The 230686-nt window shown below is 50.3% G+C and carries 200 protein-coding genes, 2 pseudogenes, 1 riboswitch and 1 other annotated feature (2 of these 204 running past the window's edge); of the genes and pseudogenes, 151 read left to right on the plus strand and 51 right to left on the minus strand.

All coding sequences use genetic code 11. The annotated features are described in order from the left end of the window. From SNR34_RS04200 to SNR34_RS04220, 5 genes are all read left to right on the plus strand, one after another. Window positions 1-29 carry the 3' portion of a sensor histidine kinase gene (locus SNR34_RS04200; RefSeq protein WP_486181209.1) on the plus strand. The gene continues 2071 nt to the left of window position 1, outside the view, so 29 of the gene's 2100 nt are visible here — the last part of the coding sequence; the start codon falls outside the window, past its left edge; its stop codon occupies window positions 27-29. Then, window positions 29-2023, plus strand: coding sequence for a hypothetical protein (locus SNR34_RS04205; protein ID WP_486181210.1), 1995 nt, complete (start codon window positions 29-31; stop codon window positions 2021-2023). Before SNR34_RS04200 ends, SNR34_RS04205 begins: the two co-directional genes overlap by 1 nt. Window positions 2024-2619: 596 nt before the next feature. Next, window positions 2620-7071, plus strand: coding sequence for an endo-1,4-beta-xylanase (locus SNR34_RS04210; RefSeq protein WP_486181211.1), 4452 nt, complete (start codon window positions 2620-2622; stop codon window positions 7069-7071). Window positions 7072-7784: 713 nt separating this feature from the next. After that, window positions 7785-8684: a sulfate adenylyltransferase subunit CysD gene (gene cysD, locus SNR34_RS04215; RefSeq protein ID WP_236420643.1), complete on the plus strand. Its 900-nt coding sequence runs from the start codon at window positions 7785-7787 to the stop codon at window positions 8682-8684. A gap of 1 nt (window position 8685) precedes the next feature. After that, window positions 8686-10359 (plus strand): GTP-binding protein, encoded by a 1674-nt coding sequence (locus SNR34_RS04220; RefSeq protein ID WP_486181212.1) that lies wholly within the window; start codon window positions 8686-8688, stop codon window positions 10357-10359. A 194-nt stretch (window positions 10360-10553) separates the two neighbouring features. Here SNR34_RS04220 and SNR34_RS04225 read toward each other — a convergent pair whose 3' ends face one another. Together SNR34_RS04225 and SNR34_RS04230 are read right to left on the minus strand one after the other, a co-directional pair. After that, entirely contained in the window at window positions 10554-10760 is a 207-nt protein-coding gene (locus SNR34_RS04225) for a DUF2536 family protein (RefSeq protein ID WP_343262192.1), read from the minus strand. Between the two features lie 678 nt (window positions 10761-11438). Beyond that, window positions 11439-12059 carry a class I SAM-dependent methyltransferase gene (locus SNR34_RS04230; RefSeq protein WP_486181213.1) on the minus strand — a complete coding sequence of 207 codons (621 nt, stop codon included), beginning with the start codon at window positions 12057-12059 and terminating at the stop codon, window positions 11439-11441. Between the two features lie 313 nt (window positions 12060-12372). Between SNR34_RS04230 and SNR34_RS04235 the strand changes: the two genes are divergently transcribed. Both SNR34_RS04235 and SNR34_RS04240 read left to right on the plus strand, forming a co-directional pair. Then, the gene (locus SNR34_RS04235) at window positions 12373-12942 is read left to right on the plus strand and encodes an SF0329 family protein (protein WP_339276092.1); all 570 of its coding nucleotides are present in this window, start codon (window positions 12373-12375) and stop codon (window positions 12940-12942) included. Between the two features lie 283 nt (window positions 12943-13225). Beyond that, complete coding sequence (locus SNR34_RS04240; protein WP_343262190.1) at window positions 13226-14215, plus strand: tRNA dihydrouridine synthase; 990 nt, start codon at window positions 13226-13228, stop codon at window positions 14213-14215. Window positions 14216-14447: 232 nt separating this feature from the next. Here the strand turns inward: SNR34_RS04240 and SNR34_RS04245 are convergent, their stop codons facing one another. Beyond that, window positions 14448-14528: a putative holin-like toxin gene (locus SNR34_RS04245; RefSeq protein WP_356724473.1), complete on the minus strand. Its 81-nt coding sequence runs from the start codon at window positions 14526-14528 to the stop codon at window positions 14448-14450. A gap of 325 nt (window positions 14529-14853) precedes the next feature. Here SNR34_RS04245 and SNR34_RS04250 point away from each other — a divergent pair, with 325 nt between their 5' ends. The 3 genes from SNR34_RS04250 to SNR34_RS04260 all read left to right on the plus strand — a co-directional run bounded on the left by SNR34_RS04250 (window position 14854) and on the right by SNR34_RS04260 (window position 20720). Continuing rightward, window positions 14854-16014 carry a cobalamin-independent methionine synthase II family protein gene (locus SNR34_RS04250; protein WP_339276095.1) on the plus strand — a complete coding sequence of 387 codons (1161 nt, stop codon included), beginning with the start codon at window positions 14854-14856 and terminating at the stop codon, window positions 16012-16014. Window positions 16015-16444: 430 nt separating this feature from the next. Next, complete coding sequence (locus SNR34_RS04255) at window positions 16445-19816, plus strand: HEAT repeat domain-containing protein (protein ID WP_486181214.1); 3372 nt, start codon at window positions 16445-16447, stop codon at window positions 19814-19816. 94 nt (window positions 19817-19910) lie between these two features. Further along, window positions 19911-20720 carry an AAA family ATPase gene (locus SNR34_RS04260; protein WP_486181215.1) on the plus strand — a complete coding sequence of 270 codons (810 nt, stop codon included), beginning with the start codon at window positions 19911-19913 and terminating at the stop codon, window positions 20718-20720. Between the two features lie 198 nt (window positions 20721-20918). Here SNR34_RS04260 and SNR34_RS04265 read toward each other — a convergent pair whose 3' ends face one another. Next, window positions 20919-21464, minus strand: a complete 546-nt coding sequence (locus tag SNR34_RS04265) for an NAD(P)H-dependent oxidoreductase (RefSeq protein ID WP_236420652.1) — start codon at window positions 21462-21464, stop codon at window positions 20919-20921. Window positions 21465-21688: 224 nt separating this feature from the next. Here SNR34_RS04265 and SNR34_RS04270 point away from each other — a divergent pair, with 224 nt between their 5' ends. Both SNR34_RS04270 and SNR34_RS04275 read left to right on the plus strand, forming a co-directional pair. Further along, window positions 21689-22090, plus strand: coding sequence for a winged helix-turn-helix transcriptional regulator (locus SNR34_RS04270; RefSeq protein WP_339276101.1), 402 nt, complete (start codon window positions 21689-21691; stop codon window positions 22088-22090). A gap of 258 nt (window positions 22091-22348) precedes the next feature. Beyond that, on the plus strand, window positions 22349-23527 hold the full coding sequence (locus SNR34_RS04275) for a DUF4317 domain-containing protein (RefSeq protein WP_486181216.1): 1179 nt from the start codon (window positions 22349-22351) through the stop codon (window positions 23525-23527). A gap of 59 nt (window positions 23528-23586) precedes the next feature. On the opposite strand, the gene SNR34_RS04280 is transcribed toward SNR34_RS04275, so the two are convergent. Next, a complete protein-coding gene (locus SNR34_RS04280) occupies window positions 23587-25392 on the minus strand; it encodes a flagellin (protein WP_486181217.1) in 1806 nt (601 codons plus the stop codon). Between the two features lie 358 nt (window positions 25393-25750). Between SNR34_RS04280 and SNR34_RS04285 the strand changes: the two genes are divergently transcribed. The 8 genes from SNR34_RS04285 to SNR34_RS04320 all read left to right on the plus strand — a co-directional run bounded on the left by SNR34_RS04285 (window position 25751) and on the right by SNR34_RS04320 (window position 34278). Then, on the plus strand, window positions 25751-26455 hold the full coding sequence (locus SNR34_RS04285; protein ID WP_486181218.1) for an ABC transporter ATP-binding protein: 705 nt from the start codon (window positions 25751-25753) through the stop codon (window positions 26453-26455). Window positions 26456-26460: 5 nt separating this feature from the next. Then, the gene (locus tag SNR34_RS04290) at window positions 26461-28794 is read left to right on the plus strand and encodes an ABC transporter permease (protein WP_486182395.1); all 2334 of its coding nucleotides are present in this window, start codon (window positions 26461-26463) and stop codon (window positions 28792-28794) included. Window positions 28795-28906: 112 nt separating this feature from the next. After that, a complete protein-coding gene (locus SNR34_RS04295) occupies window positions 28907-29614 on the plus strand; it encodes a DNA alkylation repair protein (protein WP_339276108.1) in 708 nt (235 codons plus the stop codon). A 99-nt stretch (window positions 29615-29713) separates the two neighbouring features. Then, window positions 29714-30595 carry an aminoglycoside 6-adenylyltransferase gene (locus SNR34_RS04300; RefSeq protein ID WP_236420658.1) on the plus strand — a complete coding sequence of 294 codons (882 nt, stop codon included), beginning with the start codon at window positions 29714-29716 and terminating at the stop codon, window positions 30593-30595. A 60-nt stretch (window positions 30596-30655) separates the two neighbouring features. Continuing rightward, window positions 30656-30904: a binding site (T-box leader), on the plus strand. Window positions 30905-30956: 52 nt separating this feature from the next. Further along, window positions 30957-31763: a class I SAM-dependent methyltransferase gene (locus tag SNR34_RS04305; RefSeq protein ID WP_486181219.1), complete on the plus strand. Its 807-nt coding sequence runs from the start codon at window positions 30957-30959 to the stop codon at window positions 31761-31763. Between the two features lie 45 nt (window positions 31764-31808). Further along, complete coding sequence (locus tag SNR34_RS04310) at window positions 31809-32252, plus strand: GNAT family N-acetyltransferase (RefSeq protein ID WP_343262182.1); 444 nt, start codon at window positions 31809-31811, stop codon at window positions 32250-32252. Window positions 32253-32292: 40 nt separating this feature from the next. Then, window positions 32293-33147 (plus strand): GNAT family N-acetyltransferase, encoded by an 855-nt coding sequence (locus SNR34_RS04315; RefSeq protein WP_486181220.1) that lies wholly within the window; start codon window positions 32293-32295, stop codon window positions 33145-33147. 105 nt (window positions 33148-33252) lie between these two features. After that, entirely contained in the window at window positions 33253-34278 is a 1026-nt protein-coding gene (locus SNR34_RS04320; RefSeq protein ID WP_486181221.1) for a phosphotransferase, read from the plus strand. A gap of 96 nt (window positions 34279-34374) precedes the next feature. On the opposite strand, the gene SNR34_RS04325 is transcribed toward SNR34_RS04320, so the two are convergent. Together SNR34_RS04325 and SNR34_RS04330 are read right to left on the minus strand one after the other, a co-directional pair. Then, entirely contained in the window at window positions 34375-35367 is a 993-nt protein-coding gene (locus SNR34_RS04325; protein ID WP_486181222.1) for a DUF4003 family protein, read from the minus strand. Window positions 35368-35438: 71 nt separating this feature from the next. Continuing rightward, on the minus strand, window positions 35439-36380 hold the full coding sequence (locus tag SNR34_RS04330; RefSeq protein WP_236420663.1) for an AraC family transcriptional regulator: 942 nt from the start codon (window positions 36378-36380) through the stop codon (window positions 35439-35441). Window positions 36381-36611: 231 nt separating this feature from the next. Between SNR34_RS04330 and SNR34_RS04335 the strand changes: the two genes are divergently transcribed. The 3 genes from SNR34_RS04335 to SNR34_RS04345 all read left to right on the plus strand — a co-directional run bounded on the left by SNR34_RS04335 (window position 36612) and on the right by SNR34_RS04345 (window position 40667). Continuing rightward, the gene (locus SNR34_RS04335; protein WP_236420664.1) at window positions 36612-37634 is read left to right on the plus strand and encodes a glycoside hydrolase family 88/105 protein; all 1023 of its coding nucleotides are present in this window, start codon (window positions 36612-36614) and stop codon (window positions 37632-37634) included. A 12-nt stretch (window positions 37635-37646) separates the two neighbouring features. Then, the gene (gene gnpA, locus SNR34_RS04340; RefSeq protein ID WP_486181223.1) at window positions 37647-39848 is read left to right on the plus strand and encodes a 1,3-beta-galactosyl-N-acetylhexosamine phosphorylase; all 2202 of its coding nucleotides are present in this window, start codon (window positions 37647-37649) and stop codon (window positions 39846-39848) included. An 87-nt stretch (window positions 39849-39935) separates the two neighbouring features. Continuing rightward, the gene (locus SNR34_RS04345) at window positions 39936-40667 is read left to right on the plus strand and encodes an SMI1/KNR4 family protein (RefSeq protein ID WP_486181224.1); all 732 of its coding nucleotides are present in this window, start codon (window positions 39936-39938) and stop codon (window positions 40665-40667) included. A 341-nt stretch (window positions 40668-41008) separates the two neighbouring features. Here SNR34_RS04345 and SNR34_RS04350 read toward each other — a convergent pair whose 3' ends face one another. Next, entirely contained in the window at window positions 41009-41404 is a 396-nt protein-coding gene (locus tag SNR34_RS04350) for a hypothetical protein (protein ID WP_486181225.1), read from the minus strand. 569 nt (window positions 41405-41973) lie between these two features. Between SNR34_RS04350 and SNR34_RS04355 the strand changes: the two genes are divergently transcribed. The 3 genes from SNR34_RS04355 (at window position 41974) to SNR34_RS04365 (ending at window position 47313) form a co-directional block, all read left to right on the plus strand. Then, window positions 41974-43341, plus strand: coding sequence for an amino acid permease (locus SNR34_RS04355; protein WP_486181226.1), 1368 nt, complete (start codon window positions 41974-41976; stop codon window positions 43339-43341). A gap of 382 nt (window positions 43342-43723) precedes the next feature. Then, window positions 43724-44626 carry an SDR family oxidoreductase gene (locus SNR34_RS04360; protein WP_343262173.1) on the plus strand — a complete coding sequence of 301 codons (903 nt, stop codon included), beginning with the start codon at window positions 43724-43726 and terminating at the stop codon, window positions 44624-44626. Window positions 44627-44934: 308 nt separating this feature from the next. Continuing rightward, on the plus strand, window positions 44935-47313 hold the full coding sequence (locus tag SNR34_RS04365; RefSeq protein WP_486181227.1) for a GH36-type glycosyl hydrolase domain-containing protein: 2379 nt from the start codon (window positions 44935-44937) through the stop codon (window positions 47311-47313). Between the two features lie 85 nt (window positions 47314-47398). Here the strand turns inward: SNR34_RS04365 and SNR34_RS04370 are convergent, their stop codons facing one another. Continuing rightward, the gene (locus tag SNR34_RS04370; protein ID WP_486181228.1) at window positions 47399-48154 is read right to left on the minus strand and encodes a GNAT family N-acetyltransferase; all 756 of its coding nucleotides are present in this window, start codon (window positions 48152-48154) and stop codon (window positions 47399-47401) included. 185 nt (window positions 48155-48339) lie between these two features. Between SNR34_RS04370 and SNR34_RS04375 the strand changes: the two genes are divergently transcribed. From SNR34_RS04375 to SNR34_RS04400, 6 genes are all read left to right on the plus strand, one after another. Beyond that, window positions 48340-48996, plus strand: coding sequence for a M48 family metallopeptidase (locus tag SNR34_RS04375; protein WP_486181229.1), 657 nt, complete (start codon window positions 48340-48342; stop codon window positions 48994-48996). 86 nt (window positions 48997-49082) lie between these two features. Further along, a complete protein-coding gene (locus SNR34_RS04380) occupies window positions 49083-49469 on the plus strand; it encodes an iron chaperone (RefSeq protein ID WP_343262170.1) in 387 nt (128 codons plus the stop codon). Window positions 49470-49524: 55 nt separating this feature from the next. After that, window positions 49525-50058, plus strand: a complete 534-nt coding sequence (locus tag SNR34_RS04385; protein WP_486181230.1) for an isochorismatase family protein — start codon at window positions 49525-49527, stop codon at window positions 50056-50058. A 171-nt stretch (window positions 50059-50229) separates the two neighbouring features. After that, window positions 50230-51819 carry a glycosyltransferase family 39 protein gene (locus tag SNR34_RS04390; protein WP_486181231.1) on the plus strand — a complete coding sequence of 530 codons (1590 nt, stop codon included), beginning with the start codon at window positions 50230-50232 and terminating at the stop codon, window positions 51817-51819. Further along, window positions 51809-52402 (plus strand): hypothetical protein, encoded by a 594-nt coding sequence (locus tag SNR34_RS04395; RefSeq protein WP_486181232.1) that lies wholly within the window; start codon window positions 51809-51811, stop codon window positions 52400-52402. The genes SNR34_RS04390 and SNR34_RS04395 overlap by 11 nt, the downstream gene beginning before the upstream one ends. A 398-nt stretch (window positions 52403-52800) precedes the next feature. Beyond that, window positions 52801-53784 carry a phosphotransferase enzyme family protein gene (locus tag SNR34_RS04400; protein ID WP_486181233.1) on the plus strand — a complete coding sequence of 328 codons (984 nt, stop codon included), beginning with the start codon at window positions 52801-52803 and terminating at the stop codon, window positions 53782-53784. 80 nt (window positions 53785-53864) lie between these two features. Here SNR34_RS04400 and SNR34_RS04405 read toward each other — a convergent pair whose 3' ends face one another. Further along, entirely contained in the window at window positions 53865-54431 is a 567-nt protein-coding gene (locus tag SNR34_RS04405; protein ID WP_486181234.1) for a hypothetical protein, read from the minus strand. Between the two features lie 239 nt (window positions 54432-54670). Between SNR34_RS04405 and SNR34_RS04410 the strand changes: the two genes are divergently transcribed. Genes SNR34_RS04410 through SNR34_RS04425 form a run of 4 tightly spaced genes read left to right on the plus strand, consistent with a single transcriptional unit; the run spans window position 54671 to window position 57986 of the window. Further along, entirely contained in the window at window positions 54671-55243 is a 573-nt protein-coding gene (locus SNR34_RS04410) for an RNA polymerase sigma factor (RefSeq protein WP_236420680.1), read from the plus strand. Next, window positions 55218-56063: an ABC transporter permease gene (locus SNR34_RS04415; protein ID WP_486181235.1), complete on the plus strand. Its 846-nt coding sequence runs from the start codon at window positions 55218-55220 to the stop codon at window positions 56061-56063. Before SNR34_RS04410 ends, SNR34_RS04415 begins: the two co-directional genes overlap by 26 nt. Further along, complete coding sequence (locus SNR34_RS04420) at window positions 56056-56919, plus strand: ABC transporter ATP-binding protein (RefSeq protein ID WP_486181236.1); 864 nt, start codon at window positions 56056-56058, stop codon at window positions 56917-56919. Before SNR34_RS04415 ends, SNR34_RS04420 begins: the two co-directional genes overlap by 8 nt. Continuing rightward, entirely contained in the window at window positions 56916-57986 is a 1071-nt protein-coding gene (locus SNR34_RS04425; protein ID WP_339276143.1) for an ABC transporter permease, read from the plus strand. The genes SNR34_RS04420 and SNR34_RS04425 overlap by 4 nt, the downstream gene beginning before the upstream one ends. A gap of 413 nt (window positions 57987-58399) precedes the next feature. On the opposite strand, the gene SNR34_RS04430 is transcribed toward SNR34_RS04425, so the two are convergent. Continuing rightward, window positions 58400-58885 (minus strand): hypothetical protein, encoded by a 486-nt coding sequence (locus SNR34_RS04430; RefSeq protein ID WP_486181237.1) that lies wholly within the window; start codon window positions 58883-58885, stop codon window positions 58400-58402. 219 nt (window positions 58886-59104) lie between these two features. On the opposite strand from SNR34_RS04430, the gene SNR34_RS04435 reads away from it, so the two are divergent. Next, complete coding sequence (locus SNR34_RS04435; protein WP_486181238.1) at window positions 59105-60031, plus strand: copper amine oxidase N-terminal domain-containing protein; 927 nt, start codon at window positions 59105-59107, stop codon at window positions 60029-60031. A gap of 202 nt (window positions 60032-60233) precedes the next feature. Here the strand turns inward: SNR34_RS04435 and SNR34_RS04440 are convergent, their stop codons facing one another. Next, window positions 60234-60638, minus strand: a complete 405-nt coding sequence (locus SNR34_RS04440) for a CBS domain-containing protein (RefSeq protein ID WP_236420722.1) — start codon at window positions 60636-60638, stop codon at window positions 60234-60236. 148 nt (window positions 60639-60786) lie between these two features. Between SNR34_RS04440 and pbp4 the strand changes: the two genes are divergently transcribed. The 8 genes from pbp4 (at window position 60787) to SNR34_RS04480 (ending at window position 68442) form a co-directional block, all read left to right on the plus strand. Further along, window positions 60787-62892, plus strand: coding sequence for a penicillin-binding protein PBP4(5) (pbp4, locus tag SNR34_RS04445; protein WP_486181239.1), 2106 nt, complete (start codon window positions 60787-60789; stop codon window positions 62890-62892). 124 nt (window positions 62893-63016) lie between these two features. Continuing rightward, window positions 63017-63244: a hypothetical protein gene (locus tag SNR34_RS04450; RefSeq protein WP_486181240.1), complete on the plus strand. Its 228-nt coding sequence runs from the start codon at window positions 63017-63019 to the stop codon at window positions 63242-63244. 28 nt (window positions 63245-63272) lie between these two features. After that, window positions 63273-63455 (plus strand): hypothetical protein, encoded by a 183-nt coding sequence (locus tag SNR34_RS04455; protein WP_486181241.1) that lies wholly within the window; start codon window positions 63273-63275, stop codon window positions 63453-63455. Window positions 63456-63544: 89 nt separating this feature from the next. Then, window positions 63545-64879 carry an FxLYD domain-containing protein gene (locus SNR34_RS04460; protein ID WP_486181242.1) on the plus strand — a complete coding sequence of 445 codons (1335 nt, stop codon included), beginning with the start codon at window positions 63545-63547 and terminating at the stop codon, window positions 64877-64879. 12 nt (window positions 64880-64891) lie between these two features. Then, window positions 64892-66040, plus strand: coding sequence for a S1C family serine protease (locus tag SNR34_RS04465; protein ID WP_486181243.1), 1149 nt, complete (start codon window positions 64892-64894; stop codon window positions 66038-66040). 123 nt (window positions 66041-66163) lie between these two features. Then, window positions 66164-66760, plus strand: a complete 597-nt coding sequence (locus tag SNR34_RS04470; protein WP_236420689.1) for a TetR/AcrR family transcriptional regulator — start codon at window positions 66164-66166, stop codon at window positions 66758-66760. An 88-nt stretch (window positions 66761-66848) separates the two neighbouring features. Next, on the plus strand, window positions 66849-68072 hold the full coding sequence (locus tag SNR34_RS04475) for an MFS transporter (protein WP_339276153.1): 1224 nt from the start codon (window positions 66849-66851) through the stop codon (window positions 68070-68072). Window positions 68073-68274: 202 nt separating this feature from the next. After that, window positions 68275-68442, plus strand: a complete 168-nt coding sequence (locus SNR34_RS04480) for a DUF3934 family protein (protein WP_236420691.1) — start codon at window positions 68275-68277, stop codon at window positions 68440-68442. Window positions 68443-68516: 74 nt separating this feature from the next. Here SNR34_RS04480 and SNR34_RS04485 read toward each other — a convergent pair whose 3' ends face one another. After that, a complete protein-coding gene (locus tag SNR34_RS04485; protein ID WP_486181244.1) occupies window positions 68517-69578 on the minus strand; it encodes a hypothetical protein in 1062 nt (353 codons plus the stop codon). A gap of 332 nt (window positions 69579-69910) precedes the next feature. On the opposite strand from SNR34_RS04485, the gene SNR34_RS04490 reads away from it, so the two are divergent. The 3 genes from SNR34_RS04490 (at window position 69911) to SNR34_RS04500 (ending at window position 71872) form a co-directional block, all read left to right on the plus strand. Further along, window positions 69911-70534 carry a deoxynucleoside kinase gene (locus SNR34_RS04490; protein ID WP_236420693.1) on the plus strand — a complete coding sequence of 208 codons (624 nt, stop codon included), beginning with the start codon at window positions 69911-69913 and terminating at the stop codon, window positions 70532-70534. Further along, window positions 70531-71187, plus strand: a complete 657-nt coding sequence (locus tag SNR34_RS04495) for a deoxynucleoside kinase (protein ID WP_486181245.1) — start codon at window positions 70531-70533, stop codon at window positions 71185-71187. The genes SNR34_RS04490 and SNR34_RS04495 overlap by 4 nt, the downstream gene beginning before the upstream one ends. Window positions 71188-71395: 208 nt before the next feature. Continuing rightward, the gene (locus tag SNR34_RS04500) at window positions 71396-71872 is read left to right on the plus strand and encodes a hypothetical protein (RefSeq protein WP_486181246.1); all 477 of its coding nucleotides are present in this window, start codon (window positions 71396-71398) and stop codon (window positions 71870-71872) included. Between the two features lie 747 nt (window positions 71873-72619). Here the strand turns inward: SNR34_RS04500 and SNR34_RS04505 are convergent. The 5 genes from SNR34_RS04505 to thiM form a co-directional block, all read right to left on the minus strand. Continuing rightward, a complete protein-coding gene (locus SNR34_RS04505; RefSeq protein WP_356724477.1) occupies window positions 72620-72715 on the minus strand; it encodes a hypothetical protein in 96 nt (31 codons plus the stop codon). A 141-nt stretch (window positions 72716-72856) separates the two neighbouring features. Beyond that, the gene (locus SNR34_RS04510; protein ID WP_236420696.1) at window positions 72857-73603 is read right to left on the minus strand and encodes a MerR family transcriptional regulator; all 747 of its coding nucleotides are present in this window, start codon (window positions 73601-73603) and stop codon (window positions 72857-72859) included. 239 nt (window positions 73604-73842) lie between these two features. Then, complete coding sequence (thiE, locus tag SNR34_RS04515; protein ID WP_486181247.1) at window positions 73843-74508, minus strand: thiamine phosphate synthase; 666 nt, start codon at window positions 74506-74508, stop codon at window positions 73843-73845. Next, on the minus strand, window positions 74508-75320 hold the full coding sequence (gene thiD / locus SNR34_RS04520) for a bifunctional hydroxymethylpyrimidine kinase/phosphomethylpyrimidine kinase (RefSeq protein ID WP_486181248.1): 813 nt from the start codon (window positions 75318-75320) through the stop codon (window positions 74508-74510). The genes thiE and thiD overlap by 1 nt, the downstream gene beginning before the upstream one ends. Continuing rightward, complete coding sequence (thiM, locus tag SNR34_RS04525) at window positions 75317-76147, minus strand: hydroxyethylthiazole kinase (protein ID WP_438286887.1); 831 nt, start codon at window positions 76145-76147, stop codon at window positions 75317-75319. The genes thiD and thiM overlap by 4 nt, the downstream gene beginning before the upstream one ends. 253 nt (window positions 76148-76400) lie before the next feature. Further along, window positions 76401-76500, minus strand: a riboswitch (TPP riboswitch). A gap of 218 nt (window positions 76501-76718) precedes the next feature. Between thiM and SNR34_RS04530 the strand changes: the two genes are divergently transcribed. The 9 genes from SNR34_RS04530 (at window position 76719) to SNR34_RS04570 (ending at window position 86793) form a co-directional block, all read left to right on the plus strand. Continuing rightward, complete coding sequence (locus tag SNR34_RS04530) at window positions 76719-77594, plus strand: radical SAM/SPASM domain-containing protein (protein WP_236420700.1); 876 nt, start codon at window positions 76719-76721, stop codon at window positions 77592-77594. Window positions 77595-77916: 322 nt separating this feature from the next. Next, the gene (locus tag SNR34_RS04535) at window positions 77917-78585 is read left to right on the plus strand and encodes a pectate lyase (RefSeq protein ID WP_486181249.1); all 669 of its coding nucleotides are present in this window, start codon (window positions 77917-77919) and stop codon (window positions 78583-78585) included. 514 nt (window positions 78586-79099) lie between these two features. Next, window positions 79100-79693, plus strand: a complete 594-nt coding sequence (locus SNR34_RS04540; RefSeq protein ID WP_486181250.1) for an ECF transporter S component — start codon at window positions 79100-79102, stop codon at window positions 79691-79693. Next, window positions 79694-81169, plus strand: a complete 1476-nt coding sequence (locus tag SNR34_RS04545; protein WP_486181251.1) for an ABC transporter ATP-binding protein — start codon at window positions 79694-79696, stop codon at window positions 81167-81169. Next, window positions 81144-81938, plus strand: coding sequence for an energy-coupling factor transporter transmembrane component T family protein (locus SNR34_RS04550; protein WP_236420703.1), 795 nt, complete (start codon window positions 81144-81146; stop codon window positions 81936-81938). The genes SNR34_RS04545 and SNR34_RS04550 overlap by 26 nt, the downstream gene beginning before the upstream one ends. A gap of 140 nt (window positions 81939-82078) precedes the next feature. After that, window positions 82079-84343 (plus strand): outer membrane protein assembly factor BamB family protein, encoded by a 2265-nt coding sequence (locus tag SNR34_RS04555; protein ID WP_486181252.1) that lies wholly within the window; start codon window positions 82079-82081, stop codon window positions 84341-84343. Window positions 84344-84474: 131 nt separating this feature from the next. Continuing rightward, window positions 84475-85257, plus strand: a complete 783-nt coding sequence (locus tag SNR34_RS04560) for a methionine ABC transporter ATP-binding protein (protein WP_236420705.1) — start codon at window positions 84475-84477, stop codon at window positions 85255-85257. Then, window positions 85247-85915, plus strand: a complete 669-nt coding sequence (locus SNR34_RS04565; RefSeq protein WP_236420706.1) for a methionine ABC transporter permease — start codon at window positions 85247-85249, stop codon at window positions 85913-85915. The genes SNR34_RS04560 and SNR34_RS04565 overlap by 11 nt, the downstream gene beginning before the upstream one ends. 41 nt (window positions 85916-85956) lie before the next feature. After that, complete coding sequence (locus SNR34_RS04570) at window positions 85957-86793, plus strand: MetQ/NlpA family ABC transporter substrate-binding protein (RefSeq protein WP_236420707.1); 837 nt, start codon at window positions 85957-85959, stop codon at window positions 86791-86793. A 417-nt stretch (window positions 86794-87210) separates the two neighbouring features. Here SNR34_RS04570 and SNR34_RS04575 read toward each other — a convergent pair whose 3' ends face one another. Then, window positions 87211-88440: a nitrate/nitrite transporter gene (locus tag SNR34_RS04575; protein ID WP_343262223.1), complete on the minus strand. Its 1230-nt coding sequence runs from the start codon at window positions 88438-88440 to the stop codon at window positions 87211-87213. 888 nt (window positions 88441-89328) lie between these two features. Here SNR34_RS04575 and SNR34_RS04580 point away from each other — a divergent pair. Continuing rightward, window positions 89329-91992 (plus strand): glycoside hydrolase family 3 C-terminal domain-containing protein, encoded by a 2664-nt coding sequence (locus SNR34_RS04580; protein WP_486182396.1) that lies wholly within the window; start codon window positions 89329-89331, stop codon window positions 91990-91992. Between the two features lie 102 nt (window positions 91993-92094). Next, window positions 92095-93639 (plus strand): glycoside hydrolase family 30 protein, encoded by a 1545-nt coding sequence (locus SNR34_RS04585; protein WP_486181253.1) that lies wholly within the window; start codon window positions 92095-92097, stop codon window positions 93637-93639. Between the two features lie 210 nt (window positions 93640-93849). On the opposite strand, the gene SNR34_RS04590 is transcribed toward SNR34_RS04585, so the two are convergent. The 4 genes from SNR34_RS04590 to SNR34_RS04605 all read right to left on the minus strand — a co-directional run bounded on the left by SNR34_RS04590 (window position 93850) and on the right by SNR34_RS04605 (window position 96896). Continuing rightward, complete coding sequence (locus SNR34_RS04590) at window positions 93850-94638, minus strand: formate/nitrite transporter family protein (protein WP_236420725.1); 789 nt, start codon at window positions 94636-94638, stop codon at window positions 93850-93852. A gap of 383 nt (window positions 94639-95021) precedes the next feature. Then, window positions 95022-95432, minus strand: coding sequence for a hypothetical protein (locus SNR34_RS04595; protein WP_343262144.1), 411 nt, complete (start codon window positions 95430-95432; stop codon window positions 95022-95024). 109 nt (window positions 95433-95541) lie between these two features. Next, complete coding sequence (locus tag SNR34_RS04600) at window positions 95542-95763, minus strand: bacteriocin immunity protein (protein WP_339276179.1); 222 nt, start codon at window positions 95761-95763, stop codon at window positions 95542-95544. Between the two features lie 140 nt (window positions 95764-95903). Further along, window positions 95904-96896 (minus strand): zinc-binding dehydrogenase, encoded by a 993-nt coding sequence (locus SNR34_RS04605; RefSeq protein ID WP_486181254.1) that lies wholly within the window; start codon window positions 96894-96896, stop codon window positions 95904-95906. Between the two features lie 164 nt (window positions 96897-97060). Here SNR34_RS04605 and SNR34_RS04610 point away from each other — a divergent pair, with 164 nt between their 5' ends. The 4 genes from SNR34_RS04610 (at window position 97061) to SNR34_RS04625 (ending at window position 102594) form a co-directional block, all read left to right on the plus strand. After that, entirely contained in the window at window positions 97061-97951 is an 891-nt protein-coding gene (locus SNR34_RS04610; protein ID WP_486181255.1) for a LysR family transcriptional regulator, read from the plus strand. Further along, window positions 97948-99048, plus strand: a complete 1101-nt coding sequence (locus SNR34_RS04615) for a threonine aldolase family protein (protein WP_486181256.1) — start codon at window positions 97948-97950, stop codon at window positions 99046-99048. Before SNR34_RS04610 ends, SNR34_RS04615 begins: the two co-directional genes overlap by 4 nt. Before the next feature lie 573 nt (window positions 99049-99621). After that, window positions 99622-100914 (plus strand): group II intron reverse transcriptase/maturase, encoded by a 1293-nt coding sequence (gene ltrA / locus SNR34_RS04620; RefSeq protein WP_236421567.1) that lies wholly within the window; start codon window positions 99622-99624, stop codon window positions 100912-100914. A gap of 336 nt (window positions 100915-101250) precedes the next feature. Next, window positions 101251-102594: a discoidin domain-containing protein gene (locus SNR34_RS04625; RefSeq protein ID WP_486181257.1), complete on the plus strand. Its 1344-nt coding sequence runs from the start codon at window positions 101251-101253 to the stop codon at window positions 102592-102594. Window positions 102595-102713: 119 nt separating this feature from the next. Here SNR34_RS04625 and SNR34_RS04630 read toward each other — a convergent pair whose 3' ends face one another. Next, window positions 102714-103757 carry a PocR ligand-binding domain-containing protein gene (locus SNR34_RS04630; protein WP_486181258.1) on the minus strand — a complete coding sequence of 348 codons (1044 nt, stop codon included), beginning with the start codon at window positions 103755-103757 and terminating at the stop codon, window positions 102714-102716. Between the two features lie 332 nt (window positions 103758-104089). On the opposite strand from SNR34_RS04630, the gene SNR34_RS04635 reads away from it, so the two are divergent. The 5 genes from SNR34_RS04635 to SNR34_RS04655 all read left to right on the plus strand — a co-directional run bounded on the left by SNR34_RS04635 (window position 104090) and on the right by SNR34_RS04655 (window position 110798). Continuing rightward, window positions 104090-105229: a glycerol dehydrogenase gene (locus SNR34_RS04635; RefSeq protein ID WP_343262137.1), complete on the plus strand. Its 1140-nt coding sequence runs from the start codon at window positions 104090-104092 to the stop codon at window positions 105227-105229. Next, window positions 105230-107014, plus strand: a complete 1785-nt coding sequence (dhaK, locus tag SNR34_RS04640) for a dihydroxyacetone kinase subunit DhaK (RefSeq protein ID WP_486181259.1) — start codon at window positions 105230-105232, stop codon at window positions 107012-107014. Between the two features lie 205 nt (window positions 107015-107219). Further along, window positions 107220-108395 carry an alanyl-tRNA editing protein gene (locus SNR34_RS04645; RefSeq protein WP_343262135.1) on the plus strand — a complete coding sequence of 392 codons (1176 nt, stop codon included), beginning with the start codon at window positions 107220-107222 and terminating at the stop codon, window positions 108393-108395. 167 nt (window positions 108396-108562) lie between these two features. Then, entirely contained in the window at window positions 108563-109867 is a 1305-nt protein-coding gene (locus SNR34_RS04650) for a DUF1963 domain-containing protein (RefSeq protein WP_486181260.1), read from the plus strand. Window positions 109868-109922: 55 nt separating this feature from the next. Further along, window positions 109923-110798: a PhzF family phenazine biosynthesis protein gene (locus tag SNR34_RS04655; protein WP_486181261.1), complete on the plus strand. Its 876-nt coding sequence runs from the start codon at window positions 109923-109925 to the stop codon at window positions 110796-110798. A 154-nt stretch (window positions 110799-110952) separates the two neighbouring features. Here the strand turns inward: SNR34_RS04655 and SNR34_RS04660 are convergent, their stop codons facing one another. After that, complete coding sequence (locus SNR34_RS04660) at window positions 110953-111516, minus strand: hypothetical protein (RefSeq protein ID WP_486181262.1); 564 nt, start codon at window positions 111514-111516, stop codon at window positions 110953-110955. Window positions 111517-111949: 433 nt separating this feature from the next. Here SNR34_RS04660 and SNR34_RS04665 point away from each other — a divergent pair, with 433 nt between their 5' ends. The 7 genes from SNR34_RS04665 to SNR34_RS04695 all read left to right on the plus strand — a co-directional run bounded on the left by SNR34_RS04665 (window position 111950) and on the right by SNR34_RS04695 (window position 118061). Then, entirely contained in the window at window positions 111950-112405 is a 456-nt protein-coding gene (locus SNR34_RS04665; RefSeq protein ID WP_236421049.1) for a GNAT family N-acetyltransferase, read from the plus strand. Between the two features lie 268 nt (window positions 112406-112673). Then, complete coding sequence (locus tag SNR34_RS04670; RefSeq protein ID WP_486181263.1) at window positions 112674-114029, plus strand: amino acid permease; 1356 nt, start codon at window positions 112674-112676, stop codon at window positions 114027-114029. A 169-nt stretch (window positions 114030-114198) separates the two neighbouring features. Continuing rightward, window positions 114199-114915 (plus strand): endonuclease V, encoded by a 717-nt coding sequence (locus SNR34_RS04675; protein WP_486181264.1) that lies wholly within the window; start codon window positions 114199-114201, stop codon window positions 114913-114915. Window positions 114916-115292: 377 nt separating this feature from the next. Further along, window positions 115293-115700, plus strand: a complete 408-nt coding sequence (locus tag SNR34_RS04680) for a hypothetical protein (protein ID WP_343261408.1) — start codon at window positions 115293-115295, stop codon at window positions 115698-115700. Between the two features lie 310 nt (window positions 115701-116010). Next, window positions 116011-117300, plus strand: coding sequence for a WXG100 family type VII secretion target (locus tag SNR34_RS04685; protein WP_343261409.1), 1290 nt, complete (start codon window positions 116011-116013; stop codon window positions 117298-117300). 34 nt (window positions 117301-117334) lie between these two features. Beyond that, window positions 117335-117859 (plus strand): hypothetical protein, encoded by a 525-nt coding sequence (locus SNR34_RS04690; RefSeq protein WP_343261410.1) that lies wholly within the window; start codon window positions 117335-117337, stop codon window positions 117857-117859. Between the two features lies 1 nt (window position 117860). Beyond that, window positions 117861-118061 carry a hypothetical protein gene (locus SNR34_RS04695; RefSeq protein ID WP_236421035.1) on the plus strand — a complete coding sequence of 67 codons (201 nt, stop codon included), beginning with the start codon at window positions 117861-117863 and terminating at the stop codon, window positions 118059-118061. A gap of 282 nt (window positions 118062-118343) precedes the next feature. Here SNR34_RS04695 and SNR34_RS04700 read toward each other — a convergent pair whose 3' ends face one another. Further along, window positions 118344-119249, minus strand: coding sequence for a LysR family transcriptional regulator (locus SNR34_RS04700; RefSeq protein WP_486181265.1), 906 nt, complete (start codon window positions 119247-119249; stop codon window positions 118344-118346). A gap of 142 nt (window positions 119250-119391) precedes the next feature. On the opposite strand from SNR34_RS04700, the gene SNR34_RS04705 reads away from it, so the two are divergent. Then, window positions 119392-120435 (plus strand): 2,3-butanediol dehydrogenase, encoded by a 1044-nt coding sequence (locus SNR34_RS04705; protein WP_486181266.1) that lies wholly within the window; start codon window positions 119392-119394, stop codon window positions 120433-120435. Window positions 120436-120532: 97 nt separating this feature from the next. On the opposite strand, the gene SNR34_RS04710 is transcribed toward SNR34_RS04705, so the two are convergent. Together SNR34_RS04710 and SNR34_RS04715 are read right to left on the minus strand one after the other, a co-directional pair. Then, window positions 120533-121045, minus strand: a complete 513-nt coding sequence (locus SNR34_RS04710) for a GNAT family N-acetyltransferase (protein ID WP_486181267.1) — start codon at window positions 121043-121045, stop codon at window positions 120533-120535. 126 nt (window positions 121046-121171) lie between these two features. Further along, window positions 121172-121936 (minus strand): helix-turn-helix transcriptional regulator, encoded by a 765-nt coding sequence (locus tag SNR34_RS04715; RefSeq protein ID WP_339276214.1) that lies wholly within the window; start codon window positions 121934-121936, stop codon window positions 121172-121174. Between the two features lie 196 nt (window positions 121937-122132). Here SNR34_RS04715 and SNR34_RS04720 point away from each other — a divergent pair, with 196 nt between their 5' ends. From SNR34_RS04720 to SNR34_RS04745, 6 genes are all read left to right on the plus strand, one after another. After that, window positions 122133-124451 carry a beta-L-arabinofuranosidase domain-containing protein gene (locus SNR34_RS04720; RefSeq protein WP_486181268.1) on the plus strand — a complete coding sequence of 773 codons (2319 nt, stop codon included), beginning with the start codon at window positions 122133-122135 and terminating at the stop codon, window positions 124449-124451. A 75-nt stretch (window positions 124452-124526) separates the two neighbouring features. Then, a complete protein-coding gene (locus tag SNR34_RS04725) occupies window positions 124527-125102 on the plus strand; it encodes a Uma2 family endonuclease (RefSeq protein WP_486181269.1) in 576 nt (191 codons plus the stop codon). Window positions 125103-125430: 328 nt separating this feature from the next. Beyond that, complete coding sequence (locus SNR34_RS04730) at window positions 125431-126159, plus strand: hypothetical protein (RefSeq protein WP_343261416.1); 729 nt, start codon at window positions 125431-125433, stop codon at window positions 126157-126159. A 16-nt stretch (window positions 126160-126175) separates the two neighbouring features. Beyond that, window positions 126176-127864, plus strand: coding sequence for a vWA domain-containing protein (locus SNR34_RS04735; RefSeq protein WP_343261417.1), 1689 nt, complete (start codon window positions 126176-126178; stop codon window positions 127862-127864). A gap of 28 nt (window positions 127865-127892) precedes the next feature. Further along, on the plus strand, window positions 127893-129032 hold the full coding sequence (locus SNR34_RS04740; protein WP_343261418.1) for a toxic anion resistance protein: 1140 nt from the start codon (window positions 127893-127895) through the stop codon (window positions 129030-129032). 223 nt (window positions 129033-129255) lie between these two features. After that, the gene (locus SNR34_RS04745; RefSeq protein WP_486181270.1) at window positions 129256-130017 is read left to right on the plus strand and encodes an SH3 domain-containing protein; all 762 of its coding nucleotides are present in this window, start codon (window positions 129256-129258) and stop codon (window positions 130015-130017) included. A gap of 118 nt (window positions 130018-130135) precedes the next feature. Here SNR34_RS04745 and SNR34_RS04750 read toward each other — a convergent pair whose 3' ends face one another. Then, on the minus strand, window positions 130136-130714 hold the full coding sequence (locus tag SNR34_RS04750) for a TetR/AcrR family transcriptional regulator (protein ID WP_236421024.1): 579 nt from the start codon (window positions 130712-130714) through the stop codon (window positions 130136-130138). A 189-nt stretch (window positions 130715-130903) separates the two neighbouring features. On the opposite strand from SNR34_RS04750, the gene SNR34_RS04755 reads away from it, so the two are divergent. Continuing rightward, complete coding sequence (locus SNR34_RS04755) at window positions 130904-131662, plus strand: SDR family oxidoreductase (RefSeq protein ID WP_236421023.1); 759 nt, start codon at window positions 130904-130906, stop codon at window positions 131660-131662. A gap of 586 nt (window positions 131663-132248) precedes the next feature. Here SNR34_RS04755 and SNR34_RS04760 read toward each other — a convergent pair. Together SNR34_RS04760 and SNR34_RS04765 are read right to left on the minus strand one after the other, a co-directional pair. Next, window positions 132249-132845, minus strand: coding sequence for a hypothetical protein (locus tag SNR34_RS04760; RefSeq protein ID WP_486181271.1), 597 nt, complete (start codon window positions 132843-132845; stop codon window positions 132249-132251). A 289-nt stretch (window positions 132846-133134) separates the two neighbouring features. Next, entirely contained in the window at window positions 133135-133614 is a 480-nt protein-coding gene (locus tag SNR34_RS04765; protein WP_236421021.1) for a GNAT family N-acetyltransferase, read from the minus strand. 307 nt (window positions 133615-133921) lie between these two features. On the opposite strand from SNR34_RS04765, the gene SNR34_RS04770 reads away from it, so the two are divergent. Further along, window positions 133922-137374: a glycoside hydrolase family 2 TIM barrel-domain containing protein gene (locus tag SNR34_RS04770; protein WP_486181272.1), complete on the plus strand. Its 3453-nt coding sequence runs from the start codon at window positions 133922-133924 to the stop codon at window positions 137372-137374. A gap of 165 nt (window positions 137375-137539) precedes the next feature. Here the strand turns inward: SNR34_RS04770 and SNR34_RS04775 are convergent, their stop codons facing one another. Then, window positions 137540-139117 carry a stalk domain-containing protein gene (locus SNR34_RS04775; RefSeq protein WP_486181273.1) on the minus strand — a complete coding sequence of 526 codons (1578 nt, stop codon included), beginning with the start codon at window positions 139115-139117 and terminating at the stop codon, window positions 137540-137542. A gap of 202 nt (window positions 139118-139319) precedes the next feature. Between SNR34_RS04775 and SNR34_RS04780 the strand changes: the two genes are divergently transcribed. The 3 genes from SNR34_RS04780 (at window position 139320) to SNR34_RS04790 (ending at window position 141410) form a co-directional block, all read left to right on the plus strand. Beyond that, window positions 139320-139793, plus strand: coding sequence for a DinB family protein (locus SNR34_RS04780; protein ID WP_343261423.1), 474 nt, complete (start codon window positions 139320-139322; stop codon window positions 139791-139793). 57 nt (window positions 139794-139850) lie between these two features. After that, entirely contained in the window at window positions 139851-140330 is a 480-nt protein-coding gene (locus SNR34_RS04785; protein ID WP_339276231.1) for a DUF4362 domain-containing protein, read from the plus strand. A 171-nt stretch (window positions 140331-140501) separates the two neighbouring features. After that, complete coding sequence (locus SNR34_RS04790) at window positions 140502-141410, plus strand: ATP-grasp domain-containing protein (protein WP_486181274.1); 909 nt, start codon at window positions 140502-140504, stop codon at window positions 141408-141410. Window positions 141411-141722: 312 nt separating this feature from the next. Here SNR34_RS04790 and SNR34_RS04795 read toward each other — a convergent pair whose 3' ends face one another. From SNR34_RS04795 to SNR34_RS04805, 3 genes are all read right to left on the minus strand, one after another. Then, complete coding sequence (locus tag SNR34_RS04795; RefSeq protein WP_486181275.1) at window positions 141723-142259, minus strand: GerMN domain-containing protein; 537 nt, start codon at window positions 142257-142259, stop codon at window positions 141723-141725. A gap of 33 nt (window positions 142260-142292) precedes the next feature. After that, the gene (locus tag SNR34_RS04800; protein ID WP_486181276.1) at window positions 142293-143687 is read right to left on the minus strand and encodes an N-acetylmuramoyl-L-alanine amidase family protein; all 1395 of its coding nucleotides are present in this window, start codon (window positions 143685-143687) and stop codon (window positions 142293-142295) included. Window positions 143688-144370: 683 nt separating this feature from the next. Next, window positions 144371-144859: a hypothetical protein gene (locus tag SNR34_RS04805; protein WP_486181277.1), complete on the minus strand. Its 489-nt coding sequence runs from the start codon at window positions 144857-144859 to the stop codon at window positions 144371-144373. Between the two features lie 1049 nt (window positions 144860-145908). On the opposite strand from SNR34_RS04805, the gene SNR34_RS04810 reads away from it, so the two are divergent. Genes SNR34_RS04810 through SNR34_RS04840 form a run of 7 tightly spaced genes read left to right on the plus strand, consistent with a single transcriptional unit; the run spans window position 145909 to window position 149530 of the window. Beyond that, the gene (locus SNR34_RS04810) at window positions 145909-146049 is read left to right on the plus strand and encodes a hypothetical protein (RefSeq protein WP_486181278.1); all 141 of its coding nucleotides are present in this window, start codon (window positions 145909-145911) and stop codon (window positions 146047-146049) included. Window positions 146050-146091: 42 nt separating this feature from the next. Next, window positions 146092-146406 carry a hypothetical protein gene (locus SNR34_RS04815; RefSeq protein ID WP_486181279.1) on the plus strand — a complete coding sequence of 105 codons (315 nt, stop codon included), beginning with the start codon at window positions 146092-146094 and terminating at the stop codon, window positions 146404-146406. Next, complete coding sequence (locus SNR34_RS04820) at window positions 146403-146885, plus strand: hypothetical protein (RefSeq protein ID WP_486181280.1); 483 nt, start codon at window positions 146403-146405, stop codon at window positions 146883-146885. The genes SNR34_RS04815 and SNR34_RS04820 overlap by 4 nt, the downstream gene beginning before the upstream one ends. 24 nt (window positions 146886-146909) lie before the next feature. Further along, window positions 146910-147431 carry a hypothetical protein gene (locus SNR34_RS04825; protein ID WP_486181281.1) on the plus strand — a complete coding sequence of 174 codons (522 nt, stop codon included), beginning with the start codon at window positions 146910-146912 and terminating at the stop codon, window positions 147429-147431. Window positions 147432-147460: 29 nt separating this feature from the next. Beyond that, complete coding sequence (locus tag SNR34_RS04830; protein WP_486181282.1) at window positions 147461-148333, plus strand: hypothetical protein; 873 nt, start codon at window positions 147461-147463, stop codon at window positions 148331-148333. Beyond that, a complete protein-coding gene (locus SNR34_RS04835; protein ID WP_486181283.1) occupies window positions 148284-148985 on the plus strand; it encodes a hypothetical protein in 702 nt (233 codons plus the stop codon). Before SNR34_RS04830 ends, SNR34_RS04835 begins: the two co-directional genes overlap by 50 nt. A 47-nt stretch (window positions 148986-149032) precedes the next feature. Beyond that, on the plus strand, window positions 149033-149530 hold the full coding sequence (locus SNR34_RS04840) for a hypothetical protein (RefSeq protein ID WP_486181284.1): 498 nt from the start codon (window positions 149033-149035) through the stop codon (window positions 149528-149530). An 80-nt stretch (window positions 149531-149610) separates the two neighbouring features. Here SNR34_RS04840 and SNR34_RS04845 read toward each other — a convergent pair whose 3' ends face one another. Beyond that, entirely contained in the window at window positions 149611-150336 is a 726-nt protein-coding gene (locus tag SNR34_RS04845; RefSeq protein WP_486181285.1) for a hypothetical protein, read from the minus strand. Between the two features lie 213 nt (window positions 150337-150549). Between SNR34_RS04845 and SNR34_RS04850 the strand changes: the two genes are divergently transcribed. Next, complete coding sequence (locus SNR34_RS04850; RefSeq protein ID WP_486181286.1) at window positions 150550-150939, plus strand: hypothetical protein; 390 nt, start codon at window positions 150550-150552, stop codon at window positions 150937-150939. Window positions 150940-151169: 230 nt separating this feature from the next. Here the strand turns inward: SNR34_RS04850 and SNR34_RS04855 are convergent, their stop codons facing one another. Beyond that, window positions 151170-151610 (minus strand): hypothetical protein, encoded by a 441-nt coding sequence (locus SNR34_RS04855; RefSeq protein WP_486181287.1) that lies wholly within the window; start codon window positions 151608-151610, stop codon window positions 151170-151172. 249 nt (window positions 151611-151859) lie between these two features. Between SNR34_RS04855 and SNR34_RS04860 the strand changes: the two genes are divergently transcribed. The 3 genes from SNR34_RS04860 to SNR34_RS04870 all read left to right on the plus strand — a co-directional run bounded on the left by SNR34_RS04860 (window position 151860) and on the right by SNR34_RS04870 (window position 156267). Continuing rightward, on the plus strand, window positions 151860-155000 hold the full coding sequence (locus tag SNR34_RS04860; RefSeq protein WP_486181288.1) for a DUF3427 domain-containing protein: 3141 nt from the start codon (window positions 151860-151862) through the stop codon (window positions 154998-155000). A gap of 176 nt (window positions 155001-155176) precedes the next feature. Continuing rightward, complete coding sequence (locus tag SNR34_RS04865; RefSeq protein WP_486181289.1) at window positions 155177-155494, plus strand: hypothetical protein; 318 nt, start codon at window positions 155177-155179, stop codon at window positions 155492-155494. A gap of 50 nt (window positions 155495-155544) precedes the next feature. Continuing rightward, window positions 155545-156267 (plus strand): restriction endonuclease, encoded by a 723-nt coding sequence (locus SNR34_RS04870; RefSeq protein ID WP_486181290.1) that lies wholly within the window; start codon window positions 155545-155547, stop codon window positions 156265-156267. Between the two features lie 50 nt (window positions 156268-156317). Here SNR34_RS04870 and SNR34_RS04875 read toward each other — a convergent pair whose 3' ends face one another. Further along, window positions 156318-156677 carry a helix-turn-helix domain-containing protein gene (locus tag SNR34_RS04875; protein WP_486181291.1) on the minus strand — a complete coding sequence of 120 codons (360 nt, stop codon included), beginning with the start codon at window positions 156675-156677 and terminating at the stop codon, window positions 156318-156320. 154 nt (window positions 156678-156831) lie between these two features. On the opposite strand from SNR34_RS04875, the gene SNR34_RS04880 reads away from it, so the two are divergent. The 5 genes and pseudogenes from SNR34_RS04880 (at window position 156832) to SNR34_RS04900 (ending at window position 160818) form a co-directional block, all read left to right on the plus strand. Further along, entirely contained in the window at window positions 156832-157275 is a 444-nt protein-coding gene (locus SNR34_RS04880) for a hypothetical protein (RefSeq protein WP_486181292.1), read from the plus strand. Window positions 157276-157565: 290 nt separating this feature from the next. Then, entirely contained in the window at window positions 157566-157943 is a 378-nt protein-coding gene (locus SNR34_RS04885) for a hypothetical protein (protein WP_486181293.1), read from the plus strand. 121 nt (window positions 157944-158064) lie between these two features. After that, window positions 158065-158391 (plus strand): nucleoside triphosphate pyrophosphohydrolase, encoded by a 327-nt coding sequence (locus SNR34_RS04890; RefSeq protein WP_486181294.1) that lies wholly within the window; start codon window positions 158065-158067, stop codon window positions 158389-158391. Window positions 158392-158479: 88 nt separating this feature from the next. Further along, window positions 158480-159401: pseudogene (locus SNR34_RS04895) on the plus strand (DEAD/DEAH box helicase family protein). Continuing rightward, window positions 159376-160818: a DEAD/DEAH box helicase gene (locus SNR34_RS04900; RefSeq protein WP_486181295.1), complete on the plus strand. Its 1443-nt coding sequence runs from the start codon at window positions 159376-159378 to the stop codon at window positions 160816-160818. Before SNR34_RS04895 ends, SNR34_RS04900 begins: the two are co-directional and overlap by 26 nt. Before the next feature lie 487 nt (window positions 160819-161305). Here SNR34_RS04900 and SNR34_RS04905 read toward each other — a convergent pair whose 3' ends face one another. Next, the gene (locus SNR34_RS04905; RefSeq protein WP_343261439.1) at window positions 161306-162025 is read right to left on the minus strand and encodes a hypothetical protein; all 720 of its coding nucleotides are present in this window, start codon (window positions 162023-162025) and stop codon (window positions 161306-161308) included. Window positions 162026-162108: 83 nt separating this feature from the next. Between SNR34_RS04905 and SNR34_RS04910 the strand changes: the two genes are divergently transcribed. Continuing rightward, window positions 162109-162882, plus strand: a complete 774-nt coding sequence (locus SNR34_RS04910) for a hypothetical protein (protein ID WP_486181296.1) — start codon at window positions 162109-162111, stop codon at window positions 162880-162882. A 139-nt stretch (window positions 162883-163021) separates the two neighbouring features. On the opposite strand, the gene SNR34_RS04915 is transcribed toward SNR34_RS04910, so the two are convergent. After that, window positions 163022-163696 carry a hypothetical protein gene (locus SNR34_RS04915; RefSeq protein WP_486181297.1) on the minus strand — a complete coding sequence of 225 codons (675 nt, stop codon included), beginning with the start codon at window positions 163694-163696 and terminating at the stop codon, window positions 163022-163024. A gap of 354 nt (window positions 163697-164050) precedes the next feature. Between SNR34_RS04915 and SNR34_RS04920 the strand changes: the two genes are divergently transcribed. The 4 genes from SNR34_RS04920 (at window position 164051) to SNR34_RS04935 (ending at window position 165815) form a co-directional block, all read left to right on the plus strand. Further along, window positions 164051-164674: a sigma-70 family RNA polymerase sigma factor gene (locus SNR34_RS04920; protein ID WP_486181298.1), complete on the plus strand. Its 624-nt coding sequence runs from the start codon at window positions 164051-164053 to the stop codon at window positions 164672-164674. 3 nt (window positions 164675-164677) lie between these two features. Next, window positions 164678-164857, plus strand: a complete 180-nt coding sequence (locus SNR34_RS04925; protein WP_236420984.1) for a YvrJ family protein — start codon at window positions 164678-164680, stop codon at window positions 164855-164857. Beyond that, window positions 164838-165107: a helix-turn-helix domain-containing protein gene (locus SNR34_RS04930; protein WP_236420983.1), complete on the plus strand. Its 270-nt coding sequence runs from the start codon at window positions 164838-164840 to the stop codon at window positions 165105-165107. The genes SNR34_RS04925 and SNR34_RS04930 overlap by 20 nt, the downstream gene beginning before the upstream one ends. A 207-nt stretch (window positions 165108-165314) precedes the next feature. Further along, a complete protein-coding gene (locus SNR34_RS04935) occupies window positions 165315-165815 on the plus strand; it encodes a copper amine oxidase N-terminal domain-containing protein (protein WP_486181299.1) in 501 nt (166 codons plus the stop codon). Between the two features lie 198 nt (window positions 165816-166013). Here the strand turns inward: SNR34_RS04935 and SNR34_RS04940 are convergent, their stop codons facing one another. Then, window positions 166014-167303: an MFS transporter gene (locus SNR34_RS04940; protein ID WP_486181300.1), complete on the minus strand. Its 1290-nt coding sequence runs from the start codon at window positions 167301-167303 to the stop codon at window positions 166014-166016. A gap of 364 nt (window positions 167304-167667) precedes the next feature. On the opposite strand from SNR34_RS04940, the gene SNR34_RS04945 reads away from it, so the two are divergent. Beyond that, the gene (locus tag SNR34_RS04945; protein WP_486181301.1) at window positions 167668-168957 is read left to right on the plus strand and encodes a galactokinase; all 1290 of its coding nucleotides are present in this window, start codon (window positions 167668-167670) and stop codon (window positions 168955-168957) included. Between the two features lie 183 nt (window positions 168958-169140). Then, window positions 169141-169329, plus strand: coding sequence for a hypothetical protein (locus SNR34_RS04950; RefSeq protein ID WP_486181302.1), 189 nt, complete (start codon window positions 169141-169143; stop codon window positions 169327-169329). Between the two features lie 430 nt (window positions 169330-169759). Here SNR34_RS04950 and SNR34_RS04955 read toward each other — a convergent pair whose 3' ends face one another. After that, window positions 169760-170305 carry a hypothetical protein gene (locus tag SNR34_RS04955; protein ID WP_486181303.1) on the minus strand — a complete coding sequence of 182 codons (546 nt, stop codon included), beginning with the start codon at window positions 170303-170305 and terminating at the stop codon, window positions 169760-169762. An 87-nt stretch (window positions 170306-170392) separates the two neighbouring features. Here SNR34_RS04955 and SNR34_RS04960 point away from each other — a divergent pair, with 87 nt between their 5' ends. Further along, on the plus strand, window positions 170393-170758 hold the full coding sequence (locus SNR34_RS04960) for a hypothetical protein (protein WP_486181304.1): 366 nt from the start codon (window positions 170393-170395) through the stop codon (window positions 170756-170758). A gap of 285 nt (window positions 170759-171043) precedes the next feature. Further along, window positions 171044-172237, plus strand: a pseudogene (gene tnpB / locus SNR34_RS04965) (IS200/IS605 family element RNA-guided endonuclease TnpB). Between the two features lie 273 nt (window positions 172238-172510). Here tnpB and SNR34_RS04970 read toward each other — a convergent pair. From SNR34_RS04970 to SNR34_RS04980, 3 genes are read right to left on the minus strand one after another with little or no spacing between them, the layout of a single operon-like run. Further along, window positions 172511-173674, minus strand: a complete 1164-nt coding sequence (locus SNR34_RS04970; protein WP_486181305.1) for a Ger(x)C family spore germination protein — start codon at window positions 173672-173674, stop codon at window positions 172511-172513. Next, window positions 173671-175173, minus strand: coding sequence for a spore germination protein (locus SNR34_RS04975; protein ID WP_486181306.1), 1503 nt, complete (start codon window positions 175171-175173; stop codon window positions 173671-173673). The genes SNR34_RS04970 and SNR34_RS04975 overlap by 4 nt, the downstream gene beginning before the upstream one ends. Then, window positions 175142-176266 (minus strand): GerAB/ArcD/ProY family transporter, encoded by a 1125-nt coding sequence (locus SNR34_RS04980; protein WP_339276285.1) that lies wholly within the window; start codon window positions 176264-176266, stop codon window positions 175142-175144. The genes SNR34_RS04975 and SNR34_RS04980 overlap by 32 nt, the downstream gene beginning before the upstream one ends. A 162-nt stretch (window positions 176267-176428) precedes the next feature. Between SNR34_RS04980 and SNR34_RS04985 the strand changes: the two genes are divergently transcribed. The 24 genes from SNR34_RS04985 (at window position 176429) to SNR34_RS05100 (ending at window position 204551) form a co-directional block, all read left to right on the plus strand. Next, window positions 176429-177358, plus strand: coding sequence for an NAD(P)-dependent oxidoreductase (locus tag SNR34_RS04985; protein ID WP_486182397.1), 930 nt, complete (start codon window positions 176429-176431; stop codon window positions 177356-177358). Between the two features lie 305 nt (window positions 177359-177663). Beyond that, the gene (locus tag SNR34_RS04990; protein WP_236420972.1) at window positions 177664-178392 is read left to right on the plus strand and encodes a nuclease-related domain-containing protein; all 729 of its coding nucleotides are present in this window, start codon (window positions 177664-177666) and stop codon (window positions 178390-178392) included. Window positions 178393-178913: 521 nt separating this feature from the next. After that, complete coding sequence (locus SNR34_RS04995; protein ID WP_486181307.1) at window positions 178914-179834, plus strand: hypothetical protein; 921 nt, start codon at window positions 178914-178916, stop codon at window positions 179832-179834. Window positions 179835-179961: 127 nt separating this feature from the next. Next, window positions 179962-181791: a sensor histidine kinase gene (locus SNR34_RS05000; protein ID WP_486181308.1), complete on the plus strand. Its 1830-nt coding sequence runs from the start codon at window positions 179962-179964 to the stop codon at window positions 181789-181791. Further along, window positions 181788-182858 carry a response regulator transcription factor gene (locus tag SNR34_RS05005; RefSeq protein WP_486181309.1) on the plus strand — a complete coding sequence of 357 codons (1071 nt, stop codon included), beginning with the start codon at window positions 181788-181790 and terminating at the stop codon, window positions 182856-182858. Before SNR34_RS05000 ends, SNR34_RS05005 begins: the two co-directional genes overlap by 4 nt. A gap of 227 nt (window positions 182859-183085) precedes the next feature. Continuing rightward, complete coding sequence (locus tag SNR34_RS05010) at window positions 183086-183961, plus strand: ABC transporter permease (RefSeq protein ID WP_445259775.1); 876 nt, start codon at window positions 183086-183088, stop codon at window positions 183959-183961. An 11-nt stretch (window positions 183962-183972) separates the two neighbouring features. Then, window positions 183973-184842, plus strand: coding sequence for a carbohydrate ABC transporter permease (locus tag SNR34_RS05015; RefSeq protein WP_236420967.1), 870 nt, complete (start codon window positions 183973-183975; stop codon window positions 184840-184842). 76 nt (window positions 184843-184918) lie between these two features. Beyond that, entirely contained in the window at window positions 184919-186577 is a 1659-nt protein-coding gene (locus tag SNR34_RS05020; RefSeq protein ID WP_339276293.1) for an extracellular solute-binding protein, read from the plus strand. 430 nt (window positions 186578-187007) lie between these two features. Then, window positions 187008-187454 (plus strand): tellurite resistance TerB family protein, encoded by a 447-nt coding sequence (locus SNR34_RS05025; RefSeq protein ID WP_236420965.1) that lies wholly within the window; start codon window positions 187008-187010, stop codon window positions 187452-187454. 62 nt (window positions 187455-187516) lie between these two features. Further along, window positions 187517-188110: a TerD family protein gene (locus SNR34_RS05030; protein WP_236420964.1), complete on the plus strand. Its 594-nt coding sequence runs from the start codon at window positions 187517-187519 to the stop codon at window positions 188108-188110. A 78-nt stretch (window positions 188111-188188) separates the two neighbouring features. Next, window positions 188189-188764, plus strand: coding sequence for a TerD family protein (locus tag SNR34_RS05035; RefSeq protein ID WP_486181310.1), 576 nt, complete (start codon window positions 188189-188191; stop codon window positions 188762-188764). Window positions 188765-188915: 151 nt separating this feature from the next. Continuing rightward, window positions 188916-189497 carry a TerD family protein gene (locus SNR34_RS05040; RefSeq protein ID WP_236420962.1) on the plus strand — a complete coding sequence of 194 codons (582 nt, stop codon included), beginning with the start codon at window positions 188916-188918 and terminating at the stop codon, window positions 189495-189497. Between the two features lie 29 nt (window positions 189498-189526). Next, window positions 189527-190771: a TerD family protein gene (locus SNR34_RS05045; protein WP_236420961.1), complete on the plus strand. Its 1245-nt coding sequence runs from the start codon at window positions 189527-189529 to the stop codon at window positions 190769-190771. Window positions 190772-190800: 29 nt separating this feature from the next. After that, on the plus strand, window positions 190801-191535 hold the full coding sequence (locus tag SNR34_RS05050; RefSeq protein WP_236420960.1) for a TerC family protein: 735 nt from the start codon (window positions 190801-190803) through the stop codon (window positions 191533-191535). Window positions 191536-191662: 127 nt separating this feature from the next. Further along, the gene (locus tag SNR34_RS05055) at window positions 191663-192877 is read left to right on the plus strand and encodes an HpcH/HpaI aldolase/citrate lyase family protein (protein ID WP_486181311.1); all 1215 of its coding nucleotides are present in this window, start codon (window positions 191663-191665) and stop codon (window positions 192875-192877) included. Next, on the plus strand, window positions 192813-194213 hold the full coding sequence (locus tag SNR34_RS05060) for a phosphoribosyltransferase family protein (RefSeq protein WP_486181312.1): 1401 nt from the start codon (window positions 192813-192815) through the stop codon (window positions 194211-194213). The genes SNR34_RS05055 and SNR34_RS05060 overlap by 65 nt, the downstream gene beginning before the upstream one ends. Before the next feature lie 9 nt (window positions 194214-194222). Then, the gene (locus tag SNR34_RS05065) at window positions 194223-195374 is read left to right on the plus strand and encodes a cysteine protease StiP family protein (RefSeq protein WP_486181313.1); all 1152 of its coding nucleotides are present in this window, start codon (window positions 194223-194225) and stop codon (window positions 195372-195374) included. Next, window positions 195371-196198, plus strand: a complete 828-nt coding sequence (locus SNR34_RS05070; protein WP_486181314.1) for an HAD family hydrolase — start codon at window positions 195371-195373, stop codon at window positions 196196-196198. The genes SNR34_RS05065 and SNR34_RS05070 overlap by 4 nt, the downstream gene beginning before the upstream one ends. Beyond that, window positions 196195-197235 carry an ATP-grasp domain-containing protein gene (locus SNR34_RS05075; protein WP_486181315.1) on the plus strand — a complete coding sequence of 347 codons (1041 nt, stop codon included), beginning with the start codon at window positions 196195-196197 and terminating at the stop codon, window positions 197233-197235. The genes SNR34_RS05070 and SNR34_RS05075 overlap by 4 nt, the downstream gene beginning before the upstream one ends. A gap of 402 nt (window positions 197236-197637) precedes the next feature. Beyond that, the gene (locus tag SNR34_RS05080; RefSeq protein WP_486181316.1) at window positions 197638-198417 is read left to right on the plus strand and encodes a hypothetical protein; all 780 of its coding nucleotides are present in this window, start codon (window positions 197638-197640) and stop codon (window positions 198415-198417) included. Window positions 198418-198428: 11 nt separating this feature from the next. Beyond that, a complete protein-coding gene (locus SNR34_RS05085) occupies window positions 198429-199532 on the plus strand; it encodes a toxic anion resistance protein (protein WP_486181317.1) in 1104 nt (367 codons plus the stop codon). A gap of 569 nt (window positions 199533-200101) precedes the next feature. Continuing rightward, entirely contained in the window at window positions 200102-200677 is a 576-nt protein-coding gene (locus tag SNR34_RS05090) for a hypothetical protein (RefSeq protein WP_486181318.1), read from the plus strand. Between the two features lie 264 nt (window positions 200678-200941). Next, window positions 200942-202726 carry an ABC transporter ATP-binding protein gene (locus tag SNR34_RS05095; RefSeq protein ID WP_486181319.1) on the plus strand — a complete coding sequence of 595 codons (1785 nt, stop codon included), beginning with the start codon at window positions 200942-200944 and terminating at the stop codon, window positions 202724-202726. Continuing rightward, window positions 202707-204551, plus strand: a complete 1845-nt coding sequence (locus SNR34_RS05100; RefSeq protein ID WP_486181320.1) for an ABC transporter ATP-binding protein — start codon at window positions 202707-202709, stop codon at window positions 204549-204551. Before SNR34_RS05095 ends, SNR34_RS05100 begins: the two co-directional genes overlap by 20 nt. 70 nt (window positions 204552-204621) lie before the next feature. Here SNR34_RS05100 and SNR34_RS05105 read toward each other — a convergent pair whose 3' ends face one another. Next, complete coding sequence (locus SNR34_RS05105; RefSeq protein ID WP_486181321.1) at window positions 204622-206607, minus strand: DUF4832 domain-containing protein; 1986 nt, start codon at window positions 206605-206607, stop codon at window positions 204622-204624. A gap of 634 nt (window positions 206608-207241) precedes the next feature. Here SNR34_RS05105 and SNR34_RS05110 point away from each other — a divergent pair. The 5 genes from SNR34_RS05110 (at window position 207242) to SNR34_RS05130 (ending at window position 212856) form a co-directional block, all read left to right on the plus strand. Further along, the gene (locus tag SNR34_RS05110) at window positions 207242-208342 is read left to right on the plus strand and encodes a Gfo/Idh/MocA family protein (RefSeq protein ID WP_486181322.1); all 1101 of its coding nucleotides are present in this window, start codon (window positions 207242-207244) and stop codon (window positions 208340-208342) included. 11 nt (window positions 208343-208353) lie between these two features. After that, window positions 208354-209244, plus strand: a complete 891-nt coding sequence (locus SNR34_RS05115) for a carbohydrate ABC transporter permease (protein ID WP_339276311.1) — start codon at window positions 208354-208356, stop codon at window positions 209242-209244. 12 nt (window positions 209245-209256) lie between these two features. Then, window positions 209257-210090, plus strand: a complete 834-nt coding sequence (locus SNR34_RS05120) for a carbohydrate ABC transporter permease (protein WP_236420254.1) — start codon at window positions 209257-209259, stop codon at window positions 210088-210090. A gap of 68 nt (window positions 210091-210158) precedes the next feature. Beyond that, window positions 210159-211502 (plus strand): ABC transporter substrate-binding protein, encoded by a 1344-nt coding sequence (locus SNR34_RS05125; RefSeq protein ID WP_486181323.1) that lies wholly within the window; start codon window positions 210159-210161, stop codon window positions 211500-211502. Between the two features lie 307 nt (window positions 211503-211809). Then, on the plus strand, window positions 211810-212856 hold the full coding sequence (locus SNR34_RS05130; RefSeq protein WP_236420252.1) for a LacI family DNA-binding transcriptional regulator: 1047 nt from the start codon (window positions 211810-211812) through the stop codon (window positions 212854-212856). A 126-nt stretch (window positions 212857-212982) separates the two neighbouring features. Here the strand turns inward: SNR34_RS05130 and SNR34_RS05135 are convergent, their stop codons facing one another. After that, window positions 212983-213888, minus strand: a complete 906-nt coding sequence (locus tag SNR34_RS05135) for a helix-turn-helix transcriptional regulator (protein ID WP_343261473.1) — start codon at window positions 213886-213888, stop codon at window positions 212983-212985. Between the two features lie 183 nt (window positions 213889-214071). Between SNR34_RS05135 and SNR34_RS05140 the strand changes: the two genes are divergently transcribed. Genes SNR34_RS05140 through SNR34_RS05150 form a run of 3 tightly spaced genes read left to right on the plus strand, consistent with a single transcriptional unit; the run spans window position 214072 to window position 216691 of the window. Continuing rightward, window positions 214072-214719: a carbohydrate-binding family 9-like protein gene (locus SNR34_RS05140; protein WP_486181324.1), complete on the plus strand. Its 648-nt coding sequence runs from the start codon at window positions 214072-214074 to the stop codon at window positions 214717-214719. A 55-nt stretch (window positions 214720-214774) separates the two neighbouring features. Further along, window positions 214775-215623, plus strand: coding sequence for a sugar phosphate isomerase/epimerase family protein (locus SNR34_RS05145; RefSeq protein ID WP_486181325.1), 849 nt, complete (start codon window positions 214775-214777; stop codon window positions 215621-215623). A gap of 54 nt (window positions 215624-215677) precedes the next feature. Further along, the gene (locus tag SNR34_RS05150) at window positions 215678-216691 is read left to right on the plus strand and encodes a Gfo/Idh/MocA family protein (protein WP_486181326.1); all 1014 of its coding nucleotides are present in this window, start codon (window positions 215678-215680) and stop codon (window positions 216689-216691) included. 84 nt (window positions 216692-216775) lie between these two features. On the opposite strand, the gene SNR34_RS05155 is transcribed toward SNR34_RS05150, so the two are convergent. After that, complete coding sequence (locus SNR34_RS05155; RefSeq protein WP_486181327.1) at window positions 216776-218536, minus strand: bifunctional metallophosphatase/5'-nucleotidase; 1761 nt, start codon at window positions 218534-218536, stop codon at window positions 216776-216778. A gap of 246 nt (window positions 218537-218782) precedes the next feature. Here SNR34_RS05155 and SNR34_RS05160 point away from each other — a divergent pair, with 246 nt between their 5' ends. The 4 genes from SNR34_RS05160 to phnE (SNR34_RS05175) all read left to right on the plus strand — a co-directional run bounded on the left by SNR34_RS05160 (window position 218783) and on the right by phnE (SNR34_RS05175) (window position 222402). Further along, window positions 218783-219778 (plus strand): phosphate/phosphite/phosphonate ABC transporter substrate-binding protein, encoded by a 996-nt coding sequence (locus SNR34_RS05160; RefSeq protein WP_236420246.1) that lies wholly within the window; start codon window positions 218783-218785, stop codon window positions 219776-219778. Window positions 219779-219950: 172 nt separating this feature from the next. Continuing rightward, on the plus strand, window positions 219951-220748 hold the full coding sequence (phnC, locus tag SNR34_RS05165) for a phosphonate ABC transporter ATP-binding protein (protein WP_236420245.1): 798 nt from the start codon (window positions 219951-219953) through the stop codon (window positions 220746-220748). Beyond that, entirely contained in the window at window positions 220745-221599 is an 855-nt protein-coding gene (gene phnE / locus SNR34_RS05170) for a phosphonate ABC transporter, permease protein PhnE (protein WP_486181328.1), read from the plus strand. The genes phnC and phnE (SNR34_RS05170) overlap by 4 nt, the downstream gene beginning before the upstream one ends. Further along, the gene (phnE, locus tag SNR34_RS05175; RefSeq protein WP_339276327.1) at window positions 221596-222402 is read left to right on the plus strand and encodes a phosphonate ABC transporter, permease protein PhnE; all 807 of its coding nucleotides are present in this window, start codon (window positions 221596-221598) and stop codon (window positions 222400-222402) included. Before phnE (SNR34_RS05170) ends, phnE (SNR34_RS05175) begins: the two co-directional genes overlap by 4 nt. Before the next feature lie 268 nt (window positions 222403-222670). Here phnE (SNR34_RS05175) and SNR34_RS05180 read toward each other — a convergent pair whose 3' ends face one another. After that, the gene (locus tag SNR34_RS05180) at window positions 222671-223525 is read right to left on the minus strand and encodes an SDR family oxidoreductase (RefSeq protein WP_339276329.1); all 855 of its coding nucleotides are present in this window, start codon (window positions 223523-223525) and stop codon (window positions 222671-222673) included. 240 nt (window positions 223526-223765) lie between these two features. On the opposite strand from SNR34_RS05180, the gene SNR34_RS05185 reads away from it, so the two are divergent. Next, window positions 223766-224359, plus strand: coding sequence for a TetR family transcriptional regulator (locus tag SNR34_RS05185; RefSeq protein ID WP_236420241.1), 594 nt, complete (start codon window positions 223766-223768; stop codon window positions 224357-224359). A 363-nt stretch (window positions 224360-224722) separates the two neighbouring features. On the opposite strand, the gene SNR34_RS05190 is transcribed toward SNR34_RS05185, so the two are convergent. Together SNR34_RS05190 and SNR34_RS05195 are read right to left on the minus strand one after the other, a co-directional pair. Next, a complete protein-coding gene (locus SNR34_RS05190; protein ID WP_486182398.1) occupies window positions 224723-227464 on the minus strand; it encodes a chitinase N-terminal domain-containing protein in 2742 nt (913 codons plus the stop codon). A 474-nt stretch (window positions 227465-227938) separates the two neighbouring features. Further along, window positions 227939-228415, minus strand: a complete 477-nt coding sequence (locus SNR34_RS05195) for an RNA polymerase sigma factor (protein WP_343261480.1) — start codon at window positions 228413-228415, stop codon at window positions 227939-227941. A 253-nt stretch (window positions 228416-228668) separates the two neighbouring features. Here SNR34_RS05195 and SNR34_RS05200 point away from each other — a divergent pair, with 253 nt between their 5' ends. Both SNR34_RS05200 and SNR34_RS05205 read left to right on the plus strand, forming a co-directional pair. Beyond that, window positions 228669-229382 (plus strand): response regulator transcription factor, encoded by a 714-nt coding sequence (locus tag SNR34_RS05200; RefSeq protein WP_343261481.1) that lies wholly within the window; start codon window positions 228669-228671, stop codon window positions 229380-229382. Continuing rightward, window positions 229379-230686 carry the 5' portion of a sensor histidine kinase gene (locus tag SNR34_RS05205; RefSeq protein WP_486181329.1) on the plus strand. It continues 153 nt past the right edge of the window, so the window shows 1308 of its 1461 coding nt (coding positions 1-1308); the start codon lies at window positions 229379-229381; its stop codon lies beyond the right edge, outside the window. Before SNR34_RS05200 ends, SNR34_RS05205 begins: the two co-directional genes overlap by 4 nt.

The raw sequence follows: 230686 nt of genomic DNA on the forward strand, positions 1-230686 counted from the left end.
TATCAAAAACAATAGTGGAGGGAATATGATGAATAGGTTTGGTGAACTTGTCCCATTACTTAATATTTCGAAAGTTTTAGTTATTGATGATGAACTTTTTATTAATTATGAAGAGAGAATAGAGCCTGCAATACAAATATTAGAACAATACAGGAGCTCCGAAGAGTTTAAAAAATTGTTCGTGGGAATTTTGGACGAATTGGAATTTCAAGAGCTTCTAGAATACGGGGACTATGGGCTCTTATACAACGATGAAGAAAAAAGAAATATAATTCTTGAGTTAGTAACACAACATAGTCCTGAAATGTTTAAAGGCAATGCATATCATATATTGGATAAAATTTCAAGTTTATTTAAAGATTTAGAGGTAGAAGGAAGAATAGATCCAAGATCTTCCGGTAAGCATTCAATATCTGAGTATGACCTCATTTTTATGGATTATGAATATGCCCACAATTACACAGCAGTAAAGGCACTTGAAGAACTAAATCTAAACGACAAAAAAATTAACTACGTGGTTTTTGTTAGTGCAAAGGAAACATTTGATGTTACTAATGACACAAGCTATAGTATGGATGATGTGGAAGTACGACAAAAGCTATTCAGAAAGTTAAGAAGCGACAATTCATCAAGGTTTACGGCACTATTAAGTTATATAAATAAAAAAAATACTACAGAAGACAATAAATTTAACCAAGAAATATACCAGACGTTGTTGGAATTTGAGTCAGGCAAGTTAATGTTAGATGCTATAAATTCATTAACGGGTCTACTTACAGATGGTATAGAAGAAGTTAGGAAGAAATTATTATTAACAAATACGAAAACCATGAAAGCACTTATAACAGATAAAATTGAAATTGAAGGTGTGTCTGAAACAAGTTATCTTGTGGATTTTTCCTTAGCAATGGTAAAGAATCTCGTCAATGAGAAAATAGTGCGGTTAGAGGAAATACATAATAACTTAGGAAGGATTCAAGGCTGGCCCTGCGAGATTTGGGATTATGAAACTGATCAACACATGAGAGACTTAAGAAAAATACAATTGCTTGATCAGAGTGTAAACTTCAGATACGACCCAATATGGTTTGGTGATGTATTCGAAATATATTTTGAAGGAGAAACCACTAAGGCTGTTTTAATTTCCCAAATTTGTGATTTAGTTGTCAGGATGTTGAAAAAAGGAGACAAGCTTCCGAATCGTAATGAAGTAATGGGTACTTTAATTCTTCAATCAAAGCTTCCAGGTAACGGAAATACAATGTATAGAAATAGAATTGGTAATGACGAAATATACTGGGATGTTAGAAAGAAAATGTTTTTCCCGACAGAGTTACTTGATTTATGTAGCACTAATGAAGATGGAGATGCTACATTGATTTTTGGTTCTAATATTGAAAGAAAGTTCTCGTGGAGTAACCATCATCTAACCTATATGAAAGAGTTAATTAAAAGTAAAGAAGAGACTTATTCCACATTAAATAATGGTGAGCAATATGTATATTATAATGGTATGTCATATAAAATGAATAAAGATTCCCAGAAGGTTAGTTTTTATATAAAAAGAATCGGTAGACTAGACAACAATGTTACCAATCATATTGTTAATCTTTATGTTAATGCTCAAACACGTGTACCACTTCCCCTTGATCCTTCTAAAGACTTGTTAGATTTAAAGGAGATGGAAGTCCACTATAATGGTCAAAAAAATGAAGATATAAAGATTTATTATTATAATAAAAATACGTATGTAGACTTGCTTACTATTGAATCAGAAATAGCGAAGGTTAATAGTGATATAGGTGAACAATTTAGTAATCGAATACAAGCTGTAAGAAGCGTAGTCGCCCCAGAGCACTTCTTACTTAATGATCAACTAGAAGACAAAAGATTATTAGCTGTAGTACCGTCAGTCAATGAAGTTTTGCTTAAACAACTTGGATTAAAAATATCAACCAAGGATATGAAAGCGACGATCAACCTAGAAAAAATAATTGAAGCCGCAGCAACTATAGAAGAGTAACTTAGACTTAGTAGAATAGATGAAGCTGTTAACAACGTAAAGCAAATTGTTAACGCATTGTTGACAAACATCGTCAACAAACAGCCAAACCTAAACAAAATGAATAATACGCGTTGGTTAAAATCCTTATATATCAAGGGTTTTAACCAACTAATACAGCTTTCAAACAACTCCAACATGTTCCCGCATACGGTGCATGTGGAATCGGTAGCGGTGTTGATATGGAATGAAACAGAGCACTAGAAAGAGAGCAATGTGCGAAAGGCTCTATGCCAGAAGACCGACGCATTAAAAGAAATGAAAGACGCTGGGTAAATTCCTTCCCCGCGTCTTTTTTGTCAGTTTGCTTCCTATGCACGCCAAAAAAATTCCCGAACTTATCCTCCGCGGCTTGATCTGCGGATCGAAGAGCATCGTCTCGTACCCGTATCAGACTTTGTATAGTTCTGAAATAATCTAGGATTCACCTTTAATTTGGAGTAAGATTTCTCTTTCATGAAGTGGTATTATCTGGGGAGAAAGGAGGCTGGTTACAGTAAATTATGTAAGCGCTTTACATGGTTTTCGAAAAATTTCATGTGGGGGGAATGCTTCGAATGAGGAAATCATTTAAGCGGGTCGTTTCCGGGTTGCTTGCAGCGGCTCTGCTTCTTCCAGGCGGCTTGGTTGCTCCGACAATCAGTGCGGCTGATCCAGTGGAATCTAATTCACAAATCGTTTACCAGGAAACGTTCCAGAATGGTCAAGGCAAGGCAGCTCAATCAGGCGGTGCCCAGTTGAGCGCTGTAACTGGCAAGCCGTTTGCTGGTAATGATGATGGAGCTGCTTTAAAAGTTAATAACCGATCCAATAACTGGGACGGCGTGGACCTCGCATTCAGTGACCTTGGTTTGGCGGTTGACAAACAGTATACTGTAACCGCTTCCGTTTATGTTGATGAAGATTCTGACGTACCTGCAGCCGGGAAAGCCGTCCTTGAAATTGTAACCAACAAGGGTGTCGCTGGCTCAGAGGCATACAATGGAATCAGCTCTTCAGATTTTAAAGCAGGAGAAGGTGTTTTACTGTCTGCAGATCTCTCCGTTACCAGTGTGGTCAATACAGCTCTGCGAATCAAGTCTGATGAAGCAGGGAAGGAGGTCCCCTTCTATATCGGGGATATCACGATCACCCAAGTAGCAACACCTGTCCAACCTGCTGTGATCCTGAACCAAAGCTTTGAAGATGGAAATACCGGAGGCTGGGGCAAGCTGGGCTGGGGATCGAGCGGGGATACTGCGGTCGTTGACGGCGTAGCCTCCGAAGGTACGAAATCTCTGAAGTTCTTCAACCGGGCTGATGAGAAGGCCGTTCCTGCTCTCGTACTTACTGGCAAGATGAAATCCGACCGTAAGTATGATATTTCCCTCAAGGTCAGACTCGGTTCAGGTGAAGGCGAGTACCATCTGGCTTCCAAGGTGGATTCGGAAATATTAGCCGATGATCAGAAGTATCCTTGGCTTATAGGAAACAAGCTTGTAATCGCTTCCGACTGGACGCTATTTGAAACGAAAGGCTACGAAGTCCCTTCTAGAACGAATGAGATCATCATCTATGTTGAACCATCGGGAAATACGTTAACCTCCGATATTTACATTGATGAAGTCATCATCACCGATGTGACCCCTGGTCAAACCGCACCAGAGATTGTGGATAAAACGGGCATCTCTGCAGACTTTGAGAATGGTCTGGATGGATTCAAAGCACGGAACGGCCGTGAAACGGTAGTCCTTTCCCAAGACGATAATCATACACCTGACGGTAAGCAAAGCTTGCTTGTGACGACTACGGCGCAATATGATGCAGCCTTGGTTGGTGCTGCCGGTAAAATGGCAAAGAATCACGAATACGAGCTGTCTGCATGGGTGAAAATGGCGCCTGGCCAAGCACCTACAACACTTCGTATCAGTGTTCAATATGCGGACAGCGGCTTTGCAAACGTTTCACAGAATGCAACCGTTACAGATCAAGAATGGGTACGCCTAACAGGCAAGTATACGCTCACCACTACTCCAAGCGTACTCAACGCTTATATTGAAACGGCAAACAACGACGGCGGCAGCCGTACCTTTTTCTTAGATGACTTTACTCTAAAATATTTAGGACCTGTAGCAGTCGCGCCTCCGATTCAAGAAAATCTTCCTAATCTTAAGGATGTTTACAAGGATGATTTCCTGATCGGCAACATTGTTAATCCGTCCACCTTTGACGAGACAAGGCTTAAGCTTCTGAAGAAGCATCACAATGTCGTTACGTTTGAGAATGATATGAAGCCGGATTATGCCTATGGCAAGGACAGAGAATTTGATTTCACCGCAGAAGATGCCCTTGTCCAAAAAGTAAAAGATACAGGCCTTGACCTACACGGCCACGTGCTCGTATGGCATGCGCAGTCACCTACATGGCTTCATACGGCAGCGAGCGGTGCACCATTGAGCCGTGATGAAGCTCTTACTAACCTAAGGACGCATGTTAAAACGGTCGTTGAGCACTTTGGTGACCAAGTCATTTCCTGGGACGTTGTCAACGAAGCCATGAACGATAACCCGCCTAATCCGGAAGACTGGAAAAATGCATTGCGTAATTCCGGCTGGCTGCAAGCCATCGGCCCCGACTTTATTGAGGAGGCATTCCTCGCGGCAAAAGAAGTCATTGACGAAAACGGCTGGGATATCAAGCTTTACTACAACGATTACAACGATGACAACCAGAATAAATCTACAGCCATCTACAGCATGGTTAAAGAGATCAATGAGAAGTACGCCGCCAATCACCCTGGCGAGAAACTGATTGACGGCATCGGCATGCAAGCCCACTATAACCTGGGCACGAGATTGGACAATGTCAAGATGTCGCTGGAGCGTTTCATTTCCTTGGGCGTAGAAGTCAGCGTGACCGAATTGGACATCATGGCAGGCACCAACTCTGCAATCACTGAAAAAGAAGCGAAACAGCAGGCATACTTGTATGCCCAATTGATGGATCTCTATAAGAAAAACAGCGAGCATATTCCGCGTGTCACCTTCTGGGGGTTAAATGACGGCACCAGCTGGAGAGCCGAGCAGAACCCGACCTTGTTCGATAAGAGTTTTCAAGCCAAAGAGGCGTTCTACGGGGTCGTTGATCCGGAGAAGTACCTGAGGGAAAATCCACCTGAAGAGCTTGAATACAAGAAATCAACCGCTCACTATGGGACACCGGCTATCGATGGCTCCGTAGACAGCATATGGAGCAACGCTCCTGAATTGAAACTGGATACGAAGCAAATGGCATGGTCCGGTGCGACGGGAACAGCAAAAGTACTCTGGGATGACGACAATCTGTATGTGCTCGTTCAAGTCAGAGACGATCAACTGAACAAGACCAACCCGAATGCATGGGAGCAGGATTCCGTCGAAGTTTTCGTTGATGAAAATAACGGAAAAACGTCCAGCTTCCAAGACGATGATGGACAATACAGGGTGAATTTTGAGAACGTCGCATCCTTTAATCCTGCGGAAGTCGCAGCAGGTTTCGAATCCAAAGTCGCTGTTGCCGGTACCAACTACACCGTTGAAATGAAGATTCCATTCAAAAAGGTTAAACCTGCGAACAATGCCAAAATTGGCTTTGATGCGCAGATTAATGATGCCAAAGACGGCAACAGAATCAGCGTAAACGCATGGAACGATCCATCCGGTCAAGGCTACCAGGATACTTCCGTATTCGGTGAATTGACGCTGACTGGCAAACCTTCTTCCGGCGGCAACAACGGCGGAGGCAACAACGGTGGAGGTAACTATGGCGGCGGCAGTGGCGGATCGAGCTCAGGGACTACTCCGCAGCCCCAGCCTCAACCACAGCTGCCAGGGAACGATTCGGTGATTGTACCGGTAATTAAAGTCGAAAATGAAACAGCCACAGCAACCATTTCGAGCGAGAGCCTGAATAAAGCCATTGAAAAAGCTTCTCCAGGTGAAAATGGCAAAAAACAGGTTTCCATCGAAGTGCCGAAGCAAGCAAATGCACAATCCTATGTTGTGCAATTCCCGACTACAAACCTGCAAAGCAACAATAACATTGAGTTTGTGCTTAAGACGGACCATGCAACACTTCACATTCCGTCCAACATGCTTTCTGATATCACGGAACAAGCAGACCAAGTCTCTATTCAGATTAACAAAGTCTCGGCAGATCGCTTGAGTGCAGATGTTCGCGCTAAAGTGGGCAGCCGTCCGGTGATCGATCTAAGCGTAAAAGCCGGGGATCGTGTTCTGGCCTGGAACAATCCTGCGGCGCCTGTAACGGTATACGTTCCTTACACACCGGCTGCGCAGGAGCTTGTCAATACAGATCAAATCGTGATTCTACGCATTGATAATCAAGGACAGGCAACAGCGATACCAAACGGACGCTATGATGCTAAATCCGGCTCGGTTGTGTTCAAAACAACTGAATTTAGCACCTATGCCGTAGCCAACGTAACCAAGTCTTTTGCCGATGTACAACATGTCCTCTGGGCAAAACAAGCAGTCGAAGCGATGGCTGCGCGCGATATTATTAAAGGCGTTTCCGATGATAGCTTCGCTCCTGCGGCTTCCATCACAAGAGCAGACTTTATCACCTTGCTTGTTCGTGCGCTTGAATTGAAGGGCTCGGACACGAACAATGCAGCCTTCAGCGATGTACAGCCAAACGCGTACTATGCACAGGCCGTTGCTATTGCCAAAGAATTGGGTATCGCATCCGGATTCGCAGATAATACATTCAAACCAGGCAGCAGCATTTCCCGTCAAGATATGATGGTTCTGACGGCGAAAGCCCTGAAAGCAGCTGGTAAGCAAACTGTCGGCAACGGAAATCTGGTTCCTTATTCCGATGCTGCAAGCATTTCCACTTACGCTGTAGATAGTGTAACATCCCTCGTAGGAAGCGAAATCGTCAACGGCAAGGATGGCAAAATTGCACCAGCCGAACCATTGACCCGCGCTGAAGCAGCGATGATTCTCTACCGGATCTGGAAAATGTAAGTAATTTTAAGGGATATCTCGAAAAATTAGGAAACTCATTGAAGCTGCCGTCTGTACTTTACAGACGGCAGCTTTTTCAAATTCCATTGCCCTCGATTATGATTGTAATACGTCATATCATTTTAAGTTTCTTTTTTTACTTCTTCAATTTGCAGGTTTGGATCGTACGATGAGTTCAAATTTCAGATCTACTGCAACTTTTGGAACCTTCGATGTTTTGCTTCATCCATTTCATAATTTGCAACTACTCGACTTTATGCCAATATGGGGCGAACTGAATCCCGAGAGCCTATATAAACCGCACTAATCATTCACATTAGAGCACTGCGAGTGCAGTACCATCTTCCGATGGCTGTTATCCCCAGATTTTTTGGATTCTCCTTTTCTAAGGGGAAAATCCGGTGATAAGCCTATGCTTCCGATGCAGCTTTCTTTCAGAAAGCTTTTAGCGCACGCTTTGCTTCTCCAGATTGGTTCTGCCTCTCCGTTAACGTGTGTTTGTTTTTTGCGGTTTATATAGAAACCGACTCAAAATCAATCGTTTACGCGATTTTATTTAGGAGGGAGCCGCTACTCGATGCGGAATATCGTTGATCCAATACATAAACATCATAAATTTTACTTTTTTCCACTTTGCAATAAAGATGGAATCTGATAGGATAAGGTTATAAATACGATGGTTTTAGTAAGGATTAAAAGGAGGCCGCCTTGCCATGCAAGAACTAACACATCTGGATCAACTTGAGGCTGAAGCGATATACATTATCAGAGAAGTAGCAGCGGAGTGCGAGAAACCGGTCATGTTGTACTCCATCGGCAAGGACAGCTCGGTCATGCTGCACTTGGCCCTCAAGGCTTTCTACCCCGAGAAGCCGCCGTTCCCGTTCATGCATATCGATACAACCTGGAAGTTTAAGGAGATGATCGAGTTCCGCGACCGAAAGGCGAAGGAGTTCGGTATCGAGATGATCGTGCACTCTAATGAAGAGGCTATTCAACAAGGAATCAACCCCTTCGACCATGGTTCCGCATATACCGACATTATGAAAACCCAAGCCCTGAAGCAGGGATTGGACAAATACGGATTCACGGTTGCGTTCGGCGGGGGAAGACGTGATGAGGAGAAGTCGCGTGCCAAGGAGCGGATTTTCTCGTTCCGGAACAAGAACCACTCGTGGGACCCGAAGAACCAACGTCCGGAGATGTGGAAGCTGTTCAACACGCGAATCAACAAGGGAGAGAGCATTCGAGTCTTTCCGCTGTCCAACTGGACCGAGAAGGATATCTGGCAATACATTCGTCGGGAGAACATCGATATCGTTCCGCTTTACTCCGCGGACGTAAGACCGATCGTTAATCGTGACGGGCATATCATCATGGTGGATGACGAGCGGATGAAGCTTGAGCCTGGAGAGAAGGTAGAGATGAAGAAGATTCGCTTCCGCACGTTAGGTTGCTACCCGCTCACGGGCGGAGTCGAGTCCGATGCCGTTACGCTGGACGAGATCATTGAGGAGACTTTGGGTGCGGTATCTTCCGAACGGACCAGTCGGGTTATCGACCAAGAAGCGGCGGGAAGCATGGAACGACGCAAACGGGAGGGCTATTTCTAACATGAAGAGTCTACTTAAATTCATTACCTGCGGAAGTGTGGATGACGGCAAGTCCACGCTGATCGGACATATGCTCTATGACGCCAAGCTGCTGTTCGCCGATCAAGAACGCGCGCTTGAGCTCGATAGCCGACTGGGAAGCCGAGGCGGCAAGATCGACTACTCGTTGCTCCTCGACGGCTTGCTGGCTGAACGCGAACAAGGGATTACGATCGACGTGGCTTATCGTTATTTTACGACGTCTCATCGTTCCTTCATCGTGGCGGACACGCCGGGACACGAAGAGTATACGCGCAACATGGCTGTAGGCGCTTCCTTTGCCGATCTAGCCATCATTCTGGTGGACGCTACCAAAGGCATCATTACCCAGACCAAACGCCATGCCCGGATCTGCGCCCTGATGGGGATCAAGCACCTCGTATTGGCTGTGAACAAGATGGATCTGGTCGGCTTCGACCAGAGGACGTTCGAGGCGATCAAGGAAGAGTTCATCCAAACGACGGCTGAATTGCAAATCAAGAGCATTCAGGTCATTCCCGTATCCGCTACGGAAGGGGACAATATCACAACCAAGTCGCCGAATGCCCCTTGGTACGAAGGGTTAGCCTTACTGCCGTATTTGGAAAATATAGATATTCATACTGCCGATGATGCGAAGCCTTTCATGATGCCGGTTCAGCGTGTAAGCAGACCGGACCATACGTTCCGTGGGTTCCAGGGCCAGATCGAGGCTGGTAAGATTTCGGTCGGAGACGAACTCATGACTCTGCCAAGTCGGGAGAAAGCAAAGGTTAAACGGATTTTGGTGACGGACCAAGATCGGGATTCGGCTTATGCCGGCCAACCGGTTACGATACAACTGGACCGCGAAGTCGATGTCTCGCGGGGCTGCGTGCTCACGATGGACAATCAAGTTCAAGAAGCGGACAGCTTCACATCTACGATCCTGTGGATGGACGATTCCGTCCTGACTCCGGGCAAGCATTATTGGGTAAAGGTCGGAACGAAGACTCTTCCGGGCACTGTAACGGCGATTACCCATAAGATTGACATTAACACGGGCCATACCGTTCCGGCGGATCAAATTGTTAAGAACGAATTGGCCAAGTGTGAATTCACGCTGTCGGATCGCATCGTCTTCGATTCCTTCGAACACAATAAGAGCATCGGAGGTTTTATCCTTATCGATCGTGTCACCAACATGACATCGGCTTGCGGAGTCATCGATCAAGCGTTGAAGGGAGACAGCCGATTTGCCACACTGGATACGGGGATCACGAGAGAGGTTCGCGCCCAGCAGAAAGGACAATCTCCGCTCACCGTCTGGTTTACTGGCTCGGATACGGCAGCTCTCGCAAAGGAAGTGGAGAAGCGACTAATGTCATCCGGTCACCATACGATGCTGCTTGAGAGCGTCGGGGGAGAATCGTTCCGCCGCACGGCGGAGGTGGCAAAGGTGTTGAACGACGCCGGCCTAATCGCACTGGTATCCCATGATTCTATCAGTGCGGGCGAACTTGAGACAGCTCGAGAGATCATCGGGGGCAAAGGATTTATCGAAGTTAACGCGGACGAGATCGGCGGAACGTCCACCCAGGATGCCGCGAAATCCGTGGTTAAACGAGTCGTGCAATCCGTTATCGCTCACAGTCCTTCGAATAGCTACGATATTTAATAAGCATGTCGGATACAGCGGTTGCCGTCAGGCAGCCGCTGTTTGTTTCGTCAAGATTCCTTTAGGTGGGGAGAGGGATCTCTGAATTTGCTTTATTCTGAGGAAGGAGATTTGAGCTGTTACAAAAACAATAAAAAAACCGGATTGCTTTATTTCGCACAATTCGGTTTTTTACTGTTCAACGTTCTGGTCCATCAATCTGCTGAAAAATGAACAACTGCACTATACAACATCTTGTTTCGAATCGGGTCGAACGTCACTTGATGCTGGACCTGCTTCACCCGCAGCAGCAGCGCCTTGTTCATTCCGATTCGGTCTTCAATCGCCCGTTCCAGTTCATGGAAGTCATAAGCCTGCAGGCATTCGACTTTGTCTTTGATCATATCCAATGAAATTTCCATAATATCGTTCAGACCTCCTCCATGTCACGATTTGCAGGTACAAAAGCCTGCCGAGCTTTTATTGTAGATTAGCTTTTCCGGTTCGGCAAGAGTAGACGAAGCGAAGAAAACGATGGAGACGGTTTGATTTCTATACTGGGGTTCAAGAATAAAGGGATAAAAGCATTTTACGAAATATCGACCATTGCAGAACATCAATCACTTTTGAGTTAGATGAAGCAAAGAAAAAGCTGCACCTATTGAAATGACCTTTTTCGGAAGATTTTCCGTCTTTCCTAACGATTATGATCGGCCCTCAGAGCATGGCAATATTTAAGCTAGCATACAAGATTCGCTTAACAATATAATAACCTTTAAAAAGTCCTGTAATCGATGAGGACGATGAGGGGTCGACGCGATTGCGTTCTTAGTTGGCGCCCAATCCTTTCTATATTTCGGAAAATTTATAGGGCCTATTCTAGGCGGTTTTTTGTTGAACCGCTTAGGTGGAACAGGCCTTTTTATTATCATGGTTTTCTTCACTTTAATAGGTACTGTATTTTATCGTATTAATGTAGAGAGAAATTTAGCGCAGCTTAAACATGAATAATTTGGACAAAATACTAAAAGAGGATAACAATATCTAGTAACGTTATCCTCTTAGCTTTAGATATTAAATTTGAATGACAGTATTTTGCATTATTTTTTGGTGATAATAATGGATCTTAGCTGAATCCAAGCATTACTGTGATGAGTGTAAGCGAGCTGCTCCTTGAAATGAGAAGTTTCCAAAATAGTGAAGTCTTTGAAATGCTCTCGTAGGTCATCATCAGTAAAAAAATGAGCGATTTTTCCTTGTTTATATTCATATGTAAAGGGTTCAATCTCAGTCCCTTTTTTATTGCTGTCTTTGTCTGAAAAAACAGTAAAGAAGCCTAATCCATTTTTCTTAAGAAGTTTTTTGCATTTGTCTATGATTAGAAGTCTTTCTTGCTGTTTGAATAAATGAAGAAGATTATAACAGAATATCGCGTCATATTTCTTTTCTAATTCGATATCAAAAATAGATGAATGAATAAAATTAGTCCTTGTATCAAATTCCTTAGCGTGTTTGATTGCAGTAGAAGAAATTTCAATCCCGTCTACGTCAAAAGAATTCGATAATTCTTTTGTATTTCGTCCATATCCGGCACCTAGGACTAGAATATTTTTAAAATTATATTGCCTAAAAAGCGATATTGCTTTATATACACTTTGGCTAGGATCTTCTCCCCAAATTTTCCCTTCCGTTTCGAACCTGTGCTCCCAATAAGATTCCATCAATCGGATTCCTCCTAAGCCCTCATTATAAAAAGTATGACTTTTTAGGTAGATTCAATATCTATTTTACAATAAAACAATATATATAATTTATCGTTTAAACTAAACTTTCTGAAAATTTTCGCTAATTCAAGGGATTTCGAGGATGTTTTAAATGGCGTTGCAGTGTTGGCTGCGGATACATACACAAGCCCTACAGTAAACAGAATAAATGATGTAAAATATATAGTAAGTTATAAATGCCACACCTTTCAAAAAAAACGCCTAACAGCCGAGAAATACAGATAATAGGTCTTAAAACATAGGAGGGACCATGTCCTGGAGTAAATTGAAGCAAAATTTGGAGAGTTTCATCTCTCCTGCGTTAAATGAAAGGGTCGAATTTCGGGCAACCAGTTACCGTTATCTACCTGATAAATCCGGAAGTTGTTATCTCACTGTAGATAAAAAGAACGTGCTTAATATGAGTGATGCAACTAGCTCCATCCGTTGGTATAAGACAGAGCAGGAAATCAAAAATGATCCGGAACTCTACATCCCGATTAGCGTTGAAGACATTGAAGCGGTCCGAAAAGATGCCAAAGGCACGATTCCCGAGGATCGTCTAAAAGTCATTGCAAGAAGTCGGAAAATTTCAGAGCTTGCTAAAGAGCTTTTAGCCGCGCAGACCGCGTTAAGCAAATCCAATTTTACCGTTACAGCGACGACGTTCTTGTCGACTTCAATCGAGGAAAGTCTGGAGAGCAACGATATTTTACTGAATATTTTGGCTTTGGTGGACAAGCGAGTTGGCAAAAAGCGAATTTTAAATATGTCGGATAAGGTAAAATTAAAACATCCCGCCGTGCAGTATTTTTATGAGCTGCGGCGCAGTACGTTATGACAACAAACATCTTTCATTGACGAGGCACATCGTGTCATCCATCGGAGGTAAGCAGGGAGGGGCGGCGCCCTTCCTTTTTTTGCGAGTTCATTGGGGAGTCTGCTGGTCTCTTGGGTATGATATACTCATTTAGATGTCTGCCATATAACATATACCGTGACTGTCGTTTGAACTACGTTGCTAAAGCATGTTATAAGTGAAGATGAAGCAAGGGCATGAAGGGTTAATTTTTTTTATTTTCGAGGACAAAGAGTTGTCCTGATATTATAGAGGGGTTTTTGAGATGACGAACAATTTTTGGCGTGATTTGCCACGGCCTTTTTTTATACTGGCACCGATGGAAGATGTGACGGATGTGGTGTTTCGCCATGTCGTAAGCGCAGCAGCCAGACCGGACGTGTTTTTTACGGAGTTTGCGAATACAGAGAGCTATTGCCACCCGGAGGGGAATAAAAGTGTGCGCGGGCGTTTGACGTTTACAGAGGATGAACAGCCCATGGTCGCCCATATCTGGGGGGATAAGCCGGAATATTTCCGTGAAATGAGTATCGGTATGGCGAAAGAAGGCTTTAAGGGCATCGATATCAATATGGGTTGTCCTGTAGCGAATGTAGCCGAGAATGGAAAGGGGAGCGGCCTGATCTGCCGTCCTGAAACTGCAGCGGAAATCATCCAGGCTGCCAAAGCCGGAGGACTGCCCGTCAGTGTGAAAACAAGGCTTGGCTTCACTGCCGTAGACGAATGGCGCGACTGGTTAACCCATATTTTGAAACAAGACATTGTAAATCTGTCGATTCATCTGCGCACCAGGGAAGAAATGAGCAAAGTCGATGCTCACTGGGAACTGATTCCGGAGATTAAAAAACTTCGCGACGAGGTGGCGCCAGATACACTGCTGACCATTAACGGGGATATTCCTGACCGTCAGACTGGCTTGAAGCTCGCTGAACAATACGGCGTGGATGGCATTATGATTGGACGCGGTATTTTCCAGAATCCGTTTGCTTTTGAGAAAGAGCCGAAGGAACACAGCAGTGAAGAATTGCTTGGTCTGCTTCGGCTGCATCTGGATCTCTATGATCAATACTCAGCACAGGAGCCGCGTTCGTTCAGCCCTCTTGCCCGCTTCTTTAAAATCTATGTCCGTGGATTTCGAGGCGCAAGCGAACTTAGAAATAACTTAATGAACGCTAAATCCACAAGTGAAGTGCGTACATTGCTTGATGAGTTTGGAAGCAAGGATGATGAAGGGGCGGAGGAACGTGGAAATTAAGTCTCCATTTTGAGATACGACGGGTAATTATAAAGGCTCCCTCGTTCCATTGATGAGCACATCAAGATTGAAATCCTCTTCCATGATGTTATAATAAGGGAAAGAACAGCTTATAATGCAAAGAGAGCCGTGCTGTAACACGACTCTCCGCGCAATAGCCGCTTTTAAGGGCGGTGGGCTTAACAAGAGGAACACGATCAAGTAGACCGCAACCTTTGCATGGGAGGGCGGTCTACTTGTGTTTATTGGACAGCAGCGCTGCAATCAGCGAACCAAAGGTTAGCATCAGCATCATCGCTTCAAACACTGTCACAAGGCATCACCTCCCTTCAGGGAGATTAGCCGACCGCCCATATCAGCCTTTCTATCGCGTAACGATTATACCAAATATTTCTAGTCATTGAATAGATAAATAGCGCTAGTATACATGTATTGTAATGTAATAAGAATTAATCAGGGGGATAACAGTGATCGGAAGATGGTACTGCGCTCGCAGTGGCCTGATGTGATTTATTACAGATTTATATAGTCCTTTCTTGCTATAGCTTTTAACTATAACTAGTTATGTTTTTTAAGTAATCCTACTAACCCTACTCTGCGTGATATGATAGGCCATATACAACGAGGGGGTTTTTTACATGACTGATAAGTTCCAGATCGTAGGCAGTTTGTTGCGTCCTGAGGAATTGTTGAAATATAAAACGCAAATTGAGCATCGTGATGATATCCAATATCCGTTCTATGAAAACTTTGAAGGGTATGCGCAGTGCGAGGCGCAAGCCATTGAGCAGGTTGTAAAGAAAGAAATCGAGCATGACCTGTCGGTGATTACGGACGGCGAGTTCTCCAAATCGATGTGGCATCTGGATTTTGTGTGGGGCTTTGATGGCGTAGAGCGTTATATCGCAGATCATGGCTATTTTTTCAGAGATGTGGACGGCACATCGAAATATGAAACACGCAAAGATATCGGTTTGCGCATTACGGGCGAGTTGAGCGGCAAAAATCATCATTTCATCCAAGTATTCAAACAACTGCAAGAGACGGCTGGCGACCAGCAAACCAAGCTTTGTGTACCGTCTCCTTCCCATATTTTCGGTGAACTCTCTTGGTCGGATAACATTGGCGGCAAGGATGCCGTTTACCAGAACAAACAGGAGCTCAAAGAAGGTCTGGTGCGTGCATATAAGGAATTCGTGGAGGAGTTCGCTGCGGCGGGCGGCAAAATCCTGCAATTCGATGATTGCTTGTGGGAGCTGTTTGCGGACGACAACCCGAACTCTCCGTTTACAGGCGAGCATATCAATCAAGAGGAAGTGGCAGGGCTGGCCACTGAATTTATTGACATTAACAATACGGTGATCGACTTCGGTCATAGCCTGGGCTTGAAAATGTGGACGCATAACTGCCGCGGCAACTATGATTCCCGCAACATGGGCGGCGGATCTTATGCGAAAATCGCGAATCTGTTCCTGAAACAGTTGAAATATGACCGCTTCTTCCTGGAATGGGACGATGAGCGCGCAGGTTCGCTTGAAGCGCTGGAAGTATTCAAGGACCGCCCTGAAACGGAGATTGTACTGGGGCTGCTGTCGTCCAAAACCAACACCCTTGACGATGAAGAGCGTGTATATCGTCTGCTGGACGAAGCATCCAAAATCATTGACAAGGATCGCTTGCTGCTGTCCCACCAATGCGGATTTGCGTCCTGCGATGGTGGTAACGAACTCAGCGAAGCCGAGCAATGGGCGAAAATCGACCAGGGTCAGAAGATTGCCAAGCAATACTGGGGCAACTAAGAAGCTGCAAAGAGATTTGTACCCTGCTGTTGCTGAATAAGTCTCTGTGGTTGTAACACTTTCTTGATCTGTGTCTGAACTTGAATAGCAAACTTGTTGAGCAAATAGAGGTGACTCGAAGGTCCGTGAAAGGGGCCGGAAGTCATCTCTATTTTTAATGCAGCGTTTCGGTCTGTCTGAGCAAACTTCATTGCACGTCCTTGCGTCATATATACTGCAAGAATTTATGGGAAAAACATTTGATCCGCCTATATGATTGAGGCTGCTCATAAGAGTCTAATCCACGGCATAAGCCTTCGCGAAACAAGGCCTTCAAACAGGAGAAGCCCGCGCTTGCGCAGAAGTTATAACCTTTCGAGCTTCTGTGCGAAATGATTGCACGGATGCTTTCATCCGGTTACAAGACATAGAAGGGAGAGATACACCCATCATGAGATTGAACCATAATCCGTTAGACAAAGAGCAAGTACTCAAAGAATTGGATTCACTCGGTTACTCGGAAAGAATGAAGCACATTGCGCTTTTGGGGCGTCAGCATCAAGACGAGGCGGCGTATTCTGCGCTGCTCATCGCTTTACTGGAAAGCGGCACCGCCTATGAGGCGCATCTGGCTTTAAGCGGTGCCAGCGTAGTGAAGGATACCCAAGCTGTTTTGCTTGCCCTTGAGCATCCAAAAGCAGGCGTTAGAGGACGGGCGGCCGGGCTGCTGCCCGAAGTCGTTACAGATTCCAATTATTCGATCGAAGCCGCAATTGTTGCGCTGTCGTACCATGGCCGCCGTCAACTGCTGCGGAGCATCGTGAATACATATCGTCAGGATTGGGCGGAACGACTGCTGCCGCTCGTGCTTGCCCGGTGGGGCGCACAAGAAGCTTCGTTGATCTTGTCTGTATGCAGCGAGGAGACGGTTCGCAGCCGGCTTCCGGAGCTTGGGTATGCGCTGCGAAATTGGCGGATCTTAACGAAGCGTTATCCCGAACTGGTTGCGGATTATTTGGAGAAATCTTTGCAGAACGCCACGCATCAAGAAAAGGCATATATATGGTGGAGACTTTCTTCCGCGATCGAAGTGTTAAGCGTCTCAAGACCAGCGGTCGTTCTGGAATGTGCGTTGAAGCATGGACCAACGGATACGATTCACCCCGTGCTCAAGCGGCAATTGGGCATTCTGATCCAGGCAAGTCCCGAAGGCGTATTCGAGCTGCTGACCCGGGAGGAGGCACGAGGGTATCTTCTGAATCACGGCGTGCCCGCAGGCGTCCTGAAAAAGAAAAAATGGTTCACCGCAGCACAATGGACAACGCTGACAGTATTGCTCGCCGATCAACCCCTGCATGTCGCCAAGGTGCTGGATGCACTTGCTCCGTCGTGCCGCGCGGCGATGTTTGATGCGGCATATCCGGAGAATGAGCGCAAGACGCGCGTTTTCCCAAAACAGTTATTGGACGTGCTGCCGCATCGACTGCGCGATAAAGAAGCCGCCCGCATGCTGGAACTGCGCGATATTCGGGATGATCGGGACAACATGCTCGAAATGACGGCGCGCCGATTAATTGCTCATTCTAGGGAGAAGCTGGAGCAAGCCGTGCAGGTGTCCAATGCGGATGAGCGTGCTGCGGCCTACGGGCATCTCATTCGAAGCACCGCTTTATCAAGGCGCGGGATGGATGAAACGCTGCGTTTCCTGACCCGGGTCAAAAACGACCAAGACCCGGTACGCTTTGTGGTGATGGTCGAACTGTCCAACTGCCCCGCAACCATGTTTGCGGAAGAGCATATCGACGACCTGACTTTGCTGGTAGATAGCGTGATCGAGGCCAGAGATACGTCATATGGGACCAGGTCCGCCACGGAGAAGCTGGCTTTTGCTATATTGCGAGAACATGCATTGGAGCCGGAGAGCGAACTGTTCAAGTTCGCCTTGAGAACGTTTGGAAGACTGGCTATGCGGGACGGGCAGTTTGCGCCCTTCTCCATGGACTGGGACAGCATGCCAAGCCGTGCACTGGAAACGTTGTTCGAGACGATTTATGCCTTTGGCGTGGAAGCCAACAAGCGTGAAAACGATAATGTGGTCCTGCGGATGGCTGGTTCGTTCGGCAAAGCGGTGGAGCGATTGCCCAAGCTTCAGCTTTTGCTGGAGGAACTGGTGCATGCCAAAACGGTGTCGACTCAGGCAGTCCGCTATTGGCTGCTTCCGTATAAAACGCGGGATGAGAGGGTCAGAGAACTGCTGGACAGAGATCCATCCTTTATCTCGTTCCACGACGTATTTATGCATCTGCACCTGAAGCGCCAGGAATGGCTCGACCCCTTCATCTCGGGGAAAGTGATCAAAGGCAAACACTTGTCGGGTAAAACGATTTATGTTGTGCCTGCCCATAACGGGTTTCATCGGTGGCTGCCGCGCCAGCAAAAGGCGCTCGCATCCCTGCTGGAGCGGGTGGCACTGGATGGCAAACGGAGTTTCCATGAACGTGCATCCGCGATGCGCAGCTTGGCAAGCATGCCCGATTATTGCTCCGATCAACTGGAAGTCCTGTTGCAGGACGAGGAAGTGCATGTTGTAGAAGCAGCGCTTTATGCCTATTCGTTGTGGGAAGAGCCGGAGCAGGCACTGCCTGTGTTGTTGGACAACCTGGACGGAGACCGTGCTCGTGTCGCCATGTATTCGATCCCTAGATGCATGCGCAGGGTGAGCCCGGTGTTGTTGACGTCGCTGCTTTCGGACCTGCTGAATCGGGAGAAATTGAAAATTACGGTCAGAAAAGAGGCCATCCGGCTGCTCGGTGCTTATAAAAGCAGTGAGAGCATGACGCTTCTCATTCGCGAATACGAGAAACCGAATGTACACAAAGATGTAGTCATCGCCATAGGCCATGCCGCAAGACAATGTCTGGACGATGAACGCAGCTGGACCATGCTGGGCACCATGGCTTCTTCCCCGCAGCGGGACATCGCACGAAGTCTGCTGAACCAGCATTCAGGGGAGCTTCCCGAGAAGGATCGACCAAGGTATTTGCAGTTGATTACCGAAATCGCAGACCATGACGATGCCGTTGTGGCAAAAGCCGCTTTCCAAACGATGAGCCTTTGGGTAAACGGAAACGAAGAGACGATCGCGGCCTCCGCGGGCAAGGCGATCATTGATTTGGAGGACAATGCCAGGTGGAAAACCGCGCTGGATACCCTCATTGCGGCCTGCCGTGACGGAAAAGTGAATGATCAGGTCATCGACGTCGGCAGGCAGTTGGCCGACACGGAGACGAAGGCCGAATGGAACGCTGCCGCCGAGCGGGATGTTCCGGAGCGACAACGTTTGCTGGCATTGGTGGACAGGCTTGCCGCGCTGCCCCAAAATGCAAGGCGGGTGCTCATTCCTCTATATTTAGGCATGATCGATGTCCTCAAGTCCAAAGAAACGATGAAACCAGCCGTAATCAAGTTATATTTGGCGGTTGTCGAATGGAACCAGGCGGATAAAGCTGACGTACGGCTGGAACCGGTTATTCAAATGGCGGACGCCCACCCGCATTTGTTGGATTACGCCTACAGACAAATAACGCAGGCAGTAAATGCCAGCAAGGCGTATTGGAGACCGGAGGCGATTCTGGATCTCGTGGACAGATTGCGAGCACGGCAGTCATTTGCGGCTCAGTATATCGGGCTTTCTTTGCTGAAGGCTGCCGGAACGGCGCTATTGTGGGATGAGGCTTGTGCTGACCGTTTGAGAGCTTACCGGAATCATGAGCATGAGGCCATTCGTTTGTCGGCATTGGATATTTGGACTGTGCTTGAGTAGAATGAACGGTACTTGGGCGGAACGGTTACACCATAGAATAATGGCCAACACGAGTGCCAAACTCGCATGATTTTCCGAAAGGGGGAGCGAGACGATGCTGTATCTAGGGAGCTTCAAACTTTCCCCGTATATCTCCAGCAATCCCAATATCTATCCCGATCATGTGTTCAAGCACATTGCAGGGGAAGTTCTTTTGTTTGACCGGATTACCGTATTATATGGCAGCAACGGCTCCGGCAAATCAAGTTTGCTGAATTTAATCGCTAATAAATTGGAAATTACGGGCTCTGAGCGAATGACCAGTTACGGCCACAATATTTATGCCCAGCGCTTTATTGAGGAAAGCAGCTACGAACTCGGGCATGATGATCAGGAGCGTCGCATATACAAGCTTCCCGATGGGAGCCGGTACATCAAGTCAGAGGATATATTGTATGAAATCAAGAAAATACAGCAGTCCAGCGTGCTGCGCGAGGGATTGTTATATGAGCAGGCCGTACAGGGGAAGAGCAGGGAAGAGGTAGAGAAACTGGAGCAGTCGTATGAATTCAAAAAGCAAATGGCCAACATTCAATTCGCGCAGGAGAAATATTCGAATGGGGAAACCTCGATGCAGTTTTTTGAGGAATATTTGCTTCCCGGGCAGCTGTATTTGTTGGACGAACCGGAAACGTCGCTTTCTCCGGCGAACCAAATCAAGCTGGCAGAGCAGATGAACGATCTGGCGCGGTATTTCGATTGCCAATTTGTCATTGCTTCGCATTCTCCCTTTGTTCTCGGAACGCTTCATGCAAAGATCTACAATCTCGATGCCAAGGTTTTGCAGACGGCAGAATGGTACGAACTGGACAATGTACGATTTTTTTATCAATTCTTTCATCAGCATCAGCGATTGTTCGAATGAAAAGGACCCGGTACACATGGTCGGCGGGTTCCTCGCATAACGGTGTTTGAAACGGTAAGCGGCGCCGAAACAGAGCAACATGAATATGGAGTTGCGGAGCATTTCCGTACCTCCATGTTTCATTCGCAATCATGGCTTTCCTGCAAATCTTAAATCAGATGAGCAGGAGCTTTTTTTATCACAAATATCGAAAATGAATCAAGAAACGCTATATTGCTGGTCTTTCAAAATATGCTGGACATACTGTTCGGCGCTTTGGTCGATGTGCTCATCGCTGGCCTGAAACGAAGACCCAAAGACGGCGAAATAGGGGAGCACCGACGCGCCCACATGTTTTGCGCTGGCTTTGAACGGAGCGATCACTTCATCCACGGTAAACGAAACCGAGCCCTCTGGCCGGTAATTTTCCTCTTTGTCGCCGATGGACAGGGCAAGCCCGAACCGTTTTCCTTGGAGCTTGTCGCCTTTCGATCCGTAAGCCCAGCCGTGCGCGAACACATCGTCGAACCATTTTTTCAATAACGGGGGATAACTGTACCAATAGACTGGGAATTGAAAGACCACATGGTCGTACCCTTCCAGCAGCTCTTGTTCTTTCGGAACGTCAACGTTCCAGTCGGGGTATGCTTTGTAAATTTCATGTATGGCAATATCGTCCGAATACTTCAGCAGCTCTTCTTTCCAGCGCCGATTGACCCTCGAAGCCTCTATATTCGGATGTGCCAAAATCACCAGTGTTTTCATCGTTCAAATCCTTTCACAGGCCAAAATTCAAATGTGTATTTGGATGTGCCTTGCCTCGTTTATTTGGAATAACCCCATTATGTTGCAGGTCCGTAGAAAAGAAAATACACACAATGAAGTAAGGTAGTTACCTCAAGGTATGTACTCGACTAGGGTGGTCAAATATGCAACAATAGAGGATCAGGCCCATGCGGTTAAGACCAGAATGAACGAGGTGTCCGTGCATGAAGCAATATCATTTAGGCATCGAGGCCACGCTGGAAATCATCGGGGGAAAGTGGAAGGCGCTGATCATCTGTTTGCTGATGTCCGGCGTCAAAAGAACGAGCGAACTGCAGCGGGGCATTCCGGGCATTTCGCAAAAGGTATTGATCCAGCAGCTGCGCGAGCTTGAACAGGACGGCATCGTCCAGCGCTACGTGTACCAACAGATGCCGCCCAAAGTCGAATATCGTCTCACGGAATACGGCGTGACCGCCAATCAGATCGTCGAAGTGATGTGTTCCTGGGGCAGGGAGAACATCCATATCCGGCAGCAGCGGGGCGAGCAGATCGTTTTGCTGGAGGATCAGGAGCAGAAGAATGGAGAGCCCGGACGCAGCGTTGTCAAGCCGCAAGATCGTTAACAAATTTTCGCTCAATAATTTATACTATATGAGTTGGACCAGACATTTACACGATAACGAAGAGGGCAGAAAGAATCTGGAGAAGCGAAGCGTTCGCATTTATCATCAGATTTTCCCCTTGAACAAAGGGGATCAAAAAAATCTGGGGATAACAGCGATCGGAAGATGGTTCTGACCACGTAGTGGCTCCGTGTAAAAATCATTCGTTCAACTTATATCGATAAGCAAGAATATTTCTAAGGAGCTGCCGAACCTCATATGAACAAAAAAGAAATCGCGCATATTCGCAAGCAATTTAAGCTGGATCACGATTTACTGAATATTTACGATATTCTCAATGTCTATATTACGAAGGAAACCAATGAAATCTATCACTGGGAGCGCCTGCCGTTCGAGCTGGTAGATCGGGAGAAGCAAGAGCTGTACATGGGCAATTTCAAAAAACTGCTGACCGGCGAACTGGATCAGAAGTTGTTCGAGTTGAAGTTTCAGGAAGATGCGGAAGAACCGGCGCAAGTATTGCTCCACCAGGCACTCGTGACCGGCGATCCCGAGGAATGGCAGGACTTGATGCTGATGCTCGTGGAGAGAATGTTGGCGGATGCCAAGTATGAGCGGGATATGGTGGTCACGTTCGTGAAGGGACAATACTATTTGCCGACCAAGGCCAGAAACGAGGCAACAGAAGAGAGCGAAAAGAACGAGGTTTTTGCCCATCCATTCATTCTGTCCAGCGTAAATTCGACGGAAAAACAAAAGAAGACGCTCTTGTTCGATTATGTGGAGCGGGAGTTCAGATATAATGTCATCGTGGATCCGATTATCAAATTAAGCACGCCGGAACAGGGTTTCCTATACCCTAGCGTGACGGACAACTATTCCGACGTGAATCGGATTTTGTATTGTACGGGCAAATCGAATTTCCCGGACCCGCACTTTGTCGAACAGGTCTTGAATGGAGAGAGGTCCGTGACGGCCCTGGAAGAACGGGCGATCTTCGAAGATATCGTCAAGGAAGTGGCCGGCGAAGAACTCGACGCAGCGACCATTGCACAGGTGTACGAGGAGATCAACCGAGTCATCGAGATCAATGAAGAGGCGCATGAGGAAGAACCTGCAAAGCTGGATTTTAAAGACGTGGAGCGCGTACTGACCGCAAGCGGCGTAGAAGATGTAACGAGCGAAAAGGTGGAGCGTGCCTTCGAAACGATCGTGGACGACAGAAACTACGAAATGAAAGCGACCAGCGTCATGCCTAAGTTTACTTCCAAATCCATTAAAATCGAAACCAAGGTAGCCACGATCTCGGTGAGCCCGCAGGATTTAAGGTATGTGAAACAGGTGAATTTTCAAGGGAAACGCTGCATCATGATTGAAGTCGACGAAGATGTCGCAATCGAAGGGTTTACGCTAGCTTCGGAGACGCTTTTAAGTTAATGGATAGACAAACCCCCCTTCCAACCATGTGGAAGGGGGATTTGTGCATAGATGATCCGTTATTTTAATAACTGCAGCATGGTTTGGGGATTCTGATTGGCTTGCGCCAACATCGCTTGGGCGGCTTGAGTTAAAATATTGGATTTGGTCATACCCAACAATTCTTTGCCTATATCGGCATCGCGAATACGTGACTCCGCCGAGATCAAATTGGTGGTGGAAATGTTCGTATTGTTTAATGTATGTTCCAACCGGTTTTGTAGAGCCCCGTATACGCCGCGATAACTCGTCACTTTCTCCAGAGCACGGTCGGTTTGGACCAAAGCTTGATCAGGATCTGACGGTGGTAACAGTCCTATATCGGTGAGCCCCAAGCCTTCGGCATCTACATTGAAGAGAGGGATGTTTACGGATTCACCTTCGTTGGCTCCCGTTTGAATGTCAATCTTGGGCGGTATATAGTCGATATCCGTAATATCCGTAACTACGGTTCTTTCGATATGTTGGGTTACTTCCGTTTCACGGGTGAATTCGAACACATCCATGTTTAAGGAAAAAGGTCCGTATGAGAAACCCAAAGTGATGCTTGAACCGCCAGGGATCGTCAGATCCCAGTCAAAATGAACCTGAGGCTCTCCCCCCGCCGGATTATTTACCGTCAGCCCCGTCGGGGAGGTAAAACCAAGTGAATCGTCAAACGTGATGGATGCGTTGGCATCCGTTCCCGTCATAGTAAGCGTGTTACCGGACGGGGGAGTGATCACACTCGTGCCGGCCAGAAACGGATTTCCGTTTGCATCATAGACAACAGAATCCACCGGAGGATTCATTGCGTTGCTCAGTTTAAAACTGGAGTCCGATGGATCGCCATTATTAATGACATATTTAATTTCCATGGAGTTATCGGGCAAAACGGTTCGGAATCTCGTTATGGATAGATTGGTCCCGGGAAACGACATATAGTCCCAAGCCGGAACAGTTCCGGGGTTACTGCGTGAGGTATATTCCAGGGCTCTTGTGCTGCCGTTGACTTCAACGTTTTCGAATAATGAACCATATACATCGGCAAAGCCTTCCGGACCGAAGCTGGTTTGGTTCGTGCCAACGGAATGCCAATAACTGGGTTCCGAATATTTAGGGTCATTGGACAGCATCAGGCTTTCATGGATCGTCGTTGTTGTATCTGTGACAGTGGTTGTGTTGGTGTCGACCGTATATTCGTTATACCCCTGTCTTGAATCCGGTGAAACGATCGGCGTAATGGTGCTGGTATTGGAATGTGTGCTGCTTGTTGTGGATGTCTGCGTACTGCTTACCAGATGCCTTGGTTCTTCGGCCTCCCCCGGTCGTTTGTATACTACGGACTTATGTATTGTTGTTGTTGGAGGCGGATCGCTGACGGTATGGACGGTATTGCTGCTGGAACGATCGGCAAGTATTTCGTAATCGTCTCTCGCCAATAAGTTGATGGTATTAAACTCTGTGTTTGTCGAAATGCTGTCGATTTGATTCGTAAGCTGACGTAATTCCTGGTCAATCATTAGCCGATCCTGATCGGTGTATGTATCGTTTAAGCCCTGTATGATCAGTTCTCTCTGCCTTTGCAAAATGCTGGTGATTTCATCGAGCCCCCCCTCGGCAGTCTGGATGAGTGAAGTACCGTCCTGGATGTTTCTGGACGCTTGGTCCAAGCCTCTGATCTGTGCCCGCATCTTTTCGGATATCGCCAATCCTGCCGCGTCGTCGGCCGCTTTATTGATCCGCAATCCCGAGGATAATTTCTCCATTCGACTCGAACCGACCTTCGAGCTTTCCTGCAATCTTCTTAGCGTATTTGAAGCTGCTAGATTATGTGAGATGATCATTTTTTTATACCTCGTTTTGAAATGGATATTCGAGATCTATTTTACCATAGAGCCATAAAATACGTCTAATGATTCATGAAGATGAATGCCCGCAATCCCTTGGTGGATGGCGGTCTTTTTGCGTCCTACATAAACTTCAAAAATGTTCACACGTTAATGGAGAGGCAGGACCAATCGGAAGAGGGTGCTGTACTCGCAGTGCCCTAGTGTGATTGATAAGTGGGATTTCAAATGAAATCCTTCTTGGGGCTGATGGAGGAATACATCGCTTGCCGGGTGTCTCATTTACCGTAGAGTGTAACATGGAGATAAAGCACATCGAGGCCGACAGAAAATTCAATGCGAGGAGAGGGATGCAGTGAAAACGTTCATCGAATTCAAGAAGGTGAGCAAGGAATACCACATCGGGGAAGTGCAGATCAGAGCTCTGGACGGGGCGGAATTTTCCATCGAGGAGGGAGAGTTCGTCATTATTTTGGGCGCAAGCGGTGCCGGTAAAAGCACGATTCTGAATATACTCGGCGGCATGGATACGGCTACCTCGGGTCATGTGATCGTTGGCGATCAGGATCTCACCCAATCCAGCGAGAGAGCATTAACGGCCTATCGGGGCCAAAAAGTCGGCTTTGTATTTCAGTTCTACAACTTGATCCCGAACCTGAATGCGCTGGAAAATGTTGAGTTTGCCACTGAAGTAGGCAGCAACGGGCTGAATGCCGCCGATCTTTTACAACAAGTCGGATTGAAGCATCGCATGAATAACTTTCCCTCCCAGCTCTCCGGAGGAGAACAGCAGCGCGTCGCGATCGCCAGAGCTGTTGCGAAAAATCCGCTGCTCCTGCTCTGCGACGAACCAACCGGCGCCCTGGATTACGTAACAGGCAAATCGGTCCTCAAGCTTCTTCAAGACGTGAACAGGAATATGAAAAAATGCGTCGTTCTGGTCACTCATAATTCCGCAATCGCTCCGATGGCGGACAAAATCATCCGGGTCAAGAGCGGGAAAATCGAAAGCGTAACGATGAACGGCAATAAACAAAGCGTTGAAAGCATCGAATGGTGATGATGATGACGAAATTAGCCGTGAAGCTGCTCAGGGACGTTAAACAATCATTCGTTCAATGTACCGCTTTGGCGTTGGTGGTCGCGGTGGGGGCGTTTTTCTATGCGGGGTTAAACAGCTACAGCACAGAGCAGCGTGCTTATATCGAAGCTTATTTCACGCAGCATAATCGAAGTGATTTGAACGTGGTTTACGATCATATTTCCAAAGAAGACGCCGCTCGGCTAAACCAATTGGAAGGCATCGAGCGTATCGAAGCGCGGTACACTACGGACGCGACGCAGCATGTCGAAGGGGATAAAACTTCGTTGAAGATCCATTCGATTCCCGCGGACAACCGGATCAATACCCCTAAGATCATCGAGGGGCGCATCCCCCAACAGAAAAACGAGATCATCGTGGATGCCCGCTATGCCCAAGCGTATCATTATCAGGTCGGCGAGACGATTCATTTGGTGGCGAACGAAAGAGAGCTTGCGTTTACGATCAGCGGTTTGGTCGAAAATGTGGAATATGTGAAAAAAAATGCGACGCAAGACCATACCGCCTACGGATTTGCTTATATTCCAGAAGAAGCGATCGCCGAGGCTTCGGGTACAGGCCGCCTGTATTATAACGAATTGCTCGTTGATGCCAGCGAAGGCTATGACGTGGATCAGTTGGGCCAGGTCATCGAAGGACAATCCCAAAATCTTTCCTACTTGGACCAATTAAGCAAAGAGCGATCATTCGGTTACGCTCAGATTCATCAAACGATTTACAACAATGGCATGATGAGCAAGGTGATCCCTTTAGTCCTCTTTTTGATCTCAGCCATCATTCTGTTTCTTACGATGTCCAGGACGATCGATTCGCAGCGGCATCAAATCGGGATTATGAAAGCCTTGGGGGTCAAGGACAGAAACATCATGCTTCACTACATGGGATACCCCGTGCTCATAAGCATTGCAGGTTCGGTCATGGGGTGTGTCATCGCCGCTGCGGTGTTCATTCCATTGGTAACGGCGTCCAGTGCAAGGTCTTATGCATTGCCTGGCATCTCCTATTCACTTTCATTCTTCTCGCTTATACCGCCCATGCTGATCTCCGCTTTGTTCGGGCTCCTGTCCGTGTACTTCAGCGGTAGAAGCATCCTGAGAGAGCGTGCAGCCCAAGCGATGCGTCCCAAACCGCCAAGAACGATGAAAAAGCTGTTTATCGAACGTTTTCCGGGGTTGTGGCGCCGGACGTCCTACAGCCATAAGCTCATTTTGAGAAATTTGTTTTTAAATAAACGAAAAGCGCTGGCCAGCTCCATCGGCATCGTTGCAAGCACCGTGCTGTTAATCACTGCCTTAGGGACGCAGGCTGCCTTGCAAAAAATAGCCGACCAAATCGAAAAGGTACACACCTATGACTTCAAGGTCGATTATAAGGCGGATTCGTCTGCGGATACGGTGCAGCTGCCCTCCGGCATCAAACACCATTATTTTTTGTCCGCCCTGCCTGTTGAATTGGTAAAAGGGAATGAGAAGGAAAATGCCACGTTGATGGCAACGGAGAAAGAGAACTCTCTCATTCATTTCTATGATGAACACGGCAATGAAATTTTTCTGGAGGATCACGGGGCGCTTGTGCCTAAATCCTATGCAGATCGTTATAACATTACAGAAGGAGACACCATCCAGCTCAAGCTCACAGAACCGAAGTATCGGAACCAGACCGTGGATATGCAGGTTCTAAAGATTTCAGACCAATATAACAACCCATCCTTTTACGTCACGCCAGCGTATTTGGACAGTTTGAACATCAGCTACAGCCCGACCTCGCTTTTGGTTCAAAGCGATCATGTTTCGAATCTTGCCGGCATCCGCAGCTTCTTTGAACAGAATCAGCAGGTGGAGAGCATTGCGGACAAGACGGATTTAAAGGCATCGGCGGAATATATCATCAAACAAAACCGCTTTATGTTCATCATGTTTATCATCAGTGCCGTTCTGCTCTCCTTCGGCGCCGTATACACGATATCTTCCATCAACATTTACGAGCGGAAACGCGAGCTTGCCACGCTGAAGGTATTGGGTTACCCCAAACACAAAATAAACAGGCTTATCTTTGCGGAGAACGGGATATTAACCGCCTTTGCGGTCATTGCCGCCATGCCTGTGGGCATTTATTTTTATGCCATCGTGGTAAAGGCGCTGTCGAGCACCCATCAACAAATTCCGGATCAGTTGAGCCCTTCCGTCATACTGGTTTCCGCCCTCTTTGCCTTTTTGTTAACCGCGTTATGCAGCTTGTTGCTCAGGGTAAAAGTGACGAAAATCAATATGATTGAATCGTTGAAAAGTATCGAATAGAATGGTGAAAAGAAGAGCATACAAGGTCTGGACCAAGCAGCTGCATGTGGAAACAGGGAAGTGCGGCTGCTTGATTCGTTTTTTAACTATATCAATCAAGGAGCGTGGCTGCATGAATTTGGAAGAAGTGATGCAGGAACTTGAGGCGCTGGGAAAGGAACGCACGAAAAAAATATATATGTCGAACGGTGCGCACGAACCGCTTTTTGGCGTAGCAACCGGAGCGATGAAACCGATTGCCCGCAAAATCAAAAAGGACCAGGCATTAGCCGAGCAGTTATACGCCACAGGGAACTATGACGCAATGTATTTTGCGGGCGTCATTGCCGATCCCCAAGCGATGACGGAGGCGGATTTCGACCGCTGGATCGCGGACGCTTATTTTTATATGATCTCCGATTACATCGTGGCCGTGACGCTGTCCGAGACGGATATTGCGCAGGAAGTGGCGGACAAATGGATTGCCAGCGGCGAAGAGCTGAAAATGTCGGCAGGCTGGAGTTGTTACTGCTGGCTGCTCGGCAACCGCCCGGACAGCGAATTTTCGGAAAGCAAGCTGAGCGGGATGCTGGCCAATGTGCAGGAGACGATCCATCAATCTCCCGAACGAACCCGGTATGCGATGAACAATTTCGTATATACCGTGGCCGTTTCCTACGTTCCGCTGCATGAGAAGGCTGTGGAAACGGCGAAAGCCATCGGTCCGGTCGAAGTTCAAAAGGACAAGCCCAAGAGCAAGTTCCTGAATGCTTCCGAAAACATTCAAAAAGCGGTGGACAAAAATCAGCTTGGCTTCAAACGCAAATATGTAAGATGCTAAGCGCAAATGAGCGCATTGATCGTGAATGTAAATGAATGTGGATAAATACGCGCCGGGGGCGGTTCTGCCTCACCCCATTTCCGAAAGGAGGGATATCTCGTGAGAACGGAACAGGAGATGTTTGACTTGATTTTGGGCGTTGCCCGAAAGGATGAACGGATTCGTGCCGTGTACATGAACGGATCGCGTACGAATGCGAACGTGCCGAAAGATATATTCCAGGATTACGACATCGTGTACGTCGTCACGGAAACGTCTTCTTTTATACAGGATGTCACGTGGGTCGACGTATTCGGTGACCGTATCATGATGCAGGAGCCTGACAAAAACGACCTGTCGATCGGCATGGACCTGGATGTTCAACGTTCATACGGATATTTGATGTTGTTTGCGGACGGCAACCGGATCGACCTTCACATCGAAACGAAAGAAGCGATGCTTGACCGATACGGCAGCGACAAGCTGACCGTCCCGCTGCTGGACAAGGATGGCTGCCTGCCGGCCATTCCTGCTCCGACGGATCAGGACTATCATGTAAAGAAGCCTACGGAGGCGTTGTATCTGGGCTGCTGCAATGATTTCTGGTGGTGTCTGCAAAATGTGGCCAAAGGCATCTGGCGTGATGAATTGCCCTATGCGAAACAAATGTTCGAAACCGTCATCAGACCACGCTTGGATCAAATGGTGTCTTGGTGGGTGGGCACGAAACAGGATTTCCAGGTCTCCGTCGGCAAAATGGGGAAATACACGAAAACGTATTTGCCGGCATCGTATTGGCAGATGTACGAGCAGACGTATTCAAACAGCGACGATGAGAAGATGTGGGGGTCCGTCTCTGCGGCATGCGCATTGTTCAGGCTGCTTGCGAGAGAAGTGGCCGGGCATTTGGGCTACGTCTACAACGAAGCGGATGATATCCATATGAGCAAGTACCTGGAGCATGTAAGAAATTTACCGCGGGATGCGAAAGGGATCTATTGAAAGAAGTTAGGATTGACAGTCATAATATGGCAATTGTATACTTGCGTAAATTTCACATCGCAAAACGCTTGGATCGGGAATAGTACGGAAACATGCCGTTCAGAGAGCTGCCGCATCGGTGCGAGGCAGTCGGGGGGTTCCGGAAGCTCGCCCGGGAGCGGTAAGGCTGACCTCCGCAGGAGCAGGTCTTAACGGCTGCCGCCGTCATCGGCATGGAGATGATTCGCTGCTTTACGGTGACTCGAAGGTTCAGGAGAACGGCGAATCGAAGAAGAGTGGTAGCGCGAAGGGAAACCTGTCGCCTCTTTAAGAGGCGGCGGGTTTTTGTTTTTCCAACATTCCAAAAAGGCGGTAGGGGAGCATGAGCAATATTATCGATTATTATTCGCAATTTGACGAGTGGGGCAGGCTGGAGCGCGAGCCGCTGGAGTTTCGCATCAACTGGCATTACATAAGACAGTTCTTGCCCGGGTCGGGACGCGTTCTCGATAATGGCGCAGGGCCGGGAAAATATGCGATGGAGCTTGCCCGGCATGGCTGCCAAGTGACGCTCTGCGACTTGACGCCGCGGCTGGTGGAGATCGCGGAAGCGAAGGCCGACGAACTGGGGCTCCGCGAACGGTTCGATGGTTTCCTTGTCCGCAATGCCGTCAACCTTGAAGGGCTGCCGGATGAACGCTTTGATGCGTCGTTGATGATGGGGCCGCTGTACCATTTGCAACAGGAAGATGACCGTGCCCGGACCGTGCAGGAGTTGTACCGCGTCACCAAAAAAGAAGGCATCATATTTGCGGCGTTCCAGAGCACGATGCGCATGACGCTGAACGCGCTGCAGCAGCCGCAGCATTGGAAGCCGCTTGAACGGATGGAGCCCATCCGGGCGTTCCGCAGCTCAGGCGTTTTCGATCATGCCGATGAAGGGCGCTTCACCGGCGCTTATTATTTCGACGTGCATGAAATTCGGCCGTTCATGGAGAGCCATGGCTTCGAAACGCTGGAGCTGATCGGCTCATCCAGCATCGGCCATCTGCTGAGCCGGGAGCAGCAGCATTATTGGGAGGAACGGGGCGAATCCGCCGAGCTGCTGGAGCTGCTGGTCGAAGCGGCGAAAGATCCATCCATACTGGGCGTGTCCTCCCATTTGCTGTACATTGGTAGAAAGAAATGAGGATCGTTTGCTGATCTATATATCACCCAAAAAGGAGAATGAACGATGCATTACAAACAAGCGATGCCGCATGATTACGATTTGATTATGGAGCTGTGGAGCAAGTCGGTACAGGCAACGCATCCATTTGTACGTGCGGAAGACCTTCAGCAAATACACGGGGAAATCCCTGCATATCTCCCTCATCTTGATGTACGGCTATGGTATGCGGACAACGATGTTTGCATCGGGTTTTCCGGCGTACAGGGACATCATCTGGAGATGCTGTTTCTGGATCCGGAGTACACCGGCAGAGGGTATGGAACGCAGATCATGCGACATTTAGTCGGGGAATCCGGCGTGACGAGCGTCGATGTGAACAAAGACAATGGTCCTGCGATCGCGTTTTACAAGAAAAACGGATTTGCCGTGGTTGGCGAGGAGCCTACCGATGGAGAGGGACGCCCTTACCCCATATTGCATATGAAACGGATGACGGGCATGGAATAAGGCGGGACGCAATGGAAAGAAACCAGAGGAGAGTGGGAGCATGATTACGTACCGTTTTCTCGCAGGGACAAGCATTGAGGTTCTGCATGAGGCGTTTCTAAACGCTTTTGCCGATTATCAGGTGAACATGGACATGCCCTTGGGCAAATTCGGCGAGATGCTTCGCAGAAGAGGATACGAAGAAAATGTATCGATGGGAGCCTTCGCTGGCGAAACGTTGGTGGGGTTCGTGTTAAACGGGCTGCGGAACTGGCACGGGCAAACGACCGCCTACGATTTAGGCACCGGGGTACTGCCGGAATACCGCAGGCAAGGCTTGACCAACGAGATGCTGAAGCGGGTGAGCGCTAGGTTGAAGGCCGATTCCATAGGCGGTTACTTGCTGGAGGTGCTGACCACTAACTCGTCTGCAGTTGATTTGTATGTCAAGCAGGGTTTTGTCAAGACCAGAACGTTGAGTTGTTACCGTTTGGAGCGAAGCAGGTATATCGTACGAGCGACATGGGCGATCCGCGAGGTGGAGCCGTTTGATCCGGAGCGATTCGCGCCGTTTGCTGATTTTGATCCTTCCTGGCAAAATGCGTCTGCCTCCATTAACGCCGTCCCGGAAATTTTCCGTTATGCCGCGGCGATGGATGGGGATAAGGTCGTTGGTTACGGGGTCATCGATCCCCGGTCGGGAGATGTTCCCCAAATGGCGGTACATCCGGATTACCGGCGCCGGGGGATTGGCGCGAGCCTGCTGGATTGGCTGGTCCACATCGCGGAAGCGCCAAGGATCAGCGTGCTGAACATAGAGAAGGATTGCCGCTCCATGAACGTTTTTTTGAAGGCGGCGGGATTTGAGGTATTTGCGGAGCAGTACGAGATGCTGCGGACCGATCCGCAAAAATGAATCCAGGCTGATCAAGGATTGATCAATACGTTTTCAGCGGGCCGGAAAGATCAATGTCATTTATATGGAAGGCCATCATTGGCCGGTGGGAAGGAGAATTCCAAAATGGTGTATAACGAACCAACGGCTATGCGATCCGTGCTTAGCCCCAAGTATCTGAAACATGTTCTGGACGGACAGTACAGCGTTGGGTGCTGGGATAACTGCACTTTTTGGCTGCGCGGATTAAACGATACGTATCGCGTTCAGACGGAGAAAGGAATATATATCCTCCGCGTATACCGTACCGAAGTGACGGAGGCGGATGTCCAATATGAGCTGTCTGTATTGTCTAACCTGCAATCCATGCTTGCGGCATCGCCGTATGCCGATGTGGCTGAAGCCATAACTAAAACAGACGAGAGCCAGCATACCGTGGTACATGCCCCCGAAGGGCCTCGCGTGGCCGTCTTGTTCCGCTATGTGGACGGGGTGGAGAACGTGCTGCGGGACGAGGCATCTTGTCATGCTTTCGGTCAGTCCGCCGCCGAACTGCACGCAGCGATGGATCGGGTGGAGGCGGAACTGCCGCGATACGATCTGGACCTGCGTTTTCTGATCGACGATCCGCTCGAACGGATCGTGAACTACATCGGGGAGCAGCATGCAGCGGCTGCCTTTCTCCGTGCGTTTGCGGAAGCTTTGAAAGGACGCATCGTCCATGCGGCCAGCCAAGGAGGCGGATTGGACTGGGGGCTGTGCCATGGCGACATGCACGGCAACAATAATGCGTTTCAGCAGGGCGGCAAGTACGTTCATTACGACTTCGAGTGGTCGGCGATGGGATGGCGTGCGTATGACCTTGCCCAGGTGAAAATTCGCAAGCGGCAAGCCGAGGAGGACAAGCCGACGCTCTGGCAGGCGTTCATGGCAGGGTACCGCTCCGTGCGCGATTTCTCTGCGGCAGATGAGCAAGCCGTCGACCTGTTTGCCATTGCCCGCAGATTTTGGGTTATGGGCCTCGATGTGGCATTTATCGAGAGCGACATGGGAGCACTCGACTATGGAGAGGATTGGCTGAACGGCTTCGTGGAGGAATTCCGCAGTACGAATATCGTGCAGGAGCCAGGTCATTCAAACCCGTTGAGCTAAAGCAACAAATAACCAGAAATGCCCCGGGTGCCGTCCCGGGGCATTTCTGGTTTCATATGCTGTCCGAGTTACGGCCTGAACATTGCCGATTCCACATCAGTGGCTGCTGGACGATGCTGCCGCAGCTGCAGCCCCGGCGGCTGCGGCAGCCATGGCGGCCTGCTGCGCGATAAGCATGGTTGTAATGCTGGTCGACAAGCTTGTCGCAAGCACGCCGCTGCGCAGGTCTTCGACATGGTTGACGGCCGCGAGGGCAGCCGAAAACAGCAGCAGTTCCTGCTTAGTGACCGACCAGGGGCCGAACCCTTTCCGCGTGCGCAGCTCGTCAAAGGTCCGGCTTACGTCATCCACCAGCGTATCCTGTTTAACCGGCAGCAGAGAAAGCACGCCTAAGGTAGGCAGCAAATCTCCTTTATCCATCCGCAAGCTGCGCTGGCGGAAAGCGTCTTTCAATTCGAGCAGCCGGGTTCCGGCATGCGCCGAATCTTCGCCAAGCGTCAATACCTGGGTCAGGGCCTGCAGGCCATTGCCGATCGGGAACTCGCGCCGCAGTTCGGCATACAGCTCCTCCATGCGGATCACGGAGGCTTCAGGCTCAAGCTCGGAAAGGGCAAGCATGGCCGCGAAAATGTAATCGTCCTGTCCCGTGAGGAAGGCATGCTCCGCTTTCATCCGGTCGTAGAACGTTTTGGCCCGCCGGATGACGGCATCGAACCGCTCCTTCGGGGCATGTGCGGCAATCTGGTGGGCTGCAATGACCAAATAATCCGACGTTCTGAATTTGATTTCCTTCATCTGGTCGTAGACCGATAACGTATCGGTTAGCCGGGTTTTCTGATCCGGCGCAAGAGAGAGAAACGCGGCTAGCGTTAGCGACGAATTGCCCCTGAATGCCGAGAACAGGCGAGTGCTTTCCTTGATTCGCTCCAGATTGTGCCGGATGGCTTCGCAGTCGGCGGTTTTGTTTTCGGAAGCAAATAACAGGGCAGCCAAGCGATGAAGAATCGCGTTCTGCCATTTGAACTCTTTTTTGATGGCCTGGGTATTGGAAACGAACAGCTCGACTCGCGCCTCATGCTGCTGCTGCATGTGCAGACCTCCATTTCAAGGATGTTGTGTTGTAACCAGTGTAAAGGATATTCGGGTTTCGTACCATGATTTTACACCCAGCCCGTGAATTCCAGAATGGACGCTTTCGCGGATTGCGCCTCGGATTGGGCCCCTTTGCGCCATTGTTTGGGCGATTCGCCCATAAGCTTGGAGAAGCAGCGGTTAAAGCTGGAAATGGAACGAAAGCCGACTTGCTCGGAGATCGACAGAATGGAGGCGTCCGAGCTTTTCAACTGTTTGCACGCCTCTTCGATGCGGGTGCTGTTGAGGAAATCAAGCGGCGCCGTGCCCATGATGTCATGGAATTTTCTGCGGAAATGGGTCGTGCTCAAATGGCAGAGGTCAGCCAGATCGTCGACGGTCATGGGAGACATGTAGTTTTTGGCGATGTGTTCGAGCGCTGGAGTAATGACCAAATCGCCCTTCGGGCGGGATTCCGATTCGTGCTCTGTCCACGGGCCGCTGCTGGAATGGATGCGAAGGAGTTCGATGTACAAGGACAGCAACAAACCGTAGGCGCTCTCCTGGTAGTAGGCATTCCGCTGCTTCAGTTCCTCCACGGCCGAGGTGGCGAGCGCATGGACTTTGGGATATCGGTCTTTGCTCAAAATGCAGTTCGTTCCTTGCACCGCCCACAGATTCGGCTCGAAGTCGCTGTAGGCGTTTTTCAACGAGTGCTTGAAGAGGTCTTCAGGCGAAAAAAAGATGTAGGACCAGAGGCTGGCCATGCCCTGCGAGCTGTACGTCGTATGAGGAAGGTATCTGGGAATGAAGGTGACATCGCCGGCTTGGAAAGGAACGGATTCCCCTTTGATGTCCATGAAGCCGCCATCCGAATAACAGATGCCGATCTCGAGATGGTTATGAAAATGGAGATGCTCGCTTCGGATATCGGAAATCTTCCAGCGTTCCCCGCTTAACAGCAGAACCGGAAAATCGATGGGCAGGCTATAGTGGCGGTATTCGATGACGGGTTTTTTCGGTTTGGGCATGTTCGGCTGCTCCCATGACGTTGATTTGGGTGAATCGTGTGCAAATGAACGTGATGTCAGATGAAACCGTGAAATCAAGATAAATGGTCGAAATTGCGCAGTTTTGTTGCGAATATGCTTAGATGGAGACTATTTTACTGCGTACAATGAAAGAAGTAAAGCGTTTACAAATATGGACGGACAGCTCTCAAGCGCCATTTGAGGGCGTGTGCGCATGAGAGGGGAATCACGATGATTCAATTGAAATATGATCGCGAGCAAATTCTGGGTGTCATCGACAGCGTCGCCAAAAAAACGCTGGCGATGGATTTAACGTGGGAATGGCCATGCGGGGTTGCGTATTACGGCGTATCGAGAGCCTACCAGACGACAGGGAACCAGGAGTATTTGGACAAGCTTGTCCAGTGGACGGACGAATACATCGAGCTGGGATTGCCGAGCTGGACGGTCAATACGTGTGCGATGGGCCACATGCTGATCACGCTGTACGAAGAGACCGGTGACGAAAAGTATTGGAATATCGCGCTGAGCAAAGTGGATTACATCCGCAACCATGCTCTCCGTTTCGGAGACAGCGTGCTGCAGCACACCGTTTCGGTTGCCAACGATTTTCCGGAACAGGCTTGGGCGGACACCTTGTTCATGGCGGCGTTTTTCCTGCTTCGCGTCGGCAGCAAATTGAACGATCAGGACATCATTCAGGATGCCTTGAACCAATATTACTGGCACATCAAATACTTGCAGGACCCGGGCACCGGCTTCTGGTACCATGGCTACAACAACGTGAACAAAGACCACATGTCCGGCTTTTTCTGGGGAAGAGCGAACGCTTGGGGCGCCTACACGATGTCTCAAGTCAAACCGCTGCTGAAGGACTGGTATTTGTATCCGCAATGCATGGACGTGGAGTGTTCGCTGCGGGACCAGCTGGCCGCCCTGAAGACGGTTCAGACGGAGAACGGGTTGTGGCGCACCGTATTGGATGACGAAGAATCCTACGAAGAAGTATCCGCTTCTTGCGGCATCGCGGCTGCGATGATCAACAACGGCAATCCATTGCATACGAAGTACGTGCAAAAGGCGCTGGAAGGCATTTTGAACAACATTACCGAAGACGGCCGCGTACTGGGCGTATCGGGCGGAACGGCCGTAATGAAAGACCGGGAAGGCTATCGCAACATTCCGAAAGACTGGATTCAGGGCTGGGGACAGGGCCTGGCACTCGCATTTTTGTCCGACATGCTGAGAAAATAGGAGGGGTTCGCGATGTCCAAGCCGACCAAAGGGGCCTTTACGCTGCCGGGAGAATCCGGTTACGAGGCGCTGACGCTGGAATTGGCCGAACGCTGGGGCGCCGATGTCATTCGCGACAGCGACGGCACGCAATTGTCCGATGAAATCATCAACGCCGGATACGGCATTTATTCGACGATCTGCATCATCAGGGATCATAACGAATGGGCCTCCCGCCATTTGGATAAGCTGCAGCAATGTTTCTTGATCACACATCCGAAGGTAGCTGTTCAGGATTACTTATCGATTTATATCATGGAGGATTTTTTCGTTGAGCAATTCAGGGTGAACGACTCCAAAGAGGCGTTTAAGTACTGGCAGGTCTATGACCGAACAACGGGTCAGGAGGTGCCGCGAGAACAGTGGAATTACGAGCGTGAATCCGGAAACGTCGTGCTTACCGGCATTGTGCCTTGGCATAAATATACGGTCAGTTTCATGGCATACCGGATCTGGGAAGAAATTTCGATGTACAATCACACGACGAACGATTGGGACAAAGAGCATTTAATGCAGATCGATCCGATCTATCCCGAAACGCAGGCATATTTGCTGAAATGGATGGAGGATTGGTGCGTGCAGCATCCGGAAACGACGGTTGTGCGGTTCACCTCCCTGTTCTATAATTTCGTCTGGATTTGGGGCAGCAATGAGCGCAACCGCCATTTGTTTACGGATTGGGGCTCGTACGATTATACGGTAAGCTCCAGGGCGCTGGATTTGTTTGCCCAACAATACGGGTATGCGATGACGGCCGAGGATTTCGTCAACGGCGGCAAATACCGCGTCAGCCATATTCCGGCCGAACGGCGCAAGCTGGACTGGATGGCGTTCATCAACGATTTCGTGATCGGCTTCAGCAAACAATTGATCGACATCGTGCATAAACACGGCAAGCTGGCGTACGTTTTCTACGATGACAGCTGGGTCGGCATGGAGCCGTACAACGATCGTTTCGAGGAGTTTGGCTTCGACGGCATGATCAAATGTGTGTTCTCGGGGTACGAGGCAAGGATGTGTTCGGGCGTTAAGGTGGATACGCATGAAATCCGTCTGCATCCGTACTTGTTCCCTGTTGGTCTGGGCGGGCTCCCGACCTTCAAGGAGGGAGGCAATCCAACGCTGGACGCCAAGAAATATTGGATTCAAATCCGGCGTGCCTTGCTCAGGGAACCCATCGACCGGATCGGACTGGGCGGATATTTGCATCTGGTGGAGCCTTACCCGGACTTTTGCGATTATATCGAGAAGATTGCCGACGAATTCCGGGAAATCAAAGCGCTGCATCGTCAAGGCAAACCTTATCGGATCCAAACGAAGGTTGCCGTACTGCATAGCTGGGGCAAGCTGAGATCATGGACGTTGTCCGGCCATTTCCATGAAACGTACATGCATGATTTGATTCACGTCAATGAGGCATTGGCGGGACTGCCGGTGGACGTGCAGTTCATCGATTTCGAGGATATCCGCCAGGGTGCGCTGGAGCATTGCGATGTCGTGATCAATGCGGGTACGGCCGGTTCGGCATGGAGCGGCGGAGAGCATTGGAAGGACAACAAGGTAGTCGATTTGCTGACGAAATGGGTGCATGGAGGCGGCACGTTTATCGGCATCAACCAGCCTTCGGCGGTGGAAGGGTACGATACCTTTTTCCGGATGGCACATGTGCTCGGTGTGGATGAGGATACGGGGGCCAGGGTAGCTCACGGAAGATGGACGTACGAGGTAGGCGACGAGCAAGGTTTGGTTCCTGAAGGAGCTCATATCGCACCGAAAAACAACATCTATCTTACCGACGGATCGGCGTCGGTCATCCATGAAACGAACGGTAAAATTGCGCTGTCCACGCATGCTTTCGGTAAAGGTAAAGGGATCTACCTGTCTTCGTTTGAATTCGGCTGGGAAAACGCAAACATGCTCTTCAACATCATTCGCCATGCCGGCAATGAGCCCATCGAGACGAAATATATGACGGATAACGTTTACACAGAATGCGCCTACTATCCGGACAGCAGCATCCTGGTGGTCATCAACAACAGCGACCAGATTCAACAAACGACCGTGGATACCGAGCATGGCTCACAGACGGTGAAATTGGAACCGTACGATACCCTGATCACCCGGTTGACGGACAACATGGTTGGTGTGGGAAAGGGAACGGACTCGCGGTTATAATAGAAAAGAGGCTCAAGCTTAAGGCTTTCTGCCACGGCTTGGGTTCTTTTTGCTATGATGGCGATTTAATCCGTTGGGGGGATGAACTTGAAGGCGGCATTCGACGTATTGAACCGTGTGCTGGAAGGACACGTAGGTGCGGATGATTTCATTTCGGAGCAAGATCTATGCGAGCAGGAGCAGCGTTTGGGCATCCGGTTTCCGGACGTTCTGCGAGAATACTATAAAAGATTCGGGAACTGTCGATACATTACGCAGCATTGCAACAATCAGTATGAGCCAATGAGACTGCAGGAGACGTTTGTGCCAGGTCCCGATTTCTTTACGACGGACAAAGCGTTCCTGGTGTTCTATCAATGCGAGGAATCGGTGATCTACTGCGGTATCCGCTTAAGCGATGTATCCATGGAAGACCCGCCCGTGTATCTCTGCGCTTGGAACAATCCCGACTGGTCGCGGGAGAACGAATCATTGTCCAACTTTTTGGTGAGCAAAGCACTCGTACAGATGGCCGCGGAGGACAGATTGCCCTTTTGGGTTATTTTCGATGAAAACATGTGGCGGTTATCGGATTACCTAAGCTGCTGGGAGATGGAGGGTGACGCATGCGAAATCAAAGAGACGTCATCCGTGCAGGCGTGGCGTATCTTCTATAGAAATCATGTCATCGTTCTGTTTGAAATGTCCCTTGGGGATGACGATGAGGAACTGTTGGCCGTGTATCTGGCATCGTTCGATCGGGAAAATATAGCTCGCATGGTGGACACGACCGGGCGGGCTCAAACGCTGCCTGAATACCGGAGCAATATCGTCGTATAGTGGAGTAATGTATTGCGGAATTTCGACGGAGGATCGCGGCTGAGTTGAGCTGGATGTAGTATATTTCGTCTCGGGAACATAGGAACCAGGAATGTGTATCATGTGTAACGAACATGAGCAGCCTTATTTGGAGGGAAATTCTCGAATACGGAGGCGAACGAACCGTGAGCACGCTATTTTGCAGCAATGGCATGTGTATGGCTCAATGGGCGGCGTTTAGCTTGCCTGATGTTCGTTAGTCCTCCATATTTGGCGAAATCATGCAATATAACGTGTCTGAGATTCGTTAGGCGAGAGACGTAAACTTGCCATGGGGGAAGGTACAGCCCCGCTAGCTCGGATCAATTGAATGTAATCGTGTAGGATACCGAAGGATATGCGGCTTCCGAACCAGGCACGCGTTCAACCACGGTGATCAATGTTCCCGGTTCATAATAGCCGGAGCCGGTGTTGTAACTGGTACTGCTTATGACGACCGTACCAAGGTCCAGGGTGGTATTGTTGTAGCTCCAGTAGTAATGCAGTCGAAGCGTGTTTGGCGCGGACGTCGTTACTTTTACGCTTGTGCCGGACGTTTTGGCATTAGGGAGTATGTAGGCATACCCTTGGCCGGCGGTAAGTGTATTGGAGTAGCTGCCTCCGTAACTGACAATGGCAGGGTTGGCTGATGCGGTCAGACTGAACATTAGCGACATGCCCATAAACAAGGCAAACAATGCGGTGCTCCACTTTTTCATCAAACGCTCATCCTCTCCAAATAAGTGTTTCAAGTTTAACCAGGTGTAAACCAAAAACCTTTTCGAAACGGATCGGAGCAGCCTCCTTTTTTCGTTTTGTGATAGCGCTGACATGTTGACGTCTATAATATATACCATAAAATTACAGCTGTAAACAGGAAATGCGAACAGCAGAAAAAGACCGCGATTTGCGGTCGGGTTATGGTAAATCTCGTTAAATTTGCATTACAAAATGAGCATTACCATATGTATTGCGGCCACTCCCCCCCAATGGATATACAATCGATCTGGAGAATACGTTTTTGAATTCATTGTGGGCATGCCCATTGGCTGACCTCGATCGGCTCGAACAAATGCGATATTTCATATGAAATGAGACTGTATTAGGTTCCAAACATTGGGAATGATTGTGGAAAGGAGGGGGGGCATGTACGCTTCCTCACATTCCTTGTTGTATTTCTCCGGCACATCTCGTACAATTTGGTGGAGCAATTCTGCATTGCGTTAAAACATAATAATGAGAAAGAACATTACACCAAGAAAATGCACAAGAGAAGGGGAGTTTCGTTTTGGAATCGAAGGAGCTTTCACGCGGGCTGAAGCCCCGGCATGTGGAGCTGATCGCGCTGGGCGGCACGATTGGCGTTGGATTGTTCATGGGATCGGCGAGCACGATCAAGTGGGCAGGTCCTTCCGTGCTGCTGGCCTATTTGCTGGCCGGAATTATTATCTTTTTTGTTATGCGCATCATGGGGGAAATGCTGATCCAGGAGCCTGTGACAGGTTCGTTCGCCACATTCGCCCATAAATATATCGGACCGCTCGCCGGATTCCTGACGGCCTGGAGTTACTGGTTCCTGTGGGTTACCGTCGGCATGGCCGAAGTAACGGCGATCGGCATCTACGTCGGGTATTGGTTCCCGGACATCCCGCAGTGGATTCCCGCGCTGGCCGGCGTGCTGATCATTGCGGCGGCCAACCTGGCGGCGGTGAAATTTTACGGAGAGTTCGAATTTTGGTTTGCGTTGATCAAGGTGGCAGCCATTTTGTTCATGATCGTGATCGGCACCGGGCTGATCTTCTTCGGCTGGGGAAACGGCGGAGAACCGATCGGCCTGTCGAACCTGGTCAGCCATGGCGGGTTTTTCCCGGGCGGGCTGAAAGGGTTCTTGTTTGCGCTATGCATCGTGACGGCGGCGTATCAGGGCGTTGAGATGGTCGGCATTACGGCAGGCGAAGCGGAGAATCCGAAGCATACGCTGCGCAAAGCGATCAAAAACATCGTATGGCGCATCCTGATTTTCTACGTGGGCGCCATCTTCGTCATCGTGACGCTGTACCCGTGGAACGAGGTCGGACAGACGGGCAGCCCGTTCGTGTTGACCTTTGCCAAGGTCGGGATCGTGGCTGCCGCAGGCATTATCAACTTCGTGGTGCTTACCGCGGCCATGTCGGGCTGCAACAGCGGCATTTACAGTGCGGGACGCATGCTCTACACGCTGGCGGAGAACGGTCAGGCACCGGCTTTTTTCAAAAAGCTGTCGAAAGGCGGCGTGCCGCGCAACAGCATCATCGTCACGATATCCCTGCTGCTGATCGGCGTGGTGCTGAATTATTTGATGCCGGACTCCAAGCTGTTCCTGTACATCTATAGCGCGAGCGTTCTGCCTGGCATGATGCCATGGTTCGCGCTGGCGATCAGCCAGTTTGGGTTCCGCAAGCGGTGGGGAAAGGACCTCAAAGAGCATAACTTCAAATCGAAGTGGTTTCCGATCAGCAACTACATCATCATCGTGTATTTGGTGCTTGTCATCATCGGCATGGCGTTTAATCCGGATACGCGCGTTTCGTTGCTCGTCGGTGCCGTCTTTATCGCCATTGTATTTGTAGGGTATTTTGCGTTCGGCCTGGGCCGGAAAGGGCAAGACCGCTCTTAGAATGTTCAACGTCAGGGGCATTTCTATCGTCTCGCGGCAATGAGCGGGCCTCGCGTATGTCGCAATGCATAACCGCAACCGTATAAGCATTCCTCGAATGCACCTTTGGGAACCTCTTCGGGCCCAGGTGCCCTTCCGGGAATGCTTTTTTTCGTTCCAATGACATGTTGAAGGACTCACCTAAGTTCCAATGATGCTAACTCCGCAGCTGTGGATACTTGGCAGCGACTTGCTCTAGGATCATAGGACATAGGAAATGCTCCCCGAAGGGTTTAGATTTTTCGGATCAAGGTTACAAAAGGAGAGAGTGAGAGCCTTGGAAACGTCACATTGGAAAAAGACCCCGAATACGAACACGTTATCAGTTTAGGAGGAATGGATCATGGCGAATCAGGATCAGTATACGATGCAGGACCCGACTACCCAGTATCCGAAGGCGACGAAAGAATGGAAGCAGCAGCAGGATGAACCCGGACTGCAGCGGGAGATGACGCCGATCCCCGATTGCGGGGAGAAAAGCTACCGGGGCAGCGGACGCTTGACAGGACGCAAGGCCGTCGTAACGGGAGCGGACAGCGGGATCGGCCGTGCGGCGGCCATTGCGTTTGCGCGGGAAGGAGCGGACGTGCTGTTGTCCTATCTTCCGGAAGAAGAGGCCGACGCCAAAGAAGTCGTTGCCTTGATCGAGGAAGCAGGGCGCAAGGCCATCGCGATGCCGGGCGACCTGAAGAACGAGGCTTACTGCGAGCAATTGATCGAAGCTGCGGTGGAGAAGCTGGGAGGCATCGATATTTTGGCCAATGTAGCCGGCAAACAGCAGTACGTGGAGCAGATCGCCGACCTGACGACGGAGCAGTTTGACGCGACGTTCAAAACGAACGTGTACTCCATGTTCTGGCTCTGCAAAGCCGCGGTCAAACATATGAAGCCGGGCAGCTCCATCATCAATACGTCTTCCATCCAGGCCTACAAACCGTCGCCGATCCTGCTGGACTATGCGACAACCAAGGCGGCGATCAATACGTTCAGCAAGGCGCTCGCCCAGCAGGTCGGCAGCAAGGGCATCCGCGTCAACGTGGTTGCGCCTGGGCCCGTCTGGACGCCGCTTCAGGTGGTCGGCGGTCAGCCGGTCGAGAAGCTTGCCGAGTTCGGTTCCAACACGCCGCTTGGCCGTGCGGGCCAGCCCGCCGAAATGGCACCCGCATTCGTATTTCTGGCGAGCCAGGAGTCCAGTTACGTCAGCGGCGAAACGCTGAACGCCAACGGCGGAACGGTAAGTCCTTAAGGCCGTTCTCCCCAAGCGACGCATGAAAATGAATCGGGTTCACCACAACTCCCCTCTACCGTAAAGGCAGAAGGGAGTTTTTGGTTGCGTCCGTATGCATGTCCAACAATCAAGGTTCAAGAACAACGGATTTCCTTGGTCGGCAATGGATTTTGTTTTTTTATAGGTGACTGTAAGCGTTAACGTGTTATAATGGACTATAGTTGTATACAAGTATTCTGAGTGAATTCTAAAACGTTTTCCGCCAGTCCTTGTTTATTTCCGTCTGAATCCGTTCATCTTATCCAAGCCGAAAGAGAGGAATTTCCATGATCAGACCATCGGAAGACCAGCAATATTACGAGTTGACCAGCCCAACGAGCCTGCCCAAAGCTTCGGGATTTTTGTGGAACGAAAAAATGATGATCCACATGAATTGCCGTGGGTACGCCGTAGCGCAATTCATGCAGCCGGAACCGGCCAAATATTCGCATGCGCCGAACCTGGAGGCCAAGACGTTCATGCAGCCGGAACAGCCGTATTATGCCCATCATCCGGGACGGTTCGTGTACGTAAAAGATGAAGTAAGCGGGGGCGTCTTTTCGGCACCGTATGAACCTGTGCGCAAACAGGCGGACAAATATGTCTTTTCCATCGGCAAGCATGATCTGCGTTGGCAAGTTGTAAGCGGTGACATCGAAGTGGAGATGGTTTTGACGCTGCCGAAGGCGGAGGCGATGGAGCTGTGGAGCGTGAAAGTGAAGAACCTGTCGTCCACGACGCGTAAGTTAAGCGTTTATCCGTATTTTACGGTGGGGTACATGTCCTGGATGAACCAGTCTGGCGAATATGCGGAGTCGCTGCAAGGCATCGTGTGTTCCTCGGTGACGCCATACCAGAAATACCAGGATTACGACAAAATCAAAACCTTTGCAGACAAAACCTTTTTGCTCGCAGATGAGCGGCCTGTTGCGTGGGAAGTTAACCAGGAAGCTTTTGAGGGCGAGGGTGGACTCCATGCCCCGTCCGCTCTTGAGGCCGACACGCTGGCTTGCGGAGACGCAAGATATGAGACGCCGACATGTGCCCTACAGTATCGACTGGAACTCGAAGCCGGGGCAGAGAAGGCGCATCGTTTCATCTTTGGCGCCGCCCACAATGAACAGGAGATTGGGCAGATTCGTCAGAAGTACTTTGTGGATGTAAACGGTCAAGGGATGAACGGTTTTGCTGCGGCCGGGCTGGAATATGCCGCCTATGTTGCGGAAGGTCAGGGAAATATCGAGATTAAGACACCCGATGAAGGGTTGAACAACTTCGTTAACCACTGGTTGCCGCGCCAGATGTACTATCACGGCCAGACGAACCGTTTGACGACAGATCCCCAAACCCGGAATTATCTGCAAGACAATATGGGCATGAGCTATATTCAGCCAAGCGTTGCGCGAGGGGCGTTTCTTACGGCACTTGAGCAGCAGAATGTCAGCGGCGCAATGCCTGACGGCATTATTTTGCACCCGGACGCCGAACTCAAATATATCAATCAGGTACCGCATACGGATCATTGCATCTGGCTGCCGGTATGCATGAGCACGTATCTGGATGAGACCAACGATTATGGCATTTTGGATGAACAGGTCGGGTTTGCGGACAGCGAAGAGACGGCCACCGTTCTTGAACATATGCATCGTGCCATGCGTTGGCTAATTCAGGATCGCGACGACCGGGGACTGAACTACATCAACCAGGGCGACTGGTGCGATCCGATGAATATGGTCGGGTACAAAGGCAAAGGCGTATCCGGCTGGCTTACCATCGCTACGGCGTATGCGTTCAAGGTGTGGGCAGACATTTGCGAACAGGCAGGGCATGCGGAAGCAGCAGCCGAATTCCGGGAGGAAGCGGACAGAACCAACGAAATTGCCAATACGTATCTGTGGGACGGCAACTGGTATGCACGGGGGATTACCGACGACAACGTCGTATTCGGCATCAGCAAAGACAAGGAAGGGCGCATCTTCATCAACCCGCAAGGTTGGGCCCTGATGAGCGGCGCGGCCGATCCGGACAAACGGGAGAAGCTGATTCGCGCCGTGGAGGAACAATTGGAAACGCCATACGGCGTGGAAAAGCTGGCACCCTCCTTCACGGCGATGCGCGAGGATGTTGGACGCGTGACCCAGAAACATCCGGGCAGCGCGGAGAACGGGGCCGTATACAACCATGCTGCGGCTTTCTACATTTATGCGTTGTATCTGGTCGGGGAGAAGGAGAACGCCTATCGTTTGCTGCGCAAAATGATTCCCGGTCCGGACCTGGACGATATCGTTCAACGGGGACAACTGCCTGTATTTATCCCGAACTATTACCGCGGTGCCTATCGCCAATTCCCGCGTACGGCAGGCCGGTCCAGCCATTTGTTCAACACGGGAACCGTCCCGTGGGTATACCGCTGCCTGATCGACGGGCTGTTCGGTTTGCAAGGCCATGCAGAAGGTCTGCAATTGCGCCCGCAATTGCCGGCGGACTGGAACGAGGTTTTCGTGACGCGCAAGTTCCGCGGAGCGGTGCTGGAGGTGCAGATGAAGCGAAGCGAGAGTGTTCGCGAGCGGCAAGTATATGTGAACGGTAAGCCGATTGAAGGAGACGTGATCCGGAGTATTCAGGCCGGTGCCTCGTATGAAGTGTTGGTCAAGCTTCCGTTGTAAAAGTAAACGACCGAGCAGTCACGTTTTTTAGTACCTAGTGCCTTCCTACTATGATAAGGGAGGCACTTTTTTGGCATTACTCACTCTAAAGCTTCATCCGATACCAATAACGGTAGATCTCCTCGTATCCCAGCTTTTCGTATAACCGCCATGCCGGCGCGTTGTTCACAACGACCGCGAGGTAACTGAACTCGGCTCCTTGGGCTTTGCCCCAGTGAAGCAGGTGCAGGATCAACTGCTCAGCCAGCCCTTGATTTCTGTGCTGTTTATCTGTCACGATATCATACAATCCGATATAACCGCGTTCGACGACTCCCAAGCCGCAGGCAACCACTTGATCGTTCACCAAAAGAGAGATGTACCCCGTCGTCGTGCGGATATTCGAGAGCATGCGTGTCATCGTAGAACCTTTTTTCTCATCAACCGAATTGATTCTGCAAAAGGAATTCAGCCACGAATTTGTCGCATAAGTATCGATCCGTACATCAGAGTGCTGTGGCGTCTTGAGTCCGTCCAGGCTGCGAGTTTGAATGCTGGTCAGGTCCAATACGGAATACCCGTTTTCATCCAAAATGTTATCCAGATTTTCAGGATGAATAAATGGGGTGATTTTAAAGACGGTGGGTAACCCATTACGCTCGTACAATTGCTCACATGTTTTTATTTTTTCATGGATGTCGAGCGTGGAGGTGTATATGGGCTGTATGGAGTTGGCGCGTTTGGTGCATCCGTCCGCAAAGCGAAGCACCCATCCGTCAACAAACAGGGTGGACAAGGAAGGCCAGTGGCCAAGGGACAATTCCTCGATCATTTTGTGGGATGATGCGGCAGCGGGAAACATGGGATAGGCATACCTCCTGTTTTATAATGATAAATATACTAGTAAATAATAATACATATTATTGCATAAAAATTCAATTATGTGTACAAGCAGCTTTGAGTGCGAGGGCACGCGATATGAGGTACAATCAGGGTAGTCAGTACAGCGATGTGAACGGCATATTATGAACAGAAGTGGAGAAAACGATGTTTACGATTGAAGTGAAGGGCCAACTCATTCAGTGCCATCTGGAACTGGGCAAACGCAAAAAGGTATCCATCAGCCTGGACCTGCCCTACATGGTGACGATCAAGGCACCCAATGGCATCACGGAAGAGAGGATCGGAGAACTCGTGCGGCAGCACGGGGATGTCATTTTGCAGCGATCGGCCTTGATGCAGGAAGCGCTGGACGGACCGCAGCCTCGGACCTATCAGGACGAAGGAACGTTTATGTGGCTTGGCAAGGAGCATGCCTTGCATGAACTCATTGATGTGGAAGGTTTGGAAGAGGACGAGCTGCGGGTGCGTTTGAAAAAGTTTTATTTTGCCGAATGTAAACGGGTCATTGGGGAACGCATCGGTGCGTTTCAACAGGCGCTGAGGGTAAAGCCGAAGTCCATGGATATCGTGGAGTCGGCCACCAAATGGGGGAGCTGTAGTTGGGACAAAAAACTCACCTTTAACTATCGGCTTGCTATGGCTCCTGTAGACGTCATCGATTATGTCATCATCCATGAGCTGTGCCATATTCATCACATGAATCATGACCGTTCCTTTTGGCGGCTGGTAGGCAGCATAATGCCCGATTACGAGGAGAAGGAAGCGTATTTGCGAAGAAAAGGCCAGGCAATGACGCTCTAACAAACGGTATGATTGCATGGTGGAGCATCCAGTGATAAATGACCTAAGTTTGATCCAATCACACTTTGTTAAGGAGGCACAGGCACATGACAGGGAAAAATCCAACCTCGGTTGAAGTCGACGAATATATTGCGGGATTCCCGCCAGAAGTGAAGGCCAAATTACAAATGATGCGTGAGCTGATCCGGGAGATTGCCCCGCAGGCGGAAGAGAAAATAAGCTACAAAATGCCGACGTATGCCCTGCATGGCAATCTGGTTCATTTTGCCGGATACGCGAAACATATTGGATTCTACCCTGCGCCGAGCGGGATTGAAGAATTCAAACAGGAGTTGTCGGCCTATAAAGGGGCCAAAGGCTCCGTGCAATTCCCGTTGGATCAACCATTGCCGGAAGCGCTGATCCGCCGCATCGTGGCGTTCCGGGTGAAGGAAAACGAAGAGAAGGCCCGGCAGAAGAAGCAGGGCAAGTAGTCGTCAAACAGACAGGTTGAGGATGGACAAGCAGTTGCATAAAGGGGCTGGGAGCATGAACAAAGCGTTGATCGTGCTGGATGTGCAGGCAGGCATCGTATCGCAGAGGGACGTGACAGGTACAATCCATGCCATAGAAAGCGTCATTCGCGATTTCGAAGCGAGAAACGAGCCGATGGTCTTCATCCGGCATCTGGACTACGATCAAGAGGAATCGCCGTTGTTCCATACTAAAGTGGACAATCTGAGGTTTGTGGTGGATTCGGGACGACATCAGGTCCTGGATAAAAGCAAACCAAATGCATTCAGCAATCCTGCGCTCAAATCCTGGTTGCAGAATCATCAGGTGGAGCACATCTTTATCATTGGGTTCAACACGGAATATTGCTGTTTGTTTACGGCTATTGCGGCCGAGCATGAGGGTTTCAAGGTTACGCTGATCGAAGATGCGACAGGTACGGTAAATACGGCGGAGACGTATGAAATGCCGGGGCTCGACATTCAGGATTTCATCGGCTCGGTTCTGAATTGGTCCGGCTGCATCGAGGTTTTGTATGTAGACGAGTACCGAGAGTTGTACTCCAAATAATATCCGTTACATCAGGAATCGTTGGATCGGATCACTGGATAAAGACGAAATCCAGACTGCCTTCTTTCGTTGCGAAGGTGGTCTATTTGTGCATGACGCCGATTCAGCGATTTTTCAGCTTGAGCCCTTATAATACGTACCGAAATCCTGCATTCGAAAAGGAGTTTTGGCATGGCTAAGGTGATCCATAAGGGGCTCTATCTGATTCTTGCTTTGTTTGTCGGACTGTTTGTCGCATCAACCTTTGTCGTTCGGGCGCAATACAATTATGCCGCGTACGGGGATAATCCGATTCTGGGATCGCAGCAATGGGGCATTTTCATCCCGCTCCTCATCGTGCTGTTGGCCGCCAGTGTAATCCTGTACCGACTGTGTCTGAAGCTGAACCGGTTTCGTCCTGTAGTCGTTATTCCTGTCGTGCTGCTGGCGTCCTTCGCCGTTCAGACCGCGATCATTTTTTGGTTTCCGCGCGTGCCGACGGACGATTCGCAGACGGTGCTTTCGCTGGCGATGGACATGCTGTATGACCAGGACTATTCCTCGTTTGATACGACCGGTTATCTGCACATGTTTCCGTTCAACTATTCGATCGTATTGATTTTGAAAACCTTGCTGTACCTATTTCCGGATAACTATCTGGTCATCAAGCTGTTTAACATTTTGTGCACGCTCGTAACGACGTTAATGATCTATCTCATCTATAAACAACTCCATGCCAAATCGGGCGGGCGCGATTACGGGGTTCTTGTCCTGGCAGCAACTTACCTGCCTGCCTTATTTATGAACAACTTGATCTATAACGATGTCATTGCCACGGCGCTGCTTACGTCGAGCCTGTACTTCCTGATCCGGTTCCTGAAGGAGAAAACGTACAAGTGGGTCGTCGCTGCCGCCATCTTGTTGGCCCTTGGCAACGACCTGCGCAGCATCGGCGCGATTGTGTTGATCGCGGCAATCCTTTGTATTCTTTTAAATATCAGGAGCCTTGGCTTCAAAAAAATGATGATTTCCATCGGCGTGCTCGCGCTTTTATTTAATGTCCCGGGGTGGACGCAGAAATGGGCACTGCAATCCGTCGTGGATGAGCCTGTCGGCGAAAACGCCGCGCCCGTCTATATGTGGTTGAACATGGGGATTAACCTGGAGCGCTTCGGGTTCTGGGATAACCGGGAAAGCTACGCCATCTACCAGAGAGAGGCGAATTATAACAAAGCCGAGAGTACGGAGTTGTTCAAGCAGGAGATCGGACGAAAGCTGTCGGAAGCCAGCGCGGGCGACCTCGTGAGGATGTATACGAAAAAACTCATTTGGACCTGGACCGAAGGAACTTACCAAATGGATCGGTACGGCATCGGCAATGGCAGTTCGTTTGGCATGGGCAGAGGTGGGGGCGGAATCGACGGTTCCTATAGTTATGCCACTGCCGCCACGGATTGGTTCCAAGGGGATTCGGCACCTCGAACCGGCATTTTGTGGGTGGTATACACCATGAACGTGCTGATTTATGTTTTCGTGCTCGTCCGGTTAATCGGCGGAATTCGGGCCAAGAGATATGACGAGGTTTCGTTGATATTGGTTATTCTCGGGTTTATCGGATTTTATTTGCTCTGGGAAATCAAATCGAGGTATCTTTTTCCGGTGTACCCGCTGCTGCTCGTGCTTGCTTATATGGGATTCAAAGATGCGCATGACTCGATATTCCGAAGAAAACTTGGCGGGGAACGCATTTCCCTCGGAAAAGGTGATTCATATGCGAAGTAAAGCACTGTTCACATTGTTGATATCGGCCCTTATCGGCTGTTCCGTCCTGCTCACGGCTTGCGATGCCATCACGGCCCAGAATATTGAGAGAACCGGCGCTCCCGGTCAGGGAATGAACGGATTTCCCGGCATGAATGGCGGGGGTGGCATAGATGGTGGCGGCCAAGGCATGAGCAGAGGCGGCCGCATGGACGGCGGCGGAACGAATGGCCGAAACGGCGGTGGTGCCGAAGCGATGCAAGGCATGATGGATGCCGACGTTACGGGTCGGATCGTCTCCATAGAGGGTGGCACGATTACGGTGGATCTGTTGGAACAGGAGCAAACGGATGCGACGTCCAATCAAGGGCGACAATGGAATCCGGCAGACGGAAATACAGGGCTGAAAGAAACCGGTGTAGAAATGAAAATCAGCGTCGGGGCCGACGTTCAGATCAGTCGGGGGATGACCATGGGCGGTCCGAATAACCGATCCGACTCCAGTGACGACATGTCATTGTCCGACCTGAAAACAGGCGATGTCATTCGTTTATGGTACAAGGACAACACCGAAACGGCAGCACGAATCGTTGTTCAATCCTAGGTTGAGGTAATGGCCATTGCCATATCGATAACTTGTGGATTATTATGGAAGTAACTTTGTTTCCCGAAGGGAGTGAGCGTCATGAAACGACGGGCTAAGATGATGCCGAAAGCGACTACAATTAAGGTGATCGTGAACTGAATAGATGCGGTGGACCGACGAGGACAGAACGAAGTGAAAGCTGCTTCGGTTGGTTATTTGGAGTCTGCCGAGATATAGGGATATAACTGCTCATTTTCCTGGTGTTGATGAGGTTTGTTTGCTTATGCATTTTGCAACTTCCTCGTGCATCACGAATTTTTAAGCCGCAGGCATAGCCTGCGGCTTTTTGCGCGCAAAAATAGTCGTTCGGACTTTGCAAGAAACCTACATTAAACGGTCAAGAAGGAGAACTGCCCATGCTAAAGTTGAAATATTTATTTAATAACACCGATCTCGCCGAGATGATCTTGAAAAATTGGAGTTACGATCCCGAGTCTCTGGACATGTTCCGGTATTACCGCATATCCTCTAATGCCGTATATCCGTTCAGGGACCAAGGAGAGACTCGCTTGCTTCGTTTCGCCCCGGTTCAGGAAAAAGATAAAACCAATCTATACGCCGAACTGGAGGTTCTCGGCTATCTTCGACAGCGTGACTATGGGGCGATGGAGGCGGTGCCTTCCCATGCAGGAACAAAGCTCGCGGAGGTCAGCACACCATGGGGCACGTACTACGCTTCCGTGTTCAAGCGGGTACCCGGCACGCAGCTGAGCAGTACGGTTCTGAGCGACCAGGCCATATACAGCTATGGTCAGGCGCTAGGTAAGCTTCATCAACTGAGCCGGGATTATACGCCGGTGCAGGCTAAACGCTGGAGTTATGCCTATGTGCTGGACTGGATGCAGGAGGTTCTGAGGGAATTTCCGGATGAGACCGATGCCGCTCATGAAGTGGAGTTGCTCCGTACACATTTGGCAGCATGGCCGGTGACCAAGCTCAATTACGGATGTATTCATTATGACTTTGAGCCGGATAATGTCTTCTATGACGAAGAAAGTCAGTCTTGTTACGCCATTGACTTCGATGACGCCATGTACCACTGGTATGCGATGGATGTGGAACAGAGTCTGGATAGTTTGCGTGATGAGATTGAGCCGGAGCGTTGGGAACAGGCAAAGCAGACGTTCATGCAGGGGTACTGGGCCGAAGCAGGAGACTCCTATGACATGGAATCCATGTTCCCGGCCTGCAGGCGGTTTGCTGACGTGTACCGCTATGTACGTGTGCTGCGGTCTGCGGCAGAACGGTGGACGCATGAGCCGGATTGGATGAACGTTCTAAGATCAAGGCTGGCTGAACGGATGAAGGAAGCGGCGAAGGGATTTGGCCAGAAGATTTAAAGTCGATCCCAAGAAAGAGCACAGGCTATTCCCGGTAAAAGGGAGAGTCTTGTGCTCTTTCTCTTCATGGATCATGAAATCTAGTCCAGATTCAGATCAAAATCAGGCTCACGCATATAATCAATCGGGTAGAGGTCGTCCCGAGCGGAGATCAACGCGCGGAAGTGGAGGTAGAGAGGACGAGGATGTTCCGCAACACCACCAACACGATCAGGAGCAAGCTCTGCTACCACGAAAGCATCCTCGGCATTTGTGCATTTATAGATGACATTCTTTGGATTGCACACTTCCTCCATATAACTGTAAGTCATGACATGAAATGATCGGCCGCGCCAATTCGTCTTAATCACTTTATAGGACTGCGTCCGTACAAGATCAAGGTAACGCTCCAGCGGAAACGTATGCTCAAATTGAGTAATATATCCTTTATGATCCACATCAATCGTAAATTCCACATCATAGCTTTCGTGAAATTCTTCCTTGTACGTTCCCTTCATCATCGTCATCGCATCAAAATGCGATCCGAAATTAAGGTCTTCTATGTAAGGGATGGCGATGAGTTCAGGGTCAACATGATCGGTAATTTGGCTATTGCTGGAGGAAACCTTGCTAAACCTTGATGGCTGAAGGTCAACGGACCCAATCATTTTTCCAGCATATGCAGGGCTGCAGCTTATTCGCATAGTCATCTCCTTCGTTGTTAGTCAGTAATTAGACGAACAGGTGAGGGGAAAGTTTCACCAGAATAAGGAAGTCAATATGAGACCAATTCTGATGAAGACATAGTTGCATTCAGGAACTTGTCTATATCCAAATAAATGAAATAAACATTTTTGATCTTTTATGGTCAAATTATCGTTAATTGAATTGAGGGGGTGAGGGAGCGTTGAATGATGAAGAGTTGATTCAGGAGATTCGTGAAGGCAGCCGGGCTGCCATGGAAGTGCTGGTGAAGCGGCATTATAAGTCGATATTCGCTTATGTGTACCGAAAAACGGGAGACTATCATACCGCTTATGATCTAACCCAAGAGGTATTCGTAAAAATGATGAAGTCGCTTGACAGCTACCGGGATAACGGAAAATTCAGTCACTGGCTGCTGAAAATTGCAGTAAATCATTGCCTGGATTATTTTCGGGGACGCGATTTCAAGCAACAACAGAGAGAAAGTGAGTTAACGGAAGAGGCGCTCCCTGCCAGCGAACACCAGAATGTATGGAACATATTCCATAAAAAGCTTCAGAACGAACAGGTCAGGCAGGCGGTATTAAGTTTGCCTGAGCATCAGAGGGACGCGGTGATCCTGAACTATTACAACGGATTGAAGATCAGGGAGGTTGCCGAGCTGACGGGAGCAAATGAATCGACAGTGAAGTCGCGCATACGCTTGGGCATAGCGAAATTAAGGGAAATCATTCTGGGAGGTGGACGGGATGAAACGAAGAGGACAAGGAGATAAACGAAATCGGGCAGCTGAATTGGAGATGGAGGAGTACAACTTAATTGCTTCTTATCTGGACGAGTATGCGGTCGATTTTCCATCCGAAATGGAGATCGACAGAACGATCAGGGCATTGGATGCCCATATGCCGGATCCGGCGAGCGTTCGCCCGAAACCATCATACGGAAGGCGGATGAGGGAATTATTCCAGCTTGTTCGGGGGGAGGTCGCGGTTTTCCACAAATCATACTGGTTGGTTTGTTCCCTGCTCCTGCTGCTCGGATTTTGGCTGGGAACACACAGTAAAATCGATCCTTACATGAGCGGTCTCGTACTGGTTCCCGTACCTTTTGTGCTTGGATTGCTGGAAGTATTCAAAGGCAGGGATCATGGGCTCATGGAAATCGAGCTGACCTGCAAAATTACGGCACAACAGCTGATGCTGACCCGTTTGATCGTTGTACTCGCAGCAAATATGGCATTTGTACTTCTCCTTATGCTAGCGATATCCGGTGGAACAGGCAGTTCCATCTTATGGAGCGGAGTCGGCCTATGGTACGCACAGCTGATGATCGCTGCCGGGGCCAGTCTGTGGCTGGCGATGCGTGTCAGGGGTGGAGCGGCTGTCAGTATCTTTCTGACGCTATGGTTCGGACTGATATGGCTTGCATTAAGTAATCCCAAATTCATTGCGCTCGTTCAATCGATCCAGCCGTCAGTACTTATAATCGCCGCCTTATGCGGAGTGATCCTGTTGAGCAGTCAGATCTACCAGATGGCGCGAAAATATACATCACAAGCGGAAAGAGGTTATTCCTTTGATATTGACCATGGATAACGTATCCAAGAAATACAGGAACAAGTGGGCAGTGAAATCGTTCTCGCTGGAGCTGTCCAGCGGTGGCGTTTACGGGCTGCTCGGACCGAATGGAGCGGGCAAAACAACGTTGCTTCGCATGCTTGTAGACATCTCCAAGCCGACGTCAGGACAGATTCTGCTGGATGGGCAACCCATCCAACAGATGGGGGACCGTTATCGCAGCATATTGGGTTATATGCCGCAGCGATTCGGATTTTACAACCGTTTCAGTGCTCATCGGTTTCTCATGTACATGTGTTCCCTCAAAGGGTTGAGTGTGAGTCAGGCCGGTGTTCGCGTGCAGGAAACTTTGCGGATGGTTGATCTGGAACAGCAGGCCCAGCATAAAATCCGTACGTTCTCTGGGGGCATGAGGCAGAGACTAGGCATTGCGCAAGCCTTGCTGAATGATCCGCAAATTCTAGTCCTCGACGAACCTACGGCAGGTCTTGACCCCAAGGAGCGTATTCGATTCCGTAACATTATCGGGGAGCTGGGAAGAGATCGGATTGTACTGTTATCGACGCATATTATCTCTGACCTGGAGTTCTCGTGCAAGGAAATGATTCTGATGAACGAAGGTCAACTGATCACCCGGAACACGCCGGAAGAGATCATGAACAGGATGCAGGGCCGCGTTTGGAAGGCAACGCTAACTCAGCAGCAGCTTGCCGAGCTTACCTCACATTTCAAAGTAAGCGGCTTGTCCTATCAATCGGATGGCATCGTAGCCAGAATCCTGGCCAAAGAACAGCCTGTACCGCATGCTGTACCGGAGACACCTCGCCTAGAAGACGTATATATGCACTATTTTGACGAGGAGGCGACATCGTGATTCGTTTAACCCAATATGAATTTGCTAAAATAATCACGCGTAAAAGCGTTTATCTGGCACTCGCCGGACTGCTTGTGCTTCTTGCTTTGTATGCCTGTTTCGGGCATCCCGGGCCATTGAACGGTACATCATACTATAAACCCTATGAAGGAGCCATTACGGAGGAGAAGGTTCAAGCTGCGCAGGATCAGAAGCAAAGCGAGGGTTACAGTGAAGAAAAGAATCAGAATCGATATGGCGTATTTTATGACATTTCCATATTTTCCCCGGAATCCATCAAAAACTACGCCAGATATGATGACAGCGGGAATGTTATGAAGCGGACGGTAACCGTCTCCGAGATTCACTACAATAAACCATGGGGCTATCTGCTGGAATACATTGATCAATTTGGAGTCCTCTTTATGATGATCATCATTCTGCTCGGACTGGCGCCCGTATTTGCAGAGGAATATTCACGGGGAACCGCTGCATTACTACGCAGCAGCAAACGGGGAAGAAGCCAAATCGTTTCGGCTAAATTAATGGCCTCCATGTTATATGTCGTGCTATGCGTCATACTGTTTACAAGCGTCAATTTGTTGATCTACTGGTTAAGGTTTGGGAATTTGGCTGGAGCAGATACGCCGATCCAGAGTGTTGGGATGTATTTTCAGGGCTTTTACTATGAGTTCTCTCCTTATCGATTATCGGCGGTTCAGTATTATGGAGTACAGTTGGTCACTCACCTGGCAGGCAGTCTGGTCTTTGCATGTGTTGTGTTATGCGTTTCTGCGCTTAGTTCAACGTCGTTTGTTGCCATCATCATTAATGTTGCGATTGTAGGCGTGCCTTATCTGGCATTCGATGTGTTGAACTTCAACCCGGGATGGGCCAAGTGGATTGAGGAATTTTCATTCAGTACAATGATGCGTGTAACGAGGCTGTTCCAAACGCCGGCAAGCTATTCGGTATTTGGACTGGAGCTGTCCTATTTAAATTTGTATATGATCATCATGGGTGTAGTTACGATTGGCGTCGTATTTGGTACTTATCGTACATTCCGCACTCGCGAGGTTTTTTCTTGATGAACCCGCTATAGAAACCGCATTAATCAATCACACTAGGCCACTGTGAGTGCAGTACCATCTTCCGATCGCTGTTATCCAAAATAGTCCGCAATGTTTTGCGGGCTTCTTCTTTTCATGTTATGAGCAGAATGTGATGTTTCCAAACGTTCTTCGATTTTGATACATTGTGGATATACTTTTCGGAGGAGGAGGGCATCACTCGGACGCGGATGTTTATGAAATTCAAAGATTGAGCCGCCGGGAGGCAGAGGGAACATATGTCTTCAATGCCCCGAATGCCAGCAGCGCTCAGCTGTATACACACTATGGAAAGCGTTTGACATAGCACACGCGATTTCCGAGGTCGTCAGGCTCCGAAAAAGCACCTAATTTTCCCCATTAATAACAGTCAACAAGACTTCCACTAATCCCTAATCAATTAACGCAACTCTCCATGACTCATCTTTATTTTTTGTAAATGTTGTGGTGTGCATCTTAAGTTCTTTTTCATCTCCGCTTGTTCTGTAATAGAATACGATGTTAATTTTTCCGTTTTCGGAGGATTGGTCGATGATATAAGGTGTCCCGACAAATTCAAAGTCTTCATCGTTTTCTAGTAAAAACAGTTGACTATTCGCTACATCCTCTGAAACAAAACTATTTTTAAAGGCAGTTTTATTTTTCGCTGCCCATGCGGTTAAATTCTCTTTGAATAGGATAACGATATCTTGATATTTCTCATCATATTTCATTTCATCTAGTGAAAGTCCTTTTTTGAAGGGGCCCAGCTTATTGATATTTACTTCCTTTGGATCCTCAACCAGCACACTATTGCTTGGTTTCGTGTTCTCAGAGTTACCTGTACATGCTGTTAAGATCAAACAAACACACAAGATTGCAAAAGAAAAAATACGCATAGGAAAATCCCCCAATAAGAGCTTCAAATTCGGAATCAACGGGACGTTCTTTGATGATAAAACTGCTCGAGATCGCAAATCTACCAAATAAACATTGATTTATATAATATAACGTTACGTAACACTGTATGAAAATGTATTATTTTATTTTTTTAAGTAACCTTATGTCTTTTTTTGCGTCTATAAATATAAAGATTGTAAATTTTGGGAGGTTTTCTAATGAAGAAATTAGCACTGTTTTCTTTGGCTGTTCTATGTTCTTCGCTGTTGGTACTTCCAACCAATGAGGCAGCTGCAGCTGTGCAAGGTTCAAAAGGAACACAGGTTGTTGTGAATAATAACGACTTAGATTCAAAAGAAATTCTCAACAAGAACAATCAGGTGTTTTTTAGCTTGACTTCACTCAAAAGTTTAGGTGGGTTAACGTTTTCCTGGAATAATACTACAAAGCAAGTGACAGTGAAGGGGAGCGACACAAACTTGCAGTTGACAATGAATAAAAAAGCAGCGCAAAAAAATGGAGCTTCGGTTTCATTAAGTACTGCTCCATTTATTCATAACGGTAAAACAATGATCCCCTTACGTTTTGTTGCAGAAGCGTTGGACGGTTCAGTAACATGGAATCAAAAAACCCAAACTGCATTTGTTTCGAAACCAAGCACGAAACTGCTGACTGATGTGAAGAGCAATGTTTTAAGCACAGCAAGAAATGCTGCGATTAATCTTCCTAGAGTTTCACAGCTCACGGAGGAATTTGAACCATCTATAGAAACAGCCAGTCTTCAATATTATTTTCCGAAAAATACAAAAGATCGATTCATCGAAGTCAATAATAATGTAATCCGTTATTATCAAATTACGAATAACACAGCTTACCTTAAGTGGCAAGCTTTCATTGGGGAAAAGGCCGCTACGCAGCAAAATCTTTATTTCATAAACGGCTCCTTTACAAAAGAGAACGGTTCCTTGCCCAATTTTAAAGATACGACATTCGCCAGCTTTCGCTGGATGCCTCATATTACTTCTACTGGATATGGTTTAATCAATAAGGAGAATTGGAAGGATGTTGAGTTTAAAGAAGCTGAAGTTCCCGAAGCTGATCTGAAGGAAAACTATATTATTGTCGATATTCCTGAAGAAAAATAATTTGGTAAAGTTATAACAACGATTGACCCGACTGACGTAATGGCAAAGAAATCAGAATACGTATAGCGAATGTTTGTTCTTGTGAAATCAGGAAAAGTGATGCACTAAAATTTTATAATTATGATAAAAAAGGCAAGCAACAAGCGTTTCAGCTCGTTGTTTGCCTTTCGAATGCCCGGCGGTCGGGCTGTGTTCGATTCCATTAATCCGAAATGTTGCGTGTGTAGTATTCAATGATGTCTTTGCGCCGGATGATGCCGAGAAAAACCCGGTCTACATCGACGACCGGCACGAAATTCTGGTCTGCGGCAAGCGTCAGCATGTCTTCCATTTCAGCCTTGATGTATACGCATTCATTGTAGACCCGGTTTTTGATTTCATGCACCGGTACCTGGTCCATGTTATCGAATGTCAATCCGGGGGTGCTGCGCATCTTCCATAACAAATCGCCTTCGGACAGTGTTGCAACGTATTTTCCATCCTGGTCAATGACGGGAATGGCGGTGTAGTGCTGGGATTCAAGCTGCTCAATGGCTTCCTTCATGGAGGCGGAGGACTTGATATAGGCCACTTCTGCTTTGGGGAGTAAAAAATAGCTGATTTCCATCATCGGGCTCCTTTGCTGTAAATTTCGTACTTACATTATACACATATTATGTGATGTTCCGGCTAGGTCTAATGATAAATTCGTCATATTTGTTTCATTGTTTCTCGGGCTCAGGAATTCTATAGTGTATCATAGAGGTGATTTAACGATGAAATCGAAACGCAAACTGATGTACGGATTGCTGCCCATTCTGTTCGCAGGCGGGATCGGTATGTACCTATATATGCAGAGCAACAAGGCGCCGGAACCCGAACCCGAAGTCGTCGTGGAACAATACATAGATCATTTGCAAAAGAAAGAATTCGACCAGCTCTACGGCTTGATGACGCCAGCTTCGTTGGAAGCCTCCGGAATGAACCGGGAGCAGTTCGCGGAAAAGTATAATGCGATTTACTCCGGCATGCAGGTTTCGGCGGTCAAGGCAGAGCTGAAACCGCAGCCTGTGGCGGAAACGCCGCAAGAAGGCGGCACAACGAGCGGGAAAAAGACTGAAGGAACGGAGGGGCCTGAACAGGATCCCAATGTTTACAAGGCTGAATATACATTGCGATTGACCACCTTTCTGGGTGAAGTGAATGAAACGCAAAGCTTGAATCTGGTGAAGCAGGAGCTGGACGATGGCGGAAAGGTATGGCGGATCGAATGGCAGCCGTCCATGATCTTGTCCGATATGATCAAAGGCAGCAAGGTGAGGGTGCGGACGCTGCTGCCGGAGCGAGGCGACATTGTCGATCGGGATGGATTGCCGCTGGCAACCAAGGGGACTGCCCTAGAGTGGGGCATCGTTCCAAGCAAACTGGGTGACGCCCCGGATCAGATGATTGCCAGCATCGCGCAGCACTATAACGTATCCGAAGATGCAATTAACAAGGCGATAAACCAGAGCTGGGTCCAACCGGACTATTTCGTGCCTATCGCCATGACGGACGATGAACGAATACCGGCAGCGCTGAAAGGCGTTCAAATCCAGACGAAAGAGATCAGGCAGTATCCATTGGGTGAAGCAGCCGCTCATTTGATCGGTTACGTGCGGAAGGTGACCCGGGAGGATCTGGAGAAAGACGCGGAAGGATACTACCGGGCGGAAGACTGGATCGGCAAGGCGGGTCTGGAGCAGTCATTGGAGAAGCAGCTGCGCGGGGAACGCGGAGGAGTGATCGAGATCACGGATGAGAATGGCAATATGCGTTCCGAGGTATTGCGCAAGGATGCCGTTAACGGGCAAAACATTCAATTGACGATTCGCACCAAAACGCAAAAAGAGCTCTATAAGACGTTATCCAGCGGCGGAGATGCCGGCGCGATGGTTATGATGGATCCAACGAAAGGGGATCTGCTCGCCCTGGCGAGCGCTCCTTCCTATGACCCGAACAAAATGGTTACGGGGTTGACGCAGGCGGAATGGGACGCTTATTCCTCGAATGAACAGCTTCCGTTCGTTAACCGGTTCACTAACCGCTATGCGCCCGGCTCAACCTTTAAAGCCGTCACGGCGGCGGCAGGTTTGATGGAGAAGGTAACTACGCCGGATAAGAGTCACGACATTGCCGGACTGCAATGGAGGAAGGATGCGAGTTGGGGAGGTTACTACGTAACCCGGGTCAAGAACGTCTCTCCGGTGAACATGGTGGATGCACTCGTGTATTCGGACAATATTTATTTTGCGATGGAAGCACTGGAGATGGGCAGCGAGCGGTTCATTGACGGCATTCGCAAATTCGGCTTTGGCGGCAATTTTGGATTGGACGAATTGTATTTGAAACCAAGCCAGTATGCCAACGAAAACAACAAGGAGCTGAAGTCGGAGGTATTGCTGGCCGATACCGCTTATGGTCAGGGTGAAATGTTGATGTCCCCCATTCACTTGGCCACGGCATTTACTCCCTTTGTGAATGAGGGGAAAATGGTGAAGCCGGTCCTGATTTCCGGGAAGGAAACGTCCGCTCCGGAAGTGGTCATCACGCCAGAGGCAGCTAATACGGTGAAAGATGCACTGGGCGAAGTGGTATCCCGGTCAGGAGGGACGGCCCATTCATTAAGCACGCTTCCGACCAAACTTGCTGCCAAAACCGGAACGGCCGAGCTGAAGGCGAAGAAAGGGGAACGCGGGCAGGAGAACGGATTTTTCGTGGTGTTTGATACCGAGCAGCCAAGCTTTCTGCTGGCCGCGGTCATTGAGAACGTAAACGGAAGGGGCGGCAGTCATCATGTCGTCGACAAGCTGAAGCCGTTTCTTGAGAAATGGAATGGATAAGCCGTGAGCCATCTCCCATGATGCATGATAATAATAGACAACGCCAAAAAACTTTCCGGGTTACCGGGAAGTTTTTTTGGTTTTCGCGACCAGGGTGCATTCACACACTCCCCTCGCGGTGGACATGAATACAATGCTGCATGTTCCAACCAATAAGATCATGAAGGAGAAGGCCATGAATCGTTCAAACGTCAAAAGCTATCGTTATCGCGTCGGTAAAAATCATTACCTTGTCATTAAAATTAATCAAATTGCGAAGGGATATGCAGACGTTGGCAACGTGCTTGCCAGCAATGCGGTAAATGTACAGATCATGAAGCAGAACAGCAAGCGTGGTTCACGCAAACGTTAATCACGAAAGGGAAGGGGATTTAATAACGATGAGTGTGCGTAAAAAAGTGAAACGGGGCGCCAAACGGGTCAATCAGCTGGAAGTGGACCGCAGCCGCCTGAACTTCAAAGCCCGTCAAACGGCACATGCCAATGTGGGACAGGGTGGCAATGCTTTTGCATTCAACGCCAATGAAGTCGGGGACATCCGGGTGCGTGCAGGACGGCAATAACAACGAAGAAGGAAAGGGATGCCGCTTTCGGGCGGGTCTCTTTTTTTGCTGCAGGATATGGTGCAATTTCCCTTTTTGCTATATGATAAATGTCGATTCGTGAAGTGTCGCAGTTAGCGGCGGTAGCATCAACAAGCAAGCTTAGCATAGGATACATACGTTCTTTGGCAGATGGAGGGATTCGGGTGTATTGTCATGTGTGTGGGACCAAGAGCAGCCCCGGAGATGTCGCATGCGGAAAGTGCAAAACGAAGTTAATCAGCGCCAGTACCACGGAAGAGCAGATTTGGGCGGAAACGGCCGTCGGATTGGAAATGGGAGCAGAGTCCGCCCCATTGCTCTCCAGGCAGCAGTCTGCTCCCCAGCAAAGCGGGGGCTGGGTCGGCCGGACGTGGAGCATTCTCGTTCCACTGCTTCTGGCTGCGATTGTAGGAGCATTATTGATGTACTATTACAACCAGGAAAGCGCAGTGAACGATGAAGTGTTGACGTTGCACGAGCAGGCCGAGAAGGCGGCGTTGGAGGGAAAGTATGCGGAAGCGCTGAAGCTGCTTGATGCGGCCCTCGAAAAACGGCCAAACGTGGAAGCATTGACCGAGGATCGTCAGATCGCGGCGAAAGCCTTCAATCAGATGAATCAGTTGAAGCAGGCTGCCGAGAGCCTGAAAACCGGCAAGCTGTCGGAAGCGAGCAAAACGCTTCAAGCCGTGGCCAAAGCGCTCAAGGAGCGTGAAGAACCGGCATTCGACAACGTGCGCAGCGAACTCGGCAAGCAGCAGGTGACGCTGTCCGTGTTGAAAGTGAAAAAGGAAATCGACGGCCTGACTACAGTGTCTGCCCTTGCTGAAAAATTGGAGACCGTATCGGCCTTGAAAGGCAAAGAAGCTCAAGCGGTGCAAAAGCAAATTATCGACAAATTGGCAAGCATCAGTTATCAAGATGCAGAACAGCTGGTGAAGAAGAAAGACTTCACGGCAGCATTGCAAACGGTGGATCAAGGGCTTTCTTACGCGCCGGAGAATGAGAAGCTGACCGAATATCGGGAACGGGTTTTGAGCGAAAAAAAGGCATTCGAAGAGGCCGAGGCGGAGCGGATCCGGCTGGCTGAGCAGCAGGCGGCCGAAGAAGATTTGAAAAACCGTACGGCAGCGGTAAGCGTGCTGGATTTGCAAGCCGAACTCGACGAGTATGGCGATCTGTACATTGGCGGAACCGTCGTGAACAATGCCACCCGTCCGATCTGGTCGGTCGCGCTGACGATCGATATTTACAGCACCGACGGCTATTATATTGGCCAAACCGAAGCGTACGTGTACCCGGGCACATTGGCAGCCTCTGAACAAGGCAGTTTCGAAACGTATTACTACGGCGTGTACCAGTCGGCAAACGTGTCCGTGTCGGGTGCAACCTGGTATTTGGAATAGGAGGCATCGGACATGTCCAAACGAATATGGGGCACCATCATTGCCAGCGCGGTTATTATCGGTGCCGGGGCAGCGGGGGTCTTCTACATTCACCATATTTCAGCCCAGCAGCTGGAGCAGCAGAAGCCGCGTCTAGCCGTGGTGCCGGTGAAGGAAGAGAAGGGCCAAGCGAAAAACGAATCGACCGCAGCTGCCCCAAAAACGATCAAACAAATCATTGAGGACAGTCAGAAAAAAGTCGTTACCATCGAGACCGGCGGCGGACTTGGCTCCGGATTCCTGTATAACGAACAGGGGGATGTAGTGACCAATGCCCACGTGGTAGAGGGTTATACGGAGGTGACGATTCGTACCCTGAACCATGAAGAACTTACGGGCACGGTCATTGGCATCGGGGAGGAAACCGACGTCGCCGTGGTCAGGGTGCCTGGCCTGAAAAAGGTGAAGCCGCTCCCGATCGCCACATCGAAGGCGGAGATCGGCGACGAAGTCTTGGCCCTCGGCAGCCCGCTTGGCTTTGAGAACACCGTGACAACAGGCATCATCAGCGGTCTGGGACGAAGCTTTGAGATCGACTCCTATATCTACAGCAATCTGTACCAAATCTCGGCACCTATTACCCATGGGAATAGCGGCGGGCCGCTCATCAGCGCGGAGACGGGCGAAGTGCTCGGCATCAATTCGGCCGTCGTTGAACAAGAGGGCGGGATCGGCTTCAGCATCCCGATCACCAGCGTGTTGAAGCAAGTGCAGGCCTGGTCCAGCGCAGGGTCCAATGCGGTGGCCGCAAAGACAGGCAAAGGCGATGCTTCGCAGACCAGTGTGGATGGGCAGCTTGCTGAGGACCTGGTGAAAGCTTTTTATGGAAGCCTTAATGCAGGGGATTACGTTACCGCTTATGCTTTTCTGGGAAGCGAGTGGCAGAGCGGGACCAGCTACACCAAATTCCGCGAAGGTTATATCAACACCAGCTATGTCACGATTGGCGAGGTTTCATCCGCCTCCAAGGGAGAGGAAGAGATGGAGGTCAAGGCCGTCATCACTGCGGATGAGCGAAGGGACGGCGAACGGGTGACGAGCAAATATAAGGTGACGTATCAGCTCGGTTACGAGAACGGACAGCTTAAAATTTTACATGGGCAAGGCAAAAAGATGAAATGAATGAAGAACTTCTTTATTGGGGAAAAGAGATATAACTCTTTTCTCCTTTTTGATTGCTTATATGAGCATGATTTGTTAAAATACAGAACGAACGTTCAGTATCAAGAAAGCGAAGTGGAGTCTATGAACAAGAAACAGCTTCAAACCGAGCAGACCAAACGCAAACTTGCGGAAGCCTCCAAGGCGCTGTTTGCCCAAAAGGGGTACAAGGCAACGTCGATCGAAGACATTGTCTCAGCCACAGGCAGCAGTAAGGGGAATATATACTATCATTTTAAAAGCAAGGAAGGCTTGTTCCTCTACCTCATTGACGAATGGAACCGGGAATGGGAGGAAAGCTGGGCTGCAAAGGTTCATATGTATCCTACCTGCACGGCCAAAATTTTCGGGTTGATGGAGCATCTGGTGATGGATGACATGAACCACCCGTTGACCAAGGCGGCGGATGAGTTCTTCACCGGGGAGAAGAAAGCCAACGATATCGAGGAACGGATCGACCAGATCATGAAAGACCATATTCAATTCAACCGAAACCTGATTCGAGAGGGCATCGAAAACGGGGAGTTCAAGGCAGACAATGTCGACCATCTGGCGATCCTCATGGAGAGCACCATCATCGGTCTGAGCCAGATGTCGCGCGGGATGGAGCCAGAACAGGCGCTTGCGCTGTATCATCAGGCGGCAGAAGTTTTTTTGCACGGCATTTCAGTAACCAAATAGCCGACCTGACCTTATTATTACGTTCTAGCGATCAGGTCGGCGACTCAAACCAACGGATTTTTTCTAAGACATATGGAGGAAGCAAATCATGGCATTGTTAACACGAAACAGGGGCGCACTGCTGCTGTTGATGCTTAATATTTTTCTGGTGTTTACGGGCATAGGACTGGTCGTGCCGATCATGCCGGCATACATGGACCTGTTGCACATTTCGGGTACGACGGTGGGACTGCTCGTTGCAGCCTTCTCGTTTACCCAGTTTCTGTTTTCTCCCATTGCGGGCAGGTGGTCCGACGCATGGGGACGCAAAAAGATCATCGTCATCGGCATGTTGTTTTTTGCCGTTTCGGAGTTCATGTTCGGCGCAGTGAACGCGCCGGTGCTGCTCTTTGCTGCCCGGATGCTGGGCGGAATCGGCGCCGCGATGATTTTCCCGGCCGTCATGGCCTATACGGCAGACATTACGTCGGACGAAGAACGCGGCAGAGGCATGGGCCTGATCAATGCGGCCATCACGACCGGATTCATCATCGGGCCGGGGATCGGCGGTTATATTGCCGAATTCGGCATTCGCGTTCCTTTTTACTCGGCAGGGGTTGCCGGATTGCTGGCAGCGATCATTACATTGGTCATTTTGCCTGAATCGGTACGCCAAACGGCAGAACACAACGCACCGGCTGGGGCCAATGCGGTGAAGGAGAAAGGGCCGGGCCTGGTTACCCAGCTGCTTCGATCCTATCGGGAGCCGTATTTCTTCAGTTTGATCATCGTTTTTGTCATGGCCTTTGGATTGGCTAACTATGAAACGGTATTTTCCTTGTTCGTCGATCATAAATTTGGATTTACAACGAAAGATATCGCCTTCATTATTACTTTTGGCTCGATTGCAGGGGCCGTTGTGCAGGTTGCGTTCATCGGATGGCTGCTGAATCGTTTTGGCGAAAAGTTGGTCATCTCGGTATGTCTCTTCTTCGTTGCGGTATTTATTCTGCTTACGCTGTTCGTTCATACGTACTGGCTGATTTTCGTCGTAACCTTTGTCGTGTTCCTGGGCATGGACATTTTGCGTCCGGCGATCAGCACGCAGATGTCGAAGCTCGCAGAAGAGCAGCAAGGCTTTGTGGCCGGACTGAATTCGGCATACACAAGCCTTGGCAACATTGCTGGCCCAATCGTGGCTGGCGCGTTGTTTGACGTCAATATCAATTATCCGTACGTATCCGCGGCTGCGGTGCTGGCCGTCTGCTTCCTGCTCTCGATCCGATTGATGAGAGGCACCAAAGCGACGGGGCAACCGAAAGCTGAGATGTAATGCAATCATTCGATACATCGTTTGTTCAACGAGAAGAACAGGTCAGCTACACGAAAGTGTAACGGACCTGTTCTTTTTTGGAGGTAATGATGGCGATTTTTGTTATAATAAAAGTTGTTGAACTGAATAATATGGACTGGGTTGCCTAACAAGTTGCCAAGAACGATTATTTGAGCATATACGGGATCATTGGAGTGATAACATGAGCAAATCCAAAAAGGGCGGCACGGGTCGCGGTACGGGCAAAAAAGGCTGGAACCGTTGGCAAGCCAGCGCCAATCGGGCCAAAAGTGCCCCGAAGCCTTATAAAAGCAAAGGCACGAAGCGGAAAAACGAGGCCGGGGAGGCCGGAGGAACGACCGAGCGATAGAAAGCTGATACGTACCCCACATCAGAATAGTTAAAAAAGAGATCTGACTGGATTCCAGGCAGATCTCCTTTTATTTAATGTTGTTTAATGTCAAGTTCCTTATAAGTTTTTGTGTAGTTTTTGTAGTCCGCTTTAACACGCTCAAACCTGCTCGCAGGTGTATAAAAATAAATTTCGATAAAGTGGTCGGACGTTTCAAGAAACGTATCCAATTGTCCGATTTTGCGATTGTTTACTTCTTTATAGTACTCAATTTGGATTCCCTTTAATCCGTTGATCGTGACTGCTGCCGGTTTCGGTAGGGGATCAGATCCGGCTAGGCTATCAAGCAAGGGTTCATAAAAATCTTTTAGCTTTGTTTGCGAGTCAAATTCGTTTTTGGAATTACGGAAGATGACCAAATAATCTTGATTGGCCCCATTGCTTACCTCCAAGACGGACTCGGGATTTATTTTTTGTTTGTTTATTTTCCAATTGGAAGGTAATCGGATTTCGAAAGGCGAGAACATTCCTCCATTGCCATGAGGAGACAAATAGGGAGAAGAACTCATGATATCCGCGTTTGCTGGGTTATCGTTCATAATGCGAACGCTCTGAACCGCTTTTTCGAACAGCTTAGTGTCCGAGGAATTAAGCGGAGACTTGGACGAGTATGAGACAATATTAAAGTGCTGTTCGCTTTCGAAAATGACGTAGATGTTTCCGAATACGGACCGGCCATTATCAATGTTGGCTTTCTTATAATATGCTTGATGCTCATTGATCTTCATGTTGCCCTTATCAATTTCATACTCTTTTGCATTCATGGATTCCTGTGTTTTATGTATGTTTTTTTCATATGTAGCTACATAATCTTGAAGTGAGGTGTCTGACGCGTAATCCGCGCGGTTCTTTCGATCAATGCGGAGTATTTTGGACTTATCGGCTGGAATGGCCTTTAGTAACGAGGGACTTTTGTAATCCGTATCGGTTCTCCAATCTGTAGGCAACGTGATGCTTACTTCCTCATACATCGAAAAAAGTTCATGCTCGGTAAAGGCTTTATCGCTACTGCCAGGCATGGTTGAGCAGCTGGTCAGGACGATCATGATAAATAGGATCAATGTTATTTGAATGGTTCGGTTATGAGACGACAACTCCGAAATCCTCCTTCTCCATTTTTCTTCAGATGATTCCTTAAGGTAAAGGGTTATTTTACCATTTAGAGAAAGGAAAGAGTATACATCTTAAGTATTACATTACACGTTTCTATTAGTTAGAAATTGTATAAATATGAAAAAATAATTACATAACTATGAATAACATTGAAATAATTTGGAAAATGTTGTTAATCTTTTGCATTGGATATTAATTTTGAAAAAAATCCTCCTAAAAATAAAACCGGGCTACTCGGAAGCTGTGATACAATAGGTGGGGTCTACATTAGAGACGGTCACACGCAAAAGGTATGAGGAGGAACAGGCACACAATGAACGCAGCCCCGTTTATTGCCGTGGAGGGTCCGATCGGAGCGGGGAAAACAACGTTGGCAACGATGCTTTCCCAAGAGTTCAACCTTCCATTGGTCAAGGAAATCGTAGAGGAGAATCCGTTTTTGGCTTCCTTCTATCAAAATATCGATGAGTGGAGTTTTCAGCTGGAAATGTTTTTCCTGTGCAACCGGGTCAAGCAATTGGAAGACACGGGCCTTCAATATATTGCCCAGCAAAAACCCGTTATTTCGGATTATCATATCTATAAAAACATGATTTTTGCGAGTCGGACGCTGAAGGGCCCGAAACGGGACAAGTATCAGCAAATTTATCATTTGCTGACCGATGACTTGCCCAAGCCAAATGTCGTCATTTATATCGAAGCTGAGCTGGACACGCTCATGTACCGCATTAACAAACGAGGCCGTTCTTTCGAACAGGACATGGACCCTGCATATATGGAGCAATTGATCGCGGATTACAAAACGGGCATGGCTGCGCTCGCGGCACAGCCCAACCCTCCGGCCATTCTGAAGGTAGATGCGGAGCAGCTGGATTTCGTGGAATATCCTGAACATTTCAGGCAGATCGTCAATCAGGTAAAGGAGTATATCATATGAATAAATACGGCATTCCGGCGAATGCGTTGATCACCGTTGCAGGCACGGTCGGCGTGGGCAAGTCCACATTGACCGCTGCCCTGGCCGAGCGGCTGAATTTCAAAACCTCCCTGGAACAGGTCGACCATAACCCGTACCTGGAGAAATTTTATCACGATTTCGAACGATGGAGTTTCCATCTGCAAATCTATTTTTTGGCTGAACGTTTCAAGGAGCAGAAGAAAATTTTTGAACTTGGCGGCGGTTTCGTACAGGATCGTTCCATTTACGAGGACACCGGCATTTTTGCGAAAATGCATGCCGATCAGGGCACGATGTCTGCCACGGATTTCGAAACCTACAGCAGTTTGTTCGAAGCAATGGTGATGACGCCGTATTTCCCGCATCCGGATGTGCTGATCTATTTGGAAGGCAGCTTGCCATCGATCCTGAACCGGATTCAGATCCGCGGGAGAGAGATGGAAATTCAGACGGACCGTTCCTACTGGGAGCACATGCATGAACGCTACTCCGTATGGATCGACCAGTTCACGGCTTGCCCCGTGCTGCGCCTGAACATCGACGAATACGACGTGCACGACCAAGCCTCACTGGACGATATTTTGAAACAGATTGCATCGGTCATTCAGCTGTCCCAAGCCACCAAAGCCTGATTGATTTCTCATCGTACGGAAGGAAACCTCTTGCTCTACGTTGATGACACGTTATGCGTGGATTCGCGAAAGGCAGGAGGTTTTTTGTCGTTTAAGCTAGGCCTATAGATTTATATAGCTAGAAAAATGTTGAATTAAAGGATATCATGTGTTTTTATGTAAGAGGTGAATTCTGGAATTTTTATTAGTTTAGGAGGAGTAAAGGAAAGTGGAAAGTGAAAAAAGAATCAGCATTGTTTTACCCATCGTGGGCGCATTGATCGCTGCCGTTCTGGGCGGAGCGTTGTGGGCTGTCATAGCCGCGCAAACGGAAAAGGAAATCGGTTTAATTGCGATCGTGATCGGAGCAATGGCGGGATATGCCGTCGTGTTGTTCTCCAACAAACGAATCGCGACGATTCATAAGATCATTGCGGTCGTTTTTTCGCTCGTGGGCATTTTGCTCGGGAAATATTTCACCGTAACGTATTTCGCTGCCGAGATCAACGATACAAGCGTGATGGACCTAGTGTTCACGGGTGAGATGATCTCCGCGTTCGCTGAAACCATTCAGGAGTATTTCAGTGATCCGCTGGATGCACTATTCATTTTGCTGGCCGTGGTATCGGCTTGGCGAATTCCGGGCCGTATGGCCAAAACGAGCTTGGCGTCGGAAGCATCTTCGGGGGAGGCGCCGAGAGCGTAACGTTTTCTACGGCAAGTCTATAGCTAGCGAGATAGGTATATGACGGAAGCGTATCTTCGGGGAATTTTTTGGTTGGCTATATAAAACGCAAAAAACCTATACACGTTAACGGAGAGGCAGAAGCAACCTGGACAGCGAAGCGTTCTAAAAGCTTTCTGAAGAAAAGCTGCAGCGGTGGGATTGCAGCGATTGGAAGATGGTACTGCACTCGCGGTGGCCTTGTGTGATGGATTAGTGCGGTTTATATCGTTGGATAACGAAGGGATCACAAACCGGAGCGAATGGCGCATTCACCAGCGTTGTTTGCATTGCGGCCGGGAGTGTGAGACGAAGTTATGCTCGAAATGGCCTATATCATTAAACCAGTTCCGTAAATGGACGAAGAAAACTGCAAAAAGGAGTGAATGGCACGGTGGAAGCATTACCGTGTGAATTCACTCCTTTTTTATCTCTAACGAATCTCAGGCATCTTATATGGCCGGAAAACGTGACTCCACGCGGCTAACGAACCTCAGACACGCTAATATGGGCAAAATGAAGTCTAAGCATATCATATCGGGCAAATAGCGTGTGCAGGGTTCGTTAGAGCACGGCAGCGGCCTAAATTGGCCAAATAGGGTGTGTCAGGTTCGTTACATTTCGGTGTACATGGGAATCCCCGAAAAGCGCGATGAAAAGCAGACGAAAGCATGATAAAAGGCATGGTTAATAGTACGACGAAAATGATGAGGACGTCCGCCGTTTGAGTCAACAGCCTGGCCCGGCAAAGGTGCATCGAAACGTTTCCGCGATCGAATCCATTTCCTGCCTCTGTCCAGGTGCCGCCTTCAGCTTCACGAGCATCAATTTCCGCGACAGCTAGGGAGTGGGATCAAGCGAATGGACTTGGGTTGCGTCGACCAGCTTGCTCAACTGCAGGATCCGCCGCCATAGGCAATCGAGCAGCAGACTGTGGTACAGGTTGTAGGCCAGTAGGTTGGATGCCTATGGAGTCACCCGGTCGGCATACGCGGCCATCGCGTCACGCATAAATACGGCCAGCCCTTCGCCGAATTTGTCGATATTGCGGGTAAAACGCTCGTCGTCCACGTACATTTGTCCCAATCCGCGGAAAGCCTCCGGCGAATAACTTCCCATTTCGTTCAGGAAATCGTACCAAGCGGCAATCGCGGTTTGTGCTTCCTCGGAAGAAGGTGACAGATGGCGCAATGCTGCGAGGTTGCGGTAAATTTCATTCATTCGCTCGCCCAGAGCCTGCTGCTCTTGCGGAGACTGTTGTCCCAAGCGGGCATGCGCCTGGTCTACTGCTTCATTTCCCCAGCGCTGCCGGGCCTCCTGTTCATATGGGTTCCGGCTGAAATCAAAGCCTTCGAATTGTTCTTTGGCCGTCATGTGAATCTCTCCTTTCCAGTGTTGAACGGTTTTATCGATCGTGGCAATCATACGATCGATCCGGTCCCGTCTTTCCAGTAAAATGCGGCGGTGCATGTGAAACGCTTCCTCCCGATCGAAGGAAGGGTCGCTCAGGATATCCTTGATTTCTTTTAAAGAAAAGTCGAGCTCCTTGAAAAACAAAATTTGCTGCAGCTTTTCCAGATTGGCGTCCGAGTACAGACGATATCCGGATGAAGTGGTTTCGTCCGGAGTCAGCAGCCCGATCTCGTCATAGTGATGCAGCGTGCGCACGCTGATTCCGACGAGCTCGGAGACCTCCTTTACTTTCATGGCCATGAAATCCAACCTCCTTACACCACCGATTGTACAGGGTCACGTTACGTGAGAGTCAACAGGGAAAAAAATGTTCCAGCGAAGCATTTTCAGCCATAAATTTTGGTTTATGGGTGTATCGCCGAAGCATTCGCGGTGAGCAGCCGCGCCAAACCGAAAGCAAGCTTGAGTGTATAACCCGGCAATCACTCGGACCTTGGTGCGCGGGGCCTCATGATGTATGGGGATGCGCGTGTGCGCGGCTATGCCTGCATCCCGCGCACCACAGCCGCCAGCTCCGCAGCGGCTGCGCGCACGTCGGCCGCGCCTGCGACGGCGGAGATGACGGCCACGCCGTCAGCCCCCGCCGCCATGACGGCGGCCGCGGTATCGGCTGCAATGCCGCCGATACCGACCAGCGGAACCGCGATGCCTGCGGCGCGCAGTTCCGCAATCCCGGCGGGGCCCAGCACGGCGTGGGCATCCGCCTTCGAGCGCGTCGGATACATCGGCCCGACGCCAAGGTAGTCGGCGCCCGCCTGCACGGCACGGCGCGCCTCGGTCACGGAGTGGGCGGATACGCCAAGCATCCGCCCGGGTCCGATGCGGGCGCGCACCAGCGCCGCGTCCGCATCGTCCTGGCCGACGTGCACGCCGTCGGCCTGCAGGGCCACGGCCAGCTCCACGTCATCGTTCACGATGAACGGGATGCCATGCTGGCCGCACACCTCGCGCAGGCGCTCCGCAAGCGCGATGCGCGCCGTGCCCGTCAGGGCGCCAGTTCCTTTCTCGCGGAACTGGAACAGCGTGATGCCGCCAGCAATAGCCTGGCGCAGCACCTCAACCGGGTCATGGGTCGCATTCACACTGCCCATGACCAGATACAGCCGCATGGCGCGGCGCACCCTTTCCATGTCCAATCGTTCCATTACAACGCACCCCGCAATCTGCGCCCATACGCAAAATGGTTCGTCGGCCCGTGGCCTGCACCGATGCCGAGCTCATCCTCAATCGCCGCCTGTATGAAAGCACGAGCCGTTTCCACCGCTTCAGGCACCGCCGATCCTTTCGCCAATTCAGCCGCAATCGCCGCCGAGAAAGTGCAGCCCGTACCATGGGTATGACGCGTCAGAACGCGTGGGTTCTCGAAATAATGAAAGGAATGTCCATCATACAGCACATCCACGACGGAGCCGTGATCGCCTGCATGGCCGCCTTTGATCAAGACGTAGGCAGAGCCCATCTGCACGATGCGCCGTGCCGCTTCTTCCCGCGAAGCCAAACCGCCAATGGACATGCCTGCGAGCAGCTCGGCCTCCGGAATGTTGGGCGTGGTTACCAACGCAAGCGGCAACAAATCCGAAATGAGCGTCTGCACCGCTTGCTGCTGGAGCAGGGGGGCACCGCCCTTGGCGACCATGACCGGATCGATGACCAGTTTGGGCCAGCGATACGTCCGGCATTTTTCCGCGACAATCCGGATCAGGTCCGCGCTGAACAACATGCCGGTCTTGACGGCGCCTGGATAGAGGTCGGTTCCGATCGAGTCGAGCTGCGCGGCCACGCCTTCGTTCGGAACAGCGAAAACACCTTGTACACCGAGGGTGTTCTGCGCAGTGATGGCGGTGATTACACTCATGCCGTACACGCCGAGCTCCTGAAAAGTTTTCAGGTCGGCTTGAATGCCCGCGCCGCCGCCGCTGTCCGAACCGGCAATCGTGAGAGCTTGCGGGGTCGTCATCGTGCACCTCCGGCAGCTTGCCGAATTTGCGACCGTTCTGTCACCAGTGCCGGCGTGACTTGTGCCAGTTGGTTCAGCAGCTCGATTTGGAAGCTGCCGGGACCTTGTTGTGCCGTTCGTTCTGCCGCTTGTTCGGCGGCTATGCCGTAGAAGGCCAGCGCTTCGGCAATGCTGTCTAATCGTTCGCGCCCAGGCTCCGCAATCGCGGCAAACGCCCCGATGACCGAACTCAGCAGGCACCCGGCTCCGGTGACACGGGTGAGCAGGGCATGACCATTGCCGATCACGTAAGTGGTTTCGCCGTCGGACACCACGTCTTCCTGACCGGTTACGGCTGCGATGCAGCCGAGCTGCTTAGCGGCCCGCTCCGCAATGTGGATGCGGTCGCCTTTACCATGTCCTGCATCCACGCCTTTAATCTCCCAGTTCTCCCCGATGACGTTGGCCACCTCGGCGACATTGCCGCGCAGCACGGTTAGCTGCAGTTCATGAACAAGCTTGCGTGCCGTTTCGGTGCGATAGGCCGTGGCTCCTGCGCCAACCGGGTCGAACACGACGGGCACGCTGTGGGTATTGGCTGCGCGTCCGGCAAGACGAATCGACGTCACGACGTCCTCATTCAACGTACCGATGTTAAGCACGACGGCTCCGGCCATTTTGGCAACGTCGGCGACCTCTTCATGAGCGTACGCCATGAAAGGAGAGGCGCCCAATGCAAGCAGGCCGTTGGCGGTAAAAGGGGCTACGACAATGTTGGTAATGTTATGGACCAACGGATTTTGGGTACGAACGCGTTCCAAATAGGACATATGTGAATGCCTCCTCATCAAGAATAGGTATTTCTGCGCGCTGGTTTCCGGATCGCAGGAAGATCAGTGAAGGGATGACTGGAAATAAATTCTGTCGCGGTGTGTTCGGCAACAACGATCGCATTGCGCGTTCTGGCATCTGCCCAATCGCCCGATGCGCCCCGTGACAAACAAAGCCCCTCCCATTTCCAAGGAAACGGGAGGGGCTTTTCAACGCAAATAGGGATACATGTCTTACGCAAGCCATACCCCTTGCATAATGTATTAATTGGTAAAGTCCGCTCCACTTCCCTACGCTGGTATGATCCAGATCAGGTTCAAAGGGTCCGAAAATCATTCGTCTCAGCCGTGAGGCTCCCCTAGTGACTGTTTGCAGCTTATGCAGTTGTGCATTCAGCATACCTCACAAGTGAGGATGGTGTAAATAGGACCCGGAGGGGCGAGATCCTTTCCCGCTGGAGCTGGAGAAATCCGTAAGTCGATTTACCTTGCTTGCGGAACCCGATATAATAATAAAGGCGCATTTTGGCCGCATCACGAATGAAGTCGGGAAGGGACTCATCCCCCTGACTGGAATGGGGACCACGCATTGAAAACGTTCAAAAAGGTTTATATAGAGATCACGAGCATTTGCAACCTGGCCTGCAGCTTCTGTCCGCAGACGAAGCGAGCCAAAGGATTTATTGATCCGGAAACGTTCAGCATGGTGCTGGATCAGATCAAGCCGCATTCAAGTTACATCTATCTGCATGTCAAAGGCGAACCGCTGCTTCATCCCAAAATCGATTTGCTGCTGGACATCGCCCATGAGAAGGGTTTCAAAGTGAATATTACGACGAACGGAACGTTGCTGCCGAAGACGAGACACAAGCTGCTCGGCAAGCCGGCGCTGCGCCAGATGAACTTTTCCCTGCACAGTTTCGACGGGCATGAGGGCTCCAAAGATCGCGAAGGGTACCTGAGCAACATCTTTTCGTTTGTGCATGAAGCGACGAAGCATAACGTCATCGTGTCGTTCAGATTGTGGAATTTGACGCAGGACAATTTCACGAATGCCCAGAAGCAGCGCAACCGCGAAACGCTCGATCACTTGGAGCGAGAATTTAATCTGGATTATAAAATCGAGGAAAAGGTCGTACCGGGCAGCGGCGTCAAAATCGCGCCGAACGTGTACCTGAACCAGGACCATGAATTTCAGTGGCCAAGCCTGGATGCGCCGGAGGATGACGGTAAAGGATTTTGCCATGCGTTGCGCACGCAAGCCGCGGTGCTTGTGGATGGAACGGTGGTTCCGTGCTGCCTGGACGGCGAAGGCGTCATTAATTTGGGGAACGTGCATGAACGTTCCTTCTCGGAGATTGTGGAAGGCGAGCGCGCCAACAATCTGTTCTATGGTTTTTCGAGACGCGAAGCGGTGGAGGAGCTTTGCCGCAAATGCGGATACCGCCAGCGGTTCGGTGCGTAGGATTGGATTTTGAATAAAAAGACGGGGACGGCTTGATTTCAAGTCGGCCCTTGTTGTCTTTCATCTGAAGGAAAATAAGGTAATTCCAGCACACCGAGAGTTAACAACGGCAGATGCGATGTTCGGAACGGGTACGGATAGGTCTCATTTTCTCAGAGCTGGCGTGAATGTCGGAGAGATGTGAACTACGGATTATTCTTGGAACGTTCCTTTCCTGATAGGATGAGGTTGCGGCCAGGACAAGCGGAGCTGTGCATCTGCGAGGCTTGCCGACAAACCGCCCGTAATGGCGGAAAATCCGATCGCCAAGGAGGAATTCATGATGAAAAAAATGTTGACCGTACTTTTGTCCGCCGGTTTGGTTGCCTCATTGTTTGCTGTGATTCCCGCAGCGGCAGCGCCCGAAATCGTCAAAACGACGATTATCGTCAAAAAGGGCGAAACGTACGACGGCAAGGGGAAAAGCGTGGCTGCCGATCCGAACACGTTGGGAGACGGAAGCCAGGCTGAGAACCAGAAGCCCATTTTCAGGCTTGAAGCAGGCGCAACCTTGAAAAACGTAGTCATTGAAGCTCCTGCTGCCGACGGCGTTCATTGTTATGGCAGCTGCAATATCGAAAACGTGACCTGGAAGGATGTCGGCGAGGACGCGCTAACCCTGAAATCCTCCGGCACCGTTAACATAACGGGCGGAGCGGCGTATAAGGCGTACGACAAAGTATTTCAGATGAATGCCTCGGGAACGATCAACATCAAAAATTTCAGGGCAGACGACATCGGCAAACTGGTGCGCCAAAACGGAGGCACCTCTTATCAGGTTACGATGAATGTGGACAACTCCAACATCTCCAACGTCAAGGATTCGATTCTGCGCACGGACAGCAGCTCGACCGTCGGCAAAATCACCAATACGCGGTATTCCAAGGTGCCTACGCTCTTCAAAGGGTTCGCCTCCGGCAAAACGAGCCAATCGGGCAATACGCAATACTGAATCATCAGCGACGCGATTGCCAGAGAGTCATCTCTAATGTTCAAGAGTCTTGCCTGACCTTTGCGCCAACGATTGCCGATTCTACCGAAGGCATTCCTGTGATGGGGGTGCCTTCACTATCGCTCGTGCATAAATGGGGAATGATTCGGGATTGCCACAAATACCCTTCTGTTGTACAGTATAACCATTGAAATAACGAAAGCCGGGAGCTCAATGAAGTTGGGCTGAGAGGGTGGCCTTGTGCCGCTGACCGTATCTGATCTGGGTAATGCCAGCGTAGAGAACCATTCGATCCATGATGGGGAAAATAAACACGCAATTCGTGCACACAACGTCTCATGAATTCGGCAGCATATCCTTTGCCTTATTCCTGAATGGGATAAGTGTGGGTTGTCCTGTTTATGTGCCATTTTCCGCCCATGTTTCGTCAACTGTACGCATGGCCTGCCCGATATCGGGGAGGCTTTTTTGTTATTTTCAAACTACTGATGATAAGAGAAGGGGAGTAGAGAAAATGGTAAATGCGGGGAGCAGCAACAAATTAAGATTAACGGATATTTTGGTCACGATCGTGATCGCGGTTGTATTCGGGGTGATCTACAAAATATGGGGACCGACCTATGATCTGATGAAACCGTTCGGCGTGCATGCCGAGCAGATGATCTACGGCATGTGGTTCATGGCGGGAACGTTTGCCTTTCTCGTCATTCGCAAGCCGGGCGTTGCCATTCTGGCCGAGGTTGCGGCCTCCACGGTCAGCGCTTTCCTCGGCAGCGAATGGGGCATGTCCACGCTTGTATACGGGCTGCTGCAAGGGCTGGGCGCGGAAATTTTCTTTGCGGCATTCCTGTATCGGAAAACGAATTTGCCCGTGACCTGCCTGGCCGCCATCGGGGCAGGACTTGCTTCGCTCATGCTGGATTACCAATACGGGTACATCGAGTCCCTCTCGACTTGGAACTACACCCTGTTTATCGGGTTCCGCCTGATCGGCAGCGCCGTGATCGCAGGCGTATTTGCCTATTATTTGGCGAAGGCACTGGAGCTGACCGGCGTGACCCGTACGTTAAGACCTGCATCGAAGCAGGATTATGAGGCATTGGATTAAATGCACAGGCAAGAATGCGTGCGGGAAACCGGGCTAGCAGCGGGCATCGTGAACTTGAGATGCAAGTTTCCCGGGGAACAGGGCCTGTTGTTTCAAGGGCTTTCTTTATCGGTGAGCCAAGGAGAGAAGGTGCTGCTGCTGGGAGCAAGCGGATCGGGAAAATCCACGTTGCTGCAAATATTGAGCGGAATCATTCCGCATGCGGTGGAGATGCCCATGAAGTGTGACGACATTCTGGTGCCAAAGCGGGCAGGCATCGTGTTCCAGGACCCGGATGCCCAGTTCTGCATGTCGCATACGGATGAGGAAATTGCATTCGTGCTGGAGAACCGGAACGTTCCTCGGGAGCAAATGGCAGCGCGGATCGGCCTTGCTTTGCAGCAGGTCGGGCTGGCCTTCGAGGGCCATCGTGCTCCGATCCAATCCCTGTCTCAGGGCATGAAGCAGCGGCTGGCCATTGCTTCGATTCTTGCGCTGGAACCGGACGTATTGTTCATGGACGAACCGACGGCGCTGTTGGACGGGGAAGGCACGTCGCAGGTCTGGGATACGGTGAAACGGATCGCCCATAACAAAACCTTGATCATCGTGGAACACAAAATCGACGAAATCGTGGACTGGGTCGATCGGATCGTCGTGCTGTCCCCCGAAGGGCAGATCGCCGCGGACGGTCCGGCAGCGCAAATATTTGCGGAGCAGCGGGACCTGCTCAGGTCATATGGCATTTGGTACCCGGGCGTATGGGAGGAACAGGGACAGCAGGCAGGGAGCGCGGCAGAGCCTGAACCTGCCGTGCGGCAACGACTTCGCGAGGAACCTGTACTGGAGCTGCGCGACGTCATCGGATGGCGGGGCAGCACCGAGGTGATCCGGGTCAACAAGCTGGAAGTCCGCCCCGGCGATTGGATCGGCGTCGTTGGGGCCAACGGTGCCGGCAAAAGTTCGTTGCTGCTGTCCATGATGCATATTCTGAAAACGACGGGGGACTATCGCGTGATGGGGAAACCCGCCGGCACGACGCAGCAGCTGGCGGAACGGATGGCCTTTGTGTTTCAGAACCCGGAATTCCAGTTCGTGACGAACTCGGTTGTGGACGAAGTGGAATTTTCGCTGCTCGGTACCGCAATGTCACCTGCTGAGAGGCAAGCAAATACGCTGGGCATGCTGGAGGAATTCGGGCTTGCGGCATTGGCAGACCGCCATCCGTATCAATTGTCCATGGGGCAGAAACGGCGGCTGAGCGTAGCTTCTGCCCTCATACGCGGCCAGCGCATCCTGCTGCTGGATGAGCCGACGTTTGGGCAGGATGCCCGCAATACGTTCGCGATGCTGTCAAGGCTTGACGAACTTAGACGGAAAGGGACGGCTATCGTGATGGTGACCCATGACAGCGAAATCGTAAGCAGGTACTGTACCCGGACTTGGAAGGTTGATGGAGGGAGGGTCATGGATGCAGCTGTCTTTTCCCCATCGTGAGACATGGCTTCATCACGTCAATCCCGGGTTGAAGATGGTCGTGCTGACGCTGCTGTTCATATACGTCATTTTCATCCACAATTTAAACGTGATGGCGAATACGGCCGTGGCAATGCTGTTGCTTCTGATCTGGAGCGGCCATCCATGGCGCAGGCTGCTCTTGTATGCTTCGCCGTTCATCCTCGTGTTTATCTCCACGTCGACGGGCATGATGATGTTCGGGAAAGGAGAGACGACGTGGTTCCGGTATGGCCTGATCCATGTGACCGAAGAGAGCTTCTATCGCGGCTTGCATCTCGGTTTCCGTTCGCTCTGCATGGCTGCTGCCGGATTGCTGTTCGGTTTGACGACCCGTCCCGTCCGGCTGTTCTATTCCCTGATGCAGCAGTGGAGGCTTCCGCCTAAATATGCCTACAGTTTCCTTGCGGCAATGCGCATGATCCCGATTCTGCTGGATGAATTCCAAACGCTGCGGTATGCGATTCGCATCCGCGGCATGGGTGGCCGGCGATCGCGCTGGAACATCTACGGCACCCTGAAACGTTATGCGATTCCACTGCTGGCCCAGAGCATTCGCCGCGCCCAGCGGATGGCGGTGGCCATGCAGGCGAAGGGGTTCGCCGAAGGCGCAAGCCGGACGTATTATGTTCCGGTCGGGTACTCCCGGACAGACACCTGGTTTCTTTTGTACATGGTCATCTCGTTCTTGCTGGCTTATCTGGCTGGCGTGGGTTACCCTTATCAACCGGAAATGGTGGATGTAAGGTAGGTCGCAGGAATTCCGGCAATGCACGCTTAGAATGATATGTCTTTTTGCAAACCGGTAACTTTTTGCCGGGTCCAAACGTCCTTATTTGGAAATAACTTCAATACAAAAAGGCGAAGACCTTGGTGAATGGAGGCCAAAACATGCGGACGAAAAGATATGGGCGGTTGGGAATCGCCGGGGCTGTGGCCGTAATCGCGGCCGGAAGCATCCTGTTGAACATGAATACAACGGTCGTGGGCGCGAAAAACGAGGGAGGCGCTCAGCAGGTACAGCTTGCTTCAGCCGCATTCAAACGGGGAGACACCGTTGCGCTTCCCGCAAACGTTCCTTTGTTTTCGAACATAAAGGACAGCAGCGTGGCCGCCGATTTGATGAAAATCAAGAACTATACGGCAAATGGAGCTAAGTTGAAAGTGAATGCCGTCAAGGACGATTGGATTCAAAGCAAAGACGAGATCAACGGAGAGCAGTGGTTGCCGGCATGGTATGCGACGAAAGATGCGGCCAGCATCAAACCCGTTTCTCCGCGCACGTTCAATCTCCGGCCTGGAAGCAAGTTTTATCTTTATCCCGGCAGCGCTACGGTCTGGGATGCTGGACCTGCGCTCGAGAAAAAGGCGTTTATCGTCGCACAGCAGGGGCAGTGGTACGGCGTTTCGCTGGCTCCCCGCATCTGGAACGCGGATTTTTATTCGTTCCGGCCGTCCATGCAATGGATTCAAGCCAAAGACGTGTCGCAGCAGGAGGATATCCCGGACGGGTGGATGAAGTCCGAATCTCCTCTGTCGACGGGCCAGGTGCGCCATCTGACGGATATTCTGATCCATAAGGGAGATACGGAAAAGCAGATCGCGAAGCGGCTTGGCGAACCGGATTGGACCGAGCATTCCCCGAACCTGAGCCAGACCGGCGACCCGATGCGAATAGGGGAAACGTGGCGATACGAGCATGAAGACGGGCAGGTGCTTTTGACGTTTACTCCGGAAGGCAAGCTGGAGAGAATGCATTGGAATTTGCCGCAGAATGGCAGCAATCCCGGGAAGGTTAGTGCAGAAACGGAACGCAGCGATCGTTATGAGTTTACGTCCCGGATGGATGGCAAGGCGCTGGCGGCAACGTTGCCTTGGGAGCCGTTATGGGTCAATCAAGGCGACATTAATTATACGTTCCTTCAGGCAGGGAATGAAGATGTTCTGTTGATCAAAGGCGATGACGGCGGATTCAGCGGTTTTTACCATGAAGGCTCCGTTTATGCACTGGATCGGCATACAGGCAAAAAGCTGTGGCAGATCAATACCGGCTTCGGCATGTTCCTGACGAAACTTGATGCAAGCCGCGAGTATGTGACGCTGTATGCCGACTATGATCCGGCTGAAAGAGATTACGTGCATCGGATACGTCATATTCGCCTGAGGGACGGGAAGGTGATGTGGGAGCGGACGGCCAAGCAAGGTTTCGAAGGTAACACGGTTACTGCTGCCGCGAATGTTGTGGTTGTGGAGGACCAGGTGCAATCGGACGGCAAAAAAGCCCGTATTACCGTACTGAATGCAAAGAACGGAAAAACATTGTGGACGCTGAACCTGAGCGGGGAATATCGCCTTTTGAACGAAGGAGCCGACGATCCTTACGTCCTGTACTGGAATAAAAATAAACTGGTTGCCGCAGAACCTTATACGGGCAAGGTGGTTTGGAGCAAACCGGCGAAAAAGTCGACGATCGACGATCCGCAGCACGATCCTTACTTCGACGGCATCCAACGGCTGGATCCTTTCGCTGATGCTTCACAGGAGCGCTGGATGCTGCTGGATGATCAGTGGGTGTTGATCGACCTGAAGACCGGGGAGGAACAGGCGAAGTTCGCAGCCCGGAATGGGCAGCGTTTCGAGGTGTTGAACGACGGTCGCCTGCTCATCCGGGAAAACCAAAACGGTCAAAATTACGGAGATGTCCATGACTATAGCACGACATTATTCGACCCGAAAAGCAACAAAAAGCTATGGGCGATCGAAGGAAAGTTCGACCGTGGATTGGTGGAAGGGAATCGAGTTTATGGCGTCTTGAACGGTTTTCCGGCGGCATTGGATTACGATTCGGGCAGCGTAGTGTGGAACGTCGAAGAGGAAGGGGTCGCGATTCCGATGCTGCTCAATCAGGGAAGCTACGTTCTTGCGGGCGACCAGCTTCTGCTGCCTCGGGGGGATGACCTGCTGGTACTGGACAAAAATACCGGAAAGATCGGCGGACGCATCCACGATATCGTCATGGGTACGCCGGAGCATCGGGATCGGGATGCCAAAAACGGCACGATGAACCGCATCGGCGATGACATTTATATCGGATCGGCCAATGGACGCTTCGGTCTCTATTCGGCAGACACGCTATCAGCGAACATCTCGCGCTAAGGCTTGTCTCCCGCCAAAGGATGATTTATTATAGATGAACAGGATTGCTCGCGCTCCGGTTATCGGCTGTGCGGGCTTTTCTCCATGTGTTCTGAAGAACCATGCATGATCCTATCGCGGGGGGAAGCTCCATGATTTCATTATACGGCGTGAGCAAGCGTTACAGCGAACGCGGATCTCGTACGGATCAAGGATTCGAAGCGCTCAGCGCAGTGTCGCTGGAAGTGGGCCAAGGCGAAATCCACGGCATCATCGGCTCGAGCGGGGCGGGGAAATCCACGTTGCTGCGCATGCTGAACGGGCTCGAGAAGCCGGACGAGGGCGAAGTGGTCGTGAACGGCCAGCGATTTACAGGCATGAACGAACGGGCGCTCCGAGAAGCTCGTCGATCGATCGGCATGATCTTTCAGCATTTCAACCTGGTCAGCAACCGGACGGTGATCGGCAACGTGTGCATGCCGTTGGAGCTTGCGCGCATGCCGAAATCCGACCGGGTTGCGCGCGGCTTGGACGTGCTGCGGTTTGTCGGCCTGGAAGACAAAGCCCGGCAGTACCCGGCCCAGCTAAGCGGGGGGCAGAAGCAGCGCGTGGCCATTGCAAGAGCGATTGCGAGCCGTCCGGACTTGCTTCTCTGCGACGAGCCGACGTCCGCGCTTGATCCGCAAACGACGAGCGGAATCATTGACTTGCTGCGTCATGTCAATGCATCGCTGGGCGTCACCGTCGTGCTCGTGACCCATGAGATGGAGGTAGCACGGCAGCTGTGCCATCGCATTTCCGTGATGCGGGAAGGACGGATCGCGAAGACGTTATCCGAGGCGGAGGTACGCAGCATTCCCGCTCCCGGTCCGGATATGCTCACCGCATTGCTGAAAGGTGATGCCTTAACGGGAGGTGGCAGGAATGATACCTGACATCGTGCTGCAATATCAGCATGAAATCTGGCAGGCGATTGGAGAGACCTTCGTCATGGTGGGCATTTCCATTGCGGCTGCCGTTCTGATCGGTTTGCCCCTTGGCACGCTGCTTTACCTGTTCAGGAAAGGACAGCGTTACGAGAATCGACCGTTATTCACGATCTTGGGGAGCCTGGTGAATATCATCCGTTCGTTCCCGTTTCTGCTGCTCGTGGTGTTCATGATTCCGTTCACGCGCATGGTTGTCGGCACGTCGATCGGCACGCTGGCCGCGACGGTGCCGCTGTCGGTGATTGCGATCGCCTATTATGCACGGCTTGCGGAGCAAGCATTGCTCGACGTACCCAAAGGCGTGCTGGAGGCTGCGGCTTCGATGGGGGCTTCGACGATGCAGTTGGTGTTCAAGTTCCTGTATGTCGAAGCACGCTCAAGTCTTGTGCTGGGCTTGACCACCGCAACGATCAGTTTCATTTCCTATTCCACGGTCATGGGGATCGTGGGGGGAGGCGGCGTTGGCGATTTTGCCATTCGTTACGGTTATCAGCGCTTTGAAACAGAGCTTATGGCATTTACGATCATTATCATGATCATCCTGGTCCAAGCGATCCAATATACGGGCACGCGGCTGTCCCGCTGGATTGACCGCAGATCGTGATCCAACAAACAGATTATTTACGAGAAGGGGTTATTACATTGATGAAAGCAAAATGGATGCTGCTGGTACTGGCACTGATGCTCGTGCTGGCCGGTTGCGGCAAAAAAGAGGAAACACCTGCGGCGGAAGGCAACGCAAACGGTTCTGACGCCAAACAGGAAGTGACACTGAAAGTAGCGACCCTGATTCCACCAATGACAGACGTGCTTGATATTGTGAAGCCTTTGCTGAAGGAAGACGGCGTGAACCTGGAAGTGGTGGTTCTGTCCGATAACGTGCAGCCGAACACGGCGCTTGCCAACAAGGAAGTAGACGCCAACTTCTTCCAACATGTGCCTTATATGGAGCAGTACAACGAAGCGAACAACGCTACCTTGGTGCCGGTTCAACCGATTTACAACGCGATTTACGGCGCATACTCCAAAAAGTACAAATCGATGGACGAGCTGCCCGAAGGCGCGACGATCGCGATCGCGAACGATCCATCCAACATCGGACGTTCCCTTGTGATGCTGGAGCAGAACGGCATTATCAAGCTGAAGGAAGGCGTTGGATTTAACGCTACCCAGGCCGATATCGTGGAGAACAAAAAGAACTACAAGTTTGAAGAGGTCGACCTGCTGATGCTGGCCCGCATGATGGATGACGCCGACCTGGTTGCCATGACCCCGGCTTACGCTAGCCCGCTGGGTCTTACGCCAAAGAAGGATGCATTGCTCACCGAAAAGGATGATTCCCATTTTGCAATTACGCTGGTTGCCCGGGAAGACAACAAGGATTCGGAGGCGATCCAGAAGCTGGCGAAACGCATGGCCGGCCCGGAAGTGAAAGCCTTCTTTGAAAAAAATTACGCGGATATCGCCATTCCTGCATTTTAAAAAAAGTGCGTCAAAGGCCCGAGCCGAATAGGCTCGGGCCTTTTTTTCGGGGTAAGTATTCATCAAATAACGAGAATGGGAGTCCTTGATGAGATGGCTACCGAATTGCTAAAGAACCTGACACACGTTCTTTCACGGAAATGGGCCAAGTTTGTGCTCTAATGAACCTGTGACACGCTATTCCGGGGAAATAATCTTGTTTTTCCTGTTGTGACCGTAAATAGAGTGTCTGAGGTTCGTAAGGATTGGAAAAGGATGCAAACCGGCGAAATAAGGTGTCTGAGATTCGTTAGCGCTCCGGGACAGAAACTGTCGACGCGTTCATTCTGCATTTTCTTCGTGATCGGAGAGAACCGTACCAAAGAAAAAGCCGCAAGCGCGGCTCTCCTTAGGTAAATCATTGGAACTCGGGCCTGATTAAGCAGAGAAAGAGGTTGATTCATTTTTAGCTGCCAGCGAGTTTTTAAGCCAGTGGGCACGCCATTTGGACTGCATGACCAGCACAAGCGCCATGGAGGCGGCCGCGATCAAACTAAGGATGACAAAGCCCGGAGTATAGGATTGGTACGTGCTGTAGAGTTGACCGAGAATCAGCGGAAGGGCGTATCCCCCGATTCCGCCTGCCGCGCCGACAATGCCGGTCATCAGCCCGATTTCGTTGCCGAATCGCTGCGGCACAAGCTGGAAGACGGAGCCGTTCCCGGCGCCCAGACACATCATACCCAGGAAAAGCATGACAACGACGACAGGCAATGGCGGCAGAAAGGACACGCCGATTAACATGATGCAAGCTCCCATGTACAGGTATGTCAGCATGCGGGTACCGCCGAGTTTGTCGGCCAGGAATCCGCCGACGGGGCGGAAGAAGCTTCCCGCGATGATGCAAAAGGTTGTAATATCGGCTGCATGCACCGCAGACAGGCCGTATTGCGTGTTGAAAAAGATGGTCAAATAGTTGGCCAGGCCGACGAATCCGCCAAAGGTGACGCAGTAGAAGGCGCAGAACACCCAGGCGTCACGCTGCTTCAACAGGCTGCTGTATTCGGACAGCTTTTTGGGAGCAGGCCGGTTGGGGCTGTTGCGGGCAAATAGGGAGAAAAAGACGAAGACGATTACGATCGGGATCAGTGCAAGGCCGAACACGATTTCCCAGCTGCCGAAATGGGTAGCCAATCGATTGGCAAAGAGGGTTGCGAGCACGGTTCCGCTATTCCCGGCACCGGCGATCCCCATGGCCAGCCCCTGATGTTCCTTAGGATACCATTGGCCGGCAAGCGGAAGCGCTGCGGCGAAAGATGCGCCGGCAATGCCTAACAGCAGGGCGACGACATACAGCTGGTTCAGGGAGTCGACCCACAGCCAGCCCAGCAGCAGCGGAATGACGGTGACGCCCATTCCGATCTGCGCAGTGAGTTTGGGGCCGATGTAGTCGGACATAAAACCTAACACGAGTCGAAGAATCGAACCGCCGAGGATGGGCAAAGCGACCAGGTTGGCTTTTTCCACCGGAGTCATCGGGTAATCCATCGCAATAACGACGGCGAGTGGGCCCAACATGCCCCAGATCATAAAACTGATGTCGAAATACAGGAATGCACCGAACAAAGTAGGCTTGTGGCCGCTTTTCCAAAAACTTTTCCTCTCCATCATCATTCATCGCTCCTCATCCTATTGATCATTCTCTAGTATTTTGTGATCCGTGCATGACTTCAGGCAGAAAAGGCCGCAATTCGTCCAGAAAGCTGAACGAGTTGCGGCCCCATTGCCGACAGGCGGTTCACGTCATTGTGCCCCGCACCTGTTATGATCACTGCACTGTGATTTTGATTCAAATTATAAAAAGTCTTGAATCATATGTCAACTAAAATAACATTATTTTTGAAAAAATTATATTTTAGTGATTTTTAAGATGTTTCATGTGATGTTAAATGACATAAAAAGTAGTTGAGTGAATATGGGGATTATGCTTAGTGAACTACTCTGATTTACCTGGTAGTCAAAGTTAGAGCTTCTTGGGATCAGCCAGCAGGATGACCGCCAATGTATCCGTTGTTGGAAAAGGAAGGGGGCTACATATCGTTTGTTCATTCCAAATCATTGAATTTAATAGAATAAAAAGGAGAATCGGGAATGGGACGATTCGGCTGTTTTTGCATTGGAGGAATTCAAGCAATAAAGGTTACGGAAATGTAATTAATTCGCTTTCTTTTCTTGTTATATGCACTTTAAAGGGGGTGATTCGCAAGAACTAGATTGTTTAAACCCAATCGATTTCCAATTTTAAGGGGGTGAAATTTACGCTTGGGTCGGCTATCGTAAGAAAGTGCTCGCTTGTCGGTGAACACGACTTTTCTCAGCGATGAGCAGGGGCTCATGATATGGGCAGGTTGGACAAAGCGAGCTTACATTTTCTTGTATACATGTATTCAAAATGTGCGCGAGGAAATGATCAAAGAAAGAGAAGGAGAGCATAACAACATGAACAGAAGTATCAACAGAGCTCTATCCCAACGCCAACGGCGATGGTTTACGTTGATGATCATCGTTGCATTGGCAGTCATGCCGCTGCATGCCTATGCCTCGCAAGTGGAATCCAAGGCTGACCGTCCATGGATGAACGCCTCCCTGAGTGCAGAGGAGCGCACGGAGCTGCTGCTCCAGGCAATGACGTTGGAGGAAAAGGTCAGCTTCGTTACCGGTAAGGTCAATAACTATTATGGTTTCTATAATGACGGCGTGGAAAGGCTCGGCATCCCTGCGCTGCAGATGGCAGACGGACCTGCCGGAGTGCGGGTGGCCAATCCGGATGTGCAGGATAAGAAATCCACCGCCCTCCCGGCACCGATTGCGCTTGCAGCGTCCTGGGATACGGAGCTGGCCGAAAAGTACGGAGACCTGATCGGTCAGGAAGCGCATGACACAACCCATAACGTGGTGCTTGGGCCGGGACTGGACATTGCCCGCACGCCATGGGGATCGCGCAACTTCGAATCGCTTGGCGAAGATCCGCTGCTGGCTTCCGGGATGGGAGCGGCTTATGTAAAGGGAATTCAAAACAACCCGGTCATTGCGACAGCCAAGCACTACATCCTGAACAACCAGGAGACGGAACGTTTCACGACGAATGCGATCGCGAGCGAACGGGCCATTCAGGAAGTGTATGCACGTCCGTTCAAAGCGATGGTCGAGCAGGCGAATCTGGGAGCAGCGATGTGTTCGTTTAACCAGGTGAACGGTACATATGCTTGCGAGAACAAGGACATGCTGACCGACGTTCTCAAAAAGCAATTTGGATTCGAAGGCTTCGTCATGAGCGACTATGGCGCGAATTTCAGCACCGCAAAATCCGCGAATGCAGGTCTCGATCTCGAAACGCCAGGCGAACCATACGGCAAATGGGGCGACAAGCTGTTGGAAGCCGTAAAACAGGGCGAGGTCAGCGAACAGACGCTGGACGACAAGGTCAGACGGATTTTGCTGCAAATGTTCGAGAAAGGTCTCTTCGATCAACCGGTTCGCAATCAGCAGATCGATGCCAAGGCGGACGGTAAGAAAGCCCGTGAATTTGCGGAAGAAAGCATGGTGCTGCTGCAAAATGACAACAATGTTCTTCCGTTATCCGGCAAAAATATCAAGTCGATTGCGGTCATCGGGCCCGATGCGGATACGTCGTCGGCAGCCGGAGGCGGCAGCAGTTTGGTCAACCCGACCTATACGGTAAGCCCGCTTCAGGGTATTCGCAACCGCGCGGGCCAAGGCGTCGAAGTCAACTATGCTGCCGGTACCGATCCGATCTCGGCAGGAGATGCGTTCAACGGTCCGGATGCGGTGCCATCCACGCTGTTATCGCCTGTCGATGCGGCACAAAGCGAAAGAAATGATAGTACCGACCATGCGGAAAATGGACTGCGTGCCGAATATTGGACCAATGCCAACATGGAAGGAAATCCTGAACTGGTCCGCATCGACCGGCAGGTGAACGTGAATCTCGGCTTCTATAACTACGAAGGCTTCAACGCGCAGTCGTCCAAGCTTCCCGTGACGCCAACGAAGTTCAATAGCAAGATGTCGGCACGCTGGACAGGTTCGATTACTGCCCCGAAATCGGGTGAGTATGCGTTATCCCTGACCAGTCTCGGCTCGGCGAAGCTGTATGTGGATAATCAACTGCTTGTGGACAATGAGGGGAAGGCTTTGGGAACAACGGAAAAGACGATTGCGCTCAAAGAAGGAGAGTCCCGCGAGATTCGGATCGAGTACCGCACGGACTTCCCTGTTCAGGCCAGCCATGACATGGGCGCCCAGGTTCGTTTCGGATGGAAGCCCGCAGAAGGCGCCGTGGATGCCCAAATGCAGAAGGCCGTCGAGCTTGCCAAAAAATCCGACGTAGCGGTGGTGGTGACCCGCACGTATGACAGCGAAGGGTATGTGGATCGGTCTGATCTGGAGCTGCCGAACAATCAGGAACAACTTATTCGCGAGGTAGCCAAGGCGAATCCGAAAACGATCGTTGTACAAATGAGCGGTCGCGCGGTCGAAACCGACTCCTGGCAGAACGAGGTGCCATCTATCGTTCAAGCCTGGTACGCAGGTCAGGAACAAGGAAATGCCGTGGCGCGCGTTCTCTTCGGCGACGTGAATCCGTCGGGCAAGCTGCCCGTAACGTTCCCGGCGGACGAGACGAAAACGCCGGTGTCTACCGCGAAGCAGTTTCCGGGCGTGAACGGAGTCGGCAGCTATTCCGAAGGCATCTTCGTGGGTTATAAGGGGTATGAAAAAGAGAACCTGACCCCTGCGTTTGCGTTTGGGCACGGTTTGTCTTATACGAGCTTCGATTATCGCAATTTGCATGTGAAAAATAAGGGCAAGGGTGACAAGGCAACGGTTGAGGTATCTCTAAATCTGCGCAACACGGGTAAACGCGCCGGTGCAGAAGTGGTACAGGTCTATGTCGGCCCATTGCCTGCCCGAGCGGAGACGCCAAAGAAACAACTTGCGGGCTGGGCCAAAGTCGATCTGAACGCAGGCAAGCAGCAGCGCGTTCAGATCGAGCTGGACCCATCGGCGTTGTCCTACTGGGATGAAACGTCGAACAAGTGGGTGACGCCGAAGGGTAAAGTCCCTGTTTATGTCGGCAGCGCATCGGACGATATCCGCCTGACAGGCAGCGTGAATATCGGAAATGCTTCCGGCAAATAATCAGTGTTACGAATATGGAAATCAATGAAGTCGCGGCCGCCTGGTTGCGGCTTTTTCCACCCTTGGGAATCCGGGCGGAACGTATGGAAGGAGGGAGCAGCGATGTATCGGCGAACGAGAACTTGGATGGTAAGGGGTGGCATCGGTCTGTTGGTGGCGGGGTGCGCCGTTTGGCTGATGTGGGCATTCAGCCCTGCAGCCGTTCAGCCGCCTGCGCCGATGCCTTTGCCCGAAAAGAAAAAGATGACGGAGGCAGAGGTATGGCTGACGACAGGGGATCAGAGTCAGCTGCTGGCAAGGCAAGAGCCTCGGTCGTGGAAGCCCGTTGGGCCTGACGATGAGAAGAAACGCCAAAACGTCGCGTCCATTCGAGTAAATGCCGGGCAAGCTCATCAGAAGATGGAGGGGTTCGGCGCAGCCATGACGGGGTCATCCGTTTACCTGATCAACAGCCTTCCCCAAGAGCAGCGGGAAATGTTGCTGCACGAGCTGTTTACCGCAGAGGGATTGAATCTCAATATGGTACGGCATACGATCGGTGCATCGGATTATTCCGTGAATGCATCCGGAGAACCTTCAAGCTATACGTATGATGACGTCGAAGAAGGAACGGATTACGCCCTCGAACATTTTTCGATCGAACAAGATGAGGGAGTCGTAGCCATGCTGGAGGATGTCGTTCGGGTCAAGCCGGATGTGAAGGTCATGGGTACGCCCTGGACTGCGCCGGCCTGGATGAAATACGGCGAGCGGACGCATAACGGCTGGTACCTCAACTATAATGATCCTGGGGTGTATGCGGCTTATGCAGCATATTTCGTAAAATACATTCAGGCCTACCAGGCCAGAGGGGTGCCGATTCACAGCATCACGGTACAAAACGAACCGGAATTCACGTCGCCGAACTACCCCAGCATGAGCATGGGGGCAGCGGAGCAGGCGATGTTCATCCGGGATTATCTAGGTCCTGCCTTCATGGAGGCCGGGCTGGATACGCGCATCATAGCGTATGATCACAACTGGGACCAGGCCGTGAGGTATACGGAAGAGTTGTTTGAGGATCGCCGGACGGCAGCCTCCGTTGAAGGCTCGGCCTTCCACTGTTATGCGGGCGATCCGTCTGCAATGACTGAGGTCCATGACAGGCACCCGGACAAAATGATCTATGTGACCGAATGCAGCGGAGGCGAATGGAGCCCGGATTTCGGAACTAACCTGAGCTGGCAGATGTCCAACCTGATCATCGGTGCTGCGCGAAATTGGGCCAGCAGCGTACTGTTCTGGAATATCGCGCTTGATCCGCAAGGTGGACCGACCAATGGCGGATGCGCCAACTGTCGGGGGATGGTGACGATTGACCCGGAGAGCGGCAAGGTCGAGCGGAACGTGGAATATTACGCCATGGGGCACATCAGCCGGTATGTTCGTTCGGGAGCCGTCAGGGTGGAAACGAACCAGGAACCGGGCGTTTTGGAGAATGCGGCTTTTCGCAATCCGGACGGTTCCATGGTGCTGATCGCCAGCAATTCCGGACAGGATGCGGTGGCTTTCGAGATCGTGATGGACGACAATGCATTGCGTTACACATTGCCTCCGCAATCGGCGGCGACCTTTCGCTGGAAGGAAGCCGGGTCCGCAGCACGGTAATTCGATGGCGGCAAAAAACATAATCGTGGTCACGCGCTGCGACAACGAGATCGAAGACATTCCGTGGAAGGGATATCCTTGATATATCCGCCACGGAAGATTACGGAGGGAAGGCCAGTGGTATATGCCTTCCCGTTGCAAAGCCCCGTGCAGCCTTTCCCTCTGAAGGGATAAGCTGCACGGGGCTTTGGCTTTCTTTTCAAACATCCATTAATGTTGTTCCTCATCCAGGAAAGGTTTGTTCACCGCATAATACATAAAGCCCATCAGCAGCACTCCGCCTACCAGATTGCCGAACGTGACCGGGACCAGATTGTGGAGCACGCCCTCGAACGAGATCGTTCCCGGATGGTTCAGTACCAGCGCAATCGCAAACGTACACATATTCGCCACGCTGTGCTCATATCCCGAAATAAAGAAGCAGAACACGAACAGCATCATGGCAAACATTTTGGCGCCGTTTTCCTTCATGAACATCGGGATGAAAAACGCCAGGCAAACGAGCCAGTTACACAGAATTGCCCGGAAAAAGAGCTGCATTGCCGGAGCTTCCATCTTGTGTTCGACCACGCTCAGGAGGAAGCCGTTGACCTGGGACGAATCAAACAGTCCTGTCAGGTAGATCAGCAGCGCAAACACCGCCGCACCCATCAGGTTGCCCCCGTAACTCGCCACCCACAGCTTGACCACCTCTAACCAGCGTAGTTTCTTACGCAAAGCGGCATAGGTGTAATAGAACGTGTTTCCGGTAAACAGATCCCCGCCGCCGTAGGCGATGAGAATGATTGCTGCTCCAAATGTCAGTGCGGCCATCGGATAGGTCAGCGGAGATTGCTCCATATAGAAGAAATTGCCCGTCTTGAACGCCACGATGACCCCGAAGCCGATGAACATGCTGGCCAGCATGGAACGTGACAGATAACGGACCAGACTTTGTTTATATATTTTGTGCTTTTTTAATGCCAACTCTTCGACTTTGCGCAGACCTTCGGTTTCCATCATTCGCCTCCTGTACTTATGGGTAGTATTACATCTATTTACATATTTTTTGAACTTTCTATATTATAACGAAATTTATGGGAGAGGCACCTGTTACATATAAATAAAGGGTTGATTATATAGGTTCATATAATATGCGTGCAAACATTTTGCATTTATGTGCTAATTCTTAGCATCTTTTTCTTGGTTGAACAAAGTACCATGATAATCCGGATGATATCGATGATCGGTTGAACCTAAAATTTGGAGGGAGAAAGACATGAATGCGAATAAGATGCGGGTATTCTGAATGGCTGTAAATCAACGATTTAAAAAAGTATGGGGCATCGTACTCAATGAATGATAGAGCGCAAAGAGGCAGCCGCCAGGCCTGCCTCTTTGTACTATGATAGCGGAAAGGGGAACATGCAGCTTCGGAGAATTTCGGCCTTCAGTTCCTCGGATCGCTCTCGAGGAGCCAGCTCTTCCGCATAGGATCGCTCCAGTTTCTTCCGCATAAAGGTCTCGGCATGCGGGTTGGGGCGTGCGTGGAAGCTCTCCGCAAATTCCCTGTAAACGTCCGCGCTAAACGCCTTTTCCAGCACGCTATTAAGCAGAGGGCTGCCTGCATACAGCAGCGAGTCCGTTTCTTCGCACTCAAATTTCAAATACATGATGGCTTTCCGCAGGGCATTCAACTCGCCTTGGGTCAAGTATACGGGAGTGACTGCTTCTTCTCCGCCTTTGAATTGCTGTTCTGGAGCGCGATGTTTCGTTGGACGGTGGGAGCTGTCTGAACCTCGGGATTCACTCATGCATGATCACCTCCTAGAGTTTGTCGAACTTCTTGTAGAAATGCCGGTCTTCTGGTTGGTGGTGTAGCGAATCATTGGACTCGGTCATATCGGTTCGCAACTCTAAACATTAAGGTTGTGTTGGCGGAAGGATGATTGGGCGTGCGGCTAACGCTTCCTCTACGATCTGTTCCGGAGTCAATTCACGGTCGTCCCAAAATATCAGGTTACTGATCGCAGGGTGTGGGACCTGACGTTCCAGTTCTGACAGCATGTCATCCAATTCGGGTTCGGTTCCTTCCGCATGCATCAATTTGCGTACCAATTCTACCAAATGGGTTCTATCGTTCATGGTGGGAACCTCCTTGTCCTGTTCCAAAATGCTCTAGCTATGTCAGTTGAACCAATGATTCTGCACGGAGTCACTACGTGGTCAGAACCATCTTCCGATTGCTGTTAAGCAACGGGAGCAAGAGTCATTGTCTATGATCATCAGTCGATCCGGATGGCGATATTGCCGAACTGTTCGCCTTGGGCTATTCGTTCAAAAGCGCTGCGGGTGTTCTCCAGCGAATATGCGCGATCAATGACAGGACGAATATGATGCCGGCCGATATACTCCAGCATGTGTACATACTCTTCGCGGCTGCCCATAGAGGTGCCCAGCAGGCTCACTTGCGGGAAAAAGATGGCACGGATCGGCACCTTCAGCTCATCGCCGGAGCTTGCTCCATACATGACGATTCGTCCGCCGGGGCGCAGCATTTCGAAATAACGGGAGAAGAGGCTCTGTCCGATGCTGTCCATAACGAGGTCGACGGGTCCAAGCGCATTTTCTTTCTGCCAATCTCCGTGGCTGTCAAAGGCCTGGTTCGCGCCAAGGCGCAGCGCTTCCGCACGTTTGGCTTCGCTGCGGGACGTCACCGTCACGCAGGCTCCGGCGGCCTTGGCCAGCAGCAGCGCCGAAGTGGCCACTCCGCCGCCGATGCCCGGAATGAGCACATGCTCGCCGGCAAGCAGGTTTCCGCGTGTGAACAGAGCGCGGTAGGCGGTCAACGTCGACAGCGATAATACGCCGGCCTCTTCCCAGCTAAGCATAACGGGTTTGGGCAGCGCATTGTCGGCAGGCAGCGTAATGCATTCGGCCAGCGTGCCGTGATCGGGCCCGCCCACAATGCCAGGCACGGCAGGCACATCGGCGGCGTGGTTCCAGCCCAACGTAGGGTGGATGATGACTTCGTCGCCTTTACGGAATGCATCTACGCCTTCCCCGATTTCTTCTATTATACCAGCTCCGTCCGACCCCGGAATGAGCGGTGAGTCCTGTGCGGTGCGATCGTTCATGATGAACAAGTCGCGATGGTTGATGCCCGCAGCCTTCAGACGAATTCGTACTTCTCCGTAACCAGGCGCTTTCGCAGGAGCTTCACTCGTATATTGCAGTCCTTCAAGGCCGTTTTTTCCTGTGTGATACATAGCTTTCATGGTCGTTCATCCTCCAGTGCATGTTCATTCGTCTAGCCCGTGATTGAAACTGAGGCTCATTGTACAGCCGACTGGCTTTGGCGTAAAATGAACAGAAACGAACGCAGATATCAAAAATGTTCATAGCAGATACCGGCGTGATTGTAGAAAGAAGGTGAACGCGCTTGGATGCCGGCGATTTGAACATTTTCCGGACGGTTGCCCGTGAAGGAAGCATCAGCAAGGCCGCGAAAACCTTGAACTATGTGCAATCCAATGTCACGGCGCGCATTCGGCAGCTGGAACAGCAGCTTCAGGTGCCCCTGTTTCATCGCACCAATCGGGGGATGACGCTAACGTCGGCCGGGGAAAATTTGCTGGGTTATGCGGATAAAATATTGCACCTGCTCGACGAAGCCGAAGAGGCTGCACGGGCGGGGACGACTCCAGCAGGACCGTTGCGGCTGGGTGCGATCGAGGCAGGCGCTTCCTCGTTTCTGACGCCGTTCATGGCGGAATACCAGGCGAGGTATCCGGACGTGCAGCTTTCCCTGATCACGGGCGGAACCCATGAACTGGCGCAAAAAGTCATTCGCCACGAACTCCATGGTGCCCTCGTATATGGGCCGATGGTTCATCCGGAGCTTGAGTACGTCAAGCTGTATGACGATGAACTGGTTCTGGTCGCCGGGAGGAACATGCATGAATCGAACGGGCTGCCGGAGCTGCTGCATAAACCGATGCTTTTTTTCGAAGTAGGGTGCACGCATCGGACGCAGGCAGAGGCTTTTCTAAAGGAACATGGGGTTGAAGCGCCGAACATAACGTCTTACGGCACGCTCGATACGATTCTGAATGGAGTGTCGGCAGGCTTGGGCTTAACCCTTTTGCCGAGATGTTCCGTAATACGTGCTGAAGAACGGGGTGAACTTGTTACGGTCACATTGCCGGAACGTTATCGCTGGTTGGAAGCAGGGTTCGTCGTGTCGACGGGAGAGCGCCGGGCAGGGGCGTTAGGGGCATTAGTTCGCATGTTGAGCCCACAACAGGAGGAGAAAAGGAGCGAAGAATCATGAGCAGTGAAACGTTGACGCTTGCGGACGCGTTCCGGCAGGCAGAATTCACGGTAGGCGGGAACGGACCGCGCAAAATCAAAGTGCTTCAGGAAGCGATATTACATCTGGATGGAGAAATGGACAGCGATCATTACGGCCGCGGCGAAACGATCGAGCAGTTTCAGCGGCAAATGGCCGAGGTGCTGGGCAAAGAAGCGGCCGTCTTCTTTCCGAGCGGCACGATGGCCCAACAGATTGCTCTCCGCATTTGGTGCGACCGCAAGGGCGTAAAACGGGTAGCGTACCATCCGCTGAGCCATTTGGAAATCCATGAAGAAGATGGATTGAAAGAATTGCATCAAATCGAAACCGTTCTGCTTGCGGACAAGGATCAGCTGATCCGGCTGGAAGACGTAACGGGCATGAACGAGGAGATTTCCTGTCTCCTGCTGGAGCTTCCCCAACGCGAGATCGGCGGGCAGCTTCCGCCATTTGAGGAATTGGAGGCGATCTCGGCGTACTGCCGGGAGCGCGGAATCAAGCTGCATCTGGACGGGGCGCGCCTGTTCGAGATCACGCCATACTATCAAAAGACGCCGGCCGAGATTTGCAGTCTATTTGATACGGTATATGTGTCCTTTTATAAAGGGATCGGAGGAATCGCAGGAGCGATTCTGGCCGGGGAAGCTGACGTGATGCAGGAGTCCAAAGTATGGAAAAGGCGTCATGGCGGGGATTTGATCGGCCTGTATCCTTACATCTTAAGCTCGCAATATTACTACAACAAACGTATTGGCAAAATGGGGCTCTATTACGAGCAGGCCAAAGAACTCGCCGCCCTGTTGAACGAATGCCACGACATCCGCACGCTGCCTGAGGTACCTGTATCGAACATGTTCCACGTGCATTTTGCATATCCCCCCGCCGAGGTCGAACCTGTTCTGGCCGAAATGTACCAGCGATTCGGGATCGGCATGACGCCGTATTTGAATAGGACGGACAGCGGATGTGTTTTCGAATGTTCGATCGGGGACCAGTACGAGACGGTTCCGCAGGACACCTTGCGTGCGGCGTTGAAATGGCTGGATGCGGAGCTGGAATTAAAACACACGATCTGATCAAAGAACCTATCCGTGTAACGGGTAGGTTTTTTTACATTGGGCGTGCCCAGCTAAGCACGCATCTTCTAGCCGGTGAAAGTCCGGTCGCAGGAGGGGCCAAGCCCCTGCGTAGCTAGGATACTTGCGTATAGCGAAATCTGTGCGCAAAAGCGTATCGACGAAAGTACCTGTCAGAGACAGGGCGAGCAACAAGCCAGGCTGTAACATGAAGTGAATCCTGCCGCGTCGTTAAAAAGGCCTCGCAAGAGGGACAAGAGGAAGCCGAGTCTCGCGAATGTGGACGAAGGCCATGGAAGCTGCAAAGAACTTGGAACAACAGCGAAGAATCCTCCGGCGTATAGGGAGCAGCATGGAATGAAAGAGGATGCAGTGAACTGGGGAGACCCTCCCCCACACGGAATTTTTTTTAGGAATTCGTAAAGAGACATTCTATAAGTCTAAAAGACGAAGTGAAACGTCTGTGGGAAGGGAGTCCGAGGGGCTCATAGTACCGAAGAACCCAAGGACAACATAACCTTGGGGAGGGAAGGAGCCCTGCTTTGTTTATGCTTTTGGAGGAGGTACGAGTGAGTGAATGCCAGACGGCTAACAACACCAAAGGAAAAAGTTCAACAACTCCAAGAAAAGCTAGGTCATGTGGCCAAGAAGAACAACAAGCGTAAATTCCATGCTTTGTACGACAAAGTCTACCGGTGGGATGTCTTGCAGGAAGCCTGGAGACGAGTGAAAGCGAACAAAGGAGCGGCAGGTGTAGATGCTGTGACGCTGGCTGACATAGAGGAACAAGGAGAACTGACTTTCCTCAAGGACTGCGAAGGAGCGTTGAAAGAAGGCAACTACCATCCACAGCCTGTACGGCGGCACTACATCCCAAAGAAAGATGGGAAGCAAAGACCGCTGGGCATACCCACCGTGCGCGATAGAGTCATCCAGATGGCAACGAAACTCGTGATCGAACCTATCTTTGAAGCAGATTTTGAGGATGTATCTTATGGATTTCGTCCGAAACGAAGTGCGAAAGGAGCGCTGGAACGAATTCGGAAAGCCTGCAACCGCAAAGGGAATTGGGTAGTCGACGTCGATATCCAAGGTTACTTCGATAACATGAATCAAGAGAAGCTCATGAAATTGGTACAAATGCGTATCAATGACAGGAGGATCTTGAAGTTAATCCGGAAGTGGCTTGAAGCGGGAATCATGGAAGAAGGAAACGTACGGCGTTCTGATTTAGGAACACCGCAAGGTGGTGTCATATCTCCACTGCTCGCGAATATCTATCTGAACTACTTTGACCGATTGTGGGAGAAACACGGAAGTGGAGTGGGAGAACTGACAAGATATGCAGACGATTTTGTGGTGGTTTGCAAAACCAAAAAGGACGCGGAGCATGCGTATGAACTTATACGCAGAATCATGGAACGTCTAGAGCTAACCCTGCATCCGACCAAAACCCGCATTGTAGGCTTATGGACGGGAAACGAAGGATTCGACTTTTTAGGGATGCACCACCGAAAAACGAAAGCAGAAACGTCGCAAGGGAAGGTATATTACACCACGCAGCAATGGTTAACCAAAAAGGCAGAAGAACGTATTCGTGGAGTCGTTAAAGAGCGATTATCCCCGCCAAGTATGCGATCCAGATCGTTTGCAGAACATGTGAAATGGCTCAATCTGAAGATTCAAGGGTGGAGAAATTATTATTACACAAGCTACAGCCAGAAGAGACTAGCAAAGCTGGATTGGTATATTTTGCAACGGTTAACCCGGTGGTACGCGAAGAAGAGACAACGCAGAAAATGGATGGGTTCAGTAGCTGAGGTTAAAAATATCGCCGCCCAATATGGACTAAAAACGCTGTTGTAATTTGCATGCCCATGAACGAAGAACATCGGAAAGCCGTATGAGGGAAAACCTCACGTACGGTTTGATGAGGAGGGGCTGGGTTTTGCCCAGCCTTTTACTCTAGAAATTGTCATTCCCGCCGAAGATGCACAATTGAGCACAAAAAACCATGTTGCATTCTATGAAAACAGGTCATAGGAATCATGGAAGCCAAAGATTAGTAATGTAAAATACATATTATAAAGGTAATAAATACCATAAAGAAAGCGGGATTAAGGAGTGAAGTGATCCGTTACAAATTTGAATAGGGAAAGGATGAAAATGATGTTTACAAGACGTAAATTTGCATTAACCGTAATGTCTCTGGCCTTATCCGCAACGATGCTTGGAGGTGGGGCCTGGGGGCAAGCTCCGCAGGCAATGGCTGCATCTGACCCGGGGATTGCCGTCAACGCGGTTTTAACGGACATGCCAGCCGAATTGAAATCGTCCATTGAATGGGTGTATACGAATCGCATGCTCAAGGAAAACTCCGTCGGTCGAAAAAACTTGATCTATGACCAGATTTTCGCCGGGAAAGGAACGCTCAACTACGTCGTTCGCTGGCAATCGGCCAAAAACCTCACCTTGCAGCAGCGAAAAGACATCGAACGGATGCTTGGCCGCCAGATCAACAATTGGACCAAACACTTGCAGGGATACGATGGCTGGCCCTATGGAGAGATTGCTGTGAAAGTCGTCGGTTGGGCGGTCGCGAATCCAGCGCAGATTTTGGACAAACAATCCGGCGAGATCGTGTACACTACAACCACGGTAGACGAACTAAGCAAGTCCGATCCGCGAATTCCGGCGGCATTGCCGCATGCACCGAATGAATTGTCACGCTTCGAGCATTTCTCGAATCCGAATTATGCATATCCCGGCGGGCTGGACAAGCGTTTTGACATGTATTTGTGGGCAACGTCCAATTTCGGCGGTGGTGCCGGCGGTGACTGGGGGCAGCGCATGTCTGACGATTATATTCTAAGCACGGTCAACCAGAACGAGATTCAAATTACCGAACACGAGATCGGGCACGGTTTCGGCATGCCTGATTTCTACGAGCCGCAGGACCGCCCGCCAGGAGGTTTCCCGGTGCCAACCATCATGTGGGCAGGCAACTCTCCCACGATTACGAATTGGGATGTCTGGCTGTTGAGGTATACATGGAGTCAACTTAAAAAGGATACGTCGCGGTTCCCGCTGGTGCCGGCGGGAAATGAGCCTGTCAACGTGGCGAGCAATGCCAAGGTGTCTGCGTCTTATGTTTCACCCTGGGAAACGGTTGCAGCCCTAAATGATGGATATGATCCCTTGCATTCGAATGACCGGGCACATCCGGTATACGGCAACTGGCCGGAAACGGGTACGCAATGGGTGCAATACGATCTGGACCGTACGTATACCCTCAGCCGAAGTGATGTGTATTGGTTCAAGGATCATGGCGGCATCGATGTGCCTCGTTCGTACAGTATCCAATATTGGGACGGGAACGTATGGCGCGACGTGCAAAATGCCCAAGGATTGGGTACGAATGCGGATGCATACAACACAACGACGTTTAGTCCAGTGAGCACGACGAAGATCAGGCTTCAAATCTCGGCGAACGCTCCGGCTTCTACCGGTATTTTGGAGTGGAAGGTCCTGGGGACGGCCCAATAATGCAATCCTGAATGATATGATTGGATAAGCCGAAGAGCGGCTGTGCAGTAACGGTTGCGTGCTGTGCAGCCGTTTTTTGCAGGGAAACCACCATTTTTGAAAATCCACGAATCAGGCAGCTAGTTCCGCTGCTCCTGAATGTATTTTCGATATAGTGCAGGCGTGATTTCTTCGTATTTTTTGAATGTTTTGATAAAATACCCGGATTCGTTGAATCCCAATTCGTCGCTGATTTGGGCGATTGGCATGTCGGTGACCTCAAGCAGCTGTTTGGCCCAATTGATTTTGAGGCGCGCAGCGTAGCTGCTGAAATTTTCGCCAGTTTCCTTGGCGAACAGTCGGCTGAAATAGCTTGGGCTCAGATGACAGAGCTCGGCTGCTTTTTTGAGCGTCAGTTGTTCACTTTTGTGGCTGTGCATGAAGTCCAGCGCCGGTTGGAGCGCCGGGCTCGCAATGTCTGCTTCTTTGGGACTGCTGCTGAGGTAAGCATTAGCGATGGCGTTGGTCATTTCCCGTTTGATCGATTCGATGTTCCGAATGGAGTAGCCGGGCAAAATGGTGGATAGGCTCAGCGACTCCTGTGTTCCGGAAGCGGAGGCTTTTTCGAACATTTCAACCAGCAGGTTTTTGTTCAGGGCTTCCTCCACGATGTAATTGCATAAGAGAGACAGCATGTTGGAAATTTTGACGACCTCTTCGTAGGTCATGACCGGCAGCTGATCGTATTGTTCGCTTAATTCCGCGAGTTTGCGTTCATGCAGCCCGGGGTTCTGGGGGGAGACGATTTGTTCCAGGTCACGTGCGCTCTCGGGATTGGACAGCTTCACCTGTCCAGCCATGACCGCGCCGATGTATTTGCCATCAATCGTAATCGGAATCGCAATGTCGATGATATTGAAATGGCATGAATAGACGTAAGGCTCGTTCAACCGCACTGCTTCCAGGCCGCCGCGCGAGTCGCATTTTTGGCAGTAGGGCAGCAGTTCGGGATCTTGGCGTACGCTCTGGCAGAACGATTGGCAGCTGCTGTGGCCTGTAACGGGATTGCCTTTGTAGTCCACGGTCAGGATGGCCAGCTTGGTGACGGTGGCGAGCGAGTCCTGCAATCGCTTCCACTTATCGAGGTCGAGTATTTTGTTAATGTGCAAGTATTCCTTAATCATGGCGGCATGCCTCCATCGTTCACAGATTAACCGAGCCTTGGGCTGAATTCATATTAAAAAACAACTGAAAGGGTAATGTATATTAGGCGCCTTTTGTAATGAACACGCTCGAGGCAAAGATACACCTTCGCATGACAATAACATACCATCTTTCCGGCAGAAAGCAAAAAATTACGATTGCAAATTATAATTATTTGTTATCAAATTCCACTGTCAGTGCGATGCCCCTGTTATATATTGATAGTACAAGCCGGTCATTCAAATTTAAAATGGTATAACGTTCATGCGATGAAATATCAGCCATTCGAGTTATCCATAGGAGGTTTTTCGTGATGAGAAAAGCATTTATCAGCCCGACCAAATACGTGCAAGGTGAAGATGAGCTGTTGAACTTGGGGTATTTCGTGAAATCCTTTGGCGACTCCGCCTTGTTAATCGGTCATCCCGACGATGTCGCGCGCGTAAAGGAAAAATTGGATGCCACGGCAGCCAAGTTCGATATTACTTTTGTTGAAAGCGGTTTTAAAGGGGAGTGTTCCCGTCAAGAGGTGGCTCGGTTGCAGGACATCGCTCGTGAGCAAAAATGTACCTGCACGATCGGCCTCGGCGGAGGCAAAGCGATCGATGCGGCCAAATGCGTGGCTGAAGGCGAAGCCTTGATCATCTGTCCGACGATTGCGGCCACGGATGCGCCAACGAGCCATTCTGCCGTATTGTACACGCCGGATGGCGCGTTCGACGATTACGCGTATTTCAAACAAAGCCCAAGCGTGGTGTTGGTGGACACAACCGTCATCGCCAATGCGCCGACGCGATTCCTCGTTTCCGGCATGGGCGACGCGCTGTCCACGTACTTTGAAGCGAGAGCTACGGCGAAATCCTATTCACGCGTCAATGCCAGCTTGCCGATGGGCGCACGCGAAGGACTGACGCCGCCTGCATTCGGTACCAACGCAGCGCTGGCGCTGGCGAAGCTGTGCTACGAAATGCTTCTTCGCGATGGGGTAAAAGCGAAGGCCGCCTCTGACAGCAACATGGTTACTCAGGCGCTGGAGAACATCGTGGAAACGAACATTTTGCTGTCCGGGCTCGGATTCGAGAGCGGCGGCTTGGCTGCGGCCCATGCGATCCACGACGGATTAACCATTCTGGAGGGCACGCATCATTATTTTCACGGCGAAAAAGTGGCCTTCGGCACGATCGCGCAGCTCGTATTGGAAAACGCGCCGACCGAGGAACTGAACGAAGTACTCGACTTTTGCCTGAATGTGGGCCTGCCCGTAAGCCTGGCCGACATCGGCGTAGAGACGATTACGCAGGAAGAACTGCTGGAAGTCGCCGAGAAGGCATGCATTCCGGAAGAGTCCATCCATGCCATGCCGTTCCCGTTCACGGTGGCCGAGGTGGCCGGGGCGATTGCAACGGCGGACCGGATCGGTCGTGAATACAAAGCGCGCCGGGAGGCGAAATAAATGAAAAAAATTATCAATCAAGCCGAAAACGTCGTGCTGGAAATGTGCAGCGGGATCGCGCTGGCGCATCCGGAGCTTGAATTTTTGCCAAAGTACAAAGTGATCAAACGCAGAGAAGTTCAGGCGGACAAGGTCAGCCTGATCAGCGGCGGCGGCAGCGGTCATGAACCGGCACACGCCGGTTACGTGGGCAAGGGCATGTTGGATGCGGCCGTTTGCGGCGACGTGTTTGCCTCCCCGTCCCAGATTCAGGTGTACCAGGCGATCAAAGCGACGGCAGGCAGCAAGGGTACGCTTCTGATCATCAAAAACTACAGCGGCGACATGATGAATTTCAAAAACGCGGCCCACCTTGCCGAAGAAGACGGCATCGAAGTGCAGTACGTGAAGGTCGAGGACGACATTGCCGTACAGGATAGCTTGTACACGGTAGGACGACGCGGCGTGGCCGGCACGGTGCTCGTTCATAAAATCGCCGGGGCGGCGGCAGAATTGGGACGCAGTCTGGCCGAAGTGAAAGCGGCGGCCGAGCGCGCGGCGGCAAACGTGCGCAGCATCGGGTTTGCGTTTACGTCCTGCACGGTGCCTGCCAAAGGCACGCCGACGTTCGAGATTGCCGAGGACGAGATGGAATACGGCGTAGGCATTCACGGCGAGCCTGGCATTCGGCGCGAGAAAATCGCGACGGCGGATGAATTGGCAGGCCGAATGGTCGGCGCACTGCTGGCAGACTTGAAGCTGGATGCCGGGGAACCGGCAGAAATTGCGGTGCTCGTCAACGGTTTCGGGGCGACGCCGCTGCAGGAGCTGTACCTGCTGAACAATGCGGTGCAGCGGGAATTGGCAGGACATCCGGCGCTGAAGGTTGCAGCAGCGTTTGTGGGCAACTACATGACCAGCATCGACATGGCCGGCGCTTCCCTTACAATTCTGAAGCTGGACGAGGAGCTGAAGTCGCTGCTGTTTGAGGAGAGCGAAGCGCCTGCATTCAAGGTGTCCGGTCCTCCCGCAGCGCCGGTTGTCTATACGGACTATACGGACGTGTTGGAATCTGCTGGGGGCTCTGGTGCAGAGACTAAGGTTTCCTTTGGGGTCCAGACCTCCGATGAAGCGGCCGTGATTCGAAACGAACGTTTTACGTTGGACAACGTCGTCTATTTGATCGACAAGATGAGCGAAATCATCATTCGAAACGAAGTACCGTTCTGCGAGCTCGACTCCCATGCCGGGGACGGCGACTTTGGCATGAGCGTGGCGAAAGGCTTCCGGCAGCTCAAGCGGGAATGGAGCCATATCGTGGGGGAGGAAAAGAAGGATATCGGCTCCTTCCTGGATGCATGCTCGCTCGTCATTATGGAACACTGCGGCGGTGCTTCCGGACCGATCTGGGGATCGGCATTCCGGGCGGCAGGCAAGGCCGTGGGCGACAAACTGGAACTGAGCGTTTCCGATTTCGCTGAAATGATGCAGGCTGCGGTCAAAGGCATTCAATCCACCGGCGAACGCTCCTTCGGCCGCGGCGCGGTCGTCGGCGACAAAACGCTGATCGACGCGCTGGTGCCTTGCGCCGATGCCTGGGCGCAGAGCGCTCGGTCCGGCGATGACTTCAAGACCGCGTTTGCCAAAGGCGCGGCAGCAGCCGTGGACGGCGCGAAGAAAACGGAAGACATCGTTGCGCGCATGGGCCGTGCCGGTACCGTAGGCGACCGCAGCTTGGGCTATCCTGATGCGGGGGCGTATGCGCTCGGCGTCATTTTCACGGAACTGTCCGAGGCGCTGAAATAACGAATACAACATCGGTACGTTGTTAACGAAACCGGATAAGACCGTTCTGCATATGGGCATGCAGAGCGGTCTTTTGCCGTCTTTTTCTCCTGAAATTGGCATGAGGGAATGCAATAGTGTAATCTTAGTTTAATGTAATTAAGCGAAGGATATTACGCAACATACACATATAGCCCACGTTGAACGAGAAGGGACAGAAGAGACGATGACGCACAAATTATATTATGACTCTGCATACACACGGGAGTGGCATACGCGCATTACCGGCAAAATGGACAAAGAGGACGGAACCTACGTGACGCTGGCCGAGACGGCGTTTTATCCGCACGGTGGCGGTCAGCCTTGCGATCTGGGACAAATCGGCGGAGTTGACGTCCTGGACGTCATTTCCGAAGGGGATGAGGTTTGGCACAAGGTGGAGCGTGCACCTGAGCAAGAGGAAGTGGATTGCCGGATCGATTGGGAGCGCCGGTTCGATCATATGCAGCATCATACCGGTCAGCATCTGTTGTCTGCCGTTACGTTGAAGCTGGCGGACGCAATGACGCTCAGCTTCCATCTCGGTACGGACTATGCCACGATCGACGTCGCTTCGGCTGAACTGGGAACCGAGCAGATTGCCGCCATCGAGCTCGAGGCCAATACGCAAATTTACCGCAATGCCCGCATCGCCGCTTCGTGGGTTACGGCAGAGGAAGCGGCGAGATTGCCGCTCGTCAAACAACCGTCGGTGACGGAGAACATTCGCATCGTGGAGATGGAGGGTGTGGAATACAATGCCTGCGGCGGAACGCATGTCGCATCCACGGGCGAGATCGGCATCATCAAAATTTTGAAAACAGAGCGCGTGAAGGGCAGTACCCGCATCTATTTCAAATGTGGCTTCCGGGCGCTCGAAGAATTCGGCGCCGTGCAGCGCGTAACCCAAGCGATCTCCGCGAAGCTGAAGACGGGCAGGGACGAGCTGCTGGAACGTTTGGACAAGCTGGAAGCGGAGCAGAAGCAGCTTCAGGCCGAAATATCCGCGGTCAAAGCCGCGAATGATACATATTTTGCCCAGGAACTGCTCGCACAGCGTCAAGGGTTGGTCATCGCGCAAGTGTTTGAGGACAAATCCGTCAAAGACATGCAAAGCCTGGCGACCAAGCTGACCGCCGAGCATGAAGGCATCGTGCTGTTTGTTTCGCGTTCCGAGGCCAAGGTCGTGCTCGCGCAGAAGGGTCAGCCGCATTGGGCGTGCGGAGCCTTTTTCAAAGGCAACCTGGGTGCGTATCAGGGCAAGGGCGGCGGCAGTGACAGCATAGCTCAGGCGGGATTCCCAAGCGTCGATGAGGCGCTTGCCTTCTTTGAATTCACCCGGGACCAATTGGGGCACCATTGAGGCATAAAGGGTATCGGTATCGGGCAATAAACAGCATGACAACTCGGGCACGCCACTTCGTGGCGTGTTTTTTATGCATCCATGGCTAGCAAGAATACTTCATCCTTCCCTCCGAGGCGTATGGTATACTCGTCCCTAGAAGATTTTACCTCAAGGAGGGTGATCCCATGGCGGAACGAATTCCGTGCGCAAGGGAAGGATGCGGCAATACCGTTTTACCGGCCACGGCGGCCAAAACCGGCGGCATTTGCATGCCGTGCAAGCAGGAGATTGAGCGGGAGGAACGTCGCAGGTACATCGAAGCAAATCGCCGGGACGTGAACCTGTACGAAGGTATTTCGGATCCGGTGGAGATTCTGAGCATCATGCATACCGATCAGCCTCGCGATCCGTTGATTCATTACCTCCCTTATGAACGTTCGAAAGAGCAGGTATATCTGTCATTGTCGGAACAAGAGCAGCTTCGCATGGCTGACCTTGCAATGGAGATGATCCGGGACGGCGATGAGGATACGGGGACGGAAATCCTGACGCTGCTATCGGGATATCACGATCTGCCCCTTACGGCATATTTGCCGGAATTGCTGGAATATGAAGTATATTATCCGGCCATGTTGTTCCGAAGCGCGTCACCTTCGCTGCGGGATCGGCTGTTGCGAGAGGTCGAGACGGACGACGAGCACCGCAATCATTTGCTGCTGATGCTGGCTTATATCGGGGATGAGCGGGTTGTGCGGCAGTTCCGGGAATGGAGACAGTCGCCGCCGGCGTGGAGAGATCGGCTGCATGTGCCTCCGGAGCATTATGCGATGGAAGGGGGCTGGGAGCTGACGGCCGAAGGAACGCGCAGAGATTTGTTTATCCAGCCGAGTTATGCTTTGTTTCGTGTACGGGAGCAGGAGAACGCGGCTGCTTTCGAACACGGCGACCCTGTGCGGATGTTGGCGGTTAACTCGGCATGCTGTCCGTGGTGTAACGGGCCGTTAACCACGTTGATCGACCTGGATGCGGGGCACCCGGCATTGGCCGGTCTTTCCTGGAAGGCGGATCGGTTTGCTGCTCGGACCTGTGTCGTTTGCAGTTGTTATGGAACAGTGTATATGGAGATCGACGAACAAGGTGAGCCGGTCTGGAGCGAACATAATGTGATGCCGTACAGAGCGGGAGAGATGGACACGGATGATTATGATGGTTCATTTACTGCGGTAACGGACCAATTCCGAATCGCGCGGGAGCCCCGGCATCCGTTTCATGGCAGCGAGTGGGCGATGGAACCTTCCTTGTCCCAGATCGGCGGCCATCCCGGCTGGGTACAGGACGCGGAATACCCGAATTGTCCCTGCTGCTCAGCTCGGATGAAGGCAGTCGGCCAGCTTGATTGGGGAATGGTCGAGGAGTACGGTGAAGGCATGTACTACATATTTGCCTGCGAGCCATGCGGAATGACGGCTGTATCGTATCAGCAGAGTTAATTTGCGCGAATTTGGGAACATCAGCCTTTCAATGATGGGAGAGGACGAGCTTAACATGAAGGTGGAAGTATATACGTTAAATGCGTTTGCAAAAGGGGAGCGTGGCGGGAACCCGGCTGGCGTGGTGTTGGATGCTGCTGCGCTGGATGCTGCCGAAATGCAGCTCATTGCAAAGGAAGTGGGTTTCTCGGAGACGGCTTTTATGGAGGAATCTACGGTTGCGGATTACAAAATCCGTTACTTCACGCCCACGAACGAGGTCGATCTGTGCGGACATGCCACGATTGCCGCATTTGGACTGCTGCACTCGCTGGGTTTGGCAGAGGCGGAAACCTCCTGCACCATAGAAACGAAAGCCGGAGTTTTGGATGTCGATATCGGCGTCGATGGCCTCGTCTATTTGTCACAGGCTTTGCCGCAATTTTTTGAAAAGATATCCGCTGAGGAAATCGCCCCATCTTTGGGGGTGGATGCCGACGATTTGGAAGCAGGGCTGCCCATCCAGATTGTTTCGACGGGGCTGCGGGACATTTTGATTCCGATTCGCAGCAGGACACTCTTGAATAAGGTGCAGCCGGATTTGGACGCCATAACCGCCATTAGCCAAAAATACGATGTGGTCGGCTATCATCTGTTCGCGTTGGATACTCCAGACGATGCAGTCGCGGAATGCCGAAATTTTGCGCCGCTTTACGATATTCCCGAGGAGAGCGCGACAGGAACCTCCAACGGTGCACTGCTCTGCTATTTGTATAAATATGGTCAACGATCTTTGCGGAAAGCGGAGGATGTCACCTTCAGGCAAGGGTATTCCATGGATTGTTCTTCCGAAATCAAGGCCGGATTGCGTCTGAGCCAGGATGGGGAGATTAGTCAGGTTCGGGTTGGCGGTACAGTGTCCGGCATTGAACGAAGACATATCATCATATAAGCGGTTTGCAGACGATTTTTTGGGAAAGTTAGTCCGAGGCTGTTAGGGTTAAATTATAGTAAAATGGACAGGAGAAATAATATCTCCTATCCACTCATTGCAACAAAAATAGATAATGAACATGGTAGGCTAAAGGTTTAAACTATTAAAACAATTAAATACCTTTATAAATGTACCCGTTCCCTGATACGCTGTACCCACTATGATTGAATACATGTATATGGTATGTACCTTTTGGTACCCTTATTTTAGTTTTAGTATTGGTGTCTGTATGATTTCCGAAAATGTAGCCCTCGCTCACTTTTGCACCAGTATTTGGATTTGCGAAAATATAGGATACCGTTGGGCTACGAACGAGTTGTAGACTATCGGCCCATTGAACTGCTGTGACATCGTAATATCCATCTTCGGATACTGTGATAGTTTGTCCTGTGTTATAGAGCCCGTTTTTTTCTAAAGATTCGAATTGCCATACTGCAAGTGGTCCAGCCAATGTTGTAAATTCAACGGATGATGTTTGATTTGTATTCGCTGTCTGGCTGCCATCAAGGGTAACTAAGTTACTCAATAACTCGGCAGCTTCTTCATCCGTAAGGATTACTTTACTGTGTGTTTCAGAATAAACTTCATTCGACTCTAAAGCAAAAGCACTTGTACTAAAGGAGAAAACTAGGACAACGGTAAGAAAGAATTTAGAAATAAAACCCATTTTCTTCAAAAAATTACCTCCTAAGTATATAGTTTTAAATACCTTTTTCTATTATACCTAAATTATGGATTAATAGTCAAATAAAAAATATATAGTTAAGTTAAGAGATATAACTGAATAAAATGGAACCATTCCGTTCGGTGAGGCATAGGTTCCATATTCCATTATCTTCAGATTACCTGATTTCTCGGTTAGTTTGGGCTGGCTTGCGGATTCTCAGGGACTGATCCTATCCTCAACTTTAGTCAAAATAAAACTGATTATTGTCATGAACGGACATGAAATCAAACTCAGCAGTAATTCACGACAGTGTTACCTGATGAGTTGTGATAAAACCTGACATGGTAGTAAAATAGGAGAAAGTTGAAATTTGAACATCCGCATTTTCGGCAATGGTTGCAGGGTATTCGGGTGGTATCATACGTTGGCAGGAGTGGTCGGATTGGAGATTCGGGTAGACGATTTAAGCGGAAATCAAGTTAAAGCATTGATCGCGGAGCATTTGGCAGGCATGTTTGCCGATTCGCCGCCGGAAAGCGTGCATGCGCTGGATCTGGAAGGATTGAAAAGGCCGGAGGTAACGTTCTGGTGCGCATGGGAAGGCGAAGAACTGATGGGCTGCGGTGCGATGAAGGAGCTGGATTCGCAGCACGGCGAACTGAAATCGATGCGTACGGCAGCGGCGCATTTGCGCAAAGGCGTGGCAAGGAACATCCTTGCCCACATTATCGAGGTGGCGAAAGAGCGGGGTTACAAGCGCCTCAGCCTGGAGACAGGATCGATGGATTCTTTCATTCCCGCACGGAAGCTGTATGAGGATTTCGGTTTCAGTTACTGCGGACCTTTCGCCGATTATGCGCCGGACCCGAACAGTGCCTTTATGACGAAAGAATTATAGACGGAGATGGAATAGACCGATCCGGAATGTGTTAAAACAAAAACGAATAGGCATTAAATGCGAATAAATGGGAGCTTTGCAATAATGCAGGGCTTTTTTTCATCTTTCCAATCGATCCTCCTTGACGTCTCAATGTGGGTGGTTTTGGATATAAAAAACTTACGTGCTGAGTCATGAATAATCGGGTATACTGGACATTATGTTGTTTAGCGCTTGAACGCCAAGAAGCTATGCAGACAGACGTTTTACTCGGGAGGACTTCAATTCAATGGCTCAGACAGAAGGAACATTGCAAAAAAAGCTTAAGGCAAGGCATATCAGCCTGATGGCCATGGGCGGCGTCATCGGAACGGGCATATTCAAAGGCAGCAGCGAAACGATCGGACTGGCCGGCCCCGGCGTCGTCATTACTTACATTTTCGCGGGATTGCTGTTGCTCGTGGTCATGGCCGCGATGGCCGAAATGGCCACCGTGTACAAAAACAAAAACATGAAAGACTTCATCCAGCAGGCCTTTGGCAGCAGGGTATCTTTCGTCATGGGATGGATGTATTGTTTCCTGTGGCTCTCCGTCTGCGTGATTGAGGTCATCGCGGCAGGCAGCTTCCTGCAGTACTGGTTCCCGGGGGTGCCGCTGTGGGTGCTCAGCCTGTTGTGTGCCGCGTTCATAATATCGGTCAACTTGCTCAGCGTCGGTGTCTTCGGCGAATTTGAATTTTGGCTGGCAGGGATCAAAGTAGCGATGATCATCATCTTTATCGTGCTTGGCGCGGGGTTGATCTTTGGCATCATTCCGAGCGATAATACCCCCTATCTGCAAAATTATACCCAGTCCGGCGGCTTCCTGCCGAATGGCTGGTCATCGATTTTCTCGGCGCTGCTCGTGGTCATGTTCTCTTACGGCGGTTCCGAACTGATCGGTATGACCTTGACTGAGACGGAAAATGCGGAGCGCGTGCTGCCCAAAGTGGTGGGCAACCTGATTCTGCGCATCATGCTGTTTTTCACCTTGCCGATCCTTATTATTTGCGGGCTCATTCCGTGGAATGAACTTGGACCGGAGAGCAGTCCGTTCGTGCAGGTGCTTGCGTCCACCGGGTTGCCGGGCGCGGCACACATCATGAACTTCATTCTGGTGACGGCGGTGCTGTCCGCGGCCAATTCCGGTATCTACGGAGCATCCCGTATGTTGCATTCCATGGCCGTCGGGGGAGAAGCGCCGAAGGCGTTGGCCCGCACGAATCGCAGCGGCAGCCCGATCAATACGCTGCTGTTTTGCACGGTCATTTTGCTGGCAGGCTCCTTGCTCGGACTGTTCGCCCAGGACCAGTTGTTCCGCGTGCTGCTGGCGGTGCCGGGCTTCGTCGTCATCCTGGTCTGGATCTGCATCGCGGCATCGCAGTTGAAGCTGCGCAAGCAATATCCCGTGCAGCCGACCTTCAAGCTGTGGGGATTCCCTTACATTACGGGAGCGGTGGTGCTGTGCCTTGGCGTGATCGCCATTATGTTTATTTTCGATGAGGGAAACCGGTTCAGCATCAGCATTTGTCTTGCGGTGTTGGCGGTTCTAATCCTCTGGTCACTCTTACGTTTTCGGAAAACGAAGGGACGGCAAGCGGCGTAAGCAGCGAGCTGCAATCGTTGTATGGAAAGACAAGAGGTGGTAGGCATTCTGACTTGGCGTCAGGGTGCCTTTTTGTTTTTTTGCGTGTAATGACAGTGTAGAATAGAGGGGATTAAGAGAACGTGGATGCACAATGAAAGGAAGGGAATGGGGAAAACTGATGAAAGCCATGGAGCAAATATTGCCGGATCAATGGACGGAGGAAACGTTCAATCAGATCCAGTTGGAATTGGTTCGCCACATTGAATTGGAAAATCGACTGGAGCAAGAGAACATTCATCTTGTCGCTGGCGTTGATCTTGCATATTGGGAGAGCGCAGGAACCACGCATGCCGTATGCTGCATCTGTGTCGTGGATGTTCGCACACATGCCGTGCTGGAGGTGCAATCGCTGCGGGACGAGATCAAGGTGCCTTATATTCCGGGGTATTTGTCGTTCAGGGAGCTGCCGCTGATCATGGACACCTTCAAGCAGTTGGAGCACGATCCGGACATCGTCATGTTCGACGGCAACGGATTCCTGCACCCGCGGAATATGGGCATTGCCACGCATGCCTCCTTTTATATGAACAAACCTACGATTGGCGTTGCAAAGAGTTATCTGAAAATCGGCGACACGGACTATGTAATGCCCGCGGATAAGGCGGGAGCTTACACGGATATCGTCGTTGATGGCAGAGTATACGGGCGCACGCTGCGCACGCACCAGAACGTCAAGCCCGTGTTCGTGTCCTGCGGGAACTGGATCGATCTCGATACGGCCACCGGCATGGTGCTGGGGCTGGTCAATAAAGAGAGCCGATTGCCGATCCCTGTACGGCTGGCCGATTTGGAAACGAAGAAGTGCAGGGCTGCCGTTATGCGAGAGTCGGAGGTAACGGAGTGAGTAGCTGGCAGGTGGATCTCTAACGAACATCAGCGGTCTTATTTGCGTATTAATGGGTAATATCCATGCTTCGAAGGTGGAATAGCGTTTCTCAGGTTCGTTACATTTTCAGACGTGCCAATCTGTGGTGAATAGCGTGTCTGATGTTCGTTAGAATTTATGTACAGTCCGGAGGTGCGTTCGCCGGGAATTTTCTCGAAGGGCCTGAAGGGGAGCACGTACTAGACTAATAAACCAACAGCCTCTGCAAAATTATCTGTGTTTACTTTGAAAATAGTTGATTCAGAACGAGATACATCGTTACAACGATCATAGTAACACCTTGAACAACAGTGGTGACGGTAGGTTGATTAAACTACGAATAGTTTGGGGGTATTATGAAACTTTCGGATATTAAAAATTTACCTGATGTAATGTCCAAAGAAGATTTAAACAAACACTTTGAAGCTTACTTGGATTTGGTTGAAAACGTAGAGAAATTGGACAGCATAGACGTTTTAGAAACATTATCCGAATTGGCGGATAGAAAGGTCTATACCTACGAATTGTTGGAAATTAATCTACGATCAAGAGTGGATCATATTGTGCAACAACTGTGGGATGTTTCATCTGCGGAGTTAGTTGATCATTACGCTTATGTAGTTATAAATCTAAATTTGACAAAAAGTTATGAGTTAATGAAGTCAGCTTTGAACAGGGGTCTGGACAAGCAAGTTAGGGAAATCATTGAAGAGACGATCAATGAAGTTGGAGAAGACATAGATACTCCTTATAAATCGAACTGATTCATAAGCAAATGTCAACAGTAAACGTGACTTCATATTGAGGAAAAGTTAACTCTAAAATTAATATGTTGGGATAGACGAAGTAGGAAGATTAGGATGAGCAGAACCAAGATTAGGTTCCAAGTACTGCTATATTTCGGATGTATATGGGGTGCTGAGAACTATATAAAAATACATCGTTAGTAGCTACCTATTCATTGGGGAGTTTACTATAATAAAGCTTCATTTTATTATCGAACCGTGTTCTTATGCCAATAAAATTCGGAAGTAAATATTCGTTTAACAACCAACATATTATATGAGGTACTCCATGACCACAATAAAAGTAACCCCAGAGCAACTTCTTGCCGTATCCAAACAGTTCGAAGTCGCCCAGCACCGGATTTACCAAATGAATAATAACTTGAAACAACGGTTGTTTGAAATTGAGAGAGGGTGGAATGGCAGCACAAAAGAAAGATTTTATGTTGATTTCACTCATGCACAGCAGGTTATGGATAACTTTGTCACCTTATCAATGTCAATATCGAAAGAACTCAGAGGTCATGCGGAAAAGTTCAAACTGGTCGATAGTCAAACCGTACAATCTTATGACCCGAGGTGTGCACCACCGCCGCCAGATGAATGCAGGGCTCCTGCAGTGGATACTCGTAATGTGTTCCAAAAATCGGCTGACAGTTTGGCAGAGTTGGGTCGTGCATTCATGCAATCTGCGGAAGATCGATATCAAAAACGTTATGATAGTATTGGTGGATTTTTGGATTACTGGACGTTCGGTATTCCTAGTGGACTCGTTCAAGGGTATATGGATCGTGCAGATAAAGCGTTCAATTCTCCCAATGATACAGCCAATTGGCTTACATTCGGTATTCATGGCACGATCCGGGAGGCTACCTTCCCAACCAATGCCTGGTCTAGTGAGCACTGGGCTAATATGATTGGTATGGGAGGAATGTTGGTCGGCACCGGATATGCCTCTTCTCTCATTAAGCCGCATAATCTACTGACATCATCAGGAGGCGGTGTGAAAATAAATGCCTTCAACCGTCCACCGGGTACAGGACAAATGACGGGAGGCTTTAATGGATTTCAAGATCAACGTCTTCGAGTAATAGAAAATATATCCGAGTCCAAAAAGGCGAGAGAATCCTCTAAATTTTCCGAGTTTGTGGAGAAGGAAAAAGAGTTTGGGAAAAATAATATTGAAGATGAAACGGTTGCCTATTACAGAGTTCAAGGTGGTGGAAGTGGTAGTAAAACCAGCCAATATAGAATTGTTGTACATGAAGATGGTAGTATAGAAATACCAAACAAAAAAGCTGATTTAAATGTTAGTGCTTATGACTTGGAACACGCACTTTACTACAGAGATTCCAAAAGGCCTGGTGGAGAAATAGTGGAATTCCAAGTCCCGAAATGGTTAGATGATTTTGTGAAAGAGACACTAATACCTCAAGACGGTTACAAAAATAATCCTCTTAATCAGCAAGGGACAGCGGTTAAAATAGTTGATCCTACAACGCCAGGAACAAGCTATGAGTTCCCTGTACCTTGGATGGAATGGCTAGAAGAGTATGGAGGCAGTGCTAAGAAAAGATAGAAGAATTTCATGATGTTTAAATGGAGATGAATTTGTGACCAACCAACCTGTTTATGCTGACATTATTATTGTTGGAGTTTATTATAAAAATATTTTTAATTGGTATCTAACCGATAAAGATTACTGGATTTTGGATTTAAACAAACGTAGAGAAGATTTTTTGAAGGCTGGCTATAGTTATGATTTAGATCCCATTCTAGACTTTAGATTTAACATTGAAGTTGTTAATGAGGAAACAGCAGAAGAGTTTCTGAATGCAATTGATGGATACAAGGTTAATCTAGATGACATCAGAACAATTATAGAGTCAGGGAACTACGGGGATACCATTCTATCTGTGGCTCCGTCGCTCCTCGTTCATTTTGACCATAAGAGACTAGTCTCTAATTTTCCCGAAACATTACCTTTTGAGAAATATGTCCCTAACGGTTGGTCTGGTGAGTATGCAAGTTTTGAAGATGATATTCCATCTAACGAGCGTTATTGGGTTATACAGGGTGTGGATGAAATAAAGAAACGATATCAAGTAGAGCAAAATCATTTAAAGGAGGAGGACTAACATGAGTGACAAACTAACCATAATTAGCGATAAATTTCGTAAAGGAAATACTGAGATTGAGGTAGAGGGACTTACTGTTGTGATCGATGGGACTATAAAACAAGTTTTTGATAAGATAAAAGTAGAAAAGGAATATGACAATTACACCGATATTCTTAGAGATGCGCTCATGCTTGGCCTAAATTCAATCATTAAAAAATGAACAGACTCTAACGCTTTTGGCGTTGGAGTTTTTTTGCCCAATGAGCCTGAATCGTCTATGGTGGTGTCGGATGCGGCAACGACTGCACTTGCGACCGCTGAGTCCGGCAAACATAGCATGAACCTTATGAAGAAACAGATGGAAAATATCTCGGATGTGTCGGATGGAGTAGTCTGCTGCTGTGGTGGCGCAAACCTCAGACATGCTGGAGCAGCAGACGAACGAGATGAGCGAAGCCGTGAGAAAAGTGAAGGTATAACAGGGAGCTTTGTATACACAAGATTACAGATGATCCAGCTCGATGGCCTGTCTGAAACGCCGGGCGAATCGTTCTGCGGCAGCGGCGACCTCTTTGGATTCCGTTTGCACGAAGCCGATTTGCATCTTGGGCTGTTCGATCTCGGCAATCTCGACCATTTTGACCAAACCTTCTTTCCACAGCGGATGCTGGTAAAAGGAGTAGTCGTGGCCGATTGTAGCTGCGATATTGTTTTTTAACACGGTACTGATGGCTTCGGAGTTATTGGTTTTGAACAGGATGGACAGTGGTCCGTAATCATACGTGAACTCCCGGAGAAAATCCTCGATGAAGCCGTCCCGGTACAGGGCGAGTTTATGTTCTTTCAATTGGTCAGGCGTAACGCGCGGCTGTTTGGCCAATTCGGACAGATGATGGGTGCATACGACGAGCTTGCCGGAATACATGGGCGTGAAATGCAGACCGTCGAATTCCCACAGCTGCTTGGTATAGATCGCGATAAAGCCCAGATGGGTTTTGTTGTTGCGTATATCCTCAATGATCTCCATCGACCCTTTCTCTTCAATGGCAATGCTTAGCTGCGGATGCTCCCGCTTCATCTCTGCAGCAGACTGGACAAGATAAGGCATGACACTGGGGAAAGTAGCCACATGAAGCTCTCCGGTCAGGGAGGACGATTCGGCGTTCAGCGATTTCAATTCATCGATTCGTTGCAAAATGTCTAACGCTTTGGCAATAAATTGTTTGCCTTCAGGCGTGGGGTGGGTACCTTGTCTGGAGCGTTCGAACAGGGTCATCCCCAGTTCTTTCTCCAGTCGATGAACGGATTGGCTAATCGCGGATTGCGTGACATGAAGATGCTCCGAGGCAGCGGAGAACGATTGGGTTTTGGCGATTTCGACGACATATTCAAGCTGTTCCAGATTCATGATCTCATCTCCGTTTAGTATTAATATATCTAATGTTAACATTAATATCTATAAATATGAATAATACATGAACGGCGATATAATAAAAAGACAAGCATGACATTCATTGCTATTAGGCATGTAGACAAAGGGGATGAACGTGATGAAAGCAGCGGTATGGTATGGACATAAAGACGTTCGTGTGGAAGATCGCAAGGTTCCGGTCGCTCAGGAGGGTCAGGTTAAGATAAAAGTGGAATATGCCGGCATTTGCGGCAGCGACTTGCACGCTTATCACCATGGTGTAGGGATTCAGGAGGGAGAGAATCATCCGCTCTCGGGACAGAAAGCGCCGTTGACGCTCGGGCATGAGTTTGCAGGAACCGTCAGTGAACTGGGAGAGAATGTAAGCGGTATCAGCGTAGGCGACCGGGTCGTCGTAGAACCGCTCTATCATTGCGGAAAATGTGAGTACTGTATCCAGGGACGGTATAATCAATGTACCGAATTCGGATTCGTTGGGCTGAATGGCGATGGCGGTTTTGCCGAGTATGTAGTGGTCGAAGCCTATATGGTGCATCCGTTACCGGATAACGTATCCTTTGAGGAAGGCGCGCTTGTAGAGCCGACAGCTGTAGCTTTTCACGCGGTGCGTCACAGCAAGCTGAAAGTGGGGAACAAGGTAGCGGTATACGGAGCCGGTCCGATCGGTTTATTGACCATTTTGTCGGCCAAAGCTGCCGGTGCCTCTCAAATCTATGCCGTCGATGTGTTTGAGGAACGCCTGAACCTGGCAGCCCAATTGGGAGCGATTCCGGTGAACAGCGCCAAAGTCAATGCCACGGAAGTCATCCTGCAGCAATCGGGTGGAATCGACGTTGCATATGAAGCGGCTGGCGTGCAGCCAACGATGGACAGTGCTGTAACCGTAGTCAAAAAAGGCGGGGAAGTCGTGGTCATCGCTGCGATTCCGAACCCGCTTCAAGTGAACTTCTTCGAACTGCTGGTCAAGGAAGCAAATCTGACCGCGACATTGGCGTATCGCCATATCTTTCCAGAGGTAATCTCGCTGATTGCAGAAGGAGCACTTGATGTGAAACAGGTCATCACCAAAAAGATCAAATTGGATGATATCGTGCAGGACGGCCTGGAGCTGTTGATGAGCGATAAGAGCCATGCGAAGATTTTGGTGGAGATCGGAGGCTAAGCTAAGATTTTAAAATAAAGTTGAATGATGCAAATGATGCAGCACTTCAACGAAAAGGACCGCTCGGGTGAGCGGTCTTTTTAACATGGATCCCTCACTATGAATCATAACGGTAGCAGATAGCTTTGCCTCCATTCCCCTCAGAGCTGAACTCCGCATCCTCGACAAAGCCGAAACGTTCATATAATCGGATGGCATTCACCATCTGACCGCCCGTATAGAGATAGACCGTATTTTTTCCCATGGCTTTGGCGGATTCGACGCATTTCTGGAGCAATGCCCGTGCAATCCCGTGACCCCTCCACTCCGGATCGACGCCCAGCAAACGGATAAACGGATAATCGATCGGCAATTCAAAATTCGGATAGGCTTTGTGCGCCGTTTCGAACAATTGAACCGTGCCCACAATCCGGTCTTCGATCTTGGCAATCCACAATTCCGTCAGGTACGGATTGTCCACGGACTCCCTGATATCTTTTAAGTAAGCCTCCCATCGGTCCGCTTGTTCGAACGTCTCCCGATACTCGGCGTAACTCGCCACAAGGATATGTACAATGTCGTCATGGTCAGCTTTGGTGGCAGGATGAATCGTAATGGCAGCCGTTGTCATCTTTAATCCCCCTTATCTTATGGGTTAAGTTAGAAATGTAATTATCATGCATTGTATCACAACCCATTTCATCGGATTCATTCAAATTTTCTATATGCGACTCAGTCATTTCTATAGACCAAGGCATTATCGATTGAGCTGCGTCGAGTACAAGTGATTGCGATATTCGGTCGGGGTGTTGCCCTCGTATTGCTTGAACATGCGCAGGAACAGCTTGTAATCGGAGAAGCCGCACTGTCCGGCAATTTCTTTCACGCTGGCATTGGTGTTCAGCAGTAGCTGTTTGGCTCGGCGAATCCGTTCCGTGAGAATGTAGGTTTTGAGTCCGACTCCCTTCTCGCGCTTCACCATTTTGGAGATGTAGTCCTTGTTAAAGTTAAAATTCTCCGCGATCTGGCTCACCGTAATGTTCGTATGCAGATGAATGTCGACCCACTTGCAAATATGGTCCACAATCGCATTGTGCGGGCGATAATCGGCCTGGATGTTACGCTTCAGCTCTCGGAGCAGCAAGAGGGTAGCCGCATCGGCTTCCTCCGGTGAGAAGGACGACACATGCAGCAGCTGCTTGAACAGCTGATTGGCCATGGAAGGCACCTGAATGGTGGCATGCGTCGGAAAGTGCCGGAACTCTGCCTGCACGGCATCATAGTGAACCCAGTAAAAGCTGACGGGCGCGTCGCTGATCCGGTAGCCGTAATGGGTGCGGCCAGCTCTCAGGAACAGCAGATCATTGGCACGAACGACGAACCGCTCCTCTTCTTCCGCGATGTACATCTCACCTTCCAGCATCAAAATGATCTCGTGAACAGGCATGCTGCGCCGCATATGGCTCCAATTGCCTTCGGTGATGAACTTGCCGCACAGGTAATGTTCCAGTGACTTTCGCATAGGACGGATTTATCCACCTTTTCTTGGATTATGAGTCTGATGTAATTGTATTTTATTTGATAATATGGGGACATTCAAGCCATCAGGCGAACAGTGCAGCTTCGAGCGGATGGATGATAACCACGGATTTTACCCTTTATATCACAGGAGAGCATTTATACAGCCTGAGATTACATACCGAGAAGGAGTGAGCATCATGATCGATACGAAAAAAGGATTTCTAGGTCCGGAACATGTTGACTTGTTGGATGGCATCTTTCAAACATCGCAGGAGGTCGGAGAACGGTATCTGCTGTCGCTGGACATCGACCGTTTTCTCGCTCCATGTTTCGAAGCGCACGGATTGACTGCCAAAAAAGAACGGTACGCCGGGTGGGAAGCCCGCTCCATCAGCGGCCATTCCCTTGGACACTACATGTCGGCGCTCGCCGTCACCTACCAGGCCACAGGCCATGAAACGTTAAAAGAAAGACTGGATTACGCGGTCAGCGAGCTGGCCTCCATTCAGCAGGCAACGGGCAGCGGGTACATCGGCGGTTTGTCCGAAGAAGCGTTTCGTATCGCCTTTCGGTCAGAGCACATCGGCAGCTTCAATATTGGCGAATACTGGGTGCCTTGGTACAGCGTGCACAAAATCTATCGCGGACTGATCGACGCCTACAGATTGACGGGCAATGAAGAAGCGCTGGATGTCGTCGTACGCTTCGCCGATTGGGCCGTGGCCGGCATGGAAAAGATGACGGAAGAGCAGGTGCAGCACATGCTTCAATGCGAGCACGGGGGCATGAACGAGGTGTTCGCGCAGCTGTACGGGTTTACCGGCAAACCGGAGTATTTGGAGACGGCCGAACGGTTCACCCACCAAATCATCCTGAAACCGCTCGAACGCAGAATCGACGATCTTCAAGGCAAACACGCCAACACCCAGATTCCGAAGGTCATCGGCGCAGCCGAAATCTACAATCAGGACCCGGCGCGGCAGAGTTACCGGAGAGCGGCGGAGTTTTTCTGGAGCACGACCGTCAATCATCGTTCCTACGTATTTGGCGCAACGAGCATTTCGGAGCATTACGAGGCGAAGGGCATGGAGAGCCTTGGCATCAAAACCGGGGAGAGCTGCTGCACGCACAACATGCTGCATTTGACGAAGCAGCTCTATGACTGGACGCCGGACAGCGCCTATATGGACTATTACGAAAATGCGATCTACAATCACATTCTCGGCACGCAGGACCCGGATACGGGACACAAAACGTATTTCTCCTCCACGCTCCAGGGCCATTTCAAAATTTACGGAACGCACGACACCGCTTGGTGGTGCTGTACGGGCTCGGGTATGGAGAATCCCGGCAAATACGCCGAGGCGATCTACTTTGAGGACGGCGAGGACCTGTACGTGAACCTGTACATCGCATCTCGCCTGGATTGGACTTCTCAAGGGCTGAACCTGAAGCTGGAGACCCGATTCCCTTACTCGGAAAAAGTAACCCTGACGATCACCGAGGGCAGCGCCCCGGTCAATCTCAAGCTGCGCGTCCCGGGCTGGCTGCAGGAGCCGATGACGGTGACGGTCAACGGGGACGAGGAGCAGGCCGTCTCCCGCATCGAACCCGGGTATCTCTCCGTGGAACGGACATGGTCCGCCGGAGATACCGTGACGATTGCGCTGCCGATGGCTCTGCGCAAATATACCGCACGCGACGATGCGCACAAGGTCGCGTTCCTGTACGGCCCGATCGTGCTCGCGGGCGCGCTCGGAAGCGACGGATTGCCGGAGGATACCATCATCGACGAGACGGCGCTGAATGCCAAGACGGCACCCGTGCCGGTCATCTGGACCGAGCAGGATGACGTGACCGAATGGATCAAGCCCGTGGACAAGGACCGATTGATCTTTGAACTGTCCGGCACAGTCACCTCGGACGGCCAAGCCGTGAAGCTGATTCCTTTTTACGACATCCATCATGAATTCTATACCGTATATTGGCCGTACAATGACGAAGGCGACGCGGTGGAGAAAGCGCTGAACGACATTACGATCGACCGCGTGGAGCCGGACGGCCAGCAGGACGAAATCGGTCACCGGATGGACAGCAACTGCCGCGAGACGACGTTCCAGGGATCGTTTGCGGACGGGCGCAACAAGATGGTTATGTGGCGCGAGGCCTATGGCGTGAACGACGCTTACTTCAGTTACCAGCTTGCTGTGGAGGGGACGGCACCGAACTATCTATCCGTCGCATATTGGGGCGGTGACCATTCGCCGTTCGAACGGGACGGGTCGTTGTACAAACGGGAGTTCGAAGTGCTCGTGGACGGTATTGTAGTGGGCGACCAGCGCATTCATATGAATAAAATCGGGGAAGTCTTCCACGTGGCGTATGCGATTCCGGAGGAAGCGACGTCTGGCAAAGACAACGTAACCGTCATGTTCCGGGCCAGCGGGGAGCAGGGCTGCGCGGGCAAAGTTACCGAGGTGCGCACGACGAGAAGCAAACCGCAATCGCTTTTTTAATAGGATTTGGGGATTATGATATAGGACAAAGCCGTGATAAAATGAGGGAAAAGCGGTCATAAAGGAGCTGATCTCATGGCAAAACCCGATTCCAACGGCGTATATAGCTTTCAGGATTGGCAGAGTTGGGAAGGATCATGGGAATGGATTAACGGAAGAGCATATAACATGTCGCCTGCACCAACTTCCTTGCATCAATTTGTCGTGGGAGAACTGCACTTTTCGCTGCGCACGTTTTTCCGAAACGATGCCTGCATGGTGTTTACGGCTCCCTTTGACGTCTTTCTTAGCGAGAGTGGACAATTTGATTCGCCGGATCATGTGGTGCAGCCCGATCTGTCGGTCGTGTGTTCGAAAGAGCAAATTTCCCGCCAAGGATGCAGCGGCGCTCCTTCGCTGATCATCGAAGTGTTGTCTCCATCGACGGCGCTGAAGGACTTTAATGAAAAGTTCAACTTGTACCAGAAGTACGGCGTGGGCGAATATTGGATCGTGGATCCCGGCAACCGAACCGTACATGTATATACGCTGGAAGAGGGGAGTTACCAGAGTCGCCAGTTGTATGCGGAACAGGATCTGATCCAATCCGTACTGTACCCCGGATTGAACATCCCACTCCCAAGCCTGTTCAGGCTGAACGACGAATCTTAAGACTTTCAGAACGCTTGCGAATCCATATATGCTTGCTAATGCCCTGACACTTTCGTCGGGGCATTTTTTTTGCAGGAAGATTATACAAAAAGTGACACGTCTGCATCTTTTCTGCGTATTACCCATTACATACACTTTTTCTATAGCGGATTACTATGTTTTTCCTGCCTTGTTCCGCATCCCATTCCGTTCCCGCGTATTTTTACTTGTTGTCCTCATGAAATGGAAATGGGATAAGCCACTCTCACGTATATTTTGAATAAACGCAAAAACAAGCTTCGTTTGTCAGAAAGGACCACCCCTTTATGAAAGGAGGAACCGGATGCCCATGATGAGATACATAAAAATGCTGGGGCTGATCGTTGGCCTCGCCGCACTGAACGTGCTGGTCTTTTCCCCGGGTTTGATCGGGCTTGGTTTTGACGGAGGCGCCTTTACGACCGCGCTTGCCGTAACCCTGCTCTTCGGCAGTGCAGCCGCGCTGCTGTATGGAAGCTATGCCCTGCTGTTCAGGCAGCCCGTCGCTTTGCCGGTGAAACGGATCGAAACCCACGAAGATTACGTCGAGGCGTTATCCTTTTACAGGCGAATCAAGGTGCTGCATGAAGATATAGCACTTGCCATGTCCCAGCTGAACCGGATGAAAAACAAGAAAGAAACGCTCATTAACGTATTGAACCAGCGCTTCGAACCCGGTGAACTGAGCTACCAGAAGTTTGCGGGCGTGGCTATGGAGGTTGAGAAACTGCTCTATCTGAACATCCGCAGCATCTTGAACCGGCTGAACGTGTTCGACAAAGCGGAGTATGCAAGCATGATGAAATCGAAGCCGGCCGGGATGTCCGATCAGCTTTATCAGGAGAAAGCGAAGGTTTATCAGGATTACTTGTCCTATATGAAAAGCACGCTGCACATCAACGAGGAAATTTTGTTGAAGCTTGACCAGTTGCTGCTGGAAATCTCCCGCCTGGACGGCGTGGCAGCCGAAGAGATTGAACATATGCCTTGCATGAAGGAGATCGATCAATTGATCAGGCATACCAAACTATACAGATAGTGAGGGGTTGTAGAATATGGCGAAGAAGGGGAAGTTTTGGATCACCTCCATCGTAATGCTGGTGCTGGTGTTCGGCTTGGTTTATGCAGGCATTACGCTGACGTCCAACCTGGGCAAAACGGGTTCGCAAGTGAGCACTGAAAATGCGTCGAAGCAGCTGGCCAAAATGGTTGCGGACATCCATCCGGGCACGGCAGAGCCGGTAAAAGGGCAAATCGACCTTGACCCGGTGAATGTGGCGGACGCCCTGCCGGATATCTCGAAATTTCCGATCACGGTAGAAAGCACGACCAGTGATTACGTGGAAATCTTTTCGTCTCCGGAGAAATCGGGCACCGGCGTGGACGGTTGGCTGACGGAAGTGGCCGAGGCGTTTAACCAGGCAGGCATGCAAGTGGATGGCAAACCGGTATCGGTCAAAATACGCAACATCGCTTCCGGTACGGCTGCCGATTACATCAAGTCGGGGAAATACGTGCCTGATGCCTATACGCCATCGAACGAGTTTTGGGGCGAGATGGTCGCGGCGAGCGGGGTGAACACCGATATGGTCGCCCAGCGTTTGGTCGGCAACGTGCCCGGCATCGTCATCTCGAAAGCGAAATACGATGCGCTGGTGGACACCTACGGTTCGGTAAACGTCAAAACGGTGACCGAAGCGATTGCGAACAATGAGCTTTCCATGGGATATACCGATCCATTTGCGAGTTCGACGGGGCTTAATTTTCTCGTTACGGCATTGAACACCTACGATAGCGCCGATCCGCTCGGCGAAACGGCCATTCAAGGCTTCGAGAAATTCCAAGCCAACGTGCCGTTTACCGCGTCTACCACGATCCAGATGCGGGAAGCGGCCAAGTCCGGCAGGCTGGATGCGTTCGTGCTGGAGTATCAGACGTACGTCAATACAGCCGACCTGAAGAGCGGTTACGTGTTCACGCCGTTTGGCGTAAGACACGACAGCCCGCTCTATGCGCTCGGCCAACTGCCGGAGAACAAGCTGGAGATCATTCGCCAATTCGCCGCGTTTGCGGAAAAGGATGAATACCAGCGTTCGGCGGAGGAATTCGGCTTCAACGGCCTGCAGGATTACAAATCCGAATTGGCCACCATTGACGGCGGCACGCTGCTTGCAGCCCAGAAAGTATGGAAAGAAAAGAAAAACGGCGCCAAACCGATCGCGGCCGTGTTTGTCGCCGACGTATCCGGAAGCATGGACGGCGAACCGCTGAATCGGCTCAAGGAGTCGCTCCGCCAAGGGCAAAAATATTTGGGAACCGACAACAGCATCGGCCTCGTGTCTTATTCGAGCGGCGTAACCATAAATCTGCCGATTGCCAAATACGATACGAACCAGCAGTCCATGTTCGTCGGCACGGTGGACAGTTTGCAAGCAGGGGGCGGCACGGCAACGTTCGACGGCATCGCGGTTGCGATGAAAATGCTGGAGGATTACATGGTCGACAACCCGAACGTGAAACCGCTGATCTTCGTCCTGAGCGACGGCGAAACGAACGAGGGTCACACCCTCAAGGACATTCGCGATCTGGTGGAGACGGCTCAGGTTCCGATCTATACGATCGGTTATAACGCCGACATCAAGGCGCTGGAGAGCATATCGAGCATTAACGAGGCGGCGAGCATCAATGCGGATACCGACGACGTCGTGTACAAGATCGGCAACCTGTTCAACGCACAGATGTAATTCAATCCATGAATGAGGGGGAACGCGGATGTCATTTTCGATGGAGATTCCGAGCACGAAGGAGATTCAGGCAGTCATTGAGGAGCAGGTGAAACCCGTGCCGGCCGAGGTGGCGGAGCTGCAGCAGATAGCAAGTGCCAACGTGGAGGCGATCATGGCCCTCGATTTTGATTCGCTGGAGAAACGCCAGGAAATTTTGCAGTCGATCGAAGGGTTCGGCATGAAAACGATGAGCAGCTCTTCCGAGAAAAACGCGTTGCTTCAAGTCTCCGTCGGACACCTGTCCAAGACGGGAGACGAGGGCGGGACGGTCGCCAAAGGCTTGACCGAGCTGCACATGCAGCTGAAAGACCTCGACCCCAGCGCGGTCGACTTTGCCAAGAGCGGATTCCTTGGCAAATTGTTTAACCCGCTGCGGGCCTACTTCCTGAAGTTCCAGAAGGCGGATGCCGTCATTGCGGACATCGTCGTCTCCCTGGACAAAGGCCGGGCGACGCTGCGCAACGACAATACGACGCTGGAGCTGGAACAGCAGACGCTGCGGGAACTGACGAAGAAGCTGCAAAAGGAAATCCAGCTCGGCGTGCTGATGGACGAATCGATCGATGGTCAGATCGAGGCGGCCAAAATCCGCGGCGAAGACCCGGAGAAGGTGCGTTTCATCACCGAGGAAGTGCTGTTCCCGCTGCGCCAGCGGGTGATGGATTTGCAGCAGATGCTGGTGGTCAACCAGCAGGGCATTATGGCGATCGAAGTCGTGATCCGCAACAATCGCGAACTGATCCGGGGCGTGGATCGAGCGAAAAACGTGACCATCTCGGCATTGAAGATCGCCGTAACGGTAGCGAGCGCGTTATATAACCAGAAAATCGTGCTGCAAAAGATCGAGCTGCTGAACCAAACCACGAACGACCTGATCGCAGGTACGTCCAAGATGCTGAAGGAGCAAGGGATCGCGATCCAGAAGCAGGCCTACAATGCCAGCATTTCGGTGGATACGATGAAGCAGGCCTTCACCGACGTGCTGAGCGCGCTCGACTCGATCAGCCAGTATAAGCAGGAAGCGCTGCCGCGGATGCGCGAGACGATCGACCAGTTCCGCGAACTGGCCGACACGGGGGAGAAGCAGATCCAGCGGCTGGAGAAAGGCCAGAAGCTCGGCTTGTAGTACGTTTAAGAAGCGCGGCCCTGGACGATAAATGTGTTGATTTCGAATCTCGAATGCGACAATTCCATGGTCGGGATAATGACATTCCGGAGACGGCCCTTTGCGTGGGCCGTTTTTCATTCCCACCCCATATACAAAATTACCCAAGGGGATTACAATGAATGAAGCTCCTGCAGGAGCGGAGCAGTCGACTTTTTTTACATCATGAGCTGGAGGAATACGAATGAGGAGTTACAAGCTGTTTGCCCTGCTGGTGGGCATCTCCGTGGTTGTCAGCGGTTGTGGAGGGATTGAAATCACGATTAAGGAGGAAGGGGGCGGCACAAAGGCGGAAGAGGCTTCTCCGACGACGGTTCAGCAAGAACCGATCAGCGGTGGGAAACAGCCCGAAGCAGCGCCTGAAACGACGGTTAAGCTGGCAGACGACAGTGCGGCCAAGCCGAAGGAAGCGGATTCCGGAAACGTAGAGAAACCAAAGGAAGAAGCAAGCTATGCCGTAGAGGAAACGTCGGCCGAGCAGAGCATCGACTATATGAAGCCGACCTCTTCGGAAATCAATATGCGCGTAGCGCCGAGCATTCACGGACGTTCGGTAAAAGTGCTGTACAAAGACGAGGAAGTTGTATATTTGCATCGCAAAAATTACGATCCGACGGATGGCCGCACCTGGTATCAGGTAAGCACTGCCGACGGAAGCATCGGCTGGGTGAGCAGCAAAGTCGTCATGCAATCGGATGGCCGTTATTACGAAGGCGACACATCGGTATGGAACGAGGCAGAGTATTTGACCGTAACGGTGGCGCATGCCAATATGCGCGAAGTGCCTTCGATCAACGGGGCTGCCGTAGCCGTCGTGGACAAGGGCGACCGTTTGGAACATTGGGGCGGCTCGGTGTATGATCCGACGGATGGACGCACTTGGTACGAAGTATGGACAAGCGGCGGAAAGTACGGATGGATCAGCGGCAAAGTCATAGACCGGTAGGAATCCGACATTACATATCATAGATGCCACGGACGGTTGAGCAGAGCATACTTTGCATCAACCGTTTTGTTTTGGACTTAACAACAAGTTCGAGGAGCTGCAAGAAAGAAATGCACGGTTAAGCTTCAGGGGACTTCATGTGTATAATTTTGAACAGCTCGTTGGCCATGTATTCGGGCGTATGCCTGAAATCCTGGCGAATCCATTCGAGGATCATGCCGAAGATGGCATGCGACTGATAACTGGCCAGCAGTTCATGATTGATGTGATCCGGGAAAATGTCGTTGAGATCCTGCAGGGCAAGATCGCGCAGCACATTGCAGATCATCTCTTGAAAATGGGATGAAGCATCCGATTTCACGACAAGGGTATAGAAGGGCGCATGTTGGTGAACATGCTTAAAGATGGTGATGGCCGAAGACGGCATGGCATGGACTTGAAAGGCATCTTTGTCCCGATACGGCTCGCGAAAGGAAGTGACCAGATCCTGAACGACATCCTCGATCAGTTCGTTGAACAGATCCTCCTTATACTGATAATGTCTGTAGAAGGTGCCGCGATTCAGGTCCGCGAGCTGCACGATGTCCGTAATGGAAATTTCCTTGAAAGGTTTCTTTTGCATCAGAGCGATCAAGGCGTCCTTGAGGGCGGCCTTCGATTTTTTGATTCGGCGGTCCTGTGCCGGGAGATCAGACATAGTGCATGCTCCTTTCAACAGCTTTTTTGACGAAAAAGTACAATATGGGCACCATATGTTCGATAACGTACATTCCGGCCCTCGTTTACTGATTGAATGGCTTAGCCATGACTTATTATACTAAAGACAAGAGTTAATGAACATTTGTTTGTTAACTTTATGTAAACGAATACAGGGAGGAAGATCCATATGAGACTTGAACATAAAGTAGCGGTAGTTACTGGCGCAGGCTCGGGCATGGGCAAAGCGATTGCGACATTGTATGCGCAGGAAGGCGCCAAAGTGGTCGTGTCGGATATCAATGAAGGCACTGCTCAAGCGGTGGTTGACGATATCAAGGCGAGCGGCGGCGAAGCGATCGTGGTTGTAGCCAACGTAGCGCAGGAAGACGACATCCAGAGGCTGATCGATACCGCGGTGAGCACGTACGGTACGGTGGACATTCTGGTTAACAATGCGGGCATCATGGACGGCATGGAGCCAGCCGGGGAGATCACCGACGAGCTGTGGGATCGCATCTTTGCGATCAACACAACCAGCGTAATGCGCGCAACGCGCAAAGTGCTGCCGATTTTCCTGGAGAAACAAAAAGGAGTGATCGTTAACGTCGCATCCGCAGGCGGGTTGTTTGGCGGTCGTGCAGGCGCGGCTTATACGGCTTCCAAACACGCGGTGGTCGGTTTTACGAAAAATACGGGATACATGTACGCTCCCCAAGGCATTCGCTGCAATGCGATTGCACCGGGCGGCGTAGAAACGAATATCAGCGCTTCGATGAAAAGCTTCAGCCCGTTCGGCGGAGGCCGCCAGCAGCTCGGCATGGCCATCAACCCGCGCTTGGGCAAGAGCGAAGAAATCGCGCAGGTGGCTTTGTTCCTCGGATCGGACGAATCCAGCTTCGTGAACGGCACCGTGGTCACTGCGGACGCAGGATGGACTTCGTATTAAGTTTTGGGCAAGGGCTGTTTCGCGTAAATGCGCACAGGCTGTGCCGGTGATGGATTAGCTCATGGTGCTGGTGACTGAACAGGCTGCATAACGGATGATTGATTAACCTGTATGTAAGAACGAAGCGACTTCCTCCGACGGGTTTGCAATGGCGGGAGCGCTTCTTTTTTGTGCGATGAAGCTGGCTGCAGCGTGTTAAAGCAAGCTGCCGATGATCTAACGAACATAGCGCACTTTATTCGGGCATGTATGAGGCTATTCCCCGGCTAACGAACATGAGCAGTCTTATTCGGGTGAAGATCGCCGGCAGAAGCACGTTTTTGAATCAATAACGTGCCTCAGGTTCATTACATTTTCAAACATGCAAAATGGTCTCCGATACCGTGTCTGAGGTTCGTTACAGTTTCACCCTGAGAGAATTCAAGCTTGCGTAACGCACACCTGTGACAAATAACGGGCTTCAGTTTCCTCCCAGCACCATTCTTGCTGTTTTGTATGGCGCCATTCATTTCGCTCCATGTTGAAACGACGCCAACGAAAAACCCGCCTGCATGCAGACGGGTTTTTCCATTCAGTCCTGTATGGATTACAGGTCGAATCCCAATTTGTTGGCATATTTGATGAATTCCTGGTTGGATTGCTCGATCAGTTTGGCACCTGCGGCCAATTTGTCGTTGCCTTGTTTCAATTGGGTGCTGTTCACTTTCGTTTTGGAAACGGACTGTTTGAACAACTGATATGCTTCAAGCTGCGTGTAGCTGCCTTTGACCAGTTTGGCATGGATTTTTTGCAGCTCGGCGTTCTTCGGTTTGATCAATTTCAGCTTGGACACATACTTTGTATAGTTAGGAATGGCCGTATTGTTCAACTTGAGGAAAATGGATTTGCGGTTGGCCGACGTAATGGTCATTCCGCCTTTGAAGGAATTGAACGCTCTTTCCTCGTATACGGCAGCCGCTTCCAATTGATCGATATAGTCGAGCAGGTCGGCTTCGTCCGCCGTAAATTCAGGTTCATCTACAGAAGTATCTTCCCCTGCGGTATCCTCAGTCACTGCGCTGTTCTCATCGTAGTATACAGGAGTGGTGTCGCTTGCTGCAGAAACGGAAGCTCCGGTTGGAAGCACTGCGCCGCCCAGCAAAGCAAAGCTCATCATCAAAGAAAGCAACCAAGATTTTTTCACGATTGTAATTCCCCTTATCTATATATGTGATTATTTTCTATTACATAAACTAACATGAGATCACAAAATATGACAGGAATTGATTGCCAATCGCCTTCATAAATTTTCCTTGTTTACGGTATAAATACGAATCCGAATGCCTTGCAATGATGAGAAGGAGGGCGGAAACCGGAATTATTAGGTATAAGGTTGGGCAAATATATTGATTTATGAACATCCGTTCCCGATCAGAATGATGAAATTAGTCCCAAAATCTTCGCTTTATATGAAAAAAGCACTGATTTTCCATTTACGTGAGTTCTTTTATATACCAGGCATCGCATGCATTATGCTCGGACTCCTCCAAGCCTTGCTCCAAAGGTCGGAAACCGTACTTCACGTACAGGGCGTTCGCCGCCTCCAGTTTGTCGAAGGTTTCCAGATAGCAGTAACGGTAATGCGCTGCGGCAAAGTCCAATGCAGCGTTCATCAGTTGTTTGGACAGCCCTTTGCCTTGGGCTTGAGGAGAGAGGTACAGCTTCTGCAGTTCGCAAATTTCCGGATTTTGGCCGAACGGGCCGATGCCGACACCGCCTGTGACCTCGCCCTGATCCGTAACGAGCACCCAATATTTGGCCAGCGGGATTCGTTCGTAATATTGTGCCAGGCTGCCAAGCTGTGGGTCAAAATAGGCGGTTCCGGGGATGTTCAATCCGAAGGATTCCAGCGAACGTTTGATGATCTGCTCCATGGCCCGGTTATCTTGTTCTTCAATCTCGCGTATGTGCATCGTTTCATCCCTCGCATCTGTTGTAATCATGGCCAAGTGCATGTGTCTGTGCGGCTTCATGTTTAAGGATTTTATTCTACTGCCGGCCATCCCCTCAGTCAATCGCGGAGGGGAGATTTACAGCTTTTCGTGATTCAATGCACTATTGTCAAAAAAACTTTGTTTATTGCCCCTACAAAGTTCGTTCTAGTGGTATAATCGGTACGAGCAGCAAGATTTCCGAACATGGAATGGTTCATTCTCGGTGCAGTAAAAGTATATTTATGTAAACGTAACCATAACAACTTCAGGGAAGTGAGAATTCACGATGAACCAAAGAACCCTTTTTAATGATGGATGGCAATTCGCCAAAAGCAGCTTGGCAGTCACGGAGCCGGCAGGACTGGCGTTCGAGCAGGTAGAGCTTCCGCACGACTGGCTGATTTACGATTCGCAAAATCTGTATGAGGACAGCATCGGCTGGTACCGCAAAACGTTCCAACACAAAGATGAAGGGAAGCAATTGCTGCTTTGCTTCGACGGGGTGTATATGGATTCTTCCGTATATGTGAACGGACAGCTTGTGGGCGAATGGAAATACGGTTATTCCGCGTTTGAGCATGAAATCACAGAGGCGCTTGTGGAGGGCGACAACGAAATTGTCGTCAAAGTCGTTCATCAGAGCCCGAACAGCCGCTGGTACTCCGGTGCGGGCATTTACCGCAACGTCTGGTTGAAAACGCGTGACCGCAACCATGTCGAGAGCCACGGCATTTATGTCTCGATCCGCAAACAGGAAGAGGACTGGCGCGTCGAAGTCGACACGGACGTGAACCTGCATCAGGATGCGGAGCTGACGCATACGATTGTGCGGGACGGACAGGTCGTGGCGACAAGCAGCGCAGCCATCTCCGTTCAAGCCGGGGAGGCGGGAGTACGGAAAAATGAGCAGCAGCTGACCGTAGAGCAGCCCGAGCTGTGGAGCACGGAGCAGCCTAACTTGTATCAACTCGTGACGGAGCTGCGTTTGACGGGTAACGGCAATGATGGCCATTTGATCGAATCGATCACGCAAAACATCGGCTTCCGCGAAATTTCGATGGACCCGAACGACGGTTTCCGCCTGAACGGCGTCAAAATGAAAATGAACGGCGTGTGCGAGCACCACGATCTCGGCGCGCTGGGCGCGGCATTCAACCTGACGGCATTGCGCCGCAGATTCAAGCTGCTGCAGGAGATGGGCGTCAACGCGATCCGCACCTCCCATAACATGCCTGCCAAGGAGTTCATGGATCTGGCGGACGAGACGGGCATGCTCGTGGTGTCCGAGGCGTTCGACATGTGGGAACGGGCGAAGACACCGTACGACTATGCGAGATTTTTCCCGGAATGGGCGCATGCCGACGTGAAAAGCTGGGTGACTCGCGACCGTAACCATCCAAGCCTGGTGATGTGGAGCATCGGTAACGAAATCTACGATACGCATGCCGACGAGCGCGGGCAGGAAGTCACGCGCATGCTGATGGATTACGTGCTGGAATTCGATCCGAAGCAGAACGCGGGCGTAACGATCGGTTCCAACTACATGCCATGGGAAAACGCGCAGAAATGCGCCGATATCGTGAAGCTGGCCGGCTACAACTATGCCGAGAAATATTATGACCAGCATCATGCCGAGCATCCGGACTGGATCATTTACGGCAGCGAAACGGCCTCGGTTGTGCAGAGCCGCGGGATCTATCATTTCCCGTTCGAGCAATCGATCCTTGCCGACGATGACGAGCAGTGCTCCGCGCTTGGCAACAGCACGACGAGCTGGGGGGCGAAATCGCCGGAGTTCTGCATTTTGGCCGAACGCGATACGCCGTATTCCCTTGGACAGTTCCTGTGGACCGGATTCGATTATATCGGGGAGCCGACGCCGTACCATACGAAAAACTCGTATTTCGGCCAGCTCGACACGGCAACGTTCCCGAAAGATTCCTACTATATTTATCAGTCCGCCTGGACGGATTACAAAAAAAGCCCGATGGTTCATCTGCTCCCGTATTGGGACTTCAACCCCGGGCAAATCATCGACGTACGCGTAGCAAGCAATGCGCCGAAGGTCGAGCTGCAATTGAACGGCCGCTCCATCGGCACGTTCGATATCGACCATGCGCACGGCAAACAACTGGTCGGCTGGTGGAAAGTGCCTTACGAGGAAGGCGAACTGAAAGCGATCGCTTATGACGAGCAAGGCAACGTCATTGCGACGGACGTACAGCGCTCATTCAAGGATGCCGCCAGCATTCGGCTGCAAGCGGATAAAACCGAGTTGACCGCAGACGGCACGGACCTGATCTTCGTCGAGATCGGGGCGGACGATGCCGCAGGCCATCCGGTGCAGAACGCGAACAACCGCGTGAACGTGAACGTGACCGGCGCTGGCCGCCTGCTCGGTCTGGACAACGGCGACAGCACGGATTACGACCAGTACAAAGGCCTCAGCCGCAGATTGTTCAGCGGCAAGCTGATGGCGATCATCGGCGCGACGAACGAGGAAGGCCCGATCCGCATCGAGGTAACATCCGAAGGACTGGAGAGCGCCGTGGCCGAATTCACCGCGGTTGCGGCGCCGATAGCAGCAGATGGCGATGTACAACGCTCGGCGGCTGCTTCGGCTTTGACGAGCAACAAAGAGTATCCTGTCGTTACGGGCGCAGCCCGGGAAATTCCTTTGCGCAAAATCGAGATCATCAGCCAGGCCGGACAACAATTCGATCCTTCGACGCAGGAGATGGTGGTCCAAGCGAAGCTGTATCCGGAAAACACGTCCTACCGCGATATCGAGTGGGCGGTCGTCAACGATGCAGGCATTGAATCCAACATTGCGCGAGTCGAAGCGAACGGACTGGAAGTGAAGGTGTTTGCCCTCGGTGACGGCGAGTTCAGACTGCGGGCAACGAGCAGCAACGGCACAGACAAAACGAAGCTGATCTCCCAGCTGGAATTCAAAGCAGCGGGACTAGGAACGGCATATAAAGATCCGTACGGCTTTATCTCGGGCGGTTTATACGACGATACGAAGGGCGAAGTCGGCAACGGCAACGAACGCGGCGTGGCGACGAGCCGTGACGGCGAGACGCACGTATGCTTCCGCAACATCGATTTCGGCGCTTATGGTTCGGATACGATCACGATTCCGATTTTTGCGCTGTCGAGCGAGGAGTATTTCCTGCAAATCTGGGAAGGCATGCCAGGCGAGGAAGGCAGCGAGCAGCTGGCCGATGTCGTGTACCAGAAAGAAACGAAGTGGAACGTGTATCAAGAGGAGACGTATAAGCTGAACAAACGTCTGCAGGGCATCACGTCGATCTGTTTTGTGCTGAAGCAGAAAATCCATATCAAAGGATTCTCCTTCGAACGGCAAAGCCGGGCGTACGAGCAAAACACGGCCGCTTCCTGCGACCATCTATATGGGGATACGTTCACGATCCAGGGCGATTTCGTCGAAGGCATCGGGAACAACGTTTCGCTGGAGTTCGACGCGATGGACTTTGGCGCGGAAGGCACGTCGAAGCTGGTCATCCACGGCCATTCGCCGATCGATAAAAACACGATTCACATCCGTTTCTCCGGAGCGGACGGCCAGATGAACCAATTGGTCGAGTTCACGCAATCCGCAGGCTATGAGGAGCGCGTGTTCGAGCTGGAGAAGGTGACGGGCGTGCAGAAGGTGACGTTCATCTTCCTGCCGGGCAGCAGCTTCGATTTCGGCTGGTTCCGATTCGAGAAATAAGTGGAATGAAAAGACGAACCATCCTTTCCTTTTACGGCCCGAAACCAGGTCGGGATGCTCATGGACGGTTCGTGAAGCATAACTAAACCAAATCCCCTGTGGGGGGCGCGTAAAGCCATGTCGGCCTAGCGTCCTCACAGGGGATTTTCGCGTGGATCGGCACCGTCAGTGGGTATCGTCAATGGTCAGTATATATCGCTGTGCATCCCAATGAACGGTTAAACCAAGCGCTTCCAGCGCTTCATACGGTAATGTCGTTGCTCCGGAGTAACTGCTGACTGGCTCCGGCAAAGGAACGATTTTGTCCTTGATTTTTCCGTCAATCGTCACGTGAAGCTCCATGTCGCCCGGTCGAATCGTGGCTTTGGCGTCGCCAAGGGCAAGCGAATAATAATCGATGGAGCCATCGTTGTTGCGATGGACAGTGAAGGTAGCACCCAGGGCCGTAGCAACCGCCTTGGCTGGCAGTTGGACCGTTGTTGCAGTCGCAACCGTCGCATAGGGCGCTTCCAGCAGTTGGCCTTTGATGTAAACGTCAGTGCCAAGGGGAGCTTGGATCGGCTTATAGGCCATACCGCCCGGTGACGTTGCGGGCCCACCGGCTTCCTGATATTTATCGCCTCCCCATCCCCAGACGTTCCCGTTCGCATCCAGGGCCAGAGCATGATACGTGCCTGCCGAAATGTCGGCAATGCTGGAGAGGCCATTTACTTTCCCCTGTTTGCCAGTGGGAGTTTGTCCATAGCTGTATACCTCGCCTTTGGTCGTCAGCATTAAAGTGAATTGGGAGCTTACTTCCAGCCGGGATAATTTTAATTCCGGATGGTATGCAGTGACTTTTCCCCGTTCGTCGACATGCCACGCTTTTCCCTTCTTATCCAAGGCGTAAGAGCCTGAAACCGCGGAGATGCTGCTTAATCCCTTCACCTTCACTGGGGTAGAGGGAGATGTCTCCGGGGTGTCTGATTCTTCCCAGGTCCAGACCGTGCCGTCTTTGCGGACGGCAAAGGCTCGTGTGCCGCTTGCATCGATTGAAACGACATCGGTTAACCCCTTTACGACATGAGCTTTTGCAGCCTCGGTCCCCTGGGACGGAGTGGACCAGGAGTACACGGTACCGTCCTTGCGCAGCGCCAAGCTAAAAAAACCACTGGTTGAAATCTGTTTTGCGGAAATCTGGGTAACTTGTACGGGCAATGGAGTCCGGCCCCACTCCCAGACCGTGCCGTCTTTGCGCAGCGCAGCATGGTTTCCTATTCCCGCCGTTGAGATCGCTATGATCCCCTCCAGTTGGGGAACGCGGATCGGACTGAAGGTATGACGGTATCGTACCTTGCCCGTCGCGCCGAGTTCTCCCCACAGGTTGCGTCCCCATGCCCAGACGGTGCCGTCGCTGCGCAGGCCAACGGAATGGTAGTGAGCCCCTTCGACGGCGGTGTAATGCAGGTTGTCTCTGGCCGTTGATGCCGCGGCTGCTTCATTCGCCGAGCTTGGAGCCGAGGATGTGGGAGCCGGCATAGCAGGCGGGATTGGCGCAGGTGCAGCGGCAGCAGCCCCAGCAGGCAGGCCGGCGGATAACAGTACCGCTGCAAGCGTTGCGGCGGTCAGGGCGCGCAGCGTGGAAGCCGGGCGAGTTTCCTTTCGCAGGTTCGAGCCCGCGTCGCTGGTGACGGGGAATGGAACCTGATGTTGATCCGAATGACTGGATGGATTCCTCCAGCGCATATTGTCGCCTTCTTTCATATGGGATGATTTAGCGGATTTTGCATTCTTCCTTCTAAACGTATGTGAGAGGACGAAAGTTACGGGAATGAAGGGGCACTTTTGGCGAGTTGTCGGATAAGAGGCATGGATCAGGCCTTGCTTTTTTTTGTGCTGCAATACGTATAAAATGGAAATATTCCAATGATTTGAAGAGCGGATCAGGAGAATGGGGGATGGAGCTATGAAATACCAGGAAGAGGTACTATGGAATCAACTTCGGGATGTGCGGGAGTTTACGGTCCACGTATGTCGTGAGATTGATCCTGCGCAGGTTCATGTCGTGCCTGGAGGGTTTAACAATTCAATCCTGTGGAACGTGGGACATATCGTGCTGGATCAGGATACGTGGTTTCATTACCTGATACACGATCAGGCGGAAGTTCCGGCGAGTTATCAGCATTTTTTTGGATATGGGACAAGCCCGGAAACATGGGCGGATGAACCGCCAGCCTGGGCAGAACTTATGGAGCAATTGATCGCTCAGCCCCGGGTACTGGAAGAGAAATTCAAGGGCCGTCTGGAGGAAACACTGCTCCGGGTGAGCGAACTGGGCATGAGCACGATCGGGGAAGTCATACCGCGCACGTTATATCATGAGTGGTACCATCTGGGCGTGATCCAATCCATGCGGAGGGTGATTGGGTCGGTCCAATGAAACGAACTTCTGGAACATTTTAGGAACCCCAAACGTTATTGTCCATGAGGTGATGTTATGGAAAAGAAGAAGACCGTTCTGATGCTTCTGCTCTTGGCGATCATGCTGCTAACGGCCTGCGTGGCCAACGTGCCTGATGCTCCCGAAACCCCTAAAACGGCTTTGCCGGCAATCACGGATCCGTATACCCCTGAGCACGCGAAGCAGAACGGCGATGTCGTTAATTTGCACGGCCAGGTGACGAACCAGGAACGGTGGGAACAATTCATGGACCAAGTCCATGCCAAACAACAGGACCAGGTTCGCGTAACGATCTACACGATCGAAGGCGATCCGATCATCTATGAACTGAATTATGATGGTACAGCTATACAGTACAGCTATGACAATACGAGGGACGCCTACGCCGGAAAAGGCCGGATCGTGAACAATGCTTGCCAGGGCATCGGCACCATGAAGGCGGAGCAGGGCGGAGAATTTTACATTCTTACCGGTTGCGAAAATGAAGACTACGCGTTTATGCTGCCAAAGTTATAGCATGTTGCGGTTGAGTTCTCCCTGTCCCTATCAGAATTCGACTAGCTTCATGCCAAGTGCTTTGGTATAGAAAACAATCGTTTCTTACGGACGAGTAAAGCGTAGGATCTATGAGACCGATGAAATGCATGTGCAAGTTATCGAGAAATGGCAGTTGGGAGAGGTAGAAAGATGTTGATCCTATTTGGCAGTTCACCGCTGGATGAACGAAAGGTGGACGAAATGTATGAAGAGGAATATGCGGCCGCTGCAAAGGCTGGCTTTGAGGTAGGGCTGGTAAATCTGGAGCAGCTCATGGCGGAACAGAGTCCAGCTCGTGCTGTGAAACGGCTGCCGTCTGCAAGCGATCGGGAAGACGTGTTATATCGCGGGTGGATGCTGACACCGAAAGATTATGCCATGTTATACGAGGCGCTGCTGGCTAAAAACTTGAAGTTAATCAACCGGCCCGAGCAATACAAGCACTGTCATTACCTGCCGGAATCGTACGCGAAAATCCAGGAATATACACCGAAGTCGGCATGGCTGCCGATCGGAGAGGTCAAAGAAACGGAAGATGCCGTTCAACATGCGGTCAGCGCATTCGGGCAGCGCCCGATCATCGTAAAGGATTACGTCAAATCCCGTAAACATGAGTGGAACGAAGCGTGTTACATCCCGGATGCATCCGATGCGGAACGGGTGGCCGAAGTGGTGCGGACCTTCGTGACGCGGCAGGGCGACGACCTGAACGAAGGCCTTGTTTTCCGGGAGTTTGCGGAATTGGAGTTTCTTTCCTACCATGCTCGCAGCGGCATGCCGTTGTCGCGGGAAATGCGGGTCTTTTTCCTGAAAGGCGAGCCTGTCTTCGTCTCGAACTACTGGGAAGCCGGCGAGGACGGCGAATTTGCGGAGGTGCTGGATTCGTTTCTGGACGTGGCCCGGTCGGTGGAAAGCCGCTTTTTCACGATGGACTTCGCGAAGCGGAAGAACGGTGGCTGGATCATTATGGAGCTGGGCGACGGGCAAGTTGCCGGGCTGCCGGACGAGACGGAGCCGCAGGCGTTTTATGCAAGCTTGCGCAAGGGGATGGAGAAGTAGGTCGATTACGTTGGGGTAAAAAAAAGATACTGAACGAAGATGAACCATTGACGGATGTTGCACATCCAAGATTCGCTGAATCCAAGATACAATTGGCAATCCTCGGATAAGAGCCCCTGAACGGGCAGACCTTAAAGGACGAAGAGTCTTATAAGGTCTTTTTTTCGTTTAACTCGGGAGATGCTGTTCTTCGTCATTTCAGCGTTATCCTCCACGCCAGTATAAGTAAAAAAAAGATCCGACCAGTAATTTTACTGGCCGGATCAGTCATGGAATAAAACCCCGATGACAACGCAAGTGAGGCTGGTTGAGTCAATTTCGGTTCATGGGATGGTCCAGTTCGGCATGCCCCATTAAACTTTCCGCTGCATTTCCGTCTACCAGCAGATCGATACTCGTCACTTCCTCGAACTGAAAAAACGTCTCCTTGAGGGAATCCAAGGCTAAAAGCTCACCGCTAGCCCCCAATGCCGCGTCTTCCGGGATATGGACATCTAAAGTCAGCACCCCTTGATCGAACGTGGATGACAGTAAATCAATCTTGTTCCACAGGGAGATGAGTTCGGTTTGATCGCTGCTTTGGAGAGCGGCAAACGTTTGGCTGTACTTATCGGAGTCGTCTTTAAACGTAATTTCCTTCGTACCTTGCTCCAGTTGAGTTAGTTGATCATCCGCGTAATATACCTTGATTTCTTGAGTTTGCTTATTCTCCTCTTGCTGTTCCGCCGGTGAAGTGCTTGCAGGATTAGAGGCCTGCACCGGCCCGGAAGAGGTTGGTTTGGTGCCGCATCCTGCTGCCACCAAGCTGATTGCACAGACTACGAGTGCGAGCTGAATTCCTTTTTTCATAGAAGCACATCCTCTTGATTTATTCGCTGGCTTTTATAGGTTCAGATACTCTTTAATCCCGTCGACGATGGCTTGAGCGGCCTTGTCTTGCGTGCTCTCTGACATCATTGCTTCTTCTTCATCTTTGTTGCTTAAAAATCCGATCTCCAGAAGAACTGCGGGCATGGTGGTTTCTCGAATGACTTGAAGATTGCCATTTTTGACGCTGCGATCTTTGAACCCTAAAGCCTCGATCAAATGTTTGTGAATAATGGTTGCTAACTCTTTACTGCTTGCACGCTGGTAATAAAACGTCTCGGTACCGCTTACCTGAGGAGACCCCTTTACGCTATTTCCGTGAATGGATACAAAAACATCCGCATTAAGATCGTTAGCCAGTTTAACTCGCTCCGAACGCGTAGGATATACATCCGTTTCTCGCGTCATAATCAATTCAATGTTTGGTTCTTGTTTCAACAGGGCTTGTACCTTTAGACCTAAAGCAAGAGTGAAATTCTTCTCAGGTTTGTTCGTAAAGCTTATGGTGCCCGGGTCGCTTCCCCCGTGTCCTGGATCAATAACGACGACTTTCTTGCCATCCGTGGCAGGGGTTGCAGGCGTTGGGCCGTTGACCATGCTCAAATCAAGGATGAATTTGCCTGCAACGTATTGTTGAGAATAATTAACCGCACTGACATTATTTAATTCAATGACGATTCGGACTTGAGCCGGATCATTTTTGAATAGGGAATAGCGTACCTCGCTAACATTCGGACTGTCGCTCGTATCCAATTTGCCCATCGAACCTACTGGCAGCACTTGCCCCATATTACCAAAATCCGTAGAAGGAAAATCCACAACAATCCGCTCGGGATTTTTTAACGTGGTGATGACCGGCGTCACTTCCTGATCCATAGAAACGACAAGCTGATTGTTCGCATAGTTTATTTCATGAACAAGGTTCGTTGCCCCTTCATTCCCATTCCCATTCGAAGGAGAGGTTGGGACGGAGGCAGTGTTGGTTAGAGTGACGATCTTTTCTTTGTTATTCCAACCGACCCGAAGCCCCATTTCTTCACTAACAAAACGTAGAGGAACAACAACCGTGTTCTTGATCATTTGGGGAGCGATGTTAAGCGTTACGTTGCTGTTCTCGACGATGGCTTCCTGTTGTCCTACGGTCAACGAAATCGCTTTGGACCCCTGTTGAATGCTCACATTCTGTGTTTTTTGGTCCCAGTTCACATTGAATTTCAAATTTTCGGCAACGACGCGGATGGGAATCATGATGTTGTTTCGTACATTCACGACTTCAACGTCATTGGGCAGGGTTAGTTCCTGGCCATCCAAAATAATTTTCGTTTGATTTGCGGCTGCGTTGGTTTGAACGGGAAGCAGAAAAAGCATCAGTATACTAAACCACAATAACATAAGTATAGATTTCTTCATTTCACACCTCTGTTTTAAATTAGCTTACTATATGAACATTCGGCTGTTTGGATCGAAACTTGAACAATAAACAAGCTATCAGCAATTTCTCTATTCTAAGGAATCACAGGAAGGTAAGAAATCGAATCGTTCTACACACGGAGCTAGGGACAGACAACACACGTCTGCGGGATCAAACCATCACCTCCCATGACCCGCAAGTTCATTGAAAGCCGAACAATCGGACCGGCAAACACCTGATTATTACATTGTAAATATTTATACATCATCATCCTGTGAATCCGTGAAATTACTTTGTTGGAACTACATCTTATTTACAATGATGCCAAGATAACCTTTCGCTCACTACTAATAACGCTTTTAAAGATGAAATAGTTACCATATGGTATGGATTTGATACAAAATTCTTCGAATTCCGGGTCGTTTAGCACGAGTCATTCCGATGGGGAAGGGAAAAATTACCACCAATCCTTTCAACGAAGGAATGGGGGTACGTTATGACGGTTGCTGACCTAGTCATTGAGCACTTGATGAAGTATTGAAAGTCTAATACTTTATTTTCGGCTCTTGCATGAGTTGGCCGGAATGGATGGTCCAACCACGAAAAGGAATGTCCACAGTCACGAGGGGGTGACGAGGGCATCCCTTTTCATCTTGCGCAGCAAGTTTTACGCGTGAAGGAATTAGCTCTGTGTGATCACACGATTGCCAAAGTCGGGGTCGATATCATCCGCTTGGACAAGCCATTTTCCGTTTTTACGGACGAGGGTCAGGCGGCCTTCCAAAGGAAGGCGTTCGCTTTCCCCGTTTTGCCGGGTCAGGATCAAGTCGACCGTGTAATCGAAATCCACGTAATTTTCCGCTTCCTGGTAGAGTTCGAAGGTCAGGTTCTCCGGTTTCATCGAAACTTGCTGCACGCTCGCAATTCGGAACGTTAAGACACCGTAGCTTGTATTACCCGGTTTGTCGGTGTAATTATCGGCGTATAGAGGTTCCATTTCTGCAAGGCGTTTCATCATGGCCTCGTCCTCCAAAGGCGTCTCCGGGATCTCGTCGATCGTATACTCTTTGGTTTTGTACGTCTCCGCTGCCTTCATGGCTTCGGCAATTTCTTGTTCATCCATCGACGTATCCGGGGTAACATCTGGCTGCTGCGTCTCCGATTGTTTCATGGGGGGTTCTGCATCCGTCTCATTGGAAGGCCCGGGTGATGTGCATCCGCTTATGAGTGCGAAGGACAACAACGTTAATCCCAAGAGCGATGAGAAGTTTCTCGGCATTCATATCTCTCCCTTCTAGTTGAGGGTAATATTACCATATGATGGTTGGGATTCAAAATGAAAGGACCATCTTGCTATTCACTTCTTAAGTTCGTAAATAGCCAGAATAATAATCGCAATTAGCGCTATGAGGAAAAAAATAGCAAGTACAATTAAAACACCGTAACCCAGTACGGAGGCTAACTTAGTGACTATTTTTTTCATAAAAGACAACCTTTCTATTTAAGGTGAAAAGGTGCTGACAGCTGGGGAAGCTAGTGTTTCTTAGTTCATTCACATCTATAATCAACAGAACTATAACCTTAATTTGTAAGTTGGTACTTAATATATAAACCGCAAAAAACATACACACGTTAACGGAGAGGCAGAACCAATCTGAAGAAGCGAGGCGTTCGCATTTTACCGGATTTCCCCTTTGAAACAGGGATTTGAAAAAATCTGGGGATAACAGCGATCGGAAGATGGTACTGCACTCGCAGTGGCCTAGTGTGATTGATTAATGCGGCTTCTATTGTAATAACAACTTGATAAAGAGTTTAGTTTCCTATACCACCAAAAGAGTGACTCTGAATTTTGATTGCTCCACAAGAGTAAGCCTGTTGAGGAGATTACGCGAATATGTAGGTATGGTAGTCAACAAGCATTGTTTATTTACGGACTAGAAGTCATGGGAAAATGCGACGTAGGGTCGATTCCAGCAAACAAACTGACTTGTTAAAATTTAGATATCATTCAAGTTCAGTTTGGCGGTGAAGAGGGCAGTCAAGAAATGAAAGTTTGAACAAGAATGATCGTTTTTTAGTCCGTAATTTTATTGAGTCCGAAACCTATAAGGACTAAATGGGATACGGGGATTCATGAATTTGAATTAACCATAAAATTATTATTTAGGTGATCGTATGTCCCTAGATCTTGATGTAAGAATGACGAGAATCATTCATATGAATGCATTAAAAAAAGAGATATCCAAAGAAGCTGTCAGACTGTTGAAGGTAGAGAGGATCCCTGAAGTTACTATAAAACAGATTTTAAATGGAAAGAAAGTTGATCTAGGTGATACTGCTCTTTTTGAGGAGAGTTAAGCGTATGCAGTCGCATTTAGAGGGATGGAAAGCGAGGTTGGATTGGCGTTTACTTATCTAGATCCGACCCTTCCTTATGTAGACGAAGAGGAATCTGGATTTTGGATGGGAGTCATGGTACAAGGGGAGCGTGAACCTGTCGAGTTTGCATTAGCTGCTATAATTGCGCGATCTGCTGCCAAAATCAGCGGTCCTGCTTCTGAAATTATTGATGAACGCAAGTTTTGGAGCAGCCAGCGCGTGAATCATTATCACGATTTTGTAAACGATATTGAAATCGGAGATCGGTTTGATCGTGTGGAACAAGCTAGCGAGAAGTTTTATTCCAAATTGCCTAAGGGAGACCCTATAGCATGAGCTCGATCATTTTTTTGAAAAATATAGAGAACTATTCTCCCGAACATGCGTTAGAAGCATTTAAGCAGGCCGCTACGAAAGCAGGCATGTTTTGCATTTTAACAAGGACGAAGTCAAGCAAAGGTCAATTTGTATCTGGCGAAGGAACGTTATCGGAAGTGGATGAGGCTGCATTTTTAAGTGCGGATAACAAAGAGCATCTAAAGTACTTCACATTTAATATTAATCCAGTGGATGAAGACTCATATGACAGCTTTACCTGGCTAACACAAAACGAAAAGTATTTTTGGGCTATCGATATCGAAAATATTAAAGATGACTACGCGTTTATTTATCATTTTGTTATAGCGTATTTTAGAGATCATCCTGAAGATTATCTATGGTTTGATGATGCGGATTGGTGTTATACGGCTAAGGACCTCATTAGGTTAAGTAACATGCCTTACAATCCGCTATGGTCCAGTGAGAAAATCGTGTGAGAACGTCGGAATTTAAACTTTCGATTGGATCATGAATGGGAAAGCGTACTTGTTATTACTAAGGAGGGAAAAATGGGTATTTCTGCACACATCCTTTTCAAAAGCGGAAATAGCATTGAAATAAACCATTTATTGCTTCGATTAGGTGAGTTATGCGCGAACGAAGGAATGTTCTACAGCCACACCCTGAATAAAGTAGACGATGCCGGAAAATTAAAATACTGTGAATACTGTGTTAGCGATATTCCATTAAATGAAAGTTATGATAGGCCAATTTGTTTTGGAATCGCTGATGAACCGTATCCACATAAACTTGTCGATTTCGATTGGGATTCTCCCCCACAAGAGTATTTTAAAACGTTAGTTTCTGGCGATTTTGTGGACAACGAAGATTTATTATTCAAATTTCTATATGCATTCCTCAATGAATTCCCCACCGCTACGGTTTGGATCGAAGAAGACTGGTTCTACACATTGGCTGATCTGAACAAACTTAGGGATAATGATGTGGATCATTGGTGTTATGTTAATCCAAGGGATTGGTGAACAAGGGTGTTTCTGTTGACGTTGTACGTTTGAAAATTTATTTGGAAAAGCAGCAGCTTGAATTTTGTGATTCTGTGAAATATATCGATTCAAAGGTTGTTGAAGAAATCATCTTAGACATCGGCTTGAGCATAAGCATTTTTGCGAATATTTTACCGACGAATCATCCTGGCTATGCTTATGAAACGATGTTTCTGGAAGAGGACTTTGAGTATCAAGAGACAGTATCTTTTGATCTGAATCCGTCAGGAGATTACGAGACAGCTTATAGGACCATGTATAAAATTTGTTTTGCGATCCTTGAAATGTTCGAAGCACAAGGCATTTTGCATCATGTATCTGGTGATGAGATATTTCTCCATAAAGATGGTCAGTTTCTATTTAACGAGGTGTATATGAAGTGGTTGAACGAGAATTATCGCGGTCTTCTACGGGACCGCCAATCCAACATTCACATCCATTTGCCTTCAAACAAAGAACTGGAAAAGGCGCTTGACGAAGATACCATTACTAATGAAGTTTTGGCCCTTTGTATGCAGAATTACAGTTATAGAATCGTGGTTATGGCCATGTTCAAAGCGATCGAAAGAAATTATTGTGACCAGGGGATCATTGAAAGATTATCTGAACTAAGCGTACGTTTGGAAGATCATAAATTTATCGGACCTTGGCAAATAGGGCATGTGGCTTTAGCGACATTAGCGTTGTTGGATAACCAACATGCCAACGATAAATTCAACGAACTTCATGGAAGATTGAATGAGCAAGATCGTTTTTTAGTCCAACATTCATTGACTCTGAAGTGTATAAAGATTAAGAGGGCAGATTGTCAGACCCGGAGGGAGCCATGTCATGTCTCGATCCAATATCGTCATTTATACGGAGGAAGAGCTAAATATTGAAAAATGGCGCGGCGTGTTGTCCAAGTTCAATGCTGTAGATCAACTATCGAACTGGGGGATGGAACGTGCGGGCAGTTGGCTCTGGGTGAACCACTACGTTCTTGAACACAATGAAGAAATCAGGGGCATCTGGCTGGACATTTCTCGTGATTCCTTGGCAGATTCAAAGAAGCGTCAGATGCAAACAGCCATATTTGTACAACCAAGCAGAGATCGAAATGCAGTGTTCTTTGCCTTATCTTTTTGTAAAGAGATATACGCTATTCTTGATAAAAGGAAAGAGGTATGCATGTTCCATGCCGAAAGCGGATTGTTCTGTAATGATCAAATTGAAAATCTGACATTCTTGAATACCTCGCAATTCTATGATAAAAGGCAAACCAACAGTGAGACCATCCATTGCATGCTTCAATGTTTAACCGGAGAATTCAAGGCTGGAATCGAGTGTATTGTCGAAGATGGAGGTTGGGACGGGGAAGAGGTGCAGTATGCCGATTTGTTTCAAAACCTTTTGACAATGAGAGCTGAATTGGAGAAGGAACAGAATGCAGGGATTGTACCTACCATCACCGAAGAATTGAAAAATGTGGACAAGCTGATCTTGGAGCTAATGAGATTGGATCAAGCTAAGCTGCTGGGGGATTGCACATAACACTTCTGAAAGCTCTTGGTGGGATTATTAGTCCGAAGGTGAAAAAGATGTACCTGGATCAAGCCATTCTCAGATTGAATAATATAAACTGGAATTTAGTTGGTACAGTGTCTAATAAAGAAGATGCGGACGTAGGCTACGAATTTATGAGACGGCTAGCTAGCTTTTTTAAAGAGACACAACTTGCCCCTAAACCGCCAGGTCTCGCCAATGTAGCTAACTTACTTGGTGATTCCGAAGGAGAAATAGAGATAGCAGCACTTTGCAATTCAGATGTTATTCAATTTTTGTCCGAAGATAACAGCATACAAAGAATGATGCAATATTACCTGCAATTGGCAAGGTACGCAGACAAAAATCCTGATGTACATCGATATATAAGCATATATGACCCTTTAATTACTCTTTTGGAACAGGGAGGCGTCTTTAGTATTACACTACGTGAACTAGTGATCAAAAACGGTGGGACATATCCTTTAAATGGATGGTACGAACGATTTTTTGATAAAGCTCCACTTGATGGTTTGAACAAAAAAGGGCAATGACCCGAATTGTCGCAAAACAGAAGCGATGTACCGCAAGCGTAATGAAAGCAAGGCAGGGTGGGGACAGACAATTTGTTTTTTTAAAAGTAAGGTCCTTCATCGTCAAGTTCCGGAGACTGCCACCAGTAAAAATCACGATACACTAAATCCGTTGTCAAATATAACAACATGGAGTGATCACTCTTATCATTAATGGTCAGTTCATATTGAGAAACTCCAATATCATCAGAATCATTAAGCGCTGTGATCCATTGCTCCATTTTAGGAACCAGACTATTCACCTCTGAGATTTTCGCTGCGAGCACGATCGAGGCCATTTTTCCACCCAGAACGTTATCCTTAACTTCTGTCGATTCCACAATCACACCGTTTGCCTTCAATTCATTATATATAGCGTTCTGGACTGATTCAGAATCGAGCGTTCCTGCAATTTTAGATGAGAAATCGGGTATTCGAGTAATGTCATTAGAAACACCATTGTAAATCGATTGACCATTTTTTCCTGTGATCGTGAGATCAACATTTTTGATTTGTGAGGTTCCATTAGCCCCACTTCTTACTTTGTTCAGAATTGTTCGGATGGCTTTAATATCGTCTATGGTTGCTTTTTCTAAGGTAGAGGCTGATTTTATTTCCAACTTTAAATAGCTTTCTTGAGTGGTGATTTTAGAAATAGCCACCCCTTCCTTAACAAGTTGAGCTTGGATTAATGGGGCAGGACTTTCAGCAGAAATGGAGTTCATGTAAAACGCGCCACTTAGGGCGATAACGGCCGCTGCGACAAGAAACCATTTTTTATTTCTCATGTTTATTATCCACCTTATAAAGATTAAATTAAAGGCCCACAGCCCCGGAAATTTGCATGACTTGTCTTGCTGTTCGCTCATAAATCTAAACGGTTCCATCTGTGCATTTGTTACATAAATAGTGAGTGAGATCATATTGGAAGACGAAGAGAAAGGTGAATTCGTCAGGATGGTGAGAAAATGATACAGGTACTGGAAGTAAGAGACATCCAAATGGAGAGCGAAGTAAAATACTCCAATCAAGTAAACACATATAACGTGACAACAAATTTGATGTCTGACGATTATGTTCCATATCGACTTGCACAGTCTGCGATGATATGGCTTGGACCGAATGGAGAATTAGGGGAGCTTGAGCTCATTTTCCCCAAGGTTTCAGAGCAGTCTTTTTGGCCAAAACATAGCTTTGTTGAAACCGTAAAAGGGGTTCCTTTGTTCAAAATCGATTCACAACCTAGCGACGTCACTGTCGCACATCAAAAGGATGGATTCATGATTTGGATTGACCAGAACCATGAAGTGAATGTTTCGATCATAAGTCAAAATTTGATTTTCCTCCTTTCAGATAAGAAACTAATTGGGATCTATTGTAAGTACAGGTGAACACGTTGAATTAACCTTTTCCTTACAAATACTTTTGTTTCCTCTCTATCAGAAATTCCCGCACCCAGTAAGCAGATATATAAAGGAATTCAGATCCTATTTGAACGTGGAAAACATGTTTAAACCCCGGAAATAAACGATCCTCCCGGGTAGTTTAAATTTATTCTTTCACTGGCTATCTCCAACATGACGAGGAACACGAACGGTTTGATCTATGTCGGATTATATTATTATTTACATTTTTTGATGAAATCACTAGGGCCGCCAGCAGACTTTACTTCAAGAGAAGGAAACTCGAGGGTAAGACTAACATCATATTGGTTTTTATCTTTGGTATATCCATGTAAGAACATGGTTGAAGACATTGGGGTATTGATTTGAAAGCTAGTGAATTCAACTTCAGTATCGTAATGAGTCATGAAATACTTTTGTCCGATCGGGATCGCCTTTTCAAAGTAATTATTTCTTTCTTTCTCTGATAACTCATTACAAGCTGTAAGTACAACGATCAGAAAAGTTAGTAGAAATATGAAACGTGTGTATTTGAGCAAGATGATCACTTCCTTTCTTGGATAAAGGGGGTGAAACTGTGTCACTTGATCTTTTGGTGAAGATTCTAAAGACAAAAAACCACCGGCGATAGGTTGGCGCCAAAACCGGTGGTTTTTCATTCCGTATGAATCTCTCGCCGTGGGTAGCCCACTGGCTTTTTTTAGTTTAACGTTTTATCTACTACTGTCATTATACTACAACAAGAACATTTAGAAACATGGCTTTGAATTATCGCTGGTCAGATTTTCATATGGAGGGTAATGCAATCTACTACAAATTGGCCGATAATAGTTGTAATAGCTTTTTACTAGATATCCCATGTACATAGCATTCCCAAATACAACATCCTACAGACAAGAGGTACAGTCATGAAACAAGGCATATACGAACAATTAATCAATACGATCACACGTGAAGAACTGTCTGCGTTGGACCCTGATGCATATTCCATTGGGACCGAGCGGTTGGATGCAGAGGAGGCACGGAAGCTGTTATCTACATATTTGGCAGCGGTCACGAGACGGGCGCTCAAGATCGTGCGGGAACAGACAGAGGACAGCGGTGTGGTATTGGCACAGATTCGGACGTGCAATGAGATCATCGCAACATTGAAACATACGATCGGCGACGAAGAATACCGGGAGCTTCAATTGGACGAGCAGGGCGAGGTACTGACGCATGTTTATTCCAAACTGAACAGTATTCGGGCGGTCAAGGAGTCTAAAATCTTGCGGCCAGAAACGCCGCTATCTCAAAGTTCCTTGTTTACGGGTGCAAAATCCGAGCCCAGCATGCTATTGGAGTTGCAAAAAGAAATCGTTACCTCAGATCGCATCGACTGGCTCGTATCATTCATTAAATTCAGCGGTATTCGTCTGTTGTTGGAACAGCTTCAGCAATTTACGGCGGCTGGGGGCAAGTTGCGGATCATTACAACAACGTATATGGAAGCCACCGATCTAAAAGCGATCGTCGAACTAAGCAAGTTGCCTAATACAGAAATTCGCATTTCGTACGATACAAAAGTAACGCGTCTGCATGCAAAGGCATACCTTTTTCATAGAGATACCGGATTTACCACAGCATATGTCGGCTCGTCGAATCTCTCCAACCCAGCGCTTACGAGCGGCATGGAATGGAATTTGAAGGTGACCGAGAAGGATTCCGTGGACGTCCTGCGCAAGATTGAGGCGACATTCGAGAGCTACTGGAACGACAGGGAATTTACGGCATACATTGCCGAAGATGCTGCACATGAGGAACAGCTCAAAACGGCATTGGATCGGAAAAAAGAGCACCTTAACTCGTTTCATTTGGATATTCAACCGTATGACTACCAAAAAGAAGTGTTAGAACAGTTGCATGCTGAGCGTGCCTTGTACGGAAGAACGCGCAATCTGATCGTGGCTGCGACGGGTGTTGGTAAAACGGTCATCTCCGCATTTGATTACAAACGATATACAGGAGCGAATGCACGAGCCCGATTGTTGTTCGTTGCCCATCGAGAGGAGATCCTCAAGCAGAGCCGGGATACGTTCCGTTATATCCTGAAAGATATGAACTTTGGCGAGCTGCACGTGGGACGTCATCAGGCGGAATCATTGGATCATTTGTTTATCAGCATTCAGAGCCTGAATTCTATGAAGCTGACCGAGGTTACCAGTCCTGATTTCTATGACTACATTGTGGTGGACGAATTCCACCACGCGGCTGCACCTTCGTATCAGAAGTTGCTTGCGCACTATACACCGTCTATTCTGCTGGGGTTGACTGCTACGCCAGAACGAATGGACGGACGAGATATTCTCGCATATTTTGATCATACCGTAGCGGCCGAGATTCGCTTAACCGATGCCATTAATCGTAAGCTGCTGAGTCCATTCCAATACTTTGGCGTTACGGATACCGTCGATTTGTCTCAAGTGAAATGGTCTCGCAAAGGTTACGACCTCCAAGAACTAGAGAAGCTCTTCACGCATAACAAAATTAGGGCTACCCAGATCATGAACAGTTTGGACAAGTATGTCACTGATCTGAACGAAGTAAAGGGACTGGGCTTCTGCGTCGGCGTGGATCACGCCAAGTACATGGCGAAGGTGTTCGAAGAGGCGGGGATTCCGTCTATTGCGCTGCACGGGGAGTCGAGTGAACAGGAGCGTCAGTCGGCGAAAAGCCGCCTTGTCAGTGGGGAGTTGCGCATGATCTTTGTCGTGGATCTTTACAATGAGGGCGTTGATATTCCGGAAGTGAACACGGTACTTTTTTTGCGGCCAACGGAAAGCTTGACCATTTTTCTTCAACAGTTGGGGCGTGGACTGCGTTTGGCAGAGGGAAAAGAATGCCTGACGGTGCTGGATTTCATTGGACAGGCGCACAGAGAATACAACTTCCAGGACAAGTTCCGGGCCTTGATCGGCCCGACGAAGCACTCCATCTCGCATTATGTGGAGAACGGGTTCTCCAATCTGCCGCGCGGCACGTTCATCCAATTGGAAAAACAGGCCAAAGACTACGTGATGCGCAACCTCAAGCAGACGAGCAGAAGCCGTAGGCATCTGATTCAGAAGCTGCAAACATTCGAAGCAGATACTGGATTGCCGCTAACGTTGACCCATTTTGTAGAGCATCACGGGATGACATTGCATGACTTTTACGGAGGTCGGACAGGTAAAAGGTATTTCCGCGGCCTGATGGCCGAAGCGGGGGTGACGGATGCCATTGAAGGAGAACTGGAGGAATATATTCGCAGGCTGCCGTCAGTGTTGTCGATCAATTCGCGAAAGTGGCTTACGTTTCTAATCCATTATATCGAGCAGGGATATGGACCAAAGAACGAGGAAGAAGAGCGTATGCTCGTCATGTTCTATTATACGTTCCACCGGGCCGCACCCGAGAAGATGGGCTTTAGTGGGGTAGAGGACGGCGTAAAACGGGTGCTGGCTTGCGAAGCTTTTCGCGCCGAGATTGTGGATATTCTGAAATATAACCTGTCCCACTTGCGGTTTGTGGATAAAGGAAACGAGTTTCCATACACTTGTCCACTGGATATCCACTGTACGTATTTCATAGACCAGGTACTGGCCGCCTTTGGCTATTGGAATGCCAATCAATCCCCAGCTTTTCGTGAAGGTGTGAAGTATTTTGCAGATGAGAAAACGGATATTTTCTTCATTACACTGAACAAGTCAGACAAAGACTTTTCTCCATCCACGTTGTATGAGGATTATGCGATTAACGAGCGCCTCTTCCATTGGCAGACCCAAAGTCGGGTATCGGAGCATACGACAACCGCGCAGCGCTATATTCATCATCGGGAGACTGGGCACCGGATCGCGCTGTTTGTGCGGGAATATAAGGAAGAGCACAACTATACGTCTCCGTTTGTGTTTTTGGGTGAGGCAGACTATGTGAGCCATGAGGGGAACAAGCCGATGAGCTTTGTGTGGCGGCTGCGAGAAGAGATGCCTGCGAAGATGGTGGCTGTGGCGAATAAGTGTATTGTTTTATAGAACGAGAAAGCCTGCTGAGGGAAGCAGGTTTTGTTGTTCAAAATTTGTATTTTGTTGTGGAAATAAGTGGGGGGGTGTAAGATAATATTTCTGCTAAGACTAGCAAATTGGCGCAACTAATTCTCTTTGACTAGAGAAGGAGTGAAGCCAAAAAACGGTGGAAGGAAGGTAGTGTAGTGGAACATGATACACATGGCTCTAACAACAAAAGATCGAATTACTCAAAATTGATTATTTTAGGTTTTGTACTCGTGTTGCTTGCCGTTACGAATCCTACAAAGGAAAACTTCGTCGAGTGGGTGGTAAAAGAAGCTAGCGAGGAGGCGGATAGTGAATGGGTGGCTGCTGGAATTGATTTATTAGGGGGGCCAATCATAAAAAATGCGACAACGCAGCAAGACTTTATCTTTGTATCTGTTTTTAATCTTGGCATAGGAACAGAGAAAGTATCTTTTCTAGGGTTGGGTAAAAATTTTTTTATCAAAATTCAATGATACATAAATGCTAAGCAATCAATACATTGTAGATATTATAGGAGAAAAAAATGAAAGAGATCATCTGGTTCGCCATTGGAATTATTGTTTTAACGGTTGTTGCTGGACTACTCCAACCCACTAAAAAGAAAAAACGAAGAAGTTCAAAGACTTCAAGAAGTAAAGCGAAAAAGCCTGTAAGTAATAGTTTTAACCGTTCATCACCTACCTGCAGACCTGACGAAGTGATTCTAACATTGCCATTAGACAAAATGACGGGAGCCGAATTCGAGCGTCTGCTGGCTTTGTACTTCAGGGATCAAGGCTATTCCGTCAAAGAGGTTGGAGTAGGTGGTAAGGATGGAGGCGTTGACTTGGTCATTACGGATAAACGCGGAGAGAAAACGGCTGTCCAGGCCAAATGTTATGCTGACCATAACAAGGTGAACGTAATGAAGGTTCGTGAACTGGTTGCAGCTAAGCGCAATCACGATTGTATTTTATCCCTGATCGTAACGACATCCGATTTTACAAGTGATGCCAGAAAGGAAGCGGACCAGTTTAAAGTGGATTATTGGCATGGAGGATTGGTAGATAGCAAACTACGCAGCTGGGGCAAATGGAAGCCTTCTAATAAAGGCATTAAAACATCTAAAACGAATATATCCTCTAAAATGGTTTCTACCATGAAATGCAGTTGCGGTGCCCAGATGGTTAAGCGTAAGAACAAAGAAGGAGTGACATTCTGGGGATGCAGCAATTTTCCGAATTGCCGCAAGACAAAAGCGATTTAATAGCATTACTTGTAAAAGCAAAGCAGGCTGTGAGCAGTCGCCTTGCTTTTTTATTTTACGTTTTCTTCAGGGTCCCCCATAATTTCCCTTAAAATATTTCTGGACAATCTAATATTCTTAAAAGAAGTGTCCCTAAGCATGTCCACGATTTCCTGAATCATGATATCCGTCTCAGTAAACTCCATTTCATCATTCACATAAGCAAAGAGTTGAGAAATATTGACATCCAGCGCCTCCGCAATTTTAGCGAGATTAATTAGAGAAACATTCTTTTCTCCACGTTCAACCTGTCCAATGTATGTAAAATGGAAATCTCCCTTTTCGCCAAGAGCCTCTTGAGATAAACCTTTTGCCTTCCGTAGAACCCTAATTCGTGCACCGACTAATTTTAATATTTTCCGCTCATCCATGATCTACACCTCTCTTAATAAGAAGTCTAGTCAAGTTTCTGAATTGCATACATAGTCGAATGGATATTAAAGTTTCGATAAATCATATGTTTGAGTATTTATTTTATGGATTTTGTTATATAATACTGGTATATTTTTGATAGGAGAGGTGTCCATGTTAGAGCAGCGGGTTGATATGTATTTTGAAAAGGTTCATAATAAAAAACTTCATGCCTTGATTTCACATTTTTATCAAACATCACAATATCATCTCAAGCTCGCATACCTCATGCGTGACCATAGACAATTCAAATGCTGCTTCATCCTCTGTGAGTGGTCTTTCAACGCTGTACTTAAAGCCTTGTATATTCACGAAAACAGAACTCCATTTGTTCCTTCGGAACTCACCATGAATGAGATTTTGCGTCTGGTTCATCGAAACGAAACGGGTGAAGGATTAGACATAGCCTTGTTTATCGGGACGATGCAGCATCTTTCTTGCTTGGAAGTCGATCTCGATCAACAACTGCTGGATATACATCATGTTGATCCACTCCTTGGGAGAACCGAGGATCTTGTACATCAGTTAGCGGAAAATCTGAACATAGAACAGTGGTGATCGCTAGGTCCAGAGCATCATTTCTTGTACCAATTGCATCATTCACCCCGGAGTAGTTTCCAAACGAGGGTAGGGGAAAACAGGACTCCAGCGGGATGTATATCTGTTCAATCTTCTTCTAACATGGTTAAATAACAACTTTCATGGACGGAGATTTATATGGCCACGATCAAAGTTACGCCGGAACATCTAATGCATTTATCCAGACAAATGGAACAGGGGAGACAGGAACTCGAGTTCCTTTAAATACAAAAAAAGAATTATAGTAAGCACAGGAATGGGGGATTAAAATGGGGAAGTATGTATCTGTTAGAGGTTGGTTAGAGTGTGATGAACAAACTGTGCATGAGGTCAGAAAGATTCGGGATGACTATACCGAGAAATATAATGATGCTTTACTGGACAAAAGCAAATTAGAAATGTACCAGTCAGGTTGGACTTTCCCAGAGACACAAATCAATTGGACAGCTTATGTATTTTATGGGGCCGATATTAGAGAGTATTATCTTGATTTCATGAGAAAGCAATTATCAGAGATGGCTGCCATTTCGGACATAACGGGGTATTTTCTTATCGATGATCACGATGGAGAGAAAAATCTATGCTGGCAAATCTCTAATCATAAATTGATTGAGACTGAGCAAGAAAATATAACTTTCAATAAGTAAATTAACAATACCTACTCCTTTACAGAATTAACCGACTTCCTTCCCATGGCGGATGGTATAATGGCAAAAGGGAGATTTTGGCGATAACCTGAATACTCTCCTAGAAAGGATGTCATGCCATATGCCTACATATAACAAATTGGTGCGGGACAAGATTCCGCATATTATTGCATCTAGCGGGAAAGAAAGCCGCACACGCATTTTGGACCCGGAAGAATACAAGCAGGAGCTGCGCGCGAAGCTGCGCGAGGAGTCTGACGAATACTTTAGCGCAGAGAACGATCAGGAAGCGCTGGAGGAACTCGCCGATATGCTGGAAGTAATTCGTTCTCTGGCTGAAGTGCACGGCGCGAATGCGGCACAGCTGGACAAGCTGCGGGCGGACAAAGCCGAGGCGCGCGGCGGATTTCAGGAACGGGTGTATTTGATCGATGTCGACGAAGCTTAATGTCAAACTGATTACCGACAATCTAGCAGATGAACTGATTGCCCGGGTGCGTACCGCATCCGGGATTTATATCATGACCTCGTTTATTATGGAATCCGGGGTAAAGCTGCTGGCTCCGCATCTGAAACAGGCTGCCGAACGCGGAGCAGAGGTACGAATGCTTGCGAGGGATTATTTGTACATTACGCAGCCAGAGGGGCTTCGAGCATTATGTGAAGTTGACCCACGGATCGAAGTTCGGTTGTGGTGGAGCATGGGGAATTCCTTTCATCCAAAAGCATACCTTTTTGACCACGATAATGGCGAAGGCCTGCTCATCGTAGGTTCATCCAACTTTTCGTTCACAGCGTTGAAAACGGGGTACGAATGGAATCTTGCGATGAATGCGGAGGCAGAGCCGTACACATTTCAGATGGCTTTGGAGAAGTTCATGCAGAGCTTTTACCACGAGACGACGATGCCCGTGAATCTCGATTCGATTGCGTTGTATGAAGAAGAGTACGAGAAATATCACCGACGAAATCCTGAGATGATTCAGCGTATCACCGAAATGGAAGAAGCCGAGATTAGTACAGGGCGTATCGATGGGGAGGAAGAGGGGACCGCAACGCTGTCTACTGCTCCCATTCAGCCGCGATTTGCACAGATCGACGCACTGAAAGCATTACATCAAACGATGGAAGAGCAGTACAACAAAGCCATGGTTATCATGGCGACAGGACTTGGCAAGACGTATTTGGCGGCATTCTTTGCAGAGCGGTTTAAGCGGGTATTATTCATAGCACATCGTGAAGAAATTCTGAACCAGGCGAAAAGGTCCTTTCAGCAAGTCATGCCTGACCGCACCCATGGGATATACAACGGACAGCACAAGGATGGCGAAGCCGACTGTGTTTGCCTCTATCTACACGCTCAGCATGCAGAAGCACCGAAGTATGTTTGAACCTAATGCATTTGACTTAGTCGTCGTGGACGATTTCCATCATGCGGCAGCAAAAAACGTACATTAAGGTCATGGAATATTTTCAGCCCCAGTTCCTGCTGGGTATTACCGCTACACCGGACCGTTTAGATGGCAAAGACATTTACGCGCTATGTGATGGTAACGTGGCGTACCAAATGCATTTTATTGATGCGATCCGTAGGGGATGGCTTTCTCCGTTTCAATACTATGGCGTGTTCGATGAAACGGATTATTCGCAAATTCGCTGGATTGGCACGCGCTACGATGAACAACAGTTGATTGCCGCTCAGCTTCACGAGACGTACGCGGAGAAAATTCACGGTGCTTGGATGCAGCATAAGCAAACACGTACGATTGGTTTTTGTTCTTCGATTCGGCAGGCCGATTATTTGGCGGATTATTTCCGCGTTCAAGGTGCCAAGGTGCTCAGCCTGCACTCCTATACGACGGAAATGTCACGGGAGGAAGCGATCCGGCGATTGGGTGCAGGTGATTTGGATATCGCTTTTACGGTCGATCTGTTTAACGAAGGAACTGATATTCCTAGCGTTGACACCCTATTGTTCGTACGACCAACGGAGTCGTTGACGATCTTTACTCAGCAGGTGGGCCGAGGACTGCGTCTTGCTGAAGGTAAATCCCATTGCGTCATTATCGATCTGATCGGGAACTACCGGAATGCGGATGTGAAGTTAAGCTTGCTGGATGTACATGCCAATGAGGAGAGAGAAGGAAAAAGGTTGGCTTCGGCGGTGCCGGAGGTCCCGACCAATTGTGAGCTTCATCTGGATGCACAGGTCATCAATTTTCTTCAAGAGCTGAGCCGGAAACGGCTGCCTCGCCGCGAGAAGCTGCATAAGGATTTTATCGACGTAAAACAAGAATTGGGACGCATTCCGACATATCTGGAATTACATCTCATGGGGCAATCCCCGAGCATCGGATATCGGAGCGAATTCGGTTTGTATGTCGGTTTCCTCCACTGGGCCGAGCTGCTGTCTGTCAAGGAAAACGAATGTTATGTGCGTCATGAGGTTTGGCTTAAGGACGTAGAGAAGACTTCGATGAGCAAGAGCTATAAAATGGTCGTGCTGCTCTACATGCTGGAGCGTGGCGAGGAACGTTGGCTCGATCCGATTACGCCGAGCGAGGTGGCTTCGTTTTTCCATAACTATCTGATAGAGAAAGAGTATCGGAAACGCAAGGACTTTGCGGACAAAGACAAGCTGTCGTTATGGGAATGGAATGAGAAAACCGCAGCGAAGGTGGAGAAGCTGATTGCCGATATGCCAATGTCCAAGTGGGGCGGGGCCAAAGGAAGCATGACCCGTTTCGAAGACGGCGTCTTCTCATTGAATATTCAGGTTCATGACGATGCAGAACGTAATTTGTTATACCGATGGACGAAGGAAATTTGCCTGTATCGGTTGCATGCGTATTTCGAACGAGGCGTGAAAGAATAGAAAGAAAGATTTAATCTATATAGGTTGAACTAGACATTTACACGATAACGGAGAGGGCAGAAAGAATCTGGAGAAGCGAAGCGGTCTAAAAGCTTTCTGAAAGAAAGCTGCATCGGAAGCATAGGCTTATCACCGGATTTTCCCTTTGAAAAAAGGGGATCAAAAAATCTGGGGATAACAGTGATCGGAAGATGGTTCTGACCACGTAGTGACTCCGTGTAAAAATCATCGGTTCAACTTATATAAATAGCGAAAGTCTCGGAACTCCCCCTTTAATAAATTCACGATAACCAAGTCCGATCTTCGTTTCTCGAAGGTTGGGCTTTTTTCCATCTAATCTATTTCCAATTTGTTTACGAATAGTTACAATATTGGTTTTCTTCTTAGCGGCTTTGATACCGAACTGAAACCCCAATCGGAATCCTGTATTATATAATTACTTAAATTGGAAAAACACCCCAATGAGGGGTGTTCCGCCTGACCACGCTTAGAAATTGGTCGAGTACGACAATCCGAAAGACGAAATATTATAGCTCTTGCCATGCACTGTCCCCGAACCGTTGCGGATCGCCGTTCTGCGGGCGATGGGGTCAGAACCTTTGACGCCTTTCAAGACGGAGTACAGACGGTCTTTGTCAGGGTAGCGGCCCGTTTCGCCGGAATTTCTCCAAGCCTTCTCAAGCGACGTGATCTCGGAAATAATCGAGCTCTCGCCATCAAGGCTCCAGGACTGAACGGCATGATCGAACAGGAAGGCAAGGCCTTGCGTACTCACGATGCCGAATTTTCCAGCGAAGGCAACGGCGCGATCCAGATAACTTTGAGCATGCTTGCGCTGCAATGCCTGGTTTGCCGATTTGGCGCCCATCGCTTCGAACAGGCTTTTCCATTCAGAGACGACCCCGCCGCCGCTTGTAGAGATGCTGTCCCCCCAAGCAATCTGTTGAGCCTTCGTTTTGTTGAGGACGACGTCTTTCAGGGTTGCTGCCTTGGTGGTGCCGAATATGCCTTTGAACTCGGTTTCGTTGTTCTGGATGTACTCCTTCAGCAGCGGTTGCAAGCTGCCCTGGCCAAAATTGTACTGGATGATGCCGAAGGATAACCCTTGCCCGTCAAAATTGCCGCTCAGGTTGGAGTAACCGTTGTTACCCTCAAAGAATCCGGTGTTTCTCAACAATTTGTCTTTCAAGCTGTCTGTCAGTGCCATGTGCTTCATCTCCTTATGTTTGGGAATACTCATAAAGCGAATGAAGTCTGGCGTAAAACAACCTGGAATGGAGAAAATGTTCGATGAAAAAATATGCCCTTGCTTTCTTGGTCTTCTTTATGATTGGTACAGGGAGTCTGATCTGGGTCTATACAAGCACTATGACAACAAGTCAGGCTGCCGAAACAAGTGCGGTACACATGGAACGACTTGGCTCCGGATCTGGTGACTCAGCAGCGGCTTCTTTGCCTGATGTCGTGGAATTCAAAAGCGATGATACGTCCCTCAAAGTACGGCTTAACGACATCCCGCAGTATAAGAAGTATCTGTTGAATGAAGAAAATACTGAAGCAGAGATTGCACGCACGGAGTTTGTGAAGCTTCCTGTATCTACTGCTGAAACGTATGCGATGTTGAAGTATAGCTGCGGAACCCAATCGTGCTCCACGATCCTGATCCGAACCGATGGCGAACATACCGATAGTTTAACGATGCCTGTTGGCATTTTTCAGGATTACAAGCTGTCTCCCGATCATGATAAAATGCTGTTTCGGTATGCCAACGATGAAGGCGGTGTGGTTGTCCGTCACATTATCGTTGCAGTGGATCTAGACTCCTTTAAAGTGATTCGATATGCATCGCCCGATCTTGAAAAGCAGTTCATGTTGAAGCCGACATGGCCAGTCCTGTCTTATGCATGGATCAACAACGATCGATTCGATCTCGAAACGGCAGCCCTGGATACCAGTGATTTTAACGCGATCAAAGACTGGTTATCCTCGGAACGTCGCAAGATCAAGAAGGTGGAGATTCAACTGGATGATAGCCATCAGTTAGATGAGTTTCCTCGTGAATAATAAACATTCCATGCAGCAAAAAAATCGATGAAAGGACGTTGGCCCTTGCCCGGGCTGATGTCCTATTTTAATTGCAGCAGCGTCTTTTCCTTATTCCCAAGGTTTAGCGATCTATCGTTTCACACGTTCTCACGCTTATCTATTCTGCAATGAACTGTTTACTGTCTTTATTAAAGCTATATGTTGTAGTTAATGTATCGCCTTGTCCTTCTGTATTTCTCGTGGTTACGACCAGCTTTTCGCTTTCATTGTCGGGAGTACTCGTCTTTTCATAATTGATCGTTTCCTGAACGTTGTCAGCCTTTTTAAAAGGGATTGCAAATGCTTCTCCGCTTTCTTTATCCACGCCAAAAGCATAAGAATTATACCCTCTTGAAGAGGTATATTCAGGAGTGAGCAGGAAAACGTCCATGGCTTCAAAGCTGATTTTCTTGAAGGGAATAGGCTGGTCAGAAGGTTGAATAAACACAAGCTCCTGTAGTTCTTTTATTTCTTTTATCTCCTCATGATGTTTGGAAATCACCGAGTAATTCCCTTGATAAAAGAAGTCTCCTTCACTCCCTAGAACACTTGGTGTGGTGACATGGCCAATCGCTTCTTTTCCTTTGGAGACAACATATAGCTCACCGTGATCTGTATCTATCCGGGCTCGAACAGTCGGATGTTCTTGATAGGAATCAATTTTAACTACATTAGCATAGGGCGATTTTGGATTTTGATTTTTGAATTCATCACCCTTATTCGTCTCCGTCGATGTACTTTCGGTCTGATCTATAGACTTTTCTGAACTCTCAGTACCACATCCAGATAACAAAATACTTACTGCAGCTATGGAGCTTAGGACAAACGAAGGTTTCTTGAAAATTATTGAAATCGCTTCCTTTCTAAATGCTCGTGTATTTTACAAAGATGATTTTACATCATCTATAACCCATAGAAGTGGATAACATGTAATTTATTTCTTAAAAAGGAGTAACTTACGATCAGACGTGCCGCTAGCGGAAAATGGGTTACCAAGATGCAAATAACTTCGTCTGCTGCTTATTTATTTTGTACATAATGGAAAAAAATATAGTATAATAAAACGAACAGGTGTTCTTATTTTGGTTGTTTTTAAGGGATTGAATTTCGCCTTCTTATATATAAAGAATGAAGGAGGGGGAGTCGGATGAGCACCCTGGAAAGACATCGCGATTACGCCACGCAAACATGGAGCGCACAGTTTGAAGAGTACAAACAGCAGCATCCCGCGTTATTTATGAACCGGGTCGTTGCCACCTTTTTTGAGCAGGAAAAGCACAGAAAGCTGTTAATCCAGTCGATCAGAGGCGAGGAGGGGAAGGAAAAAGAACTGAACGAGTCGTTTCGGCGTTATTTGTTCCAATACCGGTTCATTACGTACATTACGCTTTCGCTCAAATTCATGAGTTTGGATCAGATGAGGCGCAATCAGCGTTATGCCACCCGCAATGTGCTTATCTATGACAAACCATCCGCGGAAGATTCGGACACGCGACTTGGGGAAACGATAACTGCATATCAAGCTTCATATGAAGCCCCGATGACGGATGAGCAGACGATTCGGTTCAGAGGAGGTTTTGAGAACGAACAGGTGGAGTCGGCATTTGAGCGGTTGACGGAAAAACAGAAGAAAGTGACGACGTTATATTACGGACAAGGATATTTCGATCATGAAATTGCCAGCAGTCTTCAGGTCAGCCAACAGGCTGTGGCGAAGACGAGAAACGCGGCATTGAAAAAAATGAAAACGATACTGGCGAGAGGGGAATAAGCGATGGATCAAAGTTCTATTTCGACGCTAATCGCAGGGATCAGTCAAGTCGGTTTCCCCATTATGATCACGTTGTATTTGTTCACACGATTCGAAAAAAAGCTGGACCAGCTTTCCCTGAACATAGGGAATCTGATCGAAGTCATCAAAGCGGTGATTAAAGATGAATCCAGGAAACATTGAGTTCTATGATGAAGTCCAAAAAGCACAGCGTGGTGATCGGGATAGCATGCTGCGCATCATCAACGCCTTTCAACCGGTTATTCAGAAGATGAGGAGCGAGGTTAGGCCACAGGAACGGGACGATCTGTCCCAGACCATTGTGGAAGGATTGATCAACAAAATCATGAATTATAAGCTGGATCAGGTTCCGACGTATGCGGAATTCTGCAAACAACTGTTTCTTACGGAACAATCCGATGGTTCTTCTTAAAGGTAGAGGAGAGTCTGCTTCAATCCAATCCATGCGGTCTGGTAAAATACATAGGAAGTAGGGAGGTTGTGTGCCCTGCTTTCCTTTGTTTTGTTGTTATGATGAGTTAAGGGGTCTCCATGATCATCATGATGAAACAAAACGCCGTATAATCCCGTTTATAAAGGAAGACAACCATGGATGGAAATCATAGAGAGGAGGCGTAACATGAAAAAAGTATATTATATGCTGCTCGCTGCCCTTTGCGTGGTCACGGTGGCAGGCGCCGCGTATGCGTCGAAAGCAAAGGCGTCCAATGCCGGCACGGGAAAAGCTTCTCCGTCGTACATGTTAAAGGTCAACGGAAAAATCGTGGAGCCGGACGGCCACGCTCTTTCGCCTTATGAAGTTCAAGGAGCGGTTATGGTTCCTTTGCGCCAAACGGCAGAGGCGTTGGGGTACACCGTAAGTTGGATGCCGGAAGAGAAGGCGGTTCGCGTGGAAGACGGCATTCAATGGGTGTTGGTGAAAAGCGGCAGCCAAGCGGTTCAATTTACCGGGAAATTGAAGATCATTAACCTGACGCAAGAAGTGGATCTACCCGCGCCGGTCAAAACGCATAAAGGCGTTACGTATGTGCCGGCTTCCTTGTTTGAGCCATTTTTCAACGAGGTCGTTGTGAAGGACGGCAGCGTGTCCATTTCGGCACAAATGTCGACTATTCAATGAGATTTCCCTTTGAAAAAGAGAATTTGAAAAAAATCTGGGGATAACAGCGATCGGAAGATGGTACTGTACTCGCAGTGGCCTGGTGTGATTTGTGATTGCGGTTTATATAGGTACGCAAATCAAACCTTTGATGATTCGCTCCAGGCAGCAGCGAGAACTCAAAGGTTTTTGGCTATGCATGATGGATGATTATTCGGATCACATTCGTGAGGCGTGGTTGGTTTGTTCGGAATAACCTCTTAAATTCACCGCAAACAACAAGCAGGAGAGCAGGTAGACTGCGCTCAGCAACAGATAGGGCAGCTGCAAGGAGAGTTCCCGATCCAGCCAGTTTTCGCTAACCCGGACCAACAATCCGCCGAGAAACGTACCGATGGCGCTAATGCCGAACGAAAGAAAACGAAACACGCTGCCTACTCGGCCCAACAGCTCATTGGGCACCGAACGCTGCAGGATGGAGGAACGGATCACGTTGTAAACGACGATGAAAAAGGCCGCGCAGAAGTACAATGCCCCCACGGCATAAGCGTTCTTAGTAAGGCCCACCAGACCATAGATTACGCCCATGCTGAGCACGCATAGCAAGATAAGCTGCTTGGCGTTCCAACGGTTGCGCATCCGCGCCACGGCCTGGCTGCCGATAATGCTGCCCACGGTGGCAATAGCAATGAGCATGCCGAACGCATGCGGTTCGAGATGCAGCACTTCCCGCACGAAAAAGATTTGCGTCGACAAAATGACGGCATACATCAAGGTCACGGTAACCGATAGCAGTGCCAAGCCGCGAAGGAAACGATCCTGGATCACGTACCGAATGCCTTCCCCAAGCTCCCGCCGCCAGTTGGTCATGGGCCGATCAGGCTTGGAGGATTGTCCATGCTCCGGCGCAGCCGGTACATCGAGATTGGCGGTTTGCCCTGGTGTGAAGGTCCCCTTCAATCCGATCAGAAGCAAGACCGCGACAACCGCCGTAACCGCATCGATGGCAAAAGGAAAGACGATGTGCAGGCCGAGAATGAACCCGCCCAGCGCCACGCCCAGAATGTCGCTCGTGATCAGCTGCCCTGCGGTAAACTGGCCGTTGGCTTTTTCCAGTTTGCGTTCATCCACGATCTGTGGAAGGATCGTCTGCACGGTGCTGTCGAATATGACCCGGCTGACGCCGATGCCGAACATAAACAGGGCCAGCGCCGGAATGCTGATCCATCCGCTCCACACGCACAAGGTCATGAAAACAAGCAGGACCATGCGGACCATGCCGGCACCGACCAACAGGTGTTTGCGTGAATAGCGATCAATCAGGACACCGATGGGCAAACTGAAAAGCAGCCAGGGCAGACGTAACGCGGTCATCGTGATGGACGCATACAGCGTATCACTGGTGAGGGTGGAAATCAGCCAAGGCACTGCCGCTATGGTGAGACCGTCCCCCAGGAACGTGATGGAGAACGCGGCAAAGAGCTTGGCGTAGTTCGTTTTGGTTTTCATCAAGACCTCCCATGTTCAAAAGTATGTATCCCATAAATGAGGCTGCAAGTCCCAGTTTCCATTAAATACAAATTTAGTGGATATCGGGAAGGCATTCAAGTGCTTTTTCCGTGCAAGGACATCTGTTCTATTCCCTTAAGCGGAGTTTCCGGGAAGCTGTACGGGCAAATATAGTATGTCGAGGCCCATAGAGAACCCTTTCGGACACATCTTTCAAAAAACGCTTACAAATTTCAAAACTGCCCTACCTTTTCCCTTCGGAAGCTGAGATAATGGGGGAGGTAAACGCGATATTTTTTCGACCGAAACAACATGGATAATCCAAAACTATACCGCTTACATATGAAACGGGAGGAATACACAGATGACACAGATCACAGAGATCATCAGATCGGCAAAGGGACAAGCATTGCTGGCCCAAATGTACGGAGCGCAGCACGTCGAGGAGCAGGCGGCACGTTACGAGAAGCTGGATGCGTCGTTCCGGCAGCATTTTGGCGCACAGGACGGAGTGCAATTATTCAGTTCGCCAGGACGCAGCGAGATCGGCGGCAACCATACGGACCATAACCACGGGAAAGTGCTTGCGGGCAGCATTACGCTGGATACGATTGCGGTGGCCGTGCCGACGGACGATTCCGTCATTACGTTTTATTCCGAAGGATACGACAAAAAGTACGTCATCGATCTGGCGGATTTGAAGCCCAACAGCGAAGACGATGGAACAACCGGGCTGATCCGCGGCATGGCAGCGGGCTTCGTGGAGTTCGGATACAACGTTGGCGGGTTCCAGGCGGACATCTCCAGCAACGTGTTTTCGGCGTCCGGCGTGAGCTCTTCCGCATCGTTCGAGATGCTGATCTGCACGATACTGAACCATTTTTACAATGAAGGCCGATTGGATGTCGTGACGCTGGCGAAGATCGGACAGTATGCGGAAAATAATTTCTGGAACAAACCGTCCGGCTTGCTTGATCAGATGGCATGTGCGTACGGCGGACTGATCTCGATCGATTTTGCCAATGCAGCCGAGCCTGTGATCGAACCTGTGAACTGGAACTTCCAAGAGAACGGTTATTCTCTGGTCATCGTAAATACGGGCGGCAACCATGCCGACCTGACCGAAGATTATGCTTCCGTGCCGAACGAAATGAGAGCGGTGGCCGAGGCGCTCGGCGGAGAGTACGTTCGCGATATTTCGGAGGAAGACATCTACGCCAAGCTGCCTGCGGTACGCGAAGCGGCCGGAGACCGGGCGGTGCTGCGTGCGCTTCATTTCCTGGAAGAGAACAAACGCGTGGACGGTCAGGTGCAGGCTCTGCGCGAAGGACATTTCGCAGACTTCCTGTCCCTGATTACGGCATCGGGCAACTCCTCGTGGAAATGGCTGCAGAACGTATATCAGAGCGGTGCCGTGCGCGAACAGGAAATCTCGGTCGCGCTTGCGCTGACGGAGAACTATTTGGCCCAATTGGGCGATGGCGCGTGCCGCGTTCATGGCGGCGGTTTCGCCGGCGTTATTCTGGCGATCGTGCCGAATGACAAAGCCGAAGAGTACATGAACTGGATGCGCGGCATGCTGGATACGCCGGTCATCGTGGTCAACGTGCGCGAACATGGCGCAATCTGTTTGAATGCCGTACTTTTGGCATAATCCATAATTATATCGCATCGTCCGATCAGAGCGGTCTTGGACTGGTACTTTCCAGTCTGGGCCGCTTTTTCGTTAAGTTGCTTCACTGAGGCAAGGGGGACGAGCGGAATAGGGATGTGGTATGCTCGTGGAATTTTACGATGGGGGGACAAGCGATGATTCCGATGATCTACGAAATGCAGAATGCGTGCGTGCTGGCAGATGGGGGAACGGTATTCCCTGTATCCGCTCGTCATGGAGCATCCTGCTCAGATCATTCTGATGGCCGATGTGAACGTTCGTTGGCATGATGCTGAATACGGGATCGACAGCGGAGAGGGCCTCTTTTTGCAGCCGACCGGAATGAATCTTGAAGCGGCGGTGCAGGCCTAACGAACATCAGGAACCTTATTTCCAGGAAATGGACAGTCCCGAATTTCTAACGAACATCAGCGAGCTTATATGCACCAAAGTAGGCGATCCGGAGCCGGTTTTGCACGGATAACGTGTCTCAGGTTCTTTAGAAATGATCGCAGGCACAAACAGGCCAAATAAGACGTGTCAGGTTCGTTAAGCCAACTCCGATTCTGGTAACAACAGCCTATACCCATCCAATGAGCCACAGCTCTAATTGGAATGATACGGTGACTATTTTCCTGTTTTTGGATGACGAGCTACCTTGGCGGGTATAGATGATCTATAATAGGGGACCGAGCGGGTTGTCGGGGGTTATGTTACAAGATCAGCGCATGTGCATGCAAAAACAGATTAGACGGGAATGCACCATACCCACCTAATCTGTTTCATGGGCGAATTCGAGCTGTCAACGCACGGACTTGGATGCTTGGGATTCGCCGCTCAGCGTCTGAACCTCTTCCCGAATATAGCGATGATAGTCGTTGAAGCTGTTGATGTGTTGCAGCGCATCCGTTTTGGACGATTGGATCTTGATGCTGCCGTCGTTTGCGACCTTTTTCATTTGGGCAAGAACAGTCTGGGAGCCCAGGATGTCGCTGGACATCTCTTGAATACGCTGCAAAAGGGCAGGATGTCCCTGGTATTGCAGCATTTCAGCCAACGGCCGCATTTCCTCCAGCTTCTGGCTGGAACGATCGAGCACGGTCATGACGCGATCCTCATCGGTGCGGGCGCTTAGGGACACCATGCGGTGAATGTGGTCTTTCTCCATGCGCTCCAGTGCTTCCAAATGGGAAGCTTCCAACCGTTTCAGATCGCCGAAACCTTCGGGCTGGACAACGTCCGCGTTATTTGCCAATGGGGACGGGCTGCGGTCTGTGTTCGTACATCCCCAGAGCAGCGTACAGCAGACGATTACTGCTCCGGCAGTCAACCATGTTCTGGATTTCACCTTGGTCACTCCCTCAATATTTTCCTGAACGTAGTATGAACCGCGTAATGGAAATTATGCGCGCGGGACCGAAAAGGAGGAAATGAGATGAAGCTATACGAGCATCCCCTGATCCGCTGGGGAATCACGCTGTTGTACCCGGCAACAATCTTTTGGTTTAGCAGCTTCGGGCCAATCCTTCATTCATGGGTGGGACCCATCGTCTTTGGGGTTGCGTTTTGTTTTTTGTGGAAGGGGATCAAAGAGTTTTTCATATCCACCGCACTGACGTGGTTGGTCGCCATCCCATGCTGGTGGTATTTTATCGAGGTTCCGAAACCGTCCGCCGGAGCGGAAAATTTTGCGGCGCATTTGTGGCTGATCGTACTGGTCTATATTGGCGTGGTTATGCTCCCGCAGCTGTTGATCCTGACTACGCGCATGAGGATCATGCAGTATTACAACATGCAGTGAGTTAGAGCATGGCTAGGTGCAGATGACTTTTTCCAAGCTCGAAGGGTTAACTCAAGCTATGAAGCGATGCCAGGCCGGGTTCTAATGAAGTTTTGCAAGTTGTGCAAGAGCATCGGGAGGTACATATGAGCCAGAGGAAAAATGAGAAATTGTTCGTTTATCGTTGCAGGCGAGAAGACCCCCTTCTCAAAAGCGTCAGCTTTAGGTGAAGGATGAATCGCCATTTTTTTTCATTCAGAACCGAACATATGTGCTATAATAACTGCAAGAACGGAGGTGTGTGGCATGCTCTTCCATAAAGCATACAAGTATCGGATCTACCCCGATCGTACACAGCAGCAGTCGATCCATCAGATGTTTGGATGTTGCCGTTTTGTGTTCAACTATTTTTGGGACAATGGAAGGATACGTTTGACGCCACGGGCAAGGGCTTGTCGTACCATACTTGTGCCACGCAGCTTCCAGATCTAAAGCAAGAACATCCTTGGTTGAAAAAAACAGATAGTATTGCCCTACAATCGGCTGTTCGGCATGTAGCCGATAGCTTTGATCGTTTTTTCAAGAAGCAGGCGCTGGCTCCACGTTTCAAAAACCGTAAACATCCAGTGCAAAGCTACACTACCCGATACACCAATGGAAATATCGCTGTGAATGGAAATAAGCTGAAGCTCCCCAAGCTGGGGTGGCTGCGGTTTGCAAACTCCCGCCCCTGTGAAGGACGCATTCTCTCGGCGACGGTACGGCGAAATGCCGCGGGGAAGTATTTTGTTTCGCTCGTCTGTGAAGTGGAGATGGAGCCCTTGCCGGGTAACGAAAAATCGGTAGGGATCGATCTGGGACTTCAAACGTTTGCGGTATCCTCCGAGGGTATGCGGGATACTCATCCGAAAGCCTGGAGCCGGTATGAAAAGAAGTTGGCGAGCTGGCAGCGGAGGCTGGCCCGGCGTACGAAAGACGGTTCCAACTGGCAAAAAGCCAAACGGAAGGTCGCCCTGATCCACGAGAGAATGGCGAATATCCGCCATGACTTTTTGCATAAGCTGTCCACCAAGCTGATTCGTGAAAACCAAACGATCAGTATCGAGGACTTAAAGGTGTCTAACATGCTCAAGAATCACAAGCTGGCCAAATCGATCGCCGATGCGTCCTGGAGTGAGTTCAGAAGGCAGCTCACGTATAAAGCGGAATGGTACGGGCGTACCCTCAAGATTGCGAATACGTTTGCTCCGACAAGTCAAACCTGCCATGTATGCGGAGCGCTACACCGAGAGGTGAAAGATCTTTCGGTACGGCAATGGGTGTGCCCATCCTGCGAGACCCTCCATGAATCGGGATGTCAATGCAGCCCGAAACATTAAGGATGTTGCCATATCAATCGTCATATCGCCCGAGAACTGTGGGGACCACAGGGATCGCTTGGTCCACTTCGAACCAAGGGGTTCGATTACCCAAGAATCCCCCACTTCAAGCGAAGGCTAAAGTGGTGGGAGTGTTCAATGCGGGATCTGTTATCAGGCCGGGAGATTCAAGTCCCCTTATTGGGTTATACATGTTCCGTGGCTTTGGCCGATGGCCAGCCTGCTGGTTACCAAGATCGATTCGTTATTCCATGCCTGATGATCTTTGCGGTCCATGCCATATCGTTCCGTCCCAAACGAATACAACACCCCCTGTCATGGCCTTCGTCCAATGAATATGGGGGTGTTTTGCTATTCCTGGATACCGAGCCGATCCGGTATCAACAGGATGAAGCTATACTTTTCTTTTATATTTTCCAGTATATGGGATTGTCAGGTGAATGTCGAGTTTCCGGATGGAGTCTTCATCGATGATCAGCCTGCTCCCGTCGTTGGACAGCTTGCGCCATAGCTTCGGATGTTGGCGGTATAGTTCTTCTTCCAGCCCGAAGATGTCGATCCCTCGCTTCAAGCCGTGGCGGTAGGTTTGCACTATCTGCTCCCGCAGCTTGACCTCGCTCATCGCGACCATTTCGTCATACGAGATAGGCACCAGATATTCGTACAACGCGGTCAGGTACTTGGCTTTGATATCAAACGCAACGTGGTTTCCTTGAACGATCGGTTTGATTTTGATCTTGGGCAGACCAACGCTTAACGCGCCGTAGATTTCGCCGTCCTTTTGCAGGAGCAGGGCAGCCCTTCTCATGTCCTTCCGCAGCCAATGATAGCCCGGAAGCTGGCTATGGGGGAAATACTCGAACGAGGAACCCGACTTTTCGAAAAATGCCCCTTCGATATAAAACAGATCTTGCTTCTTTTCGTTCTCCGTCCAATGGTTGTCATTCAGCGCGATACATGGCAAATAGGTGGTCGTTGCCGGATCGTTGTGCGTGGCGATCAGCTGAAAGCCGAGCACTGGAGGAAAAAGGGATTCTTCCATGTAGCTTGGCAGCGGATTATGGAGAATGCTGTCCAGCGGACTCAAGTTGTAGATGGATGTTGCGCTCAAAATTTTTTCCAAAGGCTCCCGCGTGCCGTATACCCAGACCGTATATCTGGATTCGGGAAAACGCCCCACCATATCAAAAACTTCTTTAATATGTTTGCTGGTCAACACGCTCTCGGCCATGACGATGGAAGTGACGTGTCCCCACGCGATGTGCAGCTGGGATGTTCGGAACAGCTCGTTCAGGGCAAGACTTAGCGTTTTGCCTTCGGCATGGCCGACCCATACCGGAGGCGGCGAAGACGTTTTGCCGGAACCCTCGCTTTTGGCGATGCTTGAAAAATCCAGGGACTGCATGTATAGATGGTACATTCCGTCTTTGTAGTCGATGCCGAATGCTTTGGCGTAATCCACCTGTTGAATTTCGAATGAACTCCAGCACCCGCTTGTAAGAAGACACAGGGACAACGACACCATGCCAAGCAAACTTCTGCGCAGCATATGTTTCATGGCCGCTTTCCTTTCTTGTTCGGCTCCTGCGTTTCCAGATAGACGGGCCTGCGTTTGTTGAACCCTTTAGGCAGCTTGAAGAGCGCCGCGACGGCTTGTTTGAAATTCAGCGGAGTCAATGGCGTCAAGTAGGGAATGCCGAACGATTTGAGGTCTGTCAGGTAGATCAGGAACAGGATCAGTGACAGGATGAAGCCAAAAATGCCCAGAGAAGCGCCGAGCACGTAACAAAGGAAACGCAGTATAAGGACGGAACTGGTCATCACCTGGTTGACGACGGTTGCTCCGGCGACGACGGTGACCGCAATGACGACGATCATCAGCGGCGAGACCATGCCGGCGCGGATGGCCGAATCCCCGATGATCAGGCCGCCAACGACGGTCAGCGTCTGCCCGATCGCGCTGGGCAAACGTACCCCGGCCTCTCTGAACAGCTCCATCAACAGCATGATCAGGAACATTTCCACGCCGGATTCCATAGGCAGCCCCATCCGTCCGACAGAGATGGTGGCGACGAGCGGAAACGGAAGCTGATCCATATGGTACGAAGTCAGCGCGATATAGAAACCCGGAAGGAAGATTGTGGTCAGCAGGCCAAAAAAGCGCAGCAAACGCCCCGTGTTCACCGACAGGAAAGGGAAATTGGCATCCTCCGGCGATTTGAGCAGCAGGAACAGGTTCACCGGACCGATAATGACGCTTGGGTTTCCGTCCACGATCAGAATAAAACGTCCGTTGAGCAAGCATTCGGCGGCAAAGTCAGGTCGCCCCGTATAATGGGTTACCGGGAACAGCGTGACTTTTGAGGGAGACAACAATTCTTCCAGTTGGTTGGCGGTGATAAGCCGTTCGGTCTTGATTTGCCGAAGACGGTTCTGGACATGTTCGATGAGTTCCGGATTGGCAATGTTTTTGAGATACATGAGCGCGACCTTCGTCGGGGACCGCGTGCCGATGACTTCGAAGTTGCAGGCAAGCTGGGCGGTGCGCACACGCGAGCGGATGAGGGCCACATTGACCGCGATCGGTTCGATGAATCCGTCTTTGGCTCCGCGAATGGACACCTCGGTCGAGGACTCGTCCGGGGTACGGGTCGGCATATTCGAGATGTCGATGCTCCATATCGCCTGCAGGGAAGGGATTGCGATGAGCATGTGGCCTTCAAACACGCGAACGGACATCAGTTCGGTGCCGAATGCCGGGTCCTGCAGATCAAGGCGCGTCCATTGGATGCGCACGGCTTTTTCGATATCCGAAACGCGAAGGAAGCGGGTATTCTCGTAGGCATCGACCATGGCGGGTAGAATGGTCTCTTGGATCTCCTTGCTGTTTACCATGCCGCTGCAATAAACCATGACGATTTGGGCAGGAGCGTCCCCGATCATGTGGCTGGCGATGATTACGTCGTCGGAGTCTGAGAAGAATGTTCGCAGGTGATGTTCGTTCAACCGGAATGGTTCGGTGCGGTTATTTGTGTTGGATGGAGTCGTGACTGCCATGATCCGGTACCTCCTTGTCCTTTCGGTGTATGAGCGCTGCCAGGGTCAACAGAATCGTTACGATGGACACGTAAGCGAGCATGGCCGGAAACTGAATGTGTTTTACGTAATAGTCGACATAGTCGATCCGCCACCATTGCATGGCCATTGCGCTCATCATGCAGGCGATGGATAAAATGGCGATGTATCGTTTCTTTGGCTTGCGAATATCCAGAAGGTCCACCATTAAGTAAATGGAGATGGCAAGTCTGGCAAAGGAACCGCTAAGCCATTGGTAAATGGATAGAAAATCAACGTGCTGCAAAAGCTTGCCGATGTTCACGAGCTTCCACTGCTCATAAGGGCTGATGCGCTGCTTGGCGGCTTCCTCGGGACCGAATTCAACGATGGCGCCGATTGTGGGCCCGATGGCCATGCTGAGAATGAACAAACCAAGCAGCAATAAATGCCACCAGCGGATCTTGCCCCGGATGTCATGCTGGAACAGCATGAGAATCCAAATCTCCATCAATCCGGCAAGGGAATAGAACATGCCTCTCCAGACAGGCTCAAATCCGTTTTCCATGAGCGGGAACAGCAGGGAGTAGTCCTTGTACTTCAAGTTGGCGGACGCGACAAAATAACCCAGGAGAATGACGAAGGGCAGCAACAGGCTGGAGGTCATGGCAATCGAGCGAATGCCCTTGGCGGCAGACCAGGCGGCTACGAGCGCTCCGCCCCCGGCCAGAACGTATGGCGGAGTGAACTGAAGGTAGGTCGACACCGTCCAGTTGGTCGTTTCATACAGCGTATGAGTGCCCAAGGACAGCAGCAGAATGACGGCGGTAATCCGAAAAATCCATGAAGGAATGATGCCGAATTCGCGACTGATCCAGTCCGTCAATCGCTGACCCCGAATTCGGCGAACGATAATGAACAGCATGCAAAGGAACAGCATGAAGAGCGGCGCGGCAGCCACGACGGAAAGCCAACCGTCCCTTCCTGCCGTTTCCAGGATCGCCGAAATGGACAAGACGTGGCATACGAGGCCGGCACTCAGCAAAATGATGGAAAAGGACAACCAGATGGTAATCTGGTTTTTGGAGTGGTTCAAGGACGCAGCCTCCTTTCGAAAGAGATCAAGGAAGTATGCGTTAGGATGTGCAGCATATGGAATTTCAATTCCTGCATGATGTATTTAATGTGGAGCGGCTGCAAAGGATGGACGGAAGCGGCCAAAAGCTATAACATTGAACTAAGCAAGTGTTGAACAAGCATCCAAGCAAAACATAGAGAAAATGGGAGGAAACCTGCGATGATCCATTCGAAAACACCTGGCGAGACGCATGTCGGATTTATCGGTACGGGCGTGATGGGCAAAAGTATGGCCCGACATATCCAAAAGGCCGGTTATCCACTTCATGTGTACACCCGAACCGCTTCCAAAGCGGAAGAGCTGGTGAAGGAAGGCGCCATCTGGCATGATACGCCGGCGAGCCTTGCCGCCGCATGTGATGTCGTCATTACCATGATCGGGTACCCGAAAGATGTGGAAGAGATTTATCTGGGAGAGAACGGTTTGCTGGAGAGCGCCAAAACCGGAACGTTTTTGATCGATATGACCACCTCCAGCCCGCTGCTCGCTGAGAGAATCGCGGAAGCCGCGGAATCGAAAGGGCTGCATGTGCTGGATGCGCCTGTATCGGGCGGCGATATCGGAGCCCGCGATGCGAAGCTGTCCATCATGGTTGGTGGCAAAAGGGAAGATTTCGAAGCCGTACGTCCGTTGTTCGAGTGCATGGGAACCAATATCGTGCTGCAAGGAAAAGCAGGGGCAGGCCAACATACGAAAATGTGCAACCAAATTGCCATTGCTTCAGGCATGATGGGGGTGTGCGAGGCGTTGGCGTACGCCAGAACGTCCGGGTTGGACCCCGAAAACGTGCTCCAAAGCATTGCTACGGGAGCAGCGGGCAGCTGGTCGCTCAGCAACCTGGGTCCCCGCATGATTGCAGGCGACTATGAGCCTGGATTTTTCGTGAAGCATTTTATTAAAGACATGGGCATTGCACTGGAATCTGCCAAGGCCATGGGCATGAAAACGCCAGGATTGGCGCTGGCTGAGTCGCTGTATCAGGAAATAGCCCGGAACGGACTCGACGAAAAAGGCACTCAGGTGTTATATACGTATTACTTGCAAGCTTAAAGATTAGCAAGGTCTGTTTCCCGAAAGCATCTTGAACTGGAAAATGAATTGCATCTCTAAAAACGTGTCCTTATAAAAACATGAGGACACGTTTTTTCGCACAAATATGAGTCAAAAGTCACAAAATTGTTTAAATATTCATAGGTATGCGTAAAAAAACCGGGCAAAATCGGAAATTCCCCTTTAATTTTGCCGCGAATCATCCGAAATAAGAAATGAAGGATCTACATACGGTTTGCTCGAATGTATTTACATAATAAACCAGTTTTTTATGATTCATATTCCCTATAGAACGGAGCTTGCCCATGTTCAAGAGAATCCTGTCTCTGTTCAAGACGCAACCAGCGCCGGCCGACAATGTCGCGGTTTCGACACGTTCGCTCAAAGAAAGCGCCCCGGCAGCATTAAGACGTTCCCGCAGCCGGCGAAAGGGCATCGATTCGGAATGGTTAAGTGCCATCGAGGAGCCAAGAACGGCCGAGCGGTTAAACCTTCTGCCGGATGGCTACAAACACCTGAACGACCTGCTTGTGCCCAACTCCAAGTCCCGTTCGGGATATTCGCAGGTGGATCATGTCGTCATTGGCCCGAGGTGCGTATTCGTGATCGAGACGCGCAGCATGACCACAGGGGAGATTCGCGGCGGTCGGCGGGATGCCAATTGGACGGTCAGCACCAGCAAAGTCAAGATGTACAACCCGCTCATGCAGCATCGGGGACATGTTCAGGCCATTCAGGCGCACCTCGGCGATTACGCAGGCATACGAATCGTCTCCGTCGTCACGTTTACGAATCGCTGCCGCATCAGCGTAGACCCGGATGTCCGTTACATGCAATCCGATGAACTGGTCGTCTACGATCACGAGTTGGTAGAAACCATCGTTCGCAAAACGGAAAAACTGGAGACCGAATCTACGGGAAAGGGATATTCGGAACAGGATATTCAAACGATTCATGAGTTGTTGTGCGCGGCCAATGCAACGAACTCCGAGATCCGTGCAGAGCATATGGAGAAAGCCAAAGGGATCAAATAAATTGGGCATCAGCGCCATTCTCTTCAAGGAGAATGGCGCTTTTTTTAGACTATATGAACCGCAAAAAACATGCACACGTTTACGGAGAGGCAGAACCAATCTGGAGAAGCGAAGCGGTCGCTTAAAAGCTTTCTGAAAGAAAGCTGCATCGGAAGCATAGACTGTTCACTGGATTTTCCCTTTGAAAAAGGGGATTCGAAAAAATCTGGGGATAACAGCGATTGGGAGATGGTACTGCACTCGTAGTGACCTAGTGTGATTTATTCTTGCGGTCAACGAAGCTCGATTTGAATGTCGATCGCTGAAAACGCGGTCTGTTTTTCTCTAAAGAAAGGCTTGGACAAGGGTTATCTTATGTAATTCTAATGATCCATGAAATGAAGGAAAGGCCACCGAAAGGCACGGGTACATCGTCTGATATCCTCTGCTAGCAAACTTATGATAGAATGTACACCATGTTTTGGGTATGAACCATGCTTGTTATATGAAAGTGCGTACAACCAAGGACAAGGGGAAGATGAATGATGCAATGGAATCGATCTATCCGTTTAATTGCGGTGGTCAGTGTGCTAGCCGTCATGCTGACAGCATGCGGAGGGAAGGCAAAGGAGACGGATTCGTCTGCTGCAGGGCAAGGCGGGGCAGCAACGGCAGCCGAAAGCTCGAATTCGCCTGCAGCGGGAAATGGAGATTCGCAAGATGTATCAAGTACGTCTGCAGGCACATCCGATTCGGGAACCGGGACTGCGGATGCTGCTGCAGATCAAGGGAAAATCGGCTTTGATTCAACCCTGGAAGAGCTGCAGGAGAAGTACGCAGACCGTCTTGGATACATACGCGTGCCGTTGTCCGATCACCCGGTCCGCCGGGTTAGCCAGAACGATGCAAAAAACATTAACATCGCCAATTACAGCGATGCCGTGGTGGATATGAATACGGGCATACCGATTCATAGCGATTCCCAGCGTCTGATTGACGATGCCTTTCCGTTTTTTACAACGGCACAGGCGCCTGATGTCTCCTATGTGACCTGGGAGGAAGCAACCAATTTGGAGCGGGCGATGGTCAAAACATTGTTTATATCCCGCGAGGGGCTGCTGCTTACCGAGAAAGCCATGAACGACAAGGACTACGCCAGCAGCTCGTTCAGGGATTCCATGAACTTTTTTGAGACTGCGGCGAAATTTGATTCCATGGCTCCCGTCGCCCAGCATCCGTATGACATTACGTTAAGCGAGCATTATGATAAGGCCCGTCAGGCATGGGGCAGGTTGGCCGCCATCGATCCGGAACAGGATGAGACGGCCTTCGCAGAGACCTACAAGGAAGCAAGAACCGCGACCAACAATGCCATGGGTTTGCTTAATATTTTGCTGTCAACGAATGAGCAGGAACGTTTGGAGAACGCACTGGCCGAGCAGGAAGATACTGCGACTCCATAAAATATACCCAACATAAACGGCTCTGACCGAAGATGACACGGTCGGAGTTTTTCTGTTTTTTTGGGAAGGGGTATGGTATCTTTTTACAAGGAAAGCCATGAGGCTCGGAGCAGGGGGATCGGTGCTGATGCTTTGGCGAGGACGTTTTTGGAAACGCTTTAAATTCAGGACGAAGCTGATATTGATTTTATCTGTGGCTACGGTGGTCATCTCGGGATTAACGGGGCTGATCACCTATCGCATCCATATCGACTTGTTTAACGAAGAAGTCAGCCGCCAATACGGATTGACGGCAGAACAGGTGCTGGCGAGGCTCGACTCCAGGGTGAACGACATGTACAAGGTGACGGATTACATCACGCTGAACCCTTCGGTGAAGAACGCCATAAAGGACCAGGTGGCAGGCATTTCCTCGTACGACCAGATGAAGCTGGAGGACGAGTTGGATGACCAACTCTATCAGGTTCGTCTCGATGCGCCGGAAATTATGGGAATCCGCATTTACGACCTGAAGGGAAATATGTTCAATCTTGGCACGTTTGCCGGCTCCTTTCAACAGATGGACCCTGCCTTTTTGGCGGATTTCGTTCATAAGCTGGAGGGAACGGGCGGAGAGTATGTCTGGAACCGCCTGAATAAGGATGCCTTCGCGCAGGAGGAGAAGTCGAACTGGATTATGGCCGGGCGATTGATGAAATCGGTGGACCTGGAAACCTATGGCGTAATGCTGATTTTGTTCAACACGTCCTTGTTCGAATCCTATCTCAAAGACCTGCGCCTGAACGAGGATGTGGCGGCTTATTTGCTGGACGGGAACGGAGAGATGATCTACGCGTTTCGCAACCAGGATGCCGATCCCCCGCCGCTTACCCGGCTGAACATGGGAGCCACGGAGATCCGGGATGAAAACGGGACGACCCATTTGTACACGAAACAGACGTCGGACAAAGCCAAGCTGACGCTGGTGAGCAAAGTGTCCCTGGCCCAGATCCAGCAAAAAGGCAAAATCATCGTGCAGGTGGCCGTCTTTTCGGCGGCGGCCAGCGTGCTGTGCTCCTGGATCATCATCACGGTCGTCAGCCGCAGATTATTGCGCCCCTTGGCCAGACTGGTCCATGCGATGAAGCGGGTGAGGGACGGAAGGTTCGATACACGCGTTCCCGTCGAGACGTCGGATGAGCTGGGATTCATCGGGGAACGGTTCAACGCGATGGCTTCCCGGATCGATACGTTGATCCATGAGGTGTATGAGCGCGAGTTGAGCGAGAAGCAGGCGGAACTCAAAGCTATTCAGGCCCAGTTGAATCCGCATTTCATGTATAACACGCTGAGCATGTTTTTCTGGAAATTTTATATGCTCGGGGACGAGCAATCCGCCCGCTTGGTCACGGCGCTGTCCGAAATGCTTCAGTATACGTTGGAGCCCGTCCATAAGATGACCACGCTGGAGAACGAAATGACGTTAATCAACCATTATGTGCAGATTCAGCAGGCGCGGTATCCCGAGGAATTATCGGTCGTCATTTCCGTGCCGCCAAATCTGCATCACTGCGAGATGATCCGGCTGCTGCTGCAGCCTGTTGTGGAAAATGTCTTTGTGCACGCATTTGCAAACCAAAAGAACAACCGCCATTTGCACATTCGTGCCCGGATGAAGGATGCGCAACCAGGCGAGCCGGAGATGCTTATCATTGAAGTTGAGGATAATGGTTGCGGCATGGATGAAAGGACGATCGAGCGCATTATGGCTCCGATGGAAGAAGCCGGGGAAGAGCGCCAGCATATCGGCATGCGCAGCGTTCTCCGGCGCATCGAATTGATTCACGGGGAGCCTTACGGGGTTCAGATTGAATCCGGCGGCGCGCGGCAGGGAACGCTGATTCGTCTTTGCCTGCCGTACCTGACGAATCAGGTGGAAGGGGAACATATCGAACAAGGAGGCGAGACGATACAGTGAATGGACGTATGCTGGTAGTCGATGACGAAGCCTTGATCCGTCAGGGCCTGGTTCATATGGTGGGCAGCAATCCGCTGGGCTGGGAAGTCGTGGGCGAGGCCGCGGACGGGGAGGAGGCCATGCAGGTCGTGGACCGCTGCTCGCCCGATCTGATCATCACGGACATCAACATGCCGGTGATGAACGGGCTGGACTTGGCCGAGCGTCTTCATGACCGCGGCCAGGACGTCATGATCATCATTTTGACCGGATACCGGGAATTCGAGTATGCACAGCGCGCCATTCGTTATGGCGCCATTGAGTTTCTGCTCAAGCCGTTCTCTCTGGACGAAGCGTGCCGGGTGCTGCGCAAAGCGTACGACAGGTTTCGCCGCAAGCAAGCCGATTTGCACATCATGAACCAATTCAATCAACAGGAACGGATCGAACGATGGAAGACGGAGTTGACGGGGCTGCTGCTCAGCAGGCAGCTTGAGACCCTGGAGGCGCGTGTCGGGGAATGGCTGGACGAGGCCTCGCGCATGCCGCTGCCGGATGGCAAAGCCGAAATTCACAGGCTGCTGCAGGTCATGGAAGACATGCTGACGCAGCACTTCAATTTCAGGGAGCCTGCGGATGGCGCTGCCAGAGGAACGGATCCATTACTATGGATGCACTCCATGCCGGAGGTGGTGGCGTGGTCCCGCCGAAAGAGCGAGGAGTGGCTGCACCTGCTGGAGCGCCTCCTGAGGGAACAACAGGATCATGTCGTTACGCGGGTCATGAACTACGTCGACGTGCACTATGCCGGAAGCTGCACGCTGCAAACCGTCGCCGCCCACGTCCATGTGACTCCCAACTATCTCAGCCACCTGTTCAAAAAGGAAACCGGCGAAGGATTCAGCCAGTATGTCAGCAAGCTGCGGATCGAGAAGGCCAAGCTGCTGCTTCAGAACACCCGCCAGAGCATGGCGGCCATCGCGGAACAGACCGGGTTCGATAATTCGAGCTACTTTACGACCGTATTCAAACAGTTGACCGGGTTATCTCCGCGGGCCTATCGCAAGCAGCATGGCCGTGAAGGATAGGCAGAGCTCCCCAAGCGGGAGCTTTTTTTGCGTAGAAATTTGATAAAGGATCGGTAAATATCGAATGTTTGCGCTTACATAATTTTCTACAATACAGCTATGTACACAACAGCCGAGAGAGGAGGAGGCATATGAAAGGGCAGCTTACCGCAGGACCGCCCGGATTTCAAACGCCCGAGAGCGAAGTAAGAGAACGAATTCGGCAGCAGCGAATCAGACGATTCAAAATGAACATTCCGCTGATCCTGATGTTTTTGCCTGTGGTCCTGTTTTACCTGATTTTCCGATATGCCCCGATAGGCGGGCTGGTCATCGCCTTCAAGGACTACAATTTCTACGATGGCCTCTGGAACAGCCCTTGGGTAGGATTCCTGCATTTTGAAACATTGTTCAGCGACCCGCGCACGGTGGAGATTATCCGCAATACGCTGTTCCTCAGCCTGCTCAGCATCATCGTGGGTTTTCCGATTCCCATTGTGCTGGCGATCATGCTGAACGAGGTCAAGAACATGGCGTTCAAACGGTCGGTGCAAACCATCGTGTACATGCCGCACTTTTTCTCCTGGGTTATCATCGCGATGATGATTATGACCGTATTCTCGCTGGAGAATGGCATCGTCAACCGCTGGGTCGAAGCATGGTGGGGGGAACCGTACCCGTTCATGTACAACAAAGGCTCCTGGATCGCCGTATTCGTCGGCTCGGGCATCTGGAAGGACATGGGCTTCAACGCCATTATTTTTTTGGCGGCACTGACGACCATCGATCCGAGCCAATACGAGGCGGCGCAGATGGACGGGGCGAGCAAATTGCGGCAGATCTGGCATGTGACGCTTCCGGGCATCCGGTCCACGATCATCCTGCTGCTGATCCTGTCGATGGGACGTGTCATGGAGGTCGGGTTCGATCAGGTCTACATGCTCCAGAACTCCAACGTCAACGAGGTCGCGGACGTCATCAGCACGTACATTTACCGTACGGGGCTTCAGGGAGCGCAGTTCAGCCTGACCACGGCTATGGGATTGTTCGAGTCGCTGGTTGCGTTCATCCTCATTTTTTGCGCCAACTATATTGCCAGAAGATTTAACGAAGGTTTGTGGTGAGGAGGGGGAACGTGAGAACGACCCGTGGAGAAAAAATATTCTACATCGTCAATTACGCGCTGTTGTCGCTGGTCGCCCTGAGCTGCATCCTGCCCTTGCTCAATATTATAGCGTTGTCGCTGAGCGACGCCAGGGCCGTGCTGTCGGGCCAGGTCGGACTGTGGCCTGTCGATTTTACGTGGTTTTCCTATCAAAGCCTGCTAACGGGCACCCCGATCCTGAACGCGTTCTGGAACAGCGTGGAAATCACGCTGATCGGCACGGGGCTCAGCATGGCCGTTACGATCATGGCGGCTTATCCGCTGTCGCGCAGGCATTTTTATCACCGCCGCTTTTTCACGATGGCGATGGTGTTCACGATGATTTTCAACGGGGGCTTGATTCCCACCTATCTGGTCGTGCAGAACCTGGGGCTCGTAAACAGCTACGGGGCACTGTGGTTGCCGGGATTGGTAAGCACGTACAATATGCTGATCATGCGCTCGTATTTCGAAAATTTGCCCGGCGAAGTGGATGAGGCGGCACGCATCGACGGCTGCAGCGAGCTGGGACTGCTGTTCCGCATCGTGCTGCCGTTATCCAAGCCGCTGCTGGCGACGATTGCGCTCTTTTACGGCGTCGGCTATTGGAATTCGTTCATGAGCGTCATGATCTATATCAACGATACGTCGAAGTACAACATGACGGTGCTGGTGCAGAACATGATCATGTCCAATCTGAACGTGCAGGATTTCACCGATCCGACGATGATTTCCAACCTGACGCCGGAAGGCATCCGGGCTGCCGCGGTCATCGTGATGGTGATTCCGATTCTGGCCGTGTATCCGTTTTTGCAGAAGTATTTCGTGAAAGGCGTCATGCTTGGCTCCATCAAGGGCTGATGTGATGTTACTGAATCGGCATTCGGTTGTTCAGGCAGTTTCGTTTCATATCATACAAAGAAAGAGGGTCTGATCTATGGCGGTTTCGATCAAGGCATGGTTGAAGTCGGGGCTTGTACTCGGCTTGATTGGCGGAGTGCTGGCAGGCTGCGGCGGCGGAAACGGGGAAGGCTCACCGGCGGATGGGGAAGGAGCGCGCGGCAGCATTACGTCGACGATCTATGACCGCGGGGCGGTGCCGAGCGGCATGGGTACGATCGAGGACAACATGTGGTCCAAATGGATCAACGAGAACGGTCCCGTGAACGTAAAATATACGGCCGTTCCGCGCTGGGAATCGCAGTCCAAGCTGAATGTGCTCTTTGCTTCCGGCAGCGCGCCGGACGTCATTTTCGAATTCGGGACGCCGATCCGCAACACGCTGTTCAATCAGAAGCAGCTGATGCCGCTGGATGACCTGATCGCGAATTCGAGCGTGGAATACAAAGCGCTGCTGGAGAAATACCCGCAGCTTAGGAAGGCGGGCATCAAGAGCGACGGCAAGCTGTACGAAGTCGGCCGCATGAACGAGGTGTTTCCGTTGACCAGCTTTTTTATCCGCGAGGATTGGCTGGAGAAGCTGAATCTGGACGTGCCGACGAACGAAGCGGAGATGCTTGCGGTGGCCAAGGCGTTTGCGGAACAGGACCCGGACGGGAACGGCGTGAAGGATACATACGGCATCGGCGGCCTCCAATTCGGGGATACGGCCGGACTGTTCCGCTACATGTTTAATGCCAACTGGGTGAACGTGGAGAACGGCGAGCTCGTCGTTGGGCCGAACCACATGAAAGAGGCGACGGCCTTCAAACGTGCCCTCTACGAGGCGGGCGTGGTCGACAAAGATTTCCTTACCGACAAGGACGGAGCCAAGTCCAAACAGGATTTCCTGAACGGAAAAATCGGCATGTATGCCGCGATGACTTCGGATTATACCGGTTTTGCCGCCAAAGAACTGGATACATTGATGCAGAACGTTCCCGAAGCCAAGCTGAAGGTCATTGCGCTGCCGTCAACGTCGGTGGGGCAGTATACGATGGTCTGGAACAACCCGGTGCAAATGACCGCCGTGGTCAATGCCCGTGCCAAAAATCCCGAAGCCGTCATGCAGTACATCGATTTCCTGACCAAAACCGAATCGGGCCGGACCTTCAAGAACGGCTTTGAAGGCACGCATTATACGCTCAACGAAGAAGGCTGCCCGCGCATCTCCGACCAGGAGAAATACAAGCAGGAAGTTAGCTGGGCCGGAGATTATTCCATGCTGTACAGCCGCTTGGAAGAAGGCAAATGCGGGTATACCGAGATGCTGTTCAGCGACGATATTCCGTCGCAGAAGGAAGGTCTTCGCCTTTTCAAGGAAGCGCGGGAAGTGTACATGAGCGATCTGCCGGTCGGCGAGGGAGTCACGCATTCGGAGCATATGCCGCAATTGCCGAAGGAGCTGCAGGTGAAGCTCACCAACGTAACGACGGCGATTAACGACATTTATACCCGCTCGATCATCGGCGGCAGCAAATATACGGTGGAACAGGCCGACACGGAAGCCCGGCAGAAGTGGGCGCAGGGAGGCGGTCCGGAAATCGAGGCCTGGTACAAGGATTGGTGGAGCAAGGAGAAGGACAACGTGCTGGTATGGGACGATTTCTACGAGATTTATCAGCAGCAGCAGGCGGATTTTGAGAAAGCGAAGTAATCTCGCACAGCCGGATCGGCTAACCTTCGCATGGAATTCTTCGGAGTGTCAGGACCTCTCTTGCGAGGCGTAGAGGAACGGAGAAGCAGAGTACAAATGGGAGAAAGCAAATGTGCCTGGGCTGCAATGCCCGGGTTATTTTGTTTCATGTAATTGTAGTTCTTTTTTCTTATGATGAAATCATGGGGAGACATCATGCGAAATACATATTGGGGTATTGTGGAAAAAAAGTCGAAATAGGATGTCGTTTTGATTACATGGGGTGTAATGAGAGTAATATTTTACTTTTATATGTAGAAAAATGACAAAAAAAAGAGTATAGTAGAGGAATAATTAACTTTGATTTCTATCATTTTTTAGACGAGAAATTGGTTTTTTTTTAATCTCTTGAATTTTCGTAATTATGAAAAAAAGTAGATGGAGGATCAGGATGAGCTCATTTCGTAATTGGTTGAATACAGCTAAACAAGGACTTGAGGACCAGGTCAAAAAGTTTAAAAACAAAGATTTTATGGATGCCGTTGTTGCTGGCTGCGCGTTGGTAGCGTTTGCGGACGGCACGATCGACGCATCGGAGAAGAACAAGATGGCCGGATACATCAATTTGAGCCAGGAATTGAAAGTATTCGACATGGCTGTCGTGATCGAGCGTTTCAATTACTACGTGTCTAACTTCGAGTTTTCTCCGCAGATCGGGAAACAAGAGGCATTAAAAGCGATCGGCAAGTTTAAATCCAAACCTGAAGTTGCTCGGGTCATTGTAGGTGTGTGCAGCGCCATTGGTGCAGCAGACGGGAATTTCGACGATCAGGAACGGCAAGTTGTAGCCGAGATATGCACGGTGCTTGGTCTGAATCCAGGCGAATTCAACCTTTAATACAGGCTGAAAGACAGACTTCGGGATGGCTTTGAATCATTATTGAAAGGAGGTGAGTATCAGTGGCTGGAATCAGTCTGGTTAAAGGACAGAAGATTGACCTGACCAAAGGAAAGACAGGCCTGACTCACATCATTGCCGGATTGGGATGGGATCCTGTCGTGGCCCGTGGTTTTTTCGGAAGAAAGAAACAGGCGGACATCGATTGTGACGCCTCGGCCATTTTGCTTGACGATCAAGGCAGGTTAACGAAGGAGAGCAATCTCGTTTGTTTTCATAATAAGCAGAGCGCATGCAGATCCGTCGTTCACAGTGGGGACAACCTTACCGGCGAAGGCGAGGGAGATGACGAGCAGATCAAAATCAACCTGACGGCCGTTCCTGCCGATGTGCACAAAATTCTCATTGTGGTCAACATTTACGATTGCATCAACCGTAAGCAGGATTTCGGAATGATCGAACGTGCCTATATCCGTATTCTCGATGCACGGGGCTCTGAGGAGCTTGTTCGATTTAACCTTTCTGAGAGTTATGCCGGCAAGACGGCTCTCATTTGCGGAGAGTTGTATCGACATAATGGCGAATGGAAGTTTTCCGCAATCGGTGAGGGTGATCATGCGGTACATATCGATGAGTTGGCCCGCCGTTATACGTGATCATACAATTTTAGTTTGGATATGGAAGGTTGATAGCATTCAGGTTCAAACATTATATTCGAAGCGGAGATGAGAATAATGGCAATCAATTTGTCAAAAGGTCAAAAAGTGGATTTGACGAAGTCCAACCCCGGCCTGACCAAAATCACGGTTGGACTCGGTTGGGACACCAACAAGTATGATGGCGGTAAAGATTTCGACCTGGACGTATCCGTGTTCTGCGCGAATGCGGCAGGCAAAGTGGAAGGCGAGAAAAACTTCATCTTCTTCAACAACCCGCAAAATGAAAATGGCTCCGTTGTACATACGGGCGACAACCGTACCGGAGAAGGGGACGGCGATGATGAGCAAATCAAAATCGACCTGCCGAACGTTCCGGCGAACGTTGAGAAAATCGCGTTCACGATCACGATCTATGAAGCGCAAGAGCGCAACCAGAATTTTGGTCAAGTATCCCGTGCTTATGCCCGGATCGTAAACGAAGCGAACAACGAAGAGTTGATCCGTTTTGACCTGGGAGAGGACTTCTCGATCGAGACAGGCGTCGTTGTCGGCGAATTGTATCGTCACAATGGCGAATGGAAATTCAACGCGATCGGCAGCGGCTACAAGGATGGTCTGCTGGGGCTGACTCGTGATTACGGTTTGCAATAAGTAAGGAGCCGTCTGTGCGGTTTACTCTGCGCAGCGTTTTTTCAGGGATAAAAATCGAGGATGAGGATTTATTTCGTAAGACTGTTTGATGCAGGAGTTCCGTTTTTTGGATTCCTGCATCACGAATTTTAAGGGAAGGTAGGTATGAATAATGACAATCAGTTTGGCAAAAGGACAGAGAATCGATCTTACAAAGACAAATCCGGGTTTGACGAAAGTTGTCGTCGGATTGGGCTGGGATACGAACAAATATAGCGGCGGTGCCGATTTTGACCTTGATGCTTCCGCATTTTTGTTGCATGAGGACGGCAAAGCCAAAGGCGCGGATGATTTCGTATTCTACAACAACCCTACAGGCGGAGCCGGCTCCGTTACCCATACAGGAGACAACCGTACGGGTGAGGGCGAAGGCGATGATGAGCAGATTATCGTTGATTTCAGCAAAGTGCCTGCTCACATCCAGCGGATCGGCATTACGGTAACGATCTATGATTATGAGGGCCGTGGCCAGAATTTCGGTCAAGTTTCGAACGCATTCGTGCGTGTTGTGGATGCCTCGAGCGACCGCGAGGTGCTGCGTTTTGATCTTGGAGAGGATTTCTCCACGGAAACCGCAGTGGTATTCTGCGAATTCTACCGCTCAGGCATCGATTGGAAATTCCAAGCCATTGGCAGCGGGTTTGCCGGCGGTCTCGCGGCGCTCTGCAAAAACTACGGTTTGGATGCGCAGTAAGGAAGAACTGACAGGAAAGGTGATTGACTATGGCTGTAACTGTCGTTAAAGGGCAGAAGGCGGACCTGACCAAGACCAACCCGGGACTTGCGCGAATGACGGTAAGCATCGGCTGGAATTCGTCTTCTTCGCTTGATCTGGATACTTCCGCATTCCTGTTGGGGGCGAACGGCAAAGTATCCGGCGATGCGGATTTCATTTTCTATAATCAGCCGTCCACGGAGTTCATTACGTACAAAGACGCGGCAAACGCTCCTGCCAAGAAACAGTTCGACATCGATCTAAGCCGCATTCCTGCCCGGATCGAGAAGATTGCGTTCAGTTTGACCATCTATGATGCCGATTCGAGAAATCAGAACTTTGGACAGGTACAGAACACCTTTATCCGCTTTTCCAATGCCGCTAATGGGCAGGACGTATTGAACTACGATCTGGACAGCGGTTTTACGGTGGAAACGGCGATCGTGATCGGAGAATTGTACAGGCATAACGGGGAGTGGAAGTTCAACGCGGTCGGTGCGGGATTTGCCGGAGGACTGAATGCGTTGTGCGGAAATTTCGGGGTGGATGTTGATAGCAGTTCTTCCTCCTCGCAACCGGTACCGCCAGCACCGATTCCTCCTGCTCCGCAGCCTCCAACCCCTCCCGCACCGCCGCCTCAGCCCAAGCCGGAATTGAATCTGAGCAAAATTGAGCTGAAGAAAAAGGGAGATTCCATCAATCTGAAGAAAAACGCGGGCGGACTCGGCGAGATTCTGATCAATCTGAACTGGAACCAACAGACAAGCCGCGGGCTGTTTGGACGCAGCAAAGGTGTAGATTTGGATCTCGGCTGCCTGTACGAAATGAAGGATGGGAGCAAAGGGGTTGTTCAGGCCCTGGGAGAATCCTTTGGTTCACTGAATCGCTTCCCGTATATTGCTCTGGATGGCGACGATCGTACCGGATCGGTCAAAACAGGCGAAAATCTTCGCATTAATGGTGCACGCATATCCGAGATTAAACGGATTCTTGTATTTACGTACATTTATGATGGAGTTGCCAACTGGTCCCAGGCCGACGGGGTAGTCACGATATACCAAAAGGACGGTCCGGATATTATCGTTCGGATGAACGAGTATGGCAGTTCTCATGGCATGTGCGGCATAGCCATGTTCAGCAATCAAAATGACGAGACGTTCAGCATTGAGCGGATTGTCGAGTTTTATCCAGGACATCGCGATCTGGACCGGGCACATGGCTGGAACATGCGCTGGACAGCCGGAAGTAAATAACATTTTGAATTAGCGGAGGCCGCCTTTTCATGTTTAGTGATTTTTTTAGAAGCATTAGCGAGAATTACGGGCATTTCTTCTCCTGGACCGAGATCGTAGCTACATTATCCGATCCGGTGAGCTGGGGGATTATCGGTACATTGATCTTGCTTGAAGGATTATTGTCTGCCGATAATGCGCTGGTGCTCGCGGTTATGGTCAAGCACTTGCCGAAAGACCAGCAAAAACGGGCCTTGTTCTACGGTATTCTTGGAGCGTACATTTTCAGGTTCATTGCCATCGGTTTGGGTACCTTCTTAGTGAAGTTTACGCTGATCAAGGTGCTTGGAGCACTATATCTCCTGTATATCGCGTACAAAGGCTTGTTCAAATCGGAAGCGGAAGAACAGCAGGAAGGCAAGCAATATTCCTTCTGGAGAACGGTGCTTATGGTCGAACTGATGGACATTGCATTCAGTATTGATAGTGTCATTGCAGCGTTCGGCGTCAGCGAACAGATCTGGGTTCTCTTCCTTGGAGGCATCATCGGGGTTCTCATGATGCGTGGAGTGGCACAAGTATTCTTGCGCCTGATTGACAAGTTTCCCGAACTGGAGAAGGCGGCATTCATTCTGATTGCCATCATTTCGGTCAAGATGATGCTCAGCGCATTTGGGGTTCACATCCCGAACGTGGCGTTCTTCTCGCTGTTGATCGCAGTGTTTGTTGGAACGATGATTCTCAGTTCGATTCGAAACAAAAAACAAAACAAAAGCCAGGTTTAATAACCTGTTCACACAAAGATCAAAATTTATCAATCCCTCCGTCATCTTGGAGGGATTGGTTTTTATACTCGGACGGAATCGCAAACAGTGCAGATCGCCTCAAGCTACAGAGCAAGGAGAGGATATTTTGAAATACTTCAGTTTTTTGAACCCGGACGAGGAGGCCTCCCTCTTCTATTCTTCACCAGAACCGTTCGATCGTCTGACATCAAAAGACATGCTGGCCTACGCTGTCGGAGCCGCCCTCTATATGCCGGCCACGCGTCCCCATATTGCGGACGATATTTTAAGCGGCAAACACGAAGGGTTAACGACCATTATTATGGATCTGGAAGATGCTGTAGGGGATGGGGAGGTTGAATTGGCGGAGCATCGTCTAGCACAATCCCTTTCCCGAATTCAAGAGGATCTGCATACGGGAAGGTTGCTTCCGGAACGGCTTCCTTTGCTTTTTGTCAGAGTTCGGACACCGGAACAGCTGGAACGTCTACTTGAAGTGCTTGGAGATCGGGTATCCCTGCTAACAGGCGTAGCTTTGCCGAAATTCGGGGTGGAGAACGGCCAAGCTTATCTCCGTCTGATCCGGGAATATAACCGTCAGAAATCTTCTGAATCCCCGGTGTTGTATGCAATGCCCATCATGGAAACGGCCGAAATCATCTACCGTGAGACTCGTTGGGAAACGCTGGTGCATCTTAAACGTATTATTGATGAATATGCGGAATACGTGCTGAATGTCCGGATCGGTGCTACCGATTTTTCTAGCTTGTTCGGTTTACGGCGCAGTCCTGAGATAACGATCTATGATGTGGCGATCATCCGGGATTGCATAGCGGATATCATCAATCTCTACGGACGCATAGACGGTGGATACGTCATATCCGGACCGGTCTGGGAGTATTTTAGCCAACGGGAAAGGATATTCAAACCGCAGTTGCGCCAGACTCCGTTTGAAGAATCGTTAGGCAGAACAGGCCGGAGTTTGAGAATGAAATATATCAATAACTCGATGGATGGATTGATGAAGGAAGTGATGTTGGACAAGGAGAATGGCATCGTCGGCAAGACGATTATCCACCCGTCACACATCAAGCTTGTACAGGCTATGTACGTCGTAACGCATGAAGAATATATGGATGCTCAAGAGATCATTGCGCGGAACGACGGTACTTTAGGTGTTTTCAAAAGCACTTACACCAACAAAATGAATGAAATCAAACCACATTTAAGTTGGGCTCGTCGTATTTTAATCCGATCAAAAATATATGGGGTGTTACATGAACAGCAGCACTATGTCGGGCTCTTGCCCAAGCACCAGCACTCATACGTTTCCTATTCTTGATACGTTCAGCGTGACGGTCGAAGCTGCGCACAATCCGCTGCAGATCCCGTTGGAATGCTTGTTTTCCATGGCCGCCCGGATCAACAAAAAGCGCTCTTTTCTGTTTGTGAGCAAGGTACTCGGCAAACATATTCCCGTTAATCCGTACAGTTCGTTGCTGAGCGGAGCGGCACTTGCGGTATTATTATATGAAGATTGCGTGCAGGGAGCGGATGAACGGATATCCGAATGGAAGCGGCAGATATTCAGGGGGATCACGGATGCTGACCATGCGCAGCAAGCCTATGAAGTTTTGCTTGATGCGGGCATGCTTTTGCCGGAAAAGGTTCGTTTCGTCGGTTTTGCGGAAACGGCCACGGCTCTTGGGCACAGCATGTATGAGATGTTTAAGGAACACGCGACGTATATTCATTCGACAAGGGAATATTTCCCGGATGTGAAGCCGAATATCCGATTCGAAGAGGAGCATTCCCATGCTACTGCTCATCGCTGTTACGCTCTTGAAAGGGAAGCACTGGAAGGCACAGGGCCTCTTGTTCTGGTGGATGATGAAATCACTACAGGCAATACAACGTTAAACATTATACGGGACATCCAGCGGCAGTATCCGCGTTCCAGGTATTACATTGCATCCCTGCTTGACTGGCGAACCGAGGCAGATGAGCGCCGATTCGCCGAACTGGAAGCCGAGCTGGGAATCGAGATTATTCCTTTGAGTTTGCTTAAAGGCAAGTTCTGGGTACAAGGAGAACCACGTTTAGAACCAATGAAACCGATCCGTCACGACGCTGAACGCGCGAATATCAACCACATATCCGTAGCGGACAAGCTGGACTCCGTCATCATGGAATCCGCGGATTCGGAAGGACGCCGCTGCTCCGGTCCCTATGTCAGAATGACGGGAAGGTTCGGGATCCAATCGACTGATAATGCTAAACTGCGTTCGGATCTTTCCGATATCGCCCAGATGTTGCGCCAACGGCGAAGAGGAGAACGAACACTGGTCATGGGCACAGGGGAATTCATGTACATTCCAATGAGAGTTGCGGCGGAGATGGGAGAAGGGATTTATTATCAATCGACTACCCGCAGTCCGATTCAAACGATCGACAGACCTGACTATGCTGTTGTTGCCGGAAAGAGTTATGCTTCGCCGGAGGACCCGACCGTGATGAATTATATCTATAATGTAGTGCCAGGGCAGTATGACGAAATTTTTGTCCTGGTTGAGAGACAGATGCCGAAGGAACGCATGCAGCCGATGATCGATGCATTGTCGGGCCTTGGATGTGAGCACATCCATATGGTGTACTGCGGTATTTCAGAGGAAGGATGAAGCTGGGGCATGAATGTATCCGTTATTGAGCAAGTCATGCAGCGTAAGGTGAACCCGCCTGTACCGATGGGGAGTTATGACCCGTCTGACGTTGTTTTTCTGTTAAAGGACCTAAGTAATGTGAATTTGGAAAAAGAGACCGAGGAACGTGAACATGCCATTCAATCAGGCGTGCATTATTCGGAAATGCTGCCTGTGGAATATCACCCTACGGATGAATATATAGCTTTGTTTCATGAAACGCTTGAACACTCCGCCGCGAAAGTGGCTTTGGCTGCCGCCACGGTAGCCGAGATGATTTTGCGGAAGCAGGGGCCGCCACCGGTTCTGGTATCGCTTGCGCGCGCAGGGACGCCGATCGGCATTTTGATCAAACGCTACATTAAAATGAAAACGAATCGGGATCTTCCCCATTACAGCATTTCGATCATTCGTGGCAAAGGCATCGACGAGAATGCGATTCTTTATATTTTGCAGCAGCATGGAGCAGATGCCAGACTGCAATTCATTGATGGATGGACGGGCAAGGGGGCGATACGCCATGTTCTGATGGACGCTTGCCGTATGCTGGAGGAACAATACGGAATCAGACTCGATGACGATCTGGCCGTGCTTGCAGATCCGGGACAATGTTCCGCCACCTATGGCACGCGAGAGGACTACCTCATTCCAAGCGCCTGCCTGAATTCGACCGTCTCCGGATTAATGAGCCGGACGGTTCTGCGGGACGACCTGATCGGACCGGAGGATTTCCATGGTGCCAAGTGGTACAAGGAGTGGTCCGAATCCGATTTGTCCCGGCATTTCGTCGATAGAATATCCAGCTGTTTCGCCGAAGTGTCGGATTTGGCGCAGCGGCAGGCAGAAGACGCGCTGCTGCATCCCCCTGCGGTGACTTGGCAAGGCATGAAGGATATCCGTTCCATTCAAGAGGCATTCGGCATTGATGACGTCAATATGGTGAAGCCCGGAATCGGGGAAACCACAAGAGTGCTGCTGCGGCGTGTTCCTTGGAAAATCCTCATTGATTCACCCGATAATCCGAATTTGAAGCACATCATGCTGCTTGCGAAGGATCGTAACGTTCCTGTGGAAGTATTTCCCGGACTAACGTACTCCTGTTGCGGAATCATTCAATCGGTTAAGGGGGGCGGAGAATGATCTATGCCAGCGATTTGGATCAGACGTTGATCTATTCCCGCCGCTCGATGGGAGTGTCGGAAGAAACCCCTGGGCTTGTGCCTGCGGAATGGATTAAGGGGGAACTGTCCGCTTATATGTCTGAAGTTGCCCTGAGGCAGCTTCAGGCGCTTGCAGAAGAGGTTACCTTTATCCCGGTGACGACTCGAACAGTCGAACAGTATAAGCGGATTGCTATTTTTCAACAAGACCTCTTGCCGTCCTTTGCCATCACCAGCAATGGTGGAAATATTCTGGTCGACGGACTTGTTGATCAAACGTGGCATAAGCGTGTTCGGGCCAGACTGATGGAAGAGTCCGCAGCGCCCGAAGAAGCGAGACGACTTATTGAACCTATACTGAATACGGATTGGGTGGCCGGAGAACGATTGTGCGACGGGCTGTTCTACGCATACGTCATTCATCGGGATCGCATGCCGCTGGAGGCAGTCATGGAAAAGATCGAACAGCTTGGGCGTTTGGGCTGGGAAGCTTCCATTCAGGGGCGCAAATTATACCTTGTTCCCTCGGCGGTGAACAAGTGGGATGCCGTGGCTTATGTGCGAGAGCAGGTTGGAGGCGGGCCGGTCCTTGCCTCAGGGGATTCTTTGCTGGATCGCTGCCTCCTGGATGCTGCCGACTATGCGATAGCCCCGCGGCATGGCGAGTTATATCGGGAGAAGCAGCGCTATCCTGAACAAATCCCATATCGTTTTACGGAACAAGCCGGCATATTTGCGGCAAACGAGATCGTGGATTATGTACGGACAACACATCAAGCATTGACGGGAGAGGCTGCCTCATGAGCAAAGTGCGCATTTATTTTAATCGCTGGTTCTCGGTTGCATATCACTACATGAATTTGATCCGTAACAACGAGGATGGGATGCCGTTCGAAATTTACGGCACGCATTCCGATCCTGGAAATATGGCGCTGCAGGGATGCGATTATGCGGAAGTGGAACCGAAAGTCACTGGAAGGGAATATGTAGATTTCTGTCTGGATTTTTGCCGCCGACACCAAATTGATGTCTTTATCCCTCGCTGGAACATGCTTGATATAAGCAGGCATGTGCACCTGTTCGAAGAGATCGGCACCAAAGTCATCGTTTGCACGGATACAGAGCTTTTGGAGCAGCTTATGGAGAAGGACCGGTTCTACGAATCCGTCCGGGAGAAAGGAATCATGAGCATTCCCGAGTACTTCACGGCAAGCAATGCCGCCGAGTTTCGGGAAGCGTACGAAGCCCTCTCTGCCCGTGGGCACGAAGTATGCTTCAAGCCCTGCAACGGGGAAGGCGGAATGGGCTTCCGGGTGATTGATAACAGCCGGGATCGATTACAGGAGCTGTTCGGCCATGCGCAGAACCGCATTTCTTACCAAGACGCGCTTGATGCGTTCTCCTCGGTGGAAGCTTTCCCTAAAACGATGGTGATGGAACGGTTAGAGGGCTACGAATACAGCATCGACTGCCTTGCGGGCGGGAATGGAGAGCTGCTCGCCGCCGTGCCGCGCCGTAAGGCAGGCGGACGTTTGCGATTGCTGGAGGAGCATCCCGAACTGCTGAAAATTGCGCAGGATGTGGCGGAGGCATACCGCATTCCTTACAATTTCAACATCCAGATGAAATACCGCGGAGACGTCCCCAAACTGTTGGAAATCAATCCGCGTATGTCGGGTGGCCTGCATGTATCCTGTCTATCGGGAATCAATTTTCCGTATTTGGCCGTAAAGCTTGCTTTGGGATACGAAGTTGGGCCTTTGCAGCCTAAGTACGGCATTCTTGGCAGCCATGTCGAACAGCCGCTGGTTATTGATCCGGGAAAGGTCGTCGGTACTTAGGACTGCTTTCCATAGTTTGACACTTTCTGAACGGTTTTTTTATAATATCAGAGAGCTTGCACCTCGAAGAATAGGCATCCTGATATTGCAAGAAAATCTACGACTAAGGGCGGTCTGTCTACTGAGAGGGTGCGTCGATGGGTGATTTTCTTATAATATCAGAAAGCTTGCACCTCGAAGAATAGGCATCCTGATATTGCAAGAAAATCTACGACTAAGGGCGGTCTGTCTACTGAGAGGGTGCGTCGATGGGTGATTTTCTTATAATATCAGAAAGATTACACGTCGAAGAATAGACATCCTGATATTGCAAGAAAAATCTACGGCTAAAGGCGGTCTGTCTACTGAGAGGGTGCGTCGCGGTTGGCGTTGCAGGTGCTGTTATAGTCAGGAGGACTAATCATGTTACGGAAAACAAAAATCGGATGGGGAGCGCTAATCGGATATGTCGTCGCTGCGGTCAGCAGTCCTTTTGTTCCCGAATTTGTGTCCTGGGCCATTCCCGCAGTGACCACATTGGCTGCCGGAATGTTACCGTCTGCTGCATCCCGGTCACGGAGTGCTTCCCAAGATGCAGCTCGCCTGAATGATGATCGTCGTGGAAATCGTGCCAACCAAAAGAACTTGCAGGATTGGCAGCCAGGTGGAAGCACGGACAATGGGGAGCGTCAGAGAAGCCCTCAGGGACAAGCGGGTGATGGTCAGCAAACAGCAGCTTCGGTCAGATTCGGGCAGGAGCCCCCAGCTCAAGACCAGGGAGCTGCCGAAATCAGTAAGCTTGATCCTGTGTTTGGTCCCGTCATCGAGTACCTTGAGGTTCTGGAAGACATGGTTATTTCCGAAGGGCAAAAGAATGAACTGGATAACGAAATCGTTGAGAAGTCCTTGGCATTATTCGCGCGTTTGCAGCGTGTCATTCCTGCTCTGAACGAGTTGAATAACGGGGATATTAACCATATGGTGCGGCGATTGATTCTAAAAGACCTGAACGGATTAATCAATCCGTTCTTGCGCCTGAGCGGCGATGCGAAACGTACGAACCGGCGAACATTGCTGGGCGGTTTGAAGGATGTGGATTCAAAAATATCCGAAATTGTATCAACCATCGAGCATAAAGATCTGATGGAGCTGCAGAACAAGGCAGAGCTGATTCATCAGCGATACAACGGATCGGAGCTATAGGAGGGAACGACATGGCTACGGAATTGCTTCAATTAAAACAGGAAGACGAGCAGCGCATACAACAGGAGGCAGCTCAGCTGATCCAAAAGGTGGCGCAGAGCGATGCACTCCAACTGGACACGCTTATGGATGATATCGGCAAGCTTGGCGTCAAGACGCAGGAAAAGGCAGGGCAGACGCTCAAGCTTCTGGATCGGCCCGTGAACGATCTGATGTCAGGCAACCGAGCTGAAGTGTCCAACATGATCCTGAAACTGCGCGATGAATGCGAGAGCTTGCAGCAGAGCAAAAACGTAAGTTTTGTAGGAAGGCTGCTGCGTAAGAGTCCGCTCAAAAATTACGTCTACCGATACCAATCGGTGCGCAAAAATATCGACAGCATCATCAACGGCCTCCGGGACGGGAAGGATAACCTTGAGGAAAATATCGTAAACATGCGGCAGCTGAAGCGCTCCTCCATGCAGGAGATTTACAATATTCAGACGAAGATTGCCTTCGGCAACCAGTTGAAGGCATTGTTCGAGGCCGAGATTGCCAAACCGGAGAACGAAACGCGCAGGCCACATCTCGAACGTGGATTGCGTAAAGTGGTTACCCGCATACAGTCCATGACGGAAATGATCATGCTGTACAACCAGGCTATTGCCGCTACGGACATCATCAATGACAACAACGACAAGCTCATTGATTCGGTCAATAACGCGATCGACAAAACAGCCAACCTGATCACCGTATCCGCGATGATTGCAATGGCGCTCAATGATCAGGAGAAGGTCATTAATGCCGTAGAGGCGACCAACAAAACGATCGAGGATCAATTCAAGGAAAATGCAAGGCTGCTGCGTACGACGACGGAACGGACCAACGATCTGTTGTCCAAGCCGGCCATGTCCATCGAGTCGGTGAACCAGGCCATCGGCGATCTGATGTCTGCACTGGATCTTTCCGAGCAGTCCAATCGCAGAATTATCGAGAGCTGCAACGATTATACGGCGAAAATGACGGCGCTTAACGCTAAAATGAGTGAGAGATTGGCTCTGGAAGGTTCCAGCCAACAAGCCATTCGGAGCGCGGGACAGCCGGAACGCAGTGCCATCCAGTCTTTTTTGGACTAATTCACCGCCTATATAAACCGCAAAAAAGATACACACGTTAACGGAGAGGCAGAACCAATCTGGAGAAGCGAAGCGGTCGCTTAAAAGCTTTCTGAAAGAAAGCTGCATCGGAAGCATAGGCTTATCACCGGATTTCCCCTTAGAAAAAGGGAATTTGAAAAAATCTGGGGATAACAGCGATCGGAAGATGGTACTGGACTCGCAGTGCCCTGTGTGATAGTTTAGTGCGGTTTATATAATAACCAAATAACTAAAATCAAGTTTGAAGAGATGTCTCACCGTGAGGCATCTTTTTTGTATATGTTGGACAGGCAGCGGAAATAATGGCATACATCGAATTTCTTCGCATACATTCTGGTAAGGAAGAAAGATCGCCACTTTTGCGGGAGGGATCATGCGATGTTATCTATCATTATTGCCGGTATTCTGCTAGTTCTGATCGTGGTAGCCAGCAGTGAAAAGGCAGAGTCTATTGCAGAGTTGAATGAACGCTAATGAACTATATTTTTTAAGCATGGTTTGATAGAATATAGGTAAACTTTGGGAGTTCATGAAGGAGTCTGCTTAAGATGCTGGAGTTTTCATTCGAGATTATTGACGAGACCAAAATTAACATTCAGTACAGGTACGGCAGCGAGATGTTCAACTTTAATTTGTTTTGGACGCAAGAAGGCTGGACGCTGCATCCGTTCGACGGCATTCTGATCGAAAACCGCGACATGTGCCGGCTGATCGTTTCTGAATTGCTGAAGAACAAGGATTTTCATGTCATGCTGGCCAAGGAAAAAATCATGTTGTCCCAATTGCGGACCACGATTAACCTGGATCAACCGGATGCTTATGAAGACCGGTTATCCGATCGCAGGTTGGGAGACCGTTATGACGAGGATGACGAACTTATGCGATACATAGAGAATCATACTTTTGATGAAGTGCTGCAGCTTGAACTGGAGCAGATTCGGTCACGAGTGGATTTTTTCCAGCAAATCATTCAGCGCATGTTCATGGAAGGCATTGGACCGGAGGATGCTGACTTTGCCAAGGTACAAGCCTTGATTCGCATTTATAAAGAGACTGGCGAGAAGTTTGAGCGCATGAACGGTTATGATCCGGGTTACGGGGACCATGACCGCAGAAGATGGTAGGCATACATGAATAATGAGGCCTGGGCGGCATGATTGCCCGGGTTTTTCTTTTTGCAAGGAGGCGTTCTTGGCGTCCATTTCAGGGTAATCATGATAGGGGAAGAAGATATTGGCGGTTCGTTATCGTAAAATGCGCTATAATAGCCGTATTGGGTACGTGAAATTTTACATAGATTACAAGAAAGGGAACGAACGGAGCGGCTATTGTAAATTTGACGTGTGCTTGGGCAAAGGAACAAGCCCTCCGGGCTGGAGGTATGCATAATGATCAAGCTGTTGGTTTATCTGAAAAAGTACCGAGTCGCCGCGATTGCAGCCTTGGTGATGATGCTGATTGAGCTGACCGTCGAATTGGCCCAGCCTTATCTGATCTCCAAAATCATTGACCACGGGATCCAGCAGGGAGATCTGTCGGTCGTTTGGCTGTGGGGCGGCGTATTGGTAGGCAGTGCCGTCGTGGCCTTCGCCGCGGGCATTGCGAGTTCGTTTTTTGCATCACATGCGAGCCTCGGGTTTGGTTACGACTTGCGGGAGAGACTATACGGCAAAGTGCAGTCGTTCACGTATTCGGTATTCAACCGTTTTGCGACCTCATCGCTGATCACCCGTCTAACCGGGGATATCACCCAGGTACAGGACACAATATTCATGAGCTTGCGCTTCATGACGAGGGTTCCGCTGGTCGTGATTGGAAGCGTTATTATGGCCGTGGTGGTCAATGCGAAGCTGGGGCTGCTGCTGGTCGTCATGGTTCCGGTGCTGCTGCTCTGCGTGGTGTATATGATCAAAAAGGCAGCGCTGCTGTTCCGCAACGTGCAGCGCAGGCTGGATGCCGTTAACGGCGTCATCCAGGAAAATCTGACAGGCATTCGGCTGATTCGGGTATTCGTGCGAATGGGCCATGAGATCGAGCGCTTTGCCGGATTCAGCGGCAAGCTGATGAAAGGCACGATCTCCGCACTGCGCCTGACGGAGACAACGATGCCGTTCATGCTGCTGGTCATGAACCTGTGCATCATCGCCGTCCTCTGGTTTGGCCGCCGGGACATCGCCGTGGGCCATGCCAGCGTGGGCGAAGTGGTTGCCGTCATCAACTATTTGCTGCGAACTATCGGCGCGCTGTCGGCATTATCGTGGATTCTCGTCACGTTCTCCAGGGCCAGTGCGTCCGCGCAGCGGATTCATGAGGTGCTGGACACGCCGGAGGACGGCATCGATCAGGCTATGTCGGGGCAGCCAGGAGCGACGCCGCATGCAATTTCCAATGCTGTGGGTACCGGGAAGAGAGCTGTCGTTCGGGGCGCAGTCGAATTTCGCGACGTGCAGTTCCATTATCCGAACAGCGACATCACGGTTCTGTCGGACATCAGTTTTACGGCCAAGCAAGGCGAACGGATCGCGATTATGGGGGCCACGGGTTCCGGCAAGTCAACGCTGGTGCAGCTTATCCCAAGGTTGTATGCCCAGGATCGGGGCATCGTTCGCATCGACGGCACGAATGCCGACGAGTATGACGTGACGGCCTTGCGGGGAGCGATCGGATACGTTCCGCAGGAGGTTATTCTTTTTACGGGTTCCGTGAAGGATAATATTGCCTGGGGACGGGAAGACGCTACGCTGGAGGAGATCCAGGAAGCGGCCCGTCGTGCCCAGATCCATGAAACGATCGAGAAGCTGCCGGATGGTTACGATACAATGCTGGGCCAGCGCGGAGTCAATTTGTCCGGCGGGCAGAAACAGCGCTTGTCCATCGCCCGCGCGTTGATTCGCCGTCCGAGCATTCTTATTTTGGACGACAGCACCAGCGCGCTGGATGTGGCCACGGAGGCCAAGCTGCTGGATGCGCTGGAGGAGCTCTCGTGCACCACCTTCATCATTACGCAGAAAATCAGCTCCACCACTTCGGCCGACTTGATCCTGCTGCTCGATGAGGGCAGGCTGATCGGACAAGGCAAACACGAGGACCTGATGGAATCGTCCGAGTTATACCGCCGCATCCATCAATCACAATACGGGGAGGGTACGCCGCATGTTCAAAGCATTCATTGAACCTTTCCGCCAGCCGCCGCCCCCGGTTGATCCGAACGTTTTCCGGGAAGGCGGAGGCGGCAAGCCCAAAGCGAGGGCGAAGAACTGGTCGGGCACGTTAAGCCGGGTCTGGGCTTATCTGGCGCGGCGTAAAGTGAAGCTGGGCATGGTGCTTCTCATGGTATTGGCCAGTTCGGCCCTTGCTTTGCTTGGCCCGTACATGGTCGGCATGGCCGTGGACCGTTATATCTCCGGTGACGCGGGGGAAGGCGGCTGGACGTTGTTCCTGCTGGCATTGGCAGCAGTCTATCTGCTCTTCTCGCTGACGTCCTGGCTGCAAAACATCTGGATGATCGAGGTCGCCCAGGAAACCGTGTACCGCATGCGTTACGACTTGTTCTCCCACTTGCACAAGCTGCCGATCCCGTTCTTCGGCAAGCGCCAGCAAGGCGAGATTATGAGCCGGGTGACGAACGATATCGAAAATGTGAGCGGTACGCTGAACAGCTCGGCCATCCAAATTTTCTCCAGCGTGCTCACGCTGCTCGGAACTTTCGGGGTGATGATCTGGCTGAGTCCGCTGCTCACTCTGTTGACGTTTACCGTGGTGCCGCTGATGGCCCTCGGCATGCGCTGGATTACACGCAGAACCGGGCCGCTGTTCAAGGAGCGCCAGCGCAATTTGGGTGAATTGAACGGATATATTGAAGAAACGTTATCGGGGCAACGGATCATTAAAGCATTTTCCCAGGAGGAACGGGTTATTCGCGGCTTCGAGGAACGCAATATGCGAATCCGCATCTCGGCGTTCTGGGCACAGACGATATCTGGCTTCATTCCCAAACTGATGAACGGTTTGAACAATCTGAGCTTTGCCATCGTGGCCGGGATCGGCGGTATTTTGGCTATCCAGGGTTCGGTGACGGTCGGCGTCATTATCATCTTCGTGGAATATGCCCGCCAGTTTACGCGTCCGCTGAACGATCTCGCCAACCAGTGGAACACGCTGCTGTCGGCGATTGCTGGCGCAGAGCGCGTGTTTGAGGTATTGGACGAAGACGAGGAAGCGAAGGATGAAGGCGCGGCGGTTGCATTGGAGCAAGTGCAGGGCGCGGTCCGCTTCGAGCACGTTTCCTTTGGATATGACGAGGGGCGCAACATTCTGCACGACATCAGTTTTGAGGCAAAACCCGGCGAAATGATCGCGCTTGTCGGACCGACCGGCGCAGGCAAAACGACGTTGATCCAGCTGCTGTCCCGCTTCTATGACCCGACAGGTGGCCTGCTTACCGTCGATGGCCGCGACATTACGACCATTCGGCGCGAAAACCTGCGCTCGCATATGGCGTTTGTGCTGCAGGACTCGTTCCTGTTCCAGGGCACGATTCGCGAGAACATCCGGTTTGGCCGTCTGGATGCCACCGATGAGGAAGTCGAGGCGGCTTCCCGTCTGGCCAATGCCCACTCCTTTATCGTGCGCATGAAGGACGGCTACGATAAAGTGCTGCAGGACGGAGGCAGCGGCATCAGCCAGGGCCAGAAGCAGCTGCTTGCCATTGCGCGTGCGATTCTGGCCGATCCGTCCATGCTTGTGCTGGATGAAGCGACGAGCAGTATCGATACCGTGACGGAGATCAAAATCCAGGAGGGATTGCAGCGTCTGATGCAGGGACGGACCAGCTTTGTCATTGCCCACAGGCTGAATACGATCCGGCAGGCGGACCGGATTCTGGTGCTGAAGGACGGACGGCTGCTGGAACAAGGATCGCATGAGCAGCTGCTTGCACAAGGCGGGTTCTATAGTGAGTTGTACTACAGCCAGTTGCGGAAAAAGGCGTTGCAATAAGGAGAATGCGAAAAAGAGCAGGGTTCTGAGGCATAATGTCCTCTGATCCTGCTCTTTTTTGTCTATCCGTTTACTTGGTTACACTGCTGAGTTTGTATGCGCCGTCCGCGAGCCTGTTCGTATTCGCAAAATCCACCCCGGGTTTATTCGTTGCCGGATCAATGATCGCGATGGCGATGTCATAGGTGCCTGAGGCCAGGCCCGATACGGGGATGGAGTCGGTCAGCGTGTAGCTGCCCGTTTTCCAAGTGGTCAAGTTCGCTGACGTTGTCTTTTTGGCAACGACCGTATTTCCGCTCCGCAGCTGAATTTCCACCGCCCATGCAAACGGGAAATGCTGCACGCCTTTATTTTCGATCTGAATCGTTGGCGTAAACGTGTTCCCGGTAATGGTGGAAGGATGGGAGATTTCCTTCACCACGAAGTGGTAACCCATGCGTTTCTTCAAGGCATCGATATTGGCTTGAAGCGCATGATTGAGCGGAAGGGACGCCGGCGAGTTGGGTCCTAGCCAGCTTGGTTTGCTCAGCTCGGTTTGGCGCAAAGTTTCCGTATATCCGCTGCCGCTGGTCAATGCGGCAAGCATGCCGGAAGCGCCCCCGTAGAATTCGCCGCCCGAGATGCGCGTCTCCCAGAAGTTGGCGTGTGCGGGCTGCTGCTGGCCGATATCATCCCAGTACCCGTTCTGAGTGCCGGTGTACCAACCCCAATCCGCATCAAAACTGTCCTTGTGTCCAAACACGTCGTTGAACATGCCCATGATCATGCCCTTGTTGTTGGTTTTCGCCAAAGCGATGCTGCGGCGGATCAAGACCTGCATCTTGTCCTCCTTGCCGGCAAAAGCGTCAATGTAATGCTGCACGTAAACGTTCGAAACGGCATTGGGAGGGAAAACCCCGGTGTAATTGGTTTCGCCATTGGGGCCTACATAAGGCCAGGTATGGAACTCGCCCCAGTGACCAAGAGAACCGATCTGGATGAACGCAACCGGGCGATCATTGGTATTATAGTGTGCCGCAATGGCCTCGATAGCCAATTTATGCCGTTCCTGGAGATAAGAAGAGCTGTAATTCGGCGAAAAGCCCGTATTGTTTCCTGTGCCCATACCTCCGGTTTCGTCGCTGTAAGGTGTTCCGGGCGATTCCCCGCGCGCGACCATATCGTTGTAAAGCCAGTCTGGAATATCGCGGTGAGCCTGACCGGTCGGGCTGTCCAGAATGAAGCGCAGCACCACTTTGACGCCCTTGTTTTTCCAGTAGGCAAAATGATTCGTTGCTTCGATTGCGCTGAAGTCATACGTTCCTTTTACGGGCTCCAGCTCCTTCCAGGTAACCCCGGCATACACCAGTCTGTGCGGCTGTGCATAGTCGGTGGATTTGGCGGAAGGGGCCCAGCCTTTGAATGGATTGTTAAGCGGACTATCGAGCTCCAGAGGGTACGCGACCGTTTCATTGCCGGAACCGCCTTCGGAACCGGAGGTCAGCGAATAGCCTGGCAGCGCTTGGCCTGCTGCCGGCAGTCTGGCCGTATCTGAACCGTTATCAATGTAACCGACCCGAACCGTGCTGCCTGCTCCGACCTGCAGGGTGGCCAAAGGAATGGCAACCTCGATGACGGAGGAACTGCGATAAAATTGGGAATTCGTCAATGTTGCGGCCGAATTCCAAACCCAATCGGTGCCGCTGCCGCCATAACGGTATAGTCCCTGATTTTCAAGCAGCCATTCGACTCCGGTGGCCGCCCAGCCGGACGCTTGGTATCCTGTCGAGGCATCGTTATCGGCATTAATCCAGAAGTTTCCCATAGTCGTACTCAAACCTGAGCCCTGAACGAGCAGGTACAAATTTGTCCCGTCATGGGTTGCTTTAAGCGTCTGAGCCGTGCCTGATTGGCTTGCGAGCGCAGCAATTCCGCTCCAGTCGCTGACGTTGCCATCAATGGTGATCGTGGCGGCAGTAGCTTTTGGAGCAGCACCAGGCAAGAACAGGGTGAACATGAGAATGAGAGCAAAAACCAATCCGATGGTCCGTTTGCTTCGGTTGAACAATGTGTTCATGGTAAACCTCCTAATACGGAATGTAGGTTATTCGCTTACGCTTTCTCGTCTTGATGTCGTTCATAAGGTGGGAAAAGTAGTTTGCTTCAGTCAAAAAAAGCGGAGGAATAGTGACGTTTCATGTCATGGTAATGGCAATCATAGGGGATGAGGCATGAAAAAGTGAAATAAATGTTTGCGGCAAAAACATAAAATGATCGTTGCGAACGACGGGATCCACGTCTACATTGCATTATAGGGGAAGACTGGAAGAGATTCAATCCAAAATTTCTCAAACTATTCATGTATTTTCCCTGAAAATGTAAGGTTGTTTTCGGAAAAGTGATGTATATATCAAAAGAAACATTGATTTAATTTTGCCGCAAAAATATTGGATTTCCCTTAAATTATATAATACAATAAATAAAATGTAAACGCTTAACACGCTATGAATAAACAAATATATTCCTGTGTTATTAATAAAATGATTGAATTTTATTGCCGCAAAGATAATTTAAAATTTAGCCAAAAACGATTGACAATCATTCTGAACTATTTTACTATCGATACATATTCAATCCCTTGTTAGCTTTGTTGACATCATTATCGCTTTAAGGCTTTTGCCGCAAATTTATGAGTAACGGAGAGTGTGAGCATGGATAAGATAAAAATGGGTTTTATCGGCGTTGGGGATATGGGGTCGCATCATTGCATCGGTTTTGATCGGCTTGAGGAGAGCGAAGTCCGTTATGTTTGCGACATGAACGAAGCGAATGTGGAGCGAACGCTGGCCGAGCTCAAACACAGCCGTCCGGTCGTGGTGAAGGATTATCGGGAATTGCTGCAAAAAGAAGATCTGGATGCCGTCGTCATCAGTGTTCCCAACTATTTGCACCGGGAAGTTGCAGTAGCTTTCCTGGAGGCAGGCAAGCATGTATTTCTGGAAAAGCCGGTAGCCCATACGATCGAGGATTGCGATGCCATCATTCAGGCTGCCGAGACGGCAGGGCGCACGCTGCAGATCGGGCTGGTGTACCGATATTCCAATCTGTACCGCCGGATGGCGAGAGAACTGGAGGGCGGACGGCTCGGCGACGTGAAATTGATGTGGTGCAAGGAGTTTCGCGACCCTTTCCCGCCTGCGGACTGGTTCTACGACAAATCCAAATCCGGCGGTGCGATCGTCGAGAAGGACTGCCACCATTTCGATATTTTCAATTGGATGATCCAGGCAAAGCCGGTACGGGTTTTTGCCTCCGGGGGACAACACGTTATGAAGCAGGGGGAGCCTAACTTGATTCGGAATTCTTACAGCCACTACGAGCCCAAAGAGATTTCGGATACCTCGATCGTCGACCATGCCTTTATCACCATTGATTACGATAACGGCAGTAAGGCCAATCTGGGCCTGTGCATGTACTTGAAACCGCGAAATCTGATGGGTGAAGGACTTGAGATCGGCCTCATCGGAGAGAACGGCGGCCAGATGGTAGCCCGGAACGACAAAACGATTGATATCGTAGGAGGGCAGGACTGGACCAAAGACCATCTCGACATTGACGTGGCTTCCGATTCCATCATGGGCGGGCATACGGGAGGGCAGACCCAGCGCATAGATTTTTTGAAATGCGTACGGGAAGGAAAGCAGCCGTTTGCCAGTGCGCAGGTCGGACGCGACGCTCTGTTGATTGCCCTCGCGGCAGAGAAATCGATCATTGAAGAACGGTATGTATACTTAGAAGAAATTTCCGGCTGAGGGGTGTCATCATGAATGGACTGAGAAAATATGACACGCTGCTGTTTTTCCTTTTCATCCTGCCCTGGATCATTGGGTTCATCACCTTTTTCATGATTCCTTTCGGAACCTCGGTTTTTTACGCGTTTACGGACGCGAGGCTTCCCGGAGCCACTCAATACAATTTTGTTGGCTTTGACAATTTTATGCACATGATGGATGACCCCGTTTTTTTTAAAAGCTTGCTGAACACCCTCTATTTTGTCGGATTCGGCGTTCCCATCGTGACGGCGGGCATGCTTGGCCTGGCGATGCTGCTCAATTTCAATGTCAGAGGCATCGCGCTGTTCCGCACCTTCTTTTATTTGCCCACTTTAGTTCCCATCGTAGCCACGGTCATCATCTGGCGGCTCGTATTCAATTCCGAATTCGGCATTCTGAACGGCGTGCTCGGGGCGCTTGGCATGGGCAAAGTGGATTGGATCGGCGGCGAACATACGATCAAGCCCGTCATCATCATGCTGCAGGTCTGGATCTCCGGCAGCGGCGTACTCATTTTCCTGGCGGCGCTGAAAAACGTGCCCAAACATTTGTATGAAGCTGCGGCCATAGACGGCGCCAGAGGCGTTCGGCGTTTTTTTCACATTACCTTGCCGATGATCAGCCCCTCCATCCTGTTTGTTATCATCATTCAGACGATGTACAACTTTCAGATGTTCACGGAAGCGCTGCTGCTTTCCAAGGGAGGACCGAACTACGCTGCTTATACGTTTGTTTACAATATCTACAAATCAGCCTTCACCGACCTGAAGTTCAGCATGGCGATGTCGCAGTCGATTTTCCTGTTCGCGCTGATCTCGCTGGCGACGCTGATCCTGATGAAAATTTCGAACCGCTTCGTCTACTACGAGGGAGAACGTTAGGAGGAGAGCAATATGAGCAGCCGCAAAATCGTGGCAAAAGCGTCCCAATATACATTGCTGATCGCAGCTTTAATGCTGTTTGCAGGACCATTGGTGTGGATGCTGTCGACCATGCTGAAAACCAAGGCTGAGACGTACAAGGTACCTCCTACGGTCTTGCCGGAGAAATTCAGTCTTGAAGCTTTTGAACGGTTGTTCGCCGTACAGCCGATGATGTGGCACTGGATACAAAATTCGTTGTTCATCTCGTTTTTCGTTGCGGCGGGAGCTGTGGTGTCCAGTTCTCTTGTCGCTTACGGATTCTCGCGGTTTGCTACCAGATACCGGAATATTCTTTTTCCCATCGTGCTGGTCACGTTAATGATTCCCCCGTCCATCATGATGATCCCCTCATACGTCCTTTTTACCAAGCTGCATTGGATCGACACCTGGTTGCCGCTCATCGTTCCATCCTGGCTTGGCGGAGCCTATTACATTTTCCTGTTCCGGCAATTTTTCATGACCATTCCCCAAGAGCTGGACGAGGCGACTTATCTCGACGGCGGCAATCGCTGGACGGTATACGCCAGAGTGATCATGCCGCTATCCAAACCGATTATCATGACAACCATTATTTTTGCCTTCGTGAATTCCTGGCTCGATTTTCTGGGGCCGTTCCTTTATATCAAAAATGCGGAAATGTTCACGCTGAGCGTCGGACTGCAACTGCTGATCGGCCAGACCAGCCAAGATCTGCCCGCGCTTGCCGCGGGAGCATTCATCAGCATACTGCCGATTGGCCTGCTGTATCTGTTTGCGCAGCGTTATATCGTCGAGGGGGTGGTGCTGACGGGCACCAAGGGGTAAACGGGCTGTCGGCTTTCCGGTTTTTGCATCGCCATGACTTTTCGATTAGACGTAAAGGGGAGTTGTATATGAGAACAAAGGGCAAACGGCTGTTCAATGTGTGGGCACTTGTGCTGGCGGCGATGATGGTCATCAGTGGATGTGGAAGCGGGGGATCTTCCGAATCCGGGAGTTCTGCCGAAGGCGGCGGCACTCCGGGCGAACCTGTAACGATAACGTACTCCCAGTGGGGAACGGCAGAAGAGCTGCACCGGACGCAGGAACTTCTGGATCAATTCATGAAGGCGAATCCGGATGTGAAGGTCAAGCTGGAGGGCAAGGATTGGGGCAGCTATTGGGATGGGTTGACGGCGAATGCAGCCGGGGGCACGCTCCCCGACGTGTTCAAAACCAGTTACGCCTACGTGGAGAAATACGCCGAGCTGGGCATTTTCAAAGAATTGGACACGCTGCTCGCCGAGAACGGGTTTGATCTGAACAATGTGGACAAAAGCCTGCTGGGGCTTCACCAATATCAGGGCAAGCAAGTATCTTTGCCGATCGATGCCAATGTCATCGTATGGTATTACAACAAAGACATGTTTGAGGACCCTGCGACGAATCCTCAGCAAGCAGCGGTACCGTCACTTGAACCGACGTGGGATGAAATTGCTGATATAGCCACCAAAATGACGCTGGACAAAAACGGGAAAACTGCGGCCGAATCAGGGTTCGATGCCAACAACATTGTACAGTGGGGCATGTCCGTTTCGCCAGGGTCGACGATGGACTGGTTTCTGGAGCCTGAGCTGTGGTCCAACGGCGCGAAGCTGGTGAATGACGACGGTTCCCTTGCCCTGGATACACCGGAAGCGAAGGAAGTGCTGAATTATTTCATCGATCTGACCAAAAACAAAAAAATCAACACCACCCCTGCTCAGATTGAAGGGTTGGGAGGCCAGGTCAACCTGGCGATCACCACGGCAAAGGTGGCGATGAATCCGGGCGGAAGCTGGAACACCACCAACTATCAGGAGGCCGGAGTGAACTACGGCATTTCGTATTTGCCGAAATTCAAAACGAATCAGACCGTGGTTCAGCCGGCAGGCATTGCGATCAGCGCGAACACCGCGCATGAAGAAGCCGCCTATAAATTGCTCGCATGGCTTGCCGGCCCGGACGGACAGACCGAACTGGCGAAGCAAGGATACTCCATTCCGGCGAATAAAGCGGCAGCGGATGCGTATATCGCCACCGTCGGAGAAGACAATAAGATATTCCTGGATGCACAGCAGTACGGCATCGTTTCGCCGTTCACCACGAAGAAAACCGATCTGGTATGGACATATGGCGAACAGTCGCTGAAGCTCCCCCTTGCAGGGGAAGGCGACTTGGATGCGGCGCTTCAGGATCTGGCGTCCAAGATGCAATAATCAGATCGTGATGAAACTATTCGTTCAGGAGTAAATATGGGATTGGATTCAAATGTATCGATGTAGGCAAAAATACTGGAATAAGCGGCAGTCCCGGGTCCGACCCGGGCTGCCGTCTTCATTTGCGAGAAACGGTTCCGTTGCTTGTGGGGACGCGAGCCATGGTGGCATGCATGACGTCACGTTGACTTCTTTCAAACTGAAATATAAGATTAAATTTGCCGCAAATTTGTGTTAAAATGGACAAAATTGCCCCAATCGAGTTGGGGCTTGAAATAGAATGACAGATGAAGGGTTGGGACTTCACATGGCTAGATTGAAGGATATTGCAGACCGGGTGGGCGTTTCGATCTCTACCGTTTCACGCGTGATGAAGAACGACGCGAACCGTTCCGTCAGTGATGAAACCCGTAAAAAAATATGGGATGCGGCAGAGGAACTCGGATACCGTTCGCAGCGACCTGCCAAGAAAAAAAAGCTGGAGCCCAAAACGGCGTATGCGATCGGTTGCGTGGTTGCGATGCCGCAAAATAAATATAACAGTCCGTATTTTTCGGTCATTATGGAAGGCATTGAGAAACAGCTGACAGATCTGGGCATGAGACTGGAGTTCGTGTACAGCATTGAGAAGGATGGAGATACGCTGCAAATGCAGGCTTTGGTCAAGGAGCATCGGATTGACGGCATGATCGTCGTAGAACGGATCGACCCTGAAGCCTACCGCTGGATCAAGGCTAATGTTCGTTCGGTGGTCGGAGTGGATATCACCGATCCGGATATTCCGGTCGTTGGTTACGATCGGGAAGCGGCGGCCAGGGAAGCCGTCAAACACCTGATCGACCAGGGACATCGGCAGATTGCGTATATCGGGGGAGCGGAGTACAAAAATGATTTTCGCGCGGAAAAACGTTTCCTTGGTTATCGGCGCGCCATGCAGGAAGCCGGTTTGACGATTGATGATGATTGGGTCATCGATGTGAAATGGGATGTATCGCTCAGTTACGAACTGACCAAAAAGGCTTTTGCCAACAATGCGGGCAAGCCAACCGCCATTTTTGCTGCCAGCGACATGATGGCTATTGCAGCCATGCGAGCGGCTACGGAACAGGGTCTCCGGATTCCGGATGACATTGCTTTTTTTGGCGTGGACAACATCGAAATCTCCGAATTCACCTCGCCTCCGTTGTCCACGATCCACGTACCCAAGCTGGAAATGGGCATGTTCGCCGTGAAACAGCTGCTCGACTATTTGGAGCATCAATACGAAGTAGCCGTGAAAATGATCATTCCGTATCGCTGCATATTTCGGCAGTCTTCGAACGGTAAACGCGATCATTCTTCTTCGACGATTTAGGCGGTGTGCGGGATACGCCAGCTTGGCATCGTTCATTGGTTTGAAACGCATTATCCAGAAACGAGCTTTTTGCCCGGGGGCAGGAAGCTCGTTTTTTCTTATGAGGCGCCTTAAGATCGGCCTCTTTTACAGCATTCTGGACAGCTTCCGGTATTCGCGGGGAGAGATGCCCTCGTGTTTGGTGAACAGGCGGCTGAAATAGTGAATGTCCGGATAGCCGCTTCGGGCGCCGACCATTTCGATGGAGTCGTCGGTTTCCCGCAGCAGCCTGCGCGCCTCGCGCAAACGGATGGACTGGATATATTCGTTTGGGGGAATCCCGGCCACTTGTCGGAACAATTTGGCCATATGATCCACGCTCAGGTTCAATTGTTTGGCCATGCCGGTATTGGTCCACTTTTCTCCGGGACTCGTCTCGATCTGTTTCATGATCTCCAACAGCTTGTCGTCATGAACGGATGCGTGGCGGGGCGCGCTAACCCAGGATGAACGGAGCAATTGGGTCAACAATTGCAGCATCAATGCTTTGCATGCCAGCTCATAACCCGGGGGACGCATCGTGAATTCATGCACAAGTTGCTCCATAAGCTGTACTGCGTAAGGAGAGGGAGTATAAATGGGAGTCGAAGATAACGGTTTCATCCCTTCGGCGCAGGCTTCCGCCGCGAACTTGTGGGCCTGCACGTTCTCTTCGTTTACGACCATGTCGGCTTCGGTCTGGATGGTCGATTCATTGAAGAAATCAAAGTGAATGCCAATGAAGCGTGCCTCGGGGCTGGAGACGACTTCGTTCTGGTGGTGGATGCCTGAAGGCAAGACGATGAGTTGTCCCGCTGTCAGCGCATAACGTTGATCATACATATAGGTTGCTGCCTCGCCCTGGCTTACATACAGCAGCTCGAAATCGTACAGCCGCCGTTTCGCCAGCTTGCCCGGGGGCAGGCTTTGGAACTGGGCATAGTGGACGCTGGGAGACCACTCCCCGTAATTCGCGATGCGTTTCAGCGGATAACCATTTGGTTGGGGAGGCATGGAAGGTTCTCCTTTCAGGATAAATTGGTGATAAAAAAATAGGCTGGAATTCAAACGGAATCGTGCAAAAAATCTCTTGATTCCCTAAATAAAAAATAGTGCGGAACATCTATAATACAAGTATTATCACATGTTTGATGAAGAGAAACAATGTCACGGATTTATTTAAAAAGGGGATGAGGCATGGTGGGCTTCCCGGTAGTCGCATCCAGATCAGTCTATTGCTGCAGACGATTGGAGAATACCTTGTTCCAAAGCGGCCCTCCCGTTGTGAGGGACTGGGAACGGTGCGAACCGCTGGAACTGGTGGATACGGTGACCGGCAAGCCTGCGCGTCAGTCTACGGAAGTGCGCATGGGCTGGAGTCCCGAGTATTTGCATATCCGGTATGTGTGCGAGGATGATCATGTCGTTTCCGATTTCGCGGAACGTGATCAGCCGCTCTACGAGCAGGATGTGGTTGAACTGTTCATTGATGAACAGGGAGACGGCAAGCAATACATGGAACTGGAGGTCAGTCCGCGCAACGTTGTGTTTGATGCGTTCATTCGTCATGAAGGTGTGGCTTCAGGGATAAGAGCGGATATGAACTGGAGCCTGGAGGGAATTCAGACGACGGTGGAGTCGGATGATCGCGGCAATTTGGTGTATTCGATCCATATTCCTGCCTGCAATTTCGAGTCACCTTTAATGGAAGGGACGTGTTGGAGAGTTAACATGTACCGCATTGACGAGGATATACGGGGAACGAGGGAGTATCAGGCCTGGCAGCCTACCGGCGCCGTCAATTTTCATTTGCCTGATCGATTCGGCTTTGTTCGATTCGTATGACGATCCAATCGTAAGGCCGCCGTTATTTGCATCAATTACAGGAGGGGATTGGGGTATGAAAAAAGGAATAAACATTTGGTCGTTTCCGGGAAATGCATCTATTGCGGATTGCATTCAGACGGCCAGCCGGGCAGGATTCGATGGAATTGAGCTTTCGCTGAATGGAGAAGGCGAGCTGAGCTTGTCCGCGTCGGATCGCGAAGTCCGGGATATTCAGGGACGACTTGAGGAAGCCGGACTAGAAATTGCCGGACTGGCCACGGGACTGTATTGGGATTATCCGATGACCAGCGCCCGGCCCGAAATTCGTGCGAAAGCGCTTGACGTATGCAAAAAACAGCTTGAGCTTGCCTCGGCTTTGGGCGTGGATACCATTCTCGTCATTCCCGGTGCCGTCGGCGTCGATTTTATTCCGGATAGCGAAGTGACCGATTACGAAGTTGCCTACGAACGGGCTCAGGAAGCGATAGCTCATTTGCTGCCTTATGCGGAGAGTGCCGGGGTGTCGATCGGCATCGAGAATGTATGGAACAAATTTCTGGTGTCACCGCTTGAGCTGAAGAGCTTCATCGATGGATTCGATTCCCCTTATGTCGGCTCCTATTTCGATGTGGGTAATGTGGTGCAGGGCGGATACCCGGAGCATTGGGTTCGCATTTTGGGTCACCGGATCAAAAAGGTGCATTTCAAGGATTACCGCCGTCAGGCAGGGGGATTGCACGGCTTTGTGGATCTTCTGGCGGGTGACGTGAATTATCCGGCGGTGATGGAAGCGTTGCGCGCGATCGGTTACGATAACTACGTGACTGCGGAGATGATTCCGGCGTATACGAATCATTCCAATCAGATTGTATTTAACACATCCCAAGCGATGGATGCCATTCTGGGCCGCTCTCAGATATAAATACGGGTAACTACGTGTTATCGAACTTACATTTTCGATCGGGAGGCAGAATTTATGTTGAAAGTGGGATTGGTCGGTTTTGGTTTTATGGGACGGATGCATTTCGACAATTATGTACGCCTGGCTTCGGAAGGGGAGCCGGTGGAGTTGGTCGCCATCTGCGACTTGAGAATCGAGGAACTGAAAAGCGGAAAAGCATCCGGTAACATGGCCACGGAGCAGGAAGTATACGACCTGTCAGCCTATCGCCTGTATGATGACATCGCGACCATGCTGGAGCAGGAGGAACTGGATATCGTTGATTTGACGTTGCCAACACCCTTGCATGCTGAGATTGCGCGTTCAATTCTGAACAAAGGCATTCATGTGCTCTGCGAGAAACCGGTGGCGCGCCATTCGGCAGATGGCTGGAAAATGGCGGAGACGGCCCGCAAGACGGGGCGAACGTTGATGATCGGGCAATGCCTGCGTTTTTGGCCGGCATATGCTTACCTGAAATCTGTGGTTGAAGACGGCCGTTATGGCGCGGTAACCGGAGGTTATTTTTTCAGAGGTTCAGATGCGCCGCAGGACTGGTTTTTGGATGGGGAAAAAAGCGGCGGCTGCATTCTGGATATGCACATTCATGACACGGATATCGTGCACTGGCTGTTCGGCAAGCCGGATCGGGTATCCACGCTGGCCCGGAACGTCATTCCGGGAAGCGGTTACGATGCCGTCTCCACGCATTATGCATACTCGGACGGCAAAGTCCTCAATGCTCAGGCGGACTGGACGTTGGGAGGCGATTACGGTTTCTCGATGACATATCGCGTGAATTTTGAACAAGGCAATCTGGTATTCGAGAACGGCGAGCTAAAGGTCAACCCGAATAACGCACCAGGGTTCATTCCCGAGCTTTCACCAGAATCGGGGTATTACCATCAGCTCCAGTATTTTATCCGTTCCGTGGCGGAAGGCACATCTGTTGCAACATGTACACCGGAGAGCGCCGTCGGTTCGCTCGAAATCGTCGAAGCGGAGATACGTTCAGCCGATGAAAGGGGAGCGTGGATCAAGGTAGGTTAAGGTAGGTTAACTTCCGTACATCTACGTTTATAAGGTGAAAATAAGAGCAGAGCCCGAATTCGGGTTCTGCTCTTTCATTATGAATCATGATCCGTTTGTGCTCCCGCCAACCACCTTCCAATTGTCGGGCTGTTGCACCGTTAACGGCCGATGTCTGCGAACATATTCTTCGACCAAAGCGGCCATGTCCGTCGCGCCTTCGTGCAGCACCTTTTTCCCGGGGTACATCGCGTAATCGCCGCCGCCGGCAGCGCGGTAGCTGTTCATAACAACAGAGAATGTATCTTCCGGGCCGAGAGGAGTTCCGTTGCGTTCCAGTTTGACTACGCGGCTGCCCATCGGTTTGGAAATATCCAGTTCATATTCGATCCCTGCCCACATGTCGTAGTTGTAATGCTGCGGCTTGGGATCGATATAGGCCGGATTAACGACGACCTGACCACCCGCTTCCAGCACAAAGTAACGCGCGGTTTGCTCCAACGCTTCGCGGATGTCCTGCCCGCTGAGCTCAAGCACCGTCAAGGTATTCGGGTAGATGAAATTGGACAAAACATCCCTGACCGTGATGCGTGCACCGAAGCCGCGCGCTTCCTCGCTCAGCAGCGCCGTATTCGACACCTGTGCGCCAGTAGCATCCATTTGAACCCGATGTACGAAATCGATGAACGGATGGGCGGCCAGTCTCACGGTCGTGGCATCTTTGATGGTCAGATCGCCATGTACTTCGCCGATCGGCTGGTCCAGCCAAGCCTGAGTCAGGTTTTCAAGCTGTTCCGTCAAACGCAGGACGGTGGCATCTGCCTCCAGGCCGCTTTCGCTGGAATGAAGCAGGCGAGCTGCTTTATCCGTGATCTGCCAGCGCCCCTCGGCCTGTTGCTCCAGCTGCACCGATACTTGGCCGACGGCATGGCCGTTGAATCCTGGTTGGATGATGGTGACGCCGTGCACTTGGCCCGTCAGCTCGCGATGCTGATGTCCGGTTAACAATACATCGATGCCTTCGATATCGCGGCAGATGGCGTATGCCTGATTTTCCCCGGTAAGCCGCTCGGCAGGCTCTCCTGTTTCAAGATCGCATTCGAAGCCTCCATGGTAACTGACCACGAGCACGTCCGGTTGTTCCGTTTGGCGAATATGGTTCGCCCAGACACGGATCGTTTCCAAAGCGTCAACGAAGTGCAAACCTTCGATGTTTTTCGGATGCTCCCAGTTGGGAATGTAGTGGGTGGTGGCGCCAAGAATGGCGACCTTTACGCCTGTCGATAACGTTTTGATCCAATAAGGCGGGCCGAATGCCGGAATGGCTGCCCCTGCAGGAGCAGATGGCGGTATTAACGAATCAGAGTCACCATAAGCATGGATGACGATGCGTTCATCGTCGTACGTAAGGTAATCCGGTTGATCCGTCTCATGCCCCTCCCAAGGAAGTCCAGCATTGTCGTCCGGCTGCGGGCTCCTTGCAAAAGCGATATTGGCGGACAGCCAAGGGAAGCGGGAATCTTCCACCGCTTTGCGCAGCATGCCTTGTCCATAATTGAACTCATGGTTACCCATGACCGCAGCATCGTAGCCGAGCTCATTCAATACATGGATGAAAGGATGCGTCGAATCGGCTTCGTTGAATGCGGCGGCATAGGAAGCAAGCGGAGAGCCCTGCAGCAGATCGCCGTTATCGATCAGCAGCATTTCGGGCGAACGCTCCCGTTCCCGGCGGATCAAGGTGGCGAGATGGGCGAGACCGGCTTGGCGCGGGGCATTTGTATTGTACTGAATGGGGCGAATGGCCCCGTGAAGGTCGCTGGTAAACATGATGTCGACACGGGCCGTGCGGTTGGATGATGTCATTTTACAATCTCCTCTAGGGTATAAAATGGGCAGGTTCGATCACGGCGTGATTCCGTTTCTGTTGCGTTTCGAGATGGAGCCGGTTCGGTGACGAGCCATAATGAGGCTATTCTAACAGATTCGAAACGGGCTGACAGCCTGACAAGAAACTTTACAAAACTCCAAATTTCGTTTCACATCACCCTAATCATTGACAACTATAGTAGACAAGTATTGAAAAATAGAAACTCTTTGGAGGGTGTTCGCTTGAAGAAGTCTGCATTATTTTTACCATTGTTGCTTGTCATTCTGCTATTAAGTGCTTGTGGGTCAAACGCGGGTACAACTACAGATTCCGCTAACGGAACAAATTCGAGCTCGAATGCGGCCTCCGGAACGTCCTCAAACGAGGCAGACACAGACAAAACTGCCGAAGGTTACGTTCCTACTGAACTGACGGTGCAATTCGTACCATCCCAAAACGCGGATACGCTGGAAGCAAAAGCTAAACCGCTGGAGAAGCTGCTTGGCGACAAACTGGGCATCCCGGTTAAAGTCAGCGTATCGACAGACTACAACACGATCATCGAAGCCATGGCTTCCAAAAAAGTCGATGTCGGTTTCCTGCCTCCGACAGCTTACGTGCTTGCTAAAGAAAAAGGCGCTGCACAAGTTATCCTGCAGGCGCAGCGTTTTGGCGTGAATGATGAAACAGGTGCTCCGACAGAGGATTTGGCCGATTCCTATAAATCCATGTTTATCGTGAAGAAAGATTCGCCGATCCAATCCATTGAAGATCTGAAAGGCAAAAAAATCGCTTACCAGAACGTAACTTCTTCCGCAGGTTATGTATGGCCGGCAGGTCTGCTGCTGGATAAAGGCATCGATCCATTGAAAGATGTAACGCCTGTAACGGTAAAAGGGCATGACCAAGGCGTTATCGCCGTATTGAACGGCGACGTTGATGCCGCGGCGATTTTCCAAGATGCCCGCAACACGGTTTCCAAAGACTACCCGACCGTATTCGAAGATACGCGTGTACTGGCGTTCACAGAGCCTATTCCTAACGACACCATCGCGGTACGTACGGATATGAACGCTGACTGGTCCGCGAAGCTGAAACAAGCTTTCATCGACATCGGTAAAGATCCGGAAGGTCATGAGATCATCAAAGAAATTTATACGCATGAAGGTTATGTAGAGTCCGACGACAGCAAGTTCGAAATCGTTCGTCAATACGGTGAAAAAGTAAAAACCGAGTAGTTTTCGATAACGTAGACGATTGAAAATCATCCGATTGTCATTCGCTTCCATCCCATGAAACAGATGTATTCGCAGTGCGGACAGGCCAGTTCAGCGTGACATACGCTGCGCTGGCTTGTCCCGTTACTGCTGCCCTCCGATAGATCCCATTATAGAAAGAAGGATTAGCGTAATGATCGAGCTTCATAACGTCACCAAAATGTACGCGAATGGTACGAAAGGCCTCAACAATATCAATCTTACCTTTGAACAAGGCGAGTTCATCGCGGTCGTGGGATTGTCCGGTGCGGGAAAATCGACGCTGCTGCGTTCCATTAATCGTCTCCATGATATAAGCGAAGGAGAGATTCTGATTAATGGCAGTTCGATCACCAAAGCGCAGGGCAAGCGATTGCGCATGATCCGGCGCGATATCGGCATGATCTTTCAGAGCTTCAATCTCGTGAAACGATCGAGCGTGCTTCGTAACGTTCTGGCAGGACGCGTTGGCTATCATTCCACGCTGCGCACCATCCTGGGACGTTTCCCAAAAGAGGATACGGAGCTTGCATTCCAGGCTTTGGAACGGGTGAACATCGCGGAGAAGGCTTATTCCCGTGCGGACCAGCTGTCCGGCGGACAGCAGCAGCGGGTGGCGATTGCACGCGTTCTTGCACAGGAGGCCAAAATCATTTTGGCCGACGAACCGGTTGCCTCGCTCGATCCGCTCACAACCAAACAAGTGATGGATGATTTGAAACGCATTAATCAGGATCTCGGCATCACGACCATCGTCAATCTTCACTTTATCGACTTGGCGAGGGAGTATGCCACGCGCATCGTTGGCTTGCGTGCAGGCGAAGTCGTGTTTGACGGTCCGGTGGAAGAGGCCACGGATGAGCGTTTCGCCGAAATCTACGGCAGACCGATTCTCGCCGACGAGTTGTTGGAGAAACAGCCTGTATCCGAGCAGGGAGAAGTGCTGGTATGAAGGGGCAGGCCAACGCTTCACTTCACCAACCACGGACAGGAGCGGGAAAGGAGCCGGGTTTGGGACCTAATCAGGTTGTCAACCGCCCCAAACCGACGGGGCGCACCAAACATCTGCTCACCGTAATCATCATTTTGCTGTTATTGTGGGCCAGTGCCAAACAAACCGATGCCAGCTTTAGTGAACTCATCGAAGGGTTCCCTAATATGTGGGATCTGCTGAAGGAAATGTTTCCGCCACGCTGGACCTACTTCGACAACATTGTGCAGGGCATGCTGGAAACGATTCGCATGGCTTTAATCGGTACCACCATCGGTGCCATCATTGCGATTCCGGTATCGATCATTTGTGCGGGGAACCTGATGCCGAGCCGCTGGATTTATTATCCGGCCCGTTTCGTGCTGAACCTGATTCGTACCGTGCCTGACCTGCTCTTGGCCGCGCTGTTCGTCGCGGTGTTCGGTCTGGGACCGATCCCCGGTATTTTGGCCCTTGCCGTGTTCTCGGTCGGACTGATCTCGAAGCTGACTTACGAAACACTGGAAACGATCGATAAAGGACCGCTGGAAGCGATGACCGCCGTCGGCATGAACCGGATCCAGCTCATCGTGTATGGGGTCGTGCCACAGCTGGCTGCCCAGTTTACTTCCTATGTCCTGTATGCCTTTGAGATCAATGTGCGCGCGGCGGCTATCCTTGGACTGGTAGGCGCAGGGGGCATCGGACTTTATTATGAGGCAACGCTTGGATTCCTGGAGTATGACAAAACGAGCGTGATCATTCTGTTTACCCTTGCGATCGTCCTCATCATCGATTATGTAAGTACTAAGCTGCGGGAGAAGTTGTTATGATGAAAAATGAAACAAGCGCCATCCGGCGCAAACCACGAAAGAACCCGCTTCGCTGGGTCATCGTGCTGCTGTTGATCCTGGTATATGCCTGGGCATTGGCAGGCGTGCCGTTTACCGGCCTCAAGGATACGGCCGGCCAGATCATGAAGGCGATCGTAGCCGGGATTTTCTCGCCGGACTGGAATTTTGTCTATTTGCCGGAAGGCGAAGATTTGCTGCGAGGATTGCTCGACACGCTGGCGATCTCGATTCTGGGAACGGTCATTTCGGCCGTGCTGTGCATTCCGTTTGCTTTTTGGTCCGCCCGAAACATGAGCCGGTTTCGCGCAATATCGGGGGCAGGCAAGATGGTCCTGAGCTTCATTCGCACTTTTCCCGAAATCATCATGGCTTTGCTGTTCATCAAGGCCGTGGGACCGGGTTCTTTCGCGGGGGTCCTTGCACTCGGGCTGCATTCCATCGGGATGCTGGGCAAGCTGTTTGCCGACGAAGTGGAAAATATCGATTACGGTCCTTCCGAAGCGTTGCTCGCTTCCGGGGCCACGCGCATGCAGCAGCTGTGGTTTGCCGTGCTGCCGCAGGTGCTGCCTGGATTCCTCAACTATACGTTGTACCGGTTCGAGATCAACGTACGTTCCGCAACCATTCTGGGCGTCATTGGGGCAGGGGGGATCGGCACGCCGCTGATCTTTGCGCTCAGCACGCGGAACTGGCCGCGCGTCGGCATCATTTTGCTGGGCATCATCGTGATGATCACGATCATTGACCTGATTTCCGGTTACATTCGCAAGAAGCTGGTGTAAATCAGGGTCGAGAAATAAGCGTTTAATGGAAGTGCTCGATAGTTCAGTGCTATGCTTGATTCCGTGCAAAGTACATGAAGGAATCAGGAGTGCAGTTACGTCGGTCAATAAACATGGCCGTGGCAACTGCACTCCTTTTTATATAAGTATCAACAACTCACACCTTGTCATTAAGTTGAGGGCTGTGCTCGAATGATTGTTCATTGTTCCTGCTATAGCATCCAGGTTCTCATCACTTTTTTTCCAAACAGTCAGTGTTAAGGTGTTATTACGAAATCGAGTCTTTCAAAAAATCCGTAAAACTCACCGGCGATCTTCCAATCAGGTTTTCCAAAGTGGGATCGGTTTGCGAGAAATCTCCCTGTCGACTTGCCTGAAACATCCCCGTAAGCATGCCGACCATCACTTCCGGCAGTCCTCGGGATACCAAGTGGTTCCGATATTCATCATCCGACACGACCATTCGCCGAATCGGTCGATCCAAGACCTTGGAAGCAATCGCTGCGATTCGATCCATGTCAATCGCTTCGGAAGCCGTAAGGTGGGGAGTTATTCCTTCATATCTCTGCTCTGTCAGGATTACCGCTGTGGCTTCAGCCAGGTCGGAATGGGTGGTCCAGGCAACAGGACCATCTTCCGGAGCAATCAATTCCCCTGTTTTCAAGGCATCACCCATCCACATGATTGCTGATGCGGCATAAAAGCCGTTTCGCAGCGACGTAAAAGCCAGTCCTGAAGATTTTAGCATCTCTTCTGTAGCAGCATGAACGTCCATGGGAGAAAAATGCGACGTTGCAGATGAAAACATTTGGCTAGTATACAACAGTCGACTAACGCCAGCTTTCTTTGCCGAGTCGATTGCGGTATGATGCTGACGAACAGCAGCTTCCCCCAAGGAGTGGGACGAGATCATAAGAACTTGAGACGCTCCCTCAAAGGCGTGAAGAAGACTCTCGGAATCATCGAAATTTCCTTGCCGAACACGAACTCCGCGTTCTTTTAGATCTTGTACCGTGTTCACATCACGGACACTTACACCAATATCCCCGGCTGGAACACGCTTGAGAAGTTCTTCTACGACATTCCGACCTAATTTTCCATTCGCTCCAGTAACAACAATCATTTATGCACTCATCCTTTCGTTCGCAATTCAGATAGAGATTTTCTTGTTATACGATTTGGTTTGTGCAATCATAATCGTATAAGTGCATGTTTCAAAAAAGTGACTTTTTGAACAACCTCTTAAGTAAAAGATAAAAGGAATAAGCCCGTGCAAACAACCTGCAAAAAGCTGTTTGTGTTGTGTTCCCAACATTTTTGTCCTTTTGTCTGTTATTTGAGTTCAAGAGAAAGAGGGGATAAGATGTCGGTAAATCCCGAGGATCCGCGTGTTAAAAGAACCCGTCAATTGTTCGTGCAGGCTTTTAACGATTTGGTTGAGAAAAAGAGAAACGTCTATTCCATTTCTGTGCACGATATCACGAAACAAGCAACCGTAAATCGAACAACGTTTTATGCGCATTTTCAGGATAAATATGATTTTCTTGAATATTGGATGACGGAAAAGTTCCAGAAGACTATAAGGGATAGATTGCCGGAAGGAACAAGTTGCAATGCGGGCAATTTGCGAATCCTTATTCAAACCATACTCGATTTTCTTTTGCGGTTTCATCAATGTAGTACGCCGGGAGACAAGCAGTTTGAAGCGATGTTTGAAAATATCATGCATCAGGATCTTCATCGACTCCTGCTTAAACGGATAAATGAAGTGGACACACAGAGCTTTTCGCAAGAAAAATTGGAAGCTATGGCACTCGTTATCAGTTGGGGCATATTCGGATCGGCTTTGCAGTGGAGCCGGAACCCTCAAGACCGCTCAGTGGAAACGACGTTTGAAGAAGTTATAGAGGTTATATCGGTCCAGTTGGCCCCTTTTTGGGAGCAAACAGCCAGCTAAAGACACGACGTCTTATTCGGGCGATATCAAGCTGATTCCGGCGCTAACGAATCTCAGACACCTTATTTGTGGATTTCAGGGTCGTGGTACATGGGTTGGGCTGAAATAGCGCTCCTCAGGTTCGTTACCATTTCAAGAAGGCCTGATAATCCCGAATAAGGTGTGTCGGGTTCGTTACAGGTACGAGAAAAAAACCGAAACGGGAACTGGCCAATAAGGCCGTGTCCGATTTCGGTTTTTGCGTTGAAGCGTTTCATGCGGAGGCGAGGCGTAACACGTGGTGAAGCGTCAAATACGTGGGCTTCTCATACGTGGGCTTCTCATGCGAGGGGCATGCGCCAATGCTCTCTTTACCAGAGGCAATTAGCTAGCCAAAGGCAACGCTTTTGTGACTTGAACCGTAATCGTTTCGGTGCTTGTCACACCGGCTGAATTCACCAGCTCAGCACGGTACGTGTACGTTCCGTTGGCACGACCGGACAGTTCGGTTACCGCGCTTTGCGCAGAAGGCGTTGCTGCATTCAGCGCTTGCGTGTCGATCAACACATCGTTTTCATAGAGACGGTATTCCGTGGCATTGGTTCCCCACCACAGATTCATGGTGACTTTGTAGCTGCCGTCTCCATCCCAATTGTCTTGGGAAAGCACGGCTTTGCCTGGAGCGGCATTGGCTACGGTCACGGTCAGCGTTTGGCTGCGAGTCGTGCCTTTGTCGTTCGTCAATTCAGCAACATACGTGTAAGTACCGTTCGATTTGCCTTGAATTTTCGTTTCGGCAGATTGAGCCATCGGTGCATTGTAAGTCAGCTTTTGCGTGTCGATCAGCACGCCGTCTTCATACAGCTTGTAGCTGGTTGCATTCTCGCCCCACCACAGGTTCATGCTCACCGTATACGTGCCTTCAAGCAGTCCGTTGGCATGACCGTTGTTGTGGGAAAGCACCGGTGTACCCGGTGCCCCCGCTGCTGGAGTCGTTGGTTCCTGTTCTTCTTGCTCAGCCGGAACAAAATCGTTCAGGCTTCTTGGTTTCAACTGGAACACATCTTTGAAAATAGCGGATACGCCAGTGATGGAAATTTTGTCGCCTTCCGCATAAGGGAAGGAGGACTGGCTTACGCCGGTGCGCGTATCCACGCGGATGTGCGTGCTTGTGCCGTCTGCAGCTACCGCGTCAAACTCAAAGGAGCCTGCAGGTGCGGCGCTGACGATATTTTGAATCGTCACGTCTTTCAGTTCGATCAGCTGCCCTTGATTGTCTGCCGTTACCGTTTGAGCCTCTACTGGAGCGGGAATGGAAGCCGTTCCCGTTTTCTCGATGGCAACGATATCGGTCAATTCAAACTCGGTATTATACAGCGCCGATGCCGCAGTAATTTTCACGACATCGCCTGCATGATAACCGCTGGCACTTTGAAAGACGTACAATCCGCCGGTTTCATCCTGCATGTAAAAGGCTTGTCCGCCGAATGCGCCCGGCTCGGTCGTGATTACGCCTTCCACGGTCACCGTGGAGCCGATGGCTTTGGCACGTGCTTCGGCGATGCTGATTGGTGCCGGGATCGGTCCTTCTTCTCCCGGAAGCGGTTCGGCCGGAACGTTGGCGATCGTAACGGCATTCGTGATCAGGTTGCTTCCGTTCAGGCGCAGGCGCAGGTTGGCTGCACCGGAAGTGCCCGGTTTGATGCGCACGTTCAAATCCTTGATGGCACGGCCTTTGCTGTCGGACGTCACGCTGAAGGCCGAGCTGTATCCATAGGAGGTCGGCCAAGTGCCGCTCTCGTTCTGAACCATGGCTACTTGCGTACCGCCCGCCAGGTAGATCCCTGCGCTGAAGCCGGATACGGTCGTATTGGCAGGCATGTTTTCAACGACGACGCGAATTTGGAAGTCTTCTGCGTTAGGCAGCGTATCCTGCTTCACGAAGCTGTATGTGGCGTTTGCGCTGGAGGCAGGTCCGCCGTACGAGCCTGGTTTGAAGGTGGAACGGTCATACCATTTGTATCCTGCAGCAGGTGCGGCCCAAGGTTCTGCCTGAGGCTCCGTGGACAGGGCAGGCGTTTCGAACGGCAGCAGTGCCGTAGGGTTGTCCAATTGCAGGCCGGGAACCTGCGTCAGACTGGTGTAGCTTTCCTGCGTAGCGAGCCAGTTTACCATGTTGACGAGCAGCGCGGCATCGTCCACTTCTTTGAAGCCGTCATACGTAGTTTTGCGTGCGCCTGTTTCTTCGCGCAAATATTTCGGAGAAGCATCCTCAACCGGGGAAGAGTCACCGATGAAGCCGGCTTTGCCTGCACCAAGTTTGGATACCGCCACGTAAGGACCTTCTTCAACGCCGCCGCCGTTGTAAACGCCTTGGTCAACCGCATTTGGCCAAGCTGCGTTTGTTTTCGGCAGGTATACGATCCCTTTGGCTTGCGTCGGATCGGTGATCGCAAGCGTGGACCCAGCGTGCATCGCTACTGCAGATACGCCTTCCGTAATGCCGAATGCCTGATCGGCAGGAACGATGTTCGTCGCGTTAAGGTCGCCGAGCGCGTTGTAACGGAAACGGACGCCGAAGTTCTCGGACAGCCAGTCCGTGCTGGTCACGTCTTTCATGGCTTCCGAATTGCTTTCCTCGGCGCTCATGCCTTTGGTTGGATTGCCGAATGCGCCGCGGCGGTAACCGTTAATGGCTTCGGAACCGTCCCAGCGGTTTTTGTTGCGGTCGGCATTGTAATGGTCGCCGATGAAGAAAATGCTGCCGCCGTTTTCGACGTATTGCTTCATGGCTGCCTGTTCCGATGTTTTATATGGAATGTTAGGCTCTGCGACGACGAACACGTTATAATCCTTCAGATCGTCATACGTGACGGGCGTCGTTTTGCGCAGTTCTTTGACATCATAGCCTTCGTTTGCAAGGCCATTGGCAAAATCGGAGAAACCGCCGTCAATAACCCAGTCCGCAGCGCCCGCCGTTTGAGCATGGGTATTGTCGAACAATACCTTTTTACCTGCATTTTCATTGACAACCTTGGCCTGAATGAAAGGAGCCGGGTCGGTCGGACCCTCTGCATGTACCGATGCATTGGCATCCCATAATCCGAATTGAAGCGGCAAAGCCATGGATACGGCCAGAAACGCTTTTACCCCTTTTCCTCTCCAATTTTTCCAGTTAGCCAACCAAAATCCCTCCCAAAAATTAGTGGATTCCACAATCCGTTCATAGTTTAACATCCAAAATCTCACATCGTCATAACAATATGTAAAAACATGGTCATAAATTGTTAAAACAGGTCTTATGAACCACTGAAGGGCCGTCTATGGCGACATGTACACCATTGAAAATAGGGGGGATTATCGCAGAAAACAAAGGAAATTGGAATGAATGAGAGAAATACACGGAATGGGGCGTTTCTTTGGAATTGCATTCCTGTGGTCCAATGGGGGACGTTATCCGTCTGGATTATACGAAAATGAGGATATATGGGCTGCAAGGGATAGGCGCTTTTTCCTGGTTTCCCGCAGCCTGAGTGGAAGACTCGACGCGAAAAATGCTTTTCCGCGATGCAAGATGACGATTTTTGTAAAAATGGACCGCTAGGAGATGATCTTGGCGCGGATCCGGTTGACGGCGTGAAAGACCGAAGATTTGATCATGCCCTCACTCCGGTTTACCAACTGTGCTGTCTCTTTAACCGAGAAACCGTGAATCAGGCGTAATTTCAATATTTCGCGATGCTCCGTGTTAGTGACAAAAGAGACCAGTTCATCGACGCCATCGTCGATTTCAAGCCCGTATGTATCACAATGATAGGTAGGCATATCCAGCTTGCTGTCGCGTCTGTGCGTCCGGGTACGCTTGCGGAAGGTATCCATGGCGAGATTGCGGGCAATTCTTTTTAGATAATAGAGGATTCGATCCTCGGGAACGTCGGCCTTGCTTTGCAGCAGCCGGATGAAACATTCCTGGGCGGCATCCTCCGCATCTTGCGGATGTTTCAAGATGTTGTATAGATAATGAACGATTTCGGATTTATATTGAAGATAGACGTGGCTGATGTCGATTGGATTCATGGGGCGCTCTCCTCTGGTGTATGTTCTTGGCCGTGCCTTGCAGTTGAAATCCATTATATCGGCACCATGTTTCCAAAAAGAACGAGGTTGTATCGTAGTTGTAACATTTGCGCGATGGGGCTGGTCAAGTTTGGGAACTGGCGACAGAATAAAAGAAGAAGCTGGGTGAAAAGGAACGTTTCACCGCAGCATGGTTAGGGTTGAGGCCCGAATCGGGGCAGACGATAAATAGACAGGGAGATTCCGAAAGCATATGAGACCTAAACGGATTTTGATCATTGAAGACGAGGAGGGCATTCGCGACATTTTATCGTATTCGCTGCGCAAGGAAGGTTTCGAGATTCATGAAGCGGCGACCGGCAGAGGCGGACTTTCACAACTGGAACAGCACCAGCCGGACCTGGTATTGCTGGACCTGATGCTGCCGGACATGAGCGGATTCGATATATGCAGGCATTTGTCCGTGACGACCCGGACGCCGGTCATCATGATTACGGCCAAGTCGGACATGCTGGACAAGGTGCTCGGCATGGAGCTTGGGGCAGACGATTATATCACGAAGCCGTTCGACATTCGCGAGGTTGTGGCGCGCATTCGTGCCATTTTCCGCCGCATCGGGCTCATCGGCGAGACGCTGGAACAGCCTGTCCGCGAGGCGACGCGCCTTGGCAGGCATATCGAAATTTACCGGGACGAGCGCGAAGTGTGGAAGGACGGCGAACGCGTGCTGCTGACCAACAAGGAGTACGACCTGCTGATGTTTCTTGTGGAACATAACCGCAAGGTGTTTACCCGTTCCGAGCTGCTGGACAAAGTGTGGGGATTCGAATTTGCCGGGGATACCCGCACGGTGGATATCCATGTGCAGCGCATCCGCAAAAAGCTGGATCAAGGCCACGCGGCTGCTTCAATCATCGAAACGGTATTCGGGGTAGGCTACAAGCTTGATACCCAGGTGCAGGCATGAAATGGACGATCCAGTTCAAAATGGCAGCTTTGTTTGCCGTGATCATATTCATCGGATTTGCGGCCCTGCTGCTCGTGTTCAACAAAGTGAGCGAGGACAACATGTACCGCGAGATCGACGAGGATATGGTACAGTTTAAAAAAAATCTGGACATCGCGGTCAATCAATACTTTTTGCTGAAAAATAAACGCATGAACGAAAACGCCATCGAATCCAACGTGGACGACATGGAAAAGCAAATCGGCTTGTCCATCGGGGGTGAGATCGACATCTACCGGGCAGACGGTTCATCGTTCAAATATCCGGCAGGCGATGTTCAGCCGAGCCTCATCTACCGGGCGGATGTGGAGGCGGCGATGAAATCCAACATTGCCTACGGCACCCGGATTAATAAAGGGCATGTCACGGCCAGTTTGTCCGCGCCCTTGATTAGCGAAGACAAGGTGGTCGGCATCATTCGTTTCCAGAAGGATTATTCGAGCCTCTATCGGCGCCATCTACGCTTCCAGGATACGATCAGCGCTTTTGCGATCATAATCTTTGTTTTTGTGTTTTTGGGATCGATTCTGATCTCTCGAAGGATGACGCAGCCGATTCGGGTGCTCACGCAGCATTCGAAGGCGGTGGCGCAAGGCAGCCTCAATCCGGACATCGAGGTGCAGACCCGGGACGAGATCGGCGAGCTGGCCGTCAGCTTCTCCACGATGATTCGGCGGATTCGGCAGCAGATCGATGTTATCGAACGCGAACGCGACGAGGTGAAACAGGTTCAGGAGCGCAGCAAGGTTTTTTTCGATAATGTAACGCATGAATTGAAGACACCACTCACGACGATTCTGGGATACGCCCAGATTTTGCGGGATAACGGATTTACCGACAAGGCTTTTTTCGAAAAGGGATTGAATTACATCATCAACGAAAGCCGTCGCTTGAACACGATGGTTGTCGACATTTTGGAAACTTCCGTAGCCGCCGCCCCGGGGCAGACGTTCCGGTTCGAGCGGATCAACGTATCGGCCGTTCTGAAGGAAGCCTGCGACGATATGTCGTTCAAGGCGGCCAAGTACAACATGACGGTCAAGTCGGAGCTGGAAGATCCGCTGTATATGCAGGGGGACGGTGACAAATTAAAGGAAGCGTTTCTTAATGTGCTCGATAATTCCATCAAATACGGATACGTAAATTCGATAATTACAGTGAATGCGTTCCGGATCGGCGGCGAAATCGCCATTTTGATCCGCGATCAAGGGGAAGGGGTTCGAGAAGAAGCGCTGGAGCGCATCTTCGAGCCGTTTTATCGTGAG

Source organism: Paenibacillus sp. XP01 (assembly GCF_057364885.1).

What these genes read in the sequence shown, in the direction of transcription:
- SNR34_RS04310 (WP_343262182.1), top strand. Translation starts at nt 31,809, where the DNA reads ATGCATTACAAACAAGCGATGCCGCATGATTACGATTTGATTATGGAG.
- SNR34_RS04720 (WP_486181268.1), top strand. Translation starts at nt 122,133, where the DNA reads ATGATCGATACGAAAAAAGGATTTCTAGGTCCGGAACATGTTGACTTG.
- SNR34_RS05135 (WP_343261473.1), bottom strand. Translation starts at nt 213,888, where the DNA reads ATGCCTCCCCAACCAAATGGTTATCCGCTGAAACGCATCGCGAATTAC.
- SNR34_RS04375 (WP_486181229.1), top strand. Translation starts at nt 48,340, where the DNA reads ATGTTTACGATTGAAGTGAAGGGCCAACTCATTCAGTGCCATCTGGAA.
- SNR34_RS04450 (WP_486181240.1), top strand. Translation starts at nt 63,017, where the DNA reads ATGAATACAATGCTGCATGTTCCAACCAATAAGATCATGAAGGAGAAG.
- SNR34_RS04990 (WP_236420972.1), top strand. Translation starts at nt 177,664, where the DNA reads ATGTTCAAGAGAATCCTGTCTCTGTTCAAGACGCAACCAGCGCCGGCC.
- SNR34_RS04455 (WP_486181241.1), top strand. Translation starts at nt 63,273, where the DNA reads ATGAGTGTGCGTAAAAAAGTGAAACGGGGCGCCAAACGGGTCAATCAG.
- SNR34_RS04875 (WP_486181291.1), bottom strand. Translation starts at nt 156,677, where the DNA reads ATGGATGAGCGGAAAATATTAAAATTAGTCGGTGCACGAATTAGGGTT.
- SNR34_RS04270 (WP_339276101.1), top strand. Translation starts at nt 21,689, where the DNA reads ATGAAGCAATATCATTTAGGCATCGAGGCCACGCTGGAAATCATCGGG.
- SNR34_RS04590 (WP_236420725.1), bottom strand. Translation starts at nt 94,638, where the DNA reads ATGGAAACCGAAGGTCTGCGCAAAGTCGAAGAGTTGGCATTAAAAAAG.
- SNR34_RS04495 (WP_486181245.1), top strand. Translation starts at nt 70,531, where the DNA reads ATGAATAAATACGGCATTCCGGCGAATGCGTTGATCACCGTTGCAGGC.
- SNR34_RS04395 (WP_486181232.1), top strand. Translation starts at nt 51,809, where the DNA reads ATGCGAAGTAAAGCACTGTTCACATTGTTGATATCGGCCCTTATCGGC.
- SNR34_RS04330 (WP_236420663.1), bottom strand. Translation starts at nt 36,380, where the DNA reads ATGCCCAAACCGAAAAAACCCGTCATCGAATACCGCCACTATAGCCTG.
- SNR34_RS04320 (WP_486181221.1), top strand. Translation starts at nt 33,253, where the DNA reads ATGGTGTATAACGAACCAACGGCTATGCGATCCGTGCTTAGCCCCAAG.
- SNR34_RS04400 (WP_486181233.1), top strand. Translation starts at nt 52,801, where the DNA reads ATGCTAAAGTTGAAATATTTATTTAATAACACCGATCTCGCCGAGATG.
- SNR34_RS04645 (WP_343262135.1), top strand. Translation starts at nt 107,220, where the DNA reads ATGACGCACAAATTATATTATGACTCTGCATACACACGGGAGTGGCAT.
- SNR34_RS04675 (WP_486181264.1), top strand. Translation starts at nt 114,199, where the DNA reads ATGGAGCAAATATTGCCGGATCAATGGACGGAGGAAACGTTCAATCAG.
- SNR34_RS04935 (WP_486181299.1), top strand. Translation starts at nt 165,315, where the DNA reads ATGAAAAAAGTATATTATATGCTGCTCGCTGCCCTTTGCGTGGTCACG.
- SNR34_RS04670 (WP_486181263.1), top strand. Translation starts at nt 112,674, where the DNA reads ATGGCTCAGACAGAAGGAACATTGCAAAAAAAGCTTAAGGCAAGGCAT.
- SNR34_RS04415 (WP_486181235.1), top strand. Translation starts at nt 55,218, where the DNA reads ATGAAACGAAGAGGACAAGGAGATAAACGAAATCGGGCAGCTGAATTG.
- SNR34_RS05065 (WP_486181313.1), top strand. Translation starts at nt 194,223, where the DNA reads ATGAATGTATCCGTTATTGAGCAAGTCATGCAGCGTAAGGTGAACCCG.
- SNR34_RS04715 (WP_339276214.1), bottom strand. Translation starts at nt 121,936, where the DNA reads ATGCGAAAGTCACTGGAACATTACCTGTGCGGCAAGTTCATCACCGAA.
- SNR34_RS05025 (WP_236420965.1), top strand. Translation starts at nt 187,008, where the DNA reads ATGAGCTCATTTCGTAATTGGTTGAATACAGCTAAACAAGGACTTGAG.
- SNR34_RS04910 (WP_486181296.1), top strand. Translation starts at nt 162,109, where the DNA reads ATGAAAAAATATGCCCTTGCTTTCTTGGTCTTCTTTATGATTGGTACA.
- SNR34_RS04885 (WP_486181293.1), top strand. Translation starts at nt 157,566, where the DNA reads ATGGGGAAGTATGTATCTGTTAGAGGTTGGTTAGAGTGTGATGAACAA.
- SNR34_RS04655 (WP_486181261.1), top strand. Translation starts at nt 109,923, where the DNA reads ATGAAGGTGGAAGTATATACGTTAAATGCGTTTGCAAAAGGGGAGCGT.
- SNR34_RS04535 (WP_486181249.1), top strand. Translation starts at nt 77,917, where the DNA reads ATGAAAAAAATGTTGACCGTACTTTTGTCCGCCGGTTTGGTTGCCTCA.
- SNR34_RS04480 (WP_236420691.1), top strand. Translation starts at nt 68,275, where the DNA reads ATGAGCAAATCCAAAAAGGGCGGCACGGGTCGCGGTACGGGCAAAAAA.
- SNR34_RS05190 (WP_486182398.1), bottom strand. Translation starts at nt 227,464, where the DNA reads ATGGCTTTGCCGCTTCAATTCGGATTATGGGATGCCAATGCATCGGTA.
- SNR34_RS04940 (WP_486181300.1), bottom strand. Translation starts at nt 167,303, where the DNA reads ATGAAAACCAAAACGAACTACGCCAAGCTCTTTGCCGCGTTCTCCATC.
- SNR34_RS04220 (WP_486181212.1), top strand. Translation starts at nt 8,686, where the DNA reads ATGAAGAGTCTACTTAAATTCATTACCTGCGGAAGTGTGGATGACGGC.
- SNR34_RS04880 (WP_486181292.1), top strand. Translation starts at nt 156,832, where the DNA reads ATGTTAGAGCAGCGGGTTGATATGTATTTTGAAAAGGTTCATAATAAA.
- SNR34_RS05000 (WP_486181308.1), top strand. Translation starts at nt 179,962, where the DNA reads ATGCTTTGGCGAGGACGTTTTTGGAAACGCTTTAAATTCAGGACGAAG.
- SNR34_RS04405 (WP_486181234.1), bottom strand. Translation starts at nt 54,431, where the DNA reads ATGATTGGGTCCGTTGACCTTCAGCCATCAAGGTTTAGCAAGGTTTCC.
- SNR34_RS04950 (WP_486181302.1), top strand. Translation starts at nt 169,141, where the DNA reads ATGCGTGCGTGCTGGCAGATGGGGGAACGGTATTCCCTGTATCCGCTC.
- SNR34_RS04860 (WP_486181288.1), top strand. Translation starts at nt 151,860, where the DNA reads ATGAAACAAGGCATATACGAACAATTAATCAATACGATCACACGTGAA.
- SNR34_RS04460 (WP_486181242.1), top strand. Translation starts at nt 63,545, where the DNA reads ATGTCGATTCGTGAAGTGTCGCAGTTAGCGGCGGTAGCATCAACAAGC.
- SNR34_RS04890 (WP_486181294.1), top strand. Translation starts at nt 158,065, where the DNA reads ATGCCTACATATAACAAATTGGTGCGGGACAAGATTCCGCATATTATT.
- SNR34_RS04600 (WP_339276179.1), bottom strand. Translation starts at nt 95,763, where the DNA reads ATGAACGATAGAACCCATTTGGTAGAATTGGTACGCAAATTGATGCAT.
- SNR34_RS04260 (WP_486181215.1), top strand. Translation starts at nt 19,911, where the DNA reads ATGCTGTATCTAGGGAGCTTCAAACTTTCCCCGTATATCTCCAGCAAT.
- SNR34_RS04800 (WP_486181276.1), bottom strand. Translation starts at nt 143,687, where the DNA reads ATGAAGAAATCTATACTTATGTTATTGTGGTTTAGTATACTGATGCTT.
- SNR34_RS04650 (WP_486181260.1), top strand. Translation starts at nt 108,563, where the DNA reads ATGGCGGAACGAATTCCGTGCGCAAGGGAAGGATGCGGCAATACCGTT.
- SNR34_RS04845 (WP_486181285.1), bottom strand. Translation starts at nt 150,336, where the DNA reads ATGAGAAATAAAAAATGGTTTCTTGTCGCAGCGGCCGTTATCGCCCTA.
- SNR34_RS04420 (WP_486181236.1), top strand. Translation starts at nt 56,056, where the DNA reads ATGGATAACGTATCCAAGAAATACAGGAACAAGTGGGCAGTGAAATCG.
- SNR34_RS04615 (WP_486181256.1), top strand. Translation starts at nt 97,948, where the DNA reads ATGAGCAGTGAAACGTTGACGCTTGCGGACGCGTTCCGGCAGGCAGAA.
- SNR34_RS04250 (WP_339276095.1), top strand. Translation starts at nt 14,854, where the DNA reads ATGACTGATAAGTTCCAGATCGTAGGCAGTTTGTTGCGTCCTGAGGAA.
- SNR34_RS05050 (WP_236420960.1), top strand. Translation starts at nt 190,801, where the DNA reads ATGTTTAGTGATTTTTTTAGAAGCATTAGCGAGAATTACGGGCATTTC.
- SNR34_RS04750 (WP_236421024.1), bottom strand. Translation starts at nt 130,714, where the DNA reads ATGTCTGATCTCCCGGCACAGGACCGCCGAATCAAAAAATCGAAGGCC.
- SNR34_RS04945 (WP_486181301.1), top strand. Translation starts at nt 167,668, where the DNA reads ATGACACAGATCACAGAGATCATCAGATCGGCAAAGGGACAAGCATTG.
- SNR34_RS04230 (WP_486181213.1), bottom strand. Translation starts at nt 12,059, where the DNA reads ATGGAATCTTATTGGGAGCACAGGTTCGAAACGGAAGGGAAAATTTGG.
- thiM (WP_438286887.1), bottom strand. Translation starts at nt 76,147, where the DNA reads ATGAGGAGGCATTCACATATGTCCTATTTGGAACGCGTTCGTACCCAA.
- SNR34_RS04840 (WP_486181284.1), top strand. Translation starts at nt 149,033, where the DNA reads ATGTACCTGGATCAAGCCATTCTCAGATTGAATAATATAAACTGGAAT.
- SNR34_RS04960 (WP_486181304.1), top strand. Translation starts at nt 170,393, where the DNA reads ATGAAGCTATACGAGCATCCCCTGATCCGCTGGGGAATCACGCTGTTG.
- SNR34_RS04820 (WP_486181280.1), top strand. Translation starts at nt 146,403, where the DNA reads ATGAGCTCGATCATTTTTTTGAAAAATATAGAGAACTATTCTCCCGAA.
- SNR34_RS05110 (WP_486181322.1), top strand. Translation starts at nt 207,242, where the DNA reads ATGGATAAGATAAAAATGGGTTTTATCGGCGTTGGGGATATGGGGTCG.
- SNR34_RS04225 (WP_343262192.1), bottom strand. Translation starts at nt 10,760, where the DNA reads ATGGAAATTTCATTGGATATGATCAAAGACAAAGTCGAATGCCTGCAG.
- SNR34_RS04630 (WP_486181258.1), bottom strand. Translation starts at nt 103,757, where the DNA reads ATGATTAAGGAATACTTGCACATTAACAAAATACTCGACCTCGATAAG.
- phnC (WP_236420245.1), top strand. Translation starts at nt 219,951, where the DNA reads ATGATCGAGCTTCATAACGTCACCAAAATGTACGCGAATGGTACGAAA.
- SNR34_RS04370 (WP_486181228.1), bottom strand. Translation starts at nt 48,154, where the DNA reads ATGTTTCCCGCTGCCGCATCATCCCACAAAATGATCGAGGAATTGTCC.
- SNR34_RS05095 (WP_486181319.1), top strand. Translation starts at nt 200,942, where the DNA reads ATGATCAAGCTGTTGGTTTATCTGAAAAAGTACCGAGTCGCCGCGATT.
- SNR34_RS04725 (WP_486181269.1), top strand. Translation starts at nt 124,527, where the DNA reads ATGGCAAAACCCGATTCCAACGGCGTATATAGCTTTCAGGATTGGCAG.
- SNR34_RS04580 (WP_486182396.1), top strand. Translation starts at nt 89,329, where the DNA reads ATGATCATCGTTGCATTGGCAGTCATGCCGCTGCATGCCTATGCCTCG.
- SNR34_RS05020 (WP_339276293.1), top strand. Translation starts at nt 184,919, where the DNA reads ATGGCGGTTTCGATCAAGGCATGGTTGAAGTCGGGGCTTGTACTCGGC.
- SNR34_RS04290 (WP_486182395.1), top strand. Translation starts at nt 26,461, where the DNA reads ATGACGAAATTAGCCGTGAAGCTGCTCAGGGACGTTAAACAATCATTC.
- SNR34_RS04905 (WP_343261439.1), bottom strand. Translation starts at nt 162,025, where the DNA reads ATGGCACTGACAGACAGCTTGAAAGACAAATTGTTGAGAAACACCGGA.
- SNR34_RS05010 (WP_445259775.1), top strand. Translation starts at nt 183,086, where the DNA reads ATGAACATTCCGCTGATCCTGATGTTTTTGCCTGTGGTCCTGTTTTAC.
- SNR34_RS04205 (WP_486181210.1), top strand. Translation starts at nt 29, where the DNA reads ATGAATAGGTTTGGTGAACTTGTCCCATTACTTAATATTTCGAAAGTT.
- SNR34_RS04735 (WP_343261417.1), top strand. Translation starts at nt 126,176, where the DNA reads ATGGCGAAGAAGGGGAAGTTTTGGATCACCTCCATCGTAATGCTGGTG.
- SNR34_RS05180 (WP_339276329.1), bottom strand. Translation starts at nt 223,525, where the DNA reads ATGATTGTTGTTACTGGAGCGAATGGAAAATTAGGTCGGAATGTCGTA.
- SNR34_RS04470 (WP_236420689.1), top strand. Translation starts at nt 66,164, where the DNA reads ATGAACAAGAAACAGCTTCAAACCGAGCAGACCAAACGCAAACTTGCG.
- SNR34_RS05130 (WP_236420252.1), top strand. Translation starts at nt 211,810, where the DNA reads ATGGCTAGATTGAAGGATATTGCAGACCGGGTGGGCGTTTCGATCTCT.
- pbp4 (WP_486181239.1), top strand. Translation starts at nt 60,787, where the DNA reads ATGAAATCGAAACGCAAACTGATGTACGGATTGCTGCCCATTCTGTTC.
- phnE (WP_486181328.1), top strand. Translation starts at nt 220,745, where the DNA reads ATGAAGGGGCAGGCCAACGCTTCACTTCACCAACCACGGACAGGAGCG.
- SNR34_RS04570 (WP_236420707.1), top strand. Translation starts at nt 85,957, where the DNA reads ATGAAAGCAAAATGGATGCTGCTGGTACTGGCACTGATGCTCGTGCTG.
- SNR34_RS04785 (WP_339276231.1), top strand. Translation starts at nt 139,851, where the DNA reads ATGGAAAAGAAGAAGACCGTTCTGATGCTTCTGCTCTTGGCGATCATG.
- SNR34_RS04475 (WP_339276153.1), top strand. Translation starts at nt 66,849, where the DNA reads ATGGCATTGTTAACACGAAACAGGGGCGCACTGCTGCTGTTGATGCTT.
- SNR34_RS05040 (WP_236420962.1), top strand. Translation starts at nt 188,916, where the DNA reads ATGACAATCAGTTTGGCAAAAGGACAGAGAATCGATCTTACAAAGACA.
- SNR34_RS04325 (WP_486181222.1), bottom strand. Translation starts at nt 35,367, where the DNA reads ATGCAGCAGCAGCATGAGGCGCGAGTCGAGCTGTTCGTTTCCAATACC.
- SNR34_RS04540 (WP_486181250.1), top strand. Translation starts at nt 79,100, where the DNA reads ATGGTAAATGCGGGGAGCAGCAACAAATTAAGATTAACGGATATTTTG.
- SNR34_RS05145 (WP_486181325.1), top strand. Translation starts at nt 214,775, where the DNA reads ATGAAAAAAGGAATAAACATTTGGTCGTTTCCGGGAAATGCATCTATT.
- SNR34_RS04920 (WP_486181298.1), top strand. Translation starts at nt 164,051, where the DNA reads ATGAGCACCCTGGAAAGACATCGCGATTACGCCACGCAAACATGGAGC.
- SNR34_RS04850 (WP_486181286.1), top strand. Translation starts at nt 150,550, where the DNA reads ATGGAGAGCGAAGTAAAATACTCCAATCAAGTAAACACATATAACGTG.
- phnE (WP_339276327.1), top strand. Translation starts at nt 221,596, where the DNA reads ATGATGAAAAATGAAACAAGCGCCATCCGGCGCAAACCACGAAAGAAC.
- SNR34_RS04235 (WP_339276092.1), top strand. Translation starts at nt 12,373, where the DNA reads ATGTCCTGGAGTAAATTGAAGCAAAATTTGGAGAGTTTCATCTCTCCT.
- SNR34_RS05090 (WP_486181318.1), top strand. Translation starts at nt 200,102, where the DNA reads ATGCTGGAGTTTTCATTCGAGATTATTGACGAGACCAAAATTAACATT.
- SNR34_RS04550 (WP_236420703.1), top strand. Translation starts at nt 81,144, where the DNA reads ATGCAGCTGTCTTTTCCCCATCGTGAGACATGGCTTCATCACGTCAAT.
- SNR34_RS04635 (WP_343262137.1), top strand. Translation starts at nt 104,090, where the DNA reads ATGAGAAAAGCATTTATCAGCCCGACCAAATACGTGCAAGGTGAAGAT.
- SNR34_RS04970 (WP_486181305.1), bottom strand. Translation starts at nt 173,674, where the DNA reads ATGAAACATATGCTGCGCAGAAGTTTGCTTGGCATGGTGTCGTTGTCC.
- SNR34_RS05085 (WP_486181317.1), top strand. Translation starts at nt 198,429, where the DNA reads ATGGCTACGGAATTGCTTCAATTAAAACAGGAAGACGAGCAGCGCATA.
- SNR34_RS04900 (WP_486181295.1), top strand. Translation starts at nt 159,376, where the DNA reads ATGCGGCAGCAAAAAACGTACATTAAGGTCATGGAATATTTTCAGCCC.
- SNR34_RS05105 (WP_486181321.1), bottom strand. Translation starts at nt 206,607, where the DNA reads ATGAACACATTGTTCAACCGAAGCAAACGGACCATCGGATTGGTTTTT.
- SNR34_RS04780 (WP_343261423.1), top strand. Translation starts at nt 139,320, where the DNA reads ATGAAATACCAGGAAGAGGTACTATGGAATCAACTTCGGGATGTGCGG.
- SNR34_RS05060 (WP_486181312.1), top strand. Translation starts at nt 192,813, where the DNA reads ATGAACAGCAGCACTATGTCGGGCTCTTGCCCAAGCACCAGCACTCAT.
- SNR34_RS04385 (WP_486181230.1), top strand. Translation starts at nt 49,525, where the DNA reads ATGAACAAAGCGTTGATCGTGCTGGATGTGCAGGCAGGCATCGTATCG.
- SNR34_RS04380 (WP_343262170.1), top strand. Translation starts at nt 49,083, where the DNA reads ATGACAGGGAAAAATCCAACCTCGGTTGAAGTCGACGAATATATTGCG.
- SNR34_RS05125 (WP_486181323.1), top strand. Translation starts at nt 210,159, where the DNA reads ATGAGAACAAAGGGCAAACGGCTGTTCAATGTGTGGGCACTTGTGCTG.
- SNR34_RS04305 (WP_486181219.1), top strand. Translation starts at nt 30,957, where the DNA reads ATGAGCAATATTATCGATTATTATTCGCAATTTGACGAGTGGGGCAGG.
- thiE (WP_486181247.1), bottom strand. Translation starts at nt 74,508, where the DNA reads ATGGAACGATTGGACATGGAAAGGGTGCGCCGCGCCATGCGGCTGTAT.
- SNR34_RS04790 (WP_486181274.1), top strand. Translation starts at nt 140,502, where the DNA reads ATGTTGATCCTATTTGGCAGTTCACCGCTGGATGAACGAAAGGTGGAC.
- SNR34_RS04240 (WP_343262190.1), top strand. Translation starts at nt 13,226, where the DNA reads ATGACGAACAATTTTTGGCGTGATTTGCCACGGCCTTTTTTTATACTG.
- dhaK (WP_486181259.1), top strand. Translation starts at nt 105,230, where the DNA reads ATGAAAAAAATTATCAATCAAGCCGAAAACGTCGTGCTGGAAATGTGC.
- SNR34_RS04995 (WP_486181307.1), top strand. Translation starts at nt 178,914, where the DNA reads ATGATGCAATGGAATCGATCTATCCGTTTAATTGCGGTGGTCAGTGTG.
- SNR34_RS05150 (WP_486181326.1), top strand. Translation starts at nt 215,678, where the DNA reads ATGTTGAAAGTGGGATTGGTCGGTTTTGGTTTTATGGGACGGATGCAT.
- SNR34_RS04870 (WP_486181290.1), top strand. Translation starts at nt 155,545, where the DNA reads ATGAAAGAGATCATCTGGTTCGCCATTGGAATTATTGTTTTAACGGTT.
- SNR34_RS04560 (WP_236420705.1), top strand. Translation starts at nt 84,475, where the DNA reads ATGATTTCATTATACGGCGTGAGCAAGCGTTACAGCGAACGCGGATCT.
- SNR34_RS04210 (WP_486181211.1), top strand. Translation starts at nt 2,620, where the DNA reads ATGAGGAAATCATTTAAGCGGGTCGTTTCCGGGTTGCTTGCAGCGGCT.
- SNR34_RS04390 (WP_486181231.1), top strand. Translation starts at nt 50,230, where the DNA reads ATGGCTAAGGTGATCCATAAGGGGCTCTATCTGATTCTTGCTTTGTTT.
- cysD (WP_236420643.1), top strand. Translation starts at nt 7,785, where the DNA reads ATGCAAGAACTAACACATCTGGATCAACTTGAGGCTGAAGCGATATAC.
- SNR34_RS04360 (WP_343262173.1), top strand. Translation starts at nt 43,724, where the DNA reads ATGGCGAATCAGGATCAGTATACGATGCAGGACCCGACTACCCAGTAT.
- SNR34_RS05045 (WP_236420961.1), top strand. Translation starts at nt 189,527, where the DNA reads ATGGCTGTAACTGTCGTTAAAGGGCAGAAGGCGGACCTGACCAAGACC.
- SNR34_RS04680 (WP_343261408.1), top strand. Translation starts at nt 115,293, where the DNA reads ATGAAACTTTCGGATATTAAAAATTTACCTGATGTAATGTCCAAAGAA.
- SNR34_RS04505 (WP_356724477.1), bottom strand. Translation starts at nt 72,715, where the DNA reads ATGCTCGTGAAGCTGAAGGCGGCACCTGGACAGAGGCAGGAAATGGAT.
- SNR34_RS04925 (WP_236420984.1), top strand. Translation starts at nt 164,678, where the DNA reads ATGGATCAAAGTTCTATTTCGACGCTAATCGCAGGGATCAGTCAAGTC.
- SNR34_RS04805 (WP_486181277.1), bottom strand. Translation starts at nt 144,859, where the DNA reads ATGAAACAATCGGAGACGCAGCAGCCAGATGTTACCCCGGATACGTCG.
- SNR34_RS04695 (WP_236421035.1), top strand. Translation starts at nt 117,861, where the DNA reads ATGAGTGACAAACTAACCATAATTAGCGATAAATTTCGTAAAGGAAAT.
- SNR34_RS05120 (WP_236420254.1), top strand. Translation starts at nt 209,257, where the DNA reads ATGAGCAGCCGCAAAATCGTGGCAAAAGCGTCCCAATATACATTGCTG.
- SNR34_RS04565 (WP_236420706.1), top strand. Translation starts at nt 85,247, where the DNA reads ATGATACCTGACATCGTGCTGCAATATCAGCATGAAATCTGGCAGGCG.
- SNR34_RS04465 (WP_486181243.1), top strand. Translation starts at nt 64,892, where the DNA reads ATGTCCAAACGAATATGGGGCACCATCATTGCCAGCGCGGTTATTATC.
- SNR34_RS04595 (WP_343262144.1), bottom strand. Translation starts at nt 95,432, where the DNA reads ATGAGTGAATCCCGAGGTTCAGACAGCTCCCACCGTCCAACGAAACAT.
- SNR34_RS04975 (WP_486181306.1), bottom strand. Translation starts at nt 175,173, where the DNA reads ATGGCAGTCACGACTCCATCCAACACAAATAACCGCACCGAACCATTC.
- SNR34_RS04315 (WP_486181220.1), top strand. Translation starts at nt 32,293, where the DNA reads ATGATTACGTACCGTTTTCTCGCAGGGACAAGCATTGAGGTTCTGCAT.
- SNR34_RS04575 (WP_343262223.1), bottom strand. Translation starts at nt 88,440, where the DNA reads ATGGAGAGGAAAAGTTTTTGGAAAAGCGGCCACAAGCCTACTTTGTTC.
- SNR34_RS05070 (WP_486181314.1), top strand. Translation starts at nt 195,371, where the DNA reads ATGATCTATGCCAGCGATTTGGATCAGACGTTGATCTATTCCCGCCGC.
- SNR34_RS04770 (WP_486181272.1), top strand. Translation starts at nt 133,922, where the DNA reads ATGAACCAAAGAACCCTTTTTAATGATGGATGGCAATTCGCCAAAAGC.
- SNR34_RS04810 (WP_486181278.1), top strand. Translation starts at nt 145,909, where the DNA reads ATGAATGCATTAAAAAAAGAGATATCCAAAGAAGCTGTCAGACTGTTG.
- SNR34_RS05185 (WP_236420241.1), top strand. Translation starts at nt 223,766, where the DNA reads ATGTCGGTAAATCCCGAGGATCCGCGTGTTAAAAGAACCCGTCAATTG.
- SNR34_RS04350 (WP_486181225.1), bottom strand. Translation starts at nt 41,404, where the DNA reads ATGAAAAAGTGGAGCACCGCATTGTTTGCCTTGTTTATGGGCATGTCG.
- SNR34_RS04510 (WP_236420696.1), bottom strand. Translation starts at nt 73,603, where the DNA reads ATGGCCATGAAAGTAAAGGAGGTCTCCGAGCTCGTCGGAATCAGCGTG.
- SNR34_RS04765 (WP_236421021.1), bottom strand. Translation starts at nt 133,614, where the DNA reads ATGCACATACGCGAGATTGAAGAACAAGATAACCGGGCCATGGAGCAG.
- SNR34_RS05200 (WP_343261481.1), top strand. Translation starts at nt 228,669, where the DNA reads ATGAGACCTAAACGGATTTTGATCATTGAAGACGAGGAGGGCATTCGC.
- SNR34_RS04855 (WP_486181287.1), bottom strand. Translation starts at nt 151,610, where the DNA reads ATGAAAAACCACCGGTTTTGGCGCCAACCTATCGCCGGTGGTTTTTTG.
- SNR34_RS04700 (WP_486181265.1), bottom strand. Translation starts at nt 119,249, where the DNA reads ATGAATCTGGAACAGCTTGAATATGTCGTCGAAATCGCCAAAACCCAA.
- SNR34_RS05100 (WP_486181320.1), top strand. Translation starts at nt 202,707, where the DNA reads ATGTTCAAAGCATTCATTGAACCTTTCCGCCAGCCGCCGCCCCCGGTT.
- SNR34_RS04555 (WP_486181252.1), top strand. Translation starts at nt 82,079, where the DNA reads ATGCGGACGAAAAGATATGGGCGGTTGGGAATCGCCGGGGCTGTGGCC.
- SNR34_RS05080 (WP_486181316.1), top strand. Translation starts at nt 197,638, where the DNA reads ATGTTACGGAAAACAAAAATCGGATGGGGAGCGCTAATCGGATATGTC.
- SNR34_RS05115 (WP_339276311.1), top strand. Translation starts at nt 208,354, where the DNA reads ATGAATGGACTGAGAAAATATGACACGCTGCTGTTTTTCCTTTTCATC.
- SNR34_RS04490 (WP_236420693.1), top strand. Translation starts at nt 69,911, where the DNA reads ATGAACGCAGCCCCGTTTATTGCCGTGGAGGGTCCGATCGGAGCGGGG.
- SNR34_RS04440 (WP_236420722.1), bottom strand. Translation starts at nt 60,638, where the DNA reads ATGGAAATCAGCTATTTTTTACTCCCCAAAGCAGAAGTGGCCTATATC.
- SNR34_RS04755 (WP_236421023.1), top strand. Translation starts at nt 130,904, where the DNA reads ATGAGACTTGAACATAAAGTAGCGGTAGTTACTGGCGCAGGCTCGGGC.
- SNR34_RS04930 (WP_236420983.1), top strand. Translation starts at nt 164,838, where the DNA reads ATGAATCCAGGAAACATTGAGTTCTATGATGAAGTCCAAAAAGCACAG.
- SNR34_RS04730 (WP_343261416.1), top strand. Translation starts at nt 125,431, where the DNA reads ATGATGAGATACATAAAAATGCTGGGGCTGATCGTTGGCCTCGCCGCA.
- SNR34_RS04775 (WP_486181273.1), bottom strand. Translation starts at nt 139,117, where the DNA reads ATGAAAGAAGGCGACAATATGCGCTGGAGGAATCCATCCAGTCATTCG.
- SNR34_RS04625 (WP_486181257.1), top strand. Translation starts at nt 101,251, where the DNA reads ATGTCTCTGGCCTTATCCGCAACGATGCTTGGAGGTGGGGCCTGGGGG.
- SNR34_RS05140 (WP_486181324.1), top strand. Translation starts at nt 214,072, where the DNA reads ATGGTGGGCTTCCCGGTAGTCGCATCCAGATCAGTCTATTGCTGCAGA.
- SNR34_RS04605 (WP_486181254.1), bottom strand. Translation starts at nt 96,896, where the DNA reads ATGAAAGCTATGTATCACACAGGAAAAAACGGCCTTGAAGGACTGCAA.
- SNR34_RS04545 (WP_486181251.1), top strand. Translation starts at nt 79,694, where the DNA reads ATGCACAGGCAAGAATGCGTGCGGGAAACCGGGCTAGCAGCGGGCATC.
- SNR34_RS04335 (WP_236420664.1), top strand. Translation starts at nt 36,612, where the DNA reads ATGATTCAATTGAAATATGATCGCGAGCAAATTCTGGGTGTCATCGAC.
- SNR34_RS04275 (WP_486181216.1), top strand. Translation starts at nt 22,349, where the DNA reads ATGAACAAAAAAGAAATCGCGCATATTCGCAAGCAATTTAAGCTGGAT.
- SNR34_RS05035 (WP_486181310.1), top strand. Translation starts at nt 188,189, where the DNA reads ATGGCAATCAATTTGTCAAAAGGTCAAAAAGTGGATTTGACGAAGTCC.
- SNR34_RS04835 (WP_486181283.1), top strand. Translation starts at nt 148,284, where the DNA reads ATGTCTCGATCCAATATCGTCATTTATACGGAGGAAGAGCTAAATATT.
- SNR34_RS04295 (WP_339276108.1), top strand. Translation starts at nt 28,907, where the DNA reads ATGAATTTGGAAGAAGTGATGCAGGAACTTGAGGCGCTGGGAAAGGAA.
- SNR34_RS04705 (WP_486181266.1), top strand. Translation starts at nt 119,392, where the DNA reads ATGAAAGCAGCGGTATGGTATGGACATAAAGACGTTCGTGTGGAAGAT.
- SNR34_RS04365 (WP_486181227.1), top strand. Translation starts at nt 44,935, where the DNA reads ATGATCAGACCATCGGAAGACCAGCAATATTACGAGTTGACCAGCCCA.
- SNR34_RS04265 (WP_236420652.1), bottom strand. Translation starts at nt 21,464, where the DNA reads ATGAAAACACTGGTGATTTTGGCACATCCGAATATAGAGGCTTCGAGG.
- SNR34_RS04740 (WP_343261418.1), top strand. Translation starts at nt 127,893, where the DNA reads ATGTCATTTTCGATGGAGATTCCGAGCACGAAGGAGATTCAGGCAGTC.
- SNR34_RS04795 (WP_486181275.1), bottom strand. Translation starts at nt 142,259, where the DNA reads ATGAAAAAAGGAATTCAGCTCGCACTCGTAGTCTGTGCAATCAGCTTG.
- SNR34_RS05155 (WP_486181327.1), bottom strand. Translation starts at nt 218,536, where the DNA reads ATGACATCATCCAACCGCACGGCCCGTGTCGACATCATGTTTACCAGC.
- thiD (WP_486181248.1), bottom strand. Translation starts at nt 75,320, where the DNA reads ATGACGACCCCGCAAGCTCTCACGATTGCCGGTTCGGACAGCGGCGGC.
- gnpA (WP_486181223.1), top strand. Translation starts at nt 37,647, where the DNA reads ATGTCCAAGCCGACCAAAGGGGCCTTTACGCTGCCGGGAGAATCCGGT.
- SNR34_RS04435 (WP_486181238.1), top strand. Translation starts at nt 59,105, where the DNA reads ATGAAGAAATTAGCACTGTTTTCTTTGGCTGTTCTATGTTCTTCGCTG.
- SNR34_RS05075 (WP_486181315.1), top strand. Translation starts at nt 196,195, where the DNA reads ATGAGCAAAGTGCGCATTTATTTTAATCGCTGGTTCTCGGTTGCATAT.
- SNR34_RS04745 (WP_486181270.1), top strand. Translation starts at nt 129,256, where the DNA reads ATGAGGAGTTACAAGCTGTTTGCCCTGCTGGTGGGCATCTCCGTGGTT.
- SNR34_RS04685 (WP_343261409.1), top strand. Translation starts at nt 116,011, where the DNA reads ATGACCACAATAAAAGTAACCCCAGAGCAACTTCTTGCCGTATCCAAA.
- SNR34_RS05195 (WP_343261480.1), bottom strand. Translation starts at nt 228,415, where the DNA reads ATGAATCCAATCGACATCAGCCACGTCTATCTTCAATATAAATCCGAA.
- SNR34_RS04280 (WP_486181217.1), bottom strand. Translation starts at nt 25,392, where the DNA reads ATGATCATCTCACATAATCTAGCAGCTTCAAATACGCTAAGAAGATTG.
- SNR34_RS04255 (WP_486181214.1), top strand. Translation starts at nt 16,445, where the DNA reads ATGAGATTGAACCATAATCCGTTAGACAAAGAGCAAGTACTCAAAGAA.
- SNR34_RS04585 (WP_486181253.1), top strand. Translation starts at nt 92,095, where the DNA reads ATGTATCGGCGAACGAGAACTTGGATGGTAAGGGGTGGCATCGGTCTG.
- SNR34_RS04710 (WP_486181267.1), bottom strand. Translation starts at nt 121,045, where the DNA reads ATGACAACGGCTGCCATTACGATTCATCCTGCCACCAAAGCTGACCAT.
- SNR34_RS04430 (WP_486181237.1), bottom strand. Translation starts at nt 58,885, where the DNA reads ATGCGTATTTTTTCTTTTGCAATCTTGTGTGTTTGTTTGATCTTAACA.